Source organism: Halorubrum shenae (assembly GCF_051194165.1).
Taxonomy (GTDB): Archaea; Halobacteriota; Halobacteria; order Halobacteriales; family Haloferacaceae; genus Halorubrum.
In genome coordinates this window covers 110,177-330,695 of sequence record NZ_JBLZNI010000001.1, presented here as the reverse complement: position 1 = coordinate 330,695, position 220,519 = coordinate 110,177, and the positions used below count along the sequence as shown (strand labels likewise).

221 protein-coding genes, 5 tRNA genes and 3 pseudogenes (2 of these 229 cut by a window edge) are annotated in these 220,519 nt (G+C 66.4%); 107 read left to right on the top strand and 122 right to left on the bottom strand.

Features of this window, described 5'->3' with window-relative positions; translation table 11 throughout:
- The 5 genes from cmk to ACNS88_RS01665 form a co-directional block, all read left to right on the top strand.
- Positions 1–405, top strand: the 3' portion of a protein-coding gene (gene cmk / locus ACNS88_RS01685) for a (d)CMP kinase (protein ID WP_435093292.1). It extends 174 nt beyond the left edge of the window; 405 of the gene's 579 nt are visible here — the last part of the coding sequence; its start codon lies beyond the left edge, outside the window; the stop codon is at positions 403–405.
- A gap of 22 nt (positions 406–427) precedes the next feature.
- The gene (locus ACNS88_RS01680) at positions 428–1,408 is read left to right on the top strand and encodes an RNA-guided pseudouridylation complex pseudouridine synthase subunit Cbf5 (protein ID WP_435093290.1); all 981 of its coding nucleotides are present in this window, start codon (positions 428–430) and stop codon (positions 1,406–1,408) included.
- 73 nt (positions 1,409–1,481) lie between these two features.
- Positions 1,482–1,552 (top strand) — tRNA-Pro (locus ACNS88_RS01675).
- Between the two features lie 296 nt (positions 1,553–1,848).
- The gene (locus ACNS88_RS01670; RefSeq protein ID WP_435093288.1) at positions 1,849–2,949 is read left to right on the top strand and encodes a DoxX family protein; all 1,101 of its coding nucleotides are present in this window, start codon (positions 1,849–1,851) and stop codon (positions 2,947–2,949) included.
- Positions 2,950–3,033: 84 nt separating this feature from the next.
- Positions 3,034–4,542, top strand: a complete 1,509-nt coding sequence (locus ACNS88_RS01665) for a replication factor C large subunit (RefSeq protein WP_435093286.1) — start codon at positions 3,034–3,036, stop codon at positions 4,540–4,542.
- A 42-nt stretch (positions 4,543–4,584) separates the two neighbouring features.
- On the opposite strand, the gene ACNS88_RS01660 is transcribed toward ACNS88_RS01665, so the two are convergent.
- The 6 genes from ACNS88_RS01660 to ACNS88_RS01635 form a co-directional block, all read right to left on the bottom strand.
- On the bottom strand, positions 4,585–5,673 hold the full coding sequence (locus tag ACNS88_RS01660) for a sensor histidine kinase (protein ID WP_435093643.1): 1,089 nt from the start codon (positions 5,671–5,673) through the stop codon (positions 4,585–4,587).
- 103 nt (positions 5,674–5,776) lie between these two features.
- On the bottom strand, positions 5,777–6,505 hold the full coding sequence (locus ACNS88_RS01655) for an amino acid ABC transporter ATP-binding protein (RefSeq protein ID WP_435093284.1): 729 nt from the start codon (positions 6,503–6,505) through the stop codon (positions 5,777–5,779).
- Positions 6,502–7,341 (bottom strand): amino acid ABC transporter permease, encoded by an 840-nt coding sequence (locus tag ACNS88_RS01650; protein WP_435093282.1) that lies wholly within the window; start codon positions 7,339–7,341, stop codon positions 6,502–6,504. Before ACNS88_RS01650 ends, ACNS88_RS01655 begins: the two co-directional genes overlap by 4 nt.
- Before the next feature lie 78 nt (positions 7,342–7,419).
- Positions 7,420–8,244 carry a basic amino acid ABC transporter substrate-binding protein gene (locus tag ACNS88_RS01645; protein ID WP_435093281.1) on the bottom strand — a complete coding sequence of 275 codons (825 nt, stop codon included), beginning with the start codon at positions 8,242–8,244 and terminating at the stop codon, positions 7,420–7,422.
- Between the two features lie 87 nt (positions 8,245–8,331).
- Positions 8,332–9,225 carry a COX15/CtaA family protein gene (locus ACNS88_RS01640; protein ID WP_435093278.1) on the bottom strand — a complete coding sequence of 298 codons (894 nt, stop codon included), beginning with the start codon at positions 9,223–9,225 and terminating at the stop codon, positions 8,332–8,334.
- 153 nt (positions 9,226–9,378) lie between these two features.
- Entirely contained in the window at positions 9,379–9,834 is a 456-nt protein-coding gene (locus ACNS88_RS01635) for a DUF5814 domain-containing protein (RefSeq protein ID WP_435093276.1), read from the bottom strand.
- Between the two features lie 170 nt (positions 9,835–10,004).
- On the opposite strand from ACNS88_RS01635, the gene ACNS88_RS01630 reads away from it, so the two are divergent.
- Positions 10,005–10,077, top strand: a tRNA-His gene (locus ACNS88_RS01630).
- A 290-nt stretch (positions 10,078–10,367) separates the two neighbouring features.
- On the opposite strand, the gene ACNS88_RS01625 is transcribed toward ACNS88_RS01630, so the two are convergent.
- The 4 genes from ACNS88_RS01625 to ACNS88_RS01610 form a co-directional block, all read right to left on the bottom strand.
- Positions 10,368–10,718, bottom strand: a complete 351-nt coding sequence (locus tag ACNS88_RS01625) for a hypothetical protein (RefSeq protein ID WP_435093274.1) — start codon at positions 10,716–10,718, stop codon at positions 10,368–10,370.
- A gap of 260 nt (positions 10,719–10,978) precedes the next feature.
- Positions 10,979–12,397: a multicopper oxidase family protein gene (locus tag ACNS88_RS01620; protein ID WP_435093272.1), complete on the bottom strand. Its 1,419-nt coding sequence runs from the start codon at positions 12,395–12,397 to the stop codon at positions 10,979–10,981.
- Entirely contained in the window at positions 12,387–13,535 is a 1,149-nt protein-coding gene (locus ACNS88_RS01615) for an MBL fold metallo-hydrolase (protein ID WP_435093269.1), read from the bottom strand. Before ACNS88_RS01615 ends, ACNS88_RS01620 begins: the two co-directional genes overlap by 11 nt.
- A 61-nt stretch (positions 13,536–13,596) precedes the next feature.
- Positions 13,597–15,381, bottom strand: coding sequence for a 5'-nucleotidase C-terminal domain-containing protein (locus ACNS88_RS01610; RefSeq protein ID WP_435093267.1), 1,785 nt, complete (start codon positions 15,379–15,381; stop codon positions 13,597–13,599).
- Positions 15,382–15,555: 174 nt separating this feature from the next.
- Here ACNS88_RS01610 and ACNS88_RS01605 point away from each other — a divergent pair, with 174 nt between their 5' ends.
- Positions 15,556–16,341: a TSUP family transporter gene (locus ACNS88_RS01605; protein WP_435093265.1), complete on the top strand. Its 786-nt coding sequence runs from the start codon at positions 15,556–15,558 to the stop codon at positions 16,339–16,341.
- Between the two features lie 5 nt (positions 16,342–16,346).
- On the opposite strand, the gene ACNS88_RS17635 is transcribed toward ACNS88_RS01605, so the two are convergent.
- Positions 16,347–16,445, bottom strand: a complete 99-nt coding sequence (locus ACNS88_RS17635; protein ID WP_496923265.1) for a four-helix bundle copper-binding protein — start codon at positions 16,443–16,445, stop codon at positions 16,347–16,349.
- The gene (locus ACNS88_RS01600) at positions 16,432–17,025 is read right to left on the bottom strand and encodes a helix-turn-helix transcriptional regulator (protein WP_435093263.1); all 594 of its coding nucleotides are present in this window, start codon (positions 17,023–17,025) and stop codon (positions 16,432–16,434) included. Before ACNS88_RS01600 ends, ACNS88_RS17635 begins: the two co-directional genes overlap by 14 nt.
- Before the next feature lie 397 nt (positions 17,026–17,422).
- Between ACNS88_RS01600 and ACNS88_RS01595 the strand changes: the two genes are divergently transcribed.
- The gene (locus ACNS88_RS01595) at positions 17,423–17,644 is read left to right on the top strand and encodes a hypothetical protein (protein WP_435093260.1); all 222 of its coding nucleotides are present in this window, start codon (positions 17,423–17,425) and stop codon (positions 17,642–17,644) included.
- A 27-nt stretch (positions 17,645–17,671) separates the two neighbouring features.
- On the opposite strand, the gene ACNS88_RS01590 is transcribed toward ACNS88_RS01595, so the two are convergent.
- A complete protein-coding gene (locus tag ACNS88_RS01590) occupies positions 17,672–18,877 on the bottom strand; it encodes a threonine synthase (RefSeq protein ID WP_435093258.1) in 1,206 nt (401 codons plus the stop codon).
- Positions 18,878–19,022: 145 nt separating this feature from the next.
- Positions 19,023–20,810: a sensor histidine kinase gene (locus ACNS88_RS01585; RefSeq protein WP_435093256.1), complete on the bottom strand. Its 1,788-nt coding sequence runs from the start codon at positions 20,808–20,810 to the stop codon at positions 19,023–19,025.
- 224 nt (positions 20,811–21,034) lie between these two features.
- Between ACNS88_RS01585 and ACNS88_RS01580 the strand changes: the two genes are divergently transcribed.
- Both ACNS88_RS01580 and ACNS88_RS01575 read left to right on the top strand, forming a co-directional pair.
- On the top strand, positions 21,035–21,166 hold the full coding sequence (locus ACNS88_RS01580) for a hypothetical protein (RefSeq protein WP_435093254.1): 132 nt from the start codon (positions 21,035–21,037) through the stop codon (positions 21,164–21,166).
- Positions 21,163–22,242: a DUF7972 family membrane protein gene (locus ACNS88_RS01575; protein WP_435093253.1), complete on the top strand. Its 1,080-nt coding sequence runs from the start codon at positions 21,163–21,165 to the stop codon at positions 22,240–22,242. The genes ACNS88_RS01580 and ACNS88_RS01575 overlap by 4 nt, the downstream gene beginning before the upstream one ends.
- A gap of 268 nt (positions 22,243–22,510) precedes the next feature.
- On the opposite strand, the gene ACNS88_RS01570 is transcribed toward ACNS88_RS01575, so the two are convergent.
- A complete protein-coding gene (locus tag ACNS88_RS01570; protein ID WP_435093251.1) occupies positions 22,511–24,190 on the bottom strand; it encodes a Na+/H+ antiporter NhaC family protein in 1,680 nt (559 codons plus the stop codon).
- A 104-nt stretch (positions 24,191–24,294) separates the two neighbouring features.
- Here ACNS88_RS01570 and asd point away from each other — a divergent pair, with 104 nt between their 5' ends.
- Positions 24,295–25,341: an aspartate-semialdehyde dehydrogenase gene (gene asd / locus ACNS88_RS01565; RefSeq protein ID WP_435093249.1), complete on the top strand. Its 1,047-nt coding sequence runs from the start codon at positions 24,295–24,297 to the stop codon at positions 25,339–25,341.
- 78 nt (positions 25,342–25,419) lie between these two features.
- Positions 25,420–26,046, top strand: a complete 627-nt coding sequence (locus tag ACNS88_RS01560) for a class I SAM-dependent methyltransferase (protein ID WP_435093247.1) — start codon at positions 25,420–25,422, stop codon at positions 26,044–26,046.
- A 95-nt stretch (positions 26,047–26,141) separates the two neighbouring features.
- Here ACNS88_RS01560 and ACNS88_RS01555 read toward each other — a convergent pair whose 3' ends face one another.
- Positions 26,142–26,549 (bottom strand): nuclear transport factor 2 family protein, encoded by a 408-nt coding sequence (locus tag ACNS88_RS01555; RefSeq protein WP_435093245.1) that lies wholly within the window; start codon positions 26,547–26,549, stop codon positions 26,142–26,144.
- 174 nt (positions 26,550–26,723) lie between these two features.
- Entirely contained in the window at positions 26,724–28,715 is a 1,992-nt protein-coding gene (locus ACNS88_RS01550; RefSeq protein WP_435093243.1) for a 3-hydroxyacyl-CoA dehydrogenase/enoyl-CoA hydratase family protein, read from the bottom strand.
- A 126-nt stretch (positions 28,716–28,841) separates the two neighbouring features.
- Between ACNS88_RS01550 and ACNS88_RS01545 the strand changes: the two genes are divergently transcribed.
- On the top strand, positions 28,842–29,438 hold the full coding sequence (locus tag ACNS88_RS01545) for a DNA-3-methyladenine glycosylase family protein (protein ID WP_435093241.1): 597 nt from the start codon (positions 28,842–28,844) through the stop codon (positions 29,436–29,438).
- Between the two features lie 26 nt (positions 29,439–29,464).
- On the opposite strand, the gene ACNS88_RS01540 is transcribed toward ACNS88_RS01545, so the two are convergent.
- The 8 genes from ACNS88_RS01540 to ACNS88_RS01505 form a co-directional block, all read right to left on the bottom strand.
- On the bottom strand, positions 29,465–29,821 hold the full coding sequence (locus ACNS88_RS01540; RefSeq protein ID WP_435093239.1) for a nuclear transport factor 2 family protein: 357 nt from the start codon (positions 29,819–29,821) through the stop codon (positions 29,465–29,467).
- Positions 29,818–31,023: a potassium channel family protein gene (locus tag ACNS88_RS01535; protein ID WP_435093237.1), complete on the bottom strand. Its 1,206-nt coding sequence runs from the start codon at positions 31,021–31,023 to the stop codon at positions 29,818–29,820. The genes ACNS88_RS01540 and ACNS88_RS01535 overlap by 4 nt, the downstream gene beginning before the upstream one ends.
- Before the next feature lie 70 nt (positions 31,024–31,093).
- On the bottom strand, positions 31,094–31,627 hold the full coding sequence (locus ACNS88_RS01530) for a double winged helix-containing putative transcriptional regulator (RefSeq protein ID WP_435093235.1): 534 nt from the start codon (positions 31,625–31,627) through the stop codon (positions 31,094–31,096).
- Between the two features lie 12 nt (positions 31,628–31,639).
- Positions 31,640–32,578 carry a methenyltetrahydromethanopterin cyclohydrolase gene (mch, locus tag ACNS88_RS01525; protein ID WP_435093233.1) on the bottom strand — a complete coding sequence of 313 codons (939 nt, stop codon included), beginning with the start codon at positions 32,576–32,578 and terminating at the stop codon, positions 31,640–31,642.
- A 56-nt stretch (positions 32,579–32,634) separates the two neighbouring features.
- Complete coding sequence (locus tag ACNS88_RS01520; protein WP_435093231.1) at positions 32,635–32,964, bottom strand: hypothetical protein; 330 nt, start codon at positions 32,962–32,964, stop codon at positions 32,635–32,637.
- A gap of 99 nt (positions 32,965–33,063) precedes the next feature.
- Positions 33,064–33,519, bottom strand: a complete 456-nt coding sequence (locus ACNS88_RS01515; protein WP_435093229.1) for a DUF7969 family protein — start codon at positions 33,517–33,519, stop codon at positions 33,064–33,066.
- Positions 33,520–33,865: 346 nt separating this feature from the next.
- A complete protein-coding gene (locus ACNS88_RS01510; RefSeq protein ID WP_435093227.1) occupies positions 33,866–34,417 on the bottom strand; it encodes a hypothetical protein in 552 nt (183 codons plus the stop codon).
- A 50-nt stretch (positions 34,418–34,467) separates the two neighbouring features.
- Positions 34,468–34,836 (bottom strand): hypothetical protein, encoded by a 369-nt coding sequence (locus ACNS88_RS01505; protein ID WP_435093225.1) that lies wholly within the window; start codon positions 34,834–34,836, stop codon positions 34,468–34,470.
- 127 nt (positions 34,837–34,963) lie between these two features.
- On the opposite strand from ACNS88_RS01505, the gene ACNS88_RS01500 reads away from it, so the two are divergent.
- The gene (locus ACNS88_RS01500; protein ID WP_435093641.1) at positions 34,964–37,660 is read left to right on the top strand and encodes an AAA domain-containing protein; all 2,697 of its coding nucleotides are present in this window, start codon (positions 34,964–34,966) and stop codon (positions 37,658–37,660) included.
- Positions 37,661–37,691: 31 nt separating this feature from the next.
- Here the strand turns inward: ACNS88_RS01500 and ACNS88_RS01495 are convergent, their stop codons facing one another.
- Positions 37,692–38,408 (bottom strand): DUF47 domain-containing protein, encoded by a 717-nt coding sequence (locus ACNS88_RS01495; protein WP_435093223.1) that lies wholly within the window; start codon positions 38,406–38,408, stop codon positions 37,692–37,694.
- Positions 38,409–38,482: 74 nt separating this feature from the next.
- A complete protein-coding gene (locus ACNS88_RS01490) occupies positions 38,483–39,532 on the bottom strand; it encodes a phosphoribosylaminoimidazolesuccinocarboxamide synthase (RefSeq protein ID WP_435093222.1) in 1,050 nt (349 codons plus the stop codon).
- Positions 39,533–39,700: 168 nt separating this feature from the next.
- Here ACNS88_RS01490 and ACNS88_RS01485 point away from each other — a divergent pair, with 168 nt between their 5' ends.
- The gene (locus tag ACNS88_RS01485; RefSeq protein WP_435093220.1) at positions 39,701–40,273 is read left to right on the top strand and encodes a tRNA (cytidine(56)-2'-O)-methyltransferase; all 573 of its coding nucleotides are present in this window, start codon (positions 39,701–39,703) and stop codon (positions 40,271–40,273) included.
- A gap of 6 nt (positions 40,274–40,279) precedes the next feature.
- On the opposite strand, the gene ACNS88_RS01480 is transcribed toward ACNS88_RS01485, so the two are convergent.
- Positions 40,280–41,770, bottom strand: coding sequence for an ATPase domain-containing protein (locus ACNS88_RS01480; protein WP_435093218.1), 1,491 nt, complete (start codon positions 41,768–41,770; stop codon positions 40,280–40,282).
- A 116-nt stretch (positions 41,771–41,886) separates the two neighbouring features.
- Between ACNS88_RS01480 and ACNS88_RS01475 the strand changes: the two genes are divergently transcribed.
- Entirely contained in the window at positions 41,887–43,449 is a 1,563-nt protein-coding gene (locus tag ACNS88_RS01475; RefSeq protein WP_435093216.1) for a PAS domain-containing protein, read from the top strand.
- 17 nt (positions 43,450–43,466) lie between these two features.
- On the opposite strand, the gene ACNS88_RS01470 is transcribed toward ACNS88_RS01475, so the two are convergent.
- From ACNS88_RS01470 to ACNS88_RS01460, 3 genes are all read right to left on the bottom strand, one after another.
- Positions 43,467–44,489: a hypothetical protein gene (locus ACNS88_RS01470; protein WP_435093214.1), complete on the bottom strand. Its 1,023-nt coding sequence runs from the start codon at positions 44,487–44,489 to the stop codon at positions 43,467–43,469.
- Between the two features lie 60 nt (positions 44,490–44,549).
- A complete protein-coding gene (locus ACNS88_RS01465) occupies positions 44,550–45,422 on the bottom strand; it encodes a universal stress protein (protein ID WP_435093212.1) in 873 nt (290 codons plus the stop codon).
- Between the two features lie 155 nt (positions 45,423–45,577).
- Positions 45,578–46,006, bottom strand: coding sequence for a universal stress protein (locus ACNS88_RS01460; RefSeq protein WP_435093210.1), 429 nt, complete (start codon positions 46,004–46,006; stop codon positions 45,578–45,580).
- Positions 46,007–46,168: 162 nt separating this feature from the next.
- On the opposite strand from ACNS88_RS01460, the gene ACNS88_RS01455 reads away from it, so the two are divergent.
- The 5 genes from ACNS88_RS01455 (at position 46,169) to ACNS88_RS01435 (ending at position 50,208) form a co-directional block, all read left to right on the top strand.
- Entirely contained in the window at positions 46,169–46,693 is a 525-nt protein-coding gene (locus ACNS88_RS01455; RefSeq protein WP_435093209.1) for a transcription factor, read from the top strand.
- Positions 46,693–47,388: a DUF2110 family protein gene (locus tag ACNS88_RS01450; protein WP_435093207.1), complete on the top strand. Its 696-nt coding sequence runs from the start codon at positions 46,693–46,695 to the stop codon at positions 47,386–47,388. The genes ACNS88_RS01455 and ACNS88_RS01450 overlap by 1 nt, the downstream gene beginning before the upstream one ends.
- 3 nt (positions 47,389–47,391) lie before the next feature.
- Positions 47,392–48,159 (top strand): DUF5803 family protein, encoded by a 768-nt coding sequence (locus ACNS88_RS01445; RefSeq protein WP_435093205.1) that lies wholly within the window; start codon positions 47,392–47,394, stop codon positions 48,157–48,159.
- Positions 48,160–48,197: 38 nt separating this feature from the next.
- Entirely contained in the window at positions 48,198–48,893 is a 696-nt protein-coding gene (locus ACNS88_RS01440; RefSeq protein WP_435093203.1) for a competence/damage-inducible protein A, read from the top strand.
- A gap of 214 nt (positions 48,894–49,107) precedes the next feature.
- Positions 49,108–50,208 (top strand): ATP-NAD kinase family protein, encoded by a 1,101-nt coding sequence (locus ACNS88_RS01435; RefSeq protein ID WP_435093201.1) that lies wholly within the window; start codon positions 49,108–49,110, stop codon positions 50,206–50,208.
- 51 nt (positions 50,209–50,259) lie between these two features.
- Here ACNS88_RS01435 and ACNS88_RS01430 read toward each other — a convergent pair whose 3' ends face one another.
- Positions 50,260–50,451 carry a hypothetical protein gene (locus ACNS88_RS01430; RefSeq protein ID WP_435093199.1) on the bottom strand — a complete coding sequence of 64 codons (192 nt, stop codon included), beginning with the start codon at positions 50,449–50,451 and terminating at the stop codon, positions 50,260–50,262.
- A 228-nt stretch (positions 50,452–50,679) separates the two neighbouring features.
- Between ACNS88_RS01430 and ACNS88_RS01425 the strand changes: the two genes are divergently transcribed.
- The 4 genes from ACNS88_RS01425 to carB all read left to right on the top strand — a co-directional run bounded on the left by ACNS88_RS01425 (position 50,680) and on the right by carB (position 57,374).
- Positions 50,680–52,902: a CDC48 family AAA ATPase gene (locus tag ACNS88_RS01425; protein ID WP_435093197.1), complete on the top strand. Its 2,223-nt coding sequence runs from the start codon at positions 50,680–50,682 to the stop codon at positions 52,900–52,902.
- Between the two features lie 67 nt (positions 52,903–52,969).
- Positions 52,970–53,503: a DUF5815 family protein gene (locus tag ACNS88_RS01420; protein ID WP_435093195.1), complete on the top strand. Its 534-nt coding sequence runs from the start codon at positions 52,970–52,972 to the stop codon at positions 53,501–53,503.
- 139 nt (positions 53,504–53,642) lie between these two features.
- Positions 53,643–53,858 (top strand): hypothetical protein, encoded by a 216-nt coding sequence (locus ACNS88_RS01415; protein ID WP_435093193.1) that lies wholly within the window; start codon positions 53,643–53,645, stop codon positions 53,856–53,858.
- A 246-nt stretch (positions 53,859–54,104) separates the two neighbouring features.
- On the top strand, positions 54,105–57,374 hold the full coding sequence (carB, locus tag ACNS88_RS01410; RefSeq protein ID WP_435093192.1) for a carbamoyl-phosphate synthase large subunit: 3,270 nt from the start codon (positions 54,105–54,107) through the stop codon (positions 57,372–57,374).
- A gap of 62 nt (positions 57,375–57,436) precedes the next feature.
- On the opposite strand, the gene ACNS88_RS01405 is transcribed toward carB, so the two are convergent.
- Entirely contained in the window at positions 57,437–58,006 is a 570-nt protein-coding gene (locus ACNS88_RS01405) for a nitrous oxide reductase accessory protein NosL (RefSeq protein ID WP_435093190.1), read from the bottom strand.
- 105 nt (positions 58,007–58,111) lie between these two features.
- Here ACNS88_RS01405 and ACNS88_RS01400 point away from each other — a divergent pair, with 105 nt between their 5' ends.
- From ACNS88_RS01400 to ACNS88_RS01390, 3 genes are read left to right on the top strand one after another with little or no spacing between them, the layout of a single operon-like run.
- Positions 58,112–60,271, top strand: coding sequence for a NosD domain-containing protein (locus ACNS88_RS01400; RefSeq protein WP_435093189.1), 2,160 nt, complete (start codon positions 58,112–58,114; stop codon positions 60,269–60,271).
- Complete coding sequence (locus ACNS88_RS01395; protein ID WP_435093188.1) at positions 60,264–61,115, top strand: ABC transporter ATP-binding protein; 852 nt, start codon at positions 60,264–60,266, stop codon at positions 61,113–61,115. Before ACNS88_RS01400 ends, ACNS88_RS01395 begins: the two co-directional genes overlap by 8 nt.
- Positions 61,112–61,978, top strand: coding sequence for a copper ABC transporter permease (locus ACNS88_RS01390; protein ID WP_435093186.1), 867 nt, complete (start codon positions 61,112–61,114; stop codon positions 61,976–61,978). Before ACNS88_RS01395 ends, ACNS88_RS01390 begins: the two co-directional genes overlap by 4 nt.
- A 20-nt stretch (positions 61,979–61,998) precedes the next feature.
- On the opposite strand, the gene ACNS88_RS01385 is transcribed toward ACNS88_RS01390, so the two are convergent.
- Positions 61,999–62,346, bottom strand: coding sequence for a DUF7471 family protein (locus tag ACNS88_RS01385; protein ID WP_435093184.1), 348 nt, complete (start codon positions 62,344–62,346; stop codon positions 61,999–62,001).
- Positions 62,347–62,460: 114 nt separating this feature from the next.
- On the opposite strand from ACNS88_RS01385, the gene ACNS88_RS01380 reads away from it, so the two are divergent.
- The 4 genes from ACNS88_RS01380 to ACNS88_RS01365 all read left to right on the top strand — a co-directional run bounded on the left by ACNS88_RS01380 (position 62,461) and on the right by ACNS88_RS01365 (position 65,480).
- The gene (locus ACNS88_RS01380) at positions 62,461–62,964 is read left to right on the top strand and encodes a winged helix-turn-helix transcriptional regulator (protein ID WP_435093182.1); all 504 of its coding nucleotides are present in this window, start codon (positions 62,461–62,463) and stop codon (positions 62,962–62,964) included.
- Between the two features lie 106 nt (positions 62,965–63,070).
- Complete coding sequence (locus ACNS88_RS01375) at positions 63,071–63,967, top strand: sulfite exporter TauE/SafE family protein (RefSeq protein ID WP_435093180.1); 897 nt, start codon at positions 63,071–63,073, stop codon at positions 63,965–63,967.
- Between the two features lie 75 nt (positions 63,968–64,042).
- Positions 64,043–64,729: an SCO family protein gene (locus tag ACNS88_RS01370; RefSeq protein ID WP_435093178.1), complete on the top strand. Its 687-nt coding sequence runs from the start codon at positions 64,043–64,045 to the stop codon at positions 64,727–64,729.
- Positions 64,730–64,814: 85 nt separating this feature from the next.
- Positions 64,815–65,480, top strand: a complete 666-nt coding sequence (locus ACNS88_RS01365) for a DJ-1/PfpI family protein (protein ID WP_435093176.1) — start codon at positions 64,815–64,817, stop codon at positions 65,478–65,480.
- Positions 65,481–65,519: 39 nt separating this feature from the next.
- Here the strand turns inward: ACNS88_RS01365 and ACNS88_RS01360 are convergent, their stop codons facing one another.
- Entirely contained in the window at positions 65,520–65,999 is a 480-nt protein-coding gene (locus ACNS88_RS01360) for a universal stress protein (protein WP_435093173.1), read from the bottom strand.
- 147 nt (positions 66,000–66,146) lie between these two features.
- On the opposite strand from ACNS88_RS01360, the gene ACNS88_RS01355 reads away from it, so the two are divergent.
- Both ACNS88_RS01355 and ACNS88_RS01350 read left to right on the top strand, forming a co-directional pair.
- A complete protein-coding gene (locus ACNS88_RS01355) occupies positions 66,147–66,395 on the top strand; it encodes an antitoxin VapB family protein (protein ID WP_435093163.1) in 249 nt (82 codons plus the stop codon).
- A complete protein-coding gene (locus ACNS88_RS01350) occupies positions 66,385–66,777 on the top strand; it encodes a type II toxin-antitoxin system VapC family toxin (protein WP_435093162.1) in 393 nt (130 codons plus the stop codon). The genes ACNS88_RS01355 and ACNS88_RS01350 overlap by 11 nt, the downstream gene beginning before the upstream one ends.
- A gap of 132 nt (positions 66,778–66,909) precedes the next feature.
- Here ACNS88_RS01350 and ACNS88_RS01345 read toward each other — a convergent pair.
- Positions 66,910–66,983, bottom strand: a tRNA-Tyr gene (locus tag ACNS88_RS01345).
- 140 nt (positions 66,984–67,123) lie between these two features.
- Between ACNS88_RS01345 and ACNS88_RS01340 the strand changes: the two genes are divergently transcribed.
- Entirely contained in the window at positions 67,124–68,044 is a 921-nt protein-coding gene (locus ACNS88_RS01340; protein ID WP_435093160.1) for a hypothetical protein, read from the top strand.
- Positions 68,045–68,181: 137 nt separating this feature from the next.
- On the opposite strand, the gene ACNS88_RS01335 is transcribed toward ACNS88_RS01340, so the two are convergent.
- The 7 genes from ACNS88_RS01335 to ACNS88_RS01305 all read right to left on the bottom strand — a co-directional run bounded on the left by ACNS88_RS01335 (position 68,182) and on the right by ACNS88_RS01305 (position 75,370).
- Positions 68,182–69,414: an FAD-dependent oxidoreductase gene (locus tag ACNS88_RS01335; protein WP_435093158.1), complete on the bottom strand. Its 1,233-nt coding sequence runs from the start codon at positions 69,412–69,414 to the stop codon at positions 68,182–68,184.
- Between the two features lie 186 nt (positions 69,415–69,600).
- Positions 69,601–69,834 carry a YgaP family membrane protein gene (locus ACNS88_RS01330; protein ID WP_435093156.1) on the bottom strand — a complete coding sequence of 78 codons (234 nt, stop codon included), beginning with the start codon at positions 69,832–69,834 and terminating at the stop codon, positions 69,601–69,603.
- 206 nt (positions 69,835–70,040) lie between these two features.
- On the bottom strand, positions 70,041–70,913 hold the full coding sequence (locus ACNS88_RS01325; RefSeq protein WP_435093154.1) for a sulfurtransferase: 873 nt from the start codon (positions 70,911–70,913) through the stop codon (positions 70,041–70,043).
- Positions 70,914–71,051: 138 nt separating this feature from the next.
- Positions 71,052–71,477 (bottom strand): universal stress protein, encoded by a 426-nt coding sequence (locus ACNS88_RS01320; protein ID WP_435093152.1) that lies wholly within the window; start codon positions 71,475–71,477, stop codon positions 71,052–71,054.
- Between the two features lie 88 nt (positions 71,478–71,565).
- On the bottom strand, positions 71,566–72,096 hold the full coding sequence (locus ACNS88_RS01315) for a GNAT family N-acetyltransferase (protein ID WP_435093150.1): 531 nt from the start codon (positions 72,094–72,096) through the stop codon (positions 71,566–71,568).
- Positions 72,093–73,364, bottom strand: a complete 1,272-nt coding sequence (locus ACNS88_RS01310) for an ornithine cyclodeaminase, nickel-pincer nucleotide-dependent (RefSeq protein ID WP_435093148.1) — start codon at positions 73,362–73,364, stop codon at positions 72,093–72,095. Before ACNS88_RS01310 ends, ACNS88_RS01315 begins: the two co-directional genes overlap by 4 nt.
- A gap of 134 nt (positions 73,365–73,498) precedes the next feature.
- A complete protein-coding gene (locus ACNS88_RS01305; protein ID WP_435093146.1) occupies positions 73,499–75,370 on the bottom strand; it encodes a site-2 protease family protein in 1,872 nt (623 codons plus the stop codon).
- A gap of 127 nt (positions 75,371–75,497) precedes the next feature.
- Between ACNS88_RS01305 and ACNS88_RS01300 the strand changes: the two genes are divergently transcribed.
- Positions 75,498–75,737, top strand: coding sequence for a DUF8024 family protein (locus tag ACNS88_RS01300; protein WP_435093143.1), 240 nt, complete (start codon positions 75,498–75,500; stop codon positions 75,735–75,737).
- A gap of 36 nt (positions 75,738–75,773) precedes the next feature.
- Here ACNS88_RS01300 and ACNS88_RS01295 read toward each other — a convergent pair whose 3' ends face one another.
- From ACNS88_RS01295 to ACNS88_RS01285, 3 genes are all read right to left on the bottom strand, one after another.
- Entirely contained in the window at positions 75,774–77,432 is a 1,659-nt protein-coding gene (locus ACNS88_RS01295; protein ID WP_435093639.1) for a methyl-accepting chemotaxis protein, read from the bottom strand.
- A gap of 158 nt (positions 77,433–77,590) precedes the next feature.
- On the bottom strand, positions 77,591–78,574 hold the full coding sequence (locus ACNS88_RS01290) for a 5,10-methylenetetrahydromethanopterin reductase (RefSeq protein ID WP_435093140.1): 984 nt from the start codon (positions 78,572–78,574) through the stop codon (positions 77,591–77,593).
- Between the two features lie 2 nt (positions 78,575–78,576).
- Positions 78,577–79,332, bottom strand: a complete 756-nt coding sequence (locus ACNS88_RS01285) for a coenzyme F420-0:L-glutamate ligase (RefSeq protein WP_435093138.1) — start codon at positions 79,330–79,332, stop codon at positions 78,577–78,579.
- 344 nt (positions 79,333–79,676) lie between these two features.
- Between ACNS88_RS01285 and ACNS88_RS01280 the strand changes: the two genes are divergently transcribed.
- Together ACNS88_RS01280 and ACNS88_RS01275 are read left to right on the top strand one after the other, a co-directional pair.
- Entirely contained in the window at positions 79,677–80,180 is a 504-nt protein-coding gene (locus ACNS88_RS01280) for a DUF367 family protein (protein ID WP_435093136.1), read from the top strand.
- Positions 80,181–80,240: 60 nt separating this feature from the next.
- Positions 80,241–80,714: a redoxin domain-containing protein gene (locus ACNS88_RS01275; protein ID WP_435093133.1), complete on the top strand. Its 474-nt coding sequence runs from the start codon at positions 80,241–80,243 to the stop codon at positions 80,712–80,714.
- A 190-nt stretch (positions 80,715–80,904) separates the two neighbouring features.
- On the opposite strand, the gene ACNS88_RS01270 is transcribed toward ACNS88_RS01275, so the two are convergent.
- Positions 80,905–81,267, bottom strand: a complete 363-nt coding sequence (locus ACNS88_RS01270) for a DUF5518 domain-containing protein (protein WP_435093130.1) — start codon at positions 81,265–81,267, stop codon at positions 80,905–80,907.
- A 151-nt stretch (positions 81,268–81,418) separates the two neighbouring features.
- On the opposite strand from ACNS88_RS01270, the gene ACNS88_RS01265 reads away from it, so the two are divergent.
- The 3 genes from ACNS88_RS01265 to ACNS88_RS01255 all read left to right on the top strand — a co-directional run bounded on the left by ACNS88_RS01265 (position 81,419) and on the right by ACNS88_RS01255 (position 83,100).
- Entirely contained in the window at positions 81,419–82,417 is a 999-nt protein-coding gene (locus ACNS88_RS01265; RefSeq protein ID WP_435093128.1) for a hypothetical protein, read from the top strand.
- Between the two features lie 93 nt (positions 82,418–82,510).
- Complete coding sequence (locus ACNS88_RS01260) at positions 82,511–82,810, top strand: WNWW family protein (RefSeq protein ID WP_435093125.1); 300 nt, start codon at positions 82,511–82,513, stop codon at positions 82,808–82,810.
- 113 nt (positions 82,811–82,923) lie between these two features.
- Positions 82,924–83,100 (top strand): hypothetical protein, encoded by a 177-nt coding sequence (locus ACNS88_RS01255; RefSeq protein ID WP_435093123.1) that lies wholly within the window; start codon positions 82,924–82,926, stop codon positions 83,098–83,100.
- A gap of 27 nt (positions 83,101–83,127) precedes the next feature.
- On the opposite strand, the gene ACNS88_RS01250 is transcribed toward ACNS88_RS01255, so the two are convergent.
- A complete protein-coding gene (locus tag ACNS88_RS01250; RefSeq protein ID WP_435093121.1) occupies positions 83,128–84,192 on the bottom strand; it encodes a type II glyceraldehyde-3-phosphate dehydrogenase in 1,065 nt (354 codons plus the stop codon).
- A gap of 178 nt (positions 84,193–84,370) precedes the next feature.
- On the opposite strand from ACNS88_RS01250, the gene ACNS88_RS01245 reads away from it, so the two are divergent.
- The gene (locus tag ACNS88_RS01245; RefSeq protein WP_435093119.1) at positions 84,371–85,321 is read left to right on the top strand and encodes an aminopeptidase; all 951 of its coding nucleotides are present in this window, start codon (positions 84,371–84,373) and stop codon (positions 85,319–85,321) included.
- Between the two features lie 49 nt (positions 85,322–85,370).
- Here the strand turns inward: ACNS88_RS01245 and ACNS88_RS01240 are convergent, their stop codons facing one another.
- The 3 genes from ACNS88_RS01240 to ACNS88_RS01230 form a co-directional block, all read right to left on the bottom strand.
- Positions 85,371–85,850 carry a toxin-antitoxin system TumE family protein gene (locus tag ACNS88_RS01240; RefSeq protein WP_435093117.1) on the bottom strand — a complete coding sequence of 160 codons (480 nt, stop codon included), beginning with the start codon at positions 85,848–85,850 and terminating at the stop codon, positions 85,371–85,373.
- A complete protein-coding gene (locus ACNS88_RS01235; RefSeq protein WP_435093115.1) occupies positions 85,847–86,458 on the bottom strand; it encodes a winged helix-turn-helix domain-containing protein in 612 nt (203 codons plus the stop codon). Before ACNS88_RS01235 ends, ACNS88_RS01240 begins: the two co-directional genes overlap by 4 nt.
- Before the next feature lie 210 nt (positions 86,459–86,668).
- A complete protein-coding gene (locus ACNS88_RS01230; RefSeq protein WP_435093113.1) occupies positions 86,669–87,580 on the bottom strand; it encodes an HVO_0234 family beta-propeller protein in 912 nt (303 codons plus the stop codon).
- Positions 87,581–87,690: 110 nt separating this feature from the next.
- Here ACNS88_RS01230 and ACNS88_RS01225 point away from each other — a divergent pair, with 110 nt between their 5' ends.
- Positions 87,691–88,674 carry a nucleoside recognition protein gene (locus ACNS88_RS01225; protein WP_435093111.1) on the top strand — a complete coding sequence of 328 codons (984 nt, stop codon included), beginning with the start codon at positions 87,691–87,693 and terminating at the stop codon, positions 88,672–88,674.
- A 108-nt stretch (positions 88,675–88,782) separates the two neighbouring features.
- Here the strand turns inward: ACNS88_RS01225 and ACNS88_RS01220 are convergent, their stop codons facing one another.
- From ACNS88_RS01220 to ACNS88_RS01205, 4 genes are all read right to left on the bottom strand, one after another.
- A complete protein-coding gene (locus ACNS88_RS01220) occupies positions 88,783–88,938 on the bottom strand; it encodes a hypothetical protein (protein ID WP_435093109.1) in 156 nt (51 codons plus the stop codon).
- Between the two features lie 144 nt (positions 88,939–89,082).
- Positions 89,083–91,254 (bottom strand): catalase/peroxidase HPI, encoded by a 2,172-nt coding sequence (gene katG, locus ACNS88_RS01215; RefSeq protein ID WP_435093108.1) that lies wholly within the window; start codon positions 91,252–91,254, stop codon positions 89,083–89,085.
- Between the two features lie 327 nt (positions 91,255–91,581).
- A complete protein-coding gene (locus ACNS88_RS01210; RefSeq protein ID WP_435093106.1) occupies positions 91,582–92,253 on the bottom strand; it encodes a helix-turn-helix domain-containing protein in 672 nt (223 codons plus the stop codon).
- A gap of 92 nt (positions 92,254–92,345) precedes the next feature.
- The gene (locus tag ACNS88_RS01205) at positions 92,346–92,537 is read right to left on the bottom strand and encodes a hypothetical protein (RefSeq protein ID WP_435093105.1); all 192 of its coding nucleotides are present in this window, start codon (positions 92,535–92,537) and stop codon (positions 92,346–92,348) included.
- A 115-nt stretch (positions 92,538–92,652) separates the two neighbouring features.
- Here ACNS88_RS01205 and ACNS88_RS01200 point away from each other — a divergent pair, with 115 nt between their 5' ends.
- From ACNS88_RS01200 to ACNS88_RS01190, 3 genes are all read left to right on the top strand, one after another.
- Positions 92,653–92,886: a DUF2249 domain-containing protein gene (locus ACNS88_RS01200; protein WP_435093103.1), complete on the top strand. Its 234-nt coding sequence runs from the start codon at positions 92,653–92,655 to the stop codon at positions 92,884–92,886.
- A 117-nt stretch (positions 92,887–93,003) separates the two neighbouring features.
- On the top strand, positions 93,004–94,314 hold the full coding sequence (locus ACNS88_RS01195; RefSeq protein WP_435093101.1) for a phosphoribosylamine--glycine ligase: 1,311 nt from the start codon (positions 93,004–93,006) through the stop codon (positions 94,312–94,314).
- A gap of 219 nt (positions 94,315–94,533) precedes the next feature.
- Positions 94,534–95,103, top strand: a complete 570-nt coding sequence (locus ACNS88_RS01190) for a helix-turn-helix domain-containing protein (protein WP_435093099.1) — start codon at positions 94,534–94,536, stop codon at positions 95,101–95,103.
- A gap of 125 nt (positions 95,104–95,228) precedes the next feature.
- Here ACNS88_RS01190 and ACNS88_RS01185 read toward each other — a convergent pair whose 3' ends face one another.
- Positions 95,229–95,633 carry a universal stress protein gene (locus tag ACNS88_RS01185; protein ID WP_435093097.1) on the bottom strand — a complete coding sequence of 135 codons (405 nt, stop codon included), beginning with the start codon at positions 95,631–95,633 and terminating at the stop codon, positions 95,229–95,231.
- A gap of 136 nt (positions 95,634–95,769) precedes the next feature.
- Here ACNS88_RS01185 and ACNS88_RS01180 point away from each other — a divergent pair, with 136 nt between their 5' ends.
- The 4 genes from ACNS88_RS01180 (at position 95,770) to ACNS88_RS01165 (ending at position 99,349) form a co-directional block, all read left to right on the top strand.
- On the top strand, positions 95,770–97,014 hold the full coding sequence (locus ACNS88_RS01180; RefSeq protein ID WP_435093095.1) for an HD domain-containing protein: 1,245 nt from the start codon (positions 95,770–95,772) through the stop codon (positions 97,012–97,014).
- A gap of 87 nt (positions 97,015–97,101) precedes the next feature.
- Positions 97,102–98,166, top strand: a complete 1,065-nt coding sequence (locus ACNS88_RS01175) for an amidohydrolase family protein (protein ID WP_435093093.1) — start codon at positions 97,102–97,104, stop codon at positions 98,164–98,166.
- Positions 98,167–98,215: 49 nt separating this feature from the next.
- Positions 98,216–98,671: a hypothetical protein gene (locus ACNS88_RS01170; protein WP_435093091.1), complete on the top strand. Its 456-nt coding sequence runs from the start codon at positions 98,216–98,218 to the stop codon at positions 98,669–98,671.
- A 51-nt stretch (positions 98,672–98,722) separates the two neighbouring features.
- A complete protein-coding gene (locus ACNS88_RS01165) occupies positions 98,723–99,349 on the top strand; it encodes a thymidine kinase (RefSeq protein ID WP_435093090.1) in 627 nt (208 codons plus the stop codon).
- A 38-nt stretch (positions 99,350–99,387) separates the two neighbouring features.
- Here ACNS88_RS01165 and ACNS88_RS01160 read toward each other — a convergent pair whose 3' ends face one another.
- The 4 genes from ACNS88_RS01160 to ACNS88_RS01145 form a co-directional block, all read right to left on the bottom strand.
- Complete coding sequence (locus tag ACNS88_RS01160; RefSeq protein WP_435093088.1) at positions 99,388–100,575, bottom strand: PAS domain-containing protein; 1,188 nt, start codon at positions 100,573–100,575, stop codon at positions 99,388–99,390.
- 107 nt (positions 100,576–100,682) lie between these two features.
- Positions 100,683–100,952 (bottom strand): hypothetical protein, encoded by a 270-nt coding sequence (locus ACNS88_RS01155; RefSeq protein WP_435093086.1) that lies wholly within the window; start codon positions 100,950–100,952, stop codon positions 100,683–100,685.
- Between the two features lie 76 nt (positions 100,953–101,028).
- Positions 101,029–101,553 (bottom strand): transcriptional regulator FilR1 domain-containing protein, encoded by a 525-nt coding sequence (locus ACNS88_RS01150; protein WP_435093084.1) that lies wholly within the window; start codon positions 101,551–101,553, stop codon positions 101,029–101,031.
- Positions 101,550–102,191, bottom strand: coding sequence for a class I SAM-dependent methyltransferase (locus tag ACNS88_RS01145; protein WP_435093082.1), 642 nt, complete (start codon positions 102,189–102,191; stop codon positions 101,550–101,552). Before ACNS88_RS01145 ends, ACNS88_RS01150 begins: the two co-directional genes overlap by 4 nt.
- 59 nt (positions 102,192–102,250) lie before the next feature.
- Here ACNS88_RS01145 and ACNS88_RS01140 point away from each other — a divergent pair, with 59 nt between their 5' ends.
- Positions 102,251–102,778, top strand: coding sequence for a CinA family protein (locus ACNS88_RS01140; RefSeq protein WP_435093080.1), 528 nt, complete (start codon positions 102,251–102,253; stop codon positions 102,776–102,778).
- Positions 102,779–102,838: 60 nt separating this feature from the next.
- On the opposite strand, the gene ACNS88_RS01135 is transcribed toward ACNS88_RS01140, so the two are convergent.
- From ACNS88_RS01135 to ACNS88_RS01115, 5 genes are all read right to left on the bottom strand, one after another.
- Positions 102,839–103,042, bottom strand: coding sequence for a hypothetical protein (locus ACNS88_RS01135; protein WP_435093078.1), 204 nt, complete (start codon positions 103,040–103,042; stop codon positions 102,839–102,841).
- Between the two features lie 130 nt (positions 103,043–103,172).
- Complete coding sequence (locus ACNS88_RS01130) at positions 103,173–104,114, bottom strand: NAD-dependent epimerase/dehydratase family protein (RefSeq protein ID WP_435093076.1); 942 nt, start codon at positions 104,112–104,114, stop codon at positions 103,173–103,175.
- 245 nt (positions 104,115–104,359) lie between these two features.
- A tRNA-Thr gene (locus ACNS88_RS01125) sits at positions 104,360–104,433 on the bottom strand.
- A gap of 76 nt (positions 104,434–104,509) precedes the next feature.
- A complete protein-coding gene (locus ACNS88_RS01120) occupies positions 104,510–105,106 on the bottom strand; it encodes a GNAT family N-acetyltransferase (protein WP_435093074.1) in 597 nt (198 codons plus the stop codon).
- 73 nt (positions 105,107–105,179) lie between these two features.
- Positions 105,180–105,806, bottom strand: a complete 627-nt coding sequence (locus tag ACNS88_RS01115; RefSeq protein WP_435093072.1) for a CBS domain-containing protein — start codon at positions 105,804–105,806, stop codon at positions 105,180–105,182.
- Positions 105,807–106,055: 249 nt separating this feature from the next.
- Between ACNS88_RS01115 and udk the strand changes: the two genes are divergently transcribed.
- Positions 106,056–106,751, top strand: a complete 696-nt coding sequence (udk, locus tag ACNS88_RS01110; protein ID WP_435093070.1) for a uridine kinase — start codon at positions 106,056–106,058, stop codon at positions 106,749–106,751.
- A 45-nt stretch (positions 106,752–106,796) separates the two neighbouring features.
- Here udk and ACNS88_RS01105 read toward each other — a convergent pair whose 3' ends face one another.
- Entirely contained in the window at positions 106,797–107,354 is a 558-nt protein-coding gene (locus ACNS88_RS01105) for a halocyanin domain-containing protein (RefSeq protein ID WP_435093068.1), read from the bottom strand.
- A gap of 662 nt (positions 107,355–108,016) precedes the next feature.
- Complete coding sequence (locus ACNS88_RS01100; RefSeq protein ID WP_435093066.1) at positions 108,017–108,568, bottom strand: mechanosensitive ion channel domain-containing protein; 552 nt, start codon at positions 108,566–108,568, stop codon at positions 108,017–108,019.
- 117 nt (positions 108,569–108,685) lie between these two features.
- Here ACNS88_RS01100 and mvk point away from each other — a divergent pair, with 117 nt between their 5' ends.
- The 5 genes from mvk (at position 108,686) to ACNS88_RS01075 (ending at position 114,531) form a co-directional block, all read left to right on the top strand.
- A complete protein-coding gene (gene mvk, locus ACNS88_RS01095) occupies positions 108,686–109,702 on the top strand; it encodes a mevalonate kinase (protein ID WP_435093064.1) in 1,017 nt (338 codons plus the stop codon).
- Positions 109,699–110,481 (top strand): isopentenyl phosphate kinase, encoded by a 783-nt coding sequence (locus tag ACNS88_RS01090; protein ID WP_435093062.1) that lies wholly within the window; start codon positions 109,699–109,701, stop codon positions 110,479–110,481. The genes mvk and ACNS88_RS01090 overlap by 4 nt, the downstream gene beginning before the upstream one ends.
- Positions 110,482–110,526: 45 nt before the next feature.
- Positions 110,527–111,591, top strand: a complete 1,065-nt coding sequence (locus ACNS88_RS01085; RefSeq protein WP_435093060.1) for an Mrp/NBP35 family ATP-binding protein — start codon at positions 110,527–110,529, stop codon at positions 111,589–111,591.
- The gene (locus ACNS88_RS01080; protein ID WP_435093058.1) at positions 111,588–111,926 is read left to right on the top strand and encodes a DUF7976 family protein; all 339 of its coding nucleotides are present in this window, start codon (positions 111,588–111,590) and stop codon (positions 111,924–111,926) included. Before ACNS88_RS01085 ends, ACNS88_RS01080 begins: the two co-directional genes overlap by 4 nt.
- 109 nt (positions 111,927–112,035) lie before the next feature.
- Positions 112,036–114,531 (top strand): sensor histidine kinase, encoded by a 2,496-nt coding sequence (locus ACNS88_RS01075; RefSeq protein WP_435093056.1) that lies wholly within the window; start codon positions 112,036–112,038, stop codon positions 114,529–114,531.
- A 33-nt stretch (positions 114,532–114,564) separates the two neighbouring features.
- On the opposite strand, the gene ACNS88_RS01070 is transcribed toward ACNS88_RS01075, so the two are convergent.
- Positions 114,565–116,769, bottom strand: a complete 2,205-nt coding sequence (locus ACNS88_RS01070) for a methyl-accepting chemotaxis protein (protein WP_435093054.1) — start codon at positions 116,767–116,769, stop codon at positions 114,565–114,567.
- A 222-nt stretch (positions 116,770–116,991) separates the two neighbouring features.
- Between ACNS88_RS01070 and ACNS88_RS01065 the strand changes: the two genes are divergently transcribed.
- The gene (locus tag ACNS88_RS01065) at positions 116,992–118,113 is read left to right on the top strand and encodes a CobW family GTP-binding protein (protein WP_435093052.1); all 1,122 of its coding nucleotides are present in this window, start codon (positions 116,992–116,994) and stop codon (positions 118,111–118,113) included.
- A gap of 10 nt (positions 118,114–118,123) precedes the next feature.
- Here the strand turns inward: ACNS88_RS01065 and ACNS88_RS01060 are convergent, their stop codons facing one another.
- Positions 118,124–118,276: a hypothetical protein gene (locus ACNS88_RS01060; protein ID WP_004046465.1), complete on the bottom strand. Its 153-nt coding sequence runs from the start codon at positions 118,274–118,276 to the stop codon at positions 118,124–118,126.
- Between the two features lie 139 nt (positions 118,277–118,415).
- Here ACNS88_RS01060 and ACNS88_RS01055 point away from each other — a divergent pair, with 139 nt between their 5' ends.
- Positions 118,416–118,583, top strand: coding sequence for a hypothetical protein (locus tag ACNS88_RS01055; RefSeq protein WP_435093050.1), 168 nt, complete (start codon positions 118,416–118,418; stop codon positions 118,581–118,583).
- A 55-nt stretch (positions 118,584–118,638) separates the two neighbouring features.
- Here the strand turns inward: ACNS88_RS01055 and ACNS88_RS01050 are convergent, their stop codons facing one another.
- Positions 118,639–119,808 carry a glutathione-independent formaldehyde dehydrogenase gene (locus ACNS88_RS01050; protein ID WP_435093048.1) on the bottom strand — a complete coding sequence of 390 codons (1,170 nt, stop codon included), beginning with the start codon at positions 119,806–119,808 and terminating at the stop codon, positions 118,639–118,641.
- 236 nt (positions 119,809–120,044) lie between these two features.
- Here ACNS88_RS01050 and ACNS88_RS01045 point away from each other — a divergent pair, with 236 nt between their 5' ends.
- Positions 120,045–120,362, top strand: a complete 318-nt coding sequence (locus ACNS88_RS01045; RefSeq protein ID WP_435093046.1) for a DUF5785 family protein — start codon at positions 120,045–120,047, stop codon at positions 120,360–120,362.
- A gap of 15 nt (positions 120,363–120,377) precedes the next feature.
- Here ACNS88_RS01045 and ACNS88_RS01040 read toward each other — a convergent pair whose 3' ends face one another.
- Positions 120,378–121,805 (bottom strand): bifunctional metallophosphatase/5'-nucleotidase, encoded by a 1,428-nt coding sequence (locus ACNS88_RS01040; RefSeq protein WP_435093044.1) that lies wholly within the window; start codon positions 121,803–121,805, stop codon positions 120,378–120,380.
- Between the two features lie 329 nt (positions 121,806–122,134).
- Here ACNS88_RS01040 and rpl7ae point away from each other — a divergent pair, with 329 nt between their 5' ends.
- The 4 genes from rpl7ae to ndk are packed head-to-tail and all read left to right on the top strand — an operon-like array spanning position 122,135 to position 123,400.
- On the top strand, positions 122,135–122,497 hold the full coding sequence (gene rpl7ae, locus ACNS88_RS01035; RefSeq protein ID WP_435093042.1) for a 50S ribosomal protein L7Ae: 363 nt from the start codon (positions 122,135–122,137) through the stop codon (positions 122,495–122,497).
- Between the two features lie 6 nt (positions 122,498–122,503).
- Complete coding sequence (locus ACNS88_RS01030) at positions 122,504–122,728, top strand: 30S ribosomal protein S28e (protein ID WP_418286293.1); 225 nt, start codon at positions 122,504–122,506, stop codon at positions 122,726–122,728.
- Between the two features lie 3 nt (positions 122,729–122,731).
- Positions 122,732–122,920 carry a 50S ribosomal protein L24e gene (locus tag ACNS88_RS01025; RefSeq protein ID WP_435093040.1) on the top strand — a complete coding sequence of 63 codons (189 nt, stop codon included), beginning with the start codon at positions 122,732–122,734 and terminating at the stop codon, positions 122,918–122,920.
- On the top strand, positions 122,921–123,400 hold the full coding sequence (ndk, locus tag ACNS88_RS01020) for a nucleoside-diphosphate kinase (protein ID WP_435093039.1): 480 nt from the start codon (positions 122,921–122,923) through the stop codon (positions 123,398–123,400). It abuts the gene before it with no gap.
- Between the two features lie 158 nt (positions 123,401–123,558).
- Here ndk and ACNS88_RS01015 read toward each other — a convergent pair whose 3' ends face one another.
- From ACNS88_RS01015 to ACNS88_RS01005, 3 genes are all read right to left on the bottom strand, one after another.
- On the bottom strand, positions 123,559–124,785 hold the full coding sequence (locus ACNS88_RS01015) for an outer membrane protein assembly factor BamB family protein (protein WP_435093037.1): 1,227 nt from the start codon (positions 124,783–124,785) through the stop codon (positions 123,559–123,561).
- 54 nt (positions 124,786–124,839) lie between these two features.
- The gene (locus tag ACNS88_RS01010; protein WP_435093035.1) at positions 124,840–125,544 is read right to left on the bottom strand and encodes a carbonic anhydrase; all 705 of its coding nucleotides are present in this window, start codon (positions 125,542–125,544) and stop codon (positions 124,840–124,842) included.
- Between the two features lie 85 nt (positions 125,545–125,629).
- The gene (locus ACNS88_RS01005) at positions 125,630–125,764 is read right to left on the bottom strand and encodes a hypothetical protein (RefSeq protein WP_435093033.1); all 135 of its coding nucleotides are present in this window, start codon (positions 125,762–125,764) and stop codon (positions 125,630–125,632) included.
- Between the two features lie 147 nt (positions 125,765–125,911).
- Between ACNS88_RS01005 and ACNS88_RS01000 the strand changes: the two genes are divergently transcribed.
- Complete coding sequence (locus ACNS88_RS01000) at positions 125,912–126,196, top strand: translation initiation factor eIF-1A (RefSeq protein ID WP_435093032.1); 285 nt, start codon at positions 125,912–125,914, stop codon at positions 126,194–126,196.
- A gap of 135 nt (positions 126,197–126,331) precedes the next feature.
- Here ACNS88_RS01000 and ACNS88_RS00995 read toward each other — a convergent pair whose 3' ends face one another.
- Complete coding sequence (locus tag ACNS88_RS00995; protein WP_435093030.1) at positions 126,332–127,474, bottom strand: thiolase family protein; 1,143 nt, start codon at positions 127,472–127,474, stop codon at positions 126,332–126,334.
- A gap of 70 nt (positions 127,475–127,544) precedes the next feature.
- A complete protein-coding gene (gpmI, locus tag ACNS88_RS00990; protein WP_435093028.1) occupies positions 127,545–129,110 on the bottom strand; it encodes a 2,3-bisphosphoglycerate-independent phosphoglycerate mutase in 1,566 nt (521 codons plus the stop codon).
- Positions 129,111–129,250: 140 nt separating this feature from the next.
- Here gpmI and ACNS88_RS00985 point away from each other — a divergent pair, with 140 nt between their 5' ends.
- From ACNS88_RS00985 to ACNS88_RS00970, 4 genes are all read left to right on the top strand, one after another.
- Positions 129,251–129,922 carry an ArsR/SmtB family transcription factor gene (locus ACNS88_RS00985; protein WP_435093026.1) on the top strand — a complete coding sequence of 224 codons (672 nt, stop codon included), beginning with the start codon at positions 129,251–129,253 and terminating at the stop codon, positions 129,920–129,922.
- 106 nt (positions 129,923–130,028) lie between these two features.
- Positions 130,029–130,949, top strand: a complete 921-nt coding sequence (locus tag ACNS88_RS00980) for a DMT family transporter (RefSeq protein ID WP_435093024.1) — start codon at positions 130,029–130,031, stop codon at positions 130,947–130,949.
- 72 nt (positions 130,950–131,021) lie between these two features.
- Positions 131,022–131,615: a GNAT family N-acetyltransferase gene (locus tag ACNS88_RS00975; protein WP_435093022.1), complete on the top strand. Its 594-nt coding sequence runs from the start codon at positions 131,022–131,024 to the stop codon at positions 131,613–131,615.
- 108 nt (positions 131,616–131,723) lie between these two features.
- Entirely contained in the window at positions 131,724–132,296 is a 573-nt protein-coding gene (locus ACNS88_RS00970) for a DUF7978 family protein (protein ID WP_435093020.1), read from the top strand.
- Between the two features lie 46 nt (positions 132,297–132,342).
- Here the strand turns inward: ACNS88_RS00970 and ACNS88_RS00965 are convergent, their stop codons facing one another.
- Both ACNS88_RS00965 and ACNS88_RS00960 read right to left on the bottom strand, forming a co-directional pair.
- Positions 132,343–132,795, bottom strand: a complete 453-nt coding sequence (locus ACNS88_RS00965; RefSeq protein ID WP_435093018.1) for an RNA-binding domain-containing protein — start codon at positions 132,793–132,795, stop codon at positions 132,343–132,345.
- Entirely contained in the window at positions 132,792–133,406 is a 615-nt protein-coding gene (locus tag ACNS88_RS00960) for an AAA family ATPase (RefSeq protein WP_435093016.1), read from the bottom strand. The genes ACNS88_RS00965 and ACNS88_RS00960 overlap by 4 nt, the downstream gene beginning before the upstream one ends.
- Positions 133,407–133,517: 111 nt before the next feature.
- On the opposite strand from ACNS88_RS00960, the gene ACNS88_RS00955 reads away from it, so the two are divergent.
- Together ACNS88_RS00955 and ACNS88_RS00950 are read left to right on the top strand one after the other, a co-directional pair.
- Positions 133,518–133,592, top strand: a tRNA-Arg gene (locus tag ACNS88_RS00955).
- 304 nt (positions 133,593–133,896) lie between these two features.
- Positions 133,897–134,328, top strand: a complete 432-nt coding sequence (locus ACNS88_RS00950) for a lasso peptide biosynthesis B2 protein (RefSeq protein WP_435093014.1) — start codon at positions 133,897–133,899, stop codon at positions 134,326–134,328.
- Positions 134,329–134,362: 34 nt separating this feature from the next.
- On the opposite strand, the gene ACNS88_RS00945 is transcribed toward ACNS88_RS00950, so the two are convergent.
- Positions 134,363–136,099: an ABC transporter ATP-binding protein gene (locus ACNS88_RS00945; RefSeq protein ID WP_435093012.1), complete on the bottom strand. Its 1,737-nt coding sequence runs from the start codon at positions 136,097–136,099 to the stop codon at positions 134,363–134,365.
- Between the two features lie 225 nt (positions 136,100–136,324).
- Between ACNS88_RS00945 and ACNS88_RS00940 the strand changes: the two genes are divergently transcribed.
- The 4 genes from ACNS88_RS00940 (at position 136,325) to ACNS88_RS00925 (ending at position 139,244) form a co-directional block, all read left to right on the top strand.
- Positions 136,325–136,594 carry a PqqD family peptide modification chaperone gene (locus tag ACNS88_RS00940; RefSeq protein WP_435093010.1) on the top strand — a complete coding sequence of 90 codons (270 nt, stop codon included), beginning with the start codon at positions 136,325–136,327 and terminating at the stop codon, positions 136,592–136,594.
- Between the two features lie 151 nt (positions 136,595–136,745).
- Positions 136,746–136,874, top strand: a complete 129-nt coding sequence (locus tag ACNS88_RS00935) for a hypothetical protein (RefSeq protein ID WP_435093008.1) — start codon at positions 136,746–136,748, stop codon at positions 136,872–136,874.
- Positions 136,875–137,151: 277 nt separating this feature from the next.
- Entirely contained in the window at positions 137,152–138,066 is a 915-nt protein-coding gene (locus ACNS88_RS00930; RefSeq protein WP_435093007.1) for a hypothetical protein, read from the top strand.
- Entirely contained in the window at positions 138,060–139,244 is a 1,185-nt protein-coding gene (locus ACNS88_RS00925; protein ID WP_435093005.1) for a nucleotidyltransferase domain-containing protein, read from the top strand. The genes ACNS88_RS00930 and ACNS88_RS00925 overlap by 7 nt, the downstream gene beginning before the upstream one ends.
- Before the next feature lie 51 nt (positions 139,245–139,295).
- On the opposite strand, the gene moaA is transcribed toward ACNS88_RS00925, so the two are convergent.
- The 4 genes from moaA to ACNS88_RS00905 form a co-directional block, all read right to left on the bottom strand.
- The gene (gene moaA, locus ACNS88_RS00920; RefSeq protein ID WP_435093003.1) at positions 139,296–140,300 is read right to left on the bottom strand and encodes a GTP 3',8-cyclase MoaA; all 1,005 of its coding nucleotides are present in this window, start codon (positions 140,298–140,300) and stop codon (positions 139,296–139,298) included.
- 72 nt (positions 140,301–140,372) lie between these two features.
- Entirely contained in the window at positions 140,373–141,125 is a 753-nt protein-coding gene (locus tag ACNS88_RS00915; protein WP_435093001.1) for an amino acid ABC transporter ATP-binding protein, read from the bottom strand.
- On the bottom strand, positions 141,125–141,847 hold the full coding sequence (locus tag ACNS88_RS00910) for an ABC transporter permease (RefSeq protein ID WP_435092999.1): 723 nt from the start codon (positions 141,845–141,847) through the stop codon (positions 141,125–141,127). Before ACNS88_RS00910 ends, ACNS88_RS00915 begins: the two co-directional genes overlap by 1 nt.
- Positions 141,844–142,803: an ABC transporter substrate-binding protein gene (locus ACNS88_RS00905; protein ID WP_435092998.1), complete on the bottom strand. Its 960-nt coding sequence runs from the start codon at positions 142,801–142,803 to the stop codon at positions 141,844–141,846. The genes ACNS88_RS00910 and ACNS88_RS00905 overlap by 4 nt, the downstream gene beginning before the upstream one ends.
- Positions 142,804–143,031: 228 nt before the next feature.
- Here ACNS88_RS00905 and ACNS88_RS00900 point away from each other — a divergent pair, with 228 nt between their 5' ends.
- Both ACNS88_RS00900 and ACNS88_RS00895 read left to right on the top strand, forming a co-directional pair.
- Positions 143,032–143,820, top strand: a complete 789-nt coding sequence (locus ACNS88_RS00900) for a TOBE domain-containing protein (RefSeq protein WP_435092996.1) — start codon at positions 143,032–143,034, stop codon at positions 143,818–143,820.
- 381 nt (positions 143,821–144,201) lie between these two features.
- Positions 144,202–144,441, top strand: a complete 240-nt coding sequence (locus ACNS88_RS00895; protein ID WP_435092994.1) for a hypothetical protein — start codon at positions 144,202–144,204, stop codon at positions 144,439–144,441.
- A 76-nt stretch (positions 144,442–144,517) separates the two neighbouring features.
- Here the strand turns inward: ACNS88_RS00895 and infB are convergent, their stop codons facing one another.
- Positions 144,518–146,311, bottom strand: coding sequence for a translation initiation factor IF-2 (gene infB, locus ACNS88_RS00890; RefSeq protein WP_435092992.1), 1,794 nt, complete (start codon positions 146,309–146,311; stop codon positions 144,518–144,520).
- 194 nt (positions 146,312–146,505) lie between these two features.
- On the opposite strand from infB, the gene ACNS88_RS00885 reads away from it, so the two are divergent.
- On the top strand, positions 146,506–146,751 hold the full coding sequence (locus ACNS88_RS00885) for a PRC-barrel domain-containing protein (RefSeq protein ID WP_008848114.1): 246 nt from the start codon (positions 146,506–146,508) through the stop codon (positions 146,749–146,751).
- Positions 146,751–147,209, top strand: coding sequence for an NOB1 family endonuclease (locus tag ACNS88_RS00880; protein WP_435092990.1), 459 nt, complete (start codon positions 146,751–146,753; stop codon positions 147,207–147,209). The genes ACNS88_RS00885 and ACNS88_RS00880 overlap by 1 nt, the downstream gene beginning before the upstream one ends.
- A 40-nt stretch (positions 147,210–147,249) precedes the next feature.
- Here the strand turns inward: ACNS88_RS00880 and uppS are convergent, their stop codons facing one another.
- A complete protein-coding gene (uppS, locus tag ACNS88_RS00875) occupies positions 147,250–148,266 on the bottom strand; it encodes a polyprenyl diphosphate synthase (RefSeq protein ID WP_435092988.1) in 1,017 nt (338 codons plus the stop codon).
- A 64-nt stretch (positions 148,267–148,330) separates the two neighbouring features.
- Between uppS and lwrS the strand changes: the two genes are divergently transcribed.
- The 3 genes from lwrS (at position 148,331) to ACNS88_RS00860 (ending at position 149,598) form a co-directional block, all read left to right on the top strand.
- Positions 148,331–148,699 (top strand): LWR-salt protein, encoded by a 369-nt coding sequence (lwrS, locus tag ACNS88_RS00870; RefSeq protein ID WP_435092986.1) that lies wholly within the window; start codon positions 148,331–148,333, stop codon positions 148,697–148,699.
- A 67-nt stretch (positions 148,700–148,766) separates the two neighbouring features.
- On the top strand, positions 148,767–149,096 hold the full coding sequence (locus ACNS88_RS00865) for a PadR family transcriptional regulator (RefSeq protein WP_435092984.1): 330 nt from the start codon (positions 148,767–148,769) through the stop codon (positions 149,094–149,096).
- Between the two features lie 25 nt (positions 149,097–149,121).
- Positions 149,122–149,598 (top strand): CopG family ribbon-helix-helix protein, encoded by a 477-nt coding sequence (locus tag ACNS88_RS00860; RefSeq protein WP_435092982.1) that lies wholly within the window; start codon positions 149,122–149,124, stop codon positions 149,596–149,598.
- A 22-nt stretch (positions 149,599–149,620) separates the two neighbouring features.
- Here ACNS88_RS00860 and ACNS88_RS00855 read toward each other — a convergent pair whose 3' ends face one another.
- Entirely contained in the window at positions 149,621–150,541 is a 921-nt protein-coding gene (locus ACNS88_RS00855) for a hypothetical protein (RefSeq protein WP_435092980.1), read from the bottom strand.
- A gap of 3 nt (positions 150,542–150,544) precedes the next feature.
- Positions 150,545–152,824: an AAA family ATPase gene (locus ACNS88_RS00850; protein ID WP_435092978.1), complete on the bottom strand. Its 2,280-nt coding sequence runs from the start codon at positions 152,822–152,824 to the stop codon at positions 150,545–150,547.
- Positions 152,825–152,951: 127 nt separating this feature from the next.
- Between ACNS88_RS00850 and endA the strand changes: the two genes are divergently transcribed.
- Positions 152,952–154,121, top strand: a complete 1,170-nt coding sequence (gene endA / locus ACNS88_RS00845) for a tRNA-intron lyase (RefSeq protein ID WP_435092976.1) — start codon at positions 152,952–152,954, stop codon at positions 154,119–154,121.
- A 13-nt stretch (positions 154,122–154,134) separates the two neighbouring features.
- Here endA and ACNS88_RS00840 read toward each other — a convergent pair.
- Positions 154,135–154,254, bottom strand: a pseudogene (locus ACNS88_RS00840) (AbrB/MazE/SpoVT family DNA-binding domain-containing protein); the annotation flags it as partial.
- Positions 154,255–154,328: 74 nt separating this feature from the next.
- On the opposite strand from ACNS88_RS00840, the gene ACNS88_RS00835 reads away from it, so the two are divergent.
- Positions 154,329–154,931: an LURP-one-related family protein gene (locus ACNS88_RS00835; RefSeq protein WP_435092974.1), complete on the top strand. Its 603-nt coding sequence runs from the start codon at positions 154,329–154,331 to the stop codon at positions 154,929–154,931.
- 38 nt (positions 154,932–154,969) lie between these two features.
- Here ACNS88_RS00835 and ACNS88_RS00830 read toward each other — a convergent pair whose 3' ends face one another.
- Positions 154,970–155,866, bottom strand: a complete 897-nt coding sequence (locus ACNS88_RS00830; RefSeq protein WP_435092972.1) for an NmrA family NAD(P)-binding protein — start codon at positions 155,864–155,866, stop codon at positions 154,970–154,972.
- A 98-nt stretch (positions 155,867–155,964) separates the two neighbouring features.
- On the opposite strand from ACNS88_RS00830, the pseudogene ACNS88_RS00825 reads away from it, so the two are divergent.
- Positions 155,965–156,126: pseudogene (locus tag ACNS88_RS00825) on the top strand (tRNA-intron lyase); the annotation flags it as partial.
- A 17-nt stretch (positions 156,127–156,143) separates the two neighbouring features.
- Here the strand turns inward: ACNS88_RS00825 and ACNS88_RS00820 are convergent.
- Complete coding sequence (locus tag ACNS88_RS00820; protein ID WP_435092970.1) at positions 156,144–158,048, bottom strand: bacterio-opsin activator domain-containing protein; 1,905 nt, start codon at positions 158,046–158,048, stop codon at positions 156,144–156,146.
- 280 nt (positions 158,049–158,328) lie between these two features.
- On the opposite strand from ACNS88_RS00820, the gene ACNS88_RS00815 reads away from it, so the two are divergent.
- The 5 genes from ACNS88_RS00815 to ACNS88_RS00795 are packed head-to-tail and all read left to right on the top strand — an operon-like array spanning position 158,329 to position 165,706.
- A complete protein-coding gene (locus ACNS88_RS00815; RefSeq protein ID WP_435092968.1) occupies positions 158,329–159,363 on the top strand; it encodes a 4Fe-4S dicluster domain-containing protein in 1,035 nt (344 codons plus the stop codon).
- A 4-nt stretch (positions 159,364–159,367) separates the two neighbouring features.
- On the top strand, positions 159,368–160,639 hold the full coding sequence (gene nrfD / locus ACNS88_RS00810) for an NrfD/PsrC family molybdoenzyme membrane anchor subunit (protein WP_435092966.1): 1,272 nt from the start codon (positions 159,368–159,370) through the stop codon (positions 160,637–160,639).
- Positions 160,636–163,893 carry a molybdopterin-dependent oxidoreductase gene (locus ACNS88_RS00805; protein ID WP_435092964.1) on the top strand — a complete coding sequence of 1,086 codons (3,258 nt, stop codon included), beginning with the start codon at positions 160,636–160,638 and terminating at the stop codon, positions 163,891–163,893. The genes nrfD and ACNS88_RS00805 overlap by 4 nt, the downstream gene beginning before the upstream one ends.
- Before the next feature lie 5 nt (positions 163,894–163,898).
- Positions 163,899–164,621 carry a TorD/DmsD family molecular chaperone gene (locus tag ACNS88_RS00800; protein ID WP_435092962.1) on the top strand — a complete coding sequence of 241 codons (723 nt, stop codon included), beginning with the start codon at positions 163,899–163,901 and terminating at the stop codon, positions 164,619–164,621.
- Between the two features lie 11 nt (positions 164,622–164,632).
- Positions 164,633–165,706 (top strand): Mrp/NBP35 family ATP-binding protein, encoded by a 1,074-nt coding sequence (locus tag ACNS88_RS00795; RefSeq protein ID WP_435092960.1) that lies wholly within the window; start codon positions 164,633–164,635, stop codon positions 165,704–165,706.
- A gap of 52 nt (positions 165,707–165,758) precedes the next feature.
- Here ACNS88_RS00795 and serS read toward each other — a convergent pair whose 3' ends face one another.
- From serS to tbsP, 5 genes are all read right to left on the bottom strand, one after another.
- Positions 165,759–167,129: a serine--tRNA ligase gene (gene serS / locus ACNS88_RS00790; protein ID WP_435092958.1), complete on the bottom strand. Its 1,371-nt coding sequence runs from the start codon at positions 167,127–167,129 to the stop codon at positions 165,759–165,761.
- A gap of 133 nt (positions 167,130–167,262) precedes the next feature.
- A complete protein-coding gene (locus tag ACNS88_RS00785) occupies positions 167,263–167,472 on the bottom strand; it encodes a DUF1328 family protein (protein WP_435092956.1) in 210 nt (69 codons plus the stop codon).
- Positions 167,473–167,726: 254 nt separating this feature from the next.
- Complete coding sequence (locus ACNS88_RS00780; protein ID WP_435092954.1) at positions 167,727–168,065, bottom strand: cupin domain-containing protein; 339 nt, start codon at positions 168,063–168,065, stop codon at positions 167,727–167,729.
- Positions 168,066–168,141: 76 nt separating this feature from the next.
- Positions 168,142–169,833 carry a YcaO-like family protein gene (locus ACNS88_RS00775; RefSeq protein WP_435092953.1) on the bottom strand — a complete coding sequence of 564 codons (1,692 nt, stop codon included), beginning with the start codon at positions 169,831–169,833 and terminating at the stop codon, positions 168,142–168,144.
- Positions 169,834–169,917: 84 nt separating this feature from the next.
- On the bottom strand, positions 169,918–170,733 hold the full coding sequence (gene tbsP, locus ACNS88_RS00770) for a transcriptional regulator TbsP (RefSeq protein ID WP_435092951.1): 816 nt from the start codon (positions 170,731–170,733) through the stop codon (positions 169,918–169,920).
- A gap of 188 nt (positions 170,734–170,921) precedes the next feature.
- Here tbsP and glyA point away from each other — a divergent pair, with 188 nt between their 5' ends.
- From glyA to yciH, 5 genes are all read left to right on the top strand, one after another.
- The gene (gene glyA, locus ACNS88_RS00765; protein WP_435092949.1) at positions 170,922–172,169 is read left to right on the top strand and encodes a serine hydroxymethyltransferase; all 1,248 of its coding nucleotides are present in this window, start codon (positions 170,922–170,924) and stop codon (positions 172,167–172,169) included.
- 91 nt (positions 172,170–172,260) lie between these two features.
- Positions 172,261–172,671, top strand: coding sequence for a DUF3054 domain-containing protein (locus tag ACNS88_RS00760; RefSeq protein WP_435092947.1), 411 nt, complete (start codon positions 172,261–172,263; stop codon positions 172,669–172,671).
- A gap of 154 nt (positions 172,672–172,825) precedes the next feature.
- Positions 172,826–173,824, top strand: a complete 999-nt coding sequence (locus ACNS88_RS00755; RefSeq protein ID WP_435092945.1) for an ornithine cyclodeaminase family protein — start codon at positions 172,826–172,828, stop codon at positions 173,822–173,824.
- Between the two features lie 71 nt (positions 173,825–173,895).
- Positions 173,896–175,242 (top strand): dihydroorotase, encoded by a 1,347-nt coding sequence (locus ACNS88_RS00750; RefSeq protein ID WP_435092943.1) that lies wholly within the window; start codon positions 173,896–173,898, stop codon positions 175,240–175,242.
- Between the two features lie 89 nt (positions 175,243–175,331).
- Positions 175,332–175,625, top strand: a complete 294-nt coding sequence (gene yciH, locus ACNS88_RS00745) for a stress response translation initiation inhibitor YciH (RefSeq protein WP_004046732.1) — start codon at positions 175,332–175,334, stop codon at positions 175,623–175,625.
- A 140-nt stretch (positions 175,626–175,765) separates the two neighbouring features.
- Here the strand turns inward: yciH and ACNS88_RS00740 are convergent, their stop codons facing one another.
- On the bottom strand, positions 175,766–176,218 hold the full coding sequence (locus tag ACNS88_RS00740) for an OsmC family protein (RefSeq protein ID WP_435092941.1): 453 nt from the start codon (positions 176,216–176,218) through the stop codon (positions 175,766–175,768).
- A gap of 215 nt (positions 176,219–176,433) precedes the next feature.
- On the bottom strand, positions 176,434–177,297 hold the full coding sequence (locus ACNS88_RS00735) for a geranylgeranylglycerol-phosphate geranylgeranyltransferase (RefSeq protein WP_435092939.1): 864 nt from the start codon (positions 177,295–177,297) through the stop codon (positions 176,434–176,436).
- A 123-nt stretch (positions 177,298–177,420) separates the two neighbouring features.
- Between ACNS88_RS00735 and ACNS88_RS00730 the strand changes: the two genes are divergently transcribed.
- From ACNS88_RS00730 to ACNS88_RS00720, 3 genes are all read left to right on the top strand, one after another.
- A complete protein-coding gene (locus ACNS88_RS00730; RefSeq protein ID WP_435092937.1) occupies positions 177,421–178,467 on the top strand; it encodes a disk-shape morphogenesis protein volactin in 1,047 nt (348 codons plus the stop codon).
- Positions 178,468–178,583: 116 nt separating this feature from the next.
- Positions 178,584–179,186: a helix-turn-helix domain-containing protein gene (locus ACNS88_RS00725; protein ID WP_435092935.1), complete on the top strand. Its 603-nt coding sequence runs from the start codon at positions 178,584–178,586 to the stop codon at positions 179,184–179,186.
- A gap of 44 nt (positions 179,187–179,230) precedes the next feature.
- Positions 179,231–179,359, top strand: coding sequence for a hypothetical protein (locus tag ACNS88_RS00720; protein WP_435092933.1), 129 nt, complete (start codon positions 179,231–179,233; stop codon positions 179,357–179,359).
- A 1-nt stretch (position 179,360) separates the two neighbouring features.
- Here the strand turns inward: ACNS88_RS00720 and ACNS88_RS00715 are convergent, their stop codons facing one another.
- The 3 genes from ACNS88_RS00715 to ACNS88_RS00705 all read right to left on the bottom strand — a co-directional run bounded on the left by ACNS88_RS00715 (position 179,361) and on the right by ACNS88_RS00705 (position 182,510).
- Complete coding sequence (locus ACNS88_RS00715) at positions 179,361–180,590, bottom strand: TIGR04347 family pseudo-SAM/SPASM protein (protein WP_435092931.1); 1,230 nt, start codon at positions 180,588–180,590, stop codon at positions 179,361–179,363.
- On the bottom strand, positions 180,587–180,967 hold the full coding sequence (locus tag ACNS88_RS00710) for an Htur_1727 family rSAM-partnered candidate RiPP (protein ID WP_435092929.1): 381 nt from the start codon (positions 180,965–180,967) through the stop codon (positions 180,587–180,589). Before ACNS88_RS00710 ends, ACNS88_RS00715 begins: the two co-directional genes overlap by 4 nt.
- A gap of 370 nt (positions 180,968–181,337) precedes the next feature.
- Complete coding sequence (locus tag ACNS88_RS00705) at positions 181,338–182,510, bottom strand: acyl-CoA dehydrogenase family protein (protein WP_435092927.1); 1,173 nt, start codon at positions 182,508–182,510, stop codon at positions 181,338–181,340.
- A 358-nt stretch (positions 182,511–182,868) separates the two neighbouring features.
- Here ACNS88_RS00705 and ACNS88_RS00700 point away from each other — a divergent pair, with 358 nt between their 5' ends.
- From ACNS88_RS00700 to ACNS88_RS00690, 3 genes are all read left to right on the top strand, one after another.
- Positions 182,869–183,624: a helix-turn-helix domain-containing protein gene (locus ACNS88_RS00700; protein ID WP_435092925.1), complete on the top strand. Its 756-nt coding sequence runs from the start codon at positions 182,869–182,871 to the stop codon at positions 183,622–183,624.
- Positions 183,625–183,720: 96 nt separating this feature from the next.
- On the top strand, positions 183,721–186,144 hold the full coding sequence (locus tag ACNS88_RS00695) for a heavy metal translocating P-type ATPase (RefSeq protein WP_435092923.1): 2,424 nt from the start codon (positions 183,721–183,723) through the stop codon (positions 186,142–186,144).
- A 478-nt stretch (positions 186,145–186,622) separates the two neighbouring features.
- The gene (locus tag ACNS88_RS00690) at positions 186,623–187,084 is read left to right on the top strand and encodes a molybdopterin-dependent oxidoreductase (RefSeq protein ID WP_435092921.1); all 462 of its coding nucleotides are present in this window, start codon (positions 186,623–186,625) and stop codon (positions 187,082–187,084) included.
- Positions 187,085–187,966: 882 nt separating this feature from the next.
- Here the strand turns inward: ACNS88_RS00690 and ACNS88_RS00685 are convergent.
- From ACNS88_RS00685 to ACNS88_RS00645, 9 genes and pseudogenes are all read right to left on the bottom strand, one after another.
- A pseudogene (locus tag ACNS88_RS00685) lies at positions 187,967–188,668 on the bottom strand (oxidoreductase dimerization domain-containing protein); the annotation flags it as partial.
- Between the two features lie 13 nt (positions 188,669–188,681).
- Positions 188,682–189,479, bottom strand: a complete 798-nt coding sequence (locus tag ACNS88_RS00680; RefSeq protein WP_435092919.1) for an SDR family NAD(P)-dependent oxidoreductase — start codon at positions 189,477–189,479, stop codon at positions 188,682–188,684.
- Positions 189,472–190,530, bottom strand: coding sequence for a cellulase family glycosylhydrolase (locus ACNS88_RS00675; protein ID WP_435092917.1), 1,059 nt, complete (start codon positions 190,528–190,530; stop codon positions 189,472–189,474). The genes ACNS88_RS00680 and ACNS88_RS00675 overlap by 8 nt, the downstream gene beginning before the upstream one ends.
- Positions 190,531–190,612: 82 nt before the next feature.
- Positions 190,613–191,767: a galactonate dehydratase gene (gene dgoD, locus ACNS88_RS00670; protein ID WP_435092915.1), complete on the bottom strand. Its 1,155-nt coding sequence runs from the start codon at positions 191,765–191,767 to the stop codon at positions 190,613–190,615.
- A gap of 20 nt (positions 191,768–191,787) precedes the next feature.
- The gene (locus tag ACNS88_RS00665; RefSeq protein ID WP_435092913.1) at positions 191,788–194,574 is read right to left on the bottom strand and encodes a glycoside hydrolase family 2 protein; all 2,787 of its coding nucleotides are present in this window, start codon (positions 194,572–194,574) and stop codon (positions 191,788–191,790) included.
- A gap of 90 nt (positions 194,575–194,664) precedes the next feature.
- Positions 194,665–195,327, bottom strand: a complete 663-nt coding sequence (locus ACNS88_RS00660) for a YesL family protein (RefSeq protein ID WP_435092911.1) — start codon at positions 195,325–195,327, stop codon at positions 194,665–194,667.
- Complete coding sequence (locus tag ACNS88_RS00655) at positions 195,327–196,175, bottom strand: carbohydrate ABC transporter permease (protein WP_435092909.1); 849 nt, start codon at positions 196,173–196,175, stop codon at positions 195,327–195,329. The genes ACNS88_RS00660 and ACNS88_RS00655 overlap by 1 nt, the downstream gene beginning before the upstream one ends.
- Complete coding sequence (locus ACNS88_RS00650) at positions 196,175–197,092, bottom strand: carbohydrate ABC transporter permease (RefSeq protein WP_435092907.1); 918 nt, start codon at positions 197,090–197,092, stop codon at positions 196,175–196,177. Before ACNS88_RS00650 ends, ACNS88_RS00655 begins: the two co-directional genes overlap by 1 nt.
- Before the next feature lie 17 nt (positions 197,093–197,109).
- Positions 197,110–198,405, bottom strand: coding sequence for an ABC transporter substrate-binding protein (locus ACNS88_RS00645; protein WP_435092905.1), 1,296 nt, complete (start codon positions 198,403–198,405; stop codon positions 197,110–197,112).
- Positions 198,406–198,600: 195 nt separating this feature from the next.
- Between ACNS88_RS00645 and ACNS88_RS00640 the strand changes: the two genes are divergently transcribed.
- Positions 198,601–199,728 (top strand): ABC transporter ATP-binding protein, encoded by a 1,128-nt coding sequence (locus tag ACNS88_RS00640; RefSeq protein WP_435092903.1) that lies wholly within the window; start codon positions 198,601–198,603, stop codon positions 199,726–199,728.
- A gap of 23 nt (positions 199,729–199,751) precedes the next feature.
- On the opposite strand, the gene ACNS88_RS00635 is transcribed toward ACNS88_RS00640, so the two are convergent.
- Positions 199,752–200,720: an IclR family transcriptional regulator domain-containing protein gene (locus ACNS88_RS00635; protein ID WP_435092901.1), complete on the bottom strand. Its 969-nt coding sequence runs from the start codon at positions 200,718–200,720 to the stop codon at positions 199,752–199,754.
- A 171-nt stretch (positions 200,721–200,891) separates the two neighbouring features.
- Positions 200,892–201,983 carry a glycerol dehydrogenase gene (locus ACNS88_RS00630; protein WP_435092899.1) on the bottom strand — a complete coding sequence of 364 codons (1,092 nt, stop codon included), beginning with the start codon at positions 201,981–201,983 and terminating at the stop codon, positions 200,892–200,894.
- A 244-nt stretch (positions 201,984–202,227) separates the two neighbouring features.
- On the opposite strand from ACNS88_RS00630, the gene ACNS88_RS00625 reads away from it, so the two are divergent.
- Together ACNS88_RS00625 and ACNS88_RS00620 are read left to right on the top strand one after the other, a co-directional pair.
- Positions 202,228–202,539: a hypothetical protein gene (locus tag ACNS88_RS00625; RefSeq protein WP_435092897.1), complete on the top strand. Its 312-nt coding sequence runs from the start codon at positions 202,228–202,230 to the stop codon at positions 202,537–202,539.
- Positions 202,540–202,735: 196 nt separating this feature from the next.
- A complete protein-coding gene (locus tag ACNS88_RS00620; RefSeq protein WP_435092895.1) occupies positions 202,736–203,818 on the top strand; it encodes a bactofilin family protein in 1,083 nt (360 codons plus the stop codon).
- Between the two features lie 245 nt (positions 203,819–204,063).
- On the opposite strand, the gene ACNS88_RS00615 is transcribed toward ACNS88_RS00620, so the two are convergent.
- From ACNS88_RS00615 to ACNS88_RS00605, 3 genes are all read right to left on the bottom strand, one after another.
- On the bottom strand, positions 204,064–206,268 hold the full coding sequence (locus ACNS88_RS00615; RefSeq protein WP_435092893.1) for a hypothetical protein: 2,205 nt from the start codon (positions 206,266–206,268) through the stop codon (positions 204,064–204,066).
- Positions 206,269–206,372: 104 nt separating this feature from the next.
- Entirely contained in the window at positions 206,373–207,473 is a 1,101-nt protein-coding gene (locus ACNS88_RS00610) for a glutamate--cysteine ligase family protein (protein ID WP_435092892.1), read from the bottom strand.
- Between the two features lie 305 nt (positions 207,474–207,778).
- On the bottom strand, positions 207,779–208,078 hold the full coding sequence (locus tag ACNS88_RS00605) for a DUF7130 family rubredoxin-like protein (protein ID WP_435092890.1): 300 nt from the start codon (positions 208,076–208,078) through the stop codon (positions 207,779–207,781).
- 136 nt (positions 208,079–208,214) lie between these two features.
- On the opposite strand from ACNS88_RS00605, the gene ACNS88_RS00600 reads away from it, so the two are divergent.
- The gene (locus tag ACNS88_RS00600; protein ID WP_435093637.1) at positions 208,215–208,565 is read left to right on the top strand and encodes a hypothetical protein; all 351 of its coding nucleotides are present in this window, start codon (positions 208,215–208,217) and stop codon (positions 208,563–208,565) included.
- Positions 208,566–209,275: 710 nt separating this feature from the next.
- Here the strand turns inward: ACNS88_RS00600 and ACNS88_RS00595 are convergent.
- The 3 genes from ACNS88_RS00595 to ACNS88_RS00585 are packed head-to-tail and all read right to left on the bottom strand — an operon-like array spanning position 209,276 to position 212,613.
- Positions 209,276–210,982: a bacterio-opsin activator domain-containing protein gene (locus ACNS88_RS00595; protein WP_435092888.1), complete on the bottom strand. Its 1,707-nt coding sequence runs from the start codon at positions 210,980–210,982 to the stop codon at positions 209,276–209,278.
- Complete coding sequence (locus tag ACNS88_RS00590; RefSeq protein WP_435092886.1) at positions 210,975–211,448, bottom strand: response regulator; 474 nt, start codon at positions 211,446–211,448, stop codon at positions 210,975–210,977. Before ACNS88_RS00590 ends, ACNS88_RS00595 begins: the two co-directional genes overlap by 8 nt.
- Complete coding sequence (locus ACNS88_RS00585; protein WP_435092884.1) at positions 211,435–212,613, bottom strand: sensor histidine kinase; 1,179 nt, start codon at positions 212,611–212,613, stop codon at positions 211,435–211,437. Before ACNS88_RS00585 ends, ACNS88_RS00590 begins: the two co-directional genes overlap by 14 nt.
- A 549-nt stretch (positions 212,614–213,162) precedes the next feature.
- Here ACNS88_RS00585 and ACNS88_RS00580 point away from each other — a divergent pair.
- A complete protein-coding gene (locus ACNS88_RS00580) occupies positions 213,163–214,536 on the top strand; it encodes an ABC transporter substrate-binding protein (protein ID WP_435092882.1) in 1,374 nt (457 codons plus the stop codon).
- 266 nt (positions 214,537–214,802) lie between these two features.
- Positions 214,803–215,849 (top strand): AI-2E family transporter, encoded by a 1,047-nt coding sequence (locus ACNS88_RS00575; RefSeq protein WP_435092880.1) that lies wholly within the window; start codon positions 214,803–214,805, stop codon positions 215,847–215,849.
- Between the two features lie 237 nt (positions 215,850–216,086).
- Here the strand turns inward: ACNS88_RS00575 and ACNS88_RS00570 are convergent, their stop codons facing one another.
- The 5 genes from ACNS88_RS00570 to lipA form a co-directional block, all read right to left on the bottom strand.
- The gene (locus tag ACNS88_RS00570) at positions 216,087–216,938 is read right to left on the bottom strand and encodes an ABC transporter ATP-binding protein (protein ID WP_435092878.1); all 852 of its coding nucleotides are present in this window, start codon (positions 216,936–216,938) and stop codon (positions 216,087–216,089) included.
- Positions 216,935–217,849 carry an ABC transporter ATP-binding protein gene (locus tag ACNS88_RS00565; RefSeq protein WP_435092876.1) on the bottom strand — a complete coding sequence of 305 codons (915 nt, stop codon included), beginning with the start codon at positions 217,847–217,849 and terminating at the stop codon, positions 216,935–216,937. The genes ACNS88_RS00570 and ACNS88_RS00565 overlap by 4 nt, the downstream gene beginning before the upstream one ends.
- Entirely contained in the window at positions 217,842–219,167 is a 1,326-nt protein-coding gene (locus ACNS88_RS00560) for a branched-chain amino acid ABC transporter permease (protein ID WP_435092874.1), read from the bottom strand. The genes ACNS88_RS00565 and ACNS88_RS00560 overlap by 8 nt, the downstream gene beginning before the upstream one ends.
- Entirely contained in the window at positions 219,164–220,285 is a 1,122-nt protein-coding gene (locus ACNS88_RS00555; RefSeq protein WP_435092872.1) for a branched-chain amino acid ABC transporter permease, read from the bottom strand. The genes ACNS88_RS00560 and ACNS88_RS00555 overlap by 4 nt, the downstream gene beginning before the upstream one ends.
- A 106-nt stretch (positions 220,286–220,391) precedes the next feature.
- Positions 220,392–220,519, bottom strand: the end of a protein-coding gene (gene lipA / locus ACNS88_RS00550; RefSeq protein WP_435092870.1) for a lipoyl synthase. The gene runs 811 nt beyond the window's last position; 128 of the gene's 939 nt are visible here — the last part of the coding sequence; the start codon falls outside the window, past its right edge; the stop codon is at positions 220,392–220,394.

The following is a 220,519-nucleotide window of genomic DNA, read 5'->3' as shown; positions in this document are numbered from 1 at the left end:
ATCGACCGGGACCTGGACCAGCGGCTCCACGAGATCGCCACGACCCGCGACGACCTCGTGTTGGAGTCGCGGCTGGCCGGGTGGCTCTCCGCGGACCGCGCCGACTTCCGGTTCTGGTTCGACGCCCCTGTCTCGATCCGCGCCGAGCGCATCGCCGACCGCGAAGAGAAGTCCGTCGACCGCGCGAAGGTGGAGACGGAGCGCCGCGAAGCCTCCGAAAAGAAGCGGTACCGCGAATACTACGACATCGACATCGACGACCTGTCGATCTACGACGCCGCGTACAACACCGCCCGATGGGGACCAGAGGCGTTCCTCGACGTCCTCGTCGCGACCATCGACGCGCACGACCCCGCGACCGACGAGGGGAAGGCGCCGATAGCTGGCGTGAGCTACGACTTCTGACTGCCGGATACACCACTTTCGCATGACTCGACACACGGACGACACCGACGACGATTCCGATGCCGATCTCCTTCGATCCCCGCCAGATGAGCGCTCGATCCCGGAGCTACTCCGGTTCGGCGTCGTCAACGTCGACAAGCCGGCCGGCCCCTCCTCCCACCAGCTCTCCGCGTGGGTCCGCGACGCGATCAACGAGTCGCTGGCGACGCTGGACCCGGACGGCCCGCAGATCGACGGGGTCGCTCACGCGGGGACGCTCGACCCCAAGGTCACCGGCTGTCTCCCGACGCTGACCGGCGACGCGACTCGGGCCGCGCAGGTCTTCTTGGAGGGAAGCAAAGAGTACGTCTCGGTGCTGGAGCTCCACGGGTCGCCCCCCGGGGACTTCCGCGACGTGGTCGCAGAGTTCGAGGCCGAGATCTATCAGAAGCCGCCGCGAAAGAGCGCGGTGACCCGCCGGCTCCGAACCCGCACGATCCACGACCTCAACGTGCTGGAGGTCGACGAGCGGCAGGCGCTCCTCCGGATCGGGTGTGAGTCCGGGACGTACGTCCGAAAGCTCTGTCACGACATCGGCCTCGCCACCGGCGTCGGGGCGCACATGGGCCACCTCCGGCGCACCGCCACCGACCCGTTCGACGACCGCGACCTGCACCCCTTACAGGACCTCCTCGACGGACTCGCGTGGGCCGAGGGCGGTGACGACGCGTACCTCCGCGATGTCGTCCGCCCGGCCGAGGACGCGCTAGTTCACCTCCCGTCGGTGACGATCGCGCCCTCCGCCGCGCGCAACGTGGCCACCGGCGCGCCCGTCTACGCCCCCGGCGTCATCGGCGTAGCGGGCGTCGATGCGGATCCGGGCGAGAACGTGACGAGGGACGACGACCCTCCGCTCGTCGCCTGCCATACCCCCGACGGCGCCGCCGTCTGTCTCGGGCGGCTGGTCGGCGATCCAGACGCCGAGTCAGGGGTCGTCGTCTCGTTAGAGCGCGTCTTGGTCTGACGTATCGGGGACGTACGCGACGACTGAAACGAAGTCCTTAATTAGTGGACTCTCATTTTTTTGGATGCAGACAGGGACCGTGGGGTAGTGGTATCCTATGCGGATGGGGTCCGTATGACCTGAGTTCGACTCTCAGCGGTCCCATACGGTACTTTCAAAACTCTAGAACGTGGGTAGCGAAGCCCACACCGCCGATCTAGACTGACGGTGCCGCCTCAGGTTCCCCCAGAAGTCACGCTCGTCGACGCTCCGACCGCCGCCGTTCCGAAGGCGTACTCTCTTGGATGAGTGCGGCGAGCGGAGGCGATGGTCGACGAAGGCACACCCGCATCGGACCGATCTAGCTGGACCTCACTTTCGTGCGGGATCGAGCGTTTCAGAGTTTCTCCCGAATGTCTATGAGGAAACAGCGTTAGGTGTGTTCGGCCCATAGAGGTTGTATGTCCGTTCGCTCTCGACCGATCACCGTTGCCGCGCTCGCGCTGTTCGCGACGCTCGTCGCGCGACCGGTCGCGGCCCACGTCGATTACGTCACCGAGGACAGCGGAGACCCGCTCGACGCGGTGGCGTTCACCGCCGAAGTGCTGTCGGAGCCGCTAAACGCCGCGTTGTTCGCGGGTGGCGGCCTCGCTGCGGTCGTTGGACTCGCCGCGTACCTCTGGGTGCGGCCGACGATCACCGACGTGGTCGTCCTCCGCGAGAAGCTCGCTAGCTACGGCGACCTCGTCCCGTGGATGCTGCGACTCGCCATCGGGCTGCCGCTCGTCGGCGCCGGGTTTCAGGGGTACCTCTTCGCGCCGACGCTCGCGTTCGATACCGGGGCGAGCCCGTTCCTCCGGGTGCTGTTCATCGGGCTCGGCTTCTTCACCCTCTTCGGACTCGCGACGCGGATCGTCGCGGCGGTCGGCCTGCTGACGTACGCGTGGATCCTCCTCGCGGTCGACCCCGCCGTCGTTATCGCGATGGAGTACGTCCCGGTGCTGATCGCGCTCGTGATCCTCGGCGGCGGGCGACCGAGCGCCGACGACATGCTGCTAGCGGTCGCGAGCACACCGGGATCGTATTACGGCCGGATCGACCCCGTCCACCATCTGAAGTCGTTCCTCGACGCGTCGATCGGCCCGCTACGCCGGTACGTCCCGACCGTGCTCCGGGTCGGGATGGGTGTCACGTTCATTTACCTCGGGCTGATGGAGAAGCTCGCGGACCCCGGTCGAGCGTTGCTCGTCGTCGAGAAGTACGACCTCACGTCGGTCGTCCCGGTCGACCCGGGGCTGTGGGTGGTCGGCGCCGGCGTCACCGAAATCGCAGTGGGGGTAGCGCTCATCGCCGGGTTCTTCACCCGCGGCGCGGCCGCCCTCTCGTTCGTGTTGTTCACGACGACGTTGTTCGGCCTCCCGGACGACCCCGTTCTCGCTCACGTCGCGCTGTTCGGCATGGCCTCGGCCGTCTTCACGCTCGGGTCCGGTCCGCTCTCGTTCGACCGCTTGGTCGGTCGTCCCGCCCTCGACGACGACGAGGCGGTCATCGCGGCCGACTGAAGGCTGGAAGGCGGTGACACGTCGGGGCGGCTCGACGAGCGTTCCTCCGCAACCACTAAGCGCACCTCGGACCACCGTCCGGTAATGAGCGACTGGACGGAGAAGTACCGCCCGAACACGCTCTCGGAGGTCCGCGGCAACGACAAGGCCCGCGACGCGTTCGCGGACTGGGCGCGCTCGTGGGACGATCACCACGAGGCCGTTGTCCTCCACGGGAGCCCGGGCGTCGGGAAGACGAGCGCGGCCCACGCGCTCGCGAACGACACGGGGTGGGAGACGGTCGAGCTGAACGCCTCCGACCAGCGCACCGCCGACGTCATCGAGCGCTTCGCCGGGCGGGCCGCGCGCAACGCCACCCTCGGCGGGAGCGCGGCGGGCGGCGGCGCGACCGGCGGCGACACGGCCTCCCGTCAGCTCGTAATCTTGGACGAGGCCGACAACATCCACGGCAACTACGACCGCGGCGGCGCGAGCGCGATCACGAAGCTGGTCAAGGAGTCGGGCCAGCCCATCGTCCTCATCGCGAACGACTACTACGACATGGCGCGTGGGCTCCGGAGCGCCACGCAGGAGATCGAGTTCCGCGACGTCTCCGCGCGCTCGATTGTCCCCGTCCTCCGCGACATCTGTCGCAAAGAGGGGATCGAGTTCGAGTCGGACGCGCTCGAACGGATCGCCGAGCGCAACCGCGGCGACCTTCGCGGCGCGGTCAACGACCTGCAGGCCGCCACGGAGGGGCGCGACTCGATCGCGGTCGAGGACGTGGTCACCGGCGACCGCGACAAGTCACTGGGGCTATTTCCGTTCCTCGACGCGGTCCTCAAAGAGGAGTCGGCGGAGGAGGCCCTCCAGTCGGCGTACGCGGTCGACGAGACGCCCGACGACCTGACGAAGTGGATCGAGAACAACGTCCTCGACGTGTACGACCCAGCCGAAACGGTCCGCGCGTACGACTTCCTCGCCAACGCCGACGTGTGGCTGGGCCGCGTCCGAGCCACGCAGAACTACACCTACTGGCGCTACGCCACCGACAACGCGGCCGCGGGCGTCGCCGCCGCGCGCGACGGGACCAAAGGCGGGTGGACGCGCTACGGCCGCCCGCAGTTCTGGAGTTCCTCCGACGCGACCGCAGACGAGGTCGTCGGGCGGATCGCCGCGGAAAGCGGCTGCAGCGTCGCGACCGCGCGCCGCGAGGTACTCCCGTTTCTGGAGGCTGTCACCCACCACTGCAAGCCTCGCGAGTTGACGGTCGCGATGGCGGCCGCCTACGACCTCGACGAGGCGGGCGTCTCCTTTGTCACCGGCTCCGGCGAGTCGACGAACAAGGTGGCGTCGATCGTCGAGGACGCGCAGGCGATCCGCGAGGAGCGAATGGAGGACCACGCTGAAGGCGCGTTTGCCGGCGGCCGTCAGGCGGTGGACGAGACCGGTCCGTCGGACGCCGCCGGCGGCACCGGCACCGCCAACGACACCGGCGATGCCGTCGACACCGACGTAACCGCGACCGGAGACGGGAGCGAGGGCGACGAGGGTGACGGCGCGGACAACGCCGACGATGACGACGGACAGGCGGGACTGAGCGACTTCATCTGACGGAGCCGGCCACGGGACCAGCTGGTCCCGTCGCCGCGGCGCTCACTCGTCTTCCGCCGGTTCCGATCCGCTGCGGGAACTGGCTTCATCCGGCACGGAGTCGGCGATGTCGACGCCGGTGAACTCAAATCGGGCGCCGCCGTCCCGGCTCTCTTCCACCGAGACCTCCCAGCCGTGAGCCTCCGCGATGCGTTCGACGATGGAGAGGCCGAATCCCGTGCCGTCTTCGTCGGTCGAGTGGCCCGGATCGAACACGGTATCGCGCTCTGCGGGATCGATACCTGCACCGTCGTCGGCGACGTAGAACCCGTTTGAGAGCTGTCCCACGAATACCCGGAGCGACGGGTCGCGGTCGGTCGTCCTCTCGAAGATCTCGCTGCGGGAATCGGGGTTCGATTCATCGGGAGCGCAGGGCTCGATGCCGTCTCCCGCTCCGTGTTCGATCGCGTTGCGGAAGAGGTTCTCCAGTGCCTGCCGGAGGCGGCTCGGGTCGCACTCGATAGTCGGCAGGCGGTCGTCGACGACGAGGACGACATCTCCGGGAGCGCCGACCGTCCGCCACGCTCGAGCCACGACGCTCCGGGGGTCGGCTGTCGCGGTCTCCTCTACCGACCGGCCCTCGCGGGCGAGCGCGAGCAGATCCGAGATGAGATCGTCCATGTAGTCGAGCGCGTCGTCGGCGCGGTCCAACCGCTCGGTGGCCTCCCCATCGTTGAACTCGCGGGCGAGTTCGATGTTCCCGACGGCGACGGAGAGCGGGTTTCGCAGGTCGTGAGAGACCACGCTGGCGAACTCCTCCAACCGCTCCCGCTGTCGTTCGAGCTGTCTGCGACTCTCGGCCCGATCGTCGGCAGGGAAGAGGTAGCCGACGACGTCGCCGCTCTCGTCGCGGCCGCCGCGCTCGTGGACCCACACGGACTCACCGCTGACCGTGAGCCGATACGTCACGTCGACTCGGTCTCCTTTAAGCGCATCTCGGAGCCGATCTCTGTCGTCCGGGGCAACGACTCGGAGCCAGTCGGACCGCGGCAGCGCCTCCGGGCTCAGTCGCGACTCGCCGGCGGCCTCGACGACGAGTCGGGTCGGATCGCCGTCTGGACGCCGATACGCGACCCCCGGTCGACGCTCCAGCGGTTCTGTCACACTCAAAATATATAACTAACTATTGATAATTCTTTCCCACAGTTCAGTTCACTTACTAGTAGTGCGAACGACTGAGTGACACGTTCTGCCTTTAAAGGAGTCGCGAGAGGAACTGTCGTCCGCGCTCGGTCGCGGGCTCGTCGAAGAACGATTCGGTCTCGGTCCGTTCGACGACGCGACCGTCGGCCATCAGCACGATTCGGTCGCCGACCTCTCGGGCGAACCCCATCTCGTGGGTGACGAGGATCATCGTCATCCCCTCGGTCGCGAGCCCCTCGATCACGTCCAACACCTCACCGACCAGCTCGGGGTCGAGCGCGCTCGTGACCTCGTCGAACAACATCACCTTCGGCTCCATGGCCAACGCTCGCGCGATCGCCACGCGCTGTTGTTGCCCGCCCGAGAGCGCCCCCGGGTACGAGTCGGCCTGGTCGGCGAGGCCGACCCGGTCGAGGAGGTCCCGCGCGGCGTCCTTCGCCTCCGACTCAGGGATCCCTTTGACGTTCTCCGGGGCGAGCGCGACGTTCTCTAAGGCGCTCTTGTGCGGGAAGAGGTTGAACGACTGGAACACCATCCCGATCTGCTGCCGGATCGCGTTGACGTCCGCCTCGATCACCGACTGGCCGTCGAGACGAACGTCCCCGCCCTGAATCTCTTCCAATCGATTCGCACACCGGAGCAGCGTCGATTTTCCGGAGCCGGACGGGCCGATGACGACGACGACTTCCCGTTCATCGACGGAGAGGTCGACGTCGTACAGCACCTGCGTGTCTCCGAACGACTTGTCGACGCCGTCGAACTCGACGAGCGGACCGGTCATGCCTCTTCACCTCCGTCGGCGTCGCCGCTGGATCCGAGGCCCGACAGTCGGCCGAACATCCGGCTGTCCGCCCCCCAGTCGGAGCGACGTTCGAGCCCGTTGACGAGCTGGCTCATCGACATCGTGATCGCGAGATAGAGCACGCACACCCACACGAGTGGGGTCCACGGGTCCAGCTGATTGCTGTTGATGTTCCGAAAGACGCTCATGATCTCCGGCACCGCGATGACCGTCAGCAGCGACGTGTCCTTGACGAGAATAATCTGGTCGTTGCCGATCGCCGCCAGCGCGTTCCGCCACGCCTGCGGGAGGACGACCTCTCGGAGCGCCATCACTCTGGACATCCCGAGCGAACGGGCCGCCTCCATCTGGCCGTCGGGTACCGCGTCGATCCCGCCCCGGATCGCCTCGCCGACGTAGGCCGCGTGGTTCAGCGTCAGTCCGATGATGGCGGCGGGAACGGCCCAGTTCTCGAACGGGAACTGGCCGGTCGCCCACAGCCGGGGAATCCCGAAGAAGATGACGAACAGCTGGAACAACAGGGGCGTCCCTCTGAAGAACTCGACGTATCCCTTGGCGATCCGTCCCGTGACCCTCGATGTCGAGATCCGACCAAGTCCGACGAGGATCCCGAGTGACACCGACAACACGCTGCCGATGGCGACGATTCGAAGCACGAGCAGGAACGCCTCTGCGAACCGACCGGCGATCAGCCTCGAGGAGAGCAGCGAGTAGTTCACCTGCGTGGACAGGATCCAGACGAGGAGCCCCCCGATCGCCAACAGGAAGCCGGCGGCGACCGCCTCGCCCGCTCGTTTCACGAACCGATCGCGCATCATCAGACCGCCGGTAGTGGACTCCGTATCTGTCTGTGTCGCCATGTATGAATAGTGAGAAACTGCGAAGCGGGCCGATCAGCCCTCGAAGTACTCGTTGTAGATCTTGTCGTACGTCCCGTCGTCACGGATCGCTGCGAGCGCCTCGTTGACCTCCTCGCGGAAGTCGTCGTCGTCCTGTCGGAAGGCGATCCCGTAGTCCTCAATCGTCAGCGTGAGGTACGGCGGCGCGTCGTCCCGGTCGGCGGCGACGCCGTCGCCCTCGAGGAAGACCACGTCGTCGTTGTTTCCGGCGAACTCGGCGCTCACGGTGTTGTCGTTGACGACCGCGGAGACCTGGTTGTTGAGCAGCGCGTCGAACGCGCCGGTGACTTGGTCGAAGCTGTCGATCTCGAGGTCGCCGTCGAAGTCGGACTGGAGCCCTTCGGCCGCGGCCTCGCCGGTCGTCCCGCGCTGAACGGCGACCGTCTCGCCGCGGAGATCGTCGAGTTCGGTGATCTCGCCGTCGTCGAGTACCAGAACGGTTTGATAGGCCGTAAAGTACGGGTCAGAGAAGTCCACCCGCTCGGCGCGCTCGTCGTTTATCGTCATCGCGCTCATGATGACGCGGAAGTTCGCGTTGTTCAGCGCGGCGATGATACCGTCGAACCCGGTCTCCTGGAACTCGTAATCCAGTCCGAGCTCACCGGCGAACACCGCCTCAGCGATCTCGACGTCGAACCCGATGAGATCGCCGGCCTCGTTCCGGTACTCGAACGGCCGGTAGGGGATATCGGACCCGATGGTGATTGTCTCCGCTCCATCGCCGCCGTCGCCGCCGCTACAGCCGGCGAGCGCAGTCACGCCGCCGGCACCAAGCGCAGTAAGATACTGCCGTCGATTCACGGGTGGGTTTCCATCCATACCCACACAGTCGGTTGATCATGGTTTTAACGTTTCGACGATCGATAGACCGGACTGAAGCGATTGCCGTCGCGACGACGCGCCGCGTCAGTCGCCGCCGATCGGGGCGGACCCGTCGCGCACGCCGTCGGCCCCCCGCACCACCCACGCGGCGCCGAGTGCGAGTGCGGCGGCGACACCGAGCGCGACGAGGTTGAGCCGCTGCCAGAACGCGGTGTACAGGACGAGGTCACGTCCCAGGAGGAGGGTGCCAACCAGCGCGGTCATCGATCCGGCAGCGAGCAGGCGAACGGTCTTCGCGGTCGCCCGACTGAACCCCGCGTAGCCGGTTCGAACGGCCTCTGTCGCGTACGCGACGGTCGCCACGAGGCCGAGGTGGCCTGCGAGCCCGGTCGCGTAGAAGGCCGCCTGCGCGCCCGGAGAGTAGGTGACGAACGGGACCGCCCGGGAGAACACTGCGCTGGCGACGATGCCGACCGCGGCGATGCCGACCGCGGCTCGGAGCAGCCGCGGGGAGCCGCGTTTGCCGCCCCAGATCGTCGTCAGTCCGAGCAGCGTGAAGAGCGCCAGTCCGAAGATCAGGTGGGAGGCGTGCGTCGAGACCGTGTAGCCGCCGGGAACGAGCCCGCCGAGGGTGACGGTGACGGCTCCGACCGTGATCTGCGGCAGGAGGACGACGATCGCGAGCGTCGCCGCCAACCGGGTTCGGCGATCTCGACCGCCGAGCCACGTCCAGCCGGTGACGCCGATGATGAGGAAGCCGGTCACCATGGCCCACACGCGGTGGAACCACTCGATAAAGTCCGGGTTGATCGTCATCGCGGGGATGAGCTGGTCGGAGCAGAGCGGCCACTGGGCCTGACACGCCAGTCCCGAGCCGGTCGCCGCGGTGTAGACGCCGAGCGCGAACAGCGTCAGCGTCATCCCCGTCGTCGCCGCCGCGTATCGTCTGAAGGTAAGCCACGCGGGCCGAAGACTCATTATCTCAGTTCGGGCGCGAGCGCACTTAGACCGTTCGGACGCTCTAGGCGGGCGGGAAGCGATCTGACCGGAAGCAGGCGCCAGCATTTATAAATGGATAAGTGACGCGTCGAAAACGTCTCCCGAATCGTCGCCAACAACGAACCCCGCCGCTTACCCGGACAGTTCCCGTTTCGCTCGCCGCGCCCGCTCCGACATCTCCTCGTTGTTCTCGACGTCGGCGAGCGTCTCGATCGCCTCAAGCTGCCGTACCGAGTCGTCGAGGAACGAGAGCACGTCGCCGGTGTACGCGTACACCATGTAGTCGTCAGTCATCACGTCCACGATTGCCTGCGGGCCGAGCCCCTCGGCCCGAAGCTCCAGCACGTACCGCATGAACTTCTCTTCCGGGCAGCCGCAGTACGGGTTCGCCTGACAGTCGCAGTCGAGGAAGTCCTCGGCGAAGTCCAAGATCCGGTCTTGCGTCGTCGAATCGAGCTTCGAGAGGCCGTCACCGGTGAACAGCATGTCAAGGGTCGCGCCGGCGAACGCGCCCTTCGGGATGCTCGTCTCCAGTTGGGAGGCGAGCTGCCGGTGGTTCTTCACGTAGATCTTATCGGTAAACGCCACAGTTACCCCCAAATACACCGGCGAAGAGTAAAAGCGGCGTGGTCGTCGGGGCGATCGACGTGCCGGCCACGCGAGTCCGAGGGGCATCGACCACCGGGCGCCACCGCGTCACACGCACGTCCGGGAGTCGTAACGGTTATTTATCAAAGCGGGATAGATATCGACGCGTGTCCGGGTTAGGGTAGTGGACTATCCTTCAGCCTTGTGGAGGCTGAGACGCGGGTTCGATTCTCGCACCCGGACCTTCTGAGGAACGGAGTGACGAAGAAGGCAGGAAGGCGGGAATTGAATCAGGGAGGTGGCGCGCAACGGAGTGAGCACGTCCGACCGTGGTTCGATTCTCGCACCCGGACCTTCTGCGCTGAGCAACACCGCGAGCCGCGGGGATACGCAGAGCCGCGAATCTGGGAGAGAAGCGAGCGAACGCGAGCGGAAACGCGATCGCGTCGCTGCTCGCCGTCGATCGCAGGCTGATGAAAAACGGGTGATCGGTCACGATGTTCGACCGAAACGGTTCGATACAGTTAGAACGGTTAGCAGTGGGTTTGCCCGTACGTCCCGCTCTGCCCGTACGTCCCGCTCTGCCCGTACGTCCCGCTGTGGGAGTTGTCGTTAGCCATGTCCTGGGCCATCTCGCCGACGGTCACGCCCATGTTCGACTCCATCCAGTCGACGCTATTGGGGCCCATGTGTTCGATCATCTGCGCCTCCATCCAGACCGCCCAGTCGTCGGCGGTCGCGTCAGACGGAGGTGCGTTGTCAGCGATCGGGGCGTTGTCAGCGGTCGTGGCGTTTCCGTGTGCGCTGACCGCGGGGGCGGCGACCGCGAGTCCGACGATTGCGAGCGCCACGAGCAGCCAGCGGCCGAGTTTGAAGTTGGTCATTGCGTGTCTCCTCGGTTACCCGTAAGAGCGTTCGGGAGTTATCTTGCTGGGTGTGAATCCGTATTGGAGAACAGTCGAGAACGTTTATAGAGCGATGTAATCGTTTATTATGAGCCAGACCGTTCATCCGGGGCGAATTCGACGGATTGGCGCTCGGTCGGTTTTTCGAGACTGGACCAACACCGCACGAAAACCGCATCTACTACCCGAAATCGGGGTTTCAGCCGCCTCAATCGACGTGAATCGGGGCTTCAGCCGTCTCACTCGACGTATCTCACGACACGCGCCATCCCTGCGTCGAGATGGTACAGATTGTGACAGTGGAAGAACCACCGACCGGGGTTGTCGGCGTGGAAGTCGATCGTCACCTGCCCTCGATGGCTGGGGACGAGGACCGTGTCTTTGATCGCGTCGCCGACCCGGAAGAAGTGACCGTGAAGATGCATCGGGTGAACGACCGGGCTCTGATTGGTCATCCGAATCCGGACGTGCTCATCGGGTCGAATCCGGAGCGGATCGGCGTCGGGGTAGGCCTGCCCGTCGATCGTCCACGTGTAGGACTGATCTCGACCGGGGGAGAGCGTCAGGTCGAACGTCCGGTCCGGATCGCCACTCACCCCGTCGAGCGAGGAGACCGCTCGCAAGTCACTGTATCGTAATTGAGTACTGGCCGGCGACGGGCGCTGTGGGCGTTCCCCGCCCGCGGACTCGTACTCGATGACGCCCCTGGCCGGTGGTTCGTCCCCGTCGAGCGCATCCGCTTGCACCGCCCACGTGCCCGGATTCGTCGCCTCGACCACGACGTCGTAGCGCTCGCCGGCGCCGAAGACGAACGAGTCCACGTCGACGGGATCGACGGGGCGCCCGTCGGCGTGTGTCACCGTCATCTCGTGGCCGGCGATCCGGACATCGAAGAGCGTCGCGCTGCCGGCATTTATGAACCGGAAGCGAATCCGCTCCCCTTCCGTTACGCCGAACGTCTGTGGATTCTCCGGGAGGCGACCGTTTATCAGGAGCCCCTCGTACGGCGGCCGAACGTCTCCCATCATCCCGCCTCCTCCGCCCATTCCCCCGTCCGAAGGGAGCCTCGGCTCTCCGGGGAGGTAGTCGTCGACGACGACGACGTACTCGCGGTCGTACTCGACGTGTGGGTCACGCTCTCCGACGATCAGTGGGCCGAGCAGTCCGCGGTCGAGTTGGAGTCCGACGTGGCTGTGATAAAAGTACGTCCCGGCGGGTTCGGCACGGAATTTGTACGTGAACGTATCGCCGGGAGCGACCGGCTCTTGTGTCACGTTCGGCACCCCGTCGACCGGATTCGCGACGGGAACTCCGTGCCAGTGAATCGTCGTCTCTTCTTGGAGATCGTTCGTCAGTTCGACGCTGAGCACGTCGCCCTCTTGGACGCGGAGCTCCGGTCCCGGGAACTGCCCCTCGTACGTCCAGTTGGTCGTCGACGTCTCGGGGGCCGGTCGAACGGTCCCGGACGCCGCGGTGAGGCCGACTGACGTGTCCGGCTCGGCCGTGACTGTCGAACGGGGCGGCACCTCACGACCTCTAGCACCGTCGCCGGAGCCCGGTAGCTGACCGGCACAGCCCGCGAGCCCGCCGAGGCCTGTCGCCCCCGCCACCTGGAGGAGCCGGCGACGGGAGAGCGGGCGCTGTGATCTACGCGGCACAGTTGTTCGGCCCCAGTTCGAGTTCAGTCGCCTCACTTTCGTCGTCGACGGTCTCTTTGCCGGTGTTGATGGCGATGACGGTCTCGTAGTTCGGTGGCTTCTCCGGGGCGTCTTCGGTCAATCGCTCGACGAACGCCTCGCGGTCGAGCCCGAGCAAGTCGAGTTCGTCGCGAAGCGTTCCGAGCCGGCTTTCGAGGGGGTCGCCCGGCGAGCCGTTCTCGTAGCGCCCGTCGCTCGTGACGGTGAGGTGACCCGGCAGGATCGTCGTGTCGGCCGGGAGTTCGAAGATCGTCTCGTGGAGCGAGTCGTACAGCAGGTCCGCTCCGCGCGAGGCGTCGTCCTCGCCGAACTGGAGCTCCGTCCGCCCGACGGAGTCGACGAACAGCGTGTCGCCCGTTAACAGGAGTTTCCCGTCGACGAGGAAGTTCATCATCTCCGAGGTGTGGCCGGGCGTGTGGAGCGCCTCGATCTCGACGTCGCCGACGTCGATGACATCTCCGTCCGACAGCGGTTCGTACTCGTACTCGACGCCGCGCTCGCTGGCCACGTCGCTGAGGTGGTAGGACACGCCGACTTCGTCGGCGAGCGCCGGACCGCCCGAGATGTGGTCGGCGTGGACGTGTGTATCGAATACGCGCGCGATGGAGAGGCCAGCGTTCTGGGCAGCGACTTTGAACTGGTCGGTCTGTCTGGTCGCATCGACCACGACGGCCTCTCCCGCCTCCTTCGAGCCGACGACGTAGCCGAGACACCCCTTCGCCCGGCGCTGGACCTGTCGAACGACGAGGTCGTCGCCGGACGTCTCGATGGGCACGGTCTCGTAGAGCTTGCTCCACGCCTCCATCCCGCCAGTGACGACCGTGACGTCGTCGTAGCCGCGATCCTGCAACTCGAACGCAAACGGCGTCGACGTCAGACCCTTCCCACAGATAGCGACGACCGGTCGGTCGTCGACCAACGCGTTCACCTCGTTCTGTTGGTCCTCGCTCAACCCCTCGTCAGGGTCATACGGGACGTTCTCCGCGTCGCGTACGTGCCACGCCGCGAAGCTCTCTTCGGGACGCACGTCGATGAGCGCGAACTGTTCGTCGGCGTCAATCTTCCCCGCTAGTCGTTCCGCAGTGATATTGTTGACCATCGTCTCTCTCCTGTGTCGTGTCGAGTGTGCCGTTCGTCGGACCTGTCGCGTTCGCCGACGCCTAGCGCGTTCGATTACGTCCCCCTTCGGGAAACGTGTTTCCGCGCGGAATCATGGACGTCTCGCAGTACGCCTCGCCTCCTGTGTAGTCGACGCCGGGCTGGATAAACGGGTACGGCCCGTCTGCGGGCGTGTTCTGCGCTCGACCGCCGTCGTCGGCGGTCTCGACCAGCCCCATCACCTCGTAGTCGACGGGCGAGTGGTCCTCGAGATACTCGACGATGACGTCGACCGGTATCGTCTCGTCGTCGACCTCGACGTCCTGAAACGGGAACCCGCAGCCGCCGAGGTCGCGTTCGGGATCGCCGGGTCGGCGGAACGTCGCCACTGAGTACGTCTCGTCCGGGTCGACCGTCTCGCCGTCGATTTGCAGCTCCACGAGGCGGCGGTCGCGCTTCGCGGTCGGATCGACGGTCACCTCGACGTTCGAGGAGAAGTTGCGGACGCGACCGTCCTCCTGGTCGTAGGGGTACGGCGTGAAGTTGTCCTCGAGGAACCGCTCCATGTGGGTCGTGAGTTGCTGTCCGTAGGCGACACCGCGAGCGACGGGCGTCGTCATCGGGAAGAACGTGTACAGTTCGCCGAGCGTGATCTCGCCGGGCGGGATGGCGGTCCCGTACCGGAACCCGTGCGAGACGGCGAGGTCGGTGTCGAAGTGCGCCTGCAGTGCGTCGTTGAACAGCGTGTTCCACGCGCTTTCGAGAAACGACTGCCGGTAGAGCGGGTGTTCCGTCCGGCCGACAACCGTATCCAGCGGACGGTCGAGCGTGCCGGCCCCTCGCTCGAATTCCGGGCCGTCCTCGAAGAAGGACGCACGCACGGCCTGGACCGTCTCCGCCGCATCTGCGTCCGGTTCCGGCGTGTGCTCGCCACCCTCAGTCAGACAGTAGAGGCGGTGACGGAACTGTATCTCCCCGTCCCGAACGCGGAGGTCAACGCGGCCGAGCGCCTCGCCCATGCCGGACTCGACGACGACCGTTTCGGTCTCCTCGACGACGATCGGGTCGTAGGTGTACTCGTGGGTGTGTGCGCTGAACATCACGTCCACGCTCGCACAGTCCTTGGCGGCTTGGACCATCCACGGGAGGCCGATCTCGGTGACCGCGACCACGACGTCGGCACCGTCCTCGCGAGCGGCCTGTGCGGACTCCTCGAGGAGTGCGGGGTGCTTGCCGAAGCGGTACTTCCCCTCGGAGAACGCGGGCGCCATCCGGTCGACGTAGACGTTCGTCATCCCGACGACGCCCACGGAGAGCCCGCCGACGTCGACGATCCGGTAGGCGTCGTACAGTCGCTCGTCAGTCTCCCAGTCGTAGAGGTTGTTGGCGAGAATCGGGGCGTCGAGATCGTCCATCAGCGCCACGAAGTTGCCGTCCTCGGCGGCTTCGTTCGAGTAGTCCCAGTTGCCGGGGACGTAGACGTCGGGCGCGAGGTGGTCGTTGACGGGATCGAGCATCGCTCGCCCGTCCGTGTAGGTGGTCACGGCGGAGCCGTGGAACGTGTCCCCGCTCATGAGCGTACACACGTCGTGGTCCTCGCGGAGTTCGTCGAGTTGGGCTGCGAGCAGCGGAATCCCGCCGCCGCGCTCGACGACGCGATCGTCGTCTCCGAAGTCGAACTCCGGCGCCGACGTCGGGTTGTCGTAGTAGACCTGGTGGCGCGGCGCCAGCTGCCCGTGGAGGTCGCTGACGTGGGCGAAGACGGCGTCGGGGACACCCGTACCGTCACCGACAGGGTCGCCGCCGAGAGACCGCCATTCGTCGATATCCGTTTCAGGCTCGTTCATTGTGACTGTCGTTATCAGACATCGAGCGTTCGGAATGTCAGGATATAGTTACATAGAACGTAACTGTAATCTAAGGTTCGCTTACGGCTTCGGCGTTGCGCATTACAATAAAAGACGCAGTCGAAGCGCCGCTGTTCAGATGCCAACTCTACCGGGGGAACGGAGGCTGGATCGATGACGGGCGACTGGGTGACGACGGGCATGTCTGCGGCCGTCATCCTCGTCGCGGCCGCCGTTCACGGTATCGCCGGGTTCGGGTTCGCACAGGTGTCGATGGGTCTCATGCCGCTGTTTCGGTCGCCCTCGAGCGCGTCGATCATCTTCACGGCGACGGCGGTAGTGGCCAACGCCCGCGTCTGGTGGAGCGTCCGGGACGCGTTCGACTGGGAGAAGTGGATCGTTCCCGTCGGCGGGCTCGTCGTCGGGATGCCGCTCGGGATCGTCGTGTTCAGCGGGTTCGACGCGGCGCAGATGCGCGTCGCCATCGGCGCAGTTCTCGTGTTAGCGGTCATCGTCGTCGGCGCGACCCAGCAGCTCGACGTCGTCACGGACTGGATCGAAGCGAGAGAGTACCGACCGGGGAACGTCATCGGCGCGACGGCTGGCCTCCTCGCGGGGATCCTCGGCGGCGCCGTCGCCGTCCCCGGCCCGCCGATGATCGTTTACGGGGCCTTCATGTCGGCGAGCGGGTTCTGGAGCGACGAGGAGATGAAGGCCACGTTCACCGCCTTCTTCGGGACGCTCATGCTGTATCGGCTGGGGAGTCTCACATATACGGGGGCGGTGACGACGCCGCTAATGATCGAGGCCCTCGTCGCCATGCCGATGGTGTTCCTCGGCGCCTGGATCGGGGTGTACATCTTTGACCACATCCCCGAGCGGATCTTCCAGTGGCTCGTGCTGGTGCTACTGACCGTGAACGCGTTTATTCTGCTGTATACGGCCGTTCCGGAACTCTGAGCCGTTCAGGCGCTCGTCATGTTCCGACAGCGCTCGGCGCATTCCTGGAGGACTTCGGCGCAGACCCGGGGGTGATCGGCGTCGTGGCGCTCACTGCGCCTGATTCTGCTGCAAATCGTCGCTCGGATAGATCCGATACGTCCGCCCCTGGCGCTCGCGGTACAGGAGCCCACGCTTCTCGAGCGCGCTCACCGTCTGACTGACCTTGCTCTTCGAGAAGTCCGAACGGTCCCGGAGTTCGATCTGTGTGATGCCGGGCGAGGAAAGAACCGGGCGGAGAATCCGGCGCTCGTCCTCCGGCAGGAGGTCTAACACGCGTTCCTCCGGCTGATCCGCGGGATCGATATCTCCCGCCGCGTCGGCGGTCTCCGCTGGCGATTCGCCGCCCTCGAGATCGGCTGGCGTCGCCGGTTCGTCCCGTGAGGAGTCGGGTACGCCTGTGTGACCGAGTTCGTCCCGAACCACGAGATACGCCCCACCGATGACGGCCGAGACGAGGAGCGTTCCGAGGACGTACCAGAGCGGGTTCGTCCCGTGGATCGATCCCATCGACGTGTCCATCATCGATCCCATCTGGTCGAAGGCCTGCTGTTGCTGGTACGCTTGCCAACTGAGCACACCGCCGACGATGAGGACGACAGCGACCACCCCACCGACGACCGCATCGTATCCCCGCCGATTCATGTTTCCCACCTTGCGCCGCCGAGAGACGCGCTCATACATGGGGGTTAGTGAAGCATCGCCGTACCAGTTTTGATCGACCACTACAATAGCCGGCCGGTTTGCTGTCGGGGTTCGGACGGTACGAATGAGTGCGCGGTATCGCTAGCGCGTATTTATTTCCCGGCGACGATGCGGTGAACAGATCCAAAGCCCAGTCGCCTGCGGCAAGCCGCCGGCTGCCAGCGGGACCTTCGGCTCCTCGCTACTCGTGGCCGCCGAGGCGGCCGCTCGGGAGCGCGCCAACCGCCTCGTCTGTTTATAACAGATCGTCGCTATCGCTCGCGCCTTTTTAAATGTCGTATCGGTGGCGACGCCGATCGAGGGGAACAATGAAGAGACCGAGGGGGGTGGTCCAGGTATGCCGATCGTCGAGGTGTCGGGCGTCACCGTCGCCTTCCTGCTCATCGTCGCCGTGCTGTTGGCGTTCGTCACCGAGGTCGTCCCGAACGACGTCACCGCGATCAGCGTCGTCGCCGCCCTCGTGGTCCTCGAACCGTGGACCGGCGTCGACGCGCGGGCCGCGTTCTCCGGATTCGCCAACCCCGCGACGGCGGGTACCGCCGTCATCTGGGGCGTCTGACCGGTTCGCGTTCCGTTCTCACGGGTGCTACAAAGCGAGCAGCGACTCGAGTCGCTCCGACAGATCGGTCCTGTGGACCGTCTCCGTCTCGACGTCCGCATCGCCGGCTCCCATCTCTTTGAACCCCGTCCCGGTCGGGACGAGGACGACGGACTCGTCGGCGGCGATGTCGCCCCGCTCCGCGAGGCGCGAGACACCCGCCAGCGTCGCCGCGGACGCCGGCTCGACACAGAAGCCGCCGTCGACGGCGAACCGGCGCTGTGCGGTGCGTATCTCGTCGTCAGAGACGGAGACGACGGCGCCGTCCGTGTCTCGAACCGCGGCGAGCGCGCGAGCGCCGCTCGGGGGGTCCGGGTTTCCGATCGAGTGAGCGATCGTGTCGCCAGTCTCGTCCGGTGTCATGGGCGTCGGGTCCCTCGCACCCGCGTCGAACGCTCGCGTTAACGGATCGGCGGCGGCGGTCTGGACGAGACACAGCCTCGGCGGCTCGTCGATCAGCCCCGCGCTCTGGAGGTCTCGGATCCCCAGCCAGACGCCCGAGGCGAACCCGCCGGAACTCGCCGGCAGCGCGATCACGTCAGGCGTCTCCTGGGCGAGAGAGTCGTAGATCTCGAACAGCGCCGTCTTGTACCCGCTGATACGAGTCGGCGCGTCGCTCACGAGCACGCTGACCGGGAGCCGCTCGGACAAATCGAGCGCGTCCCCGTACAGCTTCCCGTACTCGCCGCCGACCCGCACGATGGTCGGCTCGTACTGCGCGATGAGCTCCAGTCGCACCGCCGAGATGTCCGCCGGGACGAACACGATGCACTCCCGGTCGAGGCTCGTCGCGTGGGCGGCGGTGCTGATCGCCATGTTCCCGTACGAGACCGTGCCGACGACGTCGTCGCCGGTCGCGATCGTGTGTGGAACCGCCACCGCGCTCCCGCGGTCCTTGTACGCGCCGGTCGGGTTTTCGCCCTCGTCTTTGACGAACACCCGACCGCCGGCGATGTCGTCGAGTCCGGGGCTCCTGACGAGCGGGGTGCCGCCTGCGGCCCCCGCGACGCCCTCCGGCCGATCGATCGGCAACAGCGCCTCGTACCGCCACATGCCGTCCCGATTTCGGCAGTCGTCCCACGAGAAGGCCGTCGGCTCCGCGTCGATCCAGAGCGGCTCCCCGCAGGCGCACCGGACGCGGGCGTCATCGTCGTACCGCTCTCCGCACCGGTAACAGCGCAACGACAGGGTCATATCGACGCTGCGGCGGCTAGCTGCATATGCGTTTGCCTGCGGGTTCGAGGACGGCCGAGTCGCATCCGTCGAATCGCCCGATTCGGGTCGCGCAAACGGTCCGTCGATCGGCGTCTCGAGTGCCAATCCAGAGCGTCTCGAGTGCCTATCTGTCGGTCGACACGTCATCGAGAATGCGGTCGCCCGCGTCGTGTTCGAGCGACGCGTCGGAATCGGTCGGGCGTTCGCTGGGCAGCGCGGCTTCGTCAGGGCCCTCGTCGGCCCGCGCGAGTTCGACGACGAAGACGGCCCCGCGCGGCTCGTTGTCCTCGATCCACACGTCGCCGCCGAACTGTCGAGTCAGGACCCCGACGAGATAGAGCCCGATCCCGGAGCCGGCGCTCTCGAGCCCCTTCTCGCCTTTCCCGAACACCTCCGCTTTCACCGGGTCGGAAACGCCCGGCCCGTCGTCGGCGACCCGGACGCGAACCCGATCGTCGACCTCCTCGCAAGAGACGGTCACCTCGGGGTCATCGGTGTCGTTGTGCTGGACCGCGTTGTTCAGAAGGTTCCGGAACACGGACGCGAGCATCTCGTTCGCGAGCACGGTGACCCGAGGTGGGTCCTCGGGCACGCGGAACGTCGCGTTCGGGAACGAGTCGCATGCGGTCCGAATCTCGCTGCTCAACACGTCACCCAGATCGACCGGCTTCACGTCGAGCACCGCGTCCCCGGTGAGCGAGTCGACGAACTCGCGAGCCGTCTCGGTGAGTTCGATGACGTGCGAGGATTTCCGGAGCACGCGGTCGAGCGCGTCCTGCCCCTCCTCGTCGACGTGGTCGCGGAGTGTCTCGGCCCACCCGTGGACCACGGCCATGTCGTTGCGGATGTCGTGGCGGACGACCCGATTCAGCGCTTCCAGCTGTTCGGTCCGCTCCTCCAGTCGGAGCCGGTACTGCTCCCGGTCCGTGACGTCGTCGATCGTGAGCAGCTCGCCGGACGTCACGCCGCCGGCGGCGAACGCGTTGCGGGAGACGTGGAAAAATCGCTCCGTCTGGGTCGGCTCGTCTCCTTCGCCGAGCGTCTCCCCCTCCACCGTGATCACACCGTCCCCGTCCCGATCGACGGCGAGACGCGGGAGTACCGAGTCGAGCGGCTCGCCGATCGCTCCGCGGAGCGACGGGAACAGCAGGCGCGCGGCCTGGTTGTAATCCCGGACGTTCCCGGACTGATCGAGGAATATCGCCGCGTCGTCGCTCTCGGCCGCGAACCGGATCGACTCGAACCGCCGGATGTAGATGAACAACGTCCCGACGACGAACAGCGCCACTCCGGGCGGCTCGTACATCAGCGGGAGGAGCCACGACAGTTCCCCGCCGACAATGGTCGCAGCCGTCGGGATCGCCGTGACGGCGACGAGCGCGACGAGGGGTCGACTGTCGGCGCCGGCGTAGTAGAACTGCTCGATCAGCATGAAGAACCCGACGGCGATGACCGAGTACGAGAGCGCGAGAACCGCCCAGTACAGCGGCTCGTGTTGAATCGCCAGGTGCGGGAACGGCTCGGAGACCCACGCCGTCGTGAAGTACAGCTCGTGGAGCGGGTTGGTCACCTTTAGCAAGCTGATCACCGCAAACACGCCGACGACGAGCCACCTGTACGGGGCGCGTCGCGGCGAACGCCCGGTGTAGGCGGCACAGAAGTAGAGCCACGCGCCCACCGCGAGCAGCGCGAAGACGAACCCCAGGATGTAAAACGCGGTTTTGAGCGACTCGCCGGGCGCGACGAGGTAGCCCACGTAGCCGCCCGCCCAGACGGCGACCGTGAGGAGGAGCCCGAGTAGCCCCTCACGGGTCTCCGGGTGCTCGACACGCATGGCCTGCGGGAGGGCCACGAGGCACACGAGTGCCGACAGAGAGAAGACGGAGACGTGCGCGAGGAAGAGTGGATCCATCGTGCAACGGCTACATCCTTCACGGCCCGTCCGATAACAGTTCGGGTGTCGCTCCGACGGTCTGGGGTGTAGCGCCGACCGCGAGCGGTCGGAGCGGCGCCGCGATTTAAAAGGTATCGCGCGCGTCGACTCCGCCGAGAGTTAGCTAAGCAAGTCGTACTTTCCTGACTCGCCCCGTAACGCACCGTCTACTTATGTATGGGCCTGGCGTCACATTTCCCGTTATGAACGGACGTGAGACGTCGTCCGGCGGGCTCCGCGATGCACCGTGGCTCGCCGTCGGCACGGCGGTGATCCGAGAAGCCGACGCGACCCACTACGTCGACGACCTCGCGGTGGCCGTTGAGCCGCGATGAACGGGGACCCGGAAGTGGAGTCGAGCGCGGACGACGCCGCCGACGCCGCCGACGCCGACAGCGACGCGAGTACCGCCGACACGATGCGCGAACGCGCCGAGGAGAACCGGGTGAAGCTCTGGCTGCTGTTACGCGCGAATCGGCTCGTCGTCGCGGGAGTCCTGACGATCGTCATCTTCGTCGCGTTCGTCGCCGTGGCGGTCGCCTTCTCGCCGTCTCTCGCTGAGAAGCTCGGATCGAGCGACTCGATCGAGACGTTGTTCGCTTCGATGATCACGGTGATCGTCACCGGGGCGACGCTCGTTGTCACGATCGGTCAGGTCGTGCTCACGCAGGAGAACGGCCCGCTCGGAGAACAGCAGAAACGGATGAACGACACGCTCTCAGTCCGAGAGTCTGTCGTTGAACTGACCGGTTCCCCGGTACCCACGGACCCCGCTGCGTTCCTCGACGCGATCCTCGGGGCCGCGGCCCGCCGCGCTCAGGACCTCCACGAGTCGGTCCGCGAGCACGATGGCGATGATCCCGACGAGACCGCCCTCTGGGAGGATATCGACGAACTCACCACAGGGGTCGTCGAAAACGCCGGCAACGTGCGTGACAGGCTGGACGGCGCGGAGTTCGGCTCCTTCGATGTGGTGTTCGCTGCTATCGACTTCGACTACAGCCCGAAGATCGGCCGGATCGAGCGCGTCGCCGCCGACCACGACGAGACGCTCACCGAGGACGAGCGGGACCTGCTCGAAGGGCTGAAGGAGTCGCTGTTGCTGTTCGGTCCCGGTCGCGAGCACGTCAAGACGCTGTACTTCCAGTGGGCGCTGATCGACCTCTCGCGGCAGATCCTCTACGCTGCAGTCCCGGCGCTGGTCGTCGCGGGCCTCATGCTCACAGTCGTCGACGCCGGAACGTTCCCGGGCCGCACCCTCGGCGTGGACCACGTGACGCTCGTCGTCGGAGCCGCGTTCGCGCTCACGCTCCTCCCGTTTTCGCTGTTCGTCTCCTACGTGCTCCGCGTCCTCACCCTCGCGAAGCGGACGCTGGCGATCGGGCCGCTGGTGTTGCGAGACTCGGCGTAGCCGAGCGCGGCCGCTGTCGGATACACGGAAATGTCGCCCGCGACACTAACGACCGGTCTCATCTCCGGCGGCGTGCCGCGTCAACCGGGAAACCCTCGTGGCGGGCGGTCGCCTGCGCGGCGACGGGCGGGTCGCGTCAGCGACCACATGTAACGCGCCTGGGTTCTCCGCGCTGTCATCGCTCCCATCGGGGAGTACTCGGGCGGGGACTGAGGGCGCGCAAGCGGTGGTAGCCGGTCTGCGCTTTTAAATGGTCCGCCTGTCGCCGTCAGTCGTCCTGCTCGGCGCCGGCGACGACCACTCGCTCGCCGTCGTCCGTCTGCGACTCGGAGACTGTGACGGGGTCGATCCCGCGGCGAGCGGCGTCGAACTCGGAGAGGAGGTAGACGAGCCCGGCGAGCAGGACGGCACCGAGCGGGAGCAGCACGAGCGGCGTCACCCGGGTGACCCCCCACACGACGAGGAGGAGGACGACGACCGCCGCGACGGTGACCGCGTAGTAGATCTGCGTGCGGACGTGGTCGATAAGGTCGGCGCCGGTGAACGTCGCCGAGAGGACGGTCGTGTCGGAGATGGGCGAGCTGTGGTCGCCGAAGATGGCCCCCGAGAAGATGACGCCGACCATCGCCGCCACCAGCGTGTGGCCCGCCGCGCCGCCGCCGCTGATCTCCCACGCGATCGGGATCGCGATCGGGGTGACGATCCCCATCGTCCCCCACGAGGTGCCGGTCGAGAAGGCGATGAGGCCGGCGACGACGAACACCAGCGCGGGGAGGAGGGCGGACGAGACGGATCCCACCGCAATGTTCGCGACGTAGGCGCCGGTGCCGAGCGCGTCGATCGCCTCGCCGATCCCCCACGCGAGCGCGAGGATGGAGACCGCCGTGAGCATGATCCCGAACCCGTCGATCGTGTACTCGGTCGCGTCCCCGACGCCGAATATCCCGTACGCCTTTCCCAGTGCGAAGCCGCTGACGACCATCGCGAACGAGCCGATCATCAGCGCAACCTCGTACGAGGCGTTGAGCGCGGCGTCCCACAGCCGACCGCCGGCCGCCTCGAACTCGCCCGCGATGAGGTCGCCGCCGAAGCCGGCCAGTGAGAACTCGCCGGACCACAGCGCGGTCGCGACCGTGACGCCGATCAGGACCGCCACGGGCACGAAGAAGTTGACGAGCCGGGGCGTCGACGCCGGCGGTTCGCCCAGTTCGCCCGCCACGTCCTGCATCGGCACGGCCTCGTCGCGCGTCACCTTCCCGGCGGTCCAAGAGCGGTGTTCGGCGGTCAACATCTCGCCGTAGTCGCGGCCCGAGCCCACGATCAGGAGGACCATCACGATCGCGAGGATCGCGTACATGTTGAACGGAATCGAGGAGACGAACACCTCGAAGGTACCGGGGCGGTTCGCCTCGGCCACACCGGCGGAGTCGTACCCCTCCGAGATGAGCGACAGCTGAAACGCGACCCATGAGGAGATCCCCAGCGTCGCCACCGGGGCGGCGGTGGAGTCGACGATGTACGAGAGCTTCTCGCGGGAGATCCGGAGGCGGTCGGAGACGTCCTTCATCGCCGAGCCGGCGATCGCGGTGTTCGCGTAGTCGTCGAAGAAGAGGACGATCCCGAGCCCCCACGCGACGAGCCCCGCCTGCCGCTGGGAGTCGAGGCGGTCGAGCGCCCAGTCGCGGACCGCGGCGGTCCCCCCGAGGTTCCACACCATGGCGACGCCGGACCCGAGCAGCAGGGTGAACACGAGGATAGTCGCCTGGAACTCGTCAGAGACCGCCGCGACGATCCACTCGAACGTCTGCACGATACCGAGCCCGCCGGTGACGATCACCGCTCCGGACCAGATGCCGAGGAACAGCGACAACACCGCTTTTCGAGTGATCACCGCCAGGACGATCGCGAGCAACGGCGGGGCGACTGACAGCACTCCGAAGTCGGTCATTGCCACGTACTGACACGGTGGGATATATAAATGTCGCGTGCCGCGCCCGGCGGCATCGACGCGTATCCGAACGCACTTACGTCCCTGTGACAGACCCACGCGCAATGTCTGTACGAGTCGGCATCCTCGGTGCCACCGGCGCCGTGGGACAGCGGTTCATCCAGTTGCTCGACGACCACCCGACGTTCGACCTCGCCGCGGTCACCGCGAGCGCGGACAGCGCGGGCAAGACCTACCGCGAGGCGGCCAAGTGGCGCGTGGACACGCCCATCCCGGACGACGTCGCCGAGATGGAGGTCACAGAGACGACGCCCGCGGGTATCGCGGACGCCGACGTCGACCTCCTCTTCTCGTCGCTCCCCTCGGGCGTCGCGGCCGAGGTCGAGCCGGCGTTCTTAGATGAGGGGTACGTCGTCTCCTCGAACTCCTCGAACGACCGCATGGCGGCGGATGTCCCCCTCACGATCCCCGAGATCAACCCCGGCCACCTCGACCTGATCGAGGTCCAGCGCGACGAGCGCGGCTGGGACGGCGCCCTCGTCAAGAACCCGAACTGCTCGACGATCACGATGGTCCCGACCCTCGCGGCGATCGACGAGTTCGGTCTCGAGAGCGTCCGGGTCTCCACCCTGCAGGCGGTGTCGGGCGCCGGCTACTCCGGCGTCACCTCGATGGAGATCATCGACAACGCCATCCCGCACATCGGCGGCGAGGAGGAGAAGATGGAGACGGAGTCACGCAAACTTCTGGGCGAGTTCGACGGCGCGGAGGTCCACCTCCACGGCGCCGACGTGGCCGCCTCCTGTAACCGGATCCCCACCCTCGACGGCCACCTGGAGAACGTCTTCGCCGAGTTCGCCGAGGACCCCTCGCCCGCGGACCTGCGCGAGGCGATGCGCTCGTTCGAGGGCGCCGGCGCGCTCCCCAGCTCGCCCGACCAGCTCATCAAGGTGTTCGGCGACGACGAGCCCGAGCGCCCCCAGCCCCGCCTCGACCGCACGTACGCGGACGGGATGGGCATCGTCGCCGGCGGCGTGCAGGCGACGAACGCCGGCGCGAAGTACAACTGCCTCGCGCACAACACGATCCGCGGCGCGGCGGGCGCCTCGCTTTTGAACGGCGAGCTGCTCGTCGAGGAAGGGTACGTATAAAACCGACCCGACCGCCTCGGCGCTCCCGCGCGGTTCCGACCGAAGTCTTGAACGGTCGGGCCTCAGTAGTCGGCCGGCATGGTGGATAAAGACGCCGTCCGCCGCGGGTACGACGAGCTGGCGGAGGCGTACGCCGCGGACCGAGTCGAAGACGGTCGCGGGCGCGAGGTTCTGTCTCAGTTTCTCGACGAGCTCCCCGAATCAGCGCGCGTCCTAGACGCCGGCTGCGGACAGGGAACGCCGGTCCTTCGAGACCTGGCCGCGTCGGCGACCGCTTTCGGGACGGACATCTCTCGGACCCAACTGGAGTTGGCCGCGGATCGGGTCCCCGAGGCGGGCATCGCGCAGGGAGACATGACGGCGCTCCCCTTCCGCGACGACGCGTTCGACGCGGTGACAGCGTTCCACTCGCTGATACACGTCCCGCGCGAGCAACACCAAGCGGTCGTCGACGAGTTCGCCCGCGTCCTCGCTCACGGCGGTCGACTCCTCTGCTCCGAGGGACCGGACGAATGGCGCGGGACGAACCCCGACTGGCTCGGCACCGGCGTCGAGATGCAGTGGCACATCGCGGGCGTCGAGGCGACCCGAGATCACCTCCGAAACGCGGGGTTTGCCGTCGAACGGGAGTGGAGAGCCGACGACTCGCTCGACGACGGCGACGACGCACAGTGGACGTTCCTCTCGGCGCGGCTGGAGGAGTAAGTCGGGGCAGGCGTTACGGGAATCGAAACCGGGAATTCACGCGTGGAATCTGTTTAAAAACGTAGTTGGGTACCGTTCCGCTGTCGGACCCGACGTCAGGCGCCGATGACATCTCGCGAGAGGTACGTGTTCGTGTGCTGAACGAACCGAGTGATCTGCCCGTCCTCGAAGTCGTAGACGTGCGCGAACGGGTTCTCGAGGTCCTTGCCGGTCTCGCGACCTCGCCCTCTGGAGGTGCCGAGAGCGACGACGGTGTCACCGTCGACGACGAAGCGGTCTATCTCGAGATTGAGGTCCTCGAACTGCTCCATCACTGGAGTGAACACGTTCTCGACGATAGCCTCGGGGCCACGGTGAGTGCCGCTCTGCGGGAGGCCCTCGGGTTCGGTCCACTCGACGTCCTCGGACATGATGGCCATGACGCTCTCGATGTCGGAATCGTTGAACGCGCGGTACCCGTCTTTGAGGAGTTCGACGTTTCTGTTGGCAGTAGCTTGTGACATTAATATCACCAACAATTATGTACAACTTCTGAGGAAGTATAGTTTGCGTGATAATTGCTAGCTCGGAGACGTGCCGTCGACCGTACCCGACGTCTGCCGCACGTCGATTCGTCCGCCGTATTCAGCGGTCCATTCGTGACCTTTTTAAGGATTTTCGCAGCGAGCGCTCGTTCCCTACTTCCCTTCGAACTCGGGCTCGCCGTCGCCCATGAACGCCGTGACGCCTTCCATGAGGTCATCGGTGTTCATCACGTGGCCGAAGCCCATCGCCTCCACTTCGAGGCCGGCCTCGCCGTCGGTGCGGCCGGCGTGTATCGCGCGCTTCGTGTACTTCTGTGCGATCGGCGGGCCGGCAGCGAGCGACTCGGCCAGCTCCCATGCCCGATCGTCGATCTCGTCGCCGGAGACGACCTCGTTGACGAAGCCGTACCCCTCCAGCGTCTCCGCCTCGTAGCGGTCGGCGGTGAAGATGATCTCCTTCGCCCGTCCCTCGCCGACGATCCGAGCGAGCCGCTGGGTGCCGCCCCAGCCCGGCATCAGTCCGAGATCGATCTCGGTCTGGCCGAACTCCGAGCGCTCGGAGGCGATCCGGAGATCCACCGCGGTCGCGAGCTCCATCGCACCGCCGAAGCAGTAGCCGTCGATGGCGGCGACGACCGGCTTGTCCGACTCCTCCAGCTTGCCGAACGTCTGCTGTCCCTGCCGCGAGAGCTCGACGGCGTTGATCGGGTCGGTCCCGCCGGCGGCCATGCTCTGCACGTCGGCCCCCGCGGAGAAGGCGCGGTCGCCCGCGCCGGAGAGGAGGAGCGCCCGCACGTCGTCGTCTGCGTCGAGGCGGTCGATCGCGTCGGATAGTTCGTCGAGCAGCTCGCCGCTGATCGTGTTCATCCGGTGCGGCCGGTCGATCTCGATGTGGCCGATTCGGTCCTCGACGGCGACGTTGAGTGTGTCGTAGGCGGCGAGCGCGTCGCCCTCGGGCTCGCTGTCGGCGTCCTCGTCGCTTCCACCGTGGAACCCGCCCGCCTGGGCGGCTTCGCGGAGGGCATCGGTCGCCTCGTAGCGCTCCTCGCCGGTCTCCTCGTGGAGATCGTCGAGTACGTCGACGAGTTCGGTGAGCCCCTCGGCGTCGGCGAGCTTCGCCGGGCCGTCCGGGAAGCCGGCGCCGAGCATCACCGCGCGGTCGATCGCGGGCGCGTCGGCCACGTCGTTGCCGACGAGACCGGCGACCTCGTTGGCCATCACCGCGAGCAGTCGCTTGCGGACGTCGGCGTCGATCGCGTCGGACGGAATCTGAGCGCCGCCGTTCTCGTAGTCGTAGAAGCCGGAGCCGGTCTTCTTCCCGAGCTCCTCGGCGTCGACCTTTTCGACGAGCAACGGGCAGGGGCGATAGGCGTCGCCGAGCACCTCGTGCATGTAGTCGAGCACGTGGTACCCCACGTCGATGCCGACCTGATCGGCGAGCTCGAACGAGCCCATCGGCAGCCCCATGTCGAACTTCGTCGTGGAGTCGACCGCCTCCATCGTGGCGTCGCCGGACTCGACGATCCACGCCGCCTCGTTCATCAGGGGGACGAGGATGCGGTTGACGATGAACCCGGGGCTGTCCTTCCGGACGCGGACCGGGGTCTTCCCCATCGACTCCGCGAGTCCCTCGATCAGTTCGAGCGTCTCCTCGGACGTGTGCTCGCCGGAGATGACCTCGACCAGGTCCATTCGCACCGGCGGGTTGAAAAAGTGCATCCCGCAGAAGCGCTCGGGTCGGTCGGTGACTTCCGAGAGTTCGGTGATAGAGAGGCTGGAGGTGTTGGTGACGAAGACGGCCTCGTCCGGCGCGTACTCGACGACCTCGTCGTACACGTCCTTCTTGATCGCCATCTTCTCGGGGACGACCTCGACGACAACGTCGGCGTCGGCGAGGGAGTCTTCGAGGTCGACGAAGGCCTCCACGCGGTCGAGCGCGGCCTCCGCCTCGTCCTCGCCGATCCGGTCCTTCTCGGCGAGCTTCCCGAGCGACCACTCGATCTGGTCGTACCCGTCCTGGACGAACTCCTCTTCGATGTCCCGCAGCGACACCTCGTAGCCGGCGAGCGCGGCCACTTCCGCGATGCCGTGGCCCATGTTTCCGGCACCGAGAACCGTTACGCGCTGAACCTCTTCGAGTTGCATACCAAAGGGGTCGGAACCATCATGGTTGAACGTTTCCATCTTCCAAACGAAAAACTTACTGTAAGTTTATATGCGCAGGTCGCACGGGAGAAACGCACTCCCGTCTCGAGAGCCAATCACGCTCCGATGAACGAGCGAGTCGCGGCGACCCTCCGCGAAGACCCGACGATGGCGCGGCTGATCGACCGACACGGCGCTCTGGCGGTCGAACCCGCGGGCGACGAGTTCGCCCGTCTCTGCACCTCGATCGTGAACCAGCAGCTCTCGACCGCCTCGGCGGCGGCGATTCACGAGCGGTTCGTGGACGTGCTAGACGGCGATCCGACGCCCGATACCGTGCTCGCGGCCGACGAGAGCGCGCTTCGCGACGCCGGCCTCAGCGGGACAAAGGTCGAGTATCTGCGCGAGGCCGCCGGGGCGTTTCGCGACGGCGATCGCGATCTCACGCGCGACGGGTTCGCGGACGCGAGCGACGAGGAGGTCGTCACCGCGCTCACCGAGATCCGCGGCGTTGGCGCGTGGACCGCGCGGATGTACCTCATCTTCGCGCTGGGCCGCGAGGACGTGCTCCCGTTGGGCGATCTGGCCGTGCGGAAGGGGATCGAGCAGGTGTACAACGAGGGGGCGGAGCTGACCCGCGCGGAGCTGCGCGAGATCGGCGAGGCGTGGCGGCCCTACCGGAGCTACGGGACGCGCTACGTCTGGGCCGAGTACGAGTCGTGACCGATCTGCTGACCCGTCGGTGAACGCTACTCGTCGCTCGACGCCGCGTACGTCTCCAGCGCGGCGAGTCGCCCGTCGTCGACCGAAAAGACGTCGACGAACGCGAACACCTCGTCGCCGTCGGCGTCGAGCAGCCGCCCGCGGACGGCGACGCCGGGGCCCTTGGGGTACACCGCATCGACGGCGTGGGTCGTATCGGTCATCGGGCGCTCGTCGCGCATGAACGCGACGAAGCGGTCGCGTCCCTCGAAGGTGCGATCGGGTCGGCGCTGGACGAACTCGGGGGAGAGCAGGTCCGCGAGCCGGTCGTAGTCGCCGGCGTCGAGCGCGTCGTAGTACGCCCGGGCGAGCCGATCGGGGTCGGCTGTTCGAGGCACCGTCACGCCGCGAGCGCCTCGAACTCCTCGGCCGAGGTGCGGGTCCCCTTCGCGATGACGGCGTCGCCGCCCCGAAGGGTGGTGTCGATGTCATGGCCGACGAGCCACCCCTCGTCGGGGCGCCGGATCGCGATGACGCTCGTCGAGATGTCCGTCGCGGGGAGTCCGTTCGCGATCTGCGTCCCGTCGAGGTCGCTCCCCTCGGCGATCACGGTCCGGGTGATGATCTCGTCGGACTCCTGGACCGCCATCTCCACGACCGGGTGGACGCCGATATCGCGCATGACGCCCTCGGTGATCTCCAGGGCGGCGTCCGAGATCTCCTCGGTCGCGACGCCGAGATGGATCAGCCCGCGCAGCGAGACGGGGTCGTCGGCCTCGCGGGCGGCTCGGAGCGTCCACGCCTCGAACCGCGACTGGAGCGCGTCGACCTCGATCTCCAGGTTCGACACCTCCTCGGCGAGCGCCTCGTTGTCGAACAGGACGGAGCCGTACGCCAGGTCGACCGCCAGCTCCGAGAGGTTCTTCATCAGCACGATGGAGTCGACCGCGCGCTCTAAGTCGGGGATGGCGGGCTCCGGTGGATCGACCGGATCGAACGGATCACCGGTCAGGGTCGGGTGGACGTCGACGACGCCCGTCTCCGGTCCGCGGAGGAGCGTCACGTCGTCGACCTCGATCCGCGTCTTCGGGCCGGGGTTGAAGATCCAGTCGTCGTCGCGCCGGATGGCGATGACGCGCACGCCCGTCTTCGACTCGAGGTCGATGTCCTTCAGCGTCCGCCCCGCGTACGCGGAGTCGGGGGAGACGGTGCCGCGGACCAGCGTCTCGACGCCCTCGGTGAGCGCGCCGCGCATCGCGTCGGGGAGGCCGATCTCCTCGGTAACGATCTTGGCGATGTCGCCGGCGGCGTCCGAGATCTTGTCGGCCGCGCCGACCACGCCCAGCACCGGCGCCAGCGTCTCGGCCTCGTCCGGGCTCCGGGCCGCGAGCATGAGGCTCATGCGCGCGCGCATCTGAAGCACGTCCATCCGGTGTTCGAGGTCGACGACCTCGTGGGCGATCGTCGGGCTCCCGTGGAGGACCGCGGAGTACGACAGGTCGATCAACAGCTCGGCGGTGTCTTTCATCTCGACGAGCAGGTCCTTCACGCTCGTCGGCTCGTACCGGACCGTCAGCGGTCCGTCCCGCCCGTCGAATCGTCCCATGGCAGTACCACTCCGGCTCCGAGTAAAAGGCTTGTCACGGGACGAGTATCGATCGCCGTACAGTGGCGTTTCAAGCGGCGTCGCCGGCGACGTAGGCGACAGAACCCGCGTCCGGATCCCGATTTCCGCTCGTCTCAACCCCCTCGGCGAGGTCGACGAGCGCGAGCCACCGGAGGAGCCGATCGGCGCGCTCGCGCCACGTCGCCTCCCAGTCCGGATCGCGGGCGCGGTCGTGTCGCGGGACCGACTCCCGCGTCGCCGCGTACAGCTCGTCGGGCGTGAGCGGGTCCGCCGGGGAGGCGTCCCGGAGGGCGGCGAGTGCCTCGGGAACGAGGAGCACGCCCTCGCGGAGCCCCTCACGGACCTGTTCTGGAGTCGGCTCCGCATCGGCCCTGACGAATCCGCGCGGGGTCTCCCGAACCAGCCCGAGCGCGCGGAGGAACGCCAGCCAGTCGTTCGCAGTCTGGCGGTCGGGGAGTCCTCGGCGCTCGCGGAGTCGGGCGCAGCAGTCGTCGGTGCTCCCCGGGACGAGCGGCACCGCCCGCTGGAACGCGCGGAGGTCGTCGAGGGAGTCGGGCGGTTCGGGGACCGGCTTGAGGCGCATCGTCGAGCCGCCTCAGCGGTAGTCGAACGACTCCGCCAGCAGCTCCTCGTCCGTCTCGCCGACCGTGTAGACGGGGCCGTCGATCACGTCGACGGTGACCTTCGCGGGGGCGAAGACGCGCTCGTCGACCTCGTAGAAGTCCCAGCCGGCGTCCTCGAACACCTCGACGAAGGGCGTCCCGTACTCCTCGCGGGCGGTCGAGACGATCTGGTCGAAGCGGTCGTCGTCGCGCGCGACCTGCAGGTGGACCTCCCCGCCGTAGGCCAAGGCGTCGTTCGTTCGTCCCATCGCCAGGTCCTCGTCGCGGGTGGCCGGGGCCATCGGCGCCGCGCCCGAGGCGTGGAGCACGTCGGTCGGCTCGTAGCCGAGCTCCAGCAGGCGGAAGACGGCGAGCTCCGCGGCCCGCGCTGCAGTCGCGACCGAGCCCGCCGTGGAGCCGGTGGCGTACGCCGGCAGGAACACGCCCTCGGCCTCGACTTCGGCGAGGTCAGCGACGTGTTCGGCGACCTCCTCGGTCGGGAGCGCGGTCGACTCGACGGCGAGCGTGGCGAACTCGGAGGAGTCGTAGTAGCCGACGCGCTCGAACTCGGCCTCCTGTCCGACGAGCGCCCGAGCCGGCCCCGAGCCGAGCCCCTCGTAGCCCGACTCGAATTCGAGCTCCCAGCCGGCCTTCTGCGAGCAGAGCAGCGCGATCGCCGGGTGGTCGGTCGACAGCTCGACGTACTGGCGCGGCGCGCCCGCTACCTCGCCCATGCGAGTGCGGAGGTTCGCGAGTCCGGCGGTTTGGATCTCGGCGAGCAACAGTCCCGCCTCGACGCCGCCGGCGGCGTCGACGCCGAAGTCGACGACGGTAGCGCCGTTGTCCAGCTCGTAGCCGACGACGTCGAGTTCGCCGGCGAAGTCGAGCGCCTCGTCGACGAGCTCGATCGCGGTCCGGTTGATGCTTTCCATACCTGACCGTTCTGGCTCCCGCAGTAAGTGGTTTGTCAGTCGTCCGCGTCGGCGTCTCAGTTACCGTCGCTGGCCGAGACCGGCTCGACGTGGAACACGTACCCGTCGTACGCGTCGTCCACGTTCGCCGGGGACTCTTCCGCGGTGTGATCGACGCAGAGGAACGCGGTCGCCTCCACGGCGCCCGCGCCGGTCTCCTCTTGATAGCGCTCGGTGACAGAGAACGCCACGGGCTCGGAGCAGCCCCGACGGTGACATTCGGTCGGCGGGTCGGCGATCGGCTCCGACTCGTCGCCGCGCTCTCGAGCCTCCGAGATGTCTCGCTGGATCCGTCGGCGCTCCTCGTCGTGCGCCTGCTTATCGCGCCCCGATTTCGTGTCTGCCATACCTCCCCTATCGCGCTTCAGCGTCATAATGCTACGGTCAGTTTGGCTCGAACTCGCCCTCTGCTCGCGAAGTGCCGGAAGCGGCCCTCGCTCCCGGTCCTACCAGAAGCCGCCGCCCGAACCGTCGCCCGACCCGTCAGGTCCGGACGGGTCGCTCGGGCCGCGCGGTCCACTCGGGCGAGGGTCGGGATCGATCTCCACCAGCTCCGATTCGGCGCGCGGGTCGATCTCGCGGCCCTCCTCGTAGCGCACGAAGGAGAGGTAGAACGGCTCGCCGCAGCCGGTTCCCTCCGCGTCCGGCTCCCGATAGGGCTCGTCGCCGCCCACGTCCGAGCCGCGCACTCCGTCGTGGGGGTCCCAGTCGACGCCGTCGCTCTCGCCGCAGACGAAGCGGACGCCGTCGGCGTCGTCGCCCTCGAACGGGCCCGTCGGGGCGACGTACGTCCACCCTTCGAAGGGGTACGGCGTCACCGATTTGTCCGCGAGGTAGCCGTCGCGCTCCAGTTCGACGAGCGTTCCGCAGTGCGGACAGTAGTATGTGACCGGATAGCTCATGCGGATCGTACGGGCGTTGTTTATAAAGGGGCGTCGGCAAGTGTGCCGCTGCCCCGGTTGTGATCCGTTATAAGCAACGGTGCGGTGGCGCGTGCCGGCGAGCGGCCTTCGGTCGCGAGCCGCACGCGCGAGGGAGCCCGCGGCGAGGTTGGGGAGGTGTGAGGCTGTGCGGTGCGGTCGGGTGGGACTCAAAGGGGCAGTCGCGAGGACGAAGCACGCTGCAGCAAGCACCGCAGGAACGAGCGAAGCGAGTGACGAGGAGCGCAGCAAAGCGCGCGAGTCGTCGCGGCTGGGGCTTTGGAGGGCTTCACTGCGGATCTGCCGTCGACAACTTATAAACGACCGATCAGTGGAACCCGCGGTCAACGTCGTCCTCGTCGATCAGGTCCTCGAGCTCGGACGAGAGGAGCTCCTCGGCCTCCTCGAAGGTGTCGGAGAGCTCGTCGAGCTCGTCCGGGCGCCCGTCGAACTCGTAGTCCATCGGGCCGAACGCCGGCGAGTCGATCGCCTCCATCACGTCCTCGAACAGGTGGTCGGGGCTCGTCGGCGCCTCGGCGTGGACCTTCAGCGTCTCGCGCAGCCGCGTCGCGGCGTCCTTCGCCTGCTCCTCGTCCTCCGGCGGCGACTGCACCGCGAACCGCCCGGGCGACTCCTCGCCCGGGAGCAGGGGGTCGAGCCCGTCGTCGACCCGGCGGGCGATCCTCGCGCCCACGCCGCGGAGGTCGCGGGGGTTCTTCGCGTACGTCTTCAGGTGGTAGACGCCGACGCTCGGGTGGCCGAAGTACAGGTCCTCGCCGAGCCCCTCGCGTCTGGAGCCGGCGACCGCGCGCCAGCCGTCGGGGTCGGTCGAGTCGCTCGCGACGTCGGCGAGGATGTCGTCCCAGTCTCGCACGCGCATGTCAACGGCCACTTATAAGTGAGCGCGCTTGAGCGTGTCGGTCGCGCCGACTACCGGTCGTACACCGGCTTTCGCTGTCGCTGCGAGTACCGGTACGCCGCCCGCGCGAGCAGGATCAAGCCGCCGACCCCGAGGACCACCGATACCGTCGAGCCGGTGCCGAGGAGGAAGTCGACGCCGCCCCAGAGCACGAGGCCGAGGTACAACAGGATCTGGAAGCGGGGCGTGTCGAACCCCTCGCGGAACAGGCCCCAGAGCATGAGACCGGCGATGTAGAGGCTCACGGCGCTGTCGGCGATGACGACGATCCCCTGTTGCTCGAACCGAAGGTAGCCGCTGTACAGCGAGAGCGTCGCCATGACGAGGACGACGACGGCAATCGAGGGGCGACCGTAGCGGTCGAACGTCGAGTCGCTCATGTCGGGACAGAGGGCCCGTGGGGTATATGCCAGCTACGAGTTCGATCGGGGTTGGATCCACCGTGTCGGTTGGTCGGGGAACAGCCCTCACCGACAGCGTTTTTCGAGGCCGCCGCCGATGACGGCCGTGAACGTTCGGGGGCCGATCCTTTCCGTCAAGGAGTCGCGGACGGTGTCGACGTCGTACGGGGACCGAGAGCTCCGCGAGCTTCGGATCCGGCCCGACCGCGGCGCGGGCGACGCAGTCGACGTGACGCTGTGGGGCAAGTGGACCGAGACCGCCGAGCACGCCGAGCCGGGCATGGAACTGCTCGTCACGGACGGGGAGGAAGACGAGTTCGGCGGCGAGACGGGGTACGCCACCACCGGCGACTCGTGGGTCGTGCTCGAACCCGACTTCCTCGTCGACGTGACCGGGATCCGGTCGTGGGTGCAGTGCCCACGGATGTACTATTTAAATAAGCTCTCCGGGATCCCGCTGAACTACCCCGTGGTCAAGGGGACCGTCGTCCACGAGGTGTTCGGCGACCTGCTACGTGGGATGAAGTTGGAGGAATCGGTCGCCGACCGCGTCGAGGAGGCCGGCCTCGAACTCGGCCTGCTGGGCTACGAGCCCGAGGAAGTCGCCGACGAGGTGCGCCGGAACGCCGCCGCGATCGAGGGGTGGCTCTCGCAGGGGACGCTGACCGACGAGGACACGTGGCGGTCGGAGTTCACCCTCATCTCGCCGACGTTCGGCTTAAAAGGGCGCGCCGACGCGCTCCGGCGCGGGACCCCCGTCGAACTGAAGACCGGGAAGAACACCAAGCGCGAGCCGCGCTTCCACGACAAGATCCAGGCGGCCTGCTACGCGCTGATGCTCGACGAGCGCGGCGTCGACCCCGACATCGGCACGCTGTTGTACACGAAGAACACCGCGCTCGACCGCAACGAGGCGACCGGCGATCTGGCGCCCGCCAAGGAGTTCTCGGTGGGCCGGGGCCTGTTAGAGTTCGTCGTCCGCGAGCGCAACGCCCTCGCGGCGATGGAGTGGCGTGCGCTCAACGACCCCGGCGAGCGGCCCACCGTTCCGACGGGGTACGAGGCCGACGCGAAATGCCAGTACTGCTTCGAGCAGGACACCTGCATGGTCGTCTCCGGACGGCTCGATCAGGAGTCGAAGGCGGGGTCGGTCGGGACGCCGGTTCCCGACGAGGAGCGCGACTACTTCGACCGCTTTTACGTGGCCCTCGAAGAGGAGCGCCGCGAGACCCACGCCGAGTACCGGAAGCTGTGGGAACAGACCCCGGCGGAGCGCGCCGCGGACGACCGCGCCCTCATCGACCTGGAGCCGGTCTCGCAGACGGAGATCGACGACGCCCGGTGGGAGCTCAGCGCACGCAAGCCGGGCGACGCCGTCTCCAAGCTCCGCGAGGGCGACGTGGCGCTCGCGAGCGACGGCGACCCCGTGACCGGCCACGGCGAACTCGGCCGCATCACCGCGCTCGACGGCGACGAGGTCGTCGTCGAGACCGACGAGCCGGTCGAGCTTCGGCGACTCGACGTCTACCCCTCCGAGATCTCCGTCGACCGCTCGCTCACCGCGCTCCACGACGCGATCTTAAAAGGGAGCGATCGACGCAAGGATGTGCTGTTCGGGCGTCGGGAGCCCGAGTTCCGGGCGGAGAGCGAGCGCCCCATAGACGCCCCCGACTCCTACATCGACAACAACGCGGCCCAGAACGAGGCCGTCGAGCTCGCCGTCGACGCCGAGGACTGCGCGCTGATCCACGGGCCGCCGGGCACCGGGAAGACGTACACCATCGCCCGGACGATCCGCGCGCTCGTCGCCGAGGGGAACCGGGTGTTGCTCTCGGCGTTCACCAACCGCGCGGTCGACAACGCCCTCGAAGCGCTGCGCGATCAGGGCTTTGAAGATGTGCTGCGAGTGGGCACACAAACCGGCGTCCGCGGCGACATGCAGGACGTGCGGCTCGTCCAGCGCGGCGACCCGAACGCGAAGGCCGCCGAACTGCGGGACGCGCCGGTCGTCGCCGCCACCACCGCGGCCTGCGGCTCCCGCGTCCTCCGCGAGTGTGAGTTCGACGTGGCGCTCGTCGACGAGGCCTCCCAGCTCACGGAGCCGGGGACCCACGCCGCGATCAATCGCGCGGACCGGTTCGTGCTCGTCGGCGATCACGAGCAGCTCCCCCCGGTCGTGCGCGCGGAAAACGACCTCCAGACCTCCCTCTTTCAACGACTCATCGAGAGATACCCCGACGCGAGCGTCATGCTCGACCGCCAGTACCGGATGAGCCAGCGCATCCAGGCGTTCGCCTCCGCCGAGTTTTACGACGGCGCGCTTCGCCCGGCGACCCCAGAGGTGGCGGGCCAGACCCTCCGCGACCTCGGTGTCGACCCGGCCGACCTCCCAGAGGGGCTCGCGGGGGGCGTGAGCTTCGTCGACCCGGACGGGACCCGCGACGGGAACCGGAACGTCCGGGAGGCCGCGCGCGTCGCCGACATCGTCGACGCCTACGTCGCCGCCGGCGTCGACCCGGACGACATCGGGGTGATCGCTCCCTTCCGCGCGCAGGTCGCCGAGATCGGTCGGCGGACTTCGGTCACGGTCGACACCGTCGACCGGTTCCAGGGCTCCTCGAAGGCGGTGATCGTCGTCTCGCTGGTCGCGACCGGCGACCTCGACGGCCCGATCTTCGAGGACCACCGCCGGATGAACGTCGCGCTCACGCGGGCGAAAAAGCAGCTGACGCTTGTCGGCGACGTCGACGCGCTCGCCTCGGACCCCTTCTACGAGCGGATGCTCGACTGGGCGCGACGGTGAGGCGATTTTCGCCCCGGTCGGTTTTATACCTTTACTCGCCGTCCGCTTCGGGGTCCGCCTCGGTGACGATCCCCGGCTCCTTGCTCGCGATCACGACCATCCGATCGGTCAGGTCCTCGATCGTGTTCGCGAGCTCGTCCAGCAGGATCGCGAGCTCCCGGTAGACGAGCGGCTGAGCGACCGCATCGTCGGCGAACGCCGTTTCGATGGCGTCGTTGCGGAGTTCGTCGCACTCGCTTTCGAGGCCGCGAATCGTCTCAATCCCCTCCGTGAGGGTCTCGGTGGCGTCGCTCCGCGCGAGCCCGCGGACGAACCCCTCGACCACGTCGCCGAGGACCGCGGTCATCTCGACGATTCGGGTAGCCATCGCTCGCATGTCGCGGAAGGAGTCGCCGTCGGCGTCGGGCCGCATCATGACCACCTCCTGGACGATCCGCTCGGTGTGGTTCGGAACCACGTCGAGCTCCTTGTAGAAGTCGAGCAGCGCCGACTCGTTGAAGTTGATCCGGGTGTTCAACAGCCCGATGTCGTCCGGGCCGGCGTTGGTGATGGTTCCGGTGATATCTCGGACCAGTTCGTCGCACTCGCTTTCGATCGCGGCGATCTCGTCGACCGTCTCGCGGTAGTCGCCCCCGCTCGCGTACTCGTCGAGGGCACGCGGAAGGAGAGCGACGCAGTCGTCGATCCGATCGAGATACGTGACGGTCTTGGCTTCGAGTCGTTCCCCGAAGTCGGCGTCGGTGGGCATGTGTCGACCCACACGCGTCGGGGCTAAAGAGGTTCCCTCGCGTTTCGTCGATCGTGAGGGTTCGGGCGTTCTCCCTACAACTCGTCGACCGCGTCGAGCGCCGCCTCGATGTCCGGAACGTCGAACCACTCCTGGTCGGTGTACGCGTTCGTCCCGGCCGCGTACAGCGCCGAAACCGCGTCGACGACCGCCGGCGGAAGCGGGTCGGGGTCCGCCTCGCAGAGCTCGCGCCAGTCGTCGATGTCTCGGTCGGTGACCGCCGCCTTCGCCTCTTTCACGGCCTCGACCCACGCGGGGTCGTTCGCCTTGTACCACTGCCGGACGACCTCCTTCGAGATCCCGCGCCCGCCGTAGGAGAAGCGGTTCTCGTCGAACGTGCCGACCACGTCGGCGACGCGGAGTTCGCCGTCCGTGTACAGGCACTCGATCTTCCCGTCCTCGTGGACGAATCCGGCCGTCTCGGCGCGGTCGGTGACGACTCGGTTCACGTCGCGCGCGAGCGATTCGAGGGCGTCGATGTCGGCGACGCCGGCGATCCGGTCGGCCTCGTCGCGAGTGAGGTAGCGGTCCTGTTGCTCGTACTTCGTCGAGAACTCCACGACCGGTTCGGGGAGGTCGACCGGCCCGTCCGGCCACGCGTCGGCGTCGATATCGGTGCCCGCGTCGAGCCCGAAGTCGGCGGGCTCCCTGCGGCGCCGGAGGCTGGACCCAACGGGGACCCGGTTGCGAAAGACGACCTCCAGCGGGACGAGGTAGTTCTCGCCGCCCGCGGCGTGGAAGGCGTCGTAGTCGTAGCCGGCGTCGGGCCCCTCGTACGGCAGGTCGGGGACCTGTGTGAGATCGATGGCCATCTCCGTCGGCGGGGCGGTCGCGTCGGCGAGGGGAACGATCTCACCGGTGTCGGCATCCGCGACGCCTCGGTAGTGGGTCGGGATCCCCTCGTCTTCCAGCAGTTCGAAGTTGAACGCGCCCATCGCACAGAGGCTCGCACCCTTGCGCGGGATCGCGTCCGGCATCTGCCCCCAGTCGAACACCGAGTACGCGTCGGTGAAGACGAACCGACCGCGGCCCAGCGAGTCGGCGGTCGCGGCCTCGTCGACGCGGAACTCCTTGACGCTCGTCATACCGCATTCGGTGACCGCCTCCCCCATGAATCTTTCAGTTACGTGGGCACCTCTCGCCTCAGTTTCGGTGAACGATCCACAACCATGGATAGCTATGTTCGCTGCGACCGGGCGTCGCCGGCGAACCGGCATCGAAAGGACCACGCCGCTCGCGGTCGCACCGCCGGTATGCACGATGCGCGCGAGGTCGTCGTCCTCCGGTACGGTCACCGCCCGGGCCGCGACGACCGCATGACGACCCACGTCGGGCTCACGGCCCGAGCGCTCGGCGCCGACCGGGTGATATTCCCCGACAACGCCGGACAGTCGGCCGAGACGGTGCGGGACATCACGGACCGGTTCGGCGGCCCGTTCGCGGTCGAACTCCGCGACGACCAGAAGGCGATCGTCCGAGAGTTCGAGGGGACCGTCGTCCACCTCACGATGTACGGCGAGCGCGTCCAGGACGTGGAGGCGGAGGTCCGCGAGGCGGTCCAGGCGGGCGACGACCTCCTCGTCGTCGTCGGCGGCGAGAAGGTGCCGTGGGCGCTCTACGAGCGCGCCGACTTCAACGTGGGCGTGACGAACCAGCCGCACTCGGAAGTCGCCGGGCTCGCGGTGTTCCTCGACCGATTGTTCGAGGGCGCGGAGCTGGACCGCGAGTGGGAGAACGCCGATCGCCGAGTGATGCCGGAGGCGACCGGCAAGGCGGTGGTGGACGCGGACGGGACCGCGACTGATGGAAACGAACCGGTCGAGTGAGGCGCCCTACTCGTCGCACCTAGCGGCGGAATCCGTCGTCTTCGGTCGCTCTTCGACGATCTCCGGCGTGCCGCTCAGGATGCCCCGGATATCCGACAGCGGGTCGCCGACGACGATTCCGTCCTCGGTGATCTGAAACTCTCGGATGGTTCGCTCGAAGTCGCTCGTGCGCTTTTTCAACACGCCGATCGCCTTTCGCATCTCGCCCTCCAGTTCCAGATGTCGCAGGAAGACGATGTTGTCAGCGAGGTAGCTGATGTTCTCGACGGTCGCTTCGAACTCGCCGGTGATGTTCCGCGTCTCGTCGAGGAATATCGCCGTCACGCCCATGTTCTTCAGGTAGCGACCCAGCGCGTGCATCTGCTGGAGTAGCATCCCGTCCTCGCCGCGGAGCGTCAGGCGGTAGCCCGCGATCCCGTCGATCATCACGATGTCTGCGTCCCTCGTTTCGACCTCCTCGCGGACCATCCGCGCGAACTCCTGTGGCGACCGTTCCAGCGCCTCCACTTCCGTCACCTGGAGCGTTCCCCGCTCTATCATCTTGTCGACCGGGATGTTGACCGCCCGAGAGCGGGTGAGAAACGTCTGTTTCGTCTCCTCGAACAGGTAGATGACGGAGCGCTCGCCGCGCTCGGCGGCCGCTTTCATGATCTGCGTCCCCAGCGTGGTCTTGCCGACGCCCGTCGGTCCGCTGAAGATGCTCACTGTTCCCCGTTCGATCCCGCCGCCGAGCAGTTCGTCGATCTCGTCGACGCCGGCGGAGGCCTGTTCGAGGTCGAACGTGCCAGTGTATTCGCCGGGCTGGAGCGCCGGATACACCTCCATACCGTCATCGGTGATCCGGTAGGCGTGCTTTCCGCTTTGCGTCGCGGACCCGCGGAACTTCGGCACCGAAATCGTCTTGCCGTACTCCTCGGCTCCGAGTCGAATCGTCCCGTCGGTGATGAACTCGAGGTCGTCGGTGGGGTTCGATTGCGTGTTCTGAACGGTGAACACCACTGTCGCGTCCTGATCTTTTAAGAATCGCATGAACCCGACGACCTGTTTGCGAAACTGGTACTCGTCGGACATGAGGAACCGGAGCTGGGTCAGCGGATCGACGACGACGCGGTCGGGATCGACAGCGGTGACGCCCTCCACGATCCGATCGGTGAGCGGCTCCTGTTCCACCTCAGCGGTGCTGAACACCTCGTAGGACTGGTCCTCGGTGAACTCGTCTGCGGACGTGCTCAGATCGAGGAACTCGATGGCGTCGGTGTCGAAGCCGAACGCCGCCGCGTTCGCTTTGAGATCGTCGAGGTCCTCTTCGAGGTTGATAAAAAGCGCCGTCTCCCCCTCGTCGATCCCTTGTTGTAAGAAGTGGAATCCCAGTATCGTCTTGCCGCTGCCGGCCTGCCCGCGTACCATGTAGCTCCGGTGCGGCACGAACCCACCGGAGAGAATCTCGTCGAGTCCGGTGACGCCTGTCGATATCCGATCCGAGAGTGACGGTTTCATGCAGGGACGATCGGTCCGCGGGTAGTTATAACACCCGTCGGGCCGAACGCGAGCGATTTCCCCGAGATGGCTGCATCCATAGCTCTTAATGCGTGTGGGGTCTCGTGTTAACGGAAATGGACGCAGGCCCGAACGAGGCTACCGACGGCCCGCCCTCCAGCGGAGCCGAGAGGGATTCCGCGTCCGACGACGCTGACCCCCTCGACGACGCTGACCCCCTCGACGACGCGCCCCCGATCGATGCCAACTCGCCCGGCAACGACCCGCGAATCCTGCTGTTCATGCGGTCGGACCGGAACCGAGAGCTGTTGATGGAAGCGCTGAATGAACGGTACACCGTCGAGACGACGACGGACGTCGAGACGCTCGGGTCGACGTTCGACTGCTGTGTTTTCGACATGCGCGAGTTCGCCCGAGTCGCGGGCACGGTCCAGTCGCGGCGCGACCTCGCGGAACCCACTTTTCTTCCGTTCGTCCTGCTCGTCGGCGAGGACGACGCGGGAGAGGTGCAAGAGCGAACCTGGGACTACGTCGACGACATCATCGAACTGCCGGTCCGAAAGCAGGCGCTCCGCTCGCGGATCGCCAACCTCGTCGAACGGCGTCGGACGTCTCTCCGGCTCGCCGAACGCGAGCGACGGCTCAGGGAAACCGTCGAGGACCTCAAGCTGAAAGAGCGGGCGATGGACGAGTCGCCGGTCGGGATCTCGCTCGCGGAGGCCGGCGACGGCGATGACCCGCTCGTGTACGTGAACGAGGGATTCGAAGCACTCACCGGCTACGGCCCGGAGATTCTCGGGAACGACTGTCGATTCCTGCAGGGCGAGGACACGGACCCGCAGACTCGGGCGGCGGTCCGCAAAGCGATCGACGACGAGCGACCGGTCGCCGTCGACATCGTGAACTACCGCGCGAACGGCCAGCGGTTCTGGAACCGACTCACGATCGCCCCGATCCGCGACGACGACGGGACGGTCACCCACTACGTCGGGTTCCAGTCCGACATCACGGACCGGAAGATACGCGAGCGGCGGCTCGAGGTGATGGGTCGCGTGCTCAACCACAACCTCCGCAACAAGATGAACCTCATCGATGGGTACATGGATCTCATGCGGCGCGATCCCGACGAGGAAGAGCGACAGCGCTCGCTCGACGTGATCGCGGAGACGACCAACGACTTGATGGGGATCGCGGAGACGGTGCGGAAGATCGATCACACGCTCTCGGAGACTCATACGGGCGAGACGACCGTCGAACTGCGGGATCGGTTATCTGAGATCCTGAGTCGGATGACTGACCAGTATCCGGACGCGACGTTCGACCTCTCGGTCCCCGAGGATACCTGCATCTCCGTGACCGTGGTCGGCCTCGAGACGGCCATCGAGGAGGCCGTGGAGAACGCGGTCAAGCACAACGACGCCCCGAACCCGACGGTCCAGATACGCGTCGATCGGCGAGACGAGGAGTGGATCGACATCGAGATCGAAGACGACGGGCCGGGTATCCCGGAACGTGAGACCCACGTGCTCGAACGGGGCGAAACCTCCCTGAAGCACGCGGACCGACTCGGGATCTGGCTGATGTACTGGGTCGTGAGCAAGGCGGGCGGTGAGTTCTCCGTGGAGTCGTCCGACACCGGTGGAACGATCCTCCGAATGGGGGTCCCGGCGAATCCCTGATCGGGCAATGCTGCGGTTTATAGGGCCCGTTTCGACCGGAGTCGGGCGAGACGCGCCCGCGCCTCTTGCCGGCTCGTCCCCCGCACGCGACCCGTCTCGGCGTCCGCCATCGAGACGAGCGAGAGCCGATCGAGGAGCGGGGGCCAGTCGGCGGCGCCCGCGGCGTCGCTGGCGAACGCGACCGCGTTGCCGAGGCCGTCGCGATCGGCGCTCCCGACCCGCGCGACGACCCCGTCCGCGTCCCGGCGCCCGCCGGCCACGTAGAGCCGGTCGCCGACGACGACCGGGAGCCACGCCGGGAGGAGCAGGACCCAAAGCGCGATCCCGGCGATCGTGTACGCCCACCACGGGATCCGGTCGCGCTCCGGCTCGTACCCGTGGATCCGGTTGACGCGGCGGTCGGCCGCCGTCCGCTCACCGCGGCGCCCGACGAGGAGGGTTGCGAGGAGCGCCACCGTCTCGACCGCCCCGATTGCCGGGAGCAGCGCGGTCGAGACGAGCGCCTCCCGGGTCCGGAGCCTGACGAGCGCGTGCCGGAGCGCAGCGTCGCGGTCGGCCTTCGGCAACGAGAGCAGGCGGGTCGAGACGACGAGCCGAGCGCCGCGGTGTCCGTCGGCGACGGCGACGTTGGCGGCGTCGGCGCGAACGACCGTCACGTCGGGGGCGTCGACGCCGACGTCCCCGGCGAGGGTCGCGACGCGGTCGGCGACGAAGTCGGCGGGGCGGTCGTCGAGTTCAGCGTCAGGGAGGCGGGCGATCCGGCGGTCGACGAGCATCGGGCCGAGGAGGATTGAGCCGCCGAGGCCGACGACGGCGGCGGCAAGGAGCCCCCCGGCCGCGCCCGGGCCGGCGACGTCGAGGCCGGCGGGCCCGAGGAGGGCGGCGGCGGGGACCAGCGGGACGGCGGCGAGTAGGACCGGGACAGAGAAGAGCGCGAGCGCGCCGACGGCTCGCCGGATCCGCGTTCGGGCCGTCGGGGAGTCGGACCTCTCGGACTCCTTCGAGCCGTCTCGCTGATCCCCGCTGTCGGTCGTTCCCATACGACCGTGTCGTGTCACAGGCGGGGTAAAGCTTTGCCGGAGGCCGCCCGCGGCGGTAGCTTACTGTTCTTCGGGCGGTGAGACGGTCAGTACGGGGACGTCTGCGACACGGACGATTTTCTCGGTGACGCTCCCGAGGAAGTACCGCTCTAGTCCGGTCCGGCCGTGCGTCCCCATCACGATGAGGTCGACGTCGCGTTCTTCCGCGTAGTCCAAGATGGCTCGGGCGGGTCTCCCGCTGAGGACCGACGCCTCAACGGACCGCAGCCCCGCGTCCTCGGCTCGGCCGATGACGTCATCGACGGCCTGTTGACCTGCGTCCTCTAACGCAGCGAGCACCTCGGCACCACCGAACTCTCCCGAAACGTCGGTGAGGTCGACGACGTGGACGACGTGCATCGCCGCATCCGTCGCCGCTGCGATAGTCACTCCGTGATCCGCAGCAACGCTCGCCGGGTCGCTTCCGTCCGTCGGAACGAGGACCGTCTCGAAGTCGGAGTTAAGCGTGACGTCCTCGTGGACGGTGAGGACGGGTACCGGCGACGTGCGGAGCGTCCGCTCGGTTATGCTCCCGAGGACGAGACGATTCAACCCCGTTCGTCCGTGCGTCCCCATCACGATGAGATCTACGTCGTGCTCTCTCGCGTAGTCGGTGATCCTCTGGTGGACCGGGTCATCGGTTTCGATGACCTGTGTCGTCGCTGAAACGCCGACGTCCGCCGCCCGATCCCTGAGTGTCGCCAGCGTCTTCTCTCCATTTTGGGTTATTTCCTCAGCGACTTCTGATTCAACGTCGGCCGGGGACTCGCTCAGTTCAACGACGGTAATCGCGTGGATCGAGGCGTCGAAGCGTCGTGCGAGGTCGAGCGCTGTGTCAGTCGCTGTTCCCGCAGCGGCACTCCCGTCTGTCGGAACCAATATCTCGTCGTACATGCTTCCATCTTTAAGTCGAAACGTTATGAAGGTAGACCAACAGCTACAGGCGGATCAGGCCGAGGGCCTCGGGGCTCGACTTCGAGGCGGTTCACGACAGATGTCACGCCCCGGCGATCGGTGATTTCGATACCACGGACGCTGAAGTGTTGTATTCAGCGAACTAACACGACGGGAACGGGTGCACGTTTCGAGACGGTCTCGGCCACGTTCCCGACGAGGAATTGGCGTGCCGCGCGACTCCAATCTGCGCCGTGAGCACCGAGTACGATCGTGTCGTAGTTCTCGGCACGATCGATGATATTTCGCGCGGGGTGGCCGACGGCCACGGTCGTGTCGATCTCTCGACCGCGCTCGTTCGCTATCTCGCGGGCGCGCTCGAAGACGGGCTCGGCGCGTTCGGCGGCGGCATCTTCAATGTCGTCCGCGAGGGCAAGCGCCGTCGCCTCTCCCATCATCGGTGACGGAACGCCGACGACGTGTAACACGGAAACGTCGGCGCCCGGGAAGTTGTCGAACGCGTACTCCAGCGCCTGCCCGGCGTGCTCGGAGTCGTCCATCGGAACGAGAATTCGCGAGGCCATGTCTCAAAGGGAGTATCCACCTCCCTAAGTTTCTTTCTCAGGCGACGCCTGGATGTTCCGCTTCCACGATCCGCAATTCCGGGCGTTCGGTTCCGAGTGTTCGGTTCTGGGTGACCGCTTCTTCCGGAGCTTTTAACCCGGTTCCACCACCAGTTCCACGTAATGGCTTTTGAGGATCTACTGAACGACCCCGTCATCCAGAAGTACCTCCACGAGCTGGTGGGGCCGACGGGGATGCCGGTCGCGGCCGCGCCGCCCGACGGCGAGGTCACCGACGAGGAGCTGGCGGAGGAGCTCGGGTTGGAGCTCAACGACGTCCGACGCGCGCTGTTCATCCTGTACGAGAACGACCTCGCCACCTACCGACGGGTGCGCGACGAGGACTCGGGGTGGCTCACGTACCTCTGGACGTTCCACTACGACAACATCCCGGAGAACCTCGAAGAAGAGATGTACCGCTTGCTCGACGCCTTAGAGGAGCGCCAAGAGTACGAGCGCACCCACGAGTTCTACCTCTGTGAGGTGTGTTCGATCCGCTTCGAGTTCGGCGAGGCGATGGACTTCGGCTTCGAGTGTCCAGAGTGCGGCTCTCCGGTCGAGGCAATGGAAAACGACCGGCTCCGCGAAGCGATGGGGCAGCGCGTCGAGGAACTCCGCGACGAGCTCAACGTGGACGTGATGGGCTGATGGTCGTTCTCGCAACAAAGTGTTACGTGAAGGGCGACGCCCGCGACCGCGCGCTCGACGGGATGGGCTCGCTGGTCGCCAACGACGTCGGCGAACTCGACGTCGACTGGCACGTCGGCGTCCGCGACGACGACTTCGTGCAGGTGGACGTGAGCGGCGAGGACGCCGAGGTCGCCCGCAACGTCCTCGCAGAGACGTGGGGCGAAATCGTCGCCCACGACGGCGGACTCGAGGCCGGAGAAGCGTACGTCGGCACCCTCGAATCGTGGGACGACGGCGGCTTCGTCCTCGACGCCGGCGTCGACGTTCGGATTCCGGCCGACGAGATCGGCCTCGGCAGAGGCTCGCCCGAGCAGGTCGTCGAACGGTTCGGACTGGTGCAACACCTCCCCGTCCGATTCGTCTACGGCGGCGACGTGGGCGATCCCGATTCGGAACCGAGCCGACTGGCGGACGCCGAGCGCGACCGGCTCTACGACTGGCAGCGCGGGGACGGGCGCCTCAACGTCAACTCGGCCACCCGCGGCGAGGTCCGGGCGACCGTGAACCGCGCGGGCCACGCGCAGGACATCGTCACCGTCGAGCGACTCGGGCTCTTAGAGCAGAGCGTCGTCTGCACGGAGGACACCGACCCGCCGGGGCTGTTGGCCGCGATCGGCTCGTACCTCCCGGCGGAGATGCGCTGCGTCGTCTGAGCCGTGAACCGACGCCTCGCCCTCGCGATCGCGGTCGTCGCGCTCCTCGCCGTCAGCGCCGGCTGTCTCACCTACGTCAACGACGGCGGCGACGTCGCGAACGAGACGCTCGACGCGGAGCCGCCGTACGCGTACGACTTCGCGACCGACCGCGACGCGGCTATCAACCTGTCGACGGGGACGCAGTACACCGCGGTGTACAACGTCTCCGGCGTCGACGAGATACGCTTCTACCGGCAGACGCCGTACACGGGCGATCAGCCCTTCGAGTTCGAGGCGTTCCGGTACCAGTACCCCGACGGCGAGGTCGTTAACGGGACCGAGTTCCGCGCCCGCGGCGGCGAGGTCGAGCGCACCCCCGACGAGACGTGGGTCCGGTTCGGCGAGGAGATGGAGGGCGGACGAATAGCCCTCTCGGCGTCCGGCTCGCCCCGCCGGTTCACGACGCTCACCTACATCGAGGGGTCGTACGCGGTGACGCTCCCGCCCGGATTCAGCACCGACGTGCCGATAGTCGGGCACGTGTCGCCGCGCGACCACGAAATCGAGACGGTCGACGGCCGCGACCGGATTACCTGGGACTCGGTCACGAGTGGGTCGGTCGTGGTCCAGTCGTACCGCGAGTCCGACCTGCTCGTCTTCGGGGTGATCCTCGTGATCGCCGCGATCGCCGCGATCGCCGGGACGGTCTACTTCCGGCGCCAGTTAGCGGAGCTTCGCGAGCGACGCCGGCAGATGGGACTCGGCGTGTACGAGGACGACGAGGAGTAACTGACGCCCTTTTTCAGTGCGCGACGCCTTGTGTCTGCATGGACGCCGCAATCGTCACCGTCGGGGACGAACTCCTCGTCGGTGACACCGAGAACACGAACGCGACGTGGCTGTGCGGTCGGCTCGCCGAGCGCGGTGTGACGGTCAGACGGGTCACCGTCGTTCCGGACGAGGTCGCCGAGATCGCGCGTGTCGTCAACGAGTACCACGCCGAGTACGACGCCGTGGTCGTTACCGGCGGGCTCGGTCCCACGCATGACGACGTGACGATGGAGGCGGTCGCGGCCGCGTTCGGGCGCGATCTCGTCGCCAACGACCGGGCCGCGGACTGGCTCGCGGAGCGGGGGTACAGCGCGGACGACCTGGTCGCCGAAACGACCCATCTCCCGGCCGACTGCCGACCGCTCGCCAACGAGGCGGGGGTCGCGCCCGGCGCCGCCGTCGAGTCGGTGTACGTCCTGCCGGGCGTCCCGACGGAGATGGAAGCGATGTTCGAGTCGGTCGTCGAGGAGTTCGAGGGGAGCCCGACCCACACCGTCACCGTCGACGTCGACGAGCCGGAAAGCGAACTGCTGGAGCGATTCACGGAGCTACAGGAGGCGTTCGACGTGAGCGTGGGATCGTACCCCGGCGAGAGCGTGCGCGTGAAGATCACGGCGGCGGCGGCCGACGAGGCGGAGCGCGCCGCCGAGTGGGTTCGGGAGCGGTCGGAGCTGGTCGACTCGGAGACCTGAGAAACAGGCGATCAGCGGTAGAGGTACACGAGCCACAGCGCGGTGATTACCAGACTCGCGACGAGCACGGTAGTCGCGGCCGCGTCGATCGGGATCGGCTCGACCGGGGCGGATTCGAGGATCATAGTTCGCGCTTGTTCTGGGGGCGTCTTAATATTGATCTTCCCGCCGCGAGACGCGTCCCGCTTAAGGGTTCGCCGACGAAGGTGTCGACATGCACGTCGGATTCGTGGTGAACCCGGTCGCTGGGATGGGCGGCCGCGTCGGGCTCAAGGGCACCGACGGAAAGGTTGCGGAGGCGGTCGCGCGCGGCGCGGAGCCCCGCGCGCCGGACCGGGCCCGGCGGGCGCTGGAGCGGCTCGCGGCGGTCGCGTCGGAGGCACGCGTCTCGACCGCCGCCGACCCCATGGGTGAGCGGCTGGTCCGTGAGGCCGGCTTCGAGCCGGTCCGCGTGGTCGACCCGTTCGAGGGCGCGACGCCCGACCCCACGGAGACGACCGCCGACCACACCGCGCGCGTCGTCGAGGCGTTCGTCGGCGGCGACGACCCGGTGGACCTGGTCTTGTTCGTCGGGGGCGACGGCACGGCGACGGACGTGGCGACGGCGTTGGAACGGACCGGAACCGAGAGCCCGATGCTCGGCGTCCCCGCCGGCGTGAAGGTGTACTCCTCCGTGTTCGCCGTCTCGCCGGAGGACGCCGCCGAGGTCGCGGCCTCCTTCTCCCGCACCGAGCGCCGCGAGGTGATGGACATCGACGAGGACGCCTACCGCGAGGGCGAGGTCAATCCGGAGCTTCGGGCGGTCGCGCGCGTTCCGGTCGCCGACGATCTCCAGTCGTCGAAACAGACCGCGAGTGGGACCGTCGAGTCGCTGGCCGAGGGCGTCGCCGACGACATCCGCGCCCGCGAGGGCGAGGGCGTCACCTTCGTGCTCGGCCCCGGATCGACGGTCGGTGCGATCAAAGCGGAGCTGGGGTTCGAACCGTCGCCGATCGGGGTCGACGTGTGGCGCGACGGCGAAGTGGTCCTCCTGGACGGTTCCGAGTCCGACATCCTCGACGCGCTCGGCGAGGAGAACGTGATCGTCGTCTCCCCCATCGGGGGACAGGGGTTCGTCTTCGGCCGCGGGAACCCGCAGCTGTCGCCGACGGTGATCCGACGGTGTGACCTGCGGGTCGTCGCCTCGCGGACGAAGCTCGACGACGTGCGGGCGCTTCGGGTCGATACCGACGACCCCGACCTCGACGCGGAGCTTTCCGGCTGGGTGCGCGTTCGCGTCGGCAAGTTCGAGACGCGGATGATGAAGATCGCCTGAGGAGGCCGAACGGCGCGGTGAGAGCCCGGGACGGCCCGAACGGATTCTCGATCAGCCGGTGTCGTCGCCCGCGACGACGAAGTACAGCTCACCGATCACGATCGCCGCGACCGCCGCGACCGGGACGAGGAGGACGCCCCCGGCGCCGAGGGCGTACAGCGCGACGCCGAGAAGCACGCCCGCGGCGAGAACCGCGAGCCGCGAGACGAGCATCCACATCGGGTCGGAGAGGGAGTCGAACACGGGCAAAGTCGGTACCGAACGGGCAAAAAACGACGGGCTGGTGGGCGCTGCGGAGACGGCGAAAACGCGCCCTTGCGACGGCGTTTTAAATACGGATGCCGTATCGTGCTATGTGATGACACAGATCGCCGCACCTCCCGAATCCCTCGGGACGACCGGCGGGACCGACAGGGGCAACAAGCTTATTCCCGAACCGGGAGGAGATAGAGATATCCCCCGCGAGGAATCATGAACGAAGTCCAACTCGAAGTGGCGAAGGCGTACCCGAACGACTCGGGGCGCGGCATCGCCCGACTCGACCCCGACACGCTGTTGCACCTCAAGCTCTCGCCCGGCGACATCATCGAGATCGAGGGCGCGGAGACCACCGCCGCGAAGGTCTGGCGCGCCGACCGCCAGGACTGGAACACGGACACCGTCCGCGTCGACGGCTTCACGCGCCAGAACGCCGACGTCGGTATCGGCGAGCGCGTGACGATCCGGAAGGCCGAGGCCGAGAAGGCCGAGAAGCTCGTCTTGGCCCCGCCCGAGGAGGCGTCGGTCCAGTTCGGCTCCGACGCCGCCGGCATGGTGAAACGCCAGATCCTCAAGCGCCCGGTCGTCGAACGCGATATCGTCCCCGTGATGTCCTCGACGAATCACCCGTTCATGCGGTCGCCCGGCCAGGCGATCCCGCTGATCGCGATCGAGACCGAGCCCGACGGCGTCTGTCTGATCACCGAGGACACCGAGGTCGAACTGCGCGAGGAGCCGATCTCCGGGTTCGAGAAGACCGGCGGCGGCATCACCTACGAGGATATCGGCGGGCTCCAGTCGGAGATACAGCGCGTCCGCGAGATGGTCGAGCTGCCGATGAAACACCCGCAGATCTTCTCGAAGCTCGGGATCGAGCCGCCGCAGGGCGTCCTCCTGCACGGCCCGCCGGGCACGGGGAAGACCCTCCTCGCGAAGGCGGTCGCCAACGAGACGTCGGCGTCGTTCTTCTCGATCGCCGGTCCGGAGATCATCTCGAAGTACTACGGCGAGTCCGAACAACAGCTCCGGGAGATCTTCGAGGACGCGAAAGAGGAGAGCCCGAGTATCATCTTCATCGACGAGCTCGACTCGATCGCGCCCAAACGCGAGGACGTGACGGGCGAGGTCGAGCGCCGCGTCGTCGCCCAGCTGCTGACGATGATGGACGGGCTCGAAACCCGCGGGCAGGTGGTCGTCATCGGCGCGACCAACCGCGTCGACAGCGTCGACCCCGCGCTCCGCCGCCCCGGACGGTTCGACCGCGAGATCGAGATCGGCGTCCCCGACGAGGTGGGCCGCAAGGAGATCCTCCAGATCCACACCCGCGGGATGCCGCTCTCGGACGACGTGAGCTTAGATCACCTCGCCGACGAGACGCACGGCTTTGTCGGTGCCGACGTCGAGAGCCTGACGAAGGAGGCCGCGATGAAGGCGCTCCGGCGGTACCTCCCCGAGATCGACTTAGACGACGAGGAGGTCCCGCCGAGCCTGATCGACCGGATGATCGTCAAGCGGGACGACTTCGATAGCGCGTTGAACGAGGTGGAGCCCTCGGCGATGCGGGAGGTCCTCGTCGAGCTCCCGAAGATCTCGTGGGACGACGTGGGCGGACTCTCCGAGGCGCAACAGCAGGTGCAGGAGTCGGTCGAGTGGCCGCTTACCTCGCCTGAGAAGTTCGACCGGATGGGCGTCAACGCCCCGAAGGGGGTGCTGTTGTACGGGCCGCCCGGGACTGGGAAGACGCTGATGGCGAAGGCGGTCGCCAACGAGACGAACGCGAACTTCATCTCGGTCAGGGGGCCGCAGCTGCTCTCGAAGTGGGTCGGCGAGTCGGAGAAGGCGATCCGGCAGACCTTCCGGAAGGCCCGGCAAGTGAGCCCGACGATCATCTTCTTCGACGAGCTCGACAGCCTCGCGCCCTCGCGCGGGCAGGAGATGGGGAACAACGTCTCCGAGCGCGTCGTGAACCAGCTGCTCACGGAGCTCGACGGGCTCGAGGACATGGGCGACGTGATGGTGATCGGCGCCACCAACCGCCCCGATATGATCGACCCCGCACTGTTGCGCTCCGGTCGGTTCGACCGGCTCGTGATGATCGGCCAGCCGGACCAGGGCGGTCGCGAGCAGATCCTCGACATCCACACGGCGGACACCCCGCTCGCGCCCGACGTGAGTCTCCGCGAGGTCGCGGAGATCACCGACGGCTACGTCGGCTCCGACCTCGAGGGGATCGCCCGCGAGGCCGCCATCGAGGCGCTGCGCGACGACGACGACGCCGAGGAAGTCGAGATGAGACACTTCCGGCGCGCGCTGGAGTCGGTGCGCCCCACGATCAACGACGACATCCTCGCGTACTACGAGGAGGTCGAAGAGCAGTTCAAAGGCGGCAGCGGCAACGCGATCCGTGAGACCGGCGGCAAGATCGGGTTCCAATAACGCTCCCGGCGTCCCCGCCCGCATCCCGTTCCGCGCCTTTTAACCTCGACAGCGACTAAGCGTGACTATGTCCCAGCCGCGCGTCCCCGGCGGTGACGAGAACACGCTGGAGCTGCCCTGCGGCCAGACGATCGCCGCCGGCGATCTGGACTTGGGGATGCGCGAGTTCGAGTGCGACTGCGGCGAGACGCACGCGGTCGTGATGGACGTCCACCCCCCGGAGCGGTTCCTCCCCGACTTCCTCGTCGAGGTGCTCCGCGAGGCGATCGAGACCACGAGCGAGGAGATGCCGGAGTTCGACACGCCCCACCTGCTCGGCGTCGTGTTAGAGGAGTTCCCGGAGGCGGTGGTGTCGTCAGACGCCAGCGAGAACGCCGACGTGGGCTACGCGATGGCGTGGGTGACGGAGTTCGACTCCCGCCGGCTCCACGAGATCGTCGTCGAGCTCGTCGTCGAACTGATGGAACACGCCGTGAGCCACGCCGACGACGACGAGGCGCTCTCGGCGTTCGAAGCGGAGATGATGGAGTTCGACGTGAGCGAGTTCGTCGACCAGTACCGCGCCGAGCGCGACCTGGAAGCCGAAGACCCGTACGCCTGAGCGAGGGTCGTCTCTTTTAAACTAACCTCCCGATGACGGCTCAGACCCGCAAAAACGGCTACGATAGGCCTCGTGTCAGACGAATGTCCGACTCGTGTCTCACTGAACCCTATATGTTCGGGCACCGTACGTAAGACGTATGAGCGCCGGCGAATACGACCGGTACGACCGAATCCGCGGCGTGCTCGCCGAGGCCGACGAGCCGCTGACGGCGCGGGAGATCCTCACGCTCGCCGGGGAGTGCGAGGAGCTCGACAGTTCCCACCGCGTCGCTACCGTTCTGGGCCGATGGGCCGAGCGCGGCGAGATCGAAGTGATCGCCGATCGGCCGTATCGGTACCTCCTGGAGACCTGAGCGGGCGCCACTCGGTCGAGTCGCAGGTCCCGTCTCGCGGGGTGAGCATTGCGATCGATGGAGGCAGGGACGGCGTCGTGAAGCCCTTTTGAAGCCAGCGTGACCGTCGTTCGGGTCAGTCGCCGATAGCGGTGCTAGTTCGACCTACTCGTCATGCTATTTCATACCTTGCGAAAATCGCAAACTCACTGCGAGATTCGTATTCTATCGCCGACCTTATTACGATGAGCGTACTCCATCGCGATAATGAGCGAGGACCGGACCATTCTACTCATCGGTAGCGGACCGATCCAGATCGGACAGGCGGCTGAGTTCGACTACTCCGGGGCACAGGCGTGCCGCGCCCTCCAGGAGGAAGGCGCTCGCGTCGTCCTGGTGAACTCGAACCCGGCGACGATCATGACTGACCCGGAGACGGCGGACCGGGTGTACATCGAACCGATCACGCCGGAGGCCATCGGCGAGGTCATCCGGATCGAAGAGCCCGACGGCGTCATCGCCGGGCTCGGCGGCCAGACCGGCCTCAACGTCACCGCCGAGCTCGCCGAGGAGGGGATCTTAGAGGAGTACGACGTCGAAGTGATGGGGACGCCGCTCGACACCATCTACGCGACGGAGGACCGCGACCTGTTCCGCCAGCGGATGGAGGGTCTCGGCCAGCCGGTGCCCGCCTCGACCACCATCTCGCTCGACGAGGGCGAGTCGGTCACCGACTTCGACGAGGCGGCCCTCCGCGAGCGCGTCCAAGCGGCGGTCGACGACGTCGGCGGGCTGCCCGTCATCGCCCGGACGACGTACACCCTCGGCGGCTCCGGCTCCGGCGTCGTCGACGACTTCGAGGAGCTGGTCGAGCGCGTCCGTAAGGGGCTCCGCCTCTCGCGGAACAGCGAGGTGCTCATCACCGAGTCCATCGCGGGCTGGGTCGAACTCGAGTACGAGGTGATGCGGGACGCCGACGACTCCTGTATCATCATCTGTAACATGGAGAACATCGACCCGATGGGGATCCACACCGGCGAGTCGACGGTCGTCACCCCCTCGCAGGTCATCCCCGACGACGGACACCAGGAGATGCGGGACGCGGCGCTCGAAGTGATCCGCGACCTGGGCATCGAGGGCGGCTGTAACATCCAGTTCGCGTGGCACGACGACGGGACCCCGGGCGGCGAGTACCGCGTCGTGGAAGTGAACCCGCGCGTCTCGCGCTCCTCCGCGCTCGCGTCGAAGGCGACCGGCTACCCGATCGCCCGCGTCACCGCGAAGGTCGCGCTCGGCAAGCGGCTCCACGAGATCGACAACGAGATCACCGGCGAGACGACGGCCGCCTTCGAGCCCGCCATCGACTACGTGGTGACGAAGGTGCCGCGGTGGCCCATCGACAAGTTCGACGACGTCGACTTCGAGCTCGGAACGGCGATGAAGTCCACCGGCGAGGCGATGTCTATCGGTCGGAACTTCGAGGAGAGCCTGCTGAAGTCGCTCCGCTCCTCCGAGTACGACCCGGCGGTCACCTGGGAGACGGTCGACGACGACGCGCTCGAGACCGAGTACCTCGAACGCCCCACTCCGGACCGTCCGTACGCGATCTTCGAGGCGTTCGACCGCGGGTACTCCGTCGACGACATCGAGGGCCTGACCGGCATCAAGCCGTGGTACCTCGAACGGTTTAAACGGGTCAGCGACACCGCGCAGGCCGCACAGAACGGCGAGTTCGCGCAGGCGGCCACCGCGGGTCACACGAACGCCGAGATCGCGGCGCTCGCCGGTGGCGGGACCGACGTTGAGGCGGTCGAAGAGGACGTCCCGGGCCGGACGTACAAACAGGTCGACACCTGCGCCGGCGAGTTCGCCGCCGAGACCCCGTACTACTACTCCGCGCGCCAGTCGGAGTTCGAGCGCGGACCGCTGAAGGGCGACGCCGCGGCCGGCGAGCTCGTCGTCGACAAGAGCGTCGACAGCGTGGTCGTGGTCGGCGGCGGCCCGATCCGGATCGGGCAGGGCGTCGAGTTCGACTACTGCTCGGTCCACGCGATCCAGGCGCTCCGCGAGCTCGGTATCGAGGCGCACGTCGTCAACAACAACCCCGAGACGGTCTCGACCGACTACGACACCTCCGACGGGCTGTTCTTCGACCCGATCACCGCCGAGGAGGTCGCCGACGTGGCCGAAGCGACCGGCGCAGACGGCGTGATGGTCCAGTTCGGCGGGCAGACCTCGGTCAACATCGGCGAACCCCTCGAAGCGGAACTCCAGCGCCGCGGACTGGACTGCTCGATTTTGGGGACGAGCGTCGAGGCGATGGACCTGGCCGAGGACCGCGACCGCTTCAACGTCCTGATGGACGAGATGGGGATCGCTCAGCCCGAGGGCGGCACCGCGACGAGCGAGAGCGAGGCGCTCGAACTCGCCCACGACATCGGCTACCCCGTCCTCGTGCGTCCCTCGTACGTTCTCGGCGGGCGCGCGATGCGCGTCGTCGAGAGCGACGCGGAGTTAGAGGAGTACATCGAGGAGGCAGTCCGGGTCTCGCCGGACAAGCCAATCTTGGTCGACCAGTTCCTCGACGACGCGGTCGAACTGGACGTCGACGCCGTGGCGGACGTCGGCGCGTCACACGCGCCTGCAAGCGAGACGGAGTCTCGCCCTGGAGCGGACGTGCTGCTCGGCGGCGTGATGGAACACGTCGAGAGCGCGGGCGTTCACTCGGGCGACTCTGCCTGTATGATCCCGCCGCGCTCGCTGGACGACGAGACCCTCACCCGGGTCCGCGAGGTCACCGAGGATATCGCCCGCGCGCTCGACACCGTCGGCCTGCTCAACGTCCAGCTCGCGGTCACCGACGTCCACGACGCCGACGCGGAGTCGGAGGTGTACGTGCTGGAGGCCAACCCGCGCTCTTCCCGGACGGTCCCGTTCGTCTCGAAGGCGACGGGCGTCCCCATCGCGAAGCTCGCGGCGAAGGTGATGACCGACGACCTGACGCTCGCCGACCTCGACGTCGACGAGCAGATCCCGGAACACCGCAGCGTGAAGGAGGTCGTCCTCCCGTTCGACCGCCTGCCGGGCTCGGACCCGCGGCTCGGCCCGGAGATGAAGTCGACCGGCGAAGTGATGGGCACGGCCCGCTCGTTCGGCAAGGCGTACGACAAGGCGCAAGACTCCACGGGCAAGCCGATCCCGGAGTCCGGGACCGCCGTCGTCGACCTCTCGGCCGACGAGTTCCCGGACCCGGACACCGAGGCCGGCGAGGCCCTCGTCGCGGGGTACGCCGAACACTTCGAGCTGAGCGAGGCGACGGACCTGATCGAGGCCGCGAAGCGCGGCGAGCTCGACCTCATCGTCTCGCGCCAGCGCGAGCTGCTGGAGATCGCCGTCGAGGAGGAGATCACCTACTTCTCGACGCACGCCTCCGCGAAGGCCGCGCTGGAGGCGATCGAACACGCCAACGACGACCTCGACGTGATGGCCGTCTCCGACCGGCCGAAGCGCGTCGAGAAGTGGGGCGCGGTCGAATAGGCGGCGGGCCGTCGCTCCCGCGCCGTTTTTTTATAAGTAACTCGCGAGCCGTCTGCCTTTGTTTATAAGGCTTCGAGCGTCGACCGCTCGACGTCCTCGGCGGGCATCGACTCGCCGCCGTACTCCTCGACGAACGACGCCACGTCGTCGTCCTCGCTGAACGGGATCAGCTCGGGGCCCATGGCGCCGACGACCTCGCTGCGCGCGACGACGGTGAGGTCTGTCGTCCGCGCGAACGCGTCGCTCTCGACGTGCGAGGAGAACTGGGTGTCGCCGCCCTCGGTGAACACCTCGTAGTCGACCGCCGAGTAGTCGGTGAGGAACGTCGCCAGGGGGGTCCGCCCCTCGTCCTCGGCGTCGAACCGGTAGGTGTAGGTGCAGGTGCTGCTGCAGAACTGCCCCGGCCGCCCGCCTTCCGGCTCGTCGTCCTCGAAGTGGATCTGCCCGACCGGCCCGGGGTGGTCCCCGACGATCATGCCGCACTGGTCGCAGGCCCGCTCGCCGTCGATCGAGACCGGCGTGATCGACGCACTCTCGTCGTCCGTGCAGCCGGCGGCCGCGAGGGAGAGCCCCGCGGCGACGCCGCCGAGCAGTCGTCGACGCGACACCGACAGACGCTGGTGTTCGGTCATGGATGATAGTTGCGGAACGACGGTATTAGGCCCTCTGGACCGATTCAGGCCGTCGTTCGAGGAACGAACCAGATCGGATAAAGCCCCAGCGAGAGAAGGCCTTTTGTGGCAGTGTTCGACCCCTACGGCGATCCGTCTCGGGCGCTTCAGATTGCGCTCGTCGCGCTCCTCCTCGTCGCCGCCGTCGCGACGATCGGAGCGTTCGCCGCGGATCCCGAGGCGGCAGCGCCGTCGCCGGTCGCCTACGACGACGTGGTCGAACTCGGGCTCTCCTCCGAGACGGACGCGCTGATGGCGGGGTCGGCGCGGGTCCCGCGGACGCAGGTCTTCTACTCGCAGCTCCAGTACGTCGTCGGGTACAACGGCGTCGAGTCGTTCACGGCGACGCTCAACGACGGGCGGACCGAACACCAGTTCGGCTACCCGATCGCCGCTTACGTCGAGACGTTCGACGACGCCCGACCGGGGACGACAGAGACCGGGCTGTTCGAGTCGGAACGACTCGGCGAGTGGGTGCCGGCGGCGGAGGCGGTCTACGTCGTCGGGAGCGACGCTCGGAGCCCGGCGGGCGAGACGGTCGTCCCGTTCCGCGAGCGGGACGCCGCCGAGGCGTTCGTCGCGGACCACGGCGGGCGGGTCGTCGACTGGGAGGCGGTCCGGAGCGCGTCGTTCGACACCGACTCGGCGGCGACGGTGCGCTCGATGGCCCCCGAGCGATGGGACGCAGCCGACGATCGGATCGCGGCCGCCGAGCGCCGGGCCGACCGCCCGGTCTCGGTCGTCGTCGGAGAGGACGCCCCGACGATCGAGGCGGCGATCGAAGCCGCGCCGCCGAACACGACCGTCGTCGTCCCGTCGGGGACCTACGAGGAGACGCTGACTGTGGACGAGTCGGTCACGATCGCCGGCGAGGACGCGCGGATCAGCGGCGACGGGAACGGCTCCGTGATCACGGTGCGCGCGTCGGACGTGGCGCTCACCGGGCTCTCGATCGACGGGAGCGGGGGACAGACCCGCGACCCGGAAGCGGCGCGCGAGGGGCGCGCGAGCGACGGTGAGGACAGCGGCTCGGGCGACGGCGAGCCGTGGGACACCAACATCCAGCTCGGCTACGGCCACGGCGACGCGGGGATCCACGCGATCGACGCGCCGGGACTCGTCGTCGACGACGTGACGATCGTGGCGAACGCGAGCGGCCTGCTCCTCCGGGAGGGCTCTCACGCGGTCGTCCGGGACCTCCGCGTCAACGGGGCGGACAGCTGGCAGGACGGATTCATGGGGATCGCCGGAATGAACTCGCGGGTGACGGTGACCGACAGCGCGTTCGAGGGCGGTCGCGACGGGATCTACCTCCACCGCGCCGACGGCTCGGTCGTCCGGAACTCGACGTTCACGGACAACCGGTACGGGACGCACCTCATGTACACGGGCGACGCGCTGATCGCCGACAACGCATTTAAAAACGAGCTGTTCGGCGGGGTCACGGTGATGACGCGCCCGTCGGGTAACGCGATCGTCGGTAACGACGTGCGGAATTCGAGCGCCGGGATTCAGGCTTCGGGCACCCGAGCCTACATCGGATACAACACCCTCGTCGGCAACAGACTCGGCTTCTCGACCAGCTCCCGCGGGTCGCTGTACGAGCGCAACGTGGCCGCGAACAACGAGCTGGGCGCGCGAGCGACCACGGTCGTCCCGTCGAGCCGAGTCGTCGCGAACGACTTCGTCGGCAACGCGGACCACGCGGCCGCCGGGGCGGGCGCACTCCGGGTCTGGGCCGACGGCGAACGCGGGAACTACTGGGAGGGGGCAAACGTCGGCATCCACGAGCCCGGCGAGCGAGCGTACCGGCCGACCGCCCCGGTCGACGCCGCGCTCCACCGCGAGGTCGCCGCGGTCGCCGTGCGCGAGTCGCCCGCGGTCGCCCTCCTCGACCGCCTCCGCGGGACCGTCCCCGGGGCGCGCTCGGGGAGCATCATCGACCCGGCGCCGGCGGCGACGCCGTACTCGCCCGACCGGCTCGACGCCGCGCTCGATCCGGGCGCGGGGCCGGTCCACGCCGACTGGCGCGCGGAACTGGACGGCGGTCGCGAGGGCGAGGACACAGTGGGAGGGACCGGAGACGAGGACGCAGCCATGAACGCACACGATCGGAACGCGACGGCGGACGGTATCGGGCCGAGAGCGCAGCGAACCGACGCGGTGACCGCGCCGACTATCGACGCGGTGACCGCGCCTGCAACGAGGGGGACCAGTGATGCCTGACGAACCCGTCGCGTCCCTCTCCGACGTCACCCGAACGTACGGCGGCGTACCGGTGCTGGAATCGGTGTCGCTCGCAGTCGACCCCGGCCTCACCGCCGTCGTCGGCCCGAACGGCTCCGGGAAGTCGACCCTGCTCCGGGTGCTCGTGGGCGCGACGGAGCCGACCGCGGGCGAGGTTGATCTCCCCGGCGCGACCGGGCCGAAACCGATCGGGTACCTCCCGCAGCGGGTACCGTTTCGCGACGGGTTCACCGCCCGCGAGACGCTCGCGTTCTACGCGCGGCTCGTCGACGACGACCCGGACGCCGCGCTCGATCGGATCGGGCTCGGCGACGCCGGCGAGAGGCGCGTCGAGGCGCTCTCGGGCGGGATGCGTCGCCTCCTCGGCATCGCGCAGGCGGTCCTCGGCGACCCCTCGCTCGTCGTTCTCGACGAGCCGGCGAGCGGCCTCGACCCGGGGATGCGCGAACGCGCGTTTCGCGCGGCGGCCGAGCGGGCCGACGGCGACACCGCGGTCGTGGTCTCCTCGCACGCGCTCGACCTCGTCGACGATCACGCCGACCGAATCGTGATCCTCCGACGCGGGGAGGTCGCCGCCGCGGGACCGCTCGACCGACTGCTCGACGAACACGGTGCCGCCGACGCGAAGGAGCTGTACCGCGTCGTGGTCGGCGAAGCGGCTGCGCTGGCAGGGGACGACACCGAGGCTCCCGACGGGGACGAGAGCGACGGCGAGGACAAGGGAAGCGAGGACGAGGACGGCGACGGAGGCGACTCTGACGACGGAAGCGAGAGCGACGACGACGAGCCAGCGGTCCACGTCACGGGGGTCTCGGACCGATGAGCGGCTCCCTCACCGGCGTCGCGACCGTGTTTCGGCGCGAACTAGCGACAGTGGTCCGGACCCCGGGCTACGGCGTGCTGGCGGTCGGACTGCTCGTCGCCGTCGGCGGCCTCCTCGCGGCGGGCGGCGGGGGCGCGACCGGGTTCGTGCCGGCGGTCGTCGACCTCCTGCTCCCGACGGAGGCGCTCGTCCCGATCGTCGCGGTGGTGTTGGGCTACCGCGCGCTACTCGCCGACGGCGCGAGCGGGGAACTCGCGGTGATCCGGACGTATCCGGTCCGTATCGGCGAGTACGTCGTCGGCGTGTTGCTGGCGCGGACGGTCGCGTTCGTGGGCGTCGTGGGCGTCCCGTACGCCCTGGTCGGCGTCGGCGTCTGGCTGACCGCCGCGCCGGACACGGGGATCTTCGCGACCCACGCCGGGATCGACTCCCCGTTTTTATACCTCCGGTTCCTCGCGTTCGTCCTCCTCTTCGGGGCGGCGTACGTGTCGCTCGCGGCGGCCGTCTCGGCGCTTGCCGCGAGCCGCCGGAGCGCGATCGCGCTCGGGGTCCTCGCGCTGGTCGCCGGCGTGCTCGGCGGCGACCTCCTCCTGCTCCGCTCGCTCGGCTCCGGGGCGTCGCCGGCGACGATCCCGGGATCGCTCGCCATGACGCCGAACGGGGCGTTTCGCGGGCTCGTCTTCGAGCACGTTATCGGCGTCGCCTTCGCGCCGGAGGGCGGGTTCGTCTCGACGACCCGTGCGCTCGGCTCGCTCGTCGGCTGGACGCTCTTCGGCGCCGTCGTCTCGGGCGCGGCGCTGGCGTACGGGCGTCGCGTCGACGCCGCTATCGAACGCGTCCGGAACGGAATCGGCGATTTATAACGAGAGGGTGATACTCCCGGTCAGTCCGAAGCGGTGTCATCGCCGACGGACCCCGGACTGTACGCGTACACCGCGTAGAGGACGACCGCGGCGATCAGGAAGTCGAAGCTGTGTTCGAGGTAGTGATGGACCGGCATCGGTACGACGCCGAGGACGGTGCCCGCGCCCACGACCGAGCGGGCGAGGAGGGCGCCGACGGCGACGCTTATAAGGGCGTACTGCGCGCTCCGGCGGCGCCGGTACGCGACGAGGCTCACGAGAAAGAGGAGCCCGGTGCCGACGCCGGCGACGATCACGACGGCGAGGAGCGGCAGCGACCCCTCTACGCCCCACCCTCCGACGGTCGCGGTCGCGGGAATCGGAATCACGCTGTCGAGTCGTACTGCGGCGATCGACAAGAATACACTCCCCGACCGCTCTCGCTCGGAGGGAACACGCGCGTATCTTTTAACTACTAATCCGATAGCTCACGATAAGCACCCATGCCGGACACGAGAGCCCGGGTCCGCCGGCACGTCCGCGACACGCCGGGCGTCCACTTCAACCGACTGAGCCGCGACCTCGACATCGCCACCGGACAGGCGCAGTACCACCTCCGCCGGCTCGTCGGCGACGGCGAGATCGCGGTCGAGCGGATCGGCGGGCGCGCCCACTACTTCGACCCGACGTTCGACCCATGGGAGCGCCGGGCGCTCGCCTTCCTTCGGCGGGAGACCCCACGCGGGATCCTCCTCCGACTGCACGCCGACGGGCCGACCCGGCCAACGGAACTCGCAGACGAACTTGACCTCGCGCGTAGCACCGTCTCGTGGCACGTTTCGAACCTCGTTGAGAGCGGAATCGTCGAGAAGTCCGACGGCCGACCGATGCGTCTCTCGCTCGCGCGCCCCGACCGGACCGCGACACTTCTCGATGCGGTGTCGCCATCGCTTCCGGACCGGATCGTCGACCGGTTTATCCGGACCGTCGACAGCCTGTTCGAGTGAGCGGGTCGCGCTCGCTGGCCGGCTCCTCCGCTCGCTGACTCGTCCTCTTGCCCCGTTCGTCGATCGCACCAGATCCGTTAGGGTCGCCGCGGGCGATCGATCTGCCATGCGCGAACTGGGGGACGTCGACGCGCTCGACGCGCTGTCGTTCGTCCCCGCGACGGCGACGTGCGAGCCGAGCGGCTCGATCTACTCCGCCGACCCGCTGAGCCTCGGCGTGTTCCTGCTCGTCGGGCTCCTCGGCGGCGCCCACTGTCTCGGAATGTGCGGCCCGCTGGTCTCGACGTACACCGACCGGATGCGGGCCGCCGGCGGTGGCGGCGGTGAGGGCGGTGACGGCGGACGGAAGAGGGCCGCGCGGGCCGGCGGACGCGACGACCTCACCGTACGACAGGTGCGGCAACACGCGCTGTTCAACCTCGGTCGCACGGCGAGCTACGCCGCGATCGGCGGGCTGTTCGGGCTCGCGGGGAGCCTCGCGTTCGTCACCGGTCAGACGGTGACGACCGTCGCCGACGAGGTCCACGCGCTCACGGGGCTGGTCGTCGGGGCGGTCGTCATCGCGATCGGCGTCCGGTACGCGCTTCGACTGGAGTTGCAGCGGATCCCCGTTCCCGGGATCGAGGTCGCCTCGGGGGTCGTCACCCGGCGGATCGTTCCCCGGGTCGACGCATGGGTCGGCGACTGGCGGATCGTCGGGCTCGGCGCCGCGCACGGGCTCTTGCCGTGTCCGCTGCTGTACCCGGCGTTCCTGTACGCGTTCGTGCAGGGGAGCGCGCTCGGCGGCGCGGCCGCGCTCGCCGCGCTCGGGCTCGGCACCGTGCCGGCGCTGTTCCTCTTCGGAACCGTGTTCGGGTCCGTGAGCGTCGATACCCGAATGCGGCTCCACCGCGCGCTCGGTGTCGCCTTCGTCGCGCTCGGGTACATTCCGCTCCAGCACGGCCTCGCGACGCTCGGAGTCCCGCTGCCGCACCCGCCGATCCCGTACTACTCGCCTTTATAAACTACCGGCTTGCGGGGCGCGTCGTTCGACGCCCGCACCAGACCGGTTATGCGTCCGTGCGCCGTCGATTTGGGTATGCGACGACGAGCGCTGCTCGGCGGAATCGCCGCGGCGACGACCGGCGGGACAGCCGGGTGTACGTCGGTGCTCGGCGGTCAGCCCGAGGGGGTCGTTCTCGGTCCGCAGGAAGACCAGATCGCGGACAGCGAGGACCTCGCGTATCCCGCGTACGGCGAGCCGCTGCCGCCGTTCGAACTCCGGGACCCGATCGCCGGGATCACCATCGACAGCGAGGCCATCGACCGGACCGCAATCGTGACCGGGGTCTTCACCTTCTGTCCTGTGGAGTGCGGAATCCTCCTCCGGCGACTCGTCGAGGTCCAACGGCGCGTCGCCGACGCGGGACTGACCGACGAGACGTTGTTCCTCCCGATCACGTTCGACCCCGAGCGCGACGACGAGGCGGCGCTGCGCGACAACGCCGAGATGATCGGTGTCGACCTCGACGCCGGCAACTGGCACTACCTCCGCCCGGAGAGCCCGGAGCGAGCGAAAGCGGTCGTGGAAGACCGACTCGGAATCGGGTTCCAGCGGGAGACTGAAAGCGCCCGGCTGCAGGGGTACGACTTCACGCACATCGTCCTTACCCTACTCGTCAACCCCGACGGTGTCGTTGAGCGCGCGTACCGAGGCGAACGGATCGACCGCGACCGCGTCGTCAGCGACATCGAGGCAGTCGCCGAGGCGTTCGCCGACGAGTGAGTCACGAGAGTTACGCACCGTCGCTGGGGGAACGCACCGTCGCCAGGGGAACAGACATCACGACCGAGCGCGTACGCCCTCGGCAGTGAACATCGACATTCTGCTGTACGAGGGGTTCGACGAACTCGACGCGATCGGCCCGTACGAGGTGTTCGACTACGCGTTGAGCGACGCCGAGACGGCGGGGAACGGCGGCCCGGGCGACGACACGGAGTCGCCCGACCGGTCCGGACGCGTCCGGTACGTCACGCTCGACGAGCGCGAGTCGCTGACCGCGAGCCACGGAACCCGAGTCGGCGTCGACGGCGCGCTGCCCGACCCGGACGCTGACGAAGCGCCCGATTTACTCGTCGTCCCCGGCGGCGGCTGGACCGCGCGCGATGGGGACGCGAGCGCGTGGGCGGAAGCGAAGACGGGAGACGTGCCGCGCGCGCTCAGCGAGTATCACGCCGCCGGCGTCCGGATCGCCGCGGTCTGTACCGGCGCGATGTTGCTCGCGGAAGCCGGGCTCACCGACGGGCGGCGCGCAGTCACCCACGCCTCGGCGATCGCCGAGCTCCGCGGGTCGGGCGCGACGGTCGTCGACGCGCGGGTCGTCGACGACGGCGACATCCTCACCGCGGGCGGAGTGACGTCCGGGCTCGACCTGGCGCTGTATCTCGTCGAGCGGGAGTTCGGCGAGGCGGTCGCCGACCGCGTCGCGACCGTCATCGAGTACGAGCGTCGGTGCGAAATCGCTCGAAACGGGTGAACAGGTCGCGACGATCCGGGTTCGACCGGCGTCGACCGGTCAGTTGCGAGCTCCGTCGTTGGGAATGGGCGCGGCGTCGTCGGCGCTCTCGGTGGGCTCTGCGGTCTTGGTGTCACCGTCGGCGTCGACCGTGATCACGGTACAGTCCAGTTCGTCGCGGAGGTACGTGTCGATGTCGGGGTCCGAGAGCAGCTTCTGGACCATGCGCCGCCACCGTCCGGCCTGCTTCGAGCCGATGACGGCAACGTCGGCGTCCTCCGCGACGATCTCCTCCAGAATGGTCTCCTCGACGAGGAACCCCCGGCGGACGACGTAGCGCGCGCGGTCGAGCCGGCCGATTCGCTCTTCGACGGCGCGTTTCAGATCGCTGCGGGAGACGCCGCCCGAGTTCTGATACAGGTCCACGTGGAGGATCGTGAGGTCGGCGTCGCGCTCCTCGGCGACACGGACGGCCTCCCGCAGCGTCGCCTCGGAGTGCGACGACGGCGGGAACCGAACCGGGACCACAACGAGAGTCATGTCCGAACGGTTGCATGCGGGGGGTGAATACGCTGTCGGTGCGAATACTCGTGGTGAGAATTGAGGGGTCGGTCTTTAGGTGGTGAGAGGGGGTGTGATCGGCGGTCTGGAGGAACGTTCAAGAGGATACGTATACGACGTATACATATGAGTACTCGCAATGTTCGGCTCGACGAAGACGTATACGAGCGCATCAGAAGCGAGAAGCGAGCGGACGAGACGTTCTCCGAAGCCGTCGAGCGGCTCATCGGCGGGGCGTCGCTGCTCGATCTGGCCGGGATTCTGAGCGACGACGAGGCAGACGAGTTTCGGCGCGCGATCGACGAATCCAACGAAGCCGGCACGCGAGAGATCGACGAATTAGTCGACCGGTTTGACGGTGACGATGATACTTGATTCGTCGTTTCTCATCGATCTGATGAACGGCGATGACGGGGCGGTCGAAGCCGCGACAGAAATCGAGCGCAGCAACGTCTCTCAGAAGATACCCACGCAGGTCGTTTACGAGCTCTACGTCGGTGTCGGGTACTCGGAGAATGCGTTTCGGGAACTCGAAAGCATTCGGTCTGTACTACAGTCGCGCCCCGTCATCGACTTCACCGAAGACATTGCGAAACGCGCCGGGAGGATCGACGGGCAGCTCCGCCGTGAGGGGAGCCGCATCGGACAGGGTGACATCAAGATCGCAGCGACCGCGATACGGCATGGCGAACCGGTGATCACCGGAAACCCGAACGATTTCAGCCGGATTCCTGACGTGGAAGTTCGCGAGTACTGAGTCACCGAGACAGTCCGGGCGTGCGGCTCGCTTCGCTCGCCGGTCCGGGCTATGACTCGTCTGCTCAATACGGGTCGGCCGTCCCTCACAATCAACACCCGTTCGCTGCCGCTCACGGGTGTTGAGGTTCAGTCCGCCCTCCCCGAATTGAACGGGGGACAAGTCGATCTACAGTCGACTGCTCTACCAGGCTGAGCTAAGGGCGGTTACCGTATTCTACCCGCCGGATCCGACTTAAGGGTTCTCTTTCGGGAGCAGTGTGATCCGTCGTACCGCGGACGGCTCGGGACCCCGCGCCGCTCCCGCTCCGCGCGGTTTTTAAGTCGCTCGCGGCGGGAGCGAGAGTATGGCTGATGGCGACGATCGACAGGCGACGTTCGGGTCGGACGGGAGCTTGGAGACCGATACGACGCCGGACGCGACCGGCGAGAACGACTTCGGCGACGAGAAGGAGCCCAACGAGACAGACGGGGGGTACAGCCGGTACGTCGTCTCCAGCCTCCTCCAGAAGGCGGTGCGCCGCTCCGACGAGGAGGTCGCCGCGTGGGCCGCCTGGGAGCTGGCCCGCTCCGGCTACGCGTGGAACCTCTGGGACCGCCTCAACCTCTACGTCGTCGAAGACCTCCGAGCCGGCAGCGACGTGGCCCTCGCGATCGAGCGCTACGAGGAACTCGCCACCGAGCGCTGGGAGCCCGCCGAGTGGAAAGGCCGGCTCTGCGCGATCCACGCTGCGCTGACGGCGGCCCGCGCGCGCTCGACCCGCGAGGCCTCGAACGCCGACGCCTACTTCTCCGCCGTCGCCGAGGTTCGCGCCGAGGCCCGCGAGCGCGGCGAGGAGCCCGCCCACGACTTCCCCGTGGGCGACCTCGAACCGGAGGGGACGTTCGACGCCGTCTTCGACGGTCACACCGGCGAGGGCGCGCGCCGCGACCGCGGCACGCGCTTTTTCAAGACCCACGGCGCTCGGGTCGGTCCGGAGGGCGAAGACGAGCAGAGCGCCCGCTGGCAGCGCCTCGCCATGCTTCTCGACGACGAGACCGACTACTCGCCCGAGGACCTCGACCGCGCCGTCGAGCCGGTGGAGTCCGAAGATCCGTGGGGCGAACGGCCGACGGAACAGGGGGACGACGACACACGGGAGAGCAGGAATGGTGTCGATATCGATGACGCCGAAGACAGCGACGACGCCGACGACAGCAACGACAGCGACGACGCCAACGACAACGATTCCGATCGAACCGGCTCGCTCACCGACTTCTCGGAGTAGCTTCGGGCTGCTCGTCGAGTATCGTCGCTTCAATAACCGCTTTTGTCAGCCCTTATGAACGTTCCACCCGTTACGGCTTGTATGGCAGATGTAGTAACGCCCCGTTCGCGGTCGAAGTGGTCTCTTCTCGCGCCCACTCAGTCGTCAGCCGCCGCGTCGACGACACCGGAGTCGGTCGGGTTCGCCCCGCCGTATCTCTCGACGAGCGCGTCGAGTTCGGCTGGATCGTCGGCGCCCGGCAGCCGTTCGTCTGCGGTCCGGCACGGCTCGTCGACGCCGAGTCGCTCGCAGACGCGGTCGCTCATCACTTCGGCCATCTCCCGGTAGGTGGTTAGCTTCCCGCCGACCACGGTGTGGAGGTTTGCCACGCCCTCGTCGGCGTGGTCGATCACGCTGAACCCGCGAGAGATCCCCCGCCGGTCCGACCCGGCCTCCTCGGGCGCGTACAGGGGGCGGACACCCCACCAGGTCCGGACCGTCGGCGCGTCGGCGACGGCGGGGAGCATCGCCGCGCACTCCTCGACCGACCGCTCCACCTCCCAGTCGGCGCGCTCGTACTCGTCGGGGTCGTCGACCGGAACGCTCGTGGTCCCGAGCACGGCCTCCCCCTCGTGGGGGACGACGATGTCGCCGTCGTCGGGGTCGCGACATCGGTTCAACACCGGGTCGAGCCCGTTGTATTCGACGGAGATCATCACGCCGCGGCTCGGCGCCATTCCCACCTCGACGCCGGCCATGTCGGCGATCCGGTCGGCCCACGCCCCCGTCGCGTTGACGACGTGGTCCGGCCGGAGCGTTGCGTCGACGTCGCCGCCGAGACGGACGGCTGACACCGCGCCCTCCGTCGTCTCGATGCCCTCGACCGGCGCGTCAGTGTGAACGGTGGCGCCGTGTCGCTCGGCGTCGGCCGCGTTAGCGGCGACCAGTCTGGACGGGTAGATCACGCCGTCGGGCACCCGAAACGCCTCAGCGACGGCATCGGAGAGCCCGGGGACGACCGCCCGCGCTTCGTCGGCGTCGAGGCGCTCCGTCTCGATCCCGATCTCCTCGCAGGCGTCGATCTTCTCCTCGAAGTAGTCCGGGTCGTCGCCCGCGAGGCGGACGAAGAGCCCGCCCGTCTCGCGGACGCACGCCCCGGCGATCTCCCGGAGCGTCCGATTTTCGCGGATGCACTCCTCGGCGCCGAGCGCGTCGGCCTCAGCGTAGCGGGCGCCGCTGTGGAGCAGCCCGTGCGAGCGGCCGGACGTCCCGCTCCCGAGCCCGCCCCGATCGACGAGGGTCACGTCTACCCCCCGGAGCGCGAGGTCTCGTGCAACGCCCGCACCGGTCGCGCCGCCGCCGATCACGAGGACGGTCGAATCGTTGCTCACGCGCGGTCACCCCGGTCACCGCCGCCGTTCTGATGCCTGTACGCGAGAGCTATCGATCCGCTTGGCAAGCACATGAAAGACGTTACGACCAGCCACACTTGAGGCTGCCGTCGCCGGGGATCCGCTAACTGCCGAAAAAGTTCGTTTGGAACCCTCTATACGCGTTTTTTGGATCTTTCGAGACCCCTATCGCGACCCGCCCGCCGACGCCGGACACGTGTCGACGCCGAGCAGCGAGTAGAGCAGACAAGAGCCCCTCGCGGCGGTCCCGAGCATGAGCAGCGACGCGACACCCAGAACGGGTGCAGCGAGCGCCGGCAGCGACACTGCACCGACGAGAGTCGCGAGGGAGACGGTACCCAGAACCGCTCCGAGAGCCGTTCTGACGAGCTTATCCGTGGATCCGACATTCTGGTTCATACAATACAATACTACACACAACCATAAATACGTTTGTACTCCGTCGTCTCGAAGGCGGACGGGGCTGGCTAGCGACTCTCTCGGTGGAGCCGCTCGACGGGTCTCTCTCCCGCCGGATCGACGCGGAACGGACCGCGGTCGCCGTGCCGGAGCTCGAGCGCGATCACGCGACTACTGCCGAGTCGGTCAGCGAGCGCGGGCGCAGTTCACTCGCCAGTCTCGATCGGCGCGCCGACGAGGTTGCCCCACTCGGTCCACGAGCCGTCGTAGTTACGGACGTCGTCGTAGCCGAGCAGCTCGTGGAGCAGGAACCATTCGATCGACGAGCGCTCGCCGACGCGGCAGTAGGTGATCGTCGACTCGTCGCCGTTGACGCCGGCGTCCGCGTACAGCTCGCGAAGCTCGTCGGCGCTCTTGAACGTGCCGTCCTCGTTCAGCGTGGTCCCGATCGGGACGCTGCTCGCGCCGGGGATGTGGCCACCGCGCTGGGCCGTCTCGTTGAGCCCCTCGGGGGCGATGACCTCGCCGGAGAACTCCTCGGGAGAGCGCACGTCAACCATCGGGAGCCCCTCCTCGATGGCGGTGTCGATGTCGTCTTTATACGCGCGGACGCTCTCGAAGGGACCGCGGGCCTCGTAGTCGCGAGGCGTGAAGTCGGGCTTCTCGGTCGTGAGCGGATAGTCGTTCTCGACCCAGTACCCCTTCCCGCCGTCGATCACGCGCACGTCCTCGTGACCGTAGTACGTGTAGATCCAGTAGCCGAACAGCGCGAACCAGTTGGGAACGCGGCCGCCGCCGTACACGACGACCGTCGTGTCGGCGTCAATCCCGGCTGCGCCGTTTCGCTCCGCGAAGTCCGCCTTCGAGACGATGTCGCGCTCCGTCTCGTCAGTGAAGACCTCGTCCCACTCGAAGTTCAGTGCGCCCGGGATGTGCCCCTCCTCGTAGGGCGTGTAGTCCGAATCGTCGGTGACGGTCGGGTTGTTTATCTCGACGAGCCGGTGGTCGGAGTCGTCGTCCTGAAACGCGTCGAGGTTCGATTCAACCCAGTCCGCCGTGACAAGTACGTCTTCTGTCATCACCCGTTATAGGACCCAAGGCCGCTTTGAAGGACCGGTAATGGCGGTTCTTTCCGGCGCCTGTGACACCCGAAATCGCGGCCGAGGCGTCGAAAACGCGTGTTAGAGCCGACCACAGACTGATTTGCTGTCTGACACCTACCGGATCACCGTCACTGGCACGTCGGCCTTGTCGACGACGCTTTTCGCGACGCTGCCGACGACCTGCTCGCGCTCCTCCGAGAGGCCGCGGTGGCCGACGTAGATGGCGTCGACGGCCTCCTCGGCGGCGTACTCCGTGAGTGCGTCGGCGGGGCGACCGGTGAGGAGCTGGGTCTGCACGTCGATCGGCTCGTCGCCGACCGCCTCCTCGGCGACCGACCGAGCGTTCTCTAAGACGCCCTGTCCCGCCTCGACCGCGGCCTCTTCGCCCGGGAGGATGATCGTCCCGTCGACCAGCTCCGAGTCCGGCGTCAACACGTGGGCGATTTCGAGTGTCTCGTAGAACGCGACGGCCTGTCGCGCCGCGTACCGGACCGCTTCGTCGCTCTCTGTCGATCCGTCGGTTGCAACAAGATAGCTCATACATGGAGATGACACGGGGACCCACATAACTCCTGTCCGGAGTTTCCGGGTCCTGAATGCGCGGGCACCGATCGGCGGCGGATGCGACTCAGCCGTCGAGCGGTCGCGCGATCATCTCGCCCCACGGCTCGAAGCCGTGACGGCCGTAGAAGGCCTTGGCTCGCTCGTTCGCTGAGTCGACGTCGAGCACGATCCGGTCGAGCGGGGGTTCCTGATCGCCGGCGACCGCGACGGCGGCGTCCATCAGCTCGTCGGCGAGGCCGGTCCCGCGGCGTTCGGGCGCGACGTATATCTCGTTGATCACGGCTGCGTCCCAGATCATGGCGAGGCGCTCGGGGAGGACGAAGACGTAGCCGACGACGCGCTCGTCGGCGCTGTCGTCGTCGAGGTCATCGCCCCCATCGACAGCGACCGTCACACACCGCTCGTCGTCGGCGACGCACCGATCCACCCACGCGAGCCACGACTCGCGGTAGTCGTCGGTGAGTTTCGCCTCGTAGGCGGCGCCCTTCTCCTCCCCGCCCGTCGACTCGCCGAGGCCGCGCTCGAAGGCGGTCTTGAGTCGGTACAGCGCGTCGGCGTCGCTCTCGGGGTCGTACGGGCGGACATCGGTGGTCACGCGTCGGCGTCTCCCGCCGTCGACGCGTCATCCCCCTTCAGCACGTACTCCGTGAGCGTCGGGACGAACGTCCCGATGTCGGTGACCATCCCGACCGCCTGTGCCGACCCGCGGTCGAGCAGCTGCGTGACGGTGGCGGGATTGATGTCGACGCAGACGGTCTTCGTCGTCGACGGGAGGCAGTTTCCGACCGCGACGGAGTGGAGCAGCGTCGCGAGCATCAACACAATGTCGGCGTCGTGGGCCTGCTCGCGGATCGCGTCCTGCGCCTCGACCGCGTCGGTGATCGTGTCCGGGAGCGGGCCGTCGTCCCGGATTGAGCCAGCGAGCACCGTGTCGACGTCGTTTTGCACGCACTGGTACATCACGCCCTCGCCGATGATCCCGTCCTCGACGGCGGCCTCGATCCCGCCCGCACGGATGATCTCCGAAATGGTCCAAATGTGGTGTTTGTGGCCCTTCCGCGGATGTTCGAGCGTCTCCACGTCCATCCCGAGTGAGGTCCCGTACAGCGAGCGCTCCAAGTCGTGGGTAGCGAAGCCGTTCCCGGCCGAGAGCGCGTCGACGTAGCCCGCCTCGACCAGCTCGGCGAGGGCGTCACCCGCCCCCGAGTGGATCACCGCGGGTCCCGCGACGACCATCACGTTCCCGCCGGCCTCGGTTACTTCGCGGAGCTCTTCGGCGACCTCGCGGATGGTCGACTCCGAGGGGCGCTCGGCGGAGACGCCGCCCTGCATGAAGCCGAACGCGCCGCCCCCGCTGCGGGGGCGCTCGGGAGGATTTACGCGGATACCGGACTCATCGGTTGCGACGAGGTCCCCCTCCTCGACCGCGTTGAGCACCTTCGTGAACGCTCGGGGACCGCCGTCGGGGCCTCCGTCAGGATCGACGATCAGCGCGCAGTCCATCTCGATCCGCTCGACGTCGATCCACTCGCCGTCATAGAGAACCTCCGTCGGGTGGTTTGTGGTGGAGTAGAAGTCGGGCGGAACGACCTTATCCGCGGGCGCCGCCACGAGCGCCACGTCGGTCGGGTCCTCCAGCACCGCGCCGTTCTGATGGAGTTCGTGGAGGATCGCTTGGAGGGTCTCCGGGTCGTCGGCCGACACCGCCATTCGGCAGTACGACTCCGCCTCCTCGTGGGTCCCCACGTCGAACTGGTCGACATCAAAGGAGCCGTCGAGATCCATCACCGCGCCGAAACAGCGCTGCATTGTCCCGCTGTCGATGATGTGGCCCTCGATCTCGACGGTGCGTGAGTAGCTCATGGGTTACGGTTTCGCCCCGCGAAGAAACCCGTTTCCCATTCCGGCGGACGTCGCGGGGCCCTCGATCAGCCCCCGCTCCGCCCGCGATCCGGCCTCGCTCCGCCCGCGATCCGCCCCCGACCGTTGACCCCGAGCTAGAGCAGTCCGAGCGCCCCGAGGATCTGGTTACCGAAGATCATCATGACCAGCCCGGCGAGCATGACGAGCCCGGAAGAAACCGTGACCGTCCGGACCGCGGCGTGGCGGTCGGAGATCGGCACCCGGCTGACCACCGCCTCGGCGACCATCCGAAGGATTCGACCGCCGTCGAGCGGGAACGCCGGCAGGCAGTTGAACAGCGCGAGCTGGATGTTGATCCACCCGGTCCAGAAGAGCAGGTTCGCGAGGAGGAACGTCCCGCCCCCGAAGGCCGCGAACGCGCCCTCGACCACGTAGAAGTTGGTCATCTCGCCGGTGAACCCCGCGAAGTTGAACGGGAGCCCGAACAGGCTGCCGAGCGGGAGGATGAGCGAGGCGAACACGAGCCCGAGCGGGGACTCAGTGAGCCCGCCGAGCGCGAGCCCGTTGGTCGCGCCCTCACCGCCGTCGCCGCCGAGGAGTTCGAGGTACGCGCCGGCCGGGTACTCCGAGACGCCGAAGTCATCGAGTGCGAGCCCGCTCGATCCCGGGAAGACCGTCACGCCGATAAACCCGCCGTCGCGGGTCGGATGCGGGTCGAGTTCCACGTCGTAGCTGACGCGCTCGTCGTCGGCGTCGTACCCGGCGACCTCGACGGTCGTTCCGGGCTCGCGCTCGCCCAGCACCGACGAGAGCTCGCCGTTGTTTCGGACCCGTTCGCCGTCGAGCGCGACGATCGTCAAGGGTTCGCCCATGGGAGCACCCTCGGCGTTGAGGGGGCCGCCCTCCTGGACGCCGAGGGCGTACGCGCCGATCGGTATCTCGGTCGTCTCGGAGTCGACCGTGGCGTTGGCCGCGCCGTCGGCGTCGACGGTCACCGTCGCGCGCTCGGAGTCGCCGACGGCGTCGAGGAACTGCCCTTCGGTCGCCACTGACTCGCCGTTGACGGACGTGATCGCCACCGGCTCCGACTCGATCGTTAGACCGAGGGGGTTCCCGCCTGCGGAACCGATCACTTGGAGCTGACGCTCCACCTCGACGGTTCGCTCTCCGTCGCCGTCGTCGGCCGTGACACTCACGGTCTCGCCGGCGTCGTCGAGCGCAGCATCGAACTCCTCGGCGGTGTCGACGGGCGTCCCCCCGACTGCAACCAGTCGGTCACCGCCCGCGATATCGGCCGCCGCAGCCGGCGACTCGGGGGTCACCTCGCCGACGGCGTATCCGGGCGCCGGCGCGATAGCGCCGACGACCGGGCCGAAAAGCAGTGCGAAGACGAGCACCGTGAGGACCGTGTTCGCGGTGACACCGGCGGCGAACATCCGGGCGCGGGCGCCGCGTGAGGCCTCCTGTGTCGCCTCTTCGTTCGGCTCGACGAAGGCGCCGACCGGGAGCAGCGTGAAAAAGACGAGCCCCATCGACTCGATATCGATCCCCTCGACGCGACACAGCAGGCCGTGTGCCCCTTCGTGGACGACCATCGCGACCGCGAGTCCGGCGACGATCTCGGGCGCGACCGAGAGGGGGAGAAAGTCGTTCACGCCGGGGATGATGAGGAAGTTCTGCGGCTGCTGGATCGCGGAGGGCTGAGCGGTGCGGATCGCGGAGAGCGCCGACGAGAGGATGAGGAGGAACGACCCCACCATCGCGACGAGCGCGCCGCCCAGTCCGAGGTTCGCGACGGCCCGCCAGAGTCGCCTCGGCGCGGCGAGTCGGTTGAGGAAGGCTCGGCCGCGGAGGGTGCGAAGGGTCAGTACCGGTCCGGAGACGCGAACAGAATCGGGGAGGATCCCGCGGTTCCGAAGCCATATCGCGGCCGCGGAGTACGCGAGGACCCCCGTGAGGACCCACAGAAGCGTGTTCTCGGCGAACAGGTCCATCAGGGCGTTCATGACCGATAGGTCCGTGTCGGTCAGGTGTAAGCCGTTCGGTTGTCGCAACCGGTCGCGGTCCGCTGATCAGCCGCGAGAGACGGCCGCGAACTCAACACCCAAGTACCCCCCGGACCAACTGCCGGCCATGATGGCGCTCACCGACTTCGTTACCCGGCTCGTCACCGATATCGGCCGCTTCGTCGATATCTTCCTGAACGACCTCATCCTCGGCGCCGGCGACCCGGTGTCGGCCCTCCTTGTCGTCGTCGGACAGGCCATACTCATCGCCGCGGTGGCGGTGCTCGGGTACGCCGCGGTCGGCGCCCTCCTCCAGGAGATCGGCGTCACGCTTCCCTCGCTCGGCGGTCGCGGCCCGGCGGAGTAGCGCGTCTCAATCTCGGTTCTGTTTCTTGGTCCTGTTTCAGTCGTCGTCCGCGCTCGCGATCGACGGCGCCGGGCGATCCGCCCTGGACGAGGACACGTGGTCAGTCTCGCCGTTGGGAAGTTCGAACTCGTCGAGCGTCGCGAGCAGTTCGTCCGATTGGTCCGAGAGCGTATGGACCCGACGAGTGACCTCGGAGACCGTCGCGGTCTGTTCCTCGGCCGCGGCGGCGGCGGTCTCCGCTTCGGTCGCGGTCTGCCGGCTGACGGAGGCGATATCGTCGACCATTTCGACGACTCCTTGCGTCGTCCGCGCCTGATCGTCGGTCGCGTCGCTTATTTCCTGGACCGTCGCGTCGACCGTCGTCACGTCCTCGACGACCGCCTCGAACTCCCGGAGCGTCGACTCGATCGTGTCAACGCCGTCCGACACCTGCGACTCCATCTCGTCCACGTCCTCGGCGGTCTCCGCGGACGCCGCCTGCACCTCGTCGATGCGTCCCGAGATCGCGGCGGCCTCCTCGCGGGTCTCCTCGGCGAGCGCCTTCACCTCGTCGGCGACGACCGCGAAGCCGTCGCCGGAGCCGTCGGCCCGCGCCGCCTCGATGGAAGCGTTCAACGCGAGCAGGTTCGTCTCCTCGGCGATCCCGTCGATCACAGAGGCGATCTCGTCGATCTCGCCGATCCGATCGACGAGGTCCTCGACCGCGGTCGCCGTCTCGGAGATGCTGGTTTCGAGCGCCTCGAGCTCCTCGATCGCCTCGGTCGCCTCCTCGCGGCTGGCCTGCCCTCGCTCCGCCGCGTTTCGGGCGGTCGCGGCCGCGTCGTCGGCCGACGCCGCGATCTCCTCGACGGTCGCCGAGAGCGTGTTCATCTCGCCCGAGACCGACTCCAGCTCCTCGGTCTGTTCGGCGGCGCCGTCGCTTATCTCCTGGACGGAGCGCGCGACCTCCTCGCTGGCGTCGTCGACCTCGTCCATACTCGCGCGCACGTCGCCACTCGCGTCTGCGACGTCGTCCGTGAACGACGCGACGTCACCGACGGTCCCGCCGATCGTGGTCACGAGCCGGTTGTAGTTCTCGACAAGTTCGACGTACCGGTCCTCGTCGGTCGCCAGCGCCCCGTCGTCGATCGTCGCTGTCAGATCGCCGTCTCGCGCGCGTCCCGCCGCGTCGCCGAACGCGTCGACGAGCGACTCGAGCTCGGTCGTGTGCGCTTCGAGGTTGGTGGCCATCTCGTCGAGCGAGTCGCCGAACCCGCCCGGTACGTCCTCCTCGAGCACCGGGTCGTCGAACTCCTGTGCAGCGAGGGCCTCCGCCTGCGCGGAGACGGTCCCGAGGTACCGCTGGACCTCGGTGAAGGAGTTCACGAGGTTCCCGATCTCGTCGGGTTGATCGCTGCCGGCGAGGTTCGAACCAGAGTCGTCCGTCGCCCCGACCGCGTCGATCTCTCCCGTAGCGATCGCGTCGGCACCGGTCTCAAGCTGCTGGAGCGGGGCCACGAAGTCGCGCCGCACGATGAGGAGCGTGTTGTAGATCGCGAGGACGGCACCGAGAAACAGGACGGCGGAGAGGACGTACGAGAGCGTCCCGGAGACGACGAACGGCACGAGGAAGATCCCGACGGTGACGAGAAACTGGATCCCGACCGCCGTCACGACCTTGCGCTCTATCGACTCGGAGATACCGAGGCGATCCATCATCTCCCACAGGAGGGCCTCGTACCGCCCGCGGAGCCCCGGGCGCCGCTGTCGTGTCGTCGACATACAGAGGGTTCAACGGAAGCGGCTTATGAAGCTCACCCCGGAGTTATCAGGGGCGATTCTCGGTTCTCGGCCGTTGAGAACGCAGCGGGCGCTTAAAAGAGACCGTCGACGGCATCGGCCGCGAGGTCGACTGCGCCCTCCAAGTCCGGGCCGAGCGGCGACCCGACCACGAGCCCGTCGGCGTGTTCGGCGACGGCGGCCGCGCGCTCGCGGACGGTCTCAGGGCTGCCTGCCATGCAGAACGCGTCGATCATCTCTGGGGTCACACGCTCGAAGGCTGCGGAGAAGTCGCCGGCCGAGACGCGGTCGCCGATATCGCTGGCGGCGGCCGGGTCGATGCCGTGGCGCTTGAGGACGGGCGGGGCCGCGCCCCCGGCGATGAACGCCACCGGCGGGCGGGCGGCCTCGCGGGCGGTCGCCTCGTCCTCGGCGACCGAGACCGCGGCGTACGCGATCAGATCGAAGTCGCCGCGGTGTTCCGGGCGGTCGTCGAGCCCGTCGTCGACCTGCTCGCGGGCCCAGGCGAGGTCCTTCGGGTGCGAGCCGTTGTACAACAGCCCGTCGGCGTGTTTCGCGGCCATCCGGCACATGTGCGGTCCCTCGCCGCCGACGTGGACCGGAATGTCGGCGCCCTGCGGGGGCTCGTAGTTGAGCCCGGCACCCGCGGCGTCGAACGTTCCCTCGTGGTCGACGCGCTCGCCGGCCCAGAGCGTCTGGGCGGTCTTGAACGCCTCCAAGACAGAGCGGAGCCCGCGCTGGTCTTCGAGTCCGAGGTTTCGGAGCGTCGAGGGATCGCCGGGGCCGAGCCCGAAGACGGCGCGCCCCCCAGACAGCTCGTCGAGGGTGGCGACCTTCGAGGCGAGCGTCACGGGATGGGTCTCGTATGGGTTGGCGACGCCCGGACCGAGTCGGACCGAGTCCGTGGCGGTCGCGAGCTGCGAGAGGAACGCCCACGGGTCGCGGTTGTTGTAGTGACACGTCGAGTAGACGGCGTCGTAGCCGGCGTTTTCGGCGCGGACGCCGAGGTCGACGAGGCGGTGCAGGTCGTGTTCGGGGGTGAGTTCGATACCGAGCATGGTTATTCGTCGAATGTCCACTGTCGGAGGGCCTGCCGGACGAAGTCGCCCTCGACCTCGCGGAAGTGATTGTCCGAGCCGTCGTGGTCGCCGAACGCCCAGTCGCGGACGACGACGACCGGGGTGCCGCCGTCGCCCTCGCCGGCGACGAGGTTCGCCGCCGAGGCGAGCTCGTCGATCACGTTCTGGACGGTGACGCCCATCTCGCGGCCGTCGCGGTCGCGCTCGCCGCGCCAGTCGCGACTGGCGGGCATCCCGGCCCAGCCGATCGCGACCCCGCGCTGGCCGTGTCGGAAGGGCCGCCCGCAGGTGTCGCTGACGACGACGCGGTCGGCCGCGATCCCCTCGCGGATCCCCTCTGCGCTCTCGGACGGGTGCTCCGGGAGCAGCAGGAGGTCGCCGTCGGGGACGTTCGACCGATCGATCCCGGCGTTGACGCCGATGTGACCGAAGCGGGTCGCGGTGAGGAGAAACGGCGCCTCCATGATCAGCTCCGACGACTCCTCGATGACGGCCTGCGCGAAGCGCGGGTCCTTCTCCTCGCCGGCGATCGCGGCGAGCCGGTCGGCGACCTCGTTCGCCCGCGGTCCGGCCGGGAAGTCGTCGAGGTCGAACGTGCGCCCCTCCGCTTTGGAGACGACCGTGCTGGCGACAACGACCACGTCGTCCGCGCGGAGGTCGACGCGCTCGTCGATCATGGCCGCCAGATCGTCTCCGCCCCGGATCTCCGGGAGGTCCGGGACCGCGAACAGCTCCATACAATCCAGTGGGCAGCGACGAGGAAAAACCCCGCCGGTACCGGGTCGGTTTGACGGTATCGGCCCTAGGGGTGAGCGGTGGGTTCGCCATCGTCGACGACGATCGCTTATAAACCGAATTGCTGTCGGCGTGTGCCGGTGAGCGCCCCTTGGGCGCGAACCGCGAGGCTGGGGAGGAGTGAGGTGCGGCGCGGTCGCGGTCCGGTGGGATTCAAAGGGGCTGGGGCTTTGGAGGTCCTTGTCGGCGATCCGCTATCAACCATTTATAAGCGATCGACTGGAGCCTTCGCGGCGTTCTCTGACGCTCCGTACACCTTATAAATGAACCCACCAATCTCGTACGTGTGGATCTGCACGTCCGGTACGAGGGCGACGACGACCCCGACAAGTGTACGGCCCGGAAGCTCGCGCGGTTCGACCTCGCGGAGCTGCATCGCTCCGATCGCGCCACGCCGTACGGGATCGTGCTGAATCCCCACGCCGAGCGCGCGCTCTCGCCCGCGGATGCCGACCTCGCCAGCGAGAACGCGCTTGTCGCACTCGACTGCTCGTGGGAGTCAGCGAGCGAGAAGCAGTTCACCCTCCCCGGCGAGCACCGCGCGCTCCCGTACCTCGTCGCCGCCAACCCCGTGAACTTCGGGCGCCCGATGCGACTCACGACCGTCGAGGCGTTCGCGGCCGCGCTCGCGATTCTCGGCGAACTCGACCACGCCGAACGGGTCATGGCGAAGTTCACGTGGGGCGAGACGTTCCTCGACCTCAACGAGGAGCCGCTCCGGCGGTACGCGGACTGCGAGGATTCGTCCGAGATCGTCGCGATCCAGCAGGAGTACCTCGATCGGGGGTAGCTCGGCCCCCGAGTGTGAACGCGGCAAGCCTTTTGCACAAGTCGCACGTACTACACGACGATGGTATCTACAGGCGACGCCGCACCCACGTTCACCGCGAAAGTCGGCACGAGCGACCACGAGCCGTTTGACATCGACGACCACATCGGCGACGGGCCGATCGTGCTCGCCTTTTTCCCGGGCGCGTTCACGCCCCCGTGCACGAACGAGATGGTGGCGTTCCAGGAGCGCGCCGACGCGTTCGACGACGCGGGCGCGACGCTGCTCGGAATCAGCGCCGACTCCCCGTTCTCGCAAGGTGCGTTCCGCGAGGAGCACGGAATCGAATTCGACCTCGTCAGCGACATGGGCGGCGACGCGATTCGGGCGTACGGGCTGGAGATGGACATCGCTGATCTGGGTCTCTACGGGATCGCCAACCGAGCCGTGTTCGTGGTCGACGACGACGGCGATGTCGTCTACGACTGGGTTGCCGACGACCCGACGAACGAGCCGGACTACGACGCCGTCCTCGACGCGGTCGAGAGCGCCTAGGACGGGGTTGGTCGAACGGTCGGAGAGTTTTGCCATTTTTCAGCCGATTGCTTATAAGCGGTTGACAGTAGATCGACGGCGAACACGTCCAAAGCCCCAGCCGTGGGCCGATGGCCCGCTCGGAGGCGCGCGCCGACCGCGCAGATCACACTCATCCGACCATCAACCTCGTATGACCTAAAAAGCGACCTCAGTCTCCGAGCACGCCGCCGATCGCGCCCGCGAGCGCCGAGTCGATCGCGAACAGGAGCGTCAGGAACAGCCCGACGACCAGCACGCCGGCACCGCCGAGCAGGCTGCCAACGGGGCCGCCGGCCAGTCCCACAAGTCCGCCGAACGCGGCCAGAACGAGGGTGACGACGATACCGCTCACGGATCCCGCGAGCAGGCCGTGCCACGTTCCTGAGAGCAGCCCGCCGCCGGCGACGTAGCCGGCGACGAACCCCCCGATCAGCCCCGCGCCGACGTGACCGACGACCGGGACGAACGTCGCGAGGAGCCCGGCGATCAACATCACGACAAATCCGTAGCCGACGGCGCGCCAATCAGTCATGCAGTCTCATACCCGGTCGCGAGGTAAATACTCGCCGCCGCGTCTGTTCACATCGCTACCACCCCGACGCAGCCGAACCGGGACGGCGGCACCCATTTGCCAATCGGCTCGACGACCGGAATTTAAACCGTCACAGCGCCAACGAGCGGCTATGCCCTCCGAGTCCGACGCGTCGATCGACGGGAGACAGTCGCCGCCGGATCGAGAGCTCGACACGGCTTCCGGGGTCGATTCGGGCACGACGCCCGACGTCGATCGCGACATGGCGCCCCTCGAGTGGGGGCCGGTCCGCTTCGAGCGCCTGCGGTCGCTGGCGCTCGGCGCGAGCGTGACCGCCGCTGGACTCATCCTCGTCGCGGCGTTAGTCGTCGCCGCCGGAGTCGGTGCCTCCCTGCTCGGCGGCGGCGGACCGCCGGCGTCGACGTGGGCGTTGCTTGTCATCCTCTTCGTCGGCGGCCCGGTGTCGCTGCTCTACTGGCTCGTGGCGTACGACCGGACCTCCCCGGAGCGCCGCCGCGAGCTCCTGTCGCAGTTCGGCGACTACTCGTTCGATCCGTCGACGTTCCGGCTCGGCTGGACTCTCGCCGGGGCGGGAGCCGTGCTCGCGAGTGCGGCGGTGGCGATCGGTCCCGGCCCGTTCTCGGCCACGCCGTCGGTACTTCCCGTCTTCGTCCCGCTGCTCGTCTCGTTCATGGCGTTCCTCCCGGTGATCGCGGGCTCGCGGGGAACCGATCTGCGGCTCGACCCGGCTGCCGAAACGATCGAGCGGACCTACCGGAGCCACGACCGGACGCGCGCGGACGACCTCGGATCCGTGGTCCGGACGCGTCGGATCGACCTCCCGTGGACGACCCTGTTCCTGCTCGCCTACCGCGGGAACGCGTGGTACCGCTCGACGCCGTGGGTGTTCGTCCCGACTGGCCTCGCCGACACCGTCGAGCGAGAACTAACTGCGGTGCTCGCGCGGACGGATGGTCCGGACCGGGCGAGTGTCGCGGAACGCGTCATCCTCGCGATCCTCGGCTCCGTCTCACTCGTCGCCGGCCTCGCGATGGCCCTCGCGGCCGACGAGGCGGCGGCCGGAGCGCTGTTGACCCTCTTAACGGCGCCGTTCAGTCTCCTCTTCCTCGCGCTCGCGGCTCGACTCTGATCTCGGCACCGACGAGGGGATGGGAGACCGTCGACACCGGATATGCTACCCCATACCACGCGGCTCATATACCTCGGGCTCATAGACTCGATTATGGAACAACAGCGTCTGGAGAACGCCCTCGAGTCCGAGTTCGGCGGGACGGAAGCCGGGCGGCGGGCAGTCGCTCGGGCGGCACGCGATCTGGCCGACTCGGGGCGACCCTCGCGAGACCGCGGGCACGCCCTCACCGTGCCGGGCGTGATCGACCACCTCGGCGACGCGCCCGACGGCTCCTCGATCGCCGAGCGCTGGAACTGGTGGCTGGGCGCACTCGACGCTGCGTACGGCGGTTACGATTACTTCACCGTGCGGTTCATCGAGGGAGACGAGGAGGCGGGGCTGCGTCGGTAGCCGGTGTCGGTCAGGACCAGTCGATCACGTCGCTCACACGGACAACGGCTCTACTTTCACTTTCACTCCGGGGATGGCTCGCTTATAGGGGCGTTCCGGTCCTCCTGTACAGTATGAGCGCGACGAGCCACGACCGACCGCGGTACGCGACCCCGACTCGCGTCGACGTCACCGAGTGTCGGACCGACCGGATCGCAGACCGCGCACGACTGAACCGCGTACAGGGCAGCGAGGTCCACCTCGAACGCCGTGCCGGCCGGACGTTCTTGGTGACGACTCCGTCGGAGTGAGGCGGGACTGAACAGCGGACGTTCGGATCAGTCGTCCGCGACGATCTGATCGCGGGCCGATCCGGCGTCGGAGAGGAGGCTGTCAAGCCCGACCCCGATCGCCTCGTTCGTCCGTGCCACCGACTCCTCTCGTGTGACGTCAGTCACCAGCGCGCGGATCGCATCGACGTTCTCGGGCACCACGTCCGCCTCTTGGTGGACGTTCTGGAACAGGTACAGGTCCCGCCCCTCAACGCTTATCGACTCCTCCCAGATGCAGTTCTCCCAGAGGTCGCCGCGGGGACGCCCCACGTCGGCCGCGTAGTCCTTCAGGGCCCCGGCGCCGTCGATGCCGGCGCGCTCGGGGATCAGGAACAGCCGGTCCTCCGCGCGGAGCAGCTCTCGCGCCTCGACGGTCGTCGGCTCTTGCTCAAGCGTGACGTTGACGCTGTGGGTGTGCATTCCGGTGACCGGCGCCTTCAGCGCGGCCGTGTCGACAGCGACATCCGGGAGAATCGTATTCACGTCGGGACCGTGGTGAGAGGGGACCGTCGCCGGGTCCGGGACGACGTCGTTTATTGGGCCGCGGTCGGTCTCGCTCGGGTCGCCGCCTCGACGAACGAGCGTCACGCGTGCCTTCTCGACGCCGTACGCCTCGTCGAGCGGGGCGAGCAGCCGCGAGAGGCCGGTCGTGTTACAGGAGACGACGCGGAGGGAGTCGGGATCGTCGATCGCACCGCTGCCGCGGGCGTTGAAGGATGCGTCGGCAATCGCGGCGTCCTCGCCGCCCTGGTAGATTGCGGGGGTGTCGTGGGCCGCATAGATCGGTTGGTTACGCTCGCCGATTCCGGCGGGCGTACAGTCGACGATCACGTCGACCGCGTCGAGCAGGTTTCCGAGAGTGCCCGCGGTCTCGAGGCCGGCATCCTCGAACGCGGCGGCTCGATCGTCGATAGCTGCGTACAGGTCGTACCCGCGGCGGAGCGCGGTCTCGGCGCCGTAGTCCGGGCTCGTCTTCGTCACGCCGACAAGTTCCATGTCGGGCTGAGCCGCGACCGCGTCCGCGACACGTTTCCCGATCGTTCCGTACCCGTTGAGGCCCACGCGTATCATGGATACCAGTCGCTCGGCGAACTGTATAATGTTTTCGAGCGATTTGGTGAGAAATTAACTACGCCGAGAGTAATCAGTCGGTTAATTCGCACGCCGCGGAGATGAAACTGAGTTTCGAAACGGAGTAAATAGGTCGCCGATGAGAAGGACTAACGCCCGGCGTCGCGGATCGTCGAACATGTCGACCGATCTAACGGAAGCAGCCGAGACCGCCGTCGAGCAGTGTCTGCGCGTCGCGCCGGACGAGTCCGTGGTCGTGGTCACCGACGACAAACGAGAGCGAATCGGCGAGGCACTCTACGAGGCCGCGAGCGCGATCACCGACGACACGACGGTCCTCCGGTATCCGCCGGCGGACCAGCACGGGACGGAACCGCCGGCACCGGTCGCGGCCGCGATGGCCGAGAGCGACGTCTTCCTCGCGCCGACGACGAAGAGCCTGAGTCACACCCGCGCTCGCGGGAGCGCCTGCGACGCCGGGGCGCGCGGTGCGACCCTCCCCGGGATCACGGAGCCCGTGTTCACCACCGGGCTCGACGCCGATTACGCCGCCATCGATGCCGCCTGCGACGACGTGCTCGAACAGGTCGCCGACGCCGACGAGGTCCGGGTGACCTCGCCCGCGGGCACCGACATCACGTTCGGGATCGGCGACCGCGAGTGGCTCGCCGACACCGGGATGGTCCACGGGCCTGGCGACTTCTCGAACCTGCCGGCCGGCGAGGTCTTCATCGCGCCCGAGACCGCGACCGGCACGTACGTCGTCGACGGGACAATGATGCCACACGGCCTGCTCGGGACGGGGCGTGAGCTGGTGTTCGAGGTCGAAGACGGGCTCGTGATCTCCGTCAGCGACGAGGCGGTCCGCGACGAACTCGAGACCGCCGCCGAGTCGGTCGGGGACGCCGCGTACAACCTCGCCGAGCTGGGGATCGGGACGAACGTCGGCGTCGACGAGCTGGTCGGATCCGTCCTCTTAGACGAAAAGGCCGGCGGGACGGTCCACATCGCTATCGGCGATAACGCGGGAATCGGCGGCGAGACCGACGCGCCCGTCCACCTCGACGGAATCATCCGGAACCCGACCGTCTACGTCGACGGCGAGAAGATCGATCTGCCGAGCGCGTAGCACGAGCGCTCGAACCGGAAGCGTCGTTCATGACCGACGAAGCGCCCGCCTACGGCGGATTCTCGGCGTCGTTGAGCGCCTCGAACGTTTCGTGGGTGTGGGCATGCCGCCAGCGTTGGAGAATCGCTCGTGTGACGAGACCGGCCGCAGACACAGTGATACAGGACGGCTCGACCGGCCGGCTCGGAGCATCGGGTGGCGGATGGAAATGCCGTCTCGGCGCGTCGGGTTTCGGGTGGCAGTCGAACCGAAAATTCCGATCGCGGTCGTCGGTGTAGTGTGCGGCGTAGTTCCCAGTCAGACTCCACCGGACGTCTATCTGAGCGGTTGAGGCCGCTCCGACGCCGTCAGACAGCTCGACCGAGAGCGTCTGTGGATTCAACGGATCGTCCAGCGACGCCGTTTTGACCAGCGGCTCCTGTTCGACGAAGAGGTCTCGAATCTCGCGCAACGCTCCAACGTCGATAGGGCCGAAGGCCTCGGACTGCTCGTTCGACTGGCGGTGTTGATCTCTCTCGTCGTCGGTCATACCACAACGGATGTATCGCCATTGCCGTCGTCATCTGTATCTGTGCCGGTCAGGTGACCGGTGTGAGTCGCCTCACCGATAGCGAGTGCGGCTTGGGCGAGCGCGAGGTTGCGTCGTGTCGTTTGCCACTCCGTGAGGAGCGCGCCGTGGTCGCTGTCGGCGTCGCCGACAGCCAACTCGCGGGCGAACTCTTCCGGTGAATCGACACCGTGTTCCTCGCGCCACGCCTGTATCTGTGCCTTCATATCCGCGATTCCGGATGCGATCTCTCCGGGCGTCTGTTCCGCGAGGAGCGACTGTGCGTGTTCGGTGACGATGGCCGTTTCCGACCGTCGGTACCGCGTCGTTTGGCCGTCCTGCGACGTCGTCACTTCGCCGGCGCTTTCGAGCGTTCGAAGGTGCTTTCGCGCCGTGGTCGGCGAGACACGGGCGCGGTCGGCGAGCTCAGCGGCGGACGCCGGATCGTAGGCACGGCGGACGATCTCGTACACTCGTTCGAACGGCGTCGTCTCCTCGACCCATTCGTCTTCGACGACATCGTTCACGTCACGGTGTTCGGTACCGCCGTCCGGTCGTATTCGATGTGGTGAGGATGTGTCCTCGGGCATCGTATGCTGAACAACGGGAGAACAGTATAATAAGCTGTGGACCAGTATATTATCTATACATGTCATGCGTGGGGGCAATCACGAACTGGAAAACGTAGCGACCAACTGAGCAACGCAGCGAGTCGGGCGAGTTCTCCCGGCTGCCCCTTTGGAGGCGTTCGCCACCGATCTGCAGCCAACTACGTATGAAACCTGAGATGCCATTCGTCCTCACTCCACGACCGCGAGCGCGACCCCCGCGACCCCCCGCACGCCGACGACCTGGTGACGCCACCCGTCACCGGCGTCGACACAGAGCGTGCCGGCGTCGGTGACCACAACGGACACGCCGGGGCCGTAGCCGAGCGCGACCGGCTCCTCGTCGACCGGGAGGTCCGATCTCTGCCACGTCCCGGCGTCCCACTCGCCGCCGTCGCTCTCGTGGACGAACAGGTCGCCGTCGACGGCCGCCATCGCGTGGCCGTCGCCGTCGGTGGCGACCGCGGTCGCGGCGCCCTCCAGCGCCGTCATCCACCCGTTGCCCAGCCAGTAGACGCCGGCGGCGGTCGCCGCGAGGGGCATCCCGGACCCGGCCACGTCGCGGGCGTCGTCGAGGCCGACCGCGGTGAGACCGCTGGTCTCGGTCGCGCCGTCGCTTCCGGTGACTCGGTGGACCCCGTCGCCGGCGGCGACGAGGGGGCCGTCGATCGCACGGGGGTCCGACACGGTGCCGATGGAGGTCGCCGCCGGATCGGAGCCCTCGTCATCGACCTCGACCCGGTCGATCTCGCCGTCTTCGCCGGCGACGAGGAACGCGCCGTCGTGGACGCCGACGGCGACGAGCGACTTCGATCCGACGGGGTCGGCATCGACCGTTTCGAACGCGAGGTCGTCGCCGACGGGCGCGACCCGGAGCCCGTCGGGCGTCGCGACGCCCAGCAGCCCCGGGGCGTCTCGCCGCGGGAGGATCGCGGCGTCACGGGCGGGATCGCGCGCGACCATGTCGAACGCGCCGACCTTGTCGGCCGAGAGCGCCACCCGGACGACGCCGCTCTCGGTGGCGACGTACGCGTCGGTGCGGCCCGCCGTCCCGGCGTACACGCGCTTCTCCTCGATCGAGATGTCGTCCTCCGTGGGTGCCATTGTCGGGGGTTCGGTCGGGGGTCTCATAAGCCCCGCGAGCGATCGCACCGCGACCGGTCGACTCCCGCCGTTCCGATGCCCATTAGGTCGCCGACCGCGAAGTCCCGGTCGTGCAATCGGTCGTCGCCGAACTCGTCGCCTTGCTCGCCGAGGTGGCCCCGCGGCTCGCGCGCATTTCGGCGTTCATCGCGGTCGGCGTCTTCGCCGCCAACGTCGCGGTCGCGTTCGGGCTGATCCGGTACGTCGCCGGGCTCGCCGGGTGGCTCACCCGGCCCGCGAACCTCCCCGACGAGGTCGGCACCGCGATTCTCACGACCGCGGCGTCGACGACGGCGGGGTACGCCACGCTCGCCGAGTACCGCGAGTCCGGCCTGCTCGACGACCGCGCGACGCTGGTCGCCGTGACCATCAACACGTTCTTCGGCTTCGTCCAGCACGTGTTCACCTACTACATCCCCGTGTTGATCCCGGTTTTGGGTGTCCGAACAGGGGCCGTCTACGTCTCCGCGCGCGCCGGGATCGCGCTGGCGATCACCGTCACGGGCGTCCTCGCGGGCGGCGTCCTGGTCTCCGAGCGCAACGTCGACCGGAGCGCGCTCGCGGAGGTCGACGCCAGCGGCCCCGACGCCGATGACCGCACGAGTCGGGAGCGCGTCCGCGAGGCCGGCGAGAAGTCGTGGTCCACCCTCCGGCGGATCGTCCCGCGGCTCGCGGTCATCTACACCCTCGTGATCGGACTCGTCAACAACGTCGACGTCGAGGCGCTGACGAGCGTCGCCGAGCCGATCACCGGCCTCCTCGGACTCCCCGGCGCGGCGGTCCCCGTGATCGCCGTCTACACCCTCGATACGACCGCCGGGGCCGTGACGCTCGCCGGAACCGCGGAGGGGATTTTCACCACCCGGACCGCGGTGGCGAGCCTGCTCATCGGGGGGATTCTCTCCTTCGCCGTCTCCACGTTCCGGCGCTCGATCCCCTTCCAGTACGGGATCTGGGGCGCCGAGTTCGGGACGAAGGTGATCGCCGTCAACACCGCCCTGAAACTCGTCTTCATCTCGGTCACGGTCGCGCTGTTGCTCGCGCCGGTGTGGTGAGGCGGGGGTCGGTTGAGTCGAACAGCAATCACTGCGGCGTCCCACCGCAGTTCCGAGAACGGACTTCCAAATGATCGCGCGGCCGGCGCGCGCTCCTCAAAGACCGCGTCAGAGAACGTCTTCCCGCCGGATATAGAGGATGACGAGTCCGGCTATGAGCAGGCCGATCCCCCACCAGAGCGAATCACCGGGCAATAAAAAGAGCAGTAGTGTCACTAGCCCGGACGTGAAGAGCGACCAGCCGACTGTGGTCTGATACGCCATGTCAGCGATAGCCGTTCCTCGCAGAAATGACGGCTGGTTGCTGGTGCAAGCACGGGTAATTGTCCCTCCTCGAGAACCGAACCCCCGATACCCGACCGATCACGGGTTTAAAAATCGTATACGCGACAAGCGCGACGAACCGACCTACTCCAGATCGAAACGGTCGAGCCGCATCACCTTCGTCCAGGTGTCGACGAAGTCCTGCACGAATTTCTCGTCGGCGTCTTCGCTCCCGTACACGTCCGCGATAGTGCGGAGCCGGGAGTGCGATCCGAAGATGAGGTCCAGCCGCGTGGCCTCCCACGCGACCTCGCCGGTCGCGCGGTCGATCCCCTCGAACACGTCCGGATCGCCCGTGCCGTCCGCGTCCTCTCCGTCCCCCTCGACAGGCACCCACTCCGTCCCCATGTCGAGCAGGTTCACGAAGAAGTCGTTTGTTAACGTCCCGGGACTGTCCGTGAAGACGCCGCGGTCCGTGTTCTCGTAGGTGGCGCCGAGCGCGCGCATGCCGCCGACGAGGACCGTCATCTCGGTGACGGTCAGGTCGAGGAGGTCCGCCTTGTCGACGAGCAGTTCCTCGGGCTTGTGGTCGATGTCGTCGGCGACGTAGTTCCGGAAGCCGTCGACTCGCGGCTCGAGCGCCTCGAACGCGTCGGCGTCGGTCTGCTCTTCCGAGGCGTCGGTCCGCCCCGGTTCGAACGGGACCGTCACGTCGAACCCGGCGTCGGCGGCCGCCTGCTCGACTGCGGCGTTGCCGCCGAGGACGATCAGGTCAGCGAGCGAGACGCGCACGTCGTCGTCGCGCGAGGTGTTGAACTCCGTCTGAATTCCTTCGAGGGTGTCTAGCACCGTCTCCAGCTGCGCCGGCTCGTTCACGTCCCAGTTTCGCTGGGGGTCAAGCCGGACGCGCGCGCCGTTCGCGCCGCCGCGCTTGTCGCTGTCGCGGTAGGTGGACGCCGAGGCCCACGCGGTCTTGACGAGCTGTTGCACCGTCAGGTCGGTGTCGAGGATCTCGGCTTTGATCTCGTCGATCTCGGCGTCTCCGATCAGGTCGTGATCGACCTCGGGGATCGGGTCCTGCCAGATCATCTCCTCGTCCGGAACCTCCGGGCCGAGGAGCCGCGACGGCGGGCCCATGTCGCGGTGCGTGAGCTTGTACCAGGCCTTCGCGAAGTTCATGCCGAACGCCATCGGGTTCTCCTGGAACTCCTCGATGATCTCGCGGTAGGCGGGATCGCGCTTCAGCGCGACGTCCGTGGTGAGCATCATCGGCGTGACGCTCTCGTCCGGATCGTGCGCGTCCGGGGCGCTCCCGCGGAGCTCCCCGTCTTTGGGGAGCCACTGCCAGGCGCCGCCGGGGCCCTTCTCCGCGACCCACTCGTACTCAAGCAGGTTGTCGAGGTAACCCATGTCCCACTCGGTCGGCGACCCGGTCCAGGGGCCCTCGATCCCGCTCGTAATCGTGTCGCCGCCCTTACCGGTGCCGTGGTCGTTCTCCCAGCCGAGCCCCTGCGCCTCGATGGGTGCCGCCTCCGGCTCGGGACCGAGGTTCTCGTCGGGGTCGGCGGCGCCGTGAACCTTCCCGAACGTGTGGCCGCCGGCGATGAGCGCGGCCGTCTCCTTGTCGTTCATCGCCATGCGATCGAACGTCTGTCGGATGTTCTTCGCCGACAGCTCGGGATCGGGGTTACCGTCCGGCCCTTCGGGATTCACGTAGATGAGCCCCATCACGGACGCGCCGAGTCCCTTCTCGATGTCGCCGGGTTTGTCGAAGCGCTCCTGGGTGTCCATCTCGGACTCCGGGCCCCAGTAGACGGCCTTGTCGGGCTCGAACGCGTCCTCGCGGCCGCCGCCGTAGCCGAACGTCCGGAACCCCATCGACTCGATGGCGACGTTTCCGGCGAGGATTATCAGGTCGCCCCACGAGAGCGCACGGCCGTACTTCTGCTTGATCGGGACGAGGAGCCGGCGCGCCTTGTCCAGATTCGCGTTGTCGGGCCAACTATTGAGGGGGGCGAGCCGCTGCCGACCGCCGGCGCCGCCGCCGCGCCCGTCCGCCGTCCGGTACGTCCCAGCGCTGTGCCACGCCATTCGGATGAACAGCGGCCCGTAGTGGCCGTAGTCGGCCGGCCACCAGTCCTGCGAGCTCGTCATCAGCTCTTCGAGGTCCGCCTTCACCTCGTCGAGGTCGAGCGACTGGAACGCCTCGGCGTAGTCGAAGTCGTCCTCGTACGGTCCGACGTCGCGAGCGTTCTGGTCGAGAACCTCCAAGTCAAGTTGGTTCGGCCACCAGTCGTGGTGCGTCTTCTGAGACATTGAGTTCGACCGAACGTTCTGTCACCTCAGATAAAAAGGTGTTCAACTTCGAGAGCAACATCCAGCAAAAATAACCTCATTTTTTTGTTTTCGAACTTTTGTTTCTATATAGTAAAAAGCCGCGTATTTTGTTACGGATACAACACGTGTAACGTGGTACTCGTCGACAGATGTGACGTGGTACATGTTGGCGGTCGTGACGTACTACTCGTTGACGATCTGCGCGAGATCGACGAGCGACGAACGACACTCGAGACCGCCCTCAGAGGGATATCGTTCGATCCTCATCGCTCATCGCGATTCGGATCGGGCATCACGCGAACCGACTCAGGCGTCGTCGTCCGCGTCGGCATCGAACTCGATCGGATTCCGGGGAATGTCATCGACGAACTCCCGGACGATCGTCCGTTCGACGCGCTGGAGGGCCTCGCTGCACGTCGATTTCGCGATCCCGATGTGTTCTGCCACTTCGGTCAACGTACAGGTGCGCGGTACGGCGTAGTAGCCGCGTTCGACCGCCTCGAAGAGGATCTCTCGTTGGCGATCGGTGAGCGACTCGCCCGGATTCAACCGTTGTTGGACGTACTCGACGTCGAACTCGGCGCCGACGCCGCGGAGCATCTTCCCGAAGTCGGCGATGCGCTCGTGGGCTCCGGTGACGTCGATACGAGCCACGCCGCTCTCTATCTCGACGGGCATCTCGATCGGGACTCCGGCCTGCCGTGCGGCCGCCATCAACAGCGGTGCGTGCGCTTCGACCTGCACGGTAGCGACCTCGTCGCTCAACGCCATTACCGAGACCTCTTCGATCGTTTCGTGGACTTCGATCGCGTCTAGGATCCCGTCGAAGTCGTCCGCGGTGATCTTCACGAGCGCGAACCCCGCACCGTCTCCGGGTGTCGCACTCAGTACTTGGATCCGTGCCTCCGGGAACGCCCGAGAGACCTCGCCGACCCAGGGACCGTCCGGGAGTTCGACGTTGAGTCGAGCCTGTGCCATACCGACTGTTCGCTATCACGGGGGAAATGGATTCGTCTTCGTCGCGGCCGGTACACGGTACTCCTTCAGCGATGCGACGGGCGTGTTGAGCGCTACTCCTCAGAGGCATCGTCGTTAACGAACAGCAGTATCTGTTCTCCGGGCGTCAGATCATCGACGAGCAGTCCAAACTCGTCGCGGCCGGCGAACGAGCGAACACGAGGGGCAGGAGCCTCTTCGTCAGTCCGCTCACAGACGAGTTCGATCGTTCCGGTGTCGTCAGCTCGCAGCGTAAACTCCTGCATGGGTCACTCTACCACGGTCCCGCGTAAAGATGTACGCACGACCGTGAGCCGAGAGGAGTAGCCCGAACATATTCGGCTCAACACGCATACGGGTGTATCGGGAACGGTTGATCGCATGCCAGAACTCGACGTTCGCGAGATTCCGCCGGTGACCCGACACGACCGGATTCACGACGCATTCGACGAGATGGACGCCGGGGAGACCCTCACCATCGTCAACGACCACGAGCCGAAGCCGCTGTTCTACGAGATGGCCGCGGAGGTCCCTTCGTTCGACGAAGAGGGCTACGAGGTGCGACAGAACGCGCCCGACGAGTTCGTCGCGGCGTTCCCGAAAGTCGAGCCGTAGGCGGCGGTCGCCGCCGATCGCTCTGGGGTCAACCGGTCGCCCCGCTGACGGGCACACACTCAAGTCCTCACCGCGCGACGGGCACACACTCAAGTCCTCACCGCGCGACGCGTCCCCATGGACGCCGAACGGTTTCTGTTCGTCTCCGCGGACGCCGCGCTCATAACCGACCTCGCGTGGCAGGTCCACCGCGAGGGCCACGACGTGAAGTACTACATCGAAGCCGAACGCGATCGAGAGATCGGTGACGGCTTCGTCCCGAAGACGGACGACTGGCGCGCGGAGGTCGACTGGGCCGACGTGATCGTCTTCGATGACATCTGGGTGGGATCGGACATCGGAACGGGTGAACTCGCTCAGGAACTCCGTGAGCGAGGCAAGGCCGTCGTCGGTGGCACGCCACACACCGATCACCTCGAAGAAGACCGCGGCTACGCGATGGAGATCCTCGAAGAGCACGGCGTCAACACCGTTGAACACCACATTTTCCACGATTTCGATGTCGGCATCCAACACGTCAAAGAGCATCCCGCCCCGTACGTTATCAAGCCGCTTGGGGAAGTCCAGAACGTTAAACGACTGCTCTACGTCGGCAGCGAGGACGACGGCAGCGACGTCGTTGACGTGCTGAAGGCGTACAAAACGGCCTGGGGCCACCGAATGAAGGGGTTTCAGCTTCAACGAAAGGTCGAGGGCGTGGAAATCGCCATCTGCGGATTTTTCAACGGCAACGAGTTCATCGATCAGGTCAACTTCAATTTTGAGCATAAGAAGTTGTTTCCGGGCAACATCGGCCCCCAGACCGGTGAGATGGGCACGTCGATGTTCTGGGCCGGGCAGAACAGGCTGTTCGAAGAGACCCTCGGGAGACTCGAAGGGTGGCTCGCCGAGGAGGGGTACGTCGGCAGCATCGACATCAACTGCATCGTGAACGAGACGGGGATCTACCCGCTTGAGTTCACCCCGCGGTTCGGCTACCCGACGATCGCCTTACAGGAGGAGTCGATCGAGTCGTCGACCGGGCAGTTTTTCGCGGATCTCGCACGCGGAGTCGACCCCGATCCGGACGTCCATCGGGGCTACCAGATCGCCGTTCGGGTCGTCCTCCCGCCGTTCCCGTTCGACGACGAGCAGACGTACGACGAGAACTCGCGGAACGCGGCCGTCGTCTTCGAGACTGAGCGCCGGGACGGAATCCACCTTGAGGACGCGAAACGGGTCGACGGCCAGTGGCGCGTCGCCGGCGAGAGCGGCATGCCCATCGTTGTGACCGGCACGGGCGACACCATGCAAGCCGCGCGCGAGCAGGCGTACGACCGGATCGACGGCATCGTGATGCCCAACATGTACTACCGCGACGACATCGGCGAGCGCTGGATCAACGGGGACGGCGACCGGCTGCAGGCGTGGGGGTATCTGGGGCCGTGACCGATAGAGTGGGTATGTAGATCGGTACGGTTGATCAGTTGTTTATAGATGAGTGCGGTGTTGTTGTCGGCTGTTTATAAGTGATCGACGACTCCGCGGTGACGGCCTCCAAAGCCCCAGCCGCGCGGTTCGCGCTCTCCGAGCGCTCACCGCAATTGTTTCTCGACCGACGGTCACCTCTCCACGACCTTTTAACGATCGGGGTCCTCTACTCGTGGTATGCCGAAGTACTCGACGGGCGGTGGCGGCGGCGGCGACGACGGCGACGCCTGCGAGCTCTGCGGGCGCGAGACCACGGATCTCCAGCGGGCGACGGTCGCCGGAGCGAAGCTCCTCGTCTGCTCGGACTGTCGTCCCCACGACGACGCCGGCAACGCGCCCAGCGGGCACGGCGGATCGGGCTCGGGCGGAAGCCATGGCGGGAGTCAGGGCGGGAGCCCCGGCGGCGCCAGCGCCGAATCGAGCGGCCCGGAGAGCCGGAAGAAGGAGCTCGCCCGCAAGCAGGCGAAGATGTACGACTCCGCGACCGGCGACTCCAAACACTGGGAGGAGGGCGGGACCAACTACGAGTCGGACCGGCTCCCGTACCTCGTCTCCGGCTACGGCGACGACGTGGCCGCCGCCCGGCAGGACGCCGGACTTACCGTCGAGGAGCTGGCCGAGGAGCTCGACGTCGACGAGGACGACCTGTTCGCGGTCGAGGACGGCCGGGCCGCGACCGCCGGCGTCGGCGGCTCAGTCGTCCGCGACCTCGAAAAGCGACTCGACGTCGATATCGTCGACGAATAGGTCCGAGGATCGATCTCCCAGCAGGCACCCGCGAACGAATGAAGCCGATCGAGACCGATTTTACGCTCGCGTCTGCCTCGGCGGCCTCGCGACCTCGCGACCGAGCTGGTCGACACGCCGGCCGTTCACTCGTCTCGCGGGGCCGGGACCGTGAAGATCGGCCGAGTCGATCCCAATATCACGTCCTGCGTCACGCTCCCGAAGACGGCCTTTCCTGTCGGGCGTCGCTTCCGGCCGGAGATACAGATCGCGTCCGCCTCGACATCATCGGCGGCCGCGAGTAGTTCGTTCGCAGGATCGCCGCTCGCCTCGTAGTGGACGCAGTTGACGCCGGCCTCTTCGAGCGTCTCCCGGGCGCGTCGAACCGCCGAAATCTGATTAGCTGAGGCGCCTTCTGGGTTCTCTTGGAAGACGTGGCACAGGTGAGCCGTCACTGAGTCGTCAATTGTGGGAAGGTTCGTGATCGCCTCGGCCTGCGCGATCGCCCGTCGATCGTCCCCCTTGTCGATCGCCATGAGTATTTCGTACATGGTCGACCCTTTGAGTACTGCCCTTATAAATCGTGCCGGCCGTTCCAATTTTCGGCAACGCTCCGGATCCCCGGAGGAGACGGTCTTCACCGGTCGACACACGTCGCTTTTGTTTCATGCCGCCGAACGGTGACCCATGATCACGGTCAAGGACACCGTCCACGACCACATCGAGATCGACGGTGTCGCCGCGGAGCTCCTCGAGACTCCCGCCATCCAGCGCCTCCGACACGTGAAACAGCTCGGGACGGTCCGACTCGTCTACCCCTCCGCGAACCACACCCGCTTCGAGCACTCCCTCGGCGTCTACCACCTCGCCAGCCGGGCGCTCGACCACCTCGGGATCGAGGGCAAACGCGCTGACCGGATCGAGGCCGCGGCCATGCTCCACGACGTGGGTCACGGCCCCTTCAGCCACAACTTGGAGGCGCTCACGCACCGCCGCACGGGGAAGTACCACGACGACGTCGACGAGCTGCTCGCGACCGGCGCGGTCGGAGCGGTGCTCCGCGACCACGACCTCGACCCCGAGCGGATCGCGGGGCTCGTCGCCGGCGAGGGGCCGTACGGCGGGCTCGTCTCGGGCGAGCTCGACGTGGACCGGATGGACTACCTCGTCCGGGACGCCTATCACACCGGCGTCCCGTACGGCACGATCGACACCGAGCGGTTCGTCCGGGAACTGACGTTCGTCGACGACGGGACGGGCGACGACGCGCTCGTGTTGGACGAGGGGAACGTCCAGACGGCAGAGAGCCTTCTGTTAGCGCGCGCGCTGATGAACCCGGTCGTGTACACGCACCACGTCGCGCGTATCTCGAAGTCCATGTTGCGCCGGGCCGCGAGCGACTTACTCGACGCGACTTCGACGACCGCGGCCGAGCTCCGCCGGATGGACGACCACGACTTCCTCGCCGCGATCCGGAGCCGCCCGGAGACGACCGAGCTCTCCCGGCGGTACGACGAGCGCGACCTCTACAAGCTGGCGGTGTGGGCCGAGTACGACGGCGTGCCCGAGCGCGTCCACGAGGCCGACCACGAGGCCGAAACCGCGTTGGAACGCGAGATCGCCGAAGAGGCGGGCGTCGCCCGCCAGCACGTGATCCTCGACGTCCCTCCGGAGCCGTCGATGCGCGAGTCGACCGCCCGGGTCACCGTCAACGGCGAGGTGCGCCGGCTGGAACGGCAGTCCCCGCTCGTCTCCGCGCTCCGAACCGCCCAGCGCAATCAGTGGCGCCTCGGGGTCTACGCCCCCCGGCCCGCGACCGACCGAGTGGGGCGTGCCGCCGCCGCCGTACTCGGGCTCGACCCGGACGGGCTCGTCGCCGAGGTGCGCGGCGCGATGCCGACGACGCTCGACGAGTTTGGCGACGAAGCGTGATCGGTCGAGGCGTGACCGGACAAGGCCTGAGCGAGCGAGGCGTGCCCTTGTCGTGACCTTTTACTCCCGTGCCGGCGACTCCATGCTATGCACCTTGAAGGGACCGTTCTGATCGGTCCGGAGTTCGAGCCCGTCGAGGGCCGTGTCGTCGTCGCCGACGGCGAGATCGCCCGGATCGAGGAGTGTGCGGTCGAGTCCGACGACGTGATCCTCCCGGCGTTCGTCAACGCCCACACCCACATCGGCGACTCGATCGCCAAGGAGGCCGGCGAGGGGCTCTCGCTCGACGAGCTGGTCGCCCCGCCGGACGGGCTCAAACACCGCCTCCTGCGCGAGGCGAGCCACGAGCGGAAGGTCGCCGCGATGGCGCGGAGCCTCCGGTATATGGAGTCGGTCGGGACCGGCACGTTCCTGGAGTTCCGCGAGGGCGGCGTCGAGGGCGTCGCCGCGCTCCGGGACGCGGTCGCAGGCGAGGGCGTCGACTACGGCGAGCGCGTAATCGAGCCGGTCGTGTTCGGCCGCGACGACCCGGACGTACTCCCGGTCGCGGACGGGTACGGCGCCTCCGGCGCCCGCGACGCCGACTTCGACGCGGTGCGTTCGGAGACCCGGGAGGCGGGCAAGCTGTTCGGCATCCACGCCGGCGAGCGCGACGCGGACGACATCGACGCCGCGATGGATCTCGACCCCGACTTCCTCGTCCACATGGTCCACGCCGAAGAGACCCACCTCGAACGACTCGCTGACCGCGGCACCCCCGTGGTCGTGTGTCCGCGATCGAACCTCGTGACGAACGTCGGCGTGCCGCCGATCCGCGATCTCGCCGAGCGGACGACGGTCGCGCTCGGCACCGACAACGTCATGCTCGACTCGCCGTCGATGTTCCGCGAGATGGAGTTCGCGGCGAAGCTCTCCGATCTCCCGGCCCGAGAAATTCTCCGCATGGCGACGGTAAACGGCGCGAGAATCGCGGGACTGGACCGCGGCGTCATCGAGCCCGGCGCGGACGCCGACCTGTTGGTTCTCGACGGCGACTCCGACAACCTCGCCGGCGCGCACGACCTCGTCCGTGCGATCGTCAGGCGTGCGGGCGCGGCCGACGTGTCCCGGATCGTGATCGGCGGCGATATGATCGACGGGTCGGACGAGTGAGGTCAACGCGTCGGGGGACTGAAGCCACCCCCGACCGTACAATCTGATAATGGCTACGTTCTCGCTGTTGTCCGGTCTCGTGCTCGGTTCCGTCGTCGGACTGCTCGCGACGCTCGCGATGGACCGCGTGATGCCCCGGCTCCCGGAGGGGACGACCGCGCCCCGGGTCGCCGCGGGCGTGCTCACCGACACCCCGGTCAACCGAGCCCCGAAACGGCTGGCGACGTGGGTCCACTACGTCGCCGGCGGCGGCGCCGGGCTCCTGTTTGTGGGGCTCGTCTCGGCGGTCCAAGTGGGGCTCAACGTCGGTACTACCGTCGCCTTGGTGATTGCAGCCCCCGTGATGCTCGCCCTGATGGTCGGCTTCTTCGCGCTCGTTCCGCTGCCGCGCGCGAGGGCGCTCCCTCGTCAGCGGCTCCCGCAAATCCGGCGCGACTGGGCGATCTCCGCTGCGACGTACGTCGTCGCCGCTGCGCTGCTCGTCGCGATCGCGGGCGGGGTCTGATCCCCGACCGGGAGAGAAACGGTTTAGTCGCTAGCTCATGCTCGAACAGACATGCACGCGATCACTCGATCCGGCTGGATCGAGGTCATTTCGGGGTCGATGTTCTCGGGGAAGACGGAGGAACTGCTCCGGCGGCTCCGGCGCTCGGAGATCGCCGGTCAGTCCGTCGCGGTGTACAAGCCGGCCGTCGACGACCGCTACGGCGAGGCGACGATCGGGAGCCACAACGGTCGACAGTGGGACGCGACAGTCGTCGACAACGAGGGCGACGGGCCGCTCGCGATCCTCGACGACGAGCCGTACCCCGAGGTCGTCGCAGTCGACGAGGCGAACTTCTTCTCGGACGCGCTGGTGGAGGTGTGTAACGCTTTGGCAAACAACGGGACTCGCGTGATCGTCTCCGGCACCGACCAGACGTTCCGCGGCGAGCCGTTCAAACCCCTGCCGGAGCTTATGGCGACCGCCGAGTACGTCGACAAGCTACAGGCGATCTGCTCGCAGTGCGGCGAGCCCGCCTCCCGGAACCAGCGTCTCATTGACGGCGAGCCCGCCCACGTCGACGACCCGACGATCCTCGTCGGCGCCGAGGAGTCATACGAGGCCCGCTGCCGCGACTGCCACGTGTTGCGGACCGGCGAGCGCTCGGACGCGGAGCGGGCGTACCTCCCCGAGGACTAACGCGGTCGAGATCTCTCAGAGCGCCGGAGAACGCCCGCCTACCCCTCTCTCTCGTCGGTCGCGTCGCGGTAGGCCCACAGATGACCGTGCCCGTCCGGCAGATCGACCGGGCGGTACGTTCGGAGGAGGACGCGACCGTCGGCGAGGGTAATCCGCTCGTCGTCGACGGGTCGTTTCGCGTCGACGATCGTATCGATCCCGTCGACGAACGACTCCGGATCGTCGAACAGCTCGCTCATCTGGTCGGCGAACCCCGCACAGTCGCGGCCGATCGCGTCCGCGGGATCGCCGTCGAGATCGAAGAGGTCGTACAGGTGACGGTTGACACGGAGGATTCGCCTGTCGGCGTCCTCGGCGAGTACCCCGATCGGGAGCGCGTCGAGTACCGTCGACAATACGGCGTTCGTCTGTTCGATTTCCCGCTTGCGTTTCGTCCGCTCGGTTACATCTTCGAACTGCGAGAAGACGCGGATCACCTCGCCGTCGTCGTCGGTCACCACTTGGTTGTGCCACGCGCAACGGATCCGCTCGCCGTCCGCGCGCACGTTCTCGTTGACGCTCTGGTAGCCGCCCTTATTTAACAGGAGACCCCGTTCGACCTCCGCGACGTGACGGCGGAACTCCGCTGGCACGAATCGCAGCCACGTCCCGCCGACCAGCTCCGACTCCGAGTAACCGAGGATCTCCTCTGCAGCTCGGTTCGCACGGACGATCCGGAACGTCTTGTCGTACTCGATCGTCCCGAGCGGCGACTGCTCGATGAATCGCGAGAGCCGCTCTTGGCTGGCCGCCAGCGCAGCGCGCGAGCGGGCCTGATCGACCGCGTTCTGGACCCGGTTCGCGAGCACCGTGTACTGGTCGGCCCCCGACCGCTTCTGGATGTAATCCGTGACTCCCGCGGAGATGGCCTCGCTGGCGATTTCCTCGCTTCCCTTTCCAGTGAACAGCACGAACGGAATCGTCGGATCGCGCTCGCGGACCCGCTCGAGAAACGCCAGTCCGTTCGTGTCGGGCATCTCGTAGTCGCTGACGACGCAGTCGACCGATCCGGACTCGACCACCTCGATCGCGTCGTCCACCTCTGTCTCCGATCTGACCTCGAACGGGCCGTCCATCTGTTCGAGGTAGGTCGATACCAGATCGAGGAAGGCCGGATCGTCGTCGACGTGTAACACCCGGACGACCGATCCGTGGTTCGGGTGCGGACGGAAGGTCCGGTCCGGCATTGGCGTGGATTACTACGACGCCATGCAAATACGTTCGGGTGGATTCCGCGTTCTGACTCTTCGATCCTCTGTCAGTCTGAGGATCGCGAGGTGATTGCGATCGGCGTCTATTCGTCGTTATCGGCGGTTTCGTCGCCATCGTCGCCGTCGTCGGCCGACTCGTCGTCCTCGGCGGTCGCGACGCGGTACAGCCCGACGAGCGCAGCGAGCACGACCACCGCGCCCTCGGCGCGCGTGGCGACGTACACCCAGTTTCGGGGCTCCGCCTCGCCGGCATTCCGGTACATGGCCTTCGTCCACACGCGCACGACCGCCCGCGGGACGAGCGTCTGGACCAGTCCACCGATCCCGGCGACCAACAGCAGTAACGCTTTCATACGCCCTCTTCGCGGGGTGTGTGCAAAAACGATGCGGCGATCGGTCGCGTCCCCGTGGTCTCGCACCCAGCACGCGTCACACCGGCTCCGCCGCGGAGAGGTACCGCCGGCATGTCGTGGCCGCCCACTCTCTGACAGCGGGCGCGTCCGACCACAGCAGCGCCGCGAGTCCGCCCTCGTCGAACAGCCCGACGACGGCGCGGTCATCGACGAGGAGCACGCCGATCGGAGAATCGCCGTCGTGGCGGTACGCCTCGATCCCGCGATCGGCGAGGAGTGATCGAACAGCGGTCCCGGAAGGCCCGGCGAGCCGATCTGCGGCCCGGCCGGTGAAGACGAGTCGGACCGTCTCTTCGTCTCCCCTGTCGGTCTCTCCTCGGCCGCTTATAAACCGCCGCGCGAGCGCGGGATCGGCGCGAGGCACGACACCGACAACGGTGTCGCCCGCGGCGACGAGCCCGGCGAGTCGGGACACCGGACCCGGCTCGTCGCCGCGCTCGACGAGGTCGGCGTCGATGGCTCCCGATTCGCTTTCTTCGGTGCCGACCGCCTCGGCGACCACCTCTCGGAGAACCGCACCGGGCGTGTCGGTATCAGTCACCGATTCGCTCCGCGAGCCGCTCTCTCGTCACCCTCCTCCGGGCGGGTCGGGTACGTCTGCCGGCCGCCGTCCGACCGCCGGGCGAGCAGGCGAGCGGTCGCGCGTCGACGGTCTCCCGGTCGCTCCTCGGTCGTCTCGTCGTAGTACAGCACGGTCAGCCCGAGGCCGGCGCGGAGCAGTTCGTTGGCGGCGAACCGGTAGCGGTCGTCGCTCGGACCCGAGGGGGTCGCGTCGGCCGATCGGAGGTGCCCCTCGACGAACAGGTACCCGCCGGGCGCGAGCGACTCGACCAAGTCCGCGAAGCGGTCGAGCGTGTGGAAGAAGCTCATCGTGATCAACTCGTACGTCTCCGCCGGGAACCCGTACGTCGATACGTCGGCCTGAATCGTCTCGATCCGGTCGGACACCCCGCGCTCCGCGGCGCGCTCCCGGACGATAGAGAGTCCCTCGCGGGAGGCGTCGAGGGCGTCGACGGCGTAGCCCGCCTCCGCGAGATAGACGGCGTTGCGGCCGGTGCCGGCGGCCACGTCGAGCGCACGGCCGTCGGGGATCGCGGGCTCGTACGAACGCAACACGGTCGACGGCTCCGGGGCGCGCGGGTACTCGCCGGACGCGAAGCGGTCGTCCCAATCGGTCATAGCGGCGCTTGCGTCGCGGCGAGCGTAAACCCCACGGGCGTGGGGGTCACAGCGGAGGTATGGACGACATCGACGAGTCGAGGCCGGTCGAGGCGACGCTCGGCGACCTGCTGACCGAGCGCGGGGAGCGCCTCGCGACCGCGGAGTCGCTGACGGGCGGGCTGGTCGGATCCCGAGTGACCGACGTGCCGGGCGCGAGCGCCTACTTCGACCGCGGGTTCGTGACTTACGCGTACGACGCCAAACGCGAGCTGCTCGGAGTGTCTCGCGAGTCGCTCGACGCCGACGGTGCCGTGAGCGCGCCGGTCGCCGAGCAGATGGCGGCGGGCGCGCGCGACCGTGCCGACACGACGTGGGCGGTCGCCACGACCGGAATCGCCGGGCCGGACGGCGGCACGGCGGAGAAACCGGTGGGACTCGTCTACGTGGGCGTGGCCTACGCCGCGCCGTGGGGGACCGAGAAGTCGTTCGTTCGCACGGAACGGGTCGTCCTCGACGGCGACCGCGGGGCCGTGAAACGGAAGGCGGTCGACGTCGCGCTGCAAGCGCTCGTCCGGACGGTTCGCGAGGTCGACGCCGAGGAGTGAGGCGAGCGCGCCGCCCATCCCGCTGACCGCTCCGCCCATCCCGCCGACCGCTCCGCCCGCTCACTCGATGTACGCGTGCCCGACGACTGCGACGAGGAGTGCGACGACGACGATCCACGCGAGCGGCTCGGCGGCGAGCAGGCGGATCGGACGAGCCACGGACCCGTCGAAGCCGAACAGCGCCCCGGCCGACAGCGCGCCCGCGAACACGAGCGCGGCGACCACGCCGGAGACGCCGAGAAGGAGCGTGTCGGTCCGGTCCATACATCGGATCTGCGGGGCGCGTATATAAACGGATCTCCGAGAGCGAGTGGATCACAGAACTGCGGCCTCTTGTACGCCCTACGGATATCCGTTCGAAATGTCGATCGAATACGCGAAATCGATCCGGTAGTTAAACGCTTTCTACCGTGCTTTCGAGGTACTGTTCACAGACCTGCTTGAGACCCTCTTCGAACGTGATCTGGGGCTCCCATCCCGTCTCCTCCTCCATTTTTGAATAATCGGCACACGTGTCGTGAACGTACACCGATTCGGGAATCGGATTCTCGATGTACTCCGCCTGGACGTCCGTCCCGAGTATCTCATTGAGTTGCTCTACGACCTCGTTGAAGTCGTAGCTCTTGCCCGTTCCAAGGTTGTAGATCCCCGAGAGCTCGTTTTCGGCTGCCAGCTCCAGCCCGCGGACGATGTCCGAGATGTGTGTGAAATCCCGGGTTTGTGTGCCGTCACCGTAGAGAACCGGTGACTCACCGTGAGCAATGTCGTCTGCGAACTGCGCGATGACGTTCGCGTACTCGCCTTTATGTTCTTCTGCACCACCGTATCCCTGGTACACCGAGAAGAATCGCATCCCGGCCATCGAGAGCCCGTAATGGTTTTCGAAGTACTCTGCGTACGCTTCGCGGCCCATCTTCGACGCTTCGTACCCCGTGTTGATCGTTATATCCATCCCTTCCGGAGACGGCTCCGTCTGACTGCCGTAGATCGACGACGTCGAGGCATAGACGAACGTCTCACACCCGTCCTCTTTCGCTTGGTCGACCGTGTTGACGAACCCCTCAACGTTCACACGAGCCCCCTCCGTCGACTCGTCTTCGTGCATCGCGTACGACGAGAGCGCCGCGAGGTGGAAGACGACGTCAACGTTTGTCGGCAGATCGTCGTCGAGAACGCTTTGTTCGACGAACTCCACGTCGTCGTTGAGATTGTCCGGGGTGCCGAGATAGCAGTTATCAACGACAATTACCTCGTTATGCTCCGCAAGGTGGTTCGCGAGATTCGAACCGATAAATCCCGCACCACCGGTTACAAGTATGCGATTGTTTGCGATCATGATTTTCCAAGGGAGGTGAATACTTTGGTCGACATCAAGATTCTATCCCTTAGAGTAGCAGTCAGACGAGTCAGAATTAGTTATATTCTAGTTATCGGTTCTTATACTGCAATTACCGCATCCAATTACATACGCAGCCGGTCGAACCTATTAATTATACATTTTCAGACATACTCTCAGAGTGGTCAGTAGTCGTAGTAGGTGCGTAACCCTACTTAACGGGAGCAGTTGAACGGATCGTTCGAAGCCAGGGCAGGGATTTGAACCCCGGAAGTCTCGATTACAAGTCGAGTGCATGAACCGCCCATGCTCCCCTGGCGCAAGCGGGCGTACTCGGTCCTCCTATGAGTGCGTGTCGCTTTCCGCGAAGGTGACGCCGTGTCGCGAGGGCGAGGTCAGGCGCTTCGATCGCCGTCGCCGACTCCGGTACTGTCGCCGTCCTTGCCGCCGTCACCGCCCTCGCCGTCTTCGCCGTCCTCACCGTCCTCACCGCCCTCGCCACCACCCGCCGACAGCATCTTCGTCAACTCCACGCGATTCGGCTCGTAGCCCCGTGCCGCGTAGAACTTCCTCGCGCCGTCATTGGCGGCCAGCGCCTCCAACGCGACAATTTCGGCGCCCATCTCGCGGAGGGCTCGCTCGGCCGCGTCCAGCAGGTCGGCGCCGATCCCTTCGTCGCGACGCCCGGAGACAACGAACAGGTTGCTCACGACGCCGCGGGTTCGATCGCGCTCGTAGCCGCCGTGGTCGAGCGCGAAGCCGACGAACCCGATCGGGTCGGCAGTGGAGTCTTCGCCGTCGCGCGCGACGAGGACCTCGCTCGTGACTACCGAGCGCGCGACCCACTCGCGGACCGCGGGACGGTTTGCCTCGGCGAGCAGCGTCGACCCGTGCGCCCGCTGCCCCTCAGCGAGCGCGATCCACAGGTCCGTGACCGGATCGATGTCATCGACGGTTGCGGGCGTGACGCGCACGCTGTCGCTGTCGGCCATTCGATGGGTGGTCGGCGCGCGAGGTGTTTGAGCCTACCGGCAGCCGATCGGTACGGTGTCGAATACGGTCGAGTTACACGTCGCGGCACTCCGGACAGATCGCCTGTCCGTTCGCACTCACGAGGTCGGGGACGAGCGCCCCGCAGCTCTCGCAGACGCCCTGCGTCGGCGAACCGGACGCATCGGTTGACGACGCCTCCACAGCGGGGTCGACGCCGCCGTCAGATCCCAGCATCGCCGCGTCTCCGCGCTGGGGCTCACCCGTCGCTGCCTCCTCGCTGAGGGCGTCGCGGACGCCGTCACCGGTCCGGGGCGCGCCCGCGGCGAGCACATCACCTGCGGTGACGACGCCCACCGCCTCGCCGTCCTCGACGGCGACGACGCGGTCATTCCCCTCCGCGATGAGTCGCTCTTCGGCGGCGACGAGGGCGTCGTCCGGCGCCACCGTCGGGAGTGGCGGCCCCATAACCGATCCGACCGTGAGCTCGGTGTCGCCGGCGGCTTCGGCACCCACGTCCAAGAGCGTCTCGAGGGCGTCCCGACACCCCAGCCGACCGACGGGCTCGCCGCCCCGAAGGACGACGAGGCAGTTCGTTTCTTCGTCGACTAACAGCGCCGCCGCGTCGCGCAGCGGGTCCGACTCGCTCACGCCGAGGAACTCGCGGTGCATCACGTCACGGATCGTGGTATCTGTTCGCATGAAACGTGATTCTGCTGCGAGTAGCTAAAAGGTGCCCCCGGTATCGTTATATGGATTCCGAGCGTACATCGGCGATCGGTGAAAAACCACCGCAAACGCGGCTGGAAAGCGGGAGACACTGGCGAGAGAACGACGGAACGCCCGGACGGAACCCACCTGATCCCGAGAGGGAGGCCCCCACAGCGACTGCGACCGCGTTGACGACGACGAAAAGGAGGCTTCAAACCCCGCGATACCCGAGCAAACGATATGGCCATTCCCTCGTTCGTGATCGGGATCGCGGGGGGAACCGGTGCGGGGAAGACGACCGTCTCCCGGCTCGTCACCCGCGACCTCGGCGACAGCGTCACCCGCATCCCGCTGGACAACTACTACGAGGACCTCTCGCACCTCGACTTCGAAGAGCGTCAATCGGTCAACTACGACCATCCCTCGGCGTTCGAGTGGGAACTGCTCAGAGAGCACCTCGAATCTCTGCTCCAAGGGCAATCGGTGCAGATGCCGCAGTACGACTTCGAAGTCCACAATCGGAAGGACGAACGCCTCACTGTCGAGCCGACCGACGTTATCGTGCTCGAAGGGATTCTCGCGTTGTACGACGAGGAGATAAACGACATGATGGATCTCCGGCTGTTCGTCGAGACCGACGCCGACGTGCGGATTCTCCGCCGGATCCGCCGGGACGTGATCGACCGCGGGCGCGACTTGGAGGGCGTCATCGACCAGTACCTCTCGACGGTGAAGCCGATGCACGAGCAGTTCATCGAACCGTCGAAGAAACACGCCGACGTGATCATCCCCGAGGGCGCGAACAGCGTCGCGGTGAACCTCTTAGAGGAGAAACTTCGCGCCGAGGTCGAGGGCGACGCCGTCCGGAGCTGGGAGCGCGGGAGCTTGGAGGAGGAGCTCGGCGAGAAACGCTCGCTCGATATCGACGACGACTGAACGGCTGTCCTCGTACGCAGTCGCTCTCCTCACGATACAACACAGCTAGCCTGATTCGACGATAATGAGTCCGATCATACCGACCGCTTGGTGTGGGGCACAGACATATCGAACCTCTTGCGGTTCCACGAATGTCTGGTGATAAGTAAGGCCATCAGTCGAACTTTCGAAGGAGCCGTCTTCAGCAACAACGTTGTACACTCTGTCTCCAACCCATTTCCACGAGATGGTTGTGCCAGAGGAAACGCGAATGGCTGGCGGGTCAAACGATAACCCAGCATCTCCAGCACCAACCTCAATCAGCACTGAACCTTCCCCAGTCCTGTCTTCGATTCCAGAGTAATTGTTCGCGTTCTCGATCCACGATTTCTCGGTCTCTGTTTCGGTGTTCGTGGTGTTGCTTGTGTTTGTACTGGTGTCGTCATCACTGACGCTATCTCCGCCGTCACCGCCGTCTTCACTATCTCCACTATTTTCTGTGGTTTCATCGGAGGGAGTGGTGGATTCCGAGTCGTTCGTTGCGTTGGAACAACCCGCAAGTGCGAGAGCTGCAGTGGTGCCTGTCGTCGCAAGGAACGCGCGCCGTGAATGCGTGTCTGCCAATGTGTATTGGGAGATTTCGTCCGCACATATAATACAAGGTGGAGCCTCCGGCCTCAAGCGCCGACATAGTGAGACTCAATTTTGACCTGAGCGAGGGTTCACACGATCATTGGGCAGCCATTATACCAAATTCCATATATAATTAGTATCAAACATCACCAAAATAATTGATAAGAAAACTTGTTTTAATTGACGTGATGGTAAATTCGATCTTGATCGCGATTATCAGCTTCGCAAGCAGTTACATCGGTATTAATCGATTCGAAAAAGGTCCCGATTGGATATGCAGTTATACGCAGTCATATCTTTTATGCGGTGCTGGATTTGTGCTAGTAGTTGTCGGCTTTCTAGTGAGGCTGTCTGGAGATCCTGTTACCACACTCATGGCCTCAGGGCTGGATTTTATGATCTGGCTAAGTATTGGTAGTTCGGGGGTTGTTGTACATTTTTATGGGAGTTTATTCATATATCCAAGACCGGGCCCGAATCCAGTGTGAGGTCCCAGATTGTAACCATACAGAAGAGTTCACCAAAGATAGTCTCTGGTAGTTGCCTAGACTAATTCTGTCCCCGACACCCGACTCGTGGGGTCCCGCTGTCTTGCTATCGCCTGATACGTACTGACCGTATTACCTCTCGGCCAGGGTGGCCGAGACGGTGTCTCACGCGTTTTTCCCATCGGATACATCGTATGCCCATCGCGACTCGATCTCTCGGTTCGCTAAGACGACCCGGTCGCCGTCGTCGGTGTCGATCCGCGTCTTTCTGAGCTCGATCGCGGCAACCGTTCCGGTCACGCCCTTCGCCTCAACGCGGTATCCCGGATTGAAGTCGGGGTCCCGGAGGAGGTAGACGCCCGCCACCGTATCCTCGATCATCTCGGAGAGCGCGTACGAAACGCCTAACGCGATGAAGCCGACGGCGGTGCCGAGACTCGCCGCGATGTCGCCCATTCCGACGACTTTCAGAAACGTCAGTGCGACGCCGAACCACAGGAAGATCGACACGAGCGTGACGATCAGATCGCCCACGAGGTCGCGATCGCCGACGTAGATCCGACCGATCGAGGCCCGAACCAGCGCGAGGGCGATCCGCACCGTTACGTACGCCAGCGCGAGGAAAACGAGCCCCGAGAGCAGTCGCGGCACCGCGACTGCCAGACCCTCAACGAAGTTCGTGAGCGACCGCGCGAGCAGCGACGGTGTCTGCGTCATGACCCGCACCACGGGTGCCGGGAGTGAAAAGATGAGGGTGGCGGCTCGGTTCGGCCCCGGAAGCGGAGCGGTCCCGCAAGCGCAACGCCTGTAAGCCCCCGGAGAGAGGTGAGTCGTATGACTGTCTGTGAGGCGCCGGGGAAGGTGTACCTCTTCGGCGAACACGCCGTCGTCTACGGCGAGCCCGCTGTGCCGGCGGCGATCGAGCGACGCGCCACGGTGACCGCCGAACGCCGGTCGGACGACCACGTCCGCGTCGAGGCCGAGGACCTCTCGCTCGACGGGTTCACCGTCGAGTACTCCGGGGGGACCGGCGACCGCCCCGACGTGGACGTGCCGACGCCGCTGGTCGAGGCCGCGATGGGCTACGTCGACGCCGCGGTCCGGCAGGCCCGCTCAGCCGCCGACGCCCCCGATGCCGGCTTCGACATCACTGTCGACAGCGACATTCCGCTGGGCGCCGGGCTCGGGTCCTCGGCGGCCGTCGTGGTCGCTGGGATCGACGCCGCGACCCGCGAACTCGGCGAGCCGCTCGACCGCCGCGAACTGGCAGACCGCGCGTACCGCGCGGAGTTCGAGGTGCAGGACGGGCAGGCGTCGCGTGCGGACACGTTCTGCTCGACGATGGGAGGTGCAGTCCGCGTCGAGGGCGACGACTGCCAGCCGATCGACGCGCCGAACCTCCCGTTCGTCGTCGGCTTCGACGGCGGGGCCGGCGACACCGGCGAACTCGTGGCCGGCGTCGGCGAACTCCGCGATGAGTACCGGTTCGCGGCAGACACCGTCGAGTCCATCGGGGACGTGGTTCGGACCGGTGAGAGGCTGCTCGCGGGTGCCCGCCCGGAGGCCGAACCGTCGCCGGACCTCCTAGCGGAGCTGGGCGAGCTGATGGACTTCAATCACGGGTTACTCGCCGCCCTCGGCGTCTCCGCGCGCTCGCTCGACGCGATGGTGTGGGCCGCCCGCGACGCCGGGGCTCACGGCGCGAAGCTCACCGGCGCGGGCGGCGGCGGCTGTATCGTCGCGCTCGACCCCAGCGACGCGACCGAGACGGCCCTCTCCTTCACGCAGGGCTGTGAAGAAGCGTTCCGTGCGGAACTCGCGACGGAGGGCGTTCGGGTGGTGGAGTCGTGACCGCGGACCATGAGCCGTCTGTGACGCCCCCCGTCGTCCTCAAGCTCGGCGGGAGCCTTATTACGGACAAGAACCGCCCGGAAACGCTCGACGACGCGGCGCTCGACGCGGCCTGCGACGCGGTCGCGAGCGCGCTCGCCGACGGCGCGGTCGAGCGGCTCGTCGTCGTCCACGGCGGCGGGAGCTTCGGGCACCACCACGCCAGCGAACACGGCGTGTCGACGACCACCGGGACCGCCGATGCCGACGCGGTGATGGACATCCACGGGGCGATGACGGAGCTGAACCGAGCGGTTCTCGATCGCCTCCACGAGCGCGCCGTACCCGCGATCCCGGTTCACCCGCTCTCGCTTTCCGCGCGCCCAGCAGGTCCCGACGCCGACCTCGACCTGCCGCTCTCCTCGACGGCGACGCTGCTCGATGAGGGGTTCGTCCCCGTGCTTCACGGCGACGGCGTCGCGACCGCGGGGTCGGGCATCACCGTCGTCTCGGGAGACGAACTGGTCGTCGAGCTCGCTGCCGGGCTTGGCGCGCGACGGGTCGGGGTCTGCTCGACGGTACCGGGCGTCCTCGACGGCGACGGGACGGTACTCACCTCGATCGATTCGTTCGACGCGGTCGCCGACGCGCTGGGCGCGAGCGACGCGACCGACGTGTCAGGCGGAATGGCCGCGAAGGTCCGCGAGCTGCTGGCGCTCGACGCCCCGGCGTACGTGTTCGGCGCCGACGGATTGCACCCGTTCCTGCACGGTGAGGACGCGGGAACGCGGATCGACTGACCGGGTGACAGAACCCTTATTCGACCCACGGCCCTCCCTCCGAGCATGAACGAAGCGGACGTTCGGGAGCGGCTCGCCGACGTGCAGGACCCCGACCTCGGCGACGATATCGTCTCGCTCGGGCTGGTGAACGACATCGATATTGACGGGGACGAGGATGCCGGAAACGGTACCGGCGGGACGATCCGCGTCTCGCTCGCGCTCGGCGCTCCCTTTTCTCCCCACGAGTCGGCGATCGCCGCCGACGTGCGGGCGGCGCTCGCCGACACCGGCTTCGACGTGGAGCTGTCGGCGTCGATCTCGAACGATTTGGACGCTGATGAGCAGGTGCTCCCGGGCGTGAAAAACGTGATTGCGGTCGCTTCCGGGAAGGGCGGCGTCGGCAAGTCGACGATGGCCGTCAACATCGCGGCGGGGCTCTCCGAGCTCGGCGCGCGAGTCGGGCTGTTCGACGCCGACGTGTACGGCCCGAACGTCCCGCGGATGGTGTCGGCCGAGGAGCGCCCGCAGACCGACGGCGAGTCGATCGTCCCGCCAGAGCGATTCGGCGTGAAGCTGATGAGCATGGACTTTCTCACCGGCGAGGACGACCCAGTCATCTGGCGCGGCCCGATGGTCCACAAGATCATCACCCAGCTCGTCGAGGACGTGGAGTGGGGCGACCTCGACTACCTGATCATGGACCTCCCGCCGGGCACCGGCGACACCCAGCTCACGATCCTCCAGACGCTGCCGCTGACCGGCGCCGTGATCGTCACGACCCCACAGGAGGTCGCGCTCGACGACGCGGTGAAGGGGCTCCGGATGTTCGGCAAACACGACACGAACGTGCTCGGAGTCGCGGAGAACATGGCCGGCTTCCGGTGTCCGGACTGCGGCGGCTTCCACGAGATCTTCGGCTCCGGCGGCGGGAAGGCGATGGCACAGGAACACGAGCTTCCCTTCTTGGGGGGCGTCCCGCTCGACCCGGCGGTCCGGACCGGCGGTGACGACGGCGAGCCGGCCGTCTTAGAGGAGGGCGACACCGGGGACGCGTTCCGGGTGATCGTAGAGAACGTCGCGAACAACGCCGGAGTCGTGCGTCGCCGCGGGGTGACAGGGGAACGATGAGCGGGGAGGACTCCGAGAACGCCGAGAACGCCGAGTCTCGCGACCAACGAGACGCAGTCGACCCGACCGACGCTGCCGGCGTCGATCCCGTCGTCCCGGAATCGGCCCGGGACGCGGCGAGCGAGGAGTTCGCCGACGACGACGAGGTCCGCGCGTTCCTCCGAGCGATCGCCGCCGACGTGCGGGGCGACAGCTCCGAGAGCAAACAGCTCTCGGCGATCCTCCACCGCGTGTCGGACCTGTACGACCCCGACGAGCAGACCTCGCCGGAGGAGATTTATCTGAACGTCCGGTACATCATGCGGATCAAAGCGCAGGGCGGGATCGAGCGGTAGTGCGGTGTCATTGGGACGATGTGTGCGATAGCTCGTTTCAGACAGCTGCAAAAAGCCGAGTAGACAGGTTAATTTGGGCAAGCAGTGATACTGTCGAACAGTACCGTCGATGGCGAGCATCCTTATAGTTACGGCAGACGACGCGTTCGCTGCCGCGTGCAAATCTGAGCTGCCGGAACACGACGATTTCCAGGTTATCTCTGCGAGGTCAGTCGGAGAGGCCCTCGATATGTTGGAAGGGGAGACGCCGATCGAATGCGTCGTTAGCGATCACGACCTACCGGATACAAACGGTATTGCGTTTCTCGAAGCGGTCCGAGTACAGGCCCCGACGCTCCCGTTCATCCTCTTTACGAGTGAGGGGAACGAAGCGATCGCCAGTCGAGCCATCTCCGCTGGCGTCACCGATTACCTCATTAAAGAGCACCACGAGAGCCAGTGGGAGCAGCTTGCGACGTTAGTACGGAACGCGATCAGATACTACCGCGACCAGAGCGGTATCGTCGATACAAAATCTCGAGCGAAAGCGCTTCTCGACGCCGCAAACGACGTTATCGCGGTCGTGCGAGACGCGGAGATCGTCTATCTCAATGACAGCGGAACCACGTATCTCTACGGAGAGACTCACCCCCCCGACTCGAACGACTCCGTAACGGAGTTTCTTTCCTCAGACGGCGACACGAACCTCACGAAGTTGCTTGACTCGGTCTTGTCAGGGGAGAAGACACTCGACCATCGTGACGGAGAGCTTGAAACTGCTGAAGGCACACGGATTCCCGTTGAGATAACTGCGACCCGAGTAACGTGGACCGAGACACCGTCAGTCGTGCTTATCCTTCGGGATGTCAGTGAAAAAGAAGAGCGGAAGCGGGAGTTACAGCTCAAGAATCAGGCGATCGATGAGGCACCGATCGGCATCACGATCGCCGACGCGACACAGCCGGAGAAGCCACTTATCTACGCAAACGAGAAGTTCGATGAACTAACCGGGTATACAGAAAACGACGTACTCGGCCGAGAATTTCAGTTCCTCCAGGGCGCGAATACCACTGCCGATCTGATCGCGAAGATACACGACACGATCGACGCCGAGGAATCCGTAACCGTCGAGCTGAGAAACTACCGAGAGGACGGGACAGAGTTCTGGAACCGAGTGACGATCGCGCCGGTCACGACGGACTCGGGCACCGTCACACATTACGTCGGCTTCCAAGAAGACGTCACAGAACGCGTCGAGTATCAACAGATGCTGCGTCGGTTCCAGCGAGCGGTCGAAGCGGCCGGCCACGCGATCTACATGACGGACCCGGACGGCACGATAACGTACGTCAATCCGGCCTTCGAACAGCTCACCGGCTACGACAGCAGCGAGGTTATGGGATTGACTCCCCGTCTGCTCAAGTCCGGCGAGATGCCCGACGAATATTACGAGCAGTTGTGGGCGACGATCACGAGTGGGAACGTCTGGGAAGAAGAAATTCAAGACCGCACGAAGTCGGGTGAACTGTACTACGCACACCAGACGATCGCCCCGATCACCGATGGCGATGGCGACGTGGAGGCGTATATCGCCATCCAGCAAGACATTACGGACCAGAAAGAACGCGAGTTTCAGCTCCGACAGTACGAACGCGCGATTGAAGGTTCGGAGGAATTGATCGCTGCAGTCGATGAAGAGCAAAACTACCTCTTCGCCAACGCGGCGTACCGCGACTTCCACGACCTCGGTCCCGAACTCCTCACGGAGACCCCGCTGGTTGACGGAATTGGTACTGACACGTATGAGACGGTCGAGCCCTACCTCACTCGCGCGTTGAACGGCGAGAGCGTCCAGCACCGAATGACCCGAACGCGGCCCCACCGGTCAGATCGAACGTTCGATGTTCGGTACTACCCGCTCGAAGACGACTGCGGGCACGTCGATGGGGTCGTTGCAACGATGCGTGATCTGACTGAGCAGCTCGAGCGAGAACAACACATCGTCTCTCTCGATCGCATGCTGCGACATAATCTGCACAACGAATTGAACGTCATTCAGGGCCACGCCGAGATGATCCGAAACCAAGCCCCAGATGAGATCGCGGATAAAGTCGCAAAAGTCGAGGAATCGGCCGATCGCGTGCTCGCACAGGCTAACAAGGCGCGTGAGATTTCCGAACTGCTCTCAGATCCATCTGATCCAGTCAGTATCAATCTCACTGAAATCGCACACGCTGCTGTTGAGCAAGTGCTGAGGGAGCATCCCGACGCAGAAATAACGGTCGAAATCCCCACAGACATAGAGATTCGGTCTATTCCGGAGTTGGGGCGAGCCGTCGAGGAACTGATCGAGAACGCAGTAGTACACGCGAAAACCGGTTCGGCACAGGTACGACTAACAGCCGTCCAACAAGAGACGACCGTCGAACTCAATGTCATCGATAACGGGCCAGGAATTCCACGTACGGAACGCCGCGTGATTGCGGGAGAGAGCAAAATCAGCGACCTCACACACAGCAGTGGGATGGGGCTGTGGCTCGTCAAACGAATCGTCTCTCAGATCGATGGTGACCTCAAGTTCGAAGACCCGGATCACAACGGGAGCATCGTGACAGTCATCTTGTGACGTCCTCCTCGCCGCAAAGGTCGGTACTCTCGCTTAATCGTCGGTGCGATCGGCGATCTCGTCGGGGGTTTCGAAGCCCCCGTCGGCCGTTGCCGAGGGCTGCGCTCGCGGCTCGGTCAGGCTGTTCGCCTGCGTTTCGAACCCGCTCACCTGATCGTTGAGGTCACCGGCCAGCGCGGAGAGCTCCTGAACGCTTTCGGAGGTCTCTCCGAGCGATGCAGTCTGTTCTTCCGTGGCGGCCGAGACGTTGCTCGCTTCGGCCGCGGTCTGTTGACTCACGCTAGCTACTTCGTCGACCACCGAGACGACTTCCTCCGTCGAAGCGGCCTGGTCGTCGGTCGCGTCGCTGATCTCCCGAATTCCGCTCTCGGCTTCCTGCACGGCGCCTGCAATCTCGTCGAACATCTCGATAGCGTTCTCGATCGTTTCCGACCCGCGCTCGACACGCTCGCTCATCTGTTCCATCCCGTCGACCGTCTCGCTCGTCCTCGACTGCGCGTTCTCGATACGGTCTTCGACAGCGGCAGTGGCTTCTGACGCCTCTTCTGCGAGTGATTTGACCTCGGACGCGACGACGCCGAATCCCTCTCCGGCTTCTCCCGCACGCGCCGCCTCGATCGAGGCGTTCAACGCCAAGATGTTCGTTTTCTCGGCGATGTCAGTGATCATCTCGACGATGTCACCGATCTTGTCCATCTCTTCTTCGAGCGCGGCGACCTGTGCGGCCGCGTCGTCGGCTTGCGTCTCGATCGACCGGATTTCCTCGGTCGCCTCCGCGGCGTACTCGCGGCCTTCGTTACCCTGTTCGACCGCGGTCCCCGCGGTTTCGGCCACCTGATCGGCCGACGACGCGATCTCCTCGACCGTGGCCGACATGTCGTTCATCTCGTTGGAGACCTCTTGGAGGTTCTCACTCTGCGTGTCCGCCCCGTGCGAAATCTCCTCGACGGAGCCGGCGACCTCCTCGCTCGCCTGCTTGATCTCTTCGGTGTTCTGGGAAACGACTTCGCTCGACGACGCGACGCGGCCCGCGATCGTCTTGACGTTATCGACGCTGTCGCCGAGGCGGTCGATCCCGTCTTCTAAGTCAGCCAGCACGGCACCGTACGTCCCCGGGTAGCTGGTGTCGATGTCCTGTGCGAGCCGACCCTGTTTCAGGCCCTTGCTCGCGGTGGATATCTGTCCGAAGCTCTCGGAGAGTTGTCTCGTTCCCGTCGCCAGATCATCAAGGACGGCACCGTACTGTCCGGGCCGGTCGGTGTTGACGTCGTTGTCGAGAACGCCATTCTGGAGGTCGTCGCTCACGCGCTGGATCGACCCGAAACTCGCGGCGAGCTCCTCGGCGCCCGCTCCGAGGTTCTCGATCGTCTCGCCGTACTGGCCCGGGTATTCCGCTTCGAACTCCCAGCCGAGGTCGCCTTGTTTGAGACCACTGCTCGCTGTTCCGATCTGGGCGAACACGCCTTGGAGGTTCTCTTGCATCTTGTTGTACGCATCGACCATACGGCCGATTTCGTCGCTCTCGACGTGGGGATCGATGTCATTCCCGAAGTCTCCGTTGCTGATCGCCACGAGACCCTCGGACAGCTGTTTGATCGGCGGCGTGATGCGGCCGGCCACGAACAGCCCGATTACGATCGCCACGATGAACGCTCCGACGGTTAATCCGAGAACCGTCTGCTGTGCGGTTTGCGCCGTCTCATCGGCGACGGCGACTGACGCCTCCTTGTCTTCGATGGCCGCCTGTTCGAGCGCAGTGGCGGACTCTTTGGTCTCGGCGACGATCAAGTCCAGCTCCTCGCTCCTCGCTTGTGCTAGGTCCATATCGCCGGCTTCTACGGCCGCAAACAGTTCCTGAGCGATCGCAGAGTACTCTTCATGCTGCGCCTGCAATGTCTGAACCTCTTCTTGCTCTTGTTCAGTCAGTTCCTGTTGTTGCAGCCCCGCGGAGTACTTATCGAATCTCTCCCCGGCCGCCTCAAACTTGGCCCGCTCTCCTTCCTCTCCGAGGAGGGCGGCGTGCACGGCGACCTGTTGCTCCTCAATGGCGACGAGCATGTTCAACGAGGCATCGATCTTGTCGGCATCCTCAGAGATGACGTGTGCCTCGCTATCGACGTCTCCAACGGCTTGATATCCGACTGCCCCGGTGACGCCCACCAGTAGCGCCACTAAGACGAACGCGATGATGAGTTTCGGCCGTAGATCCAACCGGTCAATGGCAATTCTATCTAACATAGATTATAAACCTACTCAGTTTGATAAATAGGTATGTGGGCAAATATCACGGTTGATACGCAAGTCGATCGTGTTAGTAACGGTTAATCAAACGCATATTGTATTACGTTTACCTTCTTAGCGATTGGCGGATAGCTCACTTGACCTCCTCCCACGCTCGAAGACCCGAGAAACGTTCCGATCGATCGTTTCATACGAATAGCACGTCTCTCAGTGACACACATGAGCGACGATCGAATCCCCGTGACCGTTCTCAGCGGATACCTCGGCGCCGGGAAGACGACGATGGTGAATCACCTGCTCGCGAACCCCGGCGACAGGCGGATCGCCGTCATCCTGAACGACATGGGCGAGGTGAACGTCGACGCGGAGCTCGTCGCGCGCGAGAACGAGGAGGAAGGGATCGTCGACCTCTCGAACGGCTGTATCTGCTGTCGGCTCCAAGACGACCTGCTGAGCGAGGCCGCGACGCTCGCAGAATCGCGCGAGTTCGACTATCTCCTCGTGGAGTCGTCGGGTATCTCCGAGCCGATTCCGATCGCGCGGGCGTTCACCGAAGGCACCGAGGACTCCGACGTCGACCCGACCGAGCGCTTCCGGCTCGACACGATGGTAACCGTCCTCGACACCTACGGCTTCTGGAAGGAGTTCGACGCGGGCGAGAACCTCCCGGGAGACGGAGAGCCGGCAGCCGACCGCCCCCTCGCGGACGTGCTCGTCGAGGGGATCGAGTTCTGCGACGTGCTCGTGATGAACAAGACGGACATGGTCCCCGACGACGTGCTCGACGAGATCGAGTCGGTCGCCGAGCGGCTCGGCCCGCGAGCGATGCGGCTTCGGACGAGCCACTCAGAGGTCGACCCCGACGAGGTACTCGACACCGGGCGGTTTGACTTCGAGACGGCCGCACAGTCACCGGGGTGGAAGCGCGCGATCGCCGAGAGCGAGGGCGACGGCGACTCCGAGGGAGGCGACGATCACCACGACCACAGCCACGCCGAGGGGGCCGCCGCGGCCCACGGCGTCGACTCGTTCGTCTACCGCTCCGACGAGGCCCTCGCACCGGAGCCGTTCGCGGACTGGCTCGACGACTGGGACGGCGCCATCGTGCGGGCGAAGGGCGTCGCGAACGTCGCGGGCACCGACGAGGTCATCGGCGTGAGTCAGGCCGGCCCCTCGGTGCAGGCGGGTCCGATCGGCGAGTGGGGCCCCGACGACGACCGCCGCACGCGGCTCGTGTTCATCGGCAGCGAGATGGACGAGGCGCGGATCCGGCGAGAACTCGACAAGTTGGCGGCGTCGAGCCCCGAGGCGGTCGAGAGCGCGGACGCGTTTCCGATCTGAGGGCGGCGACTCAGATCCCCAGTTCGGCCTGGAGGTCGTCCCAGTCCTCGTGGAACCCGTGGGTGGACTCGGTCTCGGCGCCGACCGCCGACTGGTAGACGTCGTCGTACTTCAACAGCTCCCCCCAACCGTCGTGGAACGCCCAGTTGCAGTACTTACACATACGGGTCGTAACGCGTGGAACCGACATACCGGTTTCGCCGATCTGGGCGGAGGGAACACGCCTCTCGAACCCCGACAGAGTGAACCCCGCTCGTGACGTACGGTACCTATCAACGCGGATCGTCCGCGACGAGACACTCATGGTTACCTACAGGCGCGGCGGACACGTTCAGGGAAGCGACGAGGCGGTCGAGCGCGGCTGCGATCACTGCGATTGGCACTGCGTCGCCGACGGCTACCCGGAACTGATCGGGCAGTACCAGTCGCATCTCCGGGACGAGCACCCGAAGGCGTGGCTCCGAGCCTGACAGTCGTCGGGCCTTAAAAAAGCGGAACGGCGACGGCGGGGCTTCGATCCGGTGTTCAGGGCTCGAGCAGGACCTTCGTGACGCCCTCCTCGCGGGCGTCGAACGCCTCGTACATCTCCGGCGCCTCGTCGAGGTTGACGCGGTGCGAGACGACCCAGCTCGGGTCGGCGCGCCCCTCGATGATCATGTCGCGGAGGTACCGATTGTACGACTTCACGTTACACTGCCCCGTGCCGCACTTGAGTCCCTTCTCGAAGAACTTCCCGAAGTCGATCCCGAGCCGCCCTTGCGCGGCCATGTCGTCGGGCGCGCCCGGGTCCTCCGGCACGTACAGGCCGGGAATGCCGAGCTCGCCGGTGGGTCGGACCACGCGAATGAGATTGTTGATCACGACCGCCGGGTTCTCCTTGGCCGGCTGGTAGGAGTAGTCCTCCGTATCGGTGTCGACGTCGTCGGGGTCGGTCGCCTGATACCCGACCGCGTCGACGCCCTTGTCGACCATCCCGCCGTGTTCCTCGATGATCTGATCGACCGGGTCACCCTCGGAGAAGTCGATGGCGGTGGCGTCGCAGTGTTCCTCGGCCAACTCCAGTCGGCTTGGCACCTGGTCAACGACGTAGATATCGGCGGCGCCCTTGATCTTCGCGCTGTAGGCAGCCATCAGCCCGACCGGGCCGGCCCCGAAGATGGCGACCGACTCGCCGGGCTGGAGGTTCGCCAGCTCCGTGCCGTGCCAGCCGGTCGGGAAGATGTCCGCGAGCAGCGAGAACGCGTCCTCGTGTTCGCGCCCTTCGGGCAGTTTCAGGGCGTTGTGGTCGGCGTAGGGGACGCGCAGTTTCTCGGCCTGTCCGCCCTTATACGGCCCCATGGCGACGTAGCCGTACGCGCCGCCCGCGAAGCCGGGGTTGACGTTGGTACAGAAGCCGGTGTATCCCTCCTCGCAGTTCTGACAGAATCCGCAGGAGACGTTGAACGGCAGGACGATGCGGTCGCCCTCCTCCAGCGTCGAGACTGCCTCCCCCACCTCAGAGACGGTCCCCATGTTCTCGTGGCCGAACACGATTCCCTCCTCGGCCGAGGTCCGCCCCTCGTACATGTGCAGGTCGGACCCGCAGATACACGAGGTCGTGATGTCGATGACGACGTCGTTCGGGTGCTCGATCTCCGGTTCGTCTACGTCTTCGATGGCCACGTCGTACGGGCCTTGGTATACAACTGCTCTCATGTGTGATCCATGTACAAGATTTTCGCACAGTATTCTAAATGTTTTTACCTTATGTTATATAGTTAATAAATTGAGTTACAATTTAATTACATTTCAGCGTGGCCAAGCGGTCTCGTCGGGAACGATATCGGAGCAGGACGGAACCGCCGGACCGGTCGTCGAGACGGTCACGAGACGAGGCGGGAGCGGTCGGGATTTCCGTAATGACTATGCCCGGCCCCGATGAACCCTGAAACATGGATTGGCCACACGACCCCGACGGCGAGCAGGGGAGCGAGGGCATGCGGCAGTACGGACACGCGGTACTCGCGAAGAAGATCGACGAGGGGGAGGACTTCCCGCTGTCGGCGGCCGACTACGTCGAGCAGTACGGCGACCACCCGATCCGGATCGATTTCGAGACGGTCGTCTCCGTCGAGGAGATCTTCGAGAACGTCGAGAAAGAGGAGTTCGCGGACTTCGTCGAGTTCCACCAGGAACTCGGACGCGTGATGCGCGAAAACGGCTACTGGTTCTACGAGGGCGCCGAGCAGTTCATCGACAGGGGCGCGTAGGCGGTTTCTGGCTTCTTATCGACTCTCGCCGGCGATCGCTTCGCGGTTCCGGATCTCGATCCGGCCTTCGATCTGCGGATCGATCCCGTGTTCGCGGGCGTAGCCGGCGAGCACCTCGTACTGGATGTCGGCCTCGTCGACCCGGTGACGCTGCGCGAGCGTCGGGAACTCGTGGTCGGAGTGGAGCAGGTATTCCGAGACGGCGACGGTGTAGCGCCCCTCGGGATCGATCGGCTCGCCCCCGACGGTGGCCTCCAAGAGGAGCTCGGCGTCGGCGTCCCAGACGACCCGGGCGTTCGAGACGTGACCGTGCCACCAGGCGTCCTCGCCGAAGTCCACGTCGGGCGCGGCCATCTCGCGGAGCACGTCGCGCAGTTCCGCACCGGTGACGGACGCGAGCGCCACGGGCTCCTCGAACGGGATCAGGCTGATCAGGTCGGCCTTGGTCACGTCGCCGGCCCAGGGGTCGCCCTGCCGGAGCCCGCCCGCGTTCGACAGCCCCACGTCGGCGTTGAGCGCCCAGCGGAACGCGTCCGCGGCGAAGTTCCCGACTCGACACTCCCCGCCGTGGACGACCTCGCCGGTCCGCGCTATCGGCTCGTCGACGCTGTCGACGACCTCGTCGAGGTCGGCCGCGGCCATCCGCTCTTCGAGGGCCGCTTCGAGCCCGGCGGCCGGCTCGGCGCCGTCAGGCTCGTGGAGGGTCGCGGTGGGGACAGAGCGTTCGCCACCGTCTCCCGCCCCGCCGAGGTCGACCTCGACGACGCGCTCGCCGTTGACTCCAGGGCGGACCAGCAGGGTGTCGGCCACCCGTTCGTTGCGCGGGCTGTGGATGTGGCCGCCGAGGATCACGTCCACGTCGAGCTCGCGGGCGAGGTCGTCGTCGCCCGCGCCGAGGTGCGAGAGCACGACGGCGTGGTCCAATTCGTCGCCGCGATCGGCGGCCTCGACACGCATCTCCGCGAACGCGTCCCGCGCCGCGGCGACCGGATCGTCGAACGTGAGGTCGGTCGCCATCGGATTCAGCGAGTGGGTCGCGGGGTCGGTGACGCCGACGAACCCGACGGTCGCGCCGTCGACCCGACGGATCGTCCACGGAACGACGCCCTCGTCGCGGCCGAAGGGGTCGCCGTTTTCGTCGCGGACGTTCGCGGAGACGAACGTCGCGGTCGCGTCGGCGACGAGCTCGCGAAGGGGGTCCGGGCCGTAGTCGAACTCGTGGTTGCCGAACGTGTCGAGAAGGGTATCGGTCGCGGCGTAGAAGTCGAGGACTTGCCGGCCGGTCGCGACCAGCGAGAGGACGCCCGGCGCGGTCGTGTCGCCGGTGGCGACGACGGCGGCGTCAGGGCCGGAGAGGCCACGGATTCGACCGGCGAGGCGGGCCGCCCGCTCGGGTACGTCGTACACGTTCTCGATGTCGGAATAGTGAACGAGACGGACCATTCGATGTGAAAACGGAGGAGCGAGCGACTCTTAAAAAGCGCGGAGTCGGAGCGACGGTCAGCGGCGAGAGACGGCGCTCGGGAGCGAGAGACCGCGATTGACGGCGAGAGACGACAGGGTCGTATCGCCGGCTGGTTCGGTGGCGGGGCATCGAGGGACGGCGAGACACCTGTGATCCCCGCTCGCACACGCGCAGGACATTGAAAGCGCTTTTATGGGTGTCCGGATTACTTCGTGCTACAGCCTCTGTGGGGTTGATGATGTGCCGTTCCGATAGGGACCGACCACGGGACGGACACGCGAGCCCGCACGGAGGATAGGAGAAACATATGCCCGTTTACGTAGACTACGAAACCCCAGCCGACCTCGCCGAGCGATCGCTTGAGGCGCTCGAGGTCGCCCGAGACACCGGTACCGTGAAGAAAGGAACCAACGAGACCACGAAGGCCGTCGAGCGCGGTAACGCCGACCTCGTCATCGTCGCCGAAGACGTCTCGCCCGAAGAGATTGTGATGCACCTCCCCGAGCTTGCGGAGGAGAAGGGCATCCCGGTCGTCTTCGTCGACACGCAGGATGATGTGGGCCACGCCGCCGGCCTCGAAGTCGGCTCGGCCGCCGCCGCCGTCGTCGACGCCGGCGACGCCGACGACGACGTCGAGGACATCGGCGAGAAGGTCGCGGAGCTCCGATAACCACCCATGAGCGCAGAAGAGGGCATCGGCGACTCGACGACCGCGGAGGTCATCGAGGTCGTCGGCAAGACCGGGATGCACGGCGAGGCCATGCAGGTCAAGTGCCGCATCCAGGAAGGATCGAACCAGGGCCGGATTATCACCCGGAACGTCCTGGGCCCCGTCCGCATGGGCGACGTGCTCCAGCTCCGGGAGACCCAGCGCGACGCCGACTCCATCGGAGGGCGATAACCAATGGTCGAGACACGAACCTGTGACTACACCGGCGAGGAGATCGAGCCCGGCACGGGCACGATGTACGTCAAGAAGAACGGACAGATCCTCCACTTCGTCGACTCGAAGGCCGAGAAGAACTACCTCCTCGGCCGCGAGGCGCGCGACCTCGAGTGGACCGAGGAAGGGCGCAACCAAGGTGGCGAGTAGATGAGCCACCACGACGAGCGCACCTTCGTGATGGTGAAGCCGGACGGCGTCCAGCGCGGCCTCATCGGGGAGATCGTCTCCCGCTTCGAGGAGCGCGGCCTGAAGCTCGTCGGCGGCAAGTTCATGCAGATCGACGAGGACCTCGCTCACGACCACTACGGCGAACACGAGGACAAGCCGTTCTTCGACGGCCTCGTCGAGTTCATCACCTCCGGCCCCGTCTTCGCGATGGTGTGGGAGGGCGCGGACGCGACCCGACAGGTCCGCGCGATGGTCGGCGAGACCGACCCCGCCGAGTCCGCCCCGGGCACGATCCGCGGCGACTACGGCTTAGACCTCGGCCAGAACGTGATCCACGCGTCGGACCACGAGGACGAAGGCGCTAACGAACGCGAGATCGACCTGTTCTTCGACGAGGACGAACTCGTCGACTACGGCCTCGACACCGCCGCGTGGGTGTACGAGGACGAGCAGCACTGAACGGCGGCTATCTTCCGTTTTTCAGACGCTACCCGCCCGCGAGCGGTAGCTATTCCGACACACCTCGTTTCCGGTGAAATCACCGCGGAAAGTCGGTGACTGCGACGCGGATGACACGCAATCCAACTGATAAACCCGCCCAGAGCGATATCGCCGGCTCAGTCGGACAGCGCCACGATCCGACCGCTCTCTGTGACCACGAGTACCTCCGCGCTCCCGTCGCCGGTCACGTCCGCAAACAGCGGCCCCGCGTAGACGACGGCGCCACCGACGGTACCCCGGGCGATCGCCTCGCCGTTCTGGTTCAGCGCGAGCACGCCCCCGTTTCGGTTCACTACGACCGGGCCCGGGGTGCCGTCGCCGTCGACGTCGGCGACGCCGGGAGCGTTCACCCGGGTATCGCCGCCGTACTGCTGTTTCCAGACGACCTCGCCGTCGAGCAGATCGACCGCCCAGACGCTGCCGCTCCCGCCGACGTAGACGCGACCGGGGTCTGCGTCGCCGACGGTGACGGGAAGGTCCTGTAAGCCGACTTCGTACCGGCTCTCGCCGTCCGCGACGTCGATCGTCTCCAGGTTGCCGTTCGCGCCGCCGAGCGCCAGCACCGGGCCGCTCCGGGTGTCGGCCGCGTTCCAGCTCAGGGGCGTGACCGACGGGGTCGTCGTCCACTGGGCCTCGCCGGTCGCGCCGAGCAGGGTTATCGAGCGCTCGCCGTCGACCGCGGTCGCGACCGCGAGTCCACGAGCGATGTCGCCCTCGGAGTCGTCGAAGTCGATGGCCAGAGGGCGTCGTTCTACCGGCGCGTCGAGATCGGTCTCGAACACCGGTTCGCCCGCGGCGTCGACGGCGCGGACCGTTCCGTCGGTCGTGACCGCGGCGATCTCGGCGTCGCCGTCACCGTCGAGGTCGCCGATCGCGGGGGGGAATCCGCCCGGCCTGCCGAGATCGACGGCAAATCGCTCGCTGCCGTCGGTCGGGTCGAGCACGACGAGCGAGCCCGACTCGGTCGTGAACGCGACGACCTCGTCCCCACCGAGCTCGCCGGTGACCAGCGCGCTCGTCGCGGGGGGATCGGTGCCGTCGCCGTCGTCGGCAGTGTCGCTCCCGCCGACCGCCCTTCTCCACTCCACGCCGCCGCCCGCCTCGGTGGCGCGTATCGTTCGAGTTCCGTCCTCGACCGTCGGCTGGAGGACGAGCGGGTCGCCGTCCATGGTGGCGACGACCGCGCCGCTGCCGTCGTCGCCGGCGACGGGCTCGGACTCCCAGACGACTTCGGCGTCGATCGTGGCGTCGTCGACGCCGACAAATGCAAAGAGCGCGACGCCGACGCCGGTTGCGCCGCCGGCGAACAAAATCAGGCTCGCGAACAGAACGCGGCGGTCCATTACCGTGTGGTTCGGTCGGCGACGTGATACGGCTGTCGGCTGCGGGAGGGGTGGCTACAACAGCGTGCCGACGCGGTCCGCGTGTGCCGACCCCACCAGGTCTCGGAGCGTGTCGATATCGCGCTCACCGTCGACGTTCACGAGGTACACCGCGCCGTCCGGCCCCCCGTACGCGCCGTGGAAATCGTAGACGAAGCCGTACACGTCGGCGTCGGCGGCCGTCTCGGTCTCGCGAGCGATCGCCACCTGCTCGTGGACGTTGTACTCGACGAGGCGGTTCCGGACGCTGGGGCCGTCCCCGTCGGTTCGATCCCCGTCCTCGTCACCGTCGAGCGCGTCGAGGCCCGCCTCGACGATCGGAACGAGGTCAGCCACGTCGGCCCTGACGCCGGGTTCCGCGGGGAGATCGCCGGTCCGGACCGCAGAGAGGGCCGCGCCGACCGCGCCGCACCCGGTGTGTCCGACGACCGCGAGCGCGTCCGTGCCGGTGTACGCGAGCGGGTAGGCGACGCTGCCGTCGAGCGTGCGCTCGCCGTCGACGCCGTCGCTCACGCGGTTGCCGATGTTGCCGGCGGTGAACAGAAATCCCGGCCGATCGACCGCCCACATCCCCTCCTGGGACACGCGAGAGTCCGAACAGCAGACGGAGACGACCGGGGGGCGCTGGCCGTCGCGGTGGGCGGCGAGGTCGGCGGCGGCCGCGGAAGCGACGTGCTCGTCGTTGCGGTCGAGAAGCTCGGCCAGGAGGTCTCGGCTCATACCCGTCGACCCGCCCCCGTTCTTAAAAAGGAGACGGACGGGGCGAGATTAGGGACAGAACGCCGGTCGATCTGGTGAATAACGCTCACGCGACGAGGCCGACGAGCTGCACGAGGAATCCGAGAACGAAGACGGCGAGGAGAACGATCGTCGCCACTACCACCGCGGGCGAAAGCATCTCGTCGTCCTGATCGAGCACGAGCGACTCCATATCTTTCATGCGACACGCGTCGTTGCGACGGGATTTGAACGCTTCGCTCGCCGAGTCAGACGATTCGCACAGATGTTGTCTACTGGTAACGACTCGCACGAGACACGCGCACACGCATCTCCCATCACTTATACGGACGACGGTCGTAACATGTGTATGAGCGAAGAATCCGGGCGCCGGAACCTCCGAATGCCCTCGGACGACGAAGTGTTCGCCGTGGTGACGGAACACCTCGGCGGAAACCACGTGCGACTGCGCTGCGTTGACGGTGAGACGCGAATGGGCCGGATCCCCGGCCGCATGAAGTACCGAACCTGGATCAGCGAGGGCGACGTGGTCCTCGCGGAGCCGTGGGCGTGGCAGGACGAGAAGGCGAACGTCGAGTGGCGGTACGACGACGACGACGCGGACCAGCTCCGGCGCGAAGGCCACATTCAATAACGCCGCGACGCGGCATCACAGAGCGACAGCACAGTACAGACCGCGAGATACTTTTAAACAGACCAATTGACTGCGTCGGCTATCTATGACTAGCGGCGACGACAGTCGATCGGCGTAACCGACGATTCCCGCCCGCTATCGGCTGAACTCGATCGCCGCGCCCTGACCGAAGCCGACGCAGAGCGTCGCAAGCCCGCGGTCGGCGTCGCGCTTCTGCATCTCGTGGATCAGGGTGACGGGGAGCCGCGCGCCGGACGCGCCGAGCGGGTGGCCGAGGGCGATGGCGCCGCCGTTGACGTTGTACTGCTCCTCGTCGATGCCGAGTTCGCGCCGGGAGTACTCACACTGGGAGGCGAACGCCTCGTTGAGCTCCACGAGGTCGTAGTCGTCGATGGTCCGGCCGGCACGGTCGAGCAGGCCTCGCGTCGCGGGCACCGGACCGATTCCCATCACGGTCGGGTCGACGCCGGCGACGTTGTTCGTGCCGACCTCAGCGAGCACGTCGAGCCCGTGGTCCTCCGCGAACGCCTTGCTCGTGACGAGCGTCAGCGACGCGCCGTCGGAGATCTGCGAGGAGTTCCCCGCGGTCACCGTACCGTCTCCCGTGAAGGCGGGCGAGAGGCCGGAGAGCTTCTCGGCGGTCGTGTCCGGGCGGATCCCCTCGTCTTCCTCGACGAGTCCGTTATCAGTCTCGACGGGGACGATCTCGTCGTCGAAGCGACCCGACTCGGTCGCTTCCGCGGCGCGCTGGTGGCTCCGGGCGGCGTACTCGTCTTGTGCCTCGCGGCTCACGTCGTGTTCCTCGGCGACCTTCTCGGCGGTCATCCCCATCTGGAGCTGGAAGATGTTGTACTGCTCCGACAGCTTGGGGTGGAGGTGTTCGTAGGAGTCGCCGTCCATGGGGACGCGGCTCATGTTCTCGACGCCGCCGGCGATGATGCAGTCGCGGTTCCCGGCCGCGATCGCGTCCGACGCCGAGATGACCGCCTGCATCGAGGAGGCGCACCAGCGATTGATCGAGGTGGCGGGTACCGACTCGCCGAGGTCGGAGAGGAGCGCGATGACGCGCGCGACGTTGTTGTCCTGCTCGGTGCGCTGCTGGGCGACGCCCCACATCAGGTCGTCGACGTGGTCGCTCGTCAGCCCCGTCTCCGCGAGCGTGTGGTCGATGAGGCGCGTCGAGAGGTCCTCGCTGCGGACGTCCGCGTAGACGCCCCCGTCGCGTCCCTGGGGCGTTCGATGAGCGGCGGCGATGACCGGAGTGGTTTCGTCTGTCATGAACGATCAGTAGCTGTTCGGGTACTTAAAACGGCGTGGAACACGAGGAAATCCGACCGAAGTTCACCGTTTATCGGGTTTCTGTCAGGAGGTTCTCACCGGTCATCTCGTCGGGCCGATCGATCCCGATCAGGTCCACGAGCGTCGGGGCGATGTCACAGAGCGAGCCGCCCTCCCGGACCTCGTGTCCCCCGTCGTCGCCGTCGGGGGTCAGGTAAACGAGCGGAACCGGGTTGAACGTGTGAGCGGTGTGGGGGTCTTCGAGGGTGCCCATGTCGTCAGCGTTGCCGTGGTCGGCCGTCACGACCACGTGGCCGCCCGCGTCGGCGACCGCGTTGAGGAGCCGATCGAGCTGCGCGTCGACCGCCTCGACCGCCTCGACTGCGGCGTCGAAGTCGCCCGTGTGGCCCACCATGTCGGGGTTCGCGTAGTTGAGGACCAGCAGGTCGGGGTCGTCCGACTCGATGATCCCGACCGCCTGGTCGGTCACTTCCGGGGCCGACATCTCCGGCTGGAGGTCGTAGGTCGGCACGTCCGGGCTCTCCACGATCTCGCGCAGTTCGCCGGGGAACTTCACCTCGCGGCCACCGTTGAGGAAGTACGTCACGTGGGGGTACTTCTCCGACTCGGCGATCCGGAGCTGGGTCAGGTCGGCGTCGGAGACGACCTCGCCGATGGTGTTCTCGGGCATCTGGGGCGGGAACGCCACCGGGAACTCGAACGTCTCGTCGTACTCGGTCATCGTGGTCATCCGGACCTCCGGCTGGTCGAGGTCGAACGGCCAGTCGGGACGCGTACCGGTAAGCGTCCGGACCAGCTGTCGGGCGCGGTCCGCCCGGAAGTTGAAGAAGACGACTGCGTCTCCGTCATCGAGCGCGGGCCCGTCGGCCACCAGCGTCGGCTGGATGAACTCGTCGGTCTCGCCCCGGGCGTGAGCCTCGGTCGCGGCCTCGACCGCCGTCTCGGCCTCGTGGGGGGCCTCGCGCGCGACGATGGCGTCGTACGCCTTCTTCGTCCGCTCCCAGTTCTCGTCGCGGTCCATCGCGTGGTAGCGGCCCATCACGGTCGCGACGTGACCCGTCCCGCGCTCGTCCGCCTTGGCGGTCACGTCCGCGAGGAACTCGTCGGCGATCTCCGGGGCGGTGTCCCGGCCGTCGGTGAACGCGTGGCTCGTCGCCGGCACCCCGGCGTCGGCGGCGGCGTCGATCAGCGCGAGCAGGTGCTCGACGTCGGAGTGGACGCCGCCGTCCGAGACGAGACCCATGAAGTGGACCCGTCCCCCGGTCGAGTCAACGTGATCGAGCGCGTCCGCGATGGCGTCGTTGTCGGACAGCGATCCCTCCACGAGTGCGTCCGTGATCCGGGTGTACGCCTGTTTGACGACTCGGCCCGCGCCGATGTTCAGGTGACCGACCTCGGAGTTCCCCATCTGGTCCTCCGGGAGCCCCACGCGCCTGCTGTGGACGACGAGCTGTCCGTCCGCCCCACGTTCGGTCGCTGCGTCGAACGCGGGCGTGTCGGCGGCTGCGACCGCGTCGCGACCCGCCGGCCGACCAGAAGGGTCGACCGTCTCTCCGTCGTCGCCCGCTCCGCCACCGAGACCCCATCCGTCGAGAATGATGAGCGCCGTTTCCATATCACCAGTTTACGATGGCAGGGTAACTACTCTTCGCTCCGGCCCACGCTCGGGCGCAACGAGACAATCGCCCGCAAGAGGGCGATCCGTTCGTCTCACGTAAGTCAGCCTTTTGAGTCTCCGACACTAACTATATGTTAATGGACTCCGCGGTACTCCTCGATCTCCTCGGGAACGAGAACCGGCGGCGCATCCTCCGCCTGCTCGCCACCAAACCCTGTTACGTCACGGAGATCTCGGAGTACCTCGACGTGAGCCCGAAGGCGGTTATCGACCACCTGCGGAAGCTGGAAGAGGCCGGTCTCATCGAGTCGACGACGGACGATCAGCGCCGCAAATACTTCCGTATCGCGCGAAGCCTCCGACTGGAAGTAAGCGTCTCCCCGTACGGCTTCGGCGCGAAGAGCGCGTATCCCGCCAAGAACAGCTTCGATATGGCGTCGCGGTGTCAGCATCTCTCGATAGAGATACCCGACGACTCCGGGTCGGCGAGCGATCTGGCCGACCTCGCCGGCGAGTTCGGCCGACTCCAGAACCTCGACCGCGAGCTCTCGCTGGCCCAGCGATGGGTACAGGGCCGCGTAGAGGACACCTTAGCGGAGATCGACGAGCGGCTCGGCACCGAGTCGGACAGTCGCTTTTTCGCGGCGGTCCTCGCCGCGCTGGTCGAGACCGAGGGCACCCCGGCGGCCGTCGCCGACGAGGTCGGTGCCCGCGAAGAGACGGTCGCAGACGCCCTCCGACGGCTCGCCGATGTGGGTGTCATCGCCCGCGACGGCTCCGCAGATGTGGCTCGCTACCGGATCCACTAGCAGTCGGCGGTTGCCCCCGAAGCGAGACCGTCCGACCCGACCACGGCTCCCTGCACGTCCGGCCGCTTTCGGAACCTTTTGGCGCGCTCCCGGGAGAGGTCGGTGCGTGAGCCGAACACGGAACCTCGGGTTATTCCTCGTCCTCGCTGCGGTGTGGGGGTCGGCGTTTATGGCGATCAACGCCGGACTGGCGTACTTTCCTCCCGTACTGTTCGCCGCGTTCCGCTTCGACGTCGCGGGCGTCGTCATGCTCGCGTACGCGGTGTACGTCATCGACGACCCGATCCCAAGGGGGCGCGACGAGTGGACTACCGTCGCCGTCGGCGCGACGCTGATCATCACCGCCTACCACGCGTTCCTCTTTATCGGTGAGAGCGATCCGGCCGTGACGAGTGCGGTCGCCGCCGTTATCGTCAGCCTCTCGCCCGTCCTGACGACCGTCTTCGCGCGGGCGTTCCTTCCCTCGGAGCGGCTGACGCTCGTCGGCGTGATCGGACTGCTGGTCGGGCTCGTCGGAGCGGTCGTGCTGGCCGCGCCGGACCCGAGCAACCTCGCCGGCGGGGGGACGGTCCCGAAGCTGCTCGTGTTGCTGGCGGCGTCGTCGTTCGCGCTCGGCTCGGTGCTGACGCAGGCGTCCGACAACGAGCTCCCGATCGAGACCATGGAGGCGTGGTCGATGCTGCTGGGCGCTCTCCTGATGCATCTGCTATCGCTCGCGCTCGGCGAGTCGATCGCCGACGTGACGTGGACCGCCGAGGCGGTCCTCGCGCTCGGGTACCTCTCGGTCGTCGCCAGCGGGCTCGGCTTCCTCATCTACTTCGACCTGCTCGACCGGCTCGGCCCGATCGAGATCAACCTCGTCTCGTACGTCGCACCGGTGTTCGCCGCGATCGCGGGGTGGCTGTTCTTGAGCGAGGGGATCGCCCCCAACACCGTCGCCGGCTTCCTGATCATCTGCGTCGGCTTCGTGCTGGTGAAGCGGACGGCGTTCAGGGAGGCGCTCCGCGAGTACGGCGTAATCGGGTGAGACAGTCACAAGGCACGTCAACAAGGCACACGCTCGGCGTGGTTTTTATAGGCATCCGTGAGACGAGCGGGTATGTTCCCCGAGACGATCGAAACGGATCGGCTCCGATTAGAGCCTCGGTGGCCCGAGAACGTCGACCTCGACGACTGCTACCGCATCTGCTCGTCCGATCCCGGGATCGACGATGTGACCGAGTACGTGACGTGGGACCCCCACGAGACGAAAAAGGAGACCCTTGAGTTCCTCGAGCGTGGCCGCGAGCGCTGGGAGGACGGCGAGGCGGCGGGCTACGTCATTCGCCCCCGCGAGGGAGAGGACGGAGCGGGCGAGATCGCCGGCTTCGGCGGCCTCTCCGTCGACTGGGAAAAGCGGACCGCGGTCCTCGGCACGTGGCTCCGCAAGCGGTTCTGGGGCCGCGGCTACTCGGGCGAGCGCGCCGCGGCGCTCGTCGAGGTCGCCTTCGCGGACCTCGATCTCGACCTCGTCGCGGTGAGTCACCTCCCCGAAAACGAGCAGTCACGCCGGGCGATCGAGAAGTATATCGACCGACTCGGCGGCCGCCGCGAGGGACTGTTGCGGAACCACGTGACCTTCATGGACGGGAGCGTCCACGACGAGGTCCGGTACTCGATCTCACAGGACGAGTGGCGCGAGGCGACTCGATAGTCGAAAATAGGCGAGAACGGCCGAGACCAGACCGAGTAGTCGAACAAGTTCGGCGCTCGGTGGACCGAGTCAACAAACACTTACGAACGCCGAAACGATTCCGGGCACATGTCTGTCCCCGAGCGGTCGAACCGAACGAGCAGAATCGTCGGCGGTGCGGCGGGCGGCGCCGTCGCGTACGTTCTCGGCTATCTGGTCGTGTACGTGACACAGAGCACTCGGATCGAGGAGGAACTGTCTGGGATCAACTTCTTCGCCGATCTGTTCGGCGGCGACCCGATCGCGACGTGGCAGGCCGTCGGCTGGCTGTTTTACAACGCCCACTTTGTCGATATCGACTCCCCGTCGCTCATCGGCGGAGCGCAGTCGACGAACCTCATCACGCAGGCAGACGGCGGGTCGCTGCTCTTCGTCCTCCCGCCGCTTCTGCTCTTCGTCGCCGGTGTCGTCGCAGCCCGATCCGCCGGCGCGTCCAAGCCTGCCGAGGGGGCGCAGGCCGGTGCGTTCGTCCTCGCCGGGTACCTCCCGCTCGCGGTGGTCGGGGCGTTCCTGTTCCGGTACGCCGCCGGCGCCGGGACCGTGGCGCCCGACCTCGTCACTGCCGTGCTGCTCGCGGGCGCCGTCTACCCGGCCGCGTTCGGCGCGATCGGCGGGGCCGCCTCGTCCCTGCTGAGCGACTGAGTCGGCGAGCGGCCACCCCGTCCCGGTGGCGCGCCTCGGAGGATTCTCAGTAGTCGATGTCCTCGGGGTCGATCCGGTCGCCGTACTCTCGAGCGGGATCGACGGGGCGCCCCTCGTCCGTCTCGGGCGCGACGTAGTCGATGAACGCCTCGACGTCCGGCTCCCGGACGCGGACCTCGACGTTGATCTCACCGACTTCGTCCGGCTCGCCGACCGCGAAGTTGACGACGCCCTCGAACGCCGCCTGCTTTTTCAGCGAGAAGTCGAACCCCTCGTCGGTGCTGTTCCGCAGGAACACCCGCCGGGCCGTGTCGAGGATCTCCTGTTCGTGGAGCACGTCGGAGAAGGCGTCGAGGGTGTGCGCCTCGGCGACCAACATTCCGTCCTCGTGGATCGGCTCCGCGTCCGGGAACACGTTCCGGACCGCGTCGGCGACTCGGTCGGTCACCTCCGTGTCGCGGACCGGGGCCTCGATGCGCACGTCGACGCTGTAGATCACGAGCCGTCACCTCCGGCGTTCGCGGTCGCGGGGTCTGCGTTGGGATCGGAGTTGTTCTCGGTGTCTCCAACACCGAGTACCGCTCGAACGTCGCTCCGAAACGCCGCCAGCGTCCCGGTGTTGTCGATCTCCACGTCGGCCCGTTCGAGAGTCTCGCCGAGTCCGAGGTCGATCTCGCGGGCGTCGCGCTCGCGGAGAGCTTCCAGATCGGAGTCGGAGTCGTCGCGACCGCGCTCGTCGAGGCGTTCGGCGCGGAGCTCGAAGGGGGCGCGGACCGCCACCAGCGTGAAGTCGTCCCCGAACGCCTCTCTGAAGCGCTCCAGTTCGACGGTCGAGCGCAGGCCGTCGACGAGCACGGTGTCGCCCTCGCCGTCGGCCGCCGCCTCCCGGATCGGCGGGAGCGTCCGGGCGGCGATCGCGTCGTCACCCTCCTCCTCGCGGAGGGTGCCGGCCATTCGCCCGTGGTGTTCGGCCGGGTCGAGCCCGCGTCGGCGGCACTCGGCGCGGATCACGTCGCCCATGACGACGACCGGGATCCCCGCCTCTTCAGCCACGTTCGCCGCCTCCCCCTTCCCGCTGCCGGGGAGGCCGACGGTTCCGATAACGTTCATTGACGGCGAGTAGTCTCGTGTCGGACTTAGGTCTGCTGTTGGGATGCGCTGCCGTCGACGTCGGCGCGAACCGTCGGCGTTTTTTATACGAGGCGGTTGAGGTGAGAGTGAGGGCACATAGCTCAGCCCGGATAGAGCGTCGGACTTCTAATCCGACGGTCGTGGGTTCGAATCCCACTGTGCCCGTACAGCGAGGAGCGCAGCGACGAGCGAACCGGCACGCAGGGGATTCGAACCCTATCAGTCGCGCGCAGCGAGCGGGACGAGGTGCGAGCGAAGCGAGTACCTCGGCGAGCGAGCACGTCTGATTTCGGTTCGAATCCCACTGTGCCCGTACGCGAACCCGCAGCCACTCACCTGTCCGTTCACAGTCGCCGATAAATCCGAGTATAACTAATAGCGAACTGACGGTGATTTCACACCATGTCTGGGTGTGAGAGGGCGTGTCTCGCGGGAGGAGCCGGGAACTACGAAGTGACCACGAGGAGCGATGCTCACCGCGCTGCGTAAGGTCGCCTCCCTGTCTTGGGGGGAGCGACAGCTGCTTGCCACGACGACGGTCATGCTGGTCGTGAGCCGGTCGCTGTTGACGATCGTCGGCTTGGACAGGACCCACCGAGCGCTCGACCTGCTCGTTCGCGTTCTCCCGCCCTACGTGAAGATTCGGGACCCGGATCAGGTACCGTGGGCGGTGAACGTCGTCGACGCCTTTCTTCCGATATATGTCTCCTGTCTCATGCGGGCAGTCGTCGGCGAGCGGCTGTTCGCGGCGAACGGCTACCGAACCGAAGTCCATCTCGGCGTCGCGAAGGACGACGTGTTCGAAGCCCACGCGTGGGTGGAGCGTGACGGCGAGATCGTGATCGGCAAAATCGACGGATACAGTCGGTTTCGCCCGCTCGATGTCTACTGTTGGAAGTGAGGACAGGGCCCAGTCGCTCGGCCCCCGGTGGACCTCAGGCGTGTTCAATGCTACCGTCCTGTATCGAGTGGAGGTGAGCGTATTTCCCGTCGTTGCGGATCAGTTCGCGGTGGCTCCCGGACTCTGTGATCCGACCGTTTTCGACCGTGTATATGTGATCTGCGGCGCGAACCGTCGAGAGGCGGTGAGCGATGGCGACTACCGTCCGGTCGTCTCCGAGACGCTCTATCGTCTGATGGATGCGTCGTTCGAGATTCGAGTCGAGGTCGCTCGTCGCCTCGTCGAGGATCAACAGCTCGGCGTCGCTCAGTAGTGCGCGCGCGAGTGCGACTCGCTGCCGTTGTCCACCGGAGAGCTTCACGCCGTCGTCGCCGAGGGCAGTCTCGTAGCCGTTCGGCAACTCGTCGAGGAAGTGCGTGATCTGCGCGATCTCCGAGACGCGGTGGAGTTCGCGGTCAGAAACATCCCGACCGGTCGTGAGGTTGTACCGGAGCGTGTCGTTGAAGATGTGGGGATCCTGACGCACCATCGCGACGTCGGTGCGCCATTCGCGGAGATCGAACTCGTCGATCGGCGTGCCGTTAGCTCGGAGCTCGCCGCTGGTCGGCTCGTAGATGCGGGCCAAAAGCGAGACGATCGTCGATTTTCCCGCGCCGGACTGGCCCACGATCCCGACGAACTCCCCGCGACCGATCCGGAGAGAGACGTCGGAGAGTACCGTCTCGTCTGCGCCGTCGTAGGCGAACGACACCTCGTCGAACTCGACTTTCTCGATGCGGTCCGGAACAGCTCTCGTTCCGCCGTCCGGTTCCTGATTGTTCGCCAGTCGGTCGACGAACCGGTGCGTTCGGACGAGATGCGGGAGGTTCCCCTCGATGCCGTACACCATCGAGTTCAGGCTGCTGATCCGCGGGCCGAGACGGAACATGGCGAACAGGAACACGCCGAGCGCCGAGATAGACAGCGCGAGATACGAGATCGCGACGTAGATCAACCCGAAGAGGACGATAGCAACGCTGAGTTCGTAGAAGCTGCTGATCGCGATCTGGTTCCGGTACAGCCCGATTCTGGAGTTCGTGTACTGATCGATGGTGTCCCGAAACTCCGAGAGCAGATGGTCGCTCATCCCGAACAGCTTGATGTCGCGGATCCCCTGTGTCCCGGCCTGAACGTTCTCTTGAACCTGCTCGTTCGCGGTCGCCACTCTGTCACCGACGGTGTATCCCGGTTCGATCACGTGCCGAATGAGATACGTCAACCCGCCGAAAACCGCCGTCGACACGATCGTGAGTACGGGGGCGATATAAAGGGCGATCGACGCGTACATCAGACACAACAACGTCTGCTGGACGAGGGAGAGGAGCTGCTTGATGGCGCCACTGGCGTACTGGGTCTGTGTGATGATCGCGTTCAGAATGTCGTCGGACCCCTCGTTATCGTAGTACGAGATCGTCGCGCTCAGCGCGAGTTCGTAGGCGTGCGTTCGGAGATACCGTTCGTACTCGATAGTGAGCATTGACGAAAGCCACTTCGCGAGAAACGACACGGAGTAGCGAACGACCATGACTGACGCGAGCCCGCCGATCAGAAATTCGAGCGTGAAGGGCAGTCCGAGCGTGAGATACGCTTGAAGGAACAACCCCGAGACCCCGTCGGCGCTCTGCGCTGCGTCTCCGCCGGTCTGTGCGGCCTCGATGATCGGGAACAGGAACGTGAGCCCGATTCCTTCCAAAAGCGTCGCAACGAGACTCAACACGAGGACGGATCCCATAAATAACGGCCGGTGACGAGCGACCTGCTTGAGAGAGTCCAGCTTTTCGGCCGTTGAGATGTCCGGCTCCGCCATATGGTACCGCCTCACGCCTTTGCAGATTAGTTATACAGTGGGTAGACCTACGCGATCTGATCGTGTGCACACGGCGTCTCGTACCGAAGCCGTCGCAACCGGTGACTAACTATTCCCCACCCGGACGGACGGCGACGTATGACAGTTGATATGACAACGACCGTTACCGCGAGCGACCATCCGACTACGAACACCGTCGACGGCGAGCTGGTGCTTCTCAACAGGGAAACCCGAATGTATCAGGGACTCACGGGGGTCGGCCCCCGCGTGTGGGAACTTATCCAAGAGCCGACGACGGTTCAGCGCGTCGTAGAGACGATCGCGGACGAGTACGACGTGGCAGACGAGTCCTGTGAGGACGACGTGCTCACGTTCGTGGGAACGATGGCCGACGAGAAACTCGTCGAGATCGATCCGTGAGCTAGAGGCGAGTGCCGAGAGACGCCGGCAGACAGTCTGCCTGAACAGTACGTGTAGAGTGAAAATCGTGTGTAAATGACTGTCTATCGATGAGAACAGTTCAGAAATATAAGTATAACAATACGCGTTCTCTCGGGAGTACTAACTGGGTATGAGACCCATGAAAGACTACGCGGAACCGACGGTCGAAACGTACGGAAGCGTCGAAGAGCTCTCTGAGACGAACAATGACGGCGGCTACGGCGGCGATGGTGGCGGCGAACCAGAGTGGTTCCAATAGTTACGAGACGAGCCTAACGCGGTGATCCACGAGGCGGGGGCTCCAGTGGAGTCTCGGATCCCGTTCGAGATCGGATCGTTTCACGGAACACCGTTTTTTGCCAGTATCCAGTGTTACGCCAGTCTCGAGTGCGGCTCTGGAGTCCGATACTGCGAGTTATACAGCGCATAGAAATACGCGATCCTCCAATAGACGAGAGTATGTGCGTTGACGCCACCGGCGAGTGGATCGAGACCGTGAGACCAATCGGGCGGGATGCGGCCAGCGGGTGTTCCGCGTGAAAGCGACGTCGGAGCCGTCGTACTCCGCGTTCGGACTAACGGTGCGCTCGGATCTCGACCTTCCGGAACTCCCACGGCAGGACGGACCGGCGAACGAGCCGACGGACGTGACGGTCACCGTCGGAGGCGTCAACCGTCCGGGACTCGCGGCGGCCACCAACGGGACTGTAGAACACGCCGGACCGACGGAGTACTACCTGACCTACGAGCTCGTCGACGTCGCGGTTCGAGACGGACGCGAGATCGTCGTCGATCCGAAGGGCGACGTACCGCGCGAAATTCTCAGGCACGTCGTCCTCGGACCGGCGTTCAATCACCTGCTCCACCAGCGCGGCCACTTCGTCTTGCACGCGAGCGTCGTCGAGGTCGACGGCACCGCGGTCGCCTTTCTGGGCGACTCCGGACAGGGGAAGACAACAACCGCGATGGCGTTCCTGCTGGAGGGCCATCGCGTGCTGAGCGACGACGTGGCGACGATCGTCTCGGGGGACACCGGACCCGCGGTTCGCGGCGGATACCCCGCGATCAAGCTTGATCCTGCGGTCGTCGAGCGCTTCGACGTTCCGGTCGGCGAGCCGCAGGGAATCAGCGACGCGAGGGAGCGACACTTCTACCCGCTCCCGTACGAGCAGCCGTCCGAGCCGGTCTCGCTCGCCCGGGTGTACGTGCTCGAGGACGCCAATCGCTTGGAAATCACGGGAATGAGACCCAAAACGGGAATTATGAAACTGATCGAGAACACCTACACGACCGGGTTGCTCAGCGACGATGCGACCGCGGTTTCGAACTTTGACCGGTGTGCGGACCTTGCGTCAGCAGTTCCTGTCAAACATCTCCGGCGACCGCGCGATCTCAACGGGTTATCGCGGCTCGTCAATCAAGTGATCGACGACCTCGACGCACCATGCTGACCGACGCGTCTCCGGAGTTCGAACTCCTCGTTCGGTGTGTTCGCCACGACGGAGTAGAGGCTGACGACCGGCTCAACGCGGTATTGGACCGCAATCCCGACTGGGAGCGGGTGCTCGAGTTGAGCCGGCGACACGGCGTCACACCGCTTCTGAATCGAGGGGTGCGAGAACTCGAGTCGTCTGACGGCGCGGTCGACGTGCCGGACCGCGTTCGGTCGGCACTGACCGAGCGGACCAGATCGACCGCGATGCGCAACGTCCGATTGGCGACGGAGCTGCACGAACTCATGGGCGCGTTCGAGGAGCGCGGCGTGCGCGCGCTCCCTTTTAAGGGACCGATGCTCGAGGCGTTCGCATACGGCGAGGTCGGTATGCGAGCGTACCGCGACCTCGATGTGCTCGTCCCTCGCGAGGACGTGACGGACGCCCTCGACGTCCTCGAAGCCCGTGGATACGACTGGACGGACGCACCGAGACTTGACGATTCACCGATCCTCGGAGGACCGTTCACGATGCCGCTGGTGCCCGAGTGCGAACTACAACGCGATCAGGTACGCGTCGAAATTCGCTGGCGGGTAGGCGACCCCGATCAGCCGTTCTCCCCGGACGTGAAGACGCTCTGGGACCGGCGAGAGACGCTCACTGTCGCCGGCTCCGACGTACCCACGCTCACTCCTGAAGATCGTCTTCGCATGCTCGCGTTTCACGGGACCAAACACAAGTGGCACCTGCTGAAGTGGGCATGCGATTTCGCCGCTGCGTTGGAGGCGTCCGACTTGAACTGGCAGCCCGTCTTCGAAGAGACACGACGACACGGCGACGAGAGACGACTGCTTATCGGCATCGCGCTGATCGACCAACTCTTCGAAACGACCGTTTCGGAGCCCGTCCGCGAGCGACTCGCGGACGATCCGCGCGCCAACCGCCTCGCCGCGGCGGCGGTGGAGGAAATGTGTTCGGAGACGACAGGTCGCCCCGAGCGGAGGGATAAGCTCGCCTACACGGCGCGTGCGACCGACTCGATCGGGGACGCCCTCCGAACGGTCCTGTTTCATTCCGGGCTGCATCCGGGGCTCATGGAGTACAGACTGCTACCCCTTCCGGGATACGTTCACCCGATATACTACCTCCTCTTCCCGCTTCGTTACCTCGCCGAACGAACGGGTATCTGGGAGTGAGCTATCCACAATAGATTCTTGACTCTGAGAGGGACGCTAGTTGAGGACGTCTTAGTCCGCCACACTCGGCGTCCCCAAATACTCCTCGTTGATCTCGTACTCGCCGTCGTCGTTCTCGATCAGGTACTCGCCGTAGTAGGGCACCCGATTAGCCACCACCGCCTCGAACGTCTCGGCGATCTCGTCGCGAGTCATCTCGCCCATCGACCGGAGGTCGTCGTTGCGGTTGAGACAACCCTTTAAGTACCCCTCGTGGGTGACGCGGACGCGACCGCAGTTCGCACAGAAGTCCTCGTTCTCGACGGGGTCGACGATCTCGACCATGCCGCCGGTGTCGTCGTCGCTCTCCTCGCCCACGAAGTACCGCTTCCGATCGTGCATCTCGCGGCGCTCGACGCGGTCGGCCTTCTCGGCGAGCCAGTCGTGGACGCGCCCGATGTCGACGTTCCACTCCGGCTTCCCGGTCAGCTCCGGCATGTACTGGATGAGCTGGAGTTGGAGCCCCTCGTTGTCGGCGACGTGCTCGACCATCTCCTCGACGTAGCCCGCGGTGTGCGTGAACACGACCATGTTGAGCTTCACGGGGTCGAGCCCGGCGTCGACGGCGGCCTTGACCCCCTCTAGCACGCGTTCGTAGGCGCCGGATTTGGTCACCTCCGCGAAGTCGTCGGGATCGAGCGCGTCCTGCGAGACGTTCACGCGGTCGAGCCCGGCGGTCTTCAGGTCCGCGGCGCGTCCGGGGAGAAACGTCCCGTTCGTCGTCAGCGACACCTCCATCGAGTCGGGCGTGCGCTCGACGATCTCCTCGAGGTCCTGCCGGAGCATGGGCTCGCCCCCGGTGAACTTCACCGCGTCGACGCCGTACCCCTCGACGACCTCCAAGAAGCGGACCACGTCGTCCGTGCTCATCTCGTCGTCGCTCGGCTCCATCGGCCCTCGCGTGTCACCCAATCCCTCGTTGTGACAGTAGACGCAGTCGAAGTTACACCGGTCGGTGAGCGATATCCGAACTCCCGTCACCTCCCGTCCGAAGTCGTCCGCGAGTGGACCGGTCATGTCCGACCGGAACCGCCGCGTTTGCTTAAATATCTGGGTCGAAAGCAGGCTGACGTAATTGGATGCGGTTACTTAATACACCAACTCGCCCGAGATGAACTTCCGGGTGCGCTCGTCGGACGGGTTCTCGAAGACGCGCTCCGTCGGCCCGACCTCCGTGACCCGGTCGTCGAGCAGGACCGCGACGCGGTCGGCGACGCGTTCCGCCTGATGCATGTCGTGGGTCGCCACGACGACGCCGATGCCCCGAGCGCTGGCCTCGGCGACGGCCGCCTCGATGACGGCGGTGTTCCGCGGGTCGAGGTCCGAGGTTGGCTCGTCGAGCAGGAGGATATCCGGATCGTACGCCAACGCCCGGGCGAACGACACCCGCTGTGCCTCCCCGCCCGACAGCGAGTCGGCGTGTTGGGTCACCTTGTCCACCATCCCGACGACGTCGAGCGACTCACGAACGGCGTCGGGCGTCTCGGCGAGTCCCAGCGCCGCGGCGATCCGGTCGCCCCATGAGCTCCGAACGCGAAGCCCGTATTCGACGTTCCGGCCCACGGACGCGTCGAAGAGGCTCGCCTCCTGAAACACCATCCCGACCCGCCGACGCAGGGCGAGTCGTTCGGACGCCTCGGCGGCCCACGCGTCCGTGCCGCCGAGCGCGACCGTCCCGGCGTCCGGTTCGAGCGAGAGCGCGAGCGTCCGAAGCAGCGTCGTCTTGCCGACGCCGGAGGGACCGATGACGGCGAGGACCTCACCGGAATCCACCTCGACGGAGAGGTGGTCGAACACCCGCTCGCCGCCGAACGACTGGGAGACGCCGGTCGCCCGGAGCATCAGCGGTTCACCCCGCCGTCGCCGAAGTGAACGACCACGGCGTTGACTGTCAACACGAGCGCGACGAGGACCGCGCCGAGGATCATCGCCGTCTCGTACTGCCCCTGCCGCGCCTCCAGTTGGATGGCGGTGGTCAGCGTTCGGGTCTTCGAGATCCCGTCCGCGCTCGTGATGTTGCCGCCGACGATGAGCACGGACCCGACCTCGCTTATCGCCCGGCCGAAGCCGGCGAGGATCGCGGTCGCGATCCCGTACCGCGCCTCTTTTAAAACGACGAGGGTCGCGTCGAGTCGCGTGCCGCCGAGGGTCCGCGCCGCGTCGCGGACGCCGTCGTCGACCCCGGAGACGGCCGCGAGGGTGATGGCCGTGATCGGCGGGGTCGCCAGCACGAACTGGGACAGAATCATCGCCTCTCTGGTGAAGACGAGGTTCAGCGATCCCAGCGGTCCCTGGTTCGAGACGGCGAACAGGACGACGAGACCGACGACCACGCTCGGAAACCCCATCCCGGTGTTGATGACCGACTTCAGGAACCGCTTGCCCGGGAACTCCGAGAAGCCGATCACGACGGCGACCGGAACGCTGAACAGCGTGCTCAGCGCCACGGCAGTGACGCTCACGTACAGCGAGACGGAGATGACGCTCCAGACGTAGCCGTCCCTGAACGGGAGGTCGACGAAGGCGGAGAGCAGCGGGACGGCTGGGTCGACCGGCACGCTCACTCGTCGGACGAGTTGCTACTCCAACCTTCCGGAACGTACTGCTGGAAGTCGGGGTCCTCGGAGACCGCCTCGGGGAAGAACAGCTGTTCGTCGTTCACCTGGTAGTCGCCGATCGCCTCCTGCGTGTCGGGACTCGTGATCCACCCGATGTACGCCATCGCGAGGTCGTAGTTCGCGTTGTCGTGGATCGCGGGGTTGACGGCCATAACCCCGTAGGGGTTCGCGAGGACCTCCGGGCCGTCCCCGATAGGGCCCTGCACGAGGATCGCGAGGTCGACCGCCGAGCGCTGCGAGATGAACGTGCCGCGGTCCGAGAGCGTGTAGGCGCCCTGCTGGGTCGCGACGTTCAGCGCCTCGCCCATCCCGGAGCCGATCTCCTGGTACCAGTCGCCGCCGGGGTCGGTGCCGGCCGCCTCCCAGAGGTTCCGCTCCTTCGTGTGGGTGCCGGAGTTGTCGCCGCGAGAGACGAACGACGCCTCCGCACTCGCGATCGCGGTGAGCGCGTCGGTCGCCGAGCGCATCCCCTGAATCCCCGCCGGGTCGCTCTCGGGCCCGACGATAACGAAGTCGTTGAACATCAGGTCGCGGCGATTGACGCCGTACCCGTTGCGCATGAACTCGTCTTCGAGGCCGCGGGCGTGGACCATCACCACGTCTGCGTCGCCGTCGCGAGCAGCCTGTAGAGCCGCACCCGTCCCCTTGGCGACCGCGTCGACGCTCACGCCGTACAGCGCCTCGAAGTCGCCGTGAATCGCGTCGAGCAGCCCCGTGTCGTAGGTGCTCGTCGTCGTCGTGAGCGTGAGCGTTTCGCCGGCGACCGCGGGCCCGTCGTCGCCGCCACTGTCGCCACCGCCACCGTCGCCACCGCCGCCACCGGCGAGCCGGGCACATCCCGCGGTGCTCGCGGCCGCGCCCGCACCGAGCGCGGTGAGAAACCGACGTCGATGTATCGTCATAGGTACATCGACGGACTGATGCCCGATATAGCTTCTGGCCTCGTGTAACCGTGATCGGTTATCCGAGCGAAACAGCGAGGATAGACGTGCCCGGCAAAACCACAGGACGTGCTCGATCCACCCGTTCGATACCTGCGATCAGACGCCGAGGTAGTCCGGAAGTGGTTACGCTGGCGGAGCGTCGGTCGGAGGGAAAACGCCAACACCTCGCGGGGCGACGGTCGGGGTATGGACGAGACGGCGGAGCGGAGCGAGAGCAGCTCCGCGGACACCGGAACAGGCGGCGCCGCGGGCCGCGGGCAAGCCGCGCTTATCGAGGGCGGCACGGAGTTCCACGGCCGCGACGCCGCGCTCCTGCGCGCGGTCCACGAGTCGGGGTCGGTCGCGGGTGCAGCCTCCGAGTTGGGTCGCTCCCGCGCTCGCGCCCTCTCGCGGATCGAGGCGTTGGAGGCGGCGTTCGGAACCCTCGTCGAGCGCCAACGCGGGGGATCGGGTGGCGGTGGGAGCCGACTCTCGGAGGACGGCCGCGACCTCCTCGACCGGTATGACCGCCTGCAGGCCGTGCTCGCCGCGACCGCACAAGTGCCGGAGACGGTGCTCGACGGGACGGTCGCGAGCGTCGACGGCGAGCTGGCCGACGTCAACACGCCGGTCGGACAGGTGCGCGGTCTGCACGGCGGGGTGGACAGCGCGGGCGACGGCCGCGACGGGGCGGCAGTCGGCGACGCGGTACAGGTGCGGATCGGGGCCGACGCGGTGACGATATATAAGGGAGCGGAGCGGGTCGACCCGGACTCGACGAGCGCCCGGAACCGGCTGCGCGGCGAGGTCGTCGGCGTCGAAGCGGGCGAGACGGTCTCGACGGTCCGGGTCGCGGTGGGGGAGGCGGTCTTTCGGGTGTTGATCACGGCGGAGAGCGCGTCGCGATTGGCACTCAAGGGGGGCGAGGAGGTTGCGATCCGGTGGAAAGCGACGGCGACTCGGATCGTGCCCCACGCGACGAGCGCCGTTCGCTGACGCGGGGTCAGCAACCCGTCATCGCCCCCGATGCGGACCGTGGCGGCGCTCGGAAGGGTCGCGAGCCCACGCCGAACGGCTCGGCGCTTATCGGGTTCGCGCTCGTTTCCAAGCCGCGTACAGCTCTACCGCTGCAATCAGACTGATCACGACGCCGGCGGCGATCATCAGCGTGTCCGGATCGATGTCGTCCATGTGGATACATCGGGTCGGTAACGTGTAATCGTTTGGCATACTCCGGAGTTGGACGGCGACGGACTGTTCCTGCTTACCGTGCGAACGCTTGCTCCGTGCGACTGCGATCCGTCGGAATAGTTCTCACACTGTGAATGTGATCGAACCAACAGGAAGTATCTTCCCTGTCCGGGCCCAACTGGACATGTGAGCGACTCAACAGACGATGCGACGGTCGAAACGGTAGAGGGAATCGGTACCGACGGGCTCAGCCCCGCAGTGTTGGCATCGGTCGGCTCGGTCGCCCTCGCACTGTACTTCTACTACGTGCGCGGCGACAAACAGCGCGGACAGTTCGTCGGCTTCTGGCCCGTGACGATACTCAGCCTCGCGTCGTACTTCAAACTGGAAGAGATCAAGCAGATGCTGGCGTCGAGCGACGAGTAACTCGTACAGCACGTCCGGGAATATCGACGCCGGACGCGACGACTGCGGACGTTTTTGGATCGAGGAGACGGTCCAGTCACTTCCCCCAGAAGGGGTCCCGTTTCCGCTTCGTTTCCAAGTACGCCGCGAGCGCCTCGCGTTCGTCCGCCGGGATGTCCTCTTTCAATTCCTGCTCGAGGATCTTCGCGTGCTTCTCGGGGATCTCGATCCAGAGCGTGTCGCCCTCCTCGATATCGCGCCCGACCGTAGGCCCGTCGATGGCGATGCTGACGCGCTCGCCGGCGCGCGCTTCGTCGACGTCGTCGCCCTGCTTTTGAATCCCGGAGAGCTGGCCGACCCGCTCGAACTCGTTGCCCTCGAACTGCCCGACGTTGCGGTTGTTCTGCACCGTGCCGGAGATGATCTCGACGCCGACGACCGCGGGATCGTTCTGCCGGAACGTGTGGTCGGGGAGGATGCGGAAGCGCGCGGGACGGACGACCTTGTCCAGCACCGTCTCTTGTTGGGCGCGCTGTTTCTCCTCGACGTACGTCTCGTACTCGTCGATCAGCTGGTAGATGACCTCGTCGGTGAACAGCTTCACGTCGGCGTTTTCGAGCTCGGTCTCGGCGTTCGCGAGCAGATCGACGTTGAACCCGAGGATGGCCATGTGCTCGTCCTGGTTCGCTGTCTCGGCCACGGCGATGTCGCGGGGCGCGATGTCGCCGACCTCCGCGCGCAGGATGGGAACCTCCGCCTCGCGGAGCGCGTTCGCCATCGCCTCTAGGGAGCCGAGCGTGTCGGCCTTGACGACGACGCCGTTGTCGGCGGTTTCCACTTCGATCTCCGCGAGTTCGGCTTTCACCTCCTCGACGACTTGGTCGACCGAGTTGTCGCGGACGACTCGCACCGGTGCGCCCGCCATCGCCCGGTCGAGGTCGGGCGCGGCGATCTTCACCCCGGCCGCGGCGCCGACCTCTCCCACCTTCTCGAACTTCTTCTCGGTGCGGATCTCTTCGAGGGGCCGCGGCTGGAGCAGCGCGCGGATCTCGGTGACGATCGGCTCGTCCTGGCCGCCGACGACGATCTGGTCGCCGTTGCGGACCACGCCGTCGTACACGACCGTGTCGATGGTGGCGCCGAAGCCGCGCTCGTCTTTGACCTCCAAGACGGTCCCCTCGCCGGCCCCGAAGACATCGATTGCCATCTCCTCTTTCATAAAGCGCTGGGAGAGGCCCATCAAGACGGTGAGCAGGTCGGGGACGCCCTCGCCCGTGATCGCCGAGAGCGGGACGACGCCGATGTTCTTCTGGAAGTCTTGCACGCGCCAGTAGAGGTCCGCCGAGAAACCCGCGTCTGAGAGCTGGCCGATGATCTCGTAGAGGTTCTCGTTGAGCATCGATTCGGCGCGCTCCGACTGCGCCTCCAGGCTCTTCTGTATCGGCTGGCCGTCCTGCGGGTTCCAGCCCGGCGTCGTGTCCACCTTGTTGGCGGCGACGACGAAGGGAGTTCCCGTTCGACGGAGGATATCGATCGCCTCCTCCGTCTGCGGCTGGAAGCCGTCGTTGACGTCGACGACGAGCACCGCGATGTCGGCGAGCGCGCCACCGCGGGCGCGCAGCGTCGAGAAGGAGTGGTGGCCGGGCGTGTCGATGAAGAGGAGCCCGGGCAGATCGAAGTCGGTCGGGTCGATGAGCTCGCCCGCCATCCCGGAGATGGTGTCGAGCGGGATATCTGTCGCCCCGATGTGTTGGGTGATCGAGCCGGCCTCGCCCTCGCTGACGGCGGAGCCGCGGATCGTGTCGAGCAGGCTGGTCTTGCCGTGATCGACGTGGCCCAGCACGGCGACGATCGGCGTCCGAAGGGTGTCCGCGTTTGTGTGGTCGGTCATCAGTGATCGCCCCGAAAAGGTCGGTTATCTACTGTTCCACCCGGACGTCAGTTAAGCCTTTCAAAATGCGCCCGTCCCGAATCCGAGGAGAGCGACAGTGGTCAACGAGAAAACCGATCGCCACGGACCGGTGCGTGCGTCACGCGTCCGACGCCCCCGTGGAGTTTAAGACCGTTGCCCCGGACGATGTGGGTATGGTCGATATCCTCGCGGAGAACCTCTCCGGAAAGGCGGTGATGAGCGCCGACGGAACGGAGCTCGGGGACCTGTACAACATCACGATGGACCTCAAGTCGGGTGAGCTCTCCGACCTGCTTGTGAGCCCCCACGAACACCTCAGCCCGGAGCGTTCGGGCTTCGACGTCGACGAGATGGGCCGTCTGAAAGTACCGGTTGCGAACGTGCAGGCGGTCAAAGACTACATCGTCGTCGCCCGCTGATGGAAGTTCTCGACACCTCGGCGTTCATTCACGAGTACACCACCGACGACACCGTCGTCTCGGTGCCCGAAGTGCACGAAGAGCTCACCGGCGGCGGAGCGCTCCGCTTCGACGCGATGGAGGGCTCCGGGATGACGATCCACGTCCCGGCTCCGGAGGTCCTCGACAACGTTCGGCGCGCCGCGCGCGGGTCCGGCGACGCCGCGGAGCTGTCTGACACCGACACCCGGCTGATCGCGACCGCGCTCGAACTGAGCGCGACGCTGGTCACCGACGACTACGCGATGCAAAACGTCGCCGAGCGGCTCGACATCACCGTCGAAGCCATCGCCAGAGACGGCATCTCCGAGGAGCGCGAGTGGCAGTTCCAGTGCGTCGGCTGCAACCGGACCTTCGACGAGAACAAAGAGCGGTGCCCGATCTGCGGCAGCGATCTGACGCGAAAGAACCCGGCGTAGCGCGAACCAGAGCGTCTTTTGCTTGGCTTTCCACCGCCCGCTAGTCCGCCGACTCCGGTTCAGCCTCGGGATCGCTGGACGGACTTTGAGGCGCGTCCTCAGCGATGACTTCTCGCGTTCCGTCGTCGTCGACCTCGGTCTGGTTGTGCGCCTCCCCCGGGAGCGCGGCGGTGAGCCTGTCGGCGTCGAGCGGGAACCGGTCGCGAAGCCGCCCCGCGACCGCGTGCGCCTCGGCGATCTCGACTTCGGCGACCGCCCGAACGAGCGCGGCCGCGCGCTCCGCTCGGGCCTGTCGCCACGACTCCTCTCGCGACTGGTACGTCCGAATGGCACGGAGGAACTCCACCTCCGAGAAATCCGGCCAGTACGGCGCACAGAAGTAGACGGCCGCCTCGTTGCCGTTGGCGTGCCACGGCAGGAAGTTCGAAGTGCGCTCGTCGCCGCCGGTGCGCACGATGAGGTCGACGTCGCGGACCGGCCGGTCGTACAGCCGCTCTTCGACGGTCTCGACGTCCACCTCGGCCGGGTTGAGGTCACCGGCGTCAACGTCGCGAGCGATCGCCGTCGCCGCGTCGAGGAGTTCGGTTCGGCCGCCGTACGCCAGGGCGACGTTCAGCGTGAACCGGTCGTTGTCCGCGGTGCGCTGCTCCGCGTAGTCGACCGCGTCGCGAACGCGCTCCGGAAGGCGACCGATGTCGCCGATTGCACGGACGCGGACCCCCTGCTCGTGGACGCGGTCCGCGTCGGCGAAGTCGCGAAGCTTGGTCTCCAACAAGTCGAACAACGGCCCCAGCTCTTCGTCCGGCCGCTCGAAGTTCTCGGTCGAGAACGCGTACAGCGTCAGCTCCGCGACGCCCAGGTCGGCACACCAGTCGAGGACGCGCTCGGTGGTGGCGGCGCCGGCGCGATGGCCGTCGGGCGCGTCGTCGCCCCGTTCGCGGGCGTACCGCCGGTTCCCGTCTTGGATGATCGCGACGTGGGTCGGCACGTCCTCGATCTCCCGGCGGAGGTGCCGGAGGTACGCGCGTTCGGTGAGGTTGCGGAGGCGATTCAACATACATGAGGAGCGACACGACCGAGAGGTATGTACTTTTATGCTCTAACAGGTCATGATACCGCCGATGGACGCCGCCTACGTCTTCCGCGTCGAGTTCCGTCTCGATCCTGAAGGCGCCGCCGTCGACCCGGAGCGATTCGAGACGATAATGGAGGTTCGCGCGGCGGGTCCGGGCGACGACGGGTGGCTCTTCTTCCGCGATCGCTTGTGGCGCGGCGAGATCGGCGACGAGCCGTCGTTTCGGCGGCTGGCAACGGACCGACTCGGGGTCGAGGTCGTCGCCGCCGACTTCCGAGAACTCCGCACTGACCGTGAACACCTCGACGCGCTGCGGTCGACGATCGCGTCCGACCTCACCCGGTTCAACGCCGATTCCGTCGCCGAGGTCCTGCACAAGTATCTCGGGTCGTCGATCCACGTGCGGGGAGAGTGACGGTCCGCGAGTCCCGGTAGTCGGCCGCGACCGAAACGGTCGTGAGGCGTCGGGCGGAACCGTGAGTATGACGAAGTGGCTTCACAGCGGCCGTCGCCGCGACCTGTGCGCGCTGCTGTACGACGCCGGCGAGTTGCGGGCGCAGTCGCTGAAAAACCGACTCGAATCGCACTACGACCAGCGGATCGATCCGGGGTCGTTCTACGCCACGCTGACCGCGCTCATCGAGTCGGGGTTCCTCGACCGACGGACCGAGGGGATCGCCGACGTGTACGCGCTCACCGACGCCGGCGAACGTGCCCTCCTCGACCACTACAACTGGCTCTCGGACCGGATCGACGGCGGGTTATCCGACCGGCCGTCGTCGTCAGACGACAGCCCGAATCTCAAGGATTAACAAGATCGACGCGTTCAGTTAATATATGACAGTCGTCAGCGTCTCGATGCCGGAAGAGCTGTTGGAGCGAATCGACGGGTTCGCGGACGAACACGGCTACACCGGGCGCAGTGAGGTCGTCCGCGAGGCCTCTCGAAATCTCCTCGGTGAGTTCGAGGACGCAAAACTGGAGGATAGAGACCTGATGGCGGTGGTGACCGTGCTCTTTGACTACGAGACCACGACCGTCGAGGAGCGGATGATGCGGCTCCGCCACGAACACGAGGGGCTCGTCGCCTCCAACTTCCACAGCCACGTCGGCTCGCGGTACTGCATGGAGCTGTTCGTGCTCGAGGGACGCTTGGAGGACATCTCGGCGTTCGTCGGAAAGATCCGCGCGACGAAGGACACGCTCACGGTCGACTACAGCGTGACGCCGGTCGACGAGTTCGGCGCCGACAGCGACCTCGCAGCGGCGGGCGGGGACGGGGACCACCGGCACGGTCACGACCACGACGACTGATCGGGACCGACGAGTCTTCGTTTCAACTCACGCTGCGACCGGCTTCCACGTCGGCGAGCACGCCGACGAACGGCACCGTGAATCCGACGACGTAGCCGGCGAGATGCGCGAACACGTTGCTGCCGAACGGGACGAGCACCAGCGATCCGATCACGCCGGCGGCCGCGACACTCGCGCCGGTGACGTACAGCAGTTCTCGCTCCGGCGCCAAGTTGAGTCCAGCCACTCGCGGGCGCCCGACCGCGGCGTACAGTCCGACTGCAGCGAAGACGGCCCCGACCGCGAACAACGACCCCACCGCCGGGAGCGGCGGGAAGTACCCGGCGCCGCTGGGCGCGAGGTACGCGAGCGCGAGCGAGGCGAAGACGGCGACGACCGACCAACGCGGGTCGACGCCGGCGGGCGCGCCGCTTCGGTCCCGGTCGCTTTCCGCCGCCAGCGCGGCGAACCAGACGACGATCAGGTAGCCGAGCAGCGCGCTGTTCACGTCCGAGAACCCCGCGGTCGGCGCGTCTGTCACGCCCCCGAGCGCGACGATCGTCGCCCAGGCGGAGACGAGCGGCACGACCGCGAGGAACACGACGACGGCCCTGAGGAATCGCCGCCGCCAGCCGGCGACGACGGTGAGGGGGTACGCCACCGCGACGAGCAGCCAGTAGTTGACGACGTTGTCGGCGAGGTGGACCGGGTCCGTGTGAACGAAGCTCGACGCGAACGCGGTCCACAGCGCCCATCGGCTCTCGAAGACACCGTTAGTCGAAAGCGAGAGCTGCCACGCGTCGGTCCCCGGCATGAGGCTCACGGCGACGAGCAGCGCCGGGAGCGGCAGGGCGATCAGGAACAGATCTCTGGGCGGGTTCGATCGGACGGCCGCGCGGACGCTGGCGAGGAGCCCGCGGAGCGTTGGTGGGTCTCCACCCGTGCGGTCTCCCTCGGAACGCATCGCTCACGGGGTCGCCGGCCGCACCGTCTCCAGCGCCGCCGCGAAGTCGTCGCTCGTAATCGAGACCTCGTCGGCGTGGTCGTTGGCGGCCTCGCCGTGCTCGTCGGCGACGCGCTCGATCGCGATCAGGGCGGCCTCCCGGCACAGCGACGCGATCTCCGCGCCCGAGTACCCCTCGGTCTCGTCGGCGAGGTGTTCTAAGTCGACTCCGTCGACGAGGGGCTTCGAGCGGGTGTGCACGTCGAAGATCTTCCGGCGCGCGTCGCGGTCGGGCTCGGGGACCTCGATGTGGGTCTCCAGCCGGCCCGGTCGGAGCAGGGCGGGATCGAGCGCGTTCCGGCGGTTCGTCGCCGCGAGCACGACGAGGTTGGGGTTGTCGCTGGCGCGGTCGAGTTCGGTGAGAAGCTGGGAGACCACCCGCTCGCCGACTCCGGAGCCGTCCCCGCCAGCGGCGTCGCGGTCGGCGGCGATCGCGTCGATCTCGTCGAAGAAGACGATCACGGGCGCCGCCTGTCGGGCGCGGTCGAAGAGGTCCCGGACCGCCTTCTCCGACTCGCCCACGTACCGGTCGAGCAGTTCGGGCCCGGCCACCTGGATGAAGTTCACCCCGCTCTCCCCCGCGATCGCCCGGGCGAGGAGCGTCTTGCCGGTGCCGGGCGGCCCGTGGAGCAGGATCCCCGTCGGCGGGTCGGCGTCGGCGGCCTCGAAGAGCGGACCGTACGTCAGCGGCCACGTCACCGCTCGCTCCAGCTTCTCCTTCGCCCCCGAGAGGCCGCCCACGTCGGTGAAGTCGGTGGCCGGCTGCTCGGCGACGTACTCGCGCATCGCGCTCGGCTCGACGTTCGCGTGAGCCGCCTCGAAGTCGGTCTTCCCGACGGTCACGTCGTCTAGGGCCGCGGCGTCCGACTCACGAGCGCGGCGCAGCGCGGTCATCGCCGCCTCCTGCGTGAGCCCCTCGATGTCGGCGCCGACGAACCCGTGGGTCCGGCCCGCGATCCGGTCTAAGTCCACGTCGTCCGCAAGGGGCATCCGGCGCGTGTGGACGTCGAGGATCTGGCGGCGGCCGGCCTCGCCGGGGACGCCGATCTCGATCTCGCGGTCGAACCGGCCGCCCCGCCTGAGAGCGGGGTCGAGGGTGTCGACGCGGTTGGTCGCGCCGATGACGATCACGTCGCCGCGGGCGTCGAGCCCGTCCATCAACGAGAGCAACTGGCCCACGACGCGGTTCTCCACGTCGCCGCCGTCGTCGCGCTTGCCGGCGATCGAGTCGATCTCGTCGAAGAAGATGATGGCGGGCGCGTCCTCGCTCGCCCGCTCGAACACGTCCCGTAGGCGCTCCTCCGACTCGCCTTTGTACTTCGACATGATCTCCGGGCCGTCGACGGTGATGAACGTCGCGTCGACCTCGTTGGCGACGGCGCGGGCGATGAGCGTCTTCCCGGTCCCCGGCGGTCCGTGGAGCAGGACGCCCTTCGGCGGATCGATCCCGAGCCGGGTGAACACGCCCGGCTCCGAGAGCGGGAGTTCGATCGTCTCGCGGACCAGCTCCAGCTCCTCGTCGAGCCCGCCGATGTCCTCGTAGGTCGCGCCCGCGGTGTGCTCCGCCGGGGGCGCGGTCCCGTCGCCGGCGGGTCTGGCGTCGGTTCCGGGACCGTCGGCGGGTGCGGCGTCGCTTCCGGCGGAGTCGGCCCCGGTGGACCCGGCAGCCCCGTCGGGCCTGTCGGACCCGCCGGACCGGTCCGTGGAGGCGCCGCGTCCCCCCCGAGACCCGCCCTCGTCCCCGTAGGTCACCGACACGTCGGTCCGAGTCGTGACGCGCACCGTGCCCGACGGGTCCGTCTCGGCGACGACGAATCGGATCCCGCCGAGGCGCTCGACGTGAACCGCCTCGCCTTCGGTGACGGGGCGGTCGCGGAGGTCGCGAGCGAGCGCGCGCTCGACCACCTCGCGGCTCACATCGACGTCGGCGAGTTCCGCGGGCGCAGCCAGTACGAGGCGGTCGGCATCTTCGACGTCGACTGGCCCGACGGTGACGGTGTCGCCGACCTTCACGCCGGCGTTCGCGCGGGTGTCGGCGTCGATGAGAACCGATCCCTCTCGGGCGTCCGCGCCGCCGGGCCACACCTTCGCGACCGCGGTGCGCTCGCCGCGGATCTCGACGGTGTCGCCGCTGAGGAGACCGAGTCGCTGTCGGGAGGATTCGGGGAGCCGAGCGATGCCTCGACCCGCGTCCCGCTTCTCAGCGGCACGCACCGTGAGCCGGAGGCCGGCGGTGTCGTTCATACGTCTCGTTCCGGCCACTGACCCTTTACCCTTACCCGCCGCCGGACGCGCCCGCCACCGCCGACTGCGACCGATGCCGCCACCGCCGACCGCAACCCCCTTACCTCGGCCGGACCCGTCGTTCGGTATGCAACCGACAGGGCACCTCCGCGGCGACGCGGTCCACGTCGCCGGCGACGCCCGCCAGCGGTTCCACGACTCCGGCGGGTACGGCCGCCCGCTCGACGGCGACGAGATCGCGCTCTCGCGAGTCGAGGCCGCCCATCTGCTGTTCCGCGGCGACCTCTCCGGGGTCGCGATCGGAGCCGACGGCGACGGCGAAGTCGGCTTCGAGCGCTTCTTCGTCGAGTCCGCGGCCGCAGCCGACCGGTTTGCGGTGCGCTACCTCGTCTACGCCGACCTGCGCGACCGCGGTTTTTACCTCTCGCCCGCCCGCGAACCGTGGCCCGGCGGCGACGTGGACGCGCCCGACGCGGTCGACTTCGTCGCCTACGAGCGCGGCTCGACGCCCGACACGGGGAACGTCAAATACCCCGTGCAGGTCGTCGGCGAGCGCGAGTCGCTGCCGGCGGCCGGGCTCGCCGGGCGCACCCTCGCCGTCGTCGACGAGGAGTCCGACATCACGTACTTCGCGGCGACCGGCGGGGTGATTTCGGGCGCGACCGACTACGAGCCGCCCGACCGGCTGACGGGCGTCCTCCTCGCCGACCGCGTCGTCGTCTGGGACGCCCCTGAGGGGCTCTACGAGCGCGGCTTCTACGGCCAGCCGCTCACCGGTCGCGCCGCGGCGGTCGAGGGCGCGGTCCAGCTATCCTTAGTCGAGGCCGCGTCGCTGGCGGCAGACGGCGTCCTGTCGCTGTCGGCGTCGGTGGGGACGGCGGGCGACTCTCCCAGCGAGGGCGCGGCAGAGGCAGACGGACCCGCCGCCGCGGTCGTCGCCCGCGGTCGCGATGTCGAGGGCGAGCGGTTCGACCGGCGGCTCGCCGTTTATAAGCGCCTCCGCGAGGCCGACGCCGTCCCGAAGACCGGCTTCAAGTTCGGCGCCGACTTCCGGACGTACCTCGACGTGGAGACGGTCGAGGACCTGCCGCACTCCGAACACCTCGTGCGCGTCGTCGAGGGCGACCACCGCTTTTCGCCGAGAGAGCTCTCACTCGACGTGCGGCTCGCGGGCGGCGTCCGCAAGGAGATGGTGTTCGCCCTGACGGCGGTGGAGGGTGGCGACAGCGGCGGCGGCAGCAACACGGCTCGCGACGCCGACGTTGAGTGGCTCTCGATCGGCCGGCTGACACCGTAGATCACTCGGGTGTTCAATCCTCGATCGGGACCTGTTCGTCCGTGATCTCATCGAAGGCGTCGCCCACCGCGTCGCGAAGCCCCTCGATCGGATCGGAGTTGAGAGGGATCAGTTCTACACGGTCGTCGAGTTTGAATTTCTCCAACCAGATCCTGATGTCGAGACGAACGGAAGGCCTTTTTCCCGAACGAAGCCCTCTCGCCACCTATGAGCCAGCCCTCCGGCTTCGGATCTGCGTCGAGCGCGTACGACATCTCCACGGTCGACCTCGACGACGACCGCTACGAGGTGACACAGTCGGTGGTCCGGAACAAGTACACCGTCCGCGACAGCGCCGGCGACGTCGTCTTGCGCGGGAAACAGAAGATGTTCAAGCTGAAAGAGGAGTTCCCGTTCGTCACCGGCGACGGCGACGACGCGTTCTCGGTGAAGGCGGGCGGGATCATGGACATCGCCGGCAACTACGCAATCACCGACGCGGGCACCGGCGAGGAGGTCGTCGTCCTCGACGAGGACTACTCGCTGTTCGCGGAAAACTGGACGATTCGCGACCCCGACACGGGGGAGGCGCTGGCGACCATTCGGTCGAAGAACAGGCTCTTCTCGGCGCTCCGCCATCTCGTGAGCGTCGCGAATCTCGTCCCGAACAAGTACGAGATATTCGACGCCGACGGCGGTCACGTGGGTGATATCGAGGGAAAGTTCTCGCTGCGCGACGCCTACACGGTCACCATCGACGACGCGAACGACGTGCCGAAGGAGGCGGTGATCGCCACCGCGTGCGTCCTCGACGCCTTAGAGAACAAGTAGCGACGCGCACGCCGTCCCGCCGGAAACGGCGGTTCGCGCTACGGGCGGAACTCGTCGGCGTAGTCCTCGACGAACTCGCGGACCGTTCTCGGCGGTCGCCCGAGCAGCGTCTCGATATCGTCGGTCGTCCGCCCCGAAAACCCCAGCCGAACGACCGAGTACTCGGCGATCATGAAGGCGACGAACCCGGGGGAGAAGCCGCGTCGATACATCTGCCATCCGAACGTCGGCCGCGAGGGGTCAGCATACTCAATCGGTCTGCCGAGCGCGTCCGAGAAGGCGTCGGCGACCTCGCGGAAGTCGAGCGCGGCCGGTCCGGTGAGGTCGTACACTCGGTTCTCGTGCCCAGATTCGGTGAGCACCGTCGCGGCCGCCGCCGCCACGTCGCGCGCGTCGGTGAAACTCAACACGCTGTCGCCCGCCGGGACGAAGATCTCGTCGCGGTCGACGATCTCCGGGCGGTGGATCTCGCTCAGGTTCTGCATGAACCACGAGGCGCGGAGGAACGTGTGCGCCATGCCGGTTCGCGCGAGGTGCGTCTCGATCCGACGGTGCGGGATGACCGGGAGCTTCTCCGCGCCGAGGATCGACAGGAAGGCCACGCGGCCGACGCCCACTCGGTCGGCGGCGTCGGCGAACTCGCAGACGTCGCTCACCCCGCTTCCCGGCGGAAACAGGAGGAACATCCGGTTGACGCCTGCCAAGGCCGCTCCCCACGTCTCGGGGCGATCGAGGTCGAACTCGACGTACTCCGGCTCGTCGCCGAAGCGGTCCCGCGCACCTCGTGGATTTCGCGATGCGACGCGGACCGGCGTCGAGCCGTCTACGAGCTCCCGGACGAGCGGCTCCCCGACGGTCCCGGTCGCCCCGGTGACGAGGACGCGCTCCGCCGTCCGTCGTTCCGAGCCACTCTCGCCGATCGAGACGCGTTCCATACCGGTTCGTTTGACTGCTCGTTTATAAGGGGTTCAGCTCTCGCCGTCTACTCTCCGCCGAGCTTCGTCTCGCCGACCGCGCCGTCGTCTAGGACGGATCATCCGCCGCGGTCGCCGCCCGCGGTCGCGACGCGGAGGGCGAGCGGTTCGACCGCTGGCTCGCCGTTTATAAGCGCCTCCCTGAGGCCGACGCCGTCTCGAAGACCGGCTTCAAGTTCGGCGCCGACTCCCGGACGTACCTCGGCGTGGTGACCGTCGAGCCTTCCGTCTCGGGTAGTTACGACACCGTCATCGTTTCGTCGAACAGCGCTGAGAAGAGCTTGTTTTCGGCCGCTCGGAGGTGCTGGGTGAACGTCGTCTGCGAGATGTCCATCATCGACGCGACTTCCTCGCCGGAGTGCTCGCGAGGCCACTCGAAGAACCCGGCGAAGTGCGCGGTACGCACCGCTTCTCGCTGCCGGTCCGTTAGCGTCGCCGCCAGCTGCTTCCGGAAGCCGGCCTCGGTTTGCACGTCGCGCTCACGCTCGCGCTGTGCGACGAGCGTGAGGCCGTCGTACGTCGTCTGAAGCGCGTCGACGACGGTCCGGATGTCGTTGGAGCTGGCGACGTGTGCGACCAGCGTCCCGCTCGTCCCGGTGAGCGAGAGGGATTCGATGCCCGCCCCGTACTGCGCCAGCGTCGCGACGATCGACCGCTCGTCTATCGAGAGCCGGAACAAGGACCGCTCCTCGTGGGTGTAGACGTGCTGTGCCGTGTCGATGTGTTCGGCCTCGGCGGCGTACTCGGAGACGGCCTCCGGATCGGCGTCCGCGACGGTAACGTACTGGATAGACTCCCCGCTGTCGCCGCTGACGTGCTCGACGGTGACCGAACAGTCGAGCTGTGCCGCCATGTTCGCCAACGGCTCGTCGATCCCGGACAGCTGGAACTCCAGTTCGGTGACGCTGTCCGCGGCGAGCGTCTGCTTGCTCTCGACGGCGCTGATCGCGTCCGCGACGGTCCGGCCCAACTCGGCGAAGATGTCGCGTTCGATCAGGTCGAACGCGTCGGCGTTGTGGGTCATCACGACGAGGACGCCGTACTCCGCGCCCCGGTACGCGAGCGGGACCACGACGCAGTGCGCCTCGTCGGACGTCCCCGCGAGGTCGTCGTCGATCTCGGTGAACACCGGACGGGATCCGTCGAGCGCCGCCTCGACCGGAGACGGCTCGGTGGCACACAGTGCCTCGATGTGAGCGTCGAGCGAGTCGATGTCGGTGCCTGCACACGTGCGCGGGCTGACCGTGCCGTCGACGAGTCCCCGTTCGCCGGTCCAAGCCACGTCGAAGAGGTCGGAGGACGCGAATCGTTCGCACACCGCGGATTCGATCTCGTCGCGCGTCGACGCGGCGACGAGTTCGCGGTTGGTGTCGCGGAGCACCTCGTTCGTGTTGTTCAGGAGCGCCAGGCGCTCGTTCTGGTCTTCGATGCGCATCTCGCGCTCCTTCCGTTCGGTGACGTCGCGCTCGATCGCGACGTAGCGTTCCACGTCTCCATCGTCGATAATCGGTGCGATCGTCGCGTCGATCCAGCAGAGCTCTCCCGACTTCCGGCGGTTCGTCAGCTCGCCCTCCCAGACCGACCCGGACTCGATCTGTTCCCAGAGGCCGTCGTAGAACTCCTCGTCGTGTCGTCCCGACTGCCAGAGCCGCGGGTTCTCCCCGATCACCTCGTCCGGCTCGTATCCCGTAACCGTCTCGACGGCCGGGTTCGCGTACTCGATGGTGCCGTCCGTGTCGGTGAGGAAGATCGCGTGGCCGGCGTGTTCGATGGCCTTCCGAAAGCCCCGGAGTCGCTCGTTCGCCGTCTGTAACTGCGTCTTGATGGCGTTCTCTTCGTCGACGTACTCGGAGAGGTAATACACCGTCAGCAGGGTGAGCGCGCTCACGATGAGGCCCGGGAGCTCCTCGATCCCGGTGGTCGCCGTCTGCACGGTGAGCAGCTGTCGAAGCGTCATAAAGGACAGAAGCAGCGTCAGGAAGCCGAACCGCCGATCGCGGGTCCTCGCGAGCAGCAGGATCGAGTAGCCGACGCCGAGCAGTCGAAGCCCGATCGAGAGAGCGATGATCCAGTTCATCCGACCGATCTCCTCCCCCGGCGGACCGGTGTCACCGGCCTGCCGACCGACTGTCCGTCTCGCCACGACTCGTTCATAGCCGAGAGGAGTCCGTTCTCGCTGATAACGCCGGCGGTCGTCGACGCGCGGGGCGGTACCGGTCGATCTCGGGGGCGGATCCCCCCGATCCAAACAGTATTGGTACCCGCAATATGGGGTGTGTTCGCGGGGAGAAGCGACCCAGTCTGTATTGGTATTGCCCTTTCCACCGGTGGCTACGTACATTCTCGTGTATGAGTTCGAGGACCAACCGGCCGGCGAGGGATCGACCGCTCGTCGGCGAGACGACCAGTGACGGGTGGTGGCGATGAGCACCGCTGACGACGGGGACACGCTCCCCGGCATCCCGAACGTCGGGAAGGCCGACCTCGACGCGATGGTAGAGAACGAACGGCCCGATCCGCGAGAAGAGCTCGCGGACGTCGAGGCGGACACGGACCTCGGCGTGGCGATGGCCGAAGACGCCAAGCGCGTCGCCCGTGGTGAGCTCTCCGGCGACGAGTACTGGGAGAAGTACGACGAGGCCGCGGCCGACGAGTTCGGCGAGGCGTATCAGGAGACGCCGAACCCGGCGGTCGACGCCGGCGACCAGACCGTCTCGACGGAGACGGCCGAGTCGCTGAGCTGCGCCGTCGGCTCGATGGACACGGTCTCGACGGAGTCGGCGCAGGTCGAGGGCGAGGAGTCGGAGGGCGGAATCGGCACGGGCGACGAGAAGTGGGGAATGGTAATCGACCTCCAGAAGTGCGTCGGCTGCGACTCGTGTACGGTCGCGTGCAAGTCCGAGAACCGAACCCCGCCGGGCGTCTCGTACAACGTCGTGATGGAAGAGGAACACGGCGAGTTCCCGAACGTCACGCGGACGAACGTCCCGCGCCCGTGCATGCAGTGCGACAACCCGCCGTGCGTGCAGGTGTGTCCCGTCTCGGCGACGTACAAGATGGACGACGGCGTGGTCAACATCGACTACGACCGGTGTATCGGCTGCCGGTACTGCAACATCGCGTGTCCGTACGGCGCGCGGTACTTCGACTTCGGCGAGAACTACGACGACGAGGTCGACGAGGCCGGCGAACTGACCAGCTCCGAGTACGGCGTCGACCGCGGACCGCGCGAAGAAGGGAAATCGCCGATCGGCAACATCCGCAAGTGCAGCTTCTGTACGCACCGGCTGGAGCGCGGCGAAGAGCCGGCGTGCGTCGAGACCTGCATCGGCGACGCTCGGAATATGGGAGACCTCGAGAACCCCGACAGCGACGTCGCACAGATGGCCGACTCGTCGCGCGCGTTCCAACTGAAAGAAGACGAGGGGACCGATCCCAACGTCTACTACCTTAAATAAGACAATGGCGACACAGAGTTCACGCTTCGAGTTCGATCCGGGATTCGAAGACGACCGGCTGCGCGCCGCCTGGTACGCGATCGTCGGCGTCCTCGTCGCCGTCGGCGCGTACGCGACGTACCTGCGGCTCACGGGCGGGATGGCGACGACCAACCTCACGAGCGTCGTGCCGTGGGGCGCGTGGGTCGCCTTCTACATTTACTTCGTCGGCCTCTCCGCCGGCGCGTTCCTCGTGAGCACGATGGCCAACGTCTTCGAGGTCGAGGGAATGCACAGGATCGACCGCGACGCGCTGTTCGCGGCCATCATCAGTATGGCGGTGGCGCTGTTGTTCGTCTGGATCGACCTCGGACGGATGGACCGGATGTACTTCCCGTTCCTCTGGCGCCAGCTGACGTCCGCGCTCTCGTGGGAGGTCCACGCCTACGTGGCTTATATCGGCATTCTAGTCACGGAGCTGTACTTCTCGATGCGGATCGACCTCGCGCGCGTCGCAGACCGCACCTCGGGGCTTAAAAATCGGTTCTACGCGGCGCTCGCGCTCGGTCGGCTGGACACGAGCGATGAGTCCCAAGCGTTCGACCAGCGCTGGCTCAAACGGGCCGGGATCGTCGGGATCCCGCTGGCGATCTTCATGGTCCACGGCGGCACCGGCGTGCTGTTCGCCGTCTCGAAAGCCCGACCCTACTGGAACAGCGGGCTGTTTCCGGTGATCTTCGTCATCTCGGCGCTGCTCAGCGGGACCGCGCTCGTGATGGTGGTATACGTGCTTCGAACGCGGCTGTTCGACGGCGAGTCGGTCGACCCGGATCTGCTCGACCGACTCGCACAGCTCCTGATCGGCTTCATTATCGTTGACGCCGCCCTGACCGCCATCGAGACGTTCATCGCGATCGCCAGCGTCCACCCCCACGAGATCGAGACCTGGCGGGTCATCATGTACGGCCCGATGTCTTGGTCGTTCTGGTGGTTCATGATCGGCTTCAGCTGGGTGTTCCCGATGGTCCTGCTGAGCAAGCGGTCGTGGCGGCGCACGCCGTCGGTGATGGTGCTCGCCGGACTGAGCGTCGTTATCGGGATCGTCGCGGTGCGGTTCAACATCGTCGTCCCGGCGCAGATCATGCCGGTGATGGAGGGACTTCCCCACGGGTCGTACTTCCCGACGCTCGTCGAGTGGGGAACGAGTATCGGCATGATCGGCGTCGGCCTGCTGTTGTATACGCTGGGTGCGGAGACGCTGCCGTTGACGCCGCTTACGGGAGGTGACCACGAATGAGTACTGACGATTCGGGCGAGAACGGCGCGACGGTTTCGCGCCGCGACTTCGTCAAGGCGGCCGGGAGTATCGGAGTTATCGCGGCGGCGAGCAACGCCGCGGTCGACGTCGACGTCGACGACCTGTGGACGGACGATACGCTTCACTACGTCGGGGACGACTACGGCGAGTACGGCGCGAGCGACGTGATACACACCACCTGTGGACAGTGTAACACGTTCTGTCCGATCAAGGTCCAACTCGCGGACGGGAGCGGGACCGGCGAGTACAGTTCGCTCGTCCGGAAGCTCGCCGGGAACCCATACTCGTTCCTCAACACGCAGCCGTTCTCGCAGGTGCCCTACGGGAGCGATCCGGAGGACGTGGCGATGGGCGACGTCGAGGGGAGCGGCGACGTCGACACCGACCGCTGGTCGCTGTCGGGCGGCCGGATCTGTTTAAAAGGACAGGCAGGCATCCAGACGGCCTTCGACAGCTACCGCGTCCGTCAGCCGATGAAACGGGTCGGTCCGCGCGGGTCGGGCGAGTGGAAGACCGTCTCGTGGGACCAAGTGATTCGAGACATCGTCGAGGGCGACGAGGACCTCGGCCACCCCGGGCTCAAAGACCTCTGGGGATACGCCCCGCAGGAGGCGGTGATGAGCGACTGGGAGGCCGTCCAGAACGGCGAGCTGTCCAAGTCGGCGTTCGACGAGAAGTACGCCGACGACCTCATCGACACCGACCACCCCGACATGGGCCCGAAGTCCAACCAGATCGTCGACGTCGGCGGGTTCCGCCGAAACTTCATCCGGAACCGGCTCTGGCATCAGGGGCTCGGATCGATAAACAGCATCCACCACGCCGGGACCTGTGGGTTCTCGAGCGTGATGGGGAACGTGCGCTCCCACGACGCCAAGAAGAAACGGCAGTACCCCGACATCGAGAACTGCGAGTACCTCATCGCGTGGGGGACCAACCCCATGGTCGCCAACAAGGGTCCGACGTGGCTCGCACCGAAGCTGACGAACGCCATCCAGGACGGGATGCGGATGGACGTCGTCGACCCGCGCCTGTCGAAGACCGCCGAGAAGGCCGACACGTGGGTCCCCGTCGAACCCGGCGCGGACGGGGCGCTCGCGCTCGGGATGGCGCGGTGGATCATCGAGAACGACCGCCACGACCTGACGTACCTCCAGAACCCCTCGCAGTCGGCCGCGAGCGACGACGACGAGCCCACGTGGAGCGACGCGACGCACCTCGTCCTCGTCGACGAGCCCGCGGGACCGAAGGCGCGCGCCGGCGACCTCGGACTCGTCGACGAGGACGCCGAGGCCGCCGACGACTTCGTCGCCGTCGACGCGGCCACGGGCGAGCCGCGCCCCGCGAGCGAGGTCGAAACCGCCGTTCTCGACGTCGACGTGACCGTCGACGGGACGGCGGTCCAGAGCGTCTGGAACCAGTACCGTGACCGCGTCTTCGAACACACCGTCGAGGAGTACGCCGAGATGGCCGGCGTGCCGGCCGATCAGATCGCCGAGATCGCCGACGAGTTCACCAGCCACGGCAAGCGCGCAGCGATCATGGCCTATCGCGGCCCGGCGAAGCACACGAACGGCTTCTACAACACGCGGGCGATCGCCACCCTCCAGCACCTCATCGGGAACTACGACTGGAAGGGCGGCCAGATCACGCCCTACGCGGGCTACGACACGATGTCCGGCCGGTACCAGCTCGGCTCGGTCCCGGACGGGTACTCGCCGTGGGGGATCCCCCTGCTTCGCGGCGGCGTCAACTACGAGGACACCTCGCTGTTCGACCGCGACGGCGGCTACCCGGCGAAGCGGCCGTGGTTCCCCGTCGCGCCGCCGCAGGCGACCCAAGAGCTCTACGGCAGCGCCGCCGAGGAGTACCCATACGGCGTCGAGGCGCTGTTCATCCGGCCGTACTCGAACAACCACGTGATGGCGGTCGCCGGCGGCGACGAGATTCCGGCGATCCTCAAAGATACCGACACGATCCCGCTGATCGTCGCCTCGGACACGGTCATCGGCGAAACGAGTCAGTACGCCGATTACATCCTGCCCGAGCCGACCTACCTCGAACGGTGGGAGAACTTCGGGACGTACCCGAACAAGCGGCTGGCCGACGAGAAGATCAGCCAGCCGGCGGTCTCCGTCGTCCCCAACGCGCGTCCGTTCGAGGACGTGCTCATCGAGCTGTGGTCGGAGCTCGATCTCCCCGGCGTCGGTGCAGAATCGATTCCCGACGCTGACGGCGACCTGTGGCCGCTCGAGCAAGCCGAGGACTTCTACCTGAAGCTCGCGGCCAACATCGCGTACGGTCGCGATCCGGTCGCAGACGCGAGCGAGGACGGGCTGCGCGTGTTCCGCGAGAGCCACGAGAACGGGCTCGGCGACCGGTTCGACCTCGACCGCTGGCGGGGTGCCGTCACCGACGAGGAGTGGCCGAAGGTCGTCACGGTGTTGAACCGGGGCGGCCGCTTCGAGGAGCCGACCGAGGGCTACGACGAGGCGTTCGCCGAGAACGGCCACGGCTACGACTACGCCGAGCGCGGCGACGACTCGAACGCCTACGACGGCGAGCACATGCGGTACAAGCTCGAGTCCCGCGTCGACTTCTACAGCGAGGTCGTCCCCAACGGGAAACACTCGTTCACCGGCGAGCGGTTCGACCCCCTCCCGAGGGTCGACGACGTCGAACACTACGACGGGACCGTCCAGGCCGCGGTGAGCGGCGACGACGAGCCGGAGCGCCCGCTCCGGCTGATCAACTGGAAGCCGCGGACGCAGGGGATGCACCGCACCCAGAACAGCCCGTGGCTCCGCGAGACCCGCCCGGAGAATCCCGTGTGGATCAACCCGCAGGACGCCGAGGAGCGCGGCATCGAGAACGGCGACGAGATCCGCATCGACGCCGGTCGGGAGACCGCCGACGCGGTCGCGATGGTCACGGGCGGGATCCGACCCGGCGTCGTCGGCGCGATGTGGGGCTGGGGTCGGACCGGCGACGGCGCGACGCCCGAAACGATCGACGGCGAAACGCGGTCAGCGGTCGAGGCCGACGGCCACAGCGACTACCAGTTCGACGAGCCGATGACCGAGGAGGCCGGATACGCGAAGGGGCGCGACGCCGGCTTCGCGATCAACCACATCCAACCGTTAGACGAGGAACTCGGCGACACCGGCCTCTCGGACCTCGTCGGCGGGAGCAACGCGCAGTACGACGCCTTCGTCGACGTGGAGCGGCGGTGATTCGCGTGTCCGAACACACGAACACAGACGACGACCGCGACGACGCGGCGATGGCGACGGCCCGCGCCCGCTTGTACGGGCTGTTGGCCGCGACCTTCGACGGAGAGACGGAAACGATCGCCGCCGCGCTCGACCGGGGAGTGTTCGCGACCGTCGCCGACGTGTTCCCGATCGACATCGAGACGGTGGACCTGCGCGGCGACGGCTACGACGCCGACTCGCTGGCGATCGGGTACGACAACCTGTTCGTCGTCCCCGGGACCCACTACGCCCCGCCGTTCGCGTCCGCTCACGCGGTCGATCCGAGCGAGGCGTTCGAGTCCGACTCGCGGCATCACACCGCCGGAGAGGCCGGGGAGCTCCTCGGAGACCCGGCCGCCGACATGGCGAAGCTGTACGCCGCCGCCGGGTTCACGCCCGAGCGCGGCGATGACATTCCGGACCACATCGCCGCCTGCTTCGAGTTCATGCGCGCGCTCTGCGAGCGAGAGGCGGCGCTCCTCGAAGGCGATGGAAGCGAGTCGAACCTCGATGCGGTCCGCGAACTCCAGGCCCGGACGCTCTCCCGACTGGGGTGGATCGACCGGTTCGAGGAGGCCGTCGCGAGCCGCGACACCGTCGAAGGCGTCTTCGCCGCGATCGCCCGTCTCGCCCGGACGTTCACCGCGTGGGACGCACAGGAAGTCGCACAGGCCGACGAACAGCCGTCCGAAACAGCACCCTCGTAACTACACGACAGATGACAACAACAGACATCTCAGACGCAGACCTCCGTGATCGCCTCCGCGCCGTCGACGACCCGGCGCTCGGTACAGACATCGTCACCGCCGGACTCGTTACCGACATCACCATCGACGACGGGACCGCCGCCGTCGAGCTCGCGCTCGGCGCGCCGCACGCGCCGGACGAGGCCGCCATCGCGGAGCGCGTCCGCGAGGTCGCCGACGACGCGGGGATCGACGTCGAACTCTCGGCGAACGTGCCGCTGTTCGACGCCGCCGAGTCGTCGGTCCTGCCCGGCGTCAAAAACGTGATCGCCGTCGCCTCCGGGAAGGGGGGTGTCGGGAAGAGCACCGTCGCCGTCAACCTGGCCGCCGGCCTCGCCGACCGCGGGGCGAAGGTCGGGCTGTTCGACGCCGACGTGTACGGCCCGAACGTCCCGCAGATGCTCGGCTCCGACACCGATCCCGACATGACGACCGTCGACGGCGACGACCGGATCGAACCGCCGACCGCCCACGGGCTCAAGCTGATGAGCGTCGGCCTGCTGATCGAAGACGACGACCCGGTCGTCTGGCGCGGTCCGGTGGCACAGAACACGCTCACGGACCTCTTCGAAGACGTGTCGTGGGGGTCGCTGGACTACCTCGTTGTGGATCTCCCGCCCGGAACCGGCGACGTCCAGCTGACGGTGCTTCAGAACCTGCCCGTCACGGGAACGGTCGTCGTCACGACCCCCCAGTCCGTCGCCGTCGGGGACACGCGCCGGGGCGTTCAGATGTTCGGCGAGTACCAGACCAACGTGCTGGGCGTCGTCGAGAACATGAGCGGCTTCGTCTGTCCCAGTTGCGGGGACACGCACGACATCTTCGGCGAGGACGGCGGTCGAACGCTCGCCGACGCGGTCGACGTCCCGTACCTCGGATCGCTGCCGCTGGACCCCGCGATTCGCGCGGGAGCCGACGACGGTGAGCCGATCGTGTCCGGCGACGGCGACACCGCGGCGGCGTTTCAGGACCTGGCGGCTACTGTCGCGGATAAGGTCGGAGTCCTCCGACGACACCACCAGCGGCAGGATTCAGGCTCGGACTGAAAAATCGCAGTGAGATCGGCCGAACGGAACCGCCGCCGATCGGTCTCGGAGCCTACTCTCCGCCCAGTTTCGTCTCGCCGACCGGATCGTGGCCCTCGATGACTTCGGTGCCGCCCATATACGGGCGCAGCGCCTCGGGGACGGTGACGGTGCCGTCGTCGTTCTGGTAGTACTCCAAGATCGCGACGACGATCCGGGGGACCGCGAGCCCAGAGCCGTTCAGCGTGTGGAGGAACTCCGCGGACTCGTGGTGTTCCTCGCGGTAGCGGATCCCGGCGCGACGCGCCTGGAACTCCTCGAAGTTCGAGACGGAGGAGACCTCCAGCCACCGGCCGCCCTGCTCGGGCCCCTCGTCCATGTCGTCGGCGGGCGCCCACACCTCGATGTCGTACTTCTTCGCCTGCGTGAACCCGAGATCGCCGGTACACATCTCTAAGATGCGGTAGGGTAACTCGAGGCGACGCAGCACCTCTTCGGCCTCGTCGACGAGGCCCTCGAAGCGCTCGTCGCTCTCCTCGGGTCGGACGAAGTTCACCATCTCCACCTTGTTGAACTGGTGGACGCGGACGATCCCGCGCGTCTCGGTGCCGTGCTCGCCCGCCTCCTGCCGGAAGTTCGGCGTGTACGCCTGGTACTTAAGGGGCAGATCCTCGCCGAGGAGGATCTCGTCGCGGTGGAGGTTCGTGACGGGCACCTCCGCGGTCGGGAGCAGCCAGAGGTCGTCGTCGTCGTACGCGTCCTCGTTGGTCCCCTCGACGCGGTAGGCGTCCTCGGTGAACTTCGGGAGCTGACCGGTGCCGCGCATCGATTCGGAGTTGACCGGGATCGGCGGGAATACGTCCGTGTACCCCTGCTCGCGGTGCACGTCGAGCATGAACTGGATCAGCGCGTGCTCTAACCGGGCGCCGTCGCCCTTCGCGACGTAGAAGCCGCCGCCGGCGACCTTCGCGCCGCGCTCGAAGTCGAGGATCTCGAGGTCCTCACCCAGATCGTAGTGCGGCTCCACGTCGTCCGGGAGCTCGCGCAGGTCGGAGAACCCCTCGCGGCGCCGCTCGACGTTCTCCGACTCGTCGGCGCCGACCGGCACCGAATCCTGGGGAATCTGCGGAAGTTCGAGCAGGGACTCCTCCAGATCGGCCTCCAGCTCGTCGGCGCGCTCCTCGATCGCTTGGAGTTCCGTCTTGACCTCCTGTGAGCGCTCGATCGCTTCCTGAGCCGCCTCCTCCTCGCCGGCCTGTTTGAGGTCGCCGATCTTCGAGGAGACCTCGTTGCGCTCGTGCCGGAGGTCGTCGCCGCGGCTCTTTAGCTCTCGCCACTCCTCGTCGACGTCGAGTATCCGGTCGAGGTCCACGTCGACGCCCTTGTTGGCGAGCGCCTCGCGGACGACCTCGGGGTTCTCCCGGACGAACTGTCGAGATAGCATTTATCGGGAGTTCCGCGGGGCGACCCAAAACCGTATCGGAGCGTCGGCAGCGTCGCATCCGAGCTGTGTCATCCGATATTGCGTCTGAAAAATGTCAACGGAGCCTACAGGGGTTACTGTGGTCGGTTTGGGATCAGAGGATGAACGTGACGACCGCGAGCACGACGAAGATGATGACGAGCCACTTCGCGATGCTCATACTGATTCCGGCGACGCCGCTGGCGCCGAGGACCGCCGCGACTAACGCGAGGACGAGGAAGAGAATCGCCAGTCCGATCAGGTCCCCCCCGAACTGTAGGGGCGTAGCCATGACTCCGCTGTGAATCGCCTGTGTTACACTCATACGTGAACCTTCACCTCCCACCTGTTTAGTTAACAGTGCCGTATCGGCCGATTGCGAGGGTTTCCGCGTCGGATTGGGACGGAAGCGACTATCGCTTCAACACCCGGCCGGCAGCGCCATTCCGACGGCCAGCGCGTCCCCGAAGCCAGCGACAGGCACCGCTTGCCGGGCGCGGTCGACGCCCTCGTTGCGAGCGCCCCGCGGGCGACCCACAACCGTATCGGAGCGTCGGCATCAGTTGGCACGGGAGTACGTCACTCCTGCCAGTCCGGGTTCGTCCGCGGCGGCGAGAAGATGTCGTAGCCGACGACGGTCTCGTCGCCGTCGTTGCGCGCCGCGTGCGGCTCGTCGCCCGGGATCACGTAGGTGTCTCCCGCCTCGACGACGCGGTCCTCGCCGTCGACGACGAAGGTGATCGTCCCCTCGGTGATCACGCCGACCTGCTCGTGGGGGTGGTCGTGTTTGGGGACCTCGGCGCCGGGATCGATGACGAACCGCTGGATGCTCGTCTCGTCGCCGGCGGCGCCCTGCGTGAGGAACACGCCGTCGACCGCCTCGGTCGCCTCGACGTCCGCGTCCGGGAGTACGTCCATGGCGGATGCGGGACTGCGAGGGGCTTAAACCGGGGTGATCGGAAGCGCCCCTCGCGCGGAGGAGTCCCCTGCCGCCTCAGGGGAACGGGTGGTACCCCTTCTCCAAATCGGGCTCGAACCCCATCGATCGGGGCACGTCGCTGGCGCGGTCGCCGAAGAACGGGTCTCCGGTAAAAAGCGGCTGCGCGTCGGGGACCAGCACGCGGACCGCCTCGAAGCCGAGCGCGGCGAGGTCCCGGGTCGTCGTCCGCGCGACGTACGGCTCCAGCCCGACCGTCTCGACGCGGTCGACGACGGCGGCCAGCTCGTCGGCGCCCGAGGGCTCCGGCTCGCCGAGCGACGCGGCGGGGACGGTCGCGTCCGGGTCGAAGAACGCCCGCGTCTCCGCCGGGAAGTCGGCGTGGCGGCCGATCGCCGCGCCCTGCTCCGCGGCAGCGTCTGGCCCCATCGACCGGAGTTCGGTCCAGTTCTGGAGCGCCTCCGCGAGCGCGCTCCGGGCCGCGGCCGCAGGGTCGAGGTCGGCTCCGGATCCCGCCGCGAAGCGTGGCCAGTCGCCCTCGCGGTGGACACCGACCGCGACGACGGGCACGTCGACGTCGGTCGTGACGAGGAGGGGCGTCACCGCGAGCGACTCGGCGCGGGCGCGTTTCCCCAGCTCCGCGAACCCGTCGTCCTCGACCTCGATCCCGAGGGGGTCAGCCGTCGAGTACCAGCTCGTCATCGTCGCGTCGCGCTCGATCGCCTCGTAGAGTCCCGAAAGCGCCGCGTGCGGCCCGGAGTTGCCGAGTCCGAGCCCGGTGGTGATCGCGGGGCGATATCGGTTCTCCGGCGGCGGAAAGTGAACGAACTCCGCCGGCAGGCTCGCGACCTCCCCGCTCCCGAGATGTTCGCCGGTCGCCCACGGGAGCCGGTCGTCGGGGTCGTACGGCTCCGCGCCATCGGGGCGGACGAACGCGTCGGGCGTCACCGGGTTCGGGACGTTCGCGGCCGGCGCCCGCGTGAACGACGCCTCGCGGTAGACCCCCGCGGCGTACCGCTCTAACCCCTCGCCGAGCGCCTTCATGAACGCGGCGTCCCAGCCGGCGTCGACGCCGCCGCCGAACTCGGCCGCCCGCGCGTCGGAGAAGGGCGTCGTGTCCGCGACCCGCGCGACGTAGTACGGGACGGGGAACGACTCCTGTTCGCCCACCTCCGAGAGCGGGCCGACCCGGGGGTCGACCGCACGCTCGGCGCGGTCGACCGCGTCCGAGAGCGACCGCTCTTCGCCCTCCCGAGGCAGCGCGTCGTCCGGATCGTTGCCGCATCCGCAACCGGGGACCGGGAGGAGCGTTCGCTCGGCGCCCGGGACCTCGACGACGGTGTCGGCGACCGGGTCGCCAGCGAGCAGGCGGATGACCCGGCGGCCGGCGAGCGCGCCGGCGTAGCGCACGGCGGACCGGCGACCCGTCGGCGCGTCGGCGGCCTCGGCTCCGCCGCTCGCGACCCGTCGCCGGAGGCAGTCGTAGCAGGTCTCGTCGAAGGCGCTCACCGCGGCGTCGACCGACTCCAGCGGGACGCCGCCGAGTCCGCCGACCTCGATCGCGAGCCAGCGGTCGAGCAACTCGTCGGCGGTCGCGAACGTCTCCGAGCCGGCGGTGTCGACCACGACCGCGAGGTCGAACCCGTCGAGCAGCCCCGCCTCGACGGGCATCACGTTCACGTCGACGTCGCCGAGCGCGGCCGAGACGGCGTCGACCGCGGGGCCGTCGCCGACAAGTCCGATGTCCATGTCACCCTTAAGACGAAGGGGCGAAAAAAAGCCGCGGGTGGCGGCATCGAAAGAGACGCGGAGCGAATTCGAGTTCCCCGTCGGTCAGGCCAACATCGCCGCGACTTCGTCGACGATCTCGGCGGCGTCGAGGTCGTGGAGGCGCTCGTCGCCGAGCTTGAGCCGGAGTCGGGGGCGGCCGACGTCTATCGGGACCTTCTCCGTGTCGATGACCCCGAGGTCTTCGAGCCGGGTCTTCGTGCGGGAGAACGTCGCCTTCGAGGCGATCCCCACGTCCTCGCCCCACTTCGAGATGTCGTACAAGAGTACGTCGTTCTTCGCCGCGACGAGCAGGGAGACCGTTACCTCGTCGATCCCGCCGTCCTCGCCGCGGGCGGAGTCCATCGCGGCGAGCATCGCGTCGAAGTCCTCGCGGGTCGCCTCACCGATTTCGGCCGCCATCGTCTCCCGAACCCGGGAGATGGCGGGAGTACGAAGGCCGTACGGTTCGGCGTCGTCGAAGGCATCGCCGTGGGTCTCGAACACTTCGTCGACGAACTCGCCGTCGTCTGAGGCGAGCGCGGCGACGTGGTCGTCGGTACTCACGAGGACGAGCACCCGCGAGGGGGAGACGAACAGCGCGTTGTCGGCCGCCTCGTCGAGGACGCGGAGGTCGAGCGCGCCGTCGGCGACGAGGTCGGCCGCCTTCGACGCGACGAGGAAGTCACTCGTCACGTCCTTCAGCGTCCGCTCGTCGGCGAGCATCGACATCTCCGGCAGGTCGTCGCGATCGATCGCCGCCTCGACCAGCGAGACGATCGTCTCCGCGGAGGGGTCGACGATGAACAGCTCTTCGTCGTCTCCCGCGAACGCCGCGTCGAGAACGTTTTCGACGTCTGCCTCCAGCAAATTTGATACCATCTACCTCTTCGAATGAAAGTCAGTTGCGTATTTAATATTAACGGGATTCAAAGAGTGATCAACGTGTTTTCAGCCGTCGAAACCCCCGAAAATCCGGATTCAGCGTTTCGTCGGTTGCGGCCCATCTGAGTTCGCCACACCACCGGCGTGACGCAAGGATTAATGCCCGATCGGACCGGAGTTTACACATGGACTACGACCACGTCCGGGACGTCGATCCCGCGGTCGCCGACGCGCTAGGCGGCGAGCGAGACAGGCAGGAGCAGACGCTTGCGATGATCGCCAGCGAGAACCACGTCAGCGAGGCGGTGTTAGAGGCGCAGGGGAGCGTCCTCACGAACAAGTACGCCGAGGGTTACCCCGGCGGGCGGTACTACGCCGGCTGCGAGTACGCCGACGTGGTCGAGGAGCTCGCGATCGAACGCGCGAAGGAGCTGTGGGGCGCCGACCACGTCAACGTCCAGCCCCACTCCGGGACGCAGGCGAACCAGGCCGTCTACTACTCGGTCTTAGAACCCGGCGACAAGATCCTCTCGCTCGATCTGAACCACGGCGGCCACCTCTCGCACGGTCACCCCGCGAACTTCACCGGACAGATCTACGAGGTCGAGCAGTACGAGGTCGACACCGACACCGGCTACATCGACTACGAGGGGCTCCGTGAGGCGGCCGAGGAGTTCGAGCCGGACATCGTCGTCTCCGGCTACTCCGCGTACCCGCGCACGGTCGACTGGGAGGAGATTCAGGCGGCCGCCGACGCCGTCGACGCCTACCACCTCGCCGACATCGCCCACATCACCGGGCTCGTCGCCGCGGGGGTTCACCCCTCGCCGGTCGGCGTCGCCGATTTCGTCACCGGCTCCACTCACAAGACGATCCGCGCCGGTCGCGGCGGGATCGTGATGTGCGACGAGCAGTTCGCGGACGACATCGACAAGGCGGTGTTCCCCGGCGGGCAGGGCGGTCCCCTCATGCACAACATCGCTGGCAAGGCGGTCGGGTTCAAGGAGGCGCTCGACCCCTCGTTCGACGAGTACGCGCAGAACGTAGTCGACAACGCCGAGGTGCTCGCCGAGACGCTGCAGGACCACGGGTACTCGCTCGTCTCCGGCGGCACCGACAACCACCTCGTGCTGGTCGACCTCCGGGAGTCACATCCGGACCTGCCCGGCGGCGACGCCGCGGACGCGCTCGCGGCCGCCAACATCGTCCTCAACGGGAACACGGTCCCCGGCGAGACCCGCTCGCCGTTCAACCCCTCGGGGATCCGCGCGGGCACCGCCGCCCTCACGACCCGCGGCTTCGACGCCGACGCGATCAGGGAGGTCGGCGACCTCATCCACCGCGTCGTCGACAACGTCGACAGCGACGACGTGATCTACGAGGTCGGCGAGCGCGTCGTCGAACTCTGCGATGCGCACCCGCTGTACAAGTAACGACACACTGGGTAGCGGTACCCCGATCGGCGGCGACTGCCCGCCAGACGAAATCAGTACGTACAAAGTGGGGTGACCCCCACGAGCCGGTATGGACGCTCCGTCGTTCCTCGCAACACGCCTCGACCGCGACGCCGTACCCCTCGCGGTCGGCGATCTGCTCGCGCTGATCGTCCTGTTGACGGTCGGCGCGCTCAACCACAGCACCGTCGATTTCCTGTCCGCGAACCCGCTCTACCTGCTCGAAGTGTACGCGCCGTTCCTGATCGGGTGGGTCCTCGTCGCGCCCCTCGTGGGCGCGTACTCAGCCGGCGCGGTCGAGACCGCGAAGTCGTCGGTCCCGCTCGTGATCCGGTCGTGGATCCCGGCCGCGATCGTCGGGCTCGCGCTCCGGCAGTTCGTCTTCCGCGGGAGCGCCGCCTTGTCGTTCGCCATCGTCATGCTCGTCCTCGGGTCGGTCGCGCTCGGCGGCTGGCGCGCGGTGTACTTCAAGCTTCGATAACCGATCGCGTTCGGATTTCCGGCGTGCGCGTCGGCCTCTCGACCGCCGCGTTCGCGTCGGACCGGAATCGCCGATCGGTCCGTCGGAGTTCTCGCGCGGACAGACGGTTCCGGTTCCCTACACGATTTAGTCACTGGCGCCCGACCGGGTCGATATGACAGATGCTCTGTTCCTGACGAGCGCCGAGGTCGACGACCTCGCCGAGCCGGCCGACTACGTCGCGGTCGTCCGCGACGCCTACCGCCAGATCGGCGAGGGGGCACCCGCTGAGCCGCGAACGAAGCTCCTCAACCGCGATCCGCCGGGGATGCTGACGACTTACGCCGCGGTCCTGCCCGAGACCGGCGCGATGGGCGGGTACACGTACTCCGCCGGGTTCGGCGCCGAGGACGCGTGGTTCATGACGCCGCTGTTCGACGCCGAGTCCGGCGAGCCGCTCGCGCTGCTCGACGGCGCGTCGATGAACCCGTTTAAAACGGGTGCCACCGGGGCGACCGCGGTCGACGCGCTCGCTCGCGGTGACGCAACCGAAATCGCCGTGATCGGGAGCGGCGCGCAGGCCCGCGGCCAGCTGGCGACGACCGCGACCGTCCGCGAGTTCGAGGCCGTTCGGGTGTTCTCACCGACGGCCGAGAGCCGCGAGGCGTTCGCCGACGAGTTCGACGACCGGCTCGAGGCCGACGTGTCGGCGGTCGAAAGCGCGAGCGCGGCCCTCGACGGCGCCGACGTGGTCGTCACCGCGACCACCGCGAGCGACCCCGTGATCGACGACGCCGACGTGGAGCCCGGCACCCACGTCACCGCGATGGGGCAGTACCACCCGGAGAAGAACGAGCTGCCGCCCGAGCTGGTCGCGCGCGCGACGTACGTCCCGGATATCCGCGCACGGGCCACGCAGGACGCCGGATCGTTCCTCGCAGCGATGGAGGCGGGGCTGGTCGACGAGGCGCATATCGCCGCCGATTTAGGCGAGGTCGTCGCCGGGGAGCACCCCGGTCGGACGAGCGACGACGAGGTGACCGTCTTCGACTCGGGCGGGAGCGGGATCGAGACTGTCGCAGCCGCGCACATGCTCTACGAGCGGGCAAGCGAGAAGGGTCGCGGGGAGACGATCGACTTCGCGCCCGCGAGCGAGGCGCTTACCGGGGAGTGACACTCCCGGCGAGCGACCGCCGCCGCTGTCAGAACAACACGGTTTAACCGGTTCGACGCGAGCGCGTACCCATGCTCATCACGGGTGCGGAGCTGGCCGACGGGCGGGTCCGCGACGTCCGGGTCCGCGACGGGACCATCGACGCGGTCGAACCGACGAACGCGGGACTCGACGCGGCCGCCGGCGAGCGCGTCGTCGACGCACGGGGGCGCCATCTCCTCCCCGGCGCCGTCGACGTCCACGTCCACTTCCGCGAGCCGGGCGCGAGCCACAAGGAGACGTGGGCCTCGGGCTCGCGGGGCGCGGCTGCGGGCGGCGTCACGACCGTCGTCGACCAGCCGAACACCTCGCCGCCGACCGTCGACGGCGACGCCTTCGACGAGAAGGCCGGCCTCGCCGCGCCCTCGCTCGTCGACTACGGGGTCAACGGCGGCGTCACCGGCGACTGGGACCCCGAAAGCCTCTTCGAGCGCCCGCTGTTCGCGCTCGGCGAGGTGTTCCTCGCGGACTCGACCGGCGACATGGGGATCGCCATCGGGCTTTTCGAGGACGCGCTCGACGAGGCCGCCGCCCGCGACGTACCCGTTACGGTCCACGCGGAGGACGAGACCGTGTTCGACGAGAGCGCCCTCGACGGCGACCTGGGTGGGGTCGGAACCGCCGCAAACGCCGACGCGTGGTCAGCCTACCGGACCGCCGAGGCCGAGGCCGCCGCGATCGAGCGCGCGCTCGAAGCCGGCGCGGAGAGCGACGCGCAGGTGCACATCGCGCACACGTCGACGCCGGAGGGGATCGACGCGGTTCGCGAGGCCCGGGACGACGCGACCGGGGACGCCCCGCCCACCTGCGAGGTGACGCCGCACCACCTCTTCCTGTCGCGCGAGGACGCGAGGCGGCTCGGAACCTTCGGACGCATGAACCCGCCGCTCCGGTCGGAGGAACGGCGCGCGGCGGTCTTCGAGCGCCTCCGCGACGGCGACGTCGACGTCGTCGCCACCGACCACGCGCCCCACACGGTCGCGGAGAAGCGGCAGGGGCTCCTCGACGCTCCGAGCGGCGTGCCGGGCGTCGAGACCCTCTACCCGCTTCTCTTGGAGTCCGTCCGGAAGGGGAACCTCTCACTGGAGCGCGTCCGCGACGTGGTCGCCGCCAACCCGGCGTCGATCTTCGGGATCGAGGAGAAAGGGCGGATCGAGCCGGGCGCCGACGCCGACCTCGTTCTGGTCGACCTGACGAACCCCCGCGAGATCGAGGCCGGCGCGCTCCACGGCGCGGCCGGCTGGACGCCCTTCGAGGGGTTGCGGGGGGTGTTCCCGGAGCTAACGACGGTCCGCGGCGAGGTCGTCTACGAGCGCGATCCGGTCACCGGCGCGGAGTCGTTCGGCGAGCCGGTCGGTCGAAACGTGCGGGAGTCGTAGAGACCGGCCACCAAAGGTGCACGCTCGGCGTGCACGGCGGTCGCACTCCCGACACTATTTAATACGGGCACCCTGTAGATTCGACTGTAATGTCGGAAGTCTGCTCGACGTGCGGACTGCCCCAGGAACTCTGCGTCTGCGAGGACGTCGCGAAAGAGTCCCAGCAGATCAGCATCCGCATCGACGAGCGCAGGTACGGTAAGGAGGTAACGGTCATCGAAGGATTCGACCCGAAGGACGTGGACATGAGTTCCCTCTCGTCGGACCTCAAGTCGAAGTTCGCCTGCGGTGGCACCGTCGAAGACGGCGCCATCGAGCTGCAGGGAAACCACTCGGGTCGCGTGGAGGACTTCCTCCGCGATAAGGGCTTCAACGTCGCGTGACCGTCACCTAACCGTCCGCCGTCGAGCGACCCGCGGTTTCCATACCGTGGATTTTTAAGCGACTCCGTTCGGTGAGCAACAGCGCCGTCGCCCGCGGTTCGATTTTCGTCTCCTTCGCGCCGTCAACGTCGTCCGGCCGATCAAGCGACTTCGATAGCCACGTCTGTCGGAGTCGGATTGCTGATGTTATCGCCGACGGGGCACCGCTCCTCGACCTCTGTGGCTAACGCCTCTAACGCGTCCTCGTCGGCGTCGGATTCGACTTCGATTCGGACGTCGATCTCCTGGTAGCCCGCTCGGACGTTTTCGTCGATGCCCAGGAACTTCCGCGGATCGAGGTCGCCTTCGATCGCTATCGTGACGTTTTCGAGGGTGATCCCGCGCTCGTCGCTGACGGTGTGTGCCACGACGTTGAGACAGCCGGCCCACGCTCCGAGGAGGTATTCGACGGGGTTTGGTCCGTCGTTGGTACCGCCCAGCGACGAGGGCTCGTCAACGACGAACTCGAAGTCACGCGCCTCGACGGTCGTCTTCGTCTCGCTCTCACTTTCGGCCGCTACCGCGAACCGTTCCGTGTGGTCTACCTCGCTCATAGATCCATTCGATGAGACGTGCCCTCATCAAGCGACCGACCGTGGGCAGATACGCTGCCGTCCGTGACGTTGGTTCGTCACCGATCTGCTGTTGAACGCGACTTACCCACTTGCTCGCCGCAAATGGACCGTCTGAGGCAGGTCCTCTATCACGGCAAGTATTGGGATCGGCACCGCTGCTGTGTGCAGCTTGGGGTTTCAGAGTTAATCAGAGTCTAAACCAACAGCGCCGCCCGCCCGATCACGAAGGCGACCGCAGCGAGGAACGTCCCGTACTTGAACCGCTGTTGAGCCGCCGTCGGGTCGGTGAACGCCTCGTAGCAGGCGTACAGCATGACCGCGTCCGCGACCGCGACGAGGAGGAGGTAGGCGCCCCCAAACGTCTCGGAGAGGTACGGGAACGGGCTGGCGACGACGGCGACGACGAGCGAGCCCGTGGCGATCCACAGCGACCGTCGCTCGCCGATCGCGACGGGGAGGGTGTGGAGCCCCTCCTCGCGGTCGCCGACCACGTCTTCGACGTCTTTGATCACTTCGCGGGCGAACGTCGAGAGCCCCGCGAGCAGCGCGAGGACGACGACTGCCTCAGGCCGGCCGACGGCGGCGCCGCCGAACAGAAACGTCGACCCCACGAGGTACGAGACGAGGGCGTTGCCGAGCCCCGGCGTTCCCTTAAAAACCGTCGTGTAGGTGACGAGGGCGACGAGGTTGACGCCGGCGATGGCGAGCGCTAACAGCGGGAGCGTCAGCGCGAGCGCGACGGCGGCCGCGAACCAGACGGCGGCGATGCCGAGCGCGCCCCGAGTCGAGACCGCGCCTCGCGGGATCGGTCGATCGGGCTGGTTAATCGCGTCGATCTCGCGGTCGAAGTAGTCGTTGATCGCGTTGCCGGCGGCGACCGCGAAGGCGGTGGTGAGCGCGGCGATCGCTGCCGGGGCGAGCGCGTCGCCCGCGCCGGCGACGAACGCGCCGGTCGCCGTGAGGACCGCGGCGGCGACGCAGTTGCCCGGGCGTGCCAGTTCGAGGGCTCCGCGTGCTGTCTCGCGCACGTCATCTCCGTCCACCGCGGCGCGGCACATAAACGGCGCGGGATCCGGCGGCGAGCGCTCCCACCGAGAGCGGACCCGTGGTGCGCATCGAGGTGGACCGGACTGTGGCAATCGCCACGAACGTTTATGAAGTGGGGAATAATACGTTTGATTATGGCTAAAGGGTTAGACGTCGGGACAATGAACATCCTCTCCGGACGACAGGAGGGTGCGGAAACGGTGTTCGTACAGCAGCGGAACTCGTTCGTCGAGATCGAGTACAGCGACATGGCGGAACAGATGCTCTCCCGCAGCGAGGTCCTTCACATCCGAAAAGACGACAAGGTGTACGTCGTCGGTGACGATGCCCTCAACTTCGCGAACATCTTCAACAAGGAGACCCGCCGCCCGATGCAACACGGAATCCTCTCCAGCGAGGAGGCGTCGGCGATCCCGATGATCAAGCTCATCACCGAACAGGTGGTCGGCGAGCCCTCCCGACCGAACGAGCGGCTGTTCTACTCCAGTCCGGCCGACCCGATCGACTCGCCGCTCACGACGCTGTATCACGAGAAGACGCTCGAATCGATGCTCGGCGATATGGGATACGACCCAGAGCCGATCAACGAGGGGATGGCGGTCATCTACTCGGAGCTCGCGGACAACAACTTCACCGGACTCGGGATCAGTTTCGGCGCGGGGATGACCAACGTCTGTCTCGCGTACTACGCCGTGCCCGTGATGAAGTTCTCCATCGCCCGTGGCGGCGACTGGGTCGACGAGCAGACCTCGCAGGCGACGGGCACCCCCGTCGACAAGGTGACGAGCATCAAGGAGGACGACTTCGAACTGGACTTCCGAACGGACGTCGGCGGCGTCGAGGGCGCGCTCGCCATCTACTACGAGAACCTCCTGGATTACGTCATCGAGAACATCTCCCGCGAGGTCGACGAGGAAGACGTCGAGGAAGGACTCGACGTGCCGGTCGTCGTCACCGGCGGCACCTCCAGCCCGAACGGCTTCGAGGACCTGTTTGCGGACCACCTCGCGGACGCGAACATTCCCTTCTCGATCAGCAACGTAAGCTCGGCAGACGAGCCGATGTACAGCGTCGCCAGCGGGGCACTCGTTGCGGCCCGCTCCGAAGAGGGCGAGGACACAGCCGAAACCGTCGACGACGGCGGCGAGGTCGAGGAGGCGGCGCCCGAGTCTGAGGACTGAGCAGTCCCTCTCGGGGAACGCGGACCGCCGGACCCCAGATCGCCCCGTCGAACCACGCATTCTCGGACACTGGGGATCCGCCGGACGTCTAAGCCGGCTGACTCGCAAACGACTCCATGCCCCAAGTCGCAGGAGCCGGCCGTCGGCTCCGCGTCGACCTCGACATCGATCCGAGCGACGACTGGGACTGCCCCATCGTGTCCGAGACACCGGACGCGAGCGGCGTGGCCGTCAACGCCGTGGGCAACGAGTGTACCGTCGACGTACAGCCGACTGGTGACGACGAACTCGTGCGCGCCCGAGGCGAAGTCTCCGAGGACTGTCTCTGCCGGGTCTTCCAAGAGTCCGGCTGCGTCCCACACATCCAGCGGGTCGAGGACGGGACGATGCTCGTGACAACGTACGTCGACGACCGGGACACCGTCCGCGACGTGGTCGGGGCGCTCAGGGAAGTTCTCGATCACGTCCGACTGGTTCGGCTCGCGGTCGTCCAGGGGCCGGAGGCGACCGAGCAGGTGACTTTCGACCTCTCCGCGCTGACCCCGAAACAGCGAGAGGGGCTCGAGCTCGCCGTGGTTCGCGGGTACTTCGACGACGACCGCGACGTGGGGCTCGGCGAGCTGGCCGGCGAGCTCGACATCAGCAAGTCCGCGCTCTCACAGCGGCTTCGGACCGCGCAGGCGAAGCTGGTCACTGACGTGTTCGACGAGAAGGAGTGAGACGTTTCACGGCGTTCTTTGTTAAATTCACACACCGGTAAAGCATGACACTGAGGGCGCCGAAAACCGACGCCGAACCCGACGCGGCTGGGGCAGACGCGGATGTTCCCCTCCCCGTGCGGGACGGGGTGACCGTCGAGCTCGTCCGCGACGCGGACGCATCTGACCGGTAGCTCAGTCCGCGTCGGCCGCGGTTCCCCCCTGAATCCGGCTCAGCGCGGCCTCCCCGTCGCGCTCGGCGTCTGTGAGGTAACACTTCGGATCGGGCGCAAACGGGTCGTCGTGGGCCGCCAACGCGCGGAGCCGCGACCCGCCGCGGCAGACGCTCTGGTACGCGCAGTCGGCGCACTTCCCGGAGAGGTGGTCCTCGCGCTCGCGGAGCGCCGCGAGCAGCGGATTCGACTCGTCCGACCAGATCGCCCCGAACGATCGGTCTCGGACGTTCCCGGGCGAGTACCCCTGCCAGAACTGGGTGAGGTGGACGTTGCCGACGGGGTCGACGTCGGCGACGCGCTCGCCGGTCGGGTCCCCGCCGTTGCGCTGAAGGTATTGGTGGATAACTCGCGCCCGATCGGTCCCCATCTCGCGGTCAGCGTACTCGACGAGGTGGCCCGCGTCGGCGTAGTTGCCGACGAGGAGCGTCTCGATCTCTTCGCCCGTGTCGTGGTACTCGCGGGTGAGGTCACACAGGTCGGTGACCGCCTGTCGGGTCGCTTCGGGGCTGAGGTCCACGTCGGAGATGTCGGCGCCGCGTCCGCCGTAGTCGAGGTGATAGAAGCAGAACCGATCGACGCCCACGTCGACGAGCAGGTCGACGACGCCGGCGAGGTCCTCGACGTTGTGCTCGGTGATCGTGTACCGGAGCCCCGTCTTGAGCCCCACGTCGAGACACGCCTCGATCCCTCGGACGGCGGCGTCGAACGCGCCCTCTTCGCCCCGAATCCGATCGTTGCGCTCGGGGAGGCCGTCGACCGAGACGCCCGCGTACTTGAGCCCCGCTTCCTTCAACTCACGGGCGCGCTCGCGGGTCAGTAGGGTCCCGTTTGTCGAGAGTACGGGGCGGACTCCGGCGTCGTCGGCGTAGGCGACCAGCTCCGGAAGGTCCTCGCGAACGAGCGGCTCCCCGCCGGAGAACAGGAGGACCGGCACGCCGAAGTCGGCGAGATCGTCGATGAGGGCCTTCCCCTCCGCGGTCGACAGCTCGTTCGGTGCTCCCTCTTGGTCGGCCGCGGCGTAGCAGTGCTCGCAGTAGAGGTTACACCGCTTTGTGGTGTTCCAGACGACCACCGGGCGCTGCTGTTTGTCGTCCGTAATCTGGGGTTTTTTCGACCCGTCGGCCGCGTCGTACCGGAGTCCGTCGCTCTCGGCGTCGAGGCCACAGAGGAGCTTGCTGACGGAGATCATCGGGGCTCCTCCGTATCGTCGACAGGCGCCCCGCCGCACGAGACGGTCGGCGTCCCCTCGGTCTCTTCGTAGACGCGCGATTCGTCGGCGTCGGGGTCCCCATCACCGTCTGCTTCGACGTCGTCCGCCTCATCGTCTGCGAGCGACTCGGCGGAGTACCGGTGCGTCTCCTCTGCGGGACACACCCACACGTCGCGGGCGTACCACGCGAAGAGTTTGCTCGCCTCTTCGTGGGCGGCGTCGGGCGTCGGCGCGGCAACGGTGCCGACGTGACGGAGCGGGTCCGCCTCCTCCTCGCGGACGAACACCTCGAAGCGTCGACCGTCCGCGGAGCGAGCCCCGTCTGTCCCCTCGGTTCGGTCCGTCTTCTCGACCATACCCGGCGTACGCGCGACCCACCGAACCCGGTTTCGCGGGTTCCCACGGTCGCGAAATGCGCCCGAATATGTTCGGAGGATCTGTGTATAAACTGCCTTTCGATATATGAAATCTCTCGGACGCCGCAAAGAGCCTTTCAGCAACCGGTTTCCCCTCTTCCGGATCGGTGGTGTTCAGATTAGCAGATTCCATGTGGAAGCGAACGGGCTCAGCCACACGGTTGCAGTTCTACGTCGGCGTTGTTAAAACGGTTTGAGAAACGGGTAGTTCTGTGAAATAGCTTATAAGCCGCTGAGGTCGGCGAATACGACGAACCGAGAGATCGGGTTGCCTGGGGCCGGAGTCCGAAGGCGAAGCTGGCCGGCACCGCTACTGGTACGCCTGCAGCCCGGTGAGGTCCTCACCGAGGATCAGGGTGTGGATGTCGTGGGTACCCTCGTAGGTGTACACCGTCTCCATGTTCGCCATGTGGCGCATCGGCGAGTAGTCGGCGGTGATCCCGTTGCCACCGAGCATCTCGCGGGCGATCCGCGACTGGTCCCGAGCCGTGCGGACGTTGTTGCGCTTGGCCATCGAAACGTGTTGCGGCCGCATCTCGCCCGCCTCCTTGAGATCGGCGAGCCGGTGGGCGAGCAGCTGCGCGAGCGTGATCTGTGTCGCCATCTCCGCGAGCTTCTCCTGTTGCAGCTGGAAGCCGCCGATGGGCTTTCCGAACTGCTCGCGGTCAGTGGCGTACTCGCGGGCGACCTCGAAGCAGTCCCGGGCGGCGCCGACTGCGCCCCACGCGATACCGTAACGCGCCTGGGTGAGACACGACAGCGGCCCCTTCATCCCCGAGACCCCGGGGAGGCGGTTCTCGGCGGGGACGTGTACGTCTTGGAGGCTAATCTCGCCCGTGATCGACGCGCGGAGACTGAGCTTCTCGTCGATCTTGTTCGTCGTGACGCCGTCCCGGTCGGTCTCGACGAGGAACCCGCGGACGGGCGTTCCCTCCTCGGTGTGGTCTTTCGCCCAGACGACGGCGACGTCCGATATCGGGGAGTTCGTGATCCACGTTTTCGAGCCGTTTAGCACGTAGCCGTCGCCTGCGTGCCCGCCGGCACGTTCGGCGCGCGTCTCCATCGCGGAGGGGTTCGATCCGTGCTCCGGCTCGGTGAGCCCGAAACAGCCGACCGCCTCGCCGGTTCCGAGCTTCGGCAGCCACTCCTCCTTCTGCGCGTCGCTGCCGAACGCGTGGATTGGGTACATCACCAGCGCACCTTGCACGCTCGCCATCGAGCGGAGCCCGGAATCGCACGCCTCCAGTTCGCGCATCAGTAGACCGTATGCGGTCTCGCTGACGCCCGGTAAGCCGTAGCCTTCGAGGTTCGAAGCGTAAAATCCCATCTCGCCCATCTTCGGGATCAGCTCTGTGGGGAACGTGCCGTCGATCCAGTGTTGACCGATGTCTTCGACCTCGCCGTCGATGAACGACCGGGCGGAGTCGACGAGCAGGCGCTCCTCCTCGGACAGGGTCGACTCCATGTCGAAATAATCGAGCATACGAGTACTTACCGTATCAGAGATAAATAACTATACTCTTGCTCACCCGACGATCAAGTTCACGCGTCAGGAGTGAAGTCCGAAAAGGATCTGTAGCGGTCCCGACGAGAGCCCAAGGCCGCCACAGTACCTGCATTCTATCGAGTAAGTTACCATCGACGCTGTGGTCGCAGAGCAGGTCCGATTTCGACGGTACGTGTCTCCATCGCGTTATTTAATGATCCGGAACCGAACCGCGAAAAAGTTCGACCTGTTCACCTTCGTTCGCATAGTTGACAGCAGCGTCGACCGGGAACGCGCGTTGATCCGATGGCGAGCGAGGCCACGCGTTAATGTCCGCCGGGCACCTATGGGAGTCATGCGCGAACTCGTCTTCGCCCTCGAGTACGAGCCGGGGCGCAACCGGGTGGCCGACGCGTTGGCCGACCACCCCGGCGCCCGGGTCCGATCGCTGTCGGTACACGCCACGGACGACCACCTCTGGCGCGTGGATCACGCGACCGGCACCCCGGCCGCACTCGACGACATCGAGGCCGCCTTCCTCGACGGCGACTACTACGCCGACTGCCTCGCGACCGAACACTGCGGCGCGACCCAGACGACCCGCGTCCTCGATCACACCGACGACACGCTGGTGTTGTACACCGACTGGGAGCCCACGCCCGTCTGCGCGTCCGTGCCGCACATCGCGCGGGACCACCTCGGGGAAAGTGTGCTGTTCGAGACGCGTCACGAGGGGCGCCACTACACCTGGCGGCTCATCCACTCCGGCGAGGGCGACGTGGGCGACTTTTTCGACGCGCTTCGGGCGGCAGTCGGCGACGCTGCCCGCACCGAACTGCTCAAGACGGCGAGCGCGTCGGGCGCGGCTGGCGGGTCGGGAACGAGCGGAGACGAGGTCGGCCTCTCACCCGAACAGGAGGCCGCGCTCAGGGCCGCCGTCGAACACGGCTACTACGAGTCCCCGCGTTCGGTCGACGTCGGCGACCTCGCCGACCACCTCGACGTGCCGCGGTCGACACTCACCTACCGGCTCCGCCGGGCCGAAGAACTGCTCGCGAAGGCGCACGTCGCCGACGGGCGGATCGTCGACGCTTCACCGGCCTCGAAGTGAGGCGAGCGGACTCGGCGTCGTCGAAGACGACTCGATCCGCGTGTATTGGAATATTCCAACCAAGGCTTATCGAGATACGACCCCTCATTCCGCGTAATGACAGACGGCTCGAACGGGCGCGGGGAGATCGAGGGCGGCGGGATAGCCGACGAGGAGGCCGGTGAAGGGGGGACCCGCCGACAACTGACCGCCAGCCTCGCGGTCCCGGAGATGGACTGCCCCTCTTGTGCCGGTAAGGTCGACAACGCGCTCGGGCGCCTTGACGGCGTGACGGACGCCGCCCTCAACCCGACCGCCGGGACGGCGACAATCACGTACGATTCCGACGCCGTCGACGAGGACGACGTGGTCGAAGCGATCGAGGGCGCTGGCTACGAGGTCACGGGCGGGCGGTCGGCCGGCGACGGGAACGCAGACGGCAACGGGAATTCCGACGATGAGTCCGGCGGCGTCGCCGTTGCGCCTCCCACCGAGGTCTGGACGACGCCGCGCGCGAAGAAGACGTGGCTGGGCGCGGGCCTCGTGACGCTCGGGCTCCTATTCGAGTTCGTTCTGACCGGGCAAAACCCCGCGGTAGCGAGCGTGCTCGGCGTCCCGCTCACGCTCGCCGACGTGCTGTTCCTCGGCGCGGTCGCGGCGAGCGGGCTCCCCGTCATCCGCGGCGGGTACTACTCGGCGCGGAACCGAAGCCTGGACATCGATCTGCTGATGGGGACGGCGATCCTCGCGGCGACGGGGATCGGCTACTTCGTCGAGGCCGCCACGCTCGCGGTGCTTTTCAGTATCGCCGAGCTGCTCGAGGATTACGCGATGGATCGCGCTCGGGACTCACTGCGCGAGCTGATGGAACTGTCGCCGGACGAGGCGACCGTCAGGCGTCGGGGGGAAGAGGTGACTGTCCCGGCCGACGACGTGGCGGTCGGTGAGCCCGTTATCGTTCGACCGGGCGAGAAGGTCCCGCTCGACGGGACGGTGATAGAGGGGAAGAGCGCGGTCGACGAGTCCCCGATCACCGGCGAGAGCGTCCCCGTCGACAAGGTTCCCGGCGACGAGGCGTTCGCGGGCGCGATCAACGAGGAGGGGTACCTCGAAGTCGAGGTCACCTCGACGGCGGGCGACTCGACGCTGGCGCGGATCATCGAACTGGTGCAGGGCGCGCAGGCCGAGAAGACCGAGACCGAGCGGTTCGTCGATCGGTTCGCGGGATACTACACACCGATTGTAGTCGTGTTAGCAATTCTGACGGCCGCTGTCCCACCGCTACTCATCACGGACCCGATCGCGGTCGACGTCGCCGGCTACGGGATCACGTTCGCCGCCGACTGGGGGACGTGGTTCGTCCGCGGACTCACGCTGCTGGTGATCGCGTGTCCGTGCGCGTTCGTCATCTCGACGCCCGTCTCGGTCGTCTCGGGGATCACCAGCGCCGCAAAGAACGGCGTCCTCATAAAGGGCGGCAACCACCTCGAGGCGATGGGCGAGGTCGACGCCGTCGCGCTCGACAAGACCGGGACGCTCACGAAGGGCGAACTCGCAGTCACTGACCTGCTTCCGCTCGGCGACACCGACGAGTCGACGCTGCTCCGGCGGGCCGCGGCGTTGGAGCGCCGGAGCGAACACCCGATCGCGACCGCGATCCTCGACCGCGCAGAGCGGGCGGGCGTGATCGACGTTCCCGATCCGACGGGCTTCGAGAGTCTGACCGGGAAGGGGATCCGCGCCGAGATCGACGGAGAGACGTACTACGCCGGGAAGCCCGCGCTGTTCGAGGAATTCGGTTTCGACCTCTCGCGGGCGCGGGCGGAGACCGACGGCGGGGTCGTCGCCGAGGGTGACGGAGCCGAGCCGGAGGGGTCGGGTGACGGTGCGTTCGCCGGAGAGACCCTCGCGGCGCTGGAGAGCGAGGGGAAGACCGTGGTGCTCGTCGGGACGGCGACGGAGCTCACCGGAGCGATCGCCGTCGCCGACGAGGTGCGGCCCGACTCGAAGCGGGCGGTCGAACGCCTCCGAGAGCTGGGCGTGGCGCACGTCGTGATGCTGACCGGCGACAACGAGGGGACCGCGCGGGCGATCGCCGAGCAGGTCGGCGTCGACGAGTACCGCGCCGAGCTGCTCCCCGAGGAGAAGGTGGACGCGGTCGAGTCGCTGCAGGCCGCGTACGGCGAGGTCGCGATGGTCGGCGACGGGATCAACGACGCCCCCGCGTTAGCGACCGCCGAGGTCGGCGTCGCGATGGGCGCCGCGGGGACAGACACGGCCTTGGAGACCGCCGATATCGCGCTGATGGGCGACGACGTGGCGAAGCTCCCGTACCTGTACGCGCTCTCGCACACCGCCAACGGTGTGATCCGCCAGAATATCTGGGCGAGCCTCGGCGTGAAGGCCCTGCTCGCGCTGGGCGTGCCGCTGGGACTGGTGAGCGTCGCGGTCGCGGTCGTCGTCGGCGACATGGGGATGAGCCTCGGCGTCACCGGCAACGCGATGCGGCTCTCCGGTATCGAGCCCGAGTCGTTCGAGTGAACCGGCGGTTCGAGTCGGTCGCTCGCAACGCTCAAACAAACATGAACAATTATTAAGGATGCGCTCCTTGGGTGAATCGTGCCACCCGTAGTACACTGCTGACCCAGGCTCGGAATCGGAGACAGCGATCGGTCCCGAGGGTCCGAGTACGCGCGAGACGAGCATCGAGACAGAAATAACGGCGCCGGGCGACGAGTCACCGGTCGCCCGCGAGGCGAGCGGGGACCTGCCGACCGCGGCCGAGGCGGTCGCGCAGTGCGCGGCGACGTTCGACGCGGCGGACACGCGGCGGATCCCGAACGGGACCGGCCGATGGAACGCGTACGCGGGGTCGTGTCACGGCGGCGAGTGACCGCCCTCATCTCGGCTTTTGAATCCGACGAGCGGTGCGCCTACACGTCGTAATCTGTTGTCTCGGATATTCAGTTCCCGAAAACGGTGCAGTCGGTTTGTAAGGCCGGATCGCCTACGACCGGTCATGCAGCCACACGAGCGCGGTGAACACTCCGACTCGGCGTCGCGGGTCGCGGTGCGGCTGTGCGGGCTCGCGGACGGAACGGTGGCGTGCGACGCGGTCGACGACGCGGCGCTCGAACGCGTCGAAGAGGAGTTCCTGTGCGCCAGCGGCGAACGCTGGGGCGGCGTCTGGCGCGGGATTCCCGTGGCTGCGCTGCTCGACCGACCGGATGTCGATATCGACCCCGAAGCGACCCACGTCCGTGTCGGCGCCGACGGGTACGCCGTCTGCGTGCCGATCCGGACCGCCCTCAACGGTGTGCTCGCCGTCGAACGCAACGGCGAGCCCCTGCCGCCGGCCCGCCGCCCGCGGTTCGTCGCCCCGGTCGAGGCCGGGCGGACGGTACGTGGGGTGCGCGAACTCCGATTCCTGCGGCTCGGACCCGACGAGGACCCGCAAGAGTACGAGGAACTCGGGTACTGACAGCGACGTGTCGGACCCGGGCCTTTTAGGCGACGACCCGACTACTGAATATCGGCCGATGACGATGCACCGCTCCGAGCTGCCTCGGCACCAGCGATGACGAGCCCTATGAGTGCCGAGGCCGACTTCTATAGGACCACTATTCGTCCGATAATACTGGGTAAGAACGAACGTGGCGCTAGCCGATCGAGGGAAGATCATAGCGCCAGCTCTCTATTATATAAATCTACAGTATATATAATTTTTTGAATATATTTGAGATGTATCACAATCATATCCCTATTTGTAGCCGTATTTGGCACGTCGATCTACAACCGGTTTTGACCCCGTTCGCGAACTGACACTCGGTTGGTGAAACTATGATCGCTTTTCGCGACATATAGGTTATCTATATGGAATAGTTGCATTAGATGTGATTTATATTTGTTTAGCACAGCTATTTACCATGATACACAAAGTATACGATATTTTTTTGATCGATCGATACCACCGCGATCAGCCCGATAACATGGAATTTCTGGTCGGCGGCACGGATGATCTTGAGTAGCTCTCGCTGAAGATGACTTCCGTGTTCAAGTTATTCATCAAGGATCAAGAATGATGCTATATACATATGTTAAAATATATTATAAGAAATATTATGTTATACGTATCATGTATCGCGACAGAGACCGGTCAGAGCCGATTCAAAACCGGCTCAGAACCGGTTCAAACCCGGCTCGAAGCGGTCAGTATCTCTCACAATGCACGTCACACAAATGGGGCCATCGCGTGGGCTACGCTCCGATCGCTGGTGAGCTTTGGCCGATCCCTGCCTGGGGAGGGCCTCCCGATCACCGAAGCGGAAGACGGCCGAAGCGTTCTGGTCGGTCACGCCGACCGTCACCTGTTGAGTGTGTGGATAGCCTCTCCGCGAGCGTTCGCAACTGCCTCCATCACTGCCTCCGTGAGCGTTGGATGCGTGTGAATCGTCGACGCGATCGCGTCGAGGCTCGCTTCCGTCTCGATTGCCAGCGCCAGTTCGGCGACCAGCTCTGAGGCGTCGGGGCAGACCAGCTGCGCGCCGAGGATGGTCTCCGTGCTGCCGTTTGCGACGACCCGCACGAACCCGTCGGTCTCACCGAGTGTGAGTGCACGCCCCGACGCTCGGACCGGCATCCGGCCAACCACGGGTTCGTGCCCCGCTTCTTTCGCGTCGGCTTCGGTCATCCCGACAGTTGCGATCTCGGGATCGGTGAAGACAGCGGCAGGGATCGCCCGGGACGACAGTGCAGCGTCCTTACCCGCGATGACGTCGGCTGCGACTTCACCTTCTTTGCTCGCCTTATGAGCGAGCATGGGTTCTCCAGCGACGTCCCCGATCGCGAAGATACGCTCCGAATCGGTCCGTGTCTGGTCGTCAGTCGGAATGAATCCACCGGCGTCGGTCTCGATACTCGGATTCGCCAACCCGAGCATATCGGTGACCGGCTCTCGATCGACGGCGACGACGAGGCGGTTGGCGGTGTGTTCGGACCGGTCGCCGTCTTCGGTCTGGGTGAAGAGACGAACCCCGCGGGCGGTTTCCTCCCAGCTATCGGTCGCCCTCGCCGAGCGGTCAGCGGTTTCGTTTGTACTCGAGGAAGCTGTGGTCCTGCATGACCGCGGTGCGACCGCCGTCGACGAGCAGGCTCGTTCCGGTGATAAACGAGGCCTCATCGCTCGTCAGGAACGCGACGGTCGCGGCGACGTCGTCCGGCCTTCCGATCCGTCCCAGCGGATGTATCGCCTCGACCCGCTCGCGGTCGTCGTCGCTCAGCTCCTCCCGGGTGCGCTCGACCTCGATCCATCCGGGATTGACCGTGTTCACGCGGATACCGAGCGGCCCGAGTTCGAGCGCGAGCGCGCGAGTCATCCCGTTGATCCCCGATTTCACCGCGTTATACGGGAACAGTCCGGGCATCGTCAGAAACGCGTGGTTCGAGGACATGTTGAGGATGGCCCCGCCGTCGGGCATGTGCTCGACGGCGTGTTTGACGCAGAGCCAGAACGACCGGAAGTCGGTCTCGACGACGAACTCCCAGTCGTCCATTGTCGCCTCGGTCGCCGTCGTCTCAGTCTGTACCCCGGCGTTGTTGACGAGGACATCGATGCGACCGTAGCGCTCGGCGGTCGCGGCGATGAGCGACGCGATCGCGTCCGGGTCGCGCATGTCGGCCGCGATAAAGGTCGCCTCACCGCCGTCGGCGCGGATCGCGTCGACGACTTGCTGACCGTCGGCTTCCGATCGACCGTTGACGACGACGCGTGCGCCCTCGGCCGCGAGTCGCTTGGCGATGCCCGCACCGATCCCCTTGGTCGACCCGGTCACGATGGCGACGTCGTCGGCGTGCCGTCCCGATTGGGGGTCACTCATCGGTCGACTCCGGCAGAGCGCTCAGATCGCCGCGACCGGTGTATTCAACCAACAGATCGACTTCCTCCTGACGATACGGCGTCCCGTCCTCGTGAACCACGTCGTGGAACCAGGTGTCGGTATCCTCGTCCTCGACCGCCTCGGCGATAGATGTCTGTGCGGTGCTCCACGGGAGGTTGGTCTGGATCTTGCCGTTGACGAAGCCCCACGTGTAGCAGCCGATATTCCGTTCCTTATAAACCGGAAGGTGTGTCCGGACGTGGTTGTCTCGCGTCCGGGCGAGCCACTCCGTACAGAGCACGGGTCGGTCGTAGGTTTCGAGATCCGCGAGCCGTTCCTCCGTGAACTCTAGTTCGCTGTAATCGTGGAACGAGATGATATCGGCGTGTTCGCTGCCGATCCGATTTTGTTCGGTTCGATTCGGATCCCAGTTGACGCCGGCGGTGACGGGCTGTGTCGGGTCGGCCTCTCGGACCCAATCGAACGACTCTCGAAGCAGCGGCAGCGTCTGTTGGCCCATCTCGCTGTTTCCGGGCTCGTTGTACACGTCCCAGATGAGGACGCGCTCGTCCGCGCGGAACGCACCGACAATGTCGCGGACGTAGTCTGCCAGCTTCGGCCACACCGATCGATCGACGGCCCGCTCGTGGCCCGGACTCGGCGTCCACCGGCTGTTGTGCGTGTTGGGGACGGGGTCTTTCTGCGGCCCGAGAGACGGTTCCTCGCCCGAGAACGCGACGTCGTCGAAGAAGACGAACATCGTCGTGAGGCCGTGTTTCTCGGCGATCGAGAGGAACTCTTCCATTCGGCGTTTGAGTCCCTCCGGATCGTCTTCCCAGACGACGTACTGTAAGAACACCCGGACGGTGTTCATCCCGACCGCACTTGCCCAGCCGAGTTCCCGATCGATCGTCTCGGGATCGAACGAGTCGGCGAACCACATCTCCGTGGGATTCACTGCCGTACTCGGCAGGTAGTTGCAGCCGACGAGCCACTCCTGCTCGTCGTACCAGTTCCACGCTTCTTCCGTGCTCCAGCGTTCGGTTGTCATGTATCGAGTTTTCCGTGTCGGCTGTCGTGTGTATCGTCTCAATTACTCGTAACCGGCGGTGCGAGACCGCACGTCCCGGCCGTCACCACTCGGCGACGCTTCCGTCGTCGTGTCGCCAGACGGGATTGTGCCAGTCGACGTCCAGTTCGGCGCGTTCGCGAACGTAGTCGACGTCGATCTCGACGCCGAGGCCCGGGCCGTCGGGGAGGTCGACGAACCCCTCCTCGTAGTCGAAGACCGAAGGGTCCACGAGGTAATCGAGCACGTCGTTGCCCTCGTTGTAGTGGATATCTAGGCTCTGTTCTTGGATGAGCGCGTTCGGCGCGACGGCGTCGACCTGCAGACAGGACGCGAGTGCGATCGGGCCGAGCGGACAGTGGGGCGCCATCGCCACGTCGTAGGCCTCGGCCATCGCGGCGATCTTTTTCACTTCGGTGATGCCGCCGGCGTGTGAGAGGTCCGGCTGAATGATATCGACCGACCCGTTCTCGAAGATCTGCTTGAAGTCCCATCGCGAGTACATCCGCTCGCCCGTCGCGATCGGCGTCGACGTCTGGGCGGCGATCTGGGGAAGCGCGTCGTTATGTTCCGGTAACACCGGCTCCTCGATGAAGAACGGCTCGTGGACTTCGAGCTCATCGGCGAGACGTTTGGCCATCGGCTTGGTGACGCGACCGTGAAAGTCTACACCGATGTCGATATCGGGGCCGACCCGGTCGCGGACTTCGCCGAGGCGGTCGACCGCGGCGGCGACGGCGCTCGGATTATCGACACGGCGGAGTTCCGGCGTCGCGTTCATTTTGAGCGCGGTGAACCCGGCGTCGACCTTCGCCGCGGCCGCCTCACCGACGTCGGCGGGACGGTCACCGCCGACCCACTGGTAGACGCGGACGCGATCGCGGACCGGTCCACCGAGGAGCTCGTAGACCGGGGCGCCGAACTCCTTTCCCTTGATGTCCCAGAGCGCTTGGTCGATGCCGGCGATAGCGGACATGAGTATCGGGCCGCCCCGATAGAAGCCGCCGCGGTACATCGTCTGCCAGTGGTCCTCGATGCGGTGTGGGTCCTCGCCGAGCAGATACGTCTCGAGGAGCTCTTCGACCGCCCCGCGGACGGTATGGGATCGCCCTTCGACGACCGGTTCGCCCCAGCCGACAGTGCCGTCGCTGGTCTCCAGTCGGAGGAACAGCCAGCGCGGCGGTACTTCGAACAGTTCGTAGTTGGTGATTGTTGTCATGGTGTGGTTGTTTCGCGTCGTTAGGTACGGTTTCGTCCGTCGATGAGTCGCTCGAGGAGAATCGTTCCCACCGGCTGTTCGCCGTAGGCCTGTCCGAGTGGGACGGTCGTCACGCACACCCGCCCGTCGCCAACCGACCGCGTGAGGAGCGGGCTGCCCCAGTTCGCGATCCAGCCTTCGACGTACTCCACGTGGATGTCGTCGCGGTCGGTGTCGAGTCCGGTCACCAGCGCGTTCGGATAGATCCCCTCGAAGGCCCAATCCAACCGTTTGCTTCCGGTCAGATCCGAGATGAGGGGACTGTCGTGGGCGAACAATGACGAGCAAAGGTTCCAATTTTCTCCCCGCGGGAGCTCTCGGTACTCGAAGAGGTCGTCTGCGGGCGTCGACTCGTGTAGTCGGGGGAGCAACAAGACGTCGCCACCCGCCTCCGCGAACTCTCGGACGAGAGTATCGAGCGTCGACACGACTGCCAAATCGACCTCGTCGGTCAACTCGCGGGTCACGTCGTGTCGGGAGCCGATGAGGCGATCGGCGACGTAGTTCTCCTCGACGAACACCGTCGTCTCGTGGTTCGGTACCCGTGTGGGCTCGACGACTGTTACCGGCTCTTCGTTTCTCGCCGTCGCCGGTTCCTCATCGCCCGCCGCGTCGCTCGTGAACGTGACTTCGAGCGTGTAGACCCCGGACGCCTCGACCGGTGGCGTCGACACGGAGACCGTTCGCGGTCGGGACCGCGCGTGGGCGTCAGCCGCCACCTCGAAGCGTCCCTCGTCGACCGTGTCACCGGTTGCGTCAGCGGAGAGCGACCAGTTGACGGTCCCGCGGTGAACGTCGCGACCGTCGTTGACCACGGTGACCGAGGCGGTGACCTCGTCGCCGCCCCAGACGACGTGACTGTCTGGCTCAGCGGTGACGAACAGCTCGCTGTTGATCGCGGCGAACTCCTCGTGGAACGCCTTCTCTTCGCGCCGGTAGTCGAGGATCCCGTTGAACTCCCATTCGATATCGCTGAACTCGGTAATGATGTATCCCGAGATGCCGCTGTGAACCCGCATCTGCTCGATGAGGTCCTTCACGGAGTGGTACTCTCGCCACTGCCAGACGTCGGCGAGCTCGGAGAGCCCGTCGAACGTCGTCGGGAGCGCCGTCTCCTCGAAGCGCTTGTCGAACCCGGCGGGCGACCGCAGGTTCGATTCGAGGTGGACCTGTCGTTCGTTCACCGAGCCGTCGGAGGCGGTCAGGAACGGGTGATTGTACCAGTCGGGTTCGCCGCCGTAGAACTCCTCGAGCGCGTCGGTATCCGACAGTCCCCACATCCCGAACTCTGAGACGAGAACGGGCGTCGACTCGGGGTCGGTGTACGTCGCGGCGTAGTTGTCCTCGGGGTTCGAGACCATCGAATCGAGGTCCTCAGCCCACCCAGCGGAACGGTCGGGACTGGCGAAGTACCGGTGGTAGTCGTTGATGTCGGTCGCGACGTGAGCCCAGCCGGAGTTGTCACAGACGAGCCGCGTCGGGTCCCAGCGTTTCGCCGTTTCGTAGAACTCCCCGAGGTACGCTTGCTTTTCCTCGTCTTCCCAGACGAACGGCTCGTCGTCGGCGTGCCCGATCCCCCACTCCTCGTTGTAGAGGCTCCAAGCGACGACGCTCGGGCGGTTGAAGTCCCGGTCGACGAGGTCTCGGAGCTGTTGGCGGACCTCCGCTTTCGACCGTTCGGTGTATCGAGTCGGGTTCGCGGGCTCCTCCCAGACGAGGATGCCCATCTTGTCTGCGAGTTCGAGAAACGTCGGGTGGGCGGGCTTGATGTGTTTGCGGAGCAGGTTGAACCCCAGTTCCTTGGCCGTCCGGATCTCCCGTTCGAAGAGGTCCTCGTCGAAGGGGCGGTACAGCGTCTCCGGGTAATACCCTTGGTCGAGTGCGCCGCGTACGTAGAGCGGCTCACCGTTGAGATAGAGCTCGCCGTCAGCGGTGCTCACGCTCCGCATTCCGAAGTAGTCGGCGTCGCTGTCGACGGTCCCCTCGTCGGTCGAGAGCGTTACCTCGACGTCGTAGAGCGCGGGCCGGTCAGGCGTCCAATAGACGGCGTCCGGAATCGGGACCGCGACCTTGGTCGCGGTTTCGGGGTCGGCGTGACGGGTTTGCTTGGCGACGAGGTCACCGTCCCGCTCTACCCGGACGGTCGCTTCGAGGTCCGCCGGTGCGTGGGTGTCCACGGCCGTCGTGAACTCCACGTGAGCGACGTCGTCGTCGAGGTCCGGTGTCACTGTTATATTGGAGACTCGGATCAGGGGACGAGTTTCGAGGGTTACGTCCTGCCAGATGCCGCTGACGCGGGTGTACCACGGATCGCCCTGTTTCCCGTGCGGGATATCGCTCATGTCCTCGGGGTCGTCGACCCGAACGGTAACGACGTTCTCACCGGCCTCCAGCGCGTCGGTGACGTCGACCTCGAACGGGAGGTAACCACCGCGGTGGTCACCGCATTCGATCCCGTTGACGTACACCGTGGCGTGGTAGTCGACCGCGCCGAACCGAAGGAAGGACCGCTGGCCGTCGGGAACCGAATCGAGCTCGATCGAAGTTCGGTACCACGCGACCCCGGTGTAATCGGTCAGTTCGTCTGTCTCCTGCCACGCCGAGGGGACCGAGACCGAGAATCGGTCACCGTCGTCGGGCCACTCGTCGGCGTCGTACCACTCGTCGTCGATCCCGACATTTCCGGCGTCTCGCCGAAGCTGCCAGTGTCCGTTAACCGATCGAGTAGAGCGGCCTTCGACGGATTTCAGTGAGTCGTTGAGTTTCATATGTGTGTTAGTGTACTGCGTTAGATGAGCGCTGGTTCGTTGGAGTTTGAGTGTTGCGGTCTGTTTCTGGAGACGGTTGCGGGGACGGACTCAGGCAGGCGTGCCCGAGACCGGGGTCGACGCGTCGCCTACAGCGGGTACGTCGAAGTCATCGGCGAGGTACTCGACATGGTAGGAGAACGCCGCTGCTGCGAACAGCAGGACGAACCCGATGGTCAACAGCGCCGTTACCGCGAAGACGATGGCGGTGACGAGCCCGAGCGACAGCGCCGCCGCCGGGTCGGTGGCCGTCCACACGTACGCCCGCTTGAGCGCGACCACGGGTGATTCACCGTCTGCCATGGCGACGAACGTCGGAATCAGGGCGACCACGAGGTAGCCCGCGACGTAGAGGCCGATGACGGCGATGATCGGCGTGAGGCCGGTGAGCGTCGTTCCCCCGCGGAGCGAGAGCCCTGCGGGAGCGGCGAACACGACCGGAAGCACGCTCAACAACAGCGCGTGGACGCCGTTCGTGCGAACCGCGTCGACGACGTAGTCGCGATCGAGTCGACCGGTCTGGCGAAGCGACCGAACGGCGGCGTACGCGCCGAGCGTTGCCGGACCGATCGTCACCAGCGGAAGCGAGGCCACGAACCACGCGACGCTCACCGCGACGAGGGTTGCGCTGTGCTGGTAGCCGAACCGAAGGGCTCGCTTGTGCGGCGGGCGGTCATCGAGTTCGGTTCCGACCCCGGAATCGTGACCCGACATTATCCTGTGGTCCCCTGCATCTGGACAGCGTTCACGAGGTGTTCCTGCAGAATGAGGAACACGACGAACAGCGGTGCAGCCGCGATAAGCGTCACGGCCATCTCGGCACCGGGCTGGAACACCTGTGTGGGCTGTGTCGTCACGATACCGACCGGCAGCGTGAACGACGTCTCACCCTGCAACACGATGAGCGGCCAGAGGAACTGGTTCCACGTGTAGACGAAGGTGTACAGCGACAGCGCGGCGATCGCCGGCTTCATCAGCGGGAGCACGATTCGCAGGTAGATTTGGAACGTGCTAAACCCGTCGAGTTTCGCCGCCTCGATCACCGAATCGGGGAGATCTTTGAAGAACTGCGTGAACAGGAACACCCCGATCGGAATGGCGCTGAACGGCAGGATAACCGCCAGCGGGCTGTTGAGCAGTCCGAAGTCCGAGATGATGGTGTACAGCGGCACCATGTTCGCGTAGATCGGCACCATGAAGCTCGCGATGATCACCGTAAACACGATTCGTTTGCCCGGCCAGTCGAGTTTGGTGAGCGAGAACGCGATCATCGAGTCGATGATGACGACGATGATCGTCGTTGCCCCGGCGATGACCAGCGTGTTTATCAACCACTGTAGGATCGGCGCACCCTGCAAGACGGCCTGGTACCACCGGAAGGTGATCTCGGGCGGAATCCAGTACGGCTGCTGAGAGAACGCGAACGCTTCCGTCTTCAGCGACGTCGACAGCATGTACAGGTACGGAGTGATGAACAGCAACGCGGCTCCGTACAGCGCGACGTACAGGCCGACCGTCTTGGGCTCGGGGCGGCTGAACCGCGTGGTAATGCGCTTTGACATCAGTCGTTCCCTCCGACGAACTTGAAGTTGATGAGCGAGACGGCCACGAGCACGACGAACAGGAAGTAGCCGATAGCCGCCGCGTAGCCGAACTCCTGTTGGCGGAAGGCGACTCGGAACAGGTACATGACGAGCGTCTGCGTCGAGTTACCCGGACCGCCGTTGGTCATGATGTACACCTGACCGAACACTTGGAACGAAGCGATGAGCTGGACGGTGGTCACGAACACGATCGCCGGCCGCATCTGCGGGAGCGTGATGTCTTTGAACGCACGCCAGGAACTCGCGCCGTCGATACGTGCGGCTTCGTACAGCCGTTCGGAAACGCCCTGTCTCGCTGCCAACAGGATCACGAAATTGAACCCGACGGTCCACCAGATCGTCGCGAGCGCCACCGCCGGCATGGCGAACGTGAAGCTGTTGAGCCACGCCGGCGGGTTGCTCATGATGAACTCGAGGTAGTAGTTGATCGGCCCGTACTGGGGAGCGTACATCTCGGCCCAGATGAGCGACACGACCGAGACGGTCAGCACGTAGGGGCTGAAAAACACCGTCCGGAGGAAGCGCTTCCCCTTGATGTCCTGATTAACCCCGAGTGCGAGTGCGAGCCCGAGGCCGACGAGCGTCGGCACCGTCAGCACGACGAAAAGCGCCGTCGCGCGAACGGCCGCCCAGAACGTCGGGTCCCTGACCATCCGGACGTAGTTCTCCGCCAGGATGAACTCCGACTGTGAGGGGTTGAACGCGTTCCAGTCGAAGAGACTCATGTACAGCCCCTTCAACAACGGGTAGAGCAGGAATACCGAGAAAACCAAGAGGTACGGGAGGGCGAACAGCACGCCGTCCCGCGTCTCAGTGTCCACGTCGTCGACTCGGGGGAGTCGGCTTCGGATCGAACCCGTATCTTTAGTTGCCATTGATTACCCGGATCGTGTCATCCCTGCAGGTTGTTTGTCACGTCGGTGGCGGCCTGCTTGATTCCCTCTTCGGCGCCCAACTGTCCAGCGTAGATCTGTGAGATCGCGTTGTTCACCGGTCGGGTGTAGTTCTCGTTGTTCTCGGTGCTGGGCATGTACGAGAGCTCGCCGTTCTCCGCCATCTCTGAAAACGTCGAGAGCGTCATCTCCCAGACGTTCGATCCCCGGAGTTCGTCCGACCCGAGCACAGACTGGGCCGCGGGGAGGTGACCCGCGTCGGTCCCCCACTCGAGGCTATTCTGCGTGATCCATTCGGCGGCTTCGACCGCTGCCTCCTGGTTGGAACTGCTGTTCGGCACGCCGAGGGTGTGGCTGTTGGCCCACGTCTGTGGCGCCGACTGGCCGGGTGCGACGAACGGCTTGGTCATCCCGTACTCGAAGTCCTGCGCTTCGAGCACGCCGTAGTACCACGTCCCGTTGATCGTCATGGCGAGATCGCCCGACCGGAACGCTTTCGTCCCGCGGTCGGCGGTCGTGTCGGCCCGGTCCCAGTCCCATTCGTTGGCGATGTCGTGGTAGAACTGGGCGAGCGCCACCCCGTGGTCGTCGCCGAAGGCGGCTTCCGTGTTGTCGTCGTTGAGGAACTCGCCGCCGCGGCCGTGCTGCCACGCAATGAACTGTCGGACGAAAAATCGGAGATACGGATCGGGACTGAACGCCTGCTTGTCCGTCTCGGCGGTGATCGTGTCGGCGGCCGACTTCAGCTCATCGAACGTCGTTGGCGGACTCTCGGGATCGAGACCCGCCTCCTCGAAGATGTCCTTGTTGTAGTACAGCCCGTTCGGATGCGTGTCCAGTGGGACCGCCAGTTGGTCGCCGCCGAACTCGGTTTCCTGCCAGATGGAGTCGACGTACTCGTCGGCGGCCCCGTCACTGAGCATCCCACTAATCGGCGTGAGCGCGTCGGTGAATCGCTGGATCTCCGTCGTGTGGAACACCGCAAGGTCGGGAGCGTCGCCACCGGTCATCGAGGTGAACAGCTTGTCGTAGTACTCGTCGAACGGCTGTCGCTGCCGTTCGACCTGAATGCTGTCGTGTTCCTCGTTGAACTGGTCGACGAGCGTTTTCATCGCCTCACCGTCACCGCCGGCGAACAGCGTCCAGTACTGGAGCGTGGTCGTCCCACCCGAGCCCCCACCCGTGGTCCCACCGTCGTCGGCACAGCCTGCGAGACCAGCGATCCCAGCCGCTCCTGCCGCTTTGATGAACGTGCGCCTACTCGACGGTGTCGCTGCTTGCTTCTTGCGAGCCATCAACATAGCTTCTGGAGAGCATGTATTTAATTGTTTTTGTTGTAGTTTATCTTGATAGTCAGCGTTCGACACCAGATGAGAATCAGACGGGCTATCCACGTTCCGAGACCGCTATCGACCGTCCGACTGCGTAAGATCCTCACGAAAGATGCAAACTTATATATACGTCTTAGTGAAAAGCTCACACAGTAGCCCATGAGTAGAGTAAGTTTCACCGATGTAAAGAAACTGTACGGCGACGTACTTGCCGTCGAGGAAGTGGACTTGGAGATTGCGGACGGCGAGTTCGTCGCGCTGCTCGGACCCTCCGGCTCCGGCAAGTCGACCGTCCTGCGAATGATCGCCGGACTCGAGGATATCTCCAGCGGTGAGATACGGATCGGCGATCGAGTCATCAACGACGTCCACCCGCGGGACCGTGGGATCGCGATGGTGTTCCAGAACTACGCGCTGTATCCGCACATGACGGTTCGAGATAACCTTTCGTACGGGCTCAAGCTGACTTCGGATCTATCTGAGGACGCGATCAGAGAGCGGGTCGAAAACGCGGCCGAGATGCTCGGGATCGAAGACCATCTCGAAAAGAAGCCGGCCGGTCTCTCCGGCGGCCAACAACAGCGCGTCGCAACGGGTCGTGCCATCGTCCGGGAGCCGGAAGTGTTCTTGATGGACGAGCCGCTGTCGAATCTCGACGCGAAACTGAAGATGCACATGCGGACGGAGCTCCAACGGATCCACGACGAACTCGAGACGACGACCGTCTACGTCACCCACGATCAGGAGGAGGCGATGACGATGTCCGACCGGATCGTCATCCTCGCCGAGGGACACATCCAGCAGGTCGGAACGCCGGACGAGATCTACAATCGCCCCGCCAACCGCTTCGTCGCGGACTTCATCGGCAGTCCGGCGATGAACTTCTTCGACGTTCGACTCGACGGCGGGTCACTGGTGGGAGACGGGTTCGAGTACCCGCTTTCGAAGGCGACTGCAGAGACGGCGCGGGACGGGACGACGACGTCGGATCTGACACTCGGCATCCGGCCAGAGGATCTCACTATCGTCGAGTCGCCTACCGAGCGGACCGTCAAAGCGGACGTCGAGGTGGTCGAACCGGTCGGCAGTGACAACTACATCTACGCGGAGGTCGCCGGACAGGGAATGACGATCCGCGTCCCGGCAGATGTGAAACCGGACGTCGGTGATACGGTGTTCGTACAGTTCAACGAGGAGAACATCCATCTGTTTGATACGGAAACAGAGCTGAACCTATTCGCGTTGGCGGAACAGTCGACGAACCAATCAGTCGGGTCAGTCTCGTAGATCCGGCCTCGTCATCGAACCAGTTACTCGACGTATATCGAATTCAGCTCGATGACGTTCGCCGCGCTCCGAACCAGCTCCGGAATCTCCGTTTCGAGCCGCTCACCTTGCATTCTGCTTTTCGGTGCCGCAATACTGACCGCGCCGTGAAGGGAGCTGTTCTCGCTGGTGACCGACGCGGCGACGCATCGCATTCCCGGCTTCGCTTCCTCCATGTCCAGCGCGTATCCGCGTTCTCTGATCTCTCGAAGGGATTCGAGCAACGTATCGAGATCGGTGATCGTGTGTTCCGTGAACTCGGACAGCCCGTGTTCGTCGGCGATACTTCGGACGCGTTCGTCGGGGAGCTCGGCCAGAATCGCCTTTCCGAGACCGCTACAGTGCAGCGGTTCGCGAAGGCCGATCTCGTGTGTCGTCTGGATCGCTTCCTCCCCGTGTGCCTTGTAGAGCAGGACGTTCTGTCCGTGCTCGATCACGCTGAACAACGCGAGCTCGCCGCTTTCGGCCGCTAGCTTGTCGACTTCCTCGGCGACGATGTCGAAAATGCCGGTGTTGTATTTGACTCGCTCTCCGATATCGAGGAACTTGAGGCCGTTTTGGTACCTCTCGTTCCGCTCGACGACGTACGCCGACTCCTCGAGTCGATCGAGATAAGCCGTCACCGTAGATTCACGTCGCTCCGTGACTTCGGCGATCTCTTGGGGAGTAGCACTGTCCATCTCGTTGAGTGCCTCAACGATCTCGAAGGCGGGCTCGACGCCACGGACGTCTCCGACCGACGGTCGATACGTGCCGTTCACGTTCAGTACCCGGTCGGCAGAGACGAGTGTCGCGAGGTGGCGATGCACGGCGCTTTTCGAGATGTCGAGCGATTTCGAAAGCTCTGTGACCCCGGCTTGGCCGTGCGAGTCGAGATACTCCATGATCGCAAAGGCGGTCTCTACGGCTTGCACCGTTCGGGGAGCGTCGCCGTTCGCCTCGTTTGATTCCATACAGATACATTACCATCAAACATAATATATCTTTCCCATGAGAGAGAACAGTAAATATTTTGTTCACGTTAACAGAACAGTAGTGGCCGACCGTTCTCTTGGATACGACTCGGGTGTACCGCTAGTTAGAGCCACCTGGCATTACAAGAGTATGTTCGTAATGGAATCCGCCTATTGTTGAATCGAATCGAAATTCTCGATGACCCTGAGGGCATCAGCAACCTGCTCTACCGACACGTCGACCGGTTCGTTCCCGATCGGTCCCGTAGGGTCGGTAGCGACACGTCCGACCGCTTCGAGTTCCTCGTCTGACGGATCAGTCACACCAAGACCTGACAAATCGGTTGGTAATCCGACTGAAACTGCAAAATTCCGGATGTCTCCAACGTCCTCGTCAGTTGCACCCTCAAGGAGCAGTTGCGTTAACAGTCCGATCGTCACTTTCTCGCCGTGCGTCGCCGATTCGGCTCCGGGCAAGGTCGTCAATCCATCGTGAATAGCATGTGCAGCGGCGAGTCCACCGTTCTCGAAACCGAGCCCACTCAAGAGGATAATCGCTTCCGTAACGGCCTCCACTTTTTCCGTTACCGAGTCCGACTCGACCGCTTGAACCGCTCCCCTGGCGTGATCACGGAGCAGTCGGTTACACGCCTGCGCAAGCTCGCGGCCAGCGTAGGTGGGTCGGTCCTCAAACACCGTCGTCCCATTACTCTCCCACGTCGCCGTTGCTTCGTACCACGTTGCCAGCGCGTCACCGATCCCCGAAACGAACCAGCGAGTCGGTGCCTGTGCGATGACGGCTGTGTCGACTAAAACGAACTCCGGATGACGGCGATGTTTTTCCGCATCGACGACCGACCCGTCTTCTCCGTAGACGATCGAGATACTGCTCGTCGGTGAATCAGTCGCCGCAATCGTCGGAACCGATCCGACAGGCAACTCCTGTCGGGCAGCGACTGATTTCGCCGTATCGAGTGATTTGCCTCCGCCAATACCCACCACCACGTCGGCTCCCATCTCCACAGCAGCGGTGGTTAGACGGTCGATCTCGACAACTGTGCAGTCACCGCCGAAACGAAGGCGCTTAAATGTTCCGGCTGCGGATTCGAAGCTCTGTGTGACGGTTTCGGCCGTCAACTCCCACACGGTGTCGTCGGCGATCACGAATGCGGTTTCCCCGTGTCGTTCGGTCAGTTTCCCGAGTTGATTCAAGGCGCCTGCAGATTGAGTGTACCGGCTAGGGGCAGCAAATGTCCGTGTCATACGCATCCGTTGAATGTGGATTCTATTTAGTGTATGGTCTCGGTTTGATACTGGCTACTCAGCAGTATACAGATGAGGTAACTCCATGCGAAAGTGGACAATCAAAGCCGCTTATCAACAGTGTCTGCTTTGGAATTGCAAAATAGTTTAAAAACAAATATGTTTACTATTATACCTACTAAAATATAGGTTAAATGCTGTCGCGAAAGCCGTGTGTCTCGTCGCGGTCGTTGCGGGCTTCTCGATGGAGTTCCCCATTGAGATCATCAGCGTCATCGACGATGAACACGGCGTCGACAACGTCGCAGTTCTCCAGACGCTCGGTGAAAAATTCTCGTACGAACGAGACCGTATCCGTCGAAAACAGCCAAAAGTGAAGTATATTGTTGGTTTCAGGATCGACTGCGGCGTACAGCCAGCACTCTGTGTCGTTGATCAGGTCCGACCGTCGATCGACGGCAACGCGCTCCGAGCGTACATCACCTGCCGACTGTATCTCGGCTTTTTGGACCCCGTTCCAGATCGCGGTTCCAGATCGCGGTTTCTCATGGCTTGATGCCAAAATTATCAACAATAGAAACAATATTTGAAAGTGATAGTACTGCAAAACGGTAACGAATCCCCTGTAACGATCTCACGGATGTCCGCTCTCGCTCCACACCCCCCCACGCCGCTCCACTCGAATCACCGACTTTCTCATCCGCAAGGTAAAGCACATCATATTTTTAACCATTTGTGTCGGCATGGACGGTATGTACCTATCGTTCGGGACGGCGGGACGCAGAGGCGTCGCAATCGCCCTCGTCGCAGTGCTCCTTCTTTCGACGGCGACGGGCGTCGCGGCGGCGCAATCCGTCCAGGGACCCTCGGGTACCATTGTCGTCGAGGAGGGCGAAACGGTCTCCAGCGTCAACGCGCTCGCGGGAAGCATCGTGGTCCGAGGAACCGTCACGGGCGACATCTCCGGCGTTGCCGGGACGATTCACGTTGCCGAGGACGGACGCGTCGAGGGGTCGATCTCCGGCGCCGCCGGGGATGTCCGCATTGACGGCGCGGTCGGCGGCGACGTCAATATCGGCGCGGGATACGTCCGCGTTGACGGTCGGATCGACGGCGACGCCCGTATCGGCGCCGAGACGATCGTGCTTGGGCCGAACGCGGACATCAGTGGCGAGTTCCGCTACGACGCCGTCAAGTTCACGCAAGATCCCGCCGCGACGGTCGCAGGCGGCGTCGTGGAGGATTCGAACCTCCGAGACAGCGTCGGTGTCTTCACGCTCCCCAACTGGGTGGCGTGGGGATACAGCCTCCTCGCGAATCTCCTGCTCGGAGCGATTCTACTCGCCCTTTTTCCGGCCTTCTCGGCGAGGCTCGCGGGGCGTGTCTCCGACGAGCCTGCAAAAGCCGGCGGGATTGGATTGCTGACGCTCGTCGGAGGCCCAATTCTCTTGGCGCTGATCGCCATCACGATCATCGGCATTCCGCTCGCCGTCCTCGGCGCGATCGCGTTCGGACTCGGGACTTGGGTCGGAGTCGTCTACGGCCAGTACGCCGTCGGAGCGTGGGTTCTCCGCCGGGCCGGACGGGACGACCGGTGGATAGCGCTCGTGGTCGGCCTTGTCGGGTTCGCCATTCTGGGTGCGGTCCCGGTCTTGGGCGGATTGTTCGTGTTCGGTGCACTCCTTCTGGGACTGGGTGCACTCGCGTCGGGGCTCCGAGATTCATTTAAAACTCAGCGACGGTCGGGTCCCCGTGATCGACAAACGACCTTCGATGAGTCGTTCGCCGATTCACACGCCGGATCTTCCACCGAACGGACGACGGAGGGTCAGTAAGCGCGGTCGGACACCGATGTCGCTCCCGAGGGTCGATACGACCGAGCGCGGCTAGGACTTTGGCGGTGTTCACCGCGGGGATGATCGATCACTTATAAACAGCCGACAGCAACACCGAAATCCGATTGACAACCAACCACGCCATCGATCCGCGTCACGTAGAAGTGGATTCAGTATAGCGACCATCAATTTATGACGGGTCTCTCGGTGTTGTCTCTACGGTGTCGACCGGTTCGCAGGTCACGTCACAGCTGGGCGTCGATCGCGTCGTTGGCCCGGTCGATCCCGGCGAGCGCCTTCGGATCGATCGCTGCGACGGCAGCGTCGCCGTATCCCGCCTGCCCGTCGCGCACGAGGCTCTTTCGGACCTCTGAGAGAGCGGAGACGACATCGAACAGGTGGTCGTCGGACACCTCTTCCTCGCCGTTTTCGGCAGCCGCGACCGCGGCCGACGCCGCACGTTGGGCACGCCTGAGTCGATCGAGTACCGCGTTGCGGTCGCCGTCGGATTCCGAAAGCGACTCCGCGAGCGCGTACAGCTCGTCGAGTTCGTCGCGGAGCGTTCGTGCGAGCGCGAGCTTCCCGGTTCGGACGCGCCCCCGGACCGCGTTTCCGTCGTCGTCGAACGAATTCGGGGTCACGCGATACGCACCGCGGTTCCCCTCCCGGTCGGCCACCTCGACCGTGTACCGCCCTTCGCGGTGGACCGCGACCGCAAACCGATCCGTCTCGACCGGCTCGCCGTCGTAGACGACGCCGGCGTAGTCCTCGACCACGCGCACCTGCTGGACCCCGTTCGTTTTGCGGGCGTCGCCCCGTATCCAACCGGCGTCCTCGCGAGCGACGACCGCGAGTTCTCCGTCGCCGCCAACTTGGACGAGTCCGCCGTCATGAACGAAGCGGGACGCGACCGGGGCGAATCCCGGTCCGTTGGCGACGAGGAGATGCGGGCCGGCCTCGACACGAAGGTACTCGAAGACCCCGCCGCGGGTGACCGTCGCGGTCGGGTCCTCGCTCGCGAGCCGAACCGCGAGTTCCGTCGGAAGGGGAAACAGCGACACGCTGGCGACGTCCGCGACCGCGTCGGCGGCTCCGCTTGTGACCCCGTCGAGGGCGCCCGCGGTGCCGGCCCGAAGCTGTCGGACGCGCCCGACGACCCGGTTCGTGAGTCCGTCGGGCTCCGTGCCGTCGATCCGCCGGCGGTGCGCGGGATCGGTGATGTCCGCGAGTGGGTCCGCGAACCGCTCCTGCTCCCACGGAACACCGACCGAGGTAAGATGGCTCGCGAGCGCGTCCTCGACGAACCCGGGGATCGCGAACTCGAAGCTCAGCTGTGGCCCGACGAAGTCATCGATCGCGTCACGGAGCGGCGAGAGCGGTTCGAGCGCGTAGGTCGCATCCGCGTCGACGGCGCTGTCCGGGTGGGCGATTACGAGCCCGGGCTCGCGTCGCGGGATGTCCTCAGGTGGGGTCGGGAGCCCCCGCCACGACCCGACGGTAACCCGCTCGTCGATCAGGTCGGTCCGCTCGATCGACAGCGACGGGTGTTCGTGGAGGGGAACGCCGTCCAGTTCCGGAAGGACGAACGGAAGCCGCGCCCCCTCGTCTCGGGGGAGACCGTAGGCGAAGGGCGCGCGGATCGCGGCCGAGACGTCGAGCGCGTCGTTGGTCACGTCGGAAACGAGGTCGCCGATCGGAAGCCGCTCGAAGCTGGGAACGAGCCCGTTGACCTCGCTGGCGCTGGAGTGAGACCCCACCTCGGAGAGGATCCCAGGCCGGGTTCCCTCCGGGATCTCCGGGTCGAGAAACTCGTTATTCGGACTGGCGCGCGAGTGCGCGCTGGCGGAGAGCAGTATCGGGTCGCCGCTCTCGCGGTCCACGAACACCTGCAGCAGCTCCCAGTCGTGCCAGTGGAAGTTGACGGTGAACTGGTCGAACGCCGAGTAAAGCCAGTACTGCACCGCGTCGACGCCCGGCGCCGCCTCGACGACGTTGTAGAACGCGGTGGGCGCGGGTGGTCCCCCCGCCTCCCGGAACGCCGCCGAGTACTCGTCAAGCGCGGTGAACCCGTCGACGACGGGGCCGTTGTCGGTCTCGACGACGTACGGTCGCGGATCGGTGGGGTACCACTTCTCTAACGCGCCGAAGTACAGATCGGGCGCGTATCGGCTGACCACTGCCGGAATCTCGTCGGCGGGTTCGTCCAGGGGGGCCTCCTCTCCGTCGGGGTCCCCGACGGTATCTGTATCGTCAATTTCGCTCTCCTCGCCGGGGTCGAGAGCGGCGTCGGGCCGCGAGACGTACCACGTGCCGACGATGCCGCTTCCCGCGAGCGCGGCGAGCCCCGCATATCCGAGCACGCGGCGGCGGTCAAAATCCTCGGGAGACCCGCCGTTCGGCTGGCTCTCGGCGCTCGGCTCCTCGCGTGTCTCCTCGTCTCGCTCGGGCATCTGATCCGATGAACTGAGGGCCCGACATGCGTTAAGCGTTACCTATTACCAAATAACGACTCTGAAACGCCGAGCCGCCCGTGTATCGGGGTTCGTACCGTCGCTCAGGCGGGGAACATCGAATACTGCGATTCTTCGGGGGTCAGATCCTGGACGTCCGCCTGGAGCCGACCGGCCTGTTGTAACCGCCGCGTTCGCGCTTCCGAGTCGCTGAGCTGGTACGGCCCGTGAAGCCTCGTCGAATACGGATCGTACGCTTCGGTATCGAAGCCGATCTCCTGAAGGTAGGACTCGACGTCCGCGGCTCCGAGCCCGGATTCGATCGCTTTCCAACTCAGGTCTTGAAGCGTCTCGAACTCCGGGATCCGGATGCGATCATCTCCGACCGCTGGTTCGCCGAACTCAACGGACGCCGTTCGCGTGTGCGAGAGGAGACCCTCGACGTCGGTCGCGAGTTGGAGGATTTGGCTGGGGAGCGTGGCGTCCGGTGCCCGCCACTCGACCGTCGGCTGATGCTCTCGAAGGCGGACGGGGTTCAGTACCGTGTCCTCGGGCGTGAACAGTTCCTCGACCGTCTCGCGGGACACGCCCTTGTCGGCCGCCAGCCGCTTGAACCGATCGTACTTCTCTTCGACACGGTCTCGCCATTCTGCGAGGCTGTCGACGTACTCCGAGAGGTCGGTGTAACGCCGGAACGCGTCCTCGCACTCCGACCGGTAGGCGAGCGCGCGCGACGAGTCCGCTCCGTGGGTCCCGTCGTAATAGGCCGAAGAACTCACTAACGCGAGCGCCGGATCGAGTGCGGTCAGGAGATTGAGCTGGTCGACGACCTCGTCCTGCTCGAAGTGGACGTGGGCCCCGGCGCAGTTCTTGGCGCTCTCGGCACCGCTGCTGCAGATGGTTTCGAAGGCTCGTCCCCGGTCGCAGTTCGCAGCGACGTCCGACGCAGTCAACGGAGTTCCAAGCGGGACGAGACGTTTGCTCGCGCGCTCCGCCGCGAGGATCGCCGTCTGCAGGGTCGATTGGAGATCGCGCCGCAGGGCGCGCTCGCTAGAGTGCGGTTTCGTCTGAACTTCGATGAGCGGATCGATGAACTTGGGTTCTATCTGATTATCTGCGTAGGTTATCTCCGTCCCATCACACAGCCGTCCTGTCTCGTCGACGACCCACAGCTCCAGTTCGACGCCGGTGGTGAGTGTGTACATGGGTTAGATCACTATCGGCAGGACCGGCTCAACGGGTTGGTTTTCGGCGTCGCACTCGACGAGTCCTGCTGGCACCGCCTTCGGTAGGTGCGCTACTCGGATCGGAAATTCTCTCGTTATATCGGACATACTGTGTCTCTGATAAGACATCCCGATGGTAGCCCACTGAAGGGTTCGCCTAAGCGTTTAGATTGGCGATCGTCTCTCGCTCTAAAGATCGGTGTCGGCCTACTGACGCTCAAACTGATCCGTTTCGCTCTCGGCGGCGTTTCCAGGTGCGGCTGACCACACGCAGGTGTGGCTGTTCAGTCCTCTTCGACGGCTGTGATCGCTTCCGCTGGCGCGTCACAGTTCGGGCAGGATCCCGGGAGTCCGTCCTCCAGCTCGTCCATCTCTCCGCACTCGCCGCACCGCCATATCAGGTATCCCTCGCCGAACTCCTTTCCCGGCATTTCCTCGACTTCGCTCTCCTCCCCGGCCATCTCCTCGGCTTCGAAGCCGCCGTCAATGAGGCCGCTTACCTGTCCAACCACCTGCCTGTTGCTGTCGTACACTAGCTCTCCCGGTTCGATCGACACGCTCTGGACTCGGTTCTGTGGTTCCATACCGAATTCGTCGTTCGTTCGCCTCATGAGCGTGTGGCCAACACATGTGGAATCCTCTCGATTCGTGGGGTCTCGATGACTGATTAACACATATTGGCGATATCCTATTGACGATTATCGGTGATAGACAAGTGTGATAGTAGGATTTGTCGGTTCGATAGTTGCGTTTATCGTCGCGCTCCTAATCGGAGGGCTTGCGATCTACATCAGTGCTCGCGTGATCGTGGACGCAGACGACTACAGCCACGCCGTCGTCACCGCGTTTGTCGGCGCCATCGCGTGGGCGCTGACGGCGTGGATCCCGCTTTTCGGGCCCCTCCTCGCACTGATCGTGTGGATCGCCGTCATCAATTGGCGGTATCCCGGCGGCTGGCTCCAGGCAGGTCTGATCGGCGTGGTTGCTTGGGCTTCCGCACTCATCATCCTCTACGTCTTGAACATGGTCTTTGGACTCGGAATCGGTGCGTTCGGGATCCCCGGAGTCTGATCCGATGCCCTCGTTACAGCCCCTCGCGACCACGTGGACGGTCTGAAAGCTGGCGAGCGAGCGGGTCGATCCGATTGGCGCCGTGGTCGTCACCGCCGTCGTGCTCGGCGGAACCATCTATCTCACGCCGTGGTTAGCTGAGAGGTTCCCCGCACTGGCGGTATCGTCGGGAATGCAAGGCGTGAGCGGAACTCGGCCGCCGAGTGACGAATCGACGGCTGCCTGACGCCCGCCCCGTCGTCGCGTCTGTCGCGTCTGTCGCGTCTGTCGGGGCGGGACCGCTTCGAACTACTGAGCAGTGCGTCGTGATCGATTCCGAGAGTGGGTGTTTCACTGCGGGAGAGCGGGTATTTATACGTGTTCGAGTGATGTTGCGGTCAGTTGTTTATAAATGACCGGCGACGCTGCAGTGAACACCTGCAAAGCCCCACCCAACCGCACAGCGACCGCACAGCAACCGCAGCCTCACACCTCCCCAGCCTCGTCGGGCGGCCTTCGCTTCGCTCCGGCCGCCCGACTCCCTCACACGCGCTCTTCGCGCCCGGTCGGGCGCTCAGAGGCGCGCGCCACCGCGTCTTTGTTTATAAACGATCATCGCACCCACTCACGGGAATTTAAATAACTACCGCTGCCGACGATCTGCAACACTCACTCTATCGGATACTCACCACAGTTCCGGCTGAAACACCGCAGTGTCGTTGACGACCCGATCAATCCTGGTCAGCGTCCGGGATGAACGGCTCCCACGGCGAAGCCGGCATCGCACCCTCGCCCGCGGTCGTCTCGAACACCGCTTCGAACAACGTCCGCTCGGCCCCGCGGAAGTGCTCACTGAACGTCGCCTGGGTGACCCCGAGCCGATCGGCTACCTCTTCACCGGTACTCTTTCGCGGCCAGTCGAAGTAGCCGGCGTGGAACGCGGTCTTGAGCACGGCGCGCTGTTTCTTCGGGAGTTGGTTTTCGAACGCCAAGTGAAAGTCGGCGATGGCCGGGGTGTCCCGGGGGACGGTCCATTGGGCACGCAGCGTCGCGTCCGCGCAGTGGTCCTGGACGAGTTCGACCAGTTGATGTTTGTCTCGCTTCGGCGGAACTTCGACGACGAACTGGAGTTCGCCGTCGGCGACGGTGATTCCGGTCACGAAGGCGCCGTGTTCTGCGAGGGCCGGCACCAGCTCGTCCCCCCAGCTCGTGGTGAGTTCGACGTCGTACGAGTCGGCGTCGGGCGAGAGAATTCGGAGGTCGGTGACCAGCGTCGAGCGATCGACCGTCTCGGTGAACTCCGCCTGAGTAATTCCTTCGACGTTGCCGTACGCGAGGATCCCGGGATCGGTCTGAATGAGATGCTCGAACTCGAGGGTCCACCCCTCCGCTGAGGCAGCGACGAGGGCGTCGGTCTCGCCGTCCTGGCTGAACGTCAACTGGAGTACCGTCTCGCTCGTGAGGGCGTCCTTGCGTTCGACGGCGGTAATGGCGTGGCCGATGTTCTCTCCGAGCCGCGAGAGGTTCTCTCGATCGATATTGCTGAAGGCGTCCGACGACTCGTCGTAAATGGCTACGATCCCGTAGTGGACGTCTCTGTAGGCGACGGGTATCGCGGCCATGGTCCGGAATCCGCACGTTCGCATCTGGTCTCGACAGCGATCGAACTCCGAGGCGGTTTCGATGTCTTGGACCACCTGTACCGCTTGGGTGCGAACCGCTCTGGCCTCCGGTCTCTCACCGTCCGTGTCTCCGTCGAAGGGGACCGTGGCGATGTCGAATCCGCAGTCAGCAGGTGCGGATTCACGCCGAGCGAATCGCGCCGCCGAGTGATTCACGTCACCGATCCAGGCGAAGTCGTACGCGTCGGGTTCGACGAGCCTCTCGCAGACCGCTCGTTCGAGTCCCTCGCGCGTCGATTCCGTTATGAGAGCATGGATGACGTCTTGACTGATCCCGTACAGCCGATTGAACGCCTCCAACTGCTCACGATACCGAATCCGTTCACGCTCCTGACGGGACTGCTCGATCGCGTACTGAATCGAGTGGACCAGCAGGCCACCCGTCACCTCGTTTTTCACCAAGTAGTCGTGGGCGCCGTGCTGAATGGTCTGGACGCCGAGATCGCGATCGTCCTGTCCCGTGAGCACGACGACGGGCGTGTGCTCGGCCGCTTCGACGACACTGACGAGCGTGTCGAAGCCGGTGCTGTCCGGAAGCCCCAAATCGAGCAGTATCACGTCGACGGCTCGTTCGGCCAATCGTTCTAGCCCCGCTTCGAGAGTCGATTCGTGGTGGACCGACGACTGAGCGGGAGCCGACCCGTCGAGGGTGATCCGTTTGAGCCGTGTCCCCGCTTCGTCGAGCATCTCCGTAACGAGTCGCGCGTCACCGGGGTTGTCCTCGATGAGGAGGACATCGAGTGTGCTGTTACTCATATCCCTCCCCGGCCGACGGGAGCTGAACGATCTCGAGCCAAAAATCTTCGAAGGAGGTGATCGTGGCGATGAATTCGGACGGATCGATCGGTTTCGTCATGTACGCGTTTGCCTGCAGCTCGTAGGACTTGGCGATGTCTTCTTCGGCTTGCGAACTCGTCAACACGATCACCGGGATATGTGCGAGATGAGGGGCTTCCTCCGTCAGTTCTTCGAGGAACTCGGCCCCGCTTTTGCGGGGGAGATCGAGATCGAGGAGGATGAGGTCGGGTCGGGGGACGCCCTCGTACGTCTCGCGTTTGTTCAGGAAGTCCAGCGCTTCGACGCCGTCGTTGACGACGTGGAGCGTGTTGGAGAGATGGCTCTGAGCGAACGCCTCTTGCGTGAGTCGGATGTCGCCCGGGTTATCCTCGATCAGCAGAATATCGACCGAGGTGTGCGGATAAGTCTCGTCACTCACGGTCATCACCGACGACTGGGAGCGTGAACGAGAAGGCCGATCCCTCGCCCAAACTGGAGTCTACCCAGATATCACCCTCGTGGCGTTCGACGATTCGCTTACAGAGAGCTAATCCGATCCCCGACCCGTTTTCGTCCGGGCCGTCGAGACTCTGGAACACCTCGAAGATGCGGTCGGCGTCGGCGGGATCGATCCCGATACCCTCGTCGCTGACGGAGAGCAGCCATCGATCGCCGTCTCGTTCGGCAGCGACGTGTATCCGTGGCGGGGCGTCGCCGCTGTTCGCCATCGCGTTCTCTAACACGTTTTGAAACAGTTGGCGTAGCTGTCCGCGGTCACCCTTGACACGGGGTAAGGAGTCCGCAGTGATCTCGGCGTGGTGCTCGTCGCACATCAGTTGGAGCGCGTCTCGGACGTCCGCGAGAACGTCCTCTAGCTCAACGGGCTCGAACGGATCTCCACCCGACTCGACCCGTGAATACGCCAGCAGGCCGTCTATCATCTCGCGCATTCTGTCGGCGCCGTCAACGGCGAAATCGAGGAACTCCTGTCCCTCATCGTCGAGTGTGTCTCCGTAGCGCTCTTCGATGAGTTGGAGATAGCTGGAGACCATCCGAAGTGGCTCTTGGAGGTCGTGAGACGCAGCGTATGCGAACTCCTCGAGCCGTTCGTTGGACTCCTCGAGCCGTTGTTGGCGCTGTTTGCGCTCGCTAATGTCCCGCTCGACACCCGCGATCACGGACCCGTCACTGGGCGTGTCGATCGACGACGCGACGAGTTCCATCGGAACTCGCTCTTCGCGTGTTGCTTCGATGGGTGCCTCAACGCGTTCGTTCCCCGAGGTAAGCGTCTCGGCCATGTCGTCGGCGACTCGCTCTCGGTCCTCCTTGACGATGAACTCCAGCGGGTCTATCCCCGCAATCTCGTCTGAGTAGCCGGTGACGGAACGAGTACTCGTGTTCCACCGCTGGAAGCGTCCCTCCCTGTCGACGAGGTAGAACAGCCGGGCGGGCGCCGATCCCGGTGACGAAACGCGAGTGAGCGGACCACTCCCCGTAGTGGCGAGGTCCCAGTATCGCCGGCGCGCTCCGGAATTCTCGGTTTCGGCGAGAGAACTTCTGTTGCTACTCGGCGGTGGAATCATGATACAGGCCCACTTTCCCAGAGCCATTTAGCTACGCACACCCAAACGGACACTAATCTCAGTCACACTCGCACTCGGAAGCGGATCCGTTCAGGGTGCGGATAAGAAACGGGGAAATGGTCGGAGAGCGGCCACCGAGAGCATATCCGGGCGATAGCACCGAAATAAAGGAGTCTGTTAACCGGACTCCAAACCGGTCGGAGTGAGGCTCAAATCGACACGACGGCGATCGGCGTGTCGCTCCCGACGTGGACCGCTCTGGCTCTCGGCGCACGGACTCGCGCTCTCGAGACAGGGCCCTCTCGGCGGCGATCGACCCCCTGAGAGACGGCAACGCGCAAGGGCACAGACGTCCGACGCGCACGGCGGTCCAACATGGTCAAAGCGCCCCGGTGGTCAGACATGATAGCTCCCTATAACGAGTGACTAACTCGCGTCGGTCAATCATTCCTCGCAGACGCCGATAGTCGGCGGCTCGAACGGTCTGAGCCCCTTTAAATTAGAATCAATCAGTTCGAAGTGGTATTTGTGGGCGTGGATACTCTTATAAACTCACGTATGGTATAACGTATCAGAATGACGCGAAGGATACAGCGACGCGACGTACTCAAAGGCGCCGGAGTTGCCGGCATCGCGGCACTTGCCGGTTGCTCAACCGAGAGCGGCGACGGAAGCGACAGTTCTGACGGCTCCGACGGAAGCGACGGTTCTGACGGCTCCGACGGAAGCGACGGCGGGTCCGGCGACAGCGCGCCAGACGCCGTGATGGTCGTCGGCTTCCCGGAGTCCGGCATCCAGCTGTTCCGCGACTTTTATTCCGACTTCGCCAGCGACGTACCCGAGCTCGACATCATCGTGCCCGACGGGCTGATCGACTCCGGTCTCCCCGGCGAGGTCGACAACGACATGAACAACGTCATCGGGACAGCGCCGTCCGCCGACGGCCCGGGCGCGGAGTTCTTCGCCAGTTTGTACGAGGACGAGTACGACACTGAGCCGGGCGTGTTCACCGCGCAGGCGTACGACGCGATGGCGGTCGAGATCCTCGCGGCAACCGCCGCGGGCGAGAACGACGGCGAGGCCATCCGCGACCGAGTCCGGACCGTCGCGAACCCCGGCGGTGAGGAGTTCGGCCCGGAGACCCTCCCCGAGGCGGTCGAAACTGTCGCCGCAGGCGACCCCGTCCACTACGTCGGCGCGTCGTCGAGCGTCGACTTCGACGTGAACGGCGACATCGCCACCGCGGCGTACGACGTTCAGGACTTCCAGGACGGCGAAATCACCACGCTCGACACCCTGGAGTTCGGCAAAGATCTCTCGGAAGAGGATCAGAACGCGACGGCGGCCGACCCCGTCGGCGTCGACGAGTTCGAGGCGATGATCGGCGTGTTGATGCCCGAGACCGGCGATCTCGGTCCGCTCGGCGGCCCGATCCGCGACGGCGCGCTGCTCGCCGCGACGCAGGTCAACGACGCCGGACTGAGCGTCACGGTGGACACCCGCGTCGAGGACACCCAGACCGACCCGCAGGCGGGGATTTCGGGCGCGAACGCGCTCGTCGACGCCGGCTACGGTGCCGTCGTCGGCCCAGCCTCCTCGAACGTGAACCTTCAGGTGGCCGACCGGGTGTACATCCCGAACGGCGTCGTCGGCATCTCGCCGTCCTCGACGAGTCCGGACGTGACCGACCTGGACGACAACGGCTACATCTTCCGGACTGCGCCGTCCGACCTCCTGCAGGGCCCGGCGATGGCCGAGCTCGCGATGGGCGAGCTGGTCGGCGCCGAATCCTCCGGAACGCTGTACCTCAACGACGCCTACGGGCAGTCGCTCGAGGAACAGTACGTGGCCTCCTTCGAGGACAGCGACGGGACGATCACGGACCGCGTCTCCTTCGAGCCGGCGCAGGCGACGTACACCAGCCAGTGGTCGAGCGTCCTGAACCAGTAAGCGTCCCGTAGCGACTGTCGGGCGTCGAGCGTTCCGGTTCCGTTTTTTCACTCGTCGACAGCCGAGTCGTCGGAGCGCGTCTCGTCCGAGTAGCGTGGCGCTGCGAGTTGCGAACCGACAGCAGCGAGCGCTATCTGCGAGTCATAGGCGGGATGTAGTAGCTGTGTAGTCCGAACCGGGCCACAAGAGCCATCCGGCAACGATCGGTTTTGAGGAAGAGTGTCAATACAGACGGCTGTTTTCCCCCTTGAAGTAAACAGGGCCGTATGGTGTCCTCTCTGCGAGACCGTCACGATTCGGCCGCCTGGATCCTCATCGGTGTCCTGATCACAGCGATGGTGGCGTTCGTTCTCTACTCGTTCGTCGGCGCCATCGTGATCGGCGTTTTTCTCTACTACGCGACACGGCCGATTTACCGATGGATCGACCAGTGGACCGAACATCCGGACCTCAGTGCGACGGTTACCCTCCTGACCGTCGGCCTGCCGATCCTCCTCATCCTCACGTATGCCGCGTTCGTCGGGGTCCGCGAGGCCGACCGGTTTTTCGCAGTCGCAAATCTCGAACAGCTCAGGACGGTGTTAGCCCCCTACGTTGACATCGTGTCGGGGTCCGAAGAACAGGGGCTGTTCGGTATCCTCCGTGACAACGCCTCCAGGGCGCAGGGATTCGCCAGTTCGGCCACAGCCTGGTTGTTACGTCTCTTCGTCAGCTTCACGCTCGCGTTCTACCTCCTGCGAGACGATTACAAGATCGCACACTGGTTCCGTCGGAGCTTCGAGAACCAGCCCGCCGTCGTGACCTTCGCCGAACGGGTGGACGACGACCTCACGACGATCTACACGGGCAACCTCATTACGATCGGTGCGAGCGGCCTCCTCGCCGTCAGTACCTACTACGCCTTGGACGTCATCGCTCCGACCGGGATGGGGGTCCAGTTCCCGGTTCTCTTGGGACTCGTGACCGGTGTGGCGACGCTCATCCCGGCCATCGGTATGAAGCTCATCTACTACCCGTACACCGGCTACCTCGTTTGGCAAGTCGTGTCTAAAGGCGAGGGGTCACTCTGGTTCCCGGTCGTCTTCTTCCTCGTAACGCTAGTCGTCGTCGACGTCATTCCGGACTTCTTCATCCGGTCGTACGTCTCGAAGGGCGAACTCAATATGGGCCTGCTCCTCCTGACGTACGTTCTCGGTGTCGTGGCGTTCGGCTGGTACGGGGTGTTCTTCGCGCCGATCGTACTGGTCGTCTTCGTCCACTTCCTGCGGGACGTCCTCCCAGTGCTCCTGGGATCGGACCCGGAAGCAAGGTGATGGAACGCGGTCCGTCGGACGACTCCGGTTCCGAATCGTTGTTTCGCGGAACCCCTTCGCGAGTATCCGTCCGGTCTCCCCGCGGTCAATCTGTTGATCGGCACGCCGGTCCCGTACCCACCGCAATCGGGGCAGGATGCGCCACCGACTGAGGAGTGCAACAGAGCCGGTTGGAACCTCACAGAGCGAACCGGTCGCCGACCAAACGTCCCGCGGGCCGGGAGCCCGACGACCGAGCTACCCGCCGAGGAAGTCCTTCCGGACGTCCTCGTCGCCGAGCAACGCCTCCCCGCGGTCGGTGTACCGATTCTCGCCGTTGACGAGAACGTAGCCCCGGTCACAGCGTCGGAGCGCCTCCTTGGCGTTCTGCTCGACCATGAGCACCGCCGTCCCCGAGTCGTTGATGCGGTCGATCCGATCGAACATGTCGGCGACGAGGTCGGGCGCGAGCCCCGCCGACGGCTCGTCGAGCAACAGGAGGTCCGGGTTGAGCATGAGCGCCCGCCCCATCGCGACCATCTGCCGCTGGCCGCCCGAAAGCGTCCCGGCCTTCTGCCCCTTCCGTTCCCGGAGGATGGGGAAGCGGTCGTAGATCTCTTCGATCTGGTCTTCGGGAACGCTGTCGAGGATGTACGCGCCCATTTCGAGGTTCTCGCGCACGCTCAGTCCCGGGAAGACGTTGTCCGTCTGCGGGACGAACCCGATCCCCTCGCGGATGATCTGCTCGGGCGCGAGCCCGTGGATCGACTCGCCCTCGAACTCCACGGTCCCGTCCATGTACGTCGTGAGCCCGAAGACGGTCTTCATCACCGTCGACTTGCCGGCCCCGTTGGGGCCGACGATGGTGACGTACTCCCCGTCGGCGACGTCGAGGTCGACGCCAGAGAGGATCTGCAGGTCGCCGTAGCCGGCGTCGAGGTCGCGGAGCCGGAGTATCGCGTCGCCGTCGAGCGTGTGAGTCGTTCCCGCGTCGACGGTGGCGGCGGCGGGAGGCGCCCCGTCCGGGCCGCCGGACTCGTCGTCGCCGGCGGAGCCGCCGGGCTCGCCACCGGCCGTTTCGTCGGTGGCATCGCCTTCTTCGACGCTCATATGTCCTCCCCCAGGTACGCCTCGATGACCCGTTCGTTGTTCCGTATCTCGTCGCCGGTCCCCTCGGCGAGAACGCTGCCCTGGTGCATGACGATAACGTGTTCGCAGTTGTTCATGATGACGTCCATGTCGTGTTCGACGAGGAGGAACGTGTAGCCGTCCGTGCGCAGCTGGTGGATCCGGTCGAGAAGCTTCTCTTCCAACGTGGGATTCACTCCCGCGAGGGGCTCGTCGAGCAGGACCACCTCCGGGTCGGTCATGAGCGCGCGGGCCATTTCGAGGAGCTTCCGCTGTCCCCCGGAGAGGTTGCCGGCGTGTTCGGTCGCAAGATGGTCGATCTCGAAAAAGTCGAGGGTCTCCCAGGCGCGCTCGCGGATCGCCTCTTCCTGTTCGACGACCTCGCCGCGAAGTCCCGGCGTGACCGCCCGGATCGCCGACTCGCCGATCTGCCCTTTCGGCGCGAGCATCAGGTTCTCCAGGACGGTCATCTCCTCTAGCTCGCGGGCGATCTGGAAGGTCCGGACGAGCCCTTTCCGGGCCATCCGGAACGGTTCCAGTCCGGTAACGTCCTCGCCTTTGAAGTACACGGACCCGGCCGTCGGCTCGTGGACGCCGGTGATGCAGTTGAACGTGGTCGACTTCCCGGCGCCGTTGGGACCGATCAGCCCCGTCAGCGACCCCTGTTCGACCTCGAAGGAGGCGCCGTCGACGGCGGTGACGCCCCCGAAGCGCTTGACGAGCCCCTCGACGCGGAGCGGCGGCGCCCCGGCGGGGACGTGTTTCGCCGCCTCCTCGACCGCGCTGTCGTTCGCCTCGGGCTCGTCGGAGATCGTGTCTGCCGCGTTCGCGTCGACCGCGTTCGCGTCCGCCGCGTCGTCGACATCGGACGCGTCCGGGATGTCGCTACTCATCGGTCTCACCCCCACTGGGGCGCTCCGAGAGGTTGACGGCCGCGGCCGTCTCGATCCGGTCGCCGAGGATTCCGTCGGGCCGCCGGTGCATAATGAACACCAGGATGAGCCCGAGGAAGACGAACTGAAGCGGCGCGATGTTGTCGGTCGCGAACGCGAGGAACGCCGTCGGGTCGAGCGTGGCGACCGCGTCCGCGAACGACGGGGGCGTCTCGGCGTCGATGATCCCGCGGACCGCGGATCCGACCCGACGCGGTCCCTCGAAGAGGACCGTCGCGAAGACGATCCCGCCGAGGACCGAGCCGGCGTTCGACCCGGACCCGCCGATGATGACGGCGACGAAGACGTAGAACGTCAAGAGGGGCATGAACTGCGGCGTCGGCGAGACGTTACCCTGACTGCCGAACCAGAGGATCCCCGCTAACCCCATCAGCGCACAGCCGATCACGAACACCTTGATCTTGATCAGGTCCACGTTCTTCCCGAGCGAGTCCGCGACGAGCTCGTCCTCTCGGATCGCCTTGAGCGTCCGACCGAACGGCGACCGGCCGAGCCGTTCGAGCAGGACGTAGAAGGCGATCACGAAGACGGCGAGCACGGTGATGTATCCCCAGTCGATGAGGATGGTGTTGGCGATTCCGAGCCCGCTCTCGCCGAGAACGCCGAAGACGAAGTCGCCGAGGGCCGTCGGCGTTCCGGCCTGCCCGTCGACGAGGAACAGCTCGCGGACCGGGTTCTGCGGCATCCCCATCCCGCTCCCGCCGCCGGTGCCGACGCCGAGCGTGTCTCTGAGGAACGTGTCGAACGCGCTCGACTGGAGGAAGAGTCGAACGATCTCCGAGATGCCGAGCGTGACGATCGCGAGGTAGTCGGCCTTGAGCCGGAGCGCCGGGAGCGCGGCGAGCAGGCCGACGACCGCGGCCACCAGCATCCCGGCGGCGATGCCGACCGGGAGCGGGAGCCCGAATCCGGGCGGGCCGAACGCCGGGTCGGGGGACCGGACGACGATCCCCATCGTGTAGACGCCGAGCGCCATGAACCCGGCGACGCCGATGTTGAACAGTCCGGCGTAGCCCCACTGGAGGTTCAGCGCGAGCGCGGCGAGCGCGTAGACGAGCCCGAGGAACGTCAGCGTGCGCATCAGGCCCACCACGCTGTTGAGCCCGTCGGTGAACGTGAGCACCGCGGCGGCGAGGTAGACGAGGAGCAGCGTCCCGAGCACGAGACCGAGGTCGCTCCGCCGGGCGGAATCGATCAGGGCGGCGGTCGCGCTCTCAGGCGGCTCCGCGCCGTCAGACGGCGGTGAAGCGTCGCTCATGCGGTCGAAACACCTCCGAAGAGCCCCTCGGGGCGTAACAGGAGCATGACGATCATCACGGCGAAGGCGGCTGCCTCGTTGAAGTCTGACGGGATCCAGATCGTCGAGGTCGTGAAGACGATCCCGATGACGAGCCCGCCGGCGATCGCGCCGTACACCGAGCCGATTCCGCCGAGGATCACGGCCGCGAAGATCAAGAGGAGCAGCAGCCAGCCGAAGTCGAACTGGATCGTGCCACGGAGCAGCACGTAGAGGTACCCCGAGGCGCCCGCGAGCCCGCCGCCGATGATCCACGTCGCGGTGACGACGCGCTCGGCCGGAATCCCGGTCACCAGCGCGAGGTCCTTGTTGTCGGCCATCGCCCGCATCGCAGTGCCGAGCTTCGTTCGCTGGAGCATGAAGTGCATCGCGAGCATGAGTCCGACCGCGGCGACGACGATGGTCAGTTCGTGGGCGTTAACGGAGAGCCCGAGCGGGCCGAACGCCAGATTCGAGGCGTCGATGGCCGCCGTGACGCCGCGCCGGTCGGAGCCGTAGACGAACTGGATCGCGTACCGGACGATCAGCGCGGCGCCGATCGACGCGATGAGGATCGAGATCCCGTCGCGGTCCCGCATCGGCTTGTAGAACACGCGGTCGAGCGCCAGGGCGACGGCGGCGGTGATCGCAAACGCCGCGAGCAGCCCGACGAGTATCGCGATCGGCGTCGAGAGGATGTGCGCTCCGATATCGCCGGCGGTCGCGCCCCCGGCGTCCCGGACCGTCAGCAGTGACCGGATCGGGATGTCGCCGAATCCGGCGATCAGGAACGCGACGCCCCAGCCGGTGAACGCCCCGGTGCTGAGCAGGTCGCCGTGCGAGAAGTTCGCGAACGAGAGGATGCTGTACGTCATCGAGAGTCCGATTCCGGCGAGCCCGATTACGAGCCCGATCACGACTCCGTTCCAGAGGTTCGAGCCGAGTCGATCGGTCGAGAGCGCCCCACCGATCGGACCGAGCGAGAGCCCGGCGAGCTTCGCAGCGAGGTCGACGAGGAGCAGCCCACCGAGGAGGGCGACGAGGAGCACCCCCGGCCGGGCCCGCACCGAGTCGACGATCGACGATTCAGTTGTTCCCATGTGTGCGTCTCACTGACGCAGCGTCAGATACCGAGAGGTAAATAACTCGCTGTTTCGACAAAAGTAGAGACCTCAAACGTCGTTGACAGCAAGGGACGTGTTCGTTTCAGTCGCCGCCCGCGGCCCGCGCGTGGCGCCGGGCGTCTTCGGGGGCGCGCCCCTCGCGGAGCAGCGCCTCGACGAACAGCTCGCCGGCCTTGTACGAGGATCGGACCATCGGTCCCGAGGCGCAGT

Excerpts from the sequence above, each read along its gene's own strand:
- ACNS88_RS01680 (WP_435093290.1), top strand. The coding sequence starts at position 428 with ATGACTCGACACACGGACGACACCGACGACGATTCCGATGCCGATCTC.
- ACNS88_RS01670 (WP_435093288.1), top strand. The coding sequence starts at position 1,849 with ATGTCCGTTCGCTCTCGACCGATCACCGTTGCCGCGCTCGCGCTGTTC.
- ACNS88_RS01665 (WP_435093286.1), top strand. The coding sequence starts at position 3,034 with ATGAGCGACTGGACGGAGAAGTACCGCCCGAACACGCTCTCGGAGGTC.
- ACNS88_RS01655 (WP_435093284.1), bottom strand. The coding sequence starts at position 6,505 with ATGACCGGTCCGCTCGTCGAGTTCGACGGCGTCGACAAGTCGTTCGGA.
- ACNS88_RS01650 (WP_435093282.1), bottom strand. The coding sequence starts at position 7,341 with ATGCGCGATCGGTTCGTGAAACGAGCGGGCGAGGCGGTCGCCGCCGGC.
- ACNS88_RS01645 (WP_435093281.1), bottom strand. The coding sequence starts at position 8,244 with ATGGATGGAAACCCACCCGTGAATCGACGGCAGTATCTTACTGCGCTT.
- ACNS88_RS01640 (WP_435093278.1), bottom strand. The coding sequence starts at position 9,225 with ATGAGTCTTCGGCCCGCGTGGCTTACCTTCAGACGATACGCGGCGGCG.
- ACNS88_RS01625 (WP_435093274.1), bottom strand. The coding sequence starts at position 10,718 with ATGACCAACTTCAAACTCGGCCGCTGGCTGCTCGTGGCGCTCGCAATC.
- ACNS88_RS01615 (WP_435093269.1), bottom strand. The coding sequence starts at position 13,535 with ATGGTCAACAATATCACTGCGGAACGACTAGCGGGGAAGATTGACGCC.
- ACNS88_RS01610 (WP_435093267.1), bottom strand. The coding sequence starts at position 15,381 with ATGAACGAGCCTGAAACGGATATCGACGAATGGCGGTCTCTCGGCGGC.
- ACNS88_RS01605 (WP_435093265.1), top strand. The coding sequence starts at position 15,556 with ATGACGGGCGACTGGGTGACGACGGGCATGTCTGCGGCCGTCATCCTC.
- ACNS88_RS01600 (WP_435093263.1), bottom strand. The coding sequence starts at position 17,025 with ATGAATCGGCGGGGATACGATGCGGTCGTCGGTGGGGTGGTCGCTGTC.
- ACNS88_RS01595 (WP_435093260.1), top strand. The coding sequence starts at position 17,423 with ATGCCGATCGTCGAGGTGTCGGGCGTCACCGTCGCCTTCCTGCTCATC.
- ACNS88_RS01590 (WP_435093258.1), bottom strand. The coding sequence starts at position 18,877 with ATGACCCTGTCGTTGCGCTGTTACCGGTGCGGAGAGCGGTACGACGAT.
- ACNS88_RS01585 (WP_435093256.1), bottom strand. The coding sequence starts at position 20,810 with ATGGATCCACTCTTCCTCGCGCACGTCTCCGTCTTCTCTCTGTCGGCA.
- ACNS88_RS01580 (WP_435093254.1), top strand. The coding sequence starts at position 21,035 with ATGAACGGACGTGAGACGTCGTCCGGCGGGCTCCGCGATGCACCGTGG.
- ACNS88_RS01575 (WP_435093253.1), top strand. The coding sequence starts at position 21,163 with ATGAACGGGGACCCGGAAGTGGAGTCGAGCGCGGACGACGCCGCCGAC.
- ACNS88_RS01570 (WP_435093251.1), bottom strand. The coding sequence starts at position 24,190 with ATGACCGACTTCGGAGTGCTGTCAGTCGCCCCGCCGTTGCTCGCGATC.
- asd (WP_435093249.1), top strand. The coding sequence starts at position 24,295 with ATGTCTGTACGAGTCGGCATCCTCGGTGCCACCGGCGCCGTGGGACAG.
- ACNS88_RS01560 (WP_435093247.1), top strand. The coding sequence starts at position 25,420 with ATGGTGGATAAAGACGCCGTCCGCCGCGGGTACGACGAGCTGGCGGAG.
- ACNS88_RS01555 (WP_435093245.1), bottom strand. The coding sequence starts at position 26,549 with ATGTCACAAGCTACTGCCAACAGAAACGTCGAACTCCTCAAAGACGGG.
- ACNS88_RS01550 (WP_435093243.1), bottom strand. The coding sequence starts at position 28,715 with ATGCAACTCGAAGAGGTTCAGCGCGTAACGGTTCTCGGTGCCGGAAAC.
- ACNS88_RS01545 (WP_435093241.1), top strand. The coding sequence starts at position 28,842 with ATGAACGAGCGAGTCGCGGCGACCCTCCGCGAAGACCCGACGATGGCG.
- ACNS88_RS01535 (WP_435093237.1), bottom strand. The coding sequence starts at position 31,023 with ATGGGACGATTCGACGGGCGGGACGGACCGCTGACGGTCCGGTACGAG.
- ACNS88_RS01530 (WP_435093235.1), bottom strand. The coding sequence starts at position 31,627 with ATGCGCCTCAAGCCGGTCCCCGAACCGCCCGACTCCCTCGACGACCTC.
- mch (WP_435093233.1), bottom strand. The coding sequence starts at position 32,578 with ATGGAAAGCATCAACCGGACCGCGATCGAGCTCGTCGACGAGGCGCTC.
- ACNS88_RS01520 (WP_435093231.1), bottom strand. The coding sequence starts at position 32,964 with ATGGCAGACACGAAATCGGGGCGCGATAAGCAGGCGCACGACGAGGAG.
- ACNS88_RS01515 (WP_435093229.1), bottom strand. The coding sequence starts at position 33,519 with ATGAGCTATCCGGTCACATACTACTGTCCGCACTGCGGAACGCTCGTC.
- ACNS88_RS01510 (WP_435093227.1), bottom strand. The coding sequence starts at position 34,417 with ATGCGCGTGCGAGACTGGGACGACATCCTCGCCGACGTCGCGAGCGAC.
- ACNS88_RS01505 (WP_435093225.1), bottom strand. The coding sequence starts at position 34,836 with ATGAGCGACTCGACGTTCGACCGCTACGGTCGCCCCTCGATTGCCGTC.
- ACNS88_RS01495 (WP_435093223.1), bottom strand. The coding sequence starts at position 38,408 with ATGCCCACCGACGCCGACTTCGGGGAACGACTCGAAGCCAAGACCGTC.
- ACNS88_RS01490 (WP_435093222.1), bottom strand. The coding sequence starts at position 39,532 with ATGACGAGCGTCAAGGAGTTCCGCGTCGACGAGGCCGCGACCGCCGAC.
- ACNS88_RS01485 (WP_435093220.1), top strand. The coding sequence starts at position 39,701 with ATGCACGATGCGCGCGAGGTCGTCGTCCTCCGGTACGGTCACCGCCCG.
- ACNS88_RS01480 (WP_435093218.1), bottom strand. The coding sequence starts at position 41,770 with ATGAAACCGTCACTCTCGGATCGGATATCGACAGGCGTCACCGGACTC.
- ACNS88_RS01475 (WP_435093216.1), top strand. The coding sequence starts at position 41,887 with ATGGACGCAGGCCCGAACGAGGCTACCGACGGCCCGCCCTCCAGCGGA.
- ACNS88_RS01470 (WP_435093214.1), bottom strand. The coding sequence starts at position 44,489 with ATGGGAACGACCGACAGCGGGGATCAGCGAGACGGCTCGAAGGAGTCC.
- ACNS88_RS01465 (WP_435093212.1), bottom strand. The coding sequence starts at position 45,422 with ATGTACGACGAGATATTGGTTCCGACAGACGGGAGTGCCGCTGCGGGA.
- ACNS88_RS01460 (WP_435093210.1), bottom strand. The coding sequence starts at position 46,006 with ATGGCCTCGCGAATTCTCGTTCCGATGGACGACTCCGAGCACGCCGGG.
- ACNS88_RS01455 (WP_435093209.1), top strand. The coding sequence starts at position 46,169 with ATGGCTTTTGAGGATCTACTGAACGACCCCGTCATCCAGAAGTACCTC.
- ACNS88_RS01450 (WP_435093207.1), top strand. The coding sequence starts at position 46,693 with ATGGTCGTTCTCGCAACAAAGTGTTACGTGAAGGGCGACGCCCGCGAC.
- ACNS88_RS01440 (WP_435093203.1), top strand. The coding sequence starts at position 48,198 with ATGGACGCCGCAATCGTCACCGTCGGGGACGAACTCCTCGTCGGTGAC.
- ACNS88_RS01435 (WP_435093201.1), top strand. The coding sequence starts at position 49,108 with ATGCACGTCGGATTCGTGGTGAACCCGGTCGCTGGGATGGGCGGCCGC.
- ACNS88_RS01425 (WP_435093197.1), top strand. The coding sequence starts at position 50,680 with ATGAACGAAGTCCAACTCGAAGTGGCGAAGGCGTACCCGAACGACTCG.
- ACNS88_RS01420 (WP_435093195.1), top strand. The coding sequence starts at position 52,970 with ATGTCCCAGCCGCGCGTCCCCGGCGGTGACGAGAACACGCTGGAGCTG.
- ACNS88_RS01415 (WP_435093193.1), top strand. The coding sequence starts at position 53,643 with ATGAGCGCCGGCGAATACGACCGGTACGACCGAATCCGCGGCGTGCTC.
- carB (WP_435093192.1), top strand. The coding sequence starts at position 54,105 with ATGAGCGAGGACCGGACCATTCTACTCATCGGTAGCGGACCGATCCAG.
- ACNS88_RS01405 (WP_435093190.1), bottom strand. The coding sequence starts at position 58,006 with ATGACCGAACACCAGCGTCTGTCGGTGTCGCGTCGACGACTGCTCGGC.
- ACNS88_RS01395 (WP_435093188.1), top strand. The coding sequence starts at position 60,264 with ATGCCTGACGAACCCGTCGCGTCCCTCTCCGACGTCACCCGAACGTAC.
- ACNS88_RS01390 (WP_435093186.1), top strand. The coding sequence starts at position 61,112 with ATGAGCGGCTCCCTCACCGGCGTCGCGACCGTGTTTCGGCGCGAACTA.
- ACNS88_RS01380 (WP_435093182.1), top strand. The coding sequence starts at position 62,461 with ATGCCGGACACGAGAGCCCGGGTCCGCCGGCACGTCCGCGACACGCCG.
- ACNS88_RS01375 (WP_435093180.1), top strand. The coding sequence starts at position 63,071 with ATGCGCGAACTGGGGGACGTCGACGCGCTCGACGCGCTGTCGTTCGTC.
- ACNS88_RS01370 (WP_435093178.1), top strand. The coding sequence starts at position 64,043 with ATGCGACGACGAGCGCTGCTCGGCGGAATCGCCGCGGCGACGACCGGC.
- ACNS88_RS01360 (WP_435093173.1), bottom strand. The coding sequence starts at position 65,999 with ATGACTCTCGTTGTGGTCCCGGTTCGGTTCCCGCCGTCGTCGCACTCC.
- ACNS88_RS01355 (WP_435093163.1), top strand. The coding sequence starts at position 66,147 with ATGAGTACTCGCAATGTTCGGCTCGACGAAGACGTATACGAGCGCATC.
- ACNS88_RS01350 (WP_435093162.1), top strand. The coding sequence starts at position 66,385 with ATGATACTTGATTCGTCGTTTCTCATCGATCTGATGAACGGCGATGAC.
- ACNS88_RS01340 (WP_435093160.1), top strand. The coding sequence starts at position 67,124 with ATGGCTGATGGCGACGATCGACAGGCGACGTTCGGGTCGGACGGGAGC.
- ACNS88_RS01330 (WP_435093156.1), bottom strand. The coding sequence starts at position 69,834 with ATGAACCAGAATGTCGGATCCACGGATAAGCTCGTCAGAACGGCTCTC.
- ACNS88_RS01325 (WP_435093154.1), bottom strand. The coding sequence starts at position 70,913 with ATGACAGAAGACGTACTTGTCACGGCGGACTGGGTTGAATCGAACCTC.
- ACNS88_RS01320 (WP_435093152.1), bottom strand. The coding sequence starts at position 71,477 with ATGAGCTATCTTGTTGCAACCGACGGATCGACAGAGAGCGACGAAGCG.
- ACNS88_RS01310 (WP_435093148.1), bottom strand. The coding sequence starts at position 73,364 with ATGAGCTACTCACGCACCGTCGAGATCGAGGGCCACATCATCGACAGC.
- ACNS88_RS01305 (WP_435093146.1), bottom strand. The coding sequence starts at position 75,370 with ATGAACGCCCTGATGGACCTGTTCGCCGAGAACACGCTTCTGTGGGTC.
- ACNS88_RS01300 (WP_435093143.1), top strand. The coding sequence starts at position 75,498 with ATGATGGCGCTCACCGACTTCGTTACCCGGCTCGTCACCGATATCGGC.
- ACNS88_RS01295 (WP_435093639.1), bottom strand. The coding sequence starts at position 77,432 with ATGGATCGCCTCGGTATCTCCGAGTCGATAGAGCGCAAGGTCGTGACG.
- ACNS88_RS01290 (WP_435093140.1), bottom strand. The coding sequence starts at position 78,574 with ATGCTCGGTATCGAACTCACCCCCGAACACGACCTGCACCGCCTCGTC.
- ACNS88_RS01285 (WP_435093138.1), bottom strand. The coding sequence starts at position 79,332 with ATGGAGCTGTTCGCGGTCCCGGACCTCCCGGAGATCCGGGGCGGAGAC.
- ACNS88_RS01275 (WP_435093133.1), top strand. The coding sequence starts at position 80,241 with ATGGTATCTACAGGCGACGCCGCACCCACGTTCACCGCGAAAGTCGGC.
- ACNS88_RS01270 (WP_435093130.1), bottom strand. The coding sequence starts at position 81,267 with ATGACTGATTGGCGCGCCGTCGGCTACGGATTTGTCGTGATGTTGATC.
- ACNS88_RS01265 (WP_435093128.1), top strand. The coding sequence starts at position 81,419 with ATGCCCTCCGAGTCCGACGCGTCGATCGACGGGAGACAGTCGCCGCCG.
- ACNS88_RS01260 (WP_435093125.1), top strand. The coding sequence starts at position 82,511 with ATGGAACAACAGCGTCTGGAGAACGCCCTCGAGTCCGAGTTCGGCGGG.
- ACNS88_RS01255 (WP_435093123.1), top strand. The coding sequence starts at position 82,924 with ATGAGCGCGACGAGCCACGACCGACCGCGGTACGCGACCCCGACTCGC.
- ACNS88_RS01250 (WP_435093121.1), bottom strand. The coding sequence starts at position 84,192 with ATGATACGCGTGGGCCTCAACGGGTACGGAACGATCGGGAAACGTGTC.
- ACNS88_RS01245 (WP_435093119.1), top strand. The coding sequence starts at position 84,371 with ATGTCGACCGATCTAACGGAAGCAGCCGAGACCGCCGTCGAGCAGTGT.
- ACNS88_RS01240 (WP_435093117.1), bottom strand. The coding sequence starts at position 85,850 with ATGACCGACGACGAGAGAGATCAACACCGCCAGTCGAACGAGCAGTCC.
- ACNS88_RS01235 (WP_435093115.1), bottom strand. The coding sequence starts at position 86,458 with ATGCCCGAGGACACATCCTCACCACATCGAATACGACCGGACGGCGGT.
- ACNS88_RS01230 (WP_435093113.1), bottom strand. The coding sequence starts at position 87,580 with ATGGCACCCACGGAGGACGACATCTCGATCGAGGAGAAGCGCGTGTAC.
- ACNS88_RS01220 (WP_435093109.1), bottom strand. The coding sequence starts at position 88,938 with ATGGCGTATCAGACCACAGTCGGCTGGTCGCTCTTCACGTCCGGGCTA.
- katG (WP_435093108.1), bottom strand. The coding sequence starts at position 91,254 with ATGTCTCAGAAGACGCACCACGACTGGTGGCCGAACCAACTTGACTTG.
- ACNS88_RS01210 (WP_435093106.1), bottom strand. The coding sequence starts at position 92,253 with ATGGCACAGGCTCGACTCAACGTCGAACTCCCGGACGGTCCCTGGGTC.
- ACNS88_RS01205 (WP_435093105.1), bottom strand. The coding sequence starts at position 92,537 with ATGCAGGAGTTTACGCTGCGAGCTGACGACACCGGAACGATCGAACTC.
- ACNS88_RS01200 (WP_435093103.1), top strand. The coding sequence starts at position 92,653 with ATGCCAGAACTCGACGTTCGCGAGATTCCGCCGGTGACCCGACACGAC.
- ACNS88_RS01195 (WP_435093101.1), top strand. The coding sequence starts at position 93,004 with ATGGACGCCGAACGGTTTCTGTTCGTCTCCGCGGACGCCGCGCTCATA.
- ACNS88_RS01190 (WP_435093099.1), top strand. The coding sequence starts at position 94,534 with ATGCCGAAGTACTCGACGGGCGGTGGCGGCGGCGGCGACGACGGCGAC.
- ACNS88_RS01185 (WP_435093097.1), bottom strand. The coding sequence starts at position 95,633 with ATGTACGAAATACTCATGGCGATCGACAAGGGGGACGATCGACGGGCG.
- ACNS88_RS01180 (WP_435093095.1), top strand. The coding sequence starts at position 95,770 with ATGATCACGGTCAAGGACACCGTCCACGACCACATCGAGATCGACGGT.
- ACNS88_RS01175 (WP_435093093.1), top strand. The coding sequence starts at position 97,102 with ATGCACCTTGAAGGGACCGTTCTGATCGGTCCGGAGTTCGAGCCCGTC.
- ACNS88_RS01170 (WP_435093091.1), top strand. The coding sequence starts at position 98,216 with ATGGCTACGTTCTCGCTGTTGTCCGGTCTCGTGCTCGGTTCCGTCGTC.
- ACNS88_RS01165 (WP_435093090.1), top strand. The coding sequence starts at position 98,723 with ATGCACGCGATCACTCGATCCGGCTGGATCGAGGTCATTTCGGGGTCG.
- ACNS88_RS01160 (WP_435093088.1), bottom strand. The coding sequence starts at position 100,575 with ATGCCGGACCGGACCTTCCGTCCGCACCCGAACCACGGATCGGTCGTC.
- ACNS88_RS01155 (WP_435093086.1), bottom strand. The coding sequence starts at position 100,952 with ATGAAAGCGTTACTGCTGTTGGTCGCCGGGATCGGTGGACTGGTCCAG.
- ACNS88_RS01145 (WP_435093082.1), bottom strand. The coding sequence starts at position 102,191 with ATGACCGATTGGGACGACCGCTTCGCGTCCGGCGAGTACCCGCGCGCC.
- ACNS88_RS01140 (WP_435093080.1), top strand. The coding sequence starts at position 102,251 with ATGGACGACATCGACGAGTCGAGGCCGGTCGAGGCGACGCTCGGCGAC.
- ACNS88_RS01135 (WP_435093078.1), bottom strand. The coding sequence starts at position 103,042 with ATGGACCGGACCGACACGCTCCTTCTCGGCGTCTCCGGCGTGGTCGCC.
- ACNS88_RS01130 (WP_435093076.1), bottom strand. The coding sequence starts at position 104,114 with ATGATCGCAAACAATCGCATACTTGTAACCGGTGGTGCGGGATTTATC.
- ACNS88_RS01120 (WP_435093074.1), bottom strand. The coding sequence starts at position 105,106 with ATGGCCGACAGCGACAGCGTGCGCGTCACGCCCGCAACCGTCGATGAC.
- ACNS88_RS01115 (WP_435093072.1), bottom strand. The coding sequence starts at position 105,806 with ATGCGAACAGATACCACGATCCGTGACGTGATGCACCGCGAGTTCCTC.
- udk (WP_435093070.1), top strand. The coding sequence starts at position 106,056 with ATGGCCATTCCCTCGTTCGTGATCGGGATCGCGGGGGGAACCGGTGCG.
- ACNS88_RS01100 (WP_435093066.1), bottom strand. The coding sequence starts at position 108,568 with ATGACGCAGACACCGTCGCTGCTCGCGCGGTCGCTCACGAACTTCGTT.
- mvk (WP_435093064.1), top strand. The coding sequence starts at position 108,686 with ATGACTGTCTGTGAGGCGCCGGGGAAGGTGTACCTCTTCGGCGAACAC.
- ACNS88_RS01085 (WP_435093060.1), top strand. The coding sequence starts at position 110,527 with ATGAACGAAGCGGACGTTCGGGAGCGGCTCGCCGACGTGCAGGACCCC.
- ACNS88_RS01080 (WP_435093058.1), top strand. The coding sequence starts at position 111,588 with ATGAGCGGGGAGGACTCCGAGAACGCCGAGAACGCCGAGTCTCGCGAC.
- ACNS88_RS01075 (WP_435093056.1), top strand. The coding sequence starts at position 112,036 with ATGGCGAGCATCCTTATAGTTACGGCAGACGACGCGTTCGCTGCCGCG.
- ACNS88_RS01070 (WP_435093054.1), bottom strand. The coding sequence starts at position 116,769 with ATGTTAGATAGAATTGCCATTGACCGGTTGGATCTACGGCCGAAACTC.
- ACNS88_RS01065 (WP_435093052.1), top strand. The coding sequence starts at position 116,992 with ATGAGCGACGATCGAATCCCCGTGACCGTTCTCAGCGGATACCTCGGC.
- ACNS88_RS01060 (WP_004046465.1), bottom strand. The coding sequence starts at position 118,276 with ATGTGTAAGTACTGCAACTGGGCGTTCCACGACGGTTGGGGGGAGCTG.
- ACNS88_RS01055 (WP_435093050.1), top strand. The coding sequence starts at position 118,416 with ATGGTTACCTACAGGCGCGGCGGACACGTTCAGGGAAGCGACGAGGCG.
- ACNS88_RS01050 (WP_435093048.1), bottom strand. The coding sequence starts at position 119,808 with ATGAGAGCAGTTGTATACCAAGGCCCGTACGACGTGGCCATCGAAGAC.
- ACNS88_RS01045 (WP_435093046.1), top strand. The coding sequence starts at position 120,045 with ATGGATTGGCCACACGACCCCGACGGCGAGCAGGGGAGCGAGGGCATG.
- ACNS88_RS01040 (WP_435093044.1), bottom strand. The coding sequence starts at position 121,805 with ATGGTCCGTCTCGTTCACTATTCCGACATCGAGAACGTGTACGACGTA.
- rpl7ae (WP_435093042.1), top strand. The coding sequence starts at position 122,135 with ATGCCCGTTTACGTAGACTACGAAACCCCAGCCGACCTCGCCGAGCGA.
- ACNS88_RS01030 (WP_418286293.1), top strand. The coding sequence starts at position 122,504 with ATGAGCGCAGAAGAGGGCATCGGCGACTCGACGACCGCGGAGGTCATC.
- ACNS88_RS01025 (WP_435093040.1), top strand. The coding sequence starts at position 122,732 with ATGGTCGAGACACGAACCTGTGACTACACCGGCGAGGAGATCGAGCCC.
- ndk (WP_435093039.1), top strand. The coding sequence starts at position 122,921 with ATGAGCCACCACGACGAGCGCACCTTCGTGATGGTGAAGCCGGACGGC.
- ACNS88_RS01015 (WP_435093037.1), bottom strand. The coding sequence starts at position 124,785 with ATGGACCGCCGCGTTCTGTTCGCGAGCCTGATTTTGTTCGCCGGCGGC.
- ACNS88_RS01010 (WP_435093035.1), bottom strand. The coding sequence starts at position 125,544 with ATGAGCCGAGACCTCCTGGCCGAGCTTCTCGACCGCAACGACGAGCAC.
- ACNS88_RS01005 (WP_435093033.1), bottom strand. The coding sequence starts at position 125,764 with ATGAAAGATATGGAGTCGCTCGTGCTCGATCAGGACGACGAGATGCTT.
- ACNS88_RS01000 (WP_435093032.1), top strand. The coding sequence starts at position 125,912 with ATGAGCGAAGAATCCGGGCGCCGGAACCTCCGAATGCCCTCGGACGAC.
- ACNS88_RS00995 (WP_435093030.1), bottom strand. The coding sequence starts at position 127,474 with ATGACAGACGAAACCACTCCGGTCATCGCCGCCGCTCATCGAACGCCC.
- gpmI (WP_435093028.1), bottom strand. The coding sequence starts at position 129,110 with ATGGAAACGGCGCTCATCATTCTCGACGGATGGGGTCTCGGTGGCGGA.
- ACNS88_RS00985 (WP_435093026.1), top strand. The coding sequence starts at position 129,251 with ATGGACTCCGCGGTACTCCTCGATCTCCTCGGGAACGAGAACCGGCGG.
- ACNS88_RS00975 (WP_435093022.1), top strand. The coding sequence starts at position 131,022 with ATGTTCCCCGAGACGATCGAAACGGATCGGCTCCGATTAGAGCCTCGG.
- ACNS88_RS00970 (WP_435093020.1), top strand. The coding sequence starts at position 131,724 with ATGTCTGTCCCCGAGCGGTCGAACCGAACGAGCAGAATCGTCGGCGGT.
- ACNS88_RS00960 (WP_435093016.1), bottom strand. The coding sequence starts at position 133,406 with ATGAACGTTATCGGAACCGTCGGCCTCCCCGGCAGCGGGAAGGGGGAG.
- ACNS88_RS00950 (WP_435093014.1), top strand. The coding sequence starts at position 133,897 with ATGCTCACCGCGCTGCGTAAGGTCGCCTCCCTGTCTTGGGGGGAGCGA.
- ACNS88_RS00945 (WP_435093012.1), bottom strand. The coding sequence starts at position 136,099 with ATGGGATCCGTCCTCGTGTTGAGTCTCGTTGCGACGCTTTTGGAAGGA.
- ACNS88_RS00940 (WP_435093010.1), top strand. The coding sequence starts at position 136,325 with ATGACAACGACCGTTACCGCGAGCGACCATCCGACTACGAACACCGTC.
- ACNS88_RS00935 (WP_435093008.1), top strand. The coding sequence starts at position 136,746 with ATGAGACCCATGAAAGACTACGCGGAACCGACGGTCGAAACGTACGGA.
- ACNS88_RS00925 (WP_435093005.1), top strand. The coding sequence starts at position 138,060 with ATGCTGACCGACGCGTCTCCGGAGTTCGAACTCCTCGTTCGGTGTGTT.
- moaA (WP_435093003.1), bottom strand. The coding sequence starts at position 140,300 with ATGACCGGTCCACTCGCGGACGACTTCGGACGGGAGGTGACGGGAGTT.
- ACNS88_RS00915 (WP_435093001.1), bottom strand. The coding sequence starts at position 141,125 with ATGCTCCGGGCGACCGGCGTCTCCCAGTCGTTCGGCGGCGAGCGGGTG.
- ACNS88_RS00905 (WP_435092998.1), bottom strand. The coding sequence starts at position 142,803 with ATGACGATACATCGACGTCGGTTTCTCACCGCGCTCGGTGCGGGCGCG.
- ACNS88_RS00900 (WP_435092996.1), top strand. The coding sequence starts at position 143,032 with ATGGACGAGACGGCGGAGCGGAGCGAGAGCAGCTCCGCGGACACCGGA.
- infB (WP_435092992.1), bottom strand. The coding sequence starts at position 146,311 with ATGACCGACCACACAAACGCGGACACCCTTCGGACGCCGATCGTCGCC.
- ACNS88_RS00885 (WP_008848114.1), top strand. The coding sequence starts at position 146,506 with ATGGTCGATATCCTCGCGGAGAACCTCTCCGGAAAGGCGGTGATGAGC.
- ACNS88_RS00880 (WP_435092990.1), top strand. The coding sequence starts at position 146,751 with ATGGAAGTTCTCGACACCTCGGCGTTCATTCACGAGTACACCACCGAC.
- uppS (WP_435092988.1), bottom strand. The coding sequence starts at position 148,266 with ATGTTGAATCGCCTCCGCAACCTCACCGAACGCGCGTACCTCCGGCAC.
- lwrS (WP_435092986.1), top strand. The coding sequence starts at position 148,331 with ATGGACGCCGCCTACGTCTTCCGCGTCGAGTTCCGTCTCGATCCTGAA.
- ACNS88_RS00865 (WP_435092984.1), top strand. The coding sequence starts at position 148,767 with ATGACGAAGTGGCTTCACAGCGGCCGTCGCCGCGACCTGTGCGCGCTG.
- ACNS88_RS00860 (WP_435092982.1), top strand. The coding sequence starts at position 149,122 with ATGACAGTCGTCAGCGTCTCGATGCCGGAAGAGCTGTTGGAGCGAATC.
- ACNS88_RS00855 (WP_435092980.1), bottom strand. The coding sequence starts at position 150,541 with ATGCGTTCCGAGGGAGACCGCACGGGTGGAGACCCACCAACGCTCCGC.
- ACNS88_RS00850 (WP_435092978.1), bottom strand. The coding sequence starts at position 152,824 with ATGAACGACACCGCCGGCCTCCGGCTCACGGTGCGTGCCGCTGAGAAG.
- endA (WP_435092976.1), top strand. The coding sequence starts at position 152,952 with ATGCAACCGACAGGGCACCTCCGCGGCGACGCGGTCCACGTCGCCGGC.
- ACNS88_RS00835 (WP_435092974.1), top strand. The coding sequence starts at position 154,329 with ATGAGCCAGCCCTCCGGCTTCGGATCTGCGTCGAGCGCGTACGACATC.
- ACNS88_RS00830 (WP_435092972.1), bottom strand. The coding sequence starts at position 155,866 with ATGGAACGCGTCTCGATCGGCGAGAGTGGCTCGGAACGACGGACGGCG.
- ACNS88_RS00815 (WP_435092968.1), top strand. The coding sequence starts at position 158,329 with ATGAGCACCGCTGACGACGGGGACACGCTCCCCGGCATCCCGAACGTC.
- nrfD (WP_435092966.1), top strand. The coding sequence starts at position 159,368 with ATGGCGACACAGAGTTCACGCTTCGAGTTCGATCCGGGATTCGAAGAC.
- ACNS88_RS00805 (WP_435092964.1), top strand. The coding sequence starts at position 160,636 with ATGAGTACTGACGATTCGGGCGAGAACGGCGCGACGGTTTCGCGCCGC.
- ACNS88_RS00795 (WP_435092960.1), top strand. The coding sequence starts at position 164,633 with ATGACAACAACAGACATCTCAGACGCAGACCTCCGTGATCGCCTCCGC.
- serS (WP_435092958.1), bottom strand. The coding sequence starts at position 167,129 with ATGCTATCTCGACAGTTCGTCCGGGAGAACCCCGAGGTCGTCCGCGAG.
- ACNS88_RS00785 (WP_435092956.1), bottom strand. The coding sequence starts at position 167,472 with ATGAGTGTAACACAGGCGATTCACAGCGGAGTCATGGCTACGCCCCTA.
- ACNS88_RS00780 (WP_435092954.1), bottom strand. The coding sequence starts at position 168,065 with ATGGACGTACTCCCGGACGCGGACGTCGAGGCGACCGAGGCGGTCGAC.
- ACNS88_RS00775 (WP_435092953.1), bottom strand. The coding sequence starts at position 169,833 with ATGGACATCGGACTTGTCGGCGACGGCCCCGCGGTCGACGCCGTCTCG.
- tbsP (WP_435092951.1), bottom strand. The coding sequence starts at position 170,733 with ATGGTATCAAATTTGCTGGAGGCAGACGTCGAAAACGTTCTCGACGCG.
- glyA (WP_435092949.1), top strand. The coding sequence starts at position 170,922 with ATGGACTACGACCACGTCCGGGACGTCGATCCCGCGGTCGCCGACGCG.
- ACNS88_RS00760 (WP_435092947.1), top strand. The coding sequence starts at position 172,261 with ATGGACGCTCCGTCGTTCCTCGCAACACGCCTCGACCGCGACGCCGTA.
- ACNS88_RS00755 (WP_435092945.1), top strand. The coding sequence starts at position 172,826 with ATGACAGATGCTCTGTTCCTGACGAGCGCCGAGGTCGACGACCTCGCC.
- ACNS88_RS00750 (WP_435092943.1), top strand. The coding sequence starts at position 173,896 with ATGCTCATCACGGGTGCGGAGCTGGCCGACGGGCGGGTCCGCGACGTC.
- yciH (WP_004046732.1), top strand. The coding sequence starts at position 175,332 with ATGTCGGAAGTCTGCTCGACGTGCGGACTGCCCCAGGAACTCTGCGTC.
- ACNS88_RS00740 (WP_435092941.1), bottom strand. The coding sequence starts at position 176,218 with ATGAGCGAGGTAGACCACACGGAACGGTTCGCGGTAGCGGCCGAAAGT.
- ACNS88_RS00735 (WP_435092939.1), bottom strand. The coding sequence starts at position 177,297 with ATGTGCCGCGCCGCGGTGGACGGAGATGACGTGCGCGAGACAGCACGC.
- ACNS88_RS00730 (WP_435092937.1), top strand. The coding sequence starts at position 177,421 with ATGGCTAAAGGGTTAGACGTCGGGACAATGAACATCCTCTCCGGACGA.
- ACNS88_RS00725 (WP_435092935.1), top strand. The coding sequence starts at position 178,584 with ATGCCCCAAGTCGCAGGAGCCGGCCGTCGGCTCCGCGTCGACCTCGAC.
- ACNS88_RS00720 (WP_435092933.1), top strand. The coding sequence starts at position 179,231 with ATGACACTGAGGGCGCCGAAAACCGACGCCGAACCCGACGCGGCTGGG.
- ACNS88_RS00715 (WP_435092931.1), bottom strand. The coding sequence starts at position 180,590 with ATGATCTCCGTCAGCAAGCTCCTCTGTGGCCTCGACGCCGAGAGCGAC.
- ACNS88_RS00710 (WP_435092929.1), bottom strand. The coding sequence starts at position 180,967 with ATGGTCGAGAAGACGGACCGAACCGAGGGGACAGACGGGGCTCGCTCC.
- ACNS88_RS00705 (WP_435092927.1), bottom strand. The coding sequence starts at position 182,510 with ATGCTCGATTATTTCGACATGGAGTCGACCCTGTCCGAGGAGGAGCGC.
- ACNS88_RS00700 (WP_435092925.1), top strand. The coding sequence starts at position 182,869 with ATGCGCGAACTCGTCTTCGCCCTCGAGTACGAGCCGGGGCGCAACCGG.
- ACNS88_RS00695 (WP_435092923.1), top strand. The coding sequence starts at position 183,721 with ATGACAGACGGCTCGAACGGGCGCGGGGAGATCGAGGGCGGCGGGATA.
- ACNS88_RS00690 (WP_435092921.1), top strand. The coding sequence starts at position 186,623 with ATGCAGCCACACGAGCGCGGTGAACACTCCGACTCGGCGTCGCGGGTC.
- ACNS88_RS00680 (WP_435092919.1), bottom strand. The coding sequence starts at position 189,479 with ATGAGTGACCCCCAATCGGGACGGCACGCCGACGACGTCGCCATCGTG.
- ACNS88_RS00675 (WP_435092917.1), bottom strand. The coding sequence starts at position 190,530 with ATGACAACCGAACGCTGGAGCACGGAAGAAGCGTGGAACTGGTACGAC.
- dgoD (WP_435092915.1), bottom strand. The coding sequence starts at position 191,767 with ATGACAACAATCACCAACTACGAACTGTTCGAAGTACCGCCGCGCTGG.
- ACNS88_RS00665 (WP_435092913.1), bottom strand. The coding sequence starts at position 194,574 with ATGAAACTCAACGACTCACTGAAATCCGTCGAAGGCCGCTCTACTCGA.
- ACNS88_RS00660 (WP_435092911.1), bottom strand. The coding sequence starts at position 195,327 with ATGTCGGGTCACGATTCCGGGGTCGGAACCGAACTCGATGACCGCCCG.
- ACNS88_RS00655 (WP_435092909.1), bottom strand. The coding sequence starts at position 196,175 with ATGTCAAAGCGCATTACCACGCGGTTCAGCCGCCCCGAGCCCAAGACG.
- ACNS88_RS00650 (WP_435092907.1), bottom strand. The coding sequence starts at position 197,092 with ATGGCAACTAAAGATACGGGTTCGATCCGAAGCCGACTCCCCCGAGTC.
- ACNS88_RS00645 (WP_435092905.1), bottom strand. The coding sequence starts at position 198,405 with ATGGCTCGCAAGAAGCAAGCAGCGACACCGTCGAGTAGGCGCACGTTC.
- ACNS88_RS00640 (WP_435092903.1), top strand. The coding sequence starts at position 198,601 with ATGAGTAGAGTAAGTTTCACCGATGTAAAGAAACTGTACGGCGACGTA.
- ACNS88_RS00635 (WP_435092901.1), bottom strand. The coding sequence starts at position 200,720 with ATGGAATCAAACGAGGCGAACGGCGACGCTCCCCGAACGGTGCAAGCC.
- ACNS88_RS00630 (WP_435092899.1), bottom strand. The coding sequence starts at position 201,983 with ATGACACGGACATTTGCTGCCCCTAGCCGGTACACTCAATCTGCAGGC.
- ACNS88_RS00625 (WP_435092897.1), top strand. The coding sequence starts at position 202,228 with ATGGAGTTCCCCATTGAGATCATCAGCGTCATCGACGATGAACACGGC.
- ACNS88_RS00620 (WP_435092895.1), top strand. The coding sequence starts at position 202,736 with ATGTACCTATCGTTCGGGACGGCGGGACGCAGAGGCGTCGCAATCGCC.
- ACNS88_RS00615 (WP_435092893.1), bottom strand. The coding sequence starts at position 206,268 with ATGCCCGAGCGAGACGAGGAGACACGCGAGGAGCCGAGCGCCGAGAGC.
- ACNS88_RS00610 (WP_435092892.1), bottom strand. The coding sequence starts at position 207,473 with ATGTACACACTCACCACCGGCGTCGAACTGGAGCTGTGGGTCGTCGAC.
- ACNS88_RS00605 (WP_435092890.1), bottom strand. The coding sequence starts at position 208,078 with ATGGAACCACAGAACCGAGTCCAGAGCGTGTCGATCGAACCGGGAGAG.
- ACNS88_RS00595 (WP_435092888.1), bottom strand. The coding sequence starts at position 210,982 with ATGAGTAACAGCACACTCGATGTCCTCCTCATCGAGGACAACCCCGGT.
- ACNS88_RS00590 (WP_435092886.1), bottom strand. The coding sequence starts at position 211,448 with ATGACCGTGAGTGACGAGACTTATCCGCACACCTCGGTCGATATTCTG.
- ACNS88_RS00585 (WP_435092884.1), bottom strand. The coding sequence starts at position 212,613 with ATGGCTCTGGGAAAGTGGGCCTGTATCATGATTCCACCGCCGAGTAGC.
- ACNS88_RS00580 (WP_435092882.1), top strand. The coding sequence starts at position 213,163 with ATGACGCGAAGGATACAGCGACGCGACGTACTCAAAGGCGCCGGAGTT.
- ACNS88_RS00575 (WP_435092880.1), top strand. The coding sequence starts at position 214,803 with ATGGTGTCCTCTCTGCGAGACCGTCACGATTCGGCCGCCTGGATCCTC.
- ACNS88_RS00570 (WP_435092878.1), bottom strand. The coding sequence starts at position 216,938 with ATGAGCGTCGAAGAAGGCGATGCCACCGACGAAACGGCCGGTGGCGAG.
- ACNS88_RS00565 (WP_435092876.1), bottom strand. The coding sequence starts at position 217,849 with ATGAGTAGCGACATCCCGGACGCGTCCGATGTCGACGACGCGGCGGAC.
- ACNS88_RS00560 (WP_435092874.1), bottom strand. The coding sequence starts at position 219,167 with ATGAGCGACGCTTCACCGCCGTCTGACGGCGCGGAGCCGCCTGAGAGC.
- ACNS88_RS00555 (WP_435092872.1), bottom strand. The coding sequence starts at position 220,285 with ATGGGAACAACTGAATCGTCGATCGTCGACTCGGTGCGGGCCCGGCCG.